Annotated in this window: 231 protein-coding genes, 3 pseudogenes and 2 riboswitches (1 of these 236 cut by a window edge); of the genes and pseudogenes, 171 read left to right on the top strand and 63 right to left on the bottom strand. The window is 37.1% G+C overall.

The features are described from left to right. Nucleotides 1-626: 626 nt before the first annotated feature. Both BM012_RS12275 and BM012_RS12280 read left to right on the top strand, forming a co-directional pair. Nucleotides 627-1,038: pseudogene (locus BM012_RS12275) on the top strand (ATP-binding protein); the annotation flags it as partial. Nucleotides 1,039-1,106: 68 nt separating this feature from the next. Then, a complete protein-coding gene (locus tag BM012_RS12280; protein WP_061805241.1) occupies nucleotides 1,107-2,678 on the top strand; it encodes a glycosyl hydrolase family 28-related protein in 1,572 nt (523 codons plus the stop codon). Nucleotides 2,679-2,698: 20 nt separating this feature from the next. Here BM012_RS12280 and BM012_RS12285 read toward each other — a convergent pair whose 3' ends face one another. Continuing rightward, the gene (locus BM012_RS12285) at nucleotides 2,699-3,793 is read right to left on the bottom strand and encodes an acyltransferase family protein (protein WP_061805242.1); all 1,095 of its coding nucleotides are present in this window, start codon (nucleotides 3,791-3,793) and stop codon (nucleotides 2,699-2,701) included. Between the two features lie 757 nt (nucleotides 3,794-4,550). Then, nucleotides 4,551-5,675 carry a flagellin N-terminal helical domain-containing protein gene (locus BM012_RS12290; protein ID WP_061805243.1) on the bottom strand — a complete coding sequence of 375 codons (1,125 nt, stop codon included), beginning with the start codon at nucleotides 5,673-5,675 and terminating at the stop codon, nucleotides 4,551-4,553. 417 nt (nucleotides 5,676-6,092) lie between these two features. Between BM012_RS12290 and BM012_RS12295 the strand changes: the two genes are divergently transcribed. The 5 genes and pseudogenes from BM012_RS12295 to BM012_RS12315 all read left to right on the top strand — a co-directional run bounded on the left by BM012_RS12295 (nucleotide 6,093) and on the right by BM012_RS12315 (nucleotide 9,267). Then, nucleotides 6,093-6,545, top strand: a complete 453-nt coding sequence (locus BM012_RS12295) for an SMI1/KNR4 family protein (protein ID WP_061805244.1) — start codon at nucleotides 6,093-6,095, stop codon at nucleotides 6,543-6,545. 88 nt (nucleotides 6,546-6,633) lie between these two features. Beyond that, a pseudogene (gene imm47 / locus BM012_RS12300) lies at nucleotides 6,634-7,440 on the top strand (Imm47 family immunity protein). Between the two features lie 48 nt (nucleotides 7,441-7,488). Next, nucleotides 7,489-8,460, top strand: a complete 972-nt coding sequence (gene rfbB / locus BM012_RS12305; protein ID WP_061805247.1) for a dTDP-glucose 4,6-dehydratase — start codon at nucleotides 7,489-7,491, stop codon at nucleotides 8,458-8,460. 169 nt (nucleotides 8,461-8,629) lie between these two features. Further along, nucleotides 8,630-8,923: a hypothetical protein gene (locus BM012_RS12310; protein ID WP_061805248.1), complete on the top strand. Its 294-nt coding sequence runs from the start codon at nucleotides 8,630-8,632 to the stop codon at nucleotides 8,921-8,923. 98 nt (nucleotides 8,924-9,021) lie between these two features. Then, nucleotides 9,022-9,267: a hypothetical protein gene (locus tag BM012_RS12315; RefSeq protein ID WP_061805249.1), complete on the top strand. Its 246-nt coding sequence runs from the start codon at nucleotides 9,022-9,024 to the stop codon at nucleotides 9,265-9,267. 63 nt (nucleotides 9,268-9,330) lie between these two features. On the opposite strand, the gene BM012_RS12320 is transcribed toward BM012_RS12315, so the two are convergent. Further along, nucleotides 9,331-9,552 carry a helix-turn-helix domain-containing protein gene (locus BM012_RS12320; protein WP_061805250.1) on the bottom strand — a complete coding sequence of 74 codons (222 nt, stop codon included), beginning with the start codon at nucleotides 9,550-9,552 and terminating at the stop codon, nucleotides 9,331-9,333. 10 nt (nucleotides 9,553-9,562) lie between these two features. After that, nucleotides 9,563-10,039 carry a DUF2975 domain-containing protein gene (locus tag BM012_RS12325; protein WP_061805251.1) on the bottom strand — a complete coding sequence of 159 codons (477 nt, stop codon included), beginning with the start codon at nucleotides 10,037-10,039 and terminating at the stop codon, nucleotides 9,563-9,565. Between the two features lie 557 nt (nucleotides 10,040-10,596). Between BM012_RS12325 and BM012_RS12330 the strand changes: the two genes are divergently transcribed. From BM012_RS12330 to BM012_RS12405, 16 genes are all read left to right on the top strand, one after another. Further along, the gene (locus BM012_RS12330; protein ID WP_040056573.1) at nucleotides 10,597-11,001 is read left to right on the top strand and encodes a hypothetical protein; all 405 of its coding nucleotides are present in this window, start codon (nucleotides 10,597-10,599) and stop codon (nucleotides 10,999-11,001) included. Further along, entirely contained in the window at nucleotides 10,998-12,212 is a 1,215-nt protein-coding gene (locus BM012_RS12335; RefSeq protein ID WP_061805252.1) for a pre-toxin TG domain-containing protein, read from the top strand. Before BM012_RS12330 ends, BM012_RS12335 begins: the two co-directional genes overlap by 4 nt. A gap of 19 nt (nucleotides 12,213-12,231) precedes the next feature. Next, nucleotides 12,232-13,416, top strand: coding sequence for a suppressor of fused domain protein (locus BM012_RS12345; RefSeq protein ID WP_082802619.1), 1,185 nt, complete (start codon nucleotides 12,232-12,234; stop codon nucleotides 13,414-13,416). A 243-nt stretch (nucleotides 13,417-13,659) separates the two neighbouring features. After that, on the top strand, nucleotides 13,660-13,797 hold the full coding sequence (locus BM012_RS26410) for an SMI1/KNR4 family protein (RefSeq protein ID WP_161939322.1): 138 nt from the start codon (nucleotides 13,660-13,662) through the stop codon (nucleotides 13,795-13,797). Next, on the top strand, nucleotides 13,781-14,098 hold the full coding sequence (locus tag BM012_RS12350; RefSeq protein ID WP_061805253.1) for a hypothetical protein: 318 nt from the start codon (nucleotides 13,781-13,783) through the stop codon (nucleotides 14,096-14,098). The genes BM012_RS26410 and BM012_RS12350 overlap by 17 nt, the downstream gene beginning before the upstream one ends. Before the next feature lie 234 nt (nucleotides 14,099-14,332). Next, nucleotides 14,333-14,866: a SecY-interacting protein Syd gene (locus BM012_RS12355; RefSeq protein ID WP_061805254.1), complete on the top strand. Its 534-nt coding sequence runs from the start codon at nucleotides 14,333-14,335 to the stop codon at nucleotides 14,864-14,866. Nucleotides 14,867-14,931: 65 nt separating this feature from the next. After that, on the top strand, nucleotides 14,932-15,420 hold the full coding sequence (locus tag BM012_RS12360) for a YxiF family protein (RefSeq protein ID WP_321170005.1): 489 nt from the start codon (nucleotides 14,932-14,934) through the stop codon (nucleotides 15,418-15,420). A 100-nt stretch (nucleotides 15,421-15,520) separates the two neighbouring features. Next, entirely contained in the window at nucleotides 15,521-16,036 is a 516-nt protein-coding gene (locus BM012_RS12365) for a SecY-interacting protein Syd (RefSeq protein ID WP_061805498.1), read from the top strand. A gap of 56 nt (nucleotides 16,037-16,092) precedes the next feature. Further along, on the top strand, nucleotides 16,093-16,470 hold the full coding sequence (locus BM012_RS12370) for a hypothetical protein (RefSeq protein WP_061805255.1): 378 nt from the start codon (nucleotides 16,093-16,095) through the stop codon (nucleotides 16,468-16,470). 103 nt (nucleotides 16,471-16,573) lie between these two features. Beyond that, nucleotides 16,574-17,041, top strand: a complete 468-nt coding sequence (locus tag BM012_RS12375; protein WP_061805256.1) for a DUF6985 domain-containing protein — start codon at nucleotides 16,574-16,576, stop codon at nucleotides 17,039-17,041. 72 nt (nucleotides 17,042-17,113) lie between these two features. Continuing rightward, complete coding sequence (locus BM012_RS12380) at nucleotides 17,114-17,395, top strand: hypothetical protein (protein ID WP_061805257.1); 282 nt, start codon at nucleotides 17,114-17,116, stop codon at nucleotides 17,393-17,395. Nucleotides 17,396-17,569: 174 nt separating this feature from the next. After that, the gene (locus tag BM012_RS12385; RefSeq protein ID WP_061805258.1) at nucleotides 17,570-18,025 is read left to right on the top strand and encodes an SMI1/KNR4 family protein; all 456 of its coding nucleotides are present in this window, start codon (nucleotides 17,570-17,572) and stop codon (nucleotides 18,023-18,025) included. Between the two features lie 135 nt (nucleotides 18,026-18,160). Further along, nucleotides 18,161-19,498, top strand: a complete 1,338-nt coding sequence (locus BM012_RS12390; RefSeq protein WP_061805259.1) for a WD40/YVTN/BNR-like repeat-containing protein — start codon at nucleotides 18,161-18,163, stop codon at nucleotides 19,496-19,498. A gap of 677 nt (nucleotides 19,499-20,175) precedes the next feature. Further along, nucleotides 20,176-21,438, top strand: a complete 1,263-nt coding sequence (locus tag BM012_RS12395) for a SulP family inorganic anion transporter (protein ID WP_061805260.1) — start codon at nucleotides 20,176-20,178, stop codon at nucleotides 21,436-21,438. Nucleotides 21,439-21,584: 146 nt separating this feature from the next. Beyond that, nucleotides 21,585-22,499 carry an endonuclease I family protein gene (locus BM012_RS12400; protein ID WP_061805261.1) on the top strand — a complete coding sequence of 305 codons (915 nt, stop codon included), beginning with the start codon at nucleotides 21,585-21,587 and terminating at the stop codon, nucleotides 22,497-22,499. A 109-nt stretch (nucleotides 22,500-22,608) separates the two neighbouring features. Next, complete coding sequence (locus BM012_RS12405) at nucleotides 22,609-23,475, top strand: AraC family transcriptional regulator (protein ID WP_061805262.1); 867 nt, start codon at nucleotides 22,609-22,611, stop codon at nucleotides 23,473-23,475. A gap of 32 nt (nucleotides 23,476-23,507) precedes the next feature. Here the strand turns inward: BM012_RS12405 and BM012_RS12410 are convergent, their stop codons facing one another. Then, nucleotides 23,508-25,730 carry an alpha-galactosidase gene (locus BM012_RS12410; protein WP_061805263.1) on the bottom strand — a complete coding sequence of 741 codons (2,223 nt, stop codon included), beginning with the start codon at nucleotides 25,728-25,730 and terminating at the stop codon, nucleotides 23,508-23,510. Nucleotides 25,731-25,761: 31 nt separating this feature from the next. Then, a complete protein-coding gene (melB, locus tag BM012_RS12415; protein WP_061805264.1) occupies nucleotides 25,762-27,159 on the bottom strand; it encodes a melibiose:sodium transporter MelB in 1,398 nt (465 codons plus the stop codon). 319 nt (nucleotides 27,160-27,478) lie between these two features. Between melB and BM012_RS12420 the strand changes: the two genes are divergently transcribed. From BM012_RS12420 to BM012_RS12470, 12 genes are all read left to right on the top strand, one after another. Further along, nucleotides 27,479-28,465 (top strand): LacI family DNA-binding transcriptional regulator, encoded by a 987-nt coding sequence (locus tag BM012_RS12420; RefSeq protein WP_061805265.1) that lies wholly within the window; start codon nucleotides 27,479-27,481, stop codon nucleotides 28,463-28,465. 182 nt (nucleotides 28,466-28,647) lie between these two features. Beyond that, nucleotides 28,648-29,829: a galactokinase gene (locus tag BM012_RS12425; RefSeq protein ID WP_061805266.1), complete on the top strand. Its 1,182-nt coding sequence runs from the start codon at nucleotides 28,648-28,650 to the stop codon at nucleotides 29,827-29,829. Between the two features lie 12 nt (nucleotides 29,830-29,841). Further along, nucleotides 29,842-31,371: a UDP-glucose--hexose-1-phosphate uridylyltransferase gene (gene galT / locus BM012_RS12430; RefSeq protein WP_061805267.1), complete on the top strand. Its 1,530-nt coding sequence runs from the start codon at nucleotides 29,842-29,844 to the stop codon at nucleotides 31,369-31,371. 652 nt (nucleotides 31,372-32,023) lie between these two features. Continuing rightward, complete coding sequence (locus BM012_RS12435) at nucleotides 32,024-33,961, top strand: asparagine synthase-related protein (RefSeq protein ID WP_061805268.1); 1,938 nt, start codon at nucleotides 32,024-32,026, stop codon at nucleotides 33,959-33,961. A gap of 14 nt (nucleotides 33,962-33,975) precedes the next feature. Beyond that, entirely contained in the window at nucleotides 33,976-34,113 is a 138-nt protein-coding gene (locus tag BM012_RS26085; RefSeq protein WP_019392002.1) for a paeninodin family lasso peptide, read from the top strand. 87 nt (nucleotides 34,114-34,200) lie between these two features. Then, the gene (locus BM012_RS12440) at nucleotides 34,201-35,130 is read left to right on the top strand and encodes an aldolase (protein ID WP_061805269.1); all 930 of its coding nucleotides are present in this window, start codon (nucleotides 34,201-34,203) and stop codon (nucleotides 35,128-35,130) included. After that, nucleotides 35,127-35,408, top strand: coding sequence for a lasso peptide biosynthesis PqqD family chaperone (locus tag BM012_RS12445; RefSeq protein WP_061805270.1), 282 nt, complete (start codon nucleotides 35,127-35,129; stop codon nucleotides 35,406-35,408). The genes BM012_RS12440 and BM012_RS12445 overlap by 4 nt, the downstream gene beginning before the upstream one ends. 13 nt (nucleotides 35,409-35,421) lie before the next feature. After that, complete coding sequence (locus BM012_RS12450) at nucleotides 35,422-35,877, top strand: lasso peptide biosynthesis B2 protein (RefSeq protein WP_061805271.1); 456 nt, start codon at nucleotides 35,422-35,424, stop codon at nucleotides 35,875-35,877. 104 nt (nucleotides 35,878-35,981) lie between these two features. Continuing rightward, nucleotides 35,982-37,778, top strand: a complete 1,797-nt coding sequence (locus BM012_RS12455) for an ABC transporter ATP-binding protein (protein WP_061805272.1) — start codon at nucleotides 35,982-35,984, stop codon at nucleotides 37,776-37,778. 16 nt (nucleotides 37,779-37,794) lie between these two features. Continuing rightward, on the top strand, nucleotides 37,795-39,045 hold the full coding sequence (locus BM012_RS12460) for a nucleotidyltransferase domain-containing protein (protein ID WP_061805273.1): 1,251 nt from the start codon (nucleotides 37,795-37,797) through the stop codon (nucleotides 39,043-39,045). Nucleotides 39,046-39,345: 300 nt separating this feature from the next. Then, a complete protein-coding gene (locus BM012_RS12465; RefSeq protein ID WP_061805274.1) occupies nucleotides 39,346-40,542 on the top strand; it encodes an HD-GYP domain-containing protein in 1,197 nt (398 codons plus the stop codon). Between the two features lie 191 nt (nucleotides 40,543-40,733). Beyond that, the gene (locus BM012_RS12470) at nucleotides 40,734-41,012 is read left to right on the top strand and encodes an AbrB/MazE/SpoVT family DNA-binding domain-containing protein (RefSeq protein ID WP_061805275.1); all 279 of its coding nucleotides are present in this window, start codon (nucleotides 40,734-40,736) and stop codon (nucleotides 41,010-41,012) included. 72 nt (nucleotides 41,013-41,084) lie between these two features. Here the strand turns inward: BM012_RS12470 and BM012_RS12475 are convergent, their stop codons facing one another. The 4 genes from BM012_RS12475 to BM012_RS12490 all read right to left on the bottom strand — a co-directional run bounded on the left by BM012_RS12475 (nucleotide 41,085) and on the right by BM012_RS12490 (nucleotide 43,224). Beyond that, nucleotides 41,085-41,450, bottom strand: a complete 366-nt coding sequence (locus BM012_RS12475) for a hypothetical protein (RefSeq protein WP_061805276.1) — start codon at nucleotides 41,448-41,450, stop codon at nucleotides 41,085-41,087. Nucleotides 41,451-41,601: 151 nt separating this feature from the next. Further along, entirely contained in the window at nucleotides 41,602-42,138 is a 537-nt protein-coding gene (locus BM012_RS12480; protein WP_061805499.1) for a chromate efflux transporter ChrA, read from the bottom strand. Continuing rightward, entirely contained in the window at nucleotides 42,138-42,728 is a 591-nt protein-coding gene (locus tag BM012_RS12485; protein ID WP_061805277.1) for a chromate efflux transporter ChrB, read from the bottom strand. The genes BM012_RS12480 and BM012_RS12485 overlap by 1 nt, the downstream gene beginning before the upstream one ends. Before the next feature lie 19 nt (nucleotides 42,729-42,747). Continuing rightward, a complete protein-coding gene (locus tag BM012_RS12490) occupies nucleotides 42,748-43,224 on the bottom strand; it encodes a chromate efflux transcriptional regulator ChrS (protein WP_061805278.1) in 477 nt (158 codons plus the stop codon). Nucleotides 43,225-43,442: 218 nt separating this feature from the next. On the opposite strand from BM012_RS12490, the gene BM012_RS12495 reads away from it, so the two are divergent. Both BM012_RS12495 and ggt read left to right on the top strand, forming a co-directional pair. Then, nucleotides 43,443-44,690, top strand: coding sequence for an MFS transporter (locus BM012_RS12495; RefSeq protein WP_061805279.1), 1,248 nt, complete (start codon nucleotides 43,443-43,445; stop codon nucleotides 44,688-44,690). Then, nucleotides 44,687-46,267 carry a gamma-glutamyltransferase gene (gene ggt / locus BM012_RS12500; RefSeq protein WP_061805280.1) on the top strand — a complete coding sequence of 527 codons (1,581 nt, stop codon included), beginning with the start codon at nucleotides 44,687-44,689 and terminating at the stop codon, nucleotides 46,265-46,267. The genes BM012_RS12495 and ggt overlap by 4 nt, the downstream gene beginning before the upstream one ends. Before the next feature lie 41 nt (nucleotides 46,268-46,308). Here ggt and BM012_RS12505 read toward each other — a convergent pair whose 3' ends face one another. Next, entirely contained in the window at nucleotides 46,309-46,677 is a 369-nt protein-coding gene (locus BM012_RS12505) for a MerR family transcriptional regulator (RefSeq protein ID WP_061805500.1), read from the bottom strand. Nucleotides 46,678-46,767: 90 nt separating this feature from the next. Here BM012_RS12505 and BM012_RS12510 point away from each other — a divergent pair, with 90 nt between their 5' ends. Beyond that, nucleotides 46,768-47,154 carry a carboxymuconolactone decarboxylase family protein gene (locus BM012_RS12510; protein WP_061805281.1) on the top strand — a complete coding sequence of 129 codons (387 nt, stop codon included), beginning with the start codon at nucleotides 46,768-46,770 and terminating at the stop codon, nucleotides 47,152-47,154. Nucleotides 47,155-47,209: 55 nt separating this feature from the next. Here the strand turns inward: BM012_RS12510 and BM012_RS12515 are convergent, their stop codons facing one another. Continuing rightward, entirely contained in the window at nucleotides 47,210-48,151 is a 942-nt protein-coding gene (locus tag BM012_RS12515) for a DMT family transporter (protein ID WP_061805282.1), read from the bottom strand. A gap of 137 nt (nucleotides 48,152-48,288) precedes the next feature. Between BM012_RS12515 and BM012_RS12520 the strand changes: the two genes are divergently transcribed. After that, the gene (locus BM012_RS12520; protein WP_061805283.1) at nucleotides 48,289-49,131 is read left to right on the top strand and encodes a TrmB family transcriptional regulator; all 843 of its coding nucleotides are present in this window, start codon (nucleotides 48,289-48,291) and stop codon (nucleotides 49,129-49,131) included. A gap of 131 nt (nucleotides 49,132-49,262) precedes the next feature. On the opposite strand, the gene BM012_RS12525 is transcribed toward BM012_RS12520, so the two are convergent. Beyond that, entirely contained in the window at nucleotides 49,263-49,457 is a 195-nt protein-coding gene (locus BM012_RS12525; protein WP_061805284.1) for a hypothetical protein, read from the bottom strand. A 245-nt stretch (nucleotides 49,458-49,702) separates the two neighbouring features. On the opposite strand from BM012_RS12525, the gene BM012_RS12530 reads away from it, so the two are divergent. The 7 genes from BM012_RS12530 to BM012_RS12560 all read left to right on the top strand — a co-directional run bounded on the left by BM012_RS12530 (nucleotide 49,703) and on the right by BM012_RS12560 (nucleotide 54,609). Then, nucleotides 49,703-50,005 (top strand): hypothetical protein, encoded by a 303-nt coding sequence (locus BM012_RS12530; RefSeq protein WP_061805285.1) that lies wholly within the window; start codon nucleotides 49,703-49,705, stop codon nucleotides 50,003-50,005. 199 nt (nucleotides 50,006-50,204) lie between these two features. Continuing rightward, entirely contained in the window at nucleotides 50,205-50,702 is a 498-nt protein-coding gene (locus BM012_RS12535; protein ID WP_061805286.1) for a cupin domain-containing protein, read from the top strand. Between the two features lie 195 nt (nucleotides 50,703-50,897). Further along, nucleotides 50,898-51,176, top strand: coding sequence for a hypothetical protein (locus BM012_RS12540; RefSeq protein ID WP_061805287.1), 279 nt, complete (start codon nucleotides 50,898-50,900; stop codon nucleotides 51,174-51,176). 27 nt (nucleotides 51,177-51,203) lie between these two features. Next, nucleotides 51,204-51,605 (top strand): hypothetical protein, encoded by a 402-nt coding sequence (locus BM012_RS12545; RefSeq protein WP_061805288.1) that lies wholly within the window; start codon nucleotides 51,204-51,206, stop codon nucleotides 51,603-51,605. A gap of 209 nt (nucleotides 51,606-51,814) precedes the next feature. After that, entirely contained in the window at nucleotides 51,815-52,381 is a 567-nt protein-coding gene (locus BM012_RS12550) for a TetR/AcrR family transcriptional regulator (RefSeq protein WP_061805289.1), read from the top strand. 43 nt (nucleotides 52,382-52,424) lie between these two features. Then, nucleotides 52,425-53,876, top strand: coding sequence for a DHA2 family efflux MFS transporter permease subunit (locus BM012_RS12555; protein WP_061805290.1), 1,452 nt, complete (start codon nucleotides 52,425-52,427; stop codon nucleotides 53,874-53,876). A 229-nt stretch (nucleotides 53,877-54,105) separates the two neighbouring features. Further along, complete coding sequence (locus BM012_RS12560; protein ID WP_061805291.1) at nucleotides 54,106-54,609, top strand: DinB family protein; 504 nt, start codon at nucleotides 54,106-54,108, stop codon at nucleotides 54,607-54,609. 107 nt (nucleotides 54,610-54,716) lie between these two features. On the opposite strand, the gene BM012_RS12565 is transcribed toward BM012_RS12560, so the two are convergent. Together BM012_RS12565 and BM012_RS12570 are read right to left on the bottom strand one after the other, a co-directional pair. Beyond that, complete coding sequence (locus tag BM012_RS12565; RefSeq protein ID WP_061805292.1) at nucleotides 54,717-55,922, bottom strand: Gfo/Idh/MocA family protein; 1,206 nt, start codon at nucleotides 55,920-55,922, stop codon at nucleotides 54,717-54,719. A 158-nt stretch (nucleotides 55,923-56,080) separates the two neighbouring features. After that, nucleotides 56,081-57,052, bottom strand: a complete 972-nt coding sequence (locus BM012_RS12570) for an LCP family protein (protein WP_061805501.1) — start codon at nucleotides 57,050-57,052, stop codon at nucleotides 56,081-56,083. 153 nt (nucleotides 57,053-57,205) lie between these two features. Between BM012_RS12570 and BM012_RS12575 the strand changes: the two genes are divergently transcribed. Beyond that, nucleotides 57,206-57,418 (top strand): hypothetical protein, encoded by a 213-nt coding sequence (locus tag BM012_RS12575; protein ID WP_061805293.1) that lies wholly within the window; start codon nucleotides 57,206-57,208, stop codon nucleotides 57,416-57,418. A 58-nt stretch (nucleotides 57,419-57,476) separates the two neighbouring features. Here BM012_RS12575 and lexA read toward each other — a convergent pair whose 3' ends face one another. Beyond that, a complete protein-coding gene (gene lexA, locus BM012_RS12580; RefSeq protein ID WP_019392028.1) occupies nucleotides 57,477-58,100 on the bottom strand; it encodes a transcriptional repressor LexA in 624 nt (207 codons plus the stop codon). Between the two features lie 161 nt (nucleotides 58,101-58,261). Here lexA and yneA point away from each other — a divergent pair, with 161 nt between their 5' ends. From yneA to BM012_RS12620, 8 genes are all read left to right on the top strand, one after another. Then, nucleotides 58,262-58,579, top strand: coding sequence for a cell division suppressor protein YneA (gene yneA / locus BM012_RS12585; protein ID WP_061805294.1), 318 nt, complete (start codon nucleotides 58,262-58,264; stop codon nucleotides 58,577-58,579). A 66-nt stretch (nucleotides 58,580-58,645) separates the two neighbouring features. Then, the gene (locus BM012_RS12590; protein WP_061805295.1) at nucleotides 58,646-59,317 is read left to right on the top strand and encodes a YneB family resolvase-like protein; all 672 of its coding nucleotides are present in this window, start codon (nucleotides 58,646-58,648) and stop codon (nucleotides 59,315-59,317) included. A 77-nt stretch (nucleotides 59,318-59,394) separates the two neighbouring features. After that, on the top strand, nucleotides 59,395-59,628 hold the full coding sequence (locus BM012_RS12595) for a DUF896 domain-containing protein (protein WP_061805296.1): 234 nt from the start codon (nucleotides 59,395-59,397) through the stop codon (nucleotides 59,626-59,628). A 185-nt stretch (nucleotides 59,629-59,813) separates the two neighbouring features. Further along, nucleotides 59,814-61,820 (top strand): transketolase, encoded by a 2,007-nt coding sequence (gene tkt / locus BM012_RS12600; RefSeq protein ID WP_061805297.1) that lies wholly within the window; start codon nucleotides 59,814-59,816, stop codon nucleotides 61,818-61,820. A gap of 148 nt (nucleotides 61,821-61,968) precedes the next feature. Next, nucleotides 61,969-62,415, top strand: coding sequence for a sporulation inhibitor of replication protein SirA (gene sirA, locus BM012_RS12605; RefSeq protein WP_061805298.1), 447 nt, complete (start codon nucleotides 61,969-61,971; stop codon nucleotides 62,413-62,415). Between the two features lie 81 nt (nucleotides 62,416-62,496). After that, nucleotides 62,497-62,718 (top strand): YneF family protein, encoded by a 222-nt coding sequence (locus tag BM012_RS12610; protein WP_026009529.1) that lies wholly within the window; start codon nucleotides 62,497-62,499, stop codon nucleotides 62,716-62,718. 209 nt (nucleotides 62,719-62,927) lie between these two features. Continuing rightward, nucleotides 62,928-63,116 (top strand): DUF4083 family protein, encoded by a 189-nt coding sequence (locus BM012_RS12615; RefSeq protein WP_061805299.1) that lies wholly within the window; start codon nucleotides 62,928-62,930, stop codon nucleotides 63,114-63,116. 175 nt (nucleotides 63,117-63,291) lie between these two features. Then, complete coding sequence (locus BM012_RS12620; RefSeq protein WP_061805300.1) at nucleotides 63,292-64,425, top strand: site-2 protease family protein; 1,134 nt, start codon at nucleotides 63,292-63,294, stop codon at nucleotides 64,423-64,425. 296 nt (nucleotides 64,426-64,721) lie between these two features. Here BM012_RS12620 and BM012_RS12625 read toward each other — a convergent pair whose 3' ends face one another. Beyond that, nucleotides 64,722-64,922, bottom strand: a complete 201-nt coding sequence (locus BM012_RS12625; protein WP_206765231.1) for an aspartyl-phosphate phosphatase Spo0E family protein — start codon at nucleotides 64,920-64,922, stop codon at nucleotides 64,722-64,724. A 141-nt stretch (nucleotides 64,923-65,063) separates the two neighbouring features. Between BM012_RS12625 and BM012_RS12630 the strand changes: the two genes are divergently transcribed. The 4 genes from BM012_RS12630 to BM012_RS12645 all read left to right on the top strand — a co-directional run bounded on the left by BM012_RS12630 (nucleotide 65,064) and on the right by BM012_RS12645 (nucleotide 67,622). Further along, entirely contained in the window at nucleotides 65,064-65,774 is a 711-nt protein-coding gene (locus BM012_RS12630; RefSeq protein ID WP_061805301.1) for a cytochrome c biogenesis CcdA family protein, read from the top strand. 83 nt (nucleotides 65,775-65,857) lie between these two features. Then, nucleotides 65,858-66,226: a response regulator gene (locus tag BM012_RS12635; protein ID WP_061805302.1), complete on the top strand. Its 369-nt coding sequence runs from the start codon at nucleotides 65,858-65,860 to the stop codon at nucleotides 66,224-66,226. Nucleotides 66,227-66,441: 215 nt separating this feature from the next. Beyond that, the gene (locus BM012_RS12640) at nucleotides 66,442-67,014 is read left to right on the top strand and encodes a DUF2179 domain-containing protein (protein ID WP_019392040.1); all 573 of its coding nucleotides are present in this window, start codon (nucleotides 66,442-66,444) and stop codon (nucleotides 67,012-67,014) included. A 119-nt stretch (nucleotides 67,015-67,133) separates the two neighbouring features. Further along, the gene (locus BM012_RS12645) at nucleotides 67,134-67,622 is read left to right on the top strand and encodes a CcdC family protein (RefSeq protein ID WP_061805303.1); all 489 of its coding nucleotides are present in this window, start codon (nucleotides 67,134-67,136) and stop codon (nucleotides 67,620-67,622) included. A 34-nt stretch (nucleotides 67,623-67,656) separates the two neighbouring features. Here the strand turns inward: BM012_RS12645 and BM012_RS12650 are convergent, their stop codons facing one another. Then, a complete protein-coding gene (locus BM012_RS12650) occupies nucleotides 67,657-68,085 on the bottom strand; it encodes a DUF2621 family protein (RefSeq protein WP_061805304.1) in 429 nt (142 codons plus the stop codon). A 120-nt stretch (nucleotides 68,086-68,205) separates the two neighbouring features. Between BM012_RS12650 and BM012_RS26415 the strand changes: the two genes are divergently transcribed. Continuing rightward, nucleotides 68,206-68,364 carry a hypothetical protein gene (locus tag BM012_RS26415; protein WP_167360142.1) on the top strand — a complete coding sequence of 53 codons (159 nt, stop codon included), beginning with the start codon at nucleotides 68,206-68,208 and terminating at the stop codon, nucleotides 68,362-68,364. A 29-nt stretch (nucleotides 68,365-68,393) separates the two neighbouring features. On the opposite strand, the gene BM012_RS12655 is transcribed toward BM012_RS26415, so the two are convergent. Together BM012_RS12655 and BM012_RS12660 are read right to left on the bottom strand one after the other, a co-directional pair. Next, complete coding sequence (locus tag BM012_RS12655) at nucleotides 68,394-68,789, bottom strand: Hsp20/alpha crystallin family protein (protein WP_061805305.1); 396 nt, start codon at nucleotides 68,787-68,789, stop codon at nucleotides 68,394-68,396. A gap of 102 nt (nucleotides 68,790-68,891) precedes the next feature. Then, entirely contained in the window at nucleotides 68,892-69,035 is a 144-nt protein-coding gene (locus tag BM012_RS12660) for a small acid-soluble spore protein P (RefSeq protein ID WP_061805306.1), read from the bottom strand. Between the two features lie 381 nt (nucleotides 69,036-69,416). Here BM012_RS12660 and acnA point away from each other — a divergent pair, with 381 nt between their 5' ends. From acnA to BM012_RS12690, 6 genes are all read left to right on the top strand, one after another. Continuing rightward, the gene (gene acnA / locus BM012_RS12665) at nucleotides 69,417-72,137 is read left to right on the top strand and encodes an aconitate hydratase AcnA (RefSeq protein ID WP_061805307.1); all 2,721 of its coding nucleotides are present in this window, start codon (nucleotides 69,417-69,419) and stop codon (nucleotides 72,135-72,137) included. Nucleotides 72,138-72,284: 147 nt separating this feature from the next. Beyond that, nucleotides 72,285-72,845 carry a TlpA family protein disulfide reductase gene (locus tag BM012_RS12670; protein WP_064505021.1) on the top strand — a complete coding sequence of 187 codons (561 nt, stop codon included), beginning with the start codon at nucleotides 72,285-72,287 and terminating at the stop codon, nucleotides 72,843-72,845. Between the two features lie 82 nt (nucleotides 72,846-72,927). Beyond that, nucleotides 72,928-73,059: an FbpB family small basic protein gene (locus BM012_RS12675; protein WP_074842831.1), complete on the top strand. Its 132-nt coding sequence runs from the start codon at nucleotides 72,928-72,930 to the stop codon at nucleotides 73,057-73,059. Between the two features lie 56 nt (nucleotides 73,060-73,115). Next, nucleotides 73,116-73,259 carry an acid-soluble spore protein N gene (locus BM012_RS12680; protein WP_061805309.1) on the top strand — a complete coding sequence of 48 codons (144 nt, stop codon included), beginning with the start codon at nucleotides 73,116-73,118 and terminating at the stop codon, nucleotides 73,257-73,259. An 85-nt stretch (nucleotides 73,260-73,344) separates the two neighbouring features. Beyond that, nucleotides 73,345-73,578 (top strand): small acid-soluble spore protein Tlp, encoded by a 234-nt coding sequence (tlp, locus tag BM012_RS12685; protein ID WP_061805310.1) that lies wholly within the window; start codon nucleotides 73,345-73,347, stop codon nucleotides 73,576-73,578. Nucleotides 73,579-73,674: 96 nt separating this feature from the next. After that, on the top strand, nucleotides 73,675-74,094 hold the full coding sequence (locus BM012_RS12690; RefSeq protein ID WP_019392052.1) for an acyl-CoA thioesterase: 420 nt from the start codon (nucleotides 73,675-73,677) through the stop codon (nucleotides 74,092-74,094). A 24-nt stretch (nucleotides 74,095-74,118) separates the two neighbouring features. On the opposite strand, the gene BM012_RS12695 is transcribed toward BM012_RS12690, so the two are convergent. The 7 genes from BM012_RS12695 to BM012_RS12725 all read right to left on the bottom strand — a co-directional run bounded on the left by BM012_RS12695 (nucleotide 74,119) and on the right by BM012_RS12725 (nucleotide 79,199). After that, on the bottom strand, nucleotides 74,119-74,409 hold the full coding sequence (locus tag BM012_RS12695; protein WP_061805311.1) for a HesB/YadR/YfhF family protein: 291 nt from the start codon (nucleotides 74,407-74,409) through the stop codon (nucleotides 74,119-74,121). A gap of 146 nt (nucleotides 74,410-74,555) precedes the next feature. Continuing rightward, on the bottom strand, nucleotides 74,556-75,335 hold the full coding sequence (locus BM012_RS12700; RefSeq protein ID WP_061805312.1) for a cryptochrome/photolyase family protein: 780 nt from the start codon (nucleotides 75,333-75,335) through the stop codon (nucleotides 74,556-74,558). A gap of 17 nt (nucleotides 75,336-75,352) precedes the next feature. Continuing rightward, nucleotides 75,353-75,700: a MaoC/PaaZ C-terminal domain-containing protein gene (locus BM012_RS12705; RefSeq protein WP_061805313.1), complete on the bottom strand. Its 348-nt coding sequence runs from the start codon at nucleotides 75,698-75,700 to the stop codon at nucleotides 75,353-75,355. After that, the gene (locus tag BM012_RS12710; protein ID WP_061805314.1) at nucleotides 75,697-76,083 is read right to left on the bottom strand and encodes an FAS1-like dehydratase domain-containing protein; all 387 of its coding nucleotides are present in this window, start codon (nucleotides 76,081-76,083) and stop codon (nucleotides 75,697-75,699) included. Before BM012_RS12710 ends, BM012_RS12705 begins: the two co-directional genes overlap by 4 nt. Further along, nucleotides 76,080-77,171, bottom strand: coding sequence for an acetyl-CoA C-acyltransferase (locus tag BM012_RS12715; protein WP_061805315.1), 1,092 nt, complete (start codon nucleotides 77,169-77,171; stop codon nucleotides 76,080-76,082). Before BM012_RS12715 ends, BM012_RS12710 begins: the two co-directional genes overlap by 4 nt. Continuing rightward, the gene (locus BM012_RS12720) at nucleotides 77,168-78,607 is read right to left on the bottom strand and encodes an AMP-binding protein (protein ID WP_061805316.1); all 1,440 of its coding nucleotides are present in this window, start codon (nucleotides 78,605-78,607) and stop codon (nucleotides 77,168-77,170) included. Before BM012_RS12720 ends, BM012_RS12715 begins: the two co-directional genes overlap by 4 nt. Nucleotides 78,608-78,635: 28 nt before the next feature. Next, a complete protein-coding gene (locus tag BM012_RS12725; RefSeq protein WP_061805317.1) occupies nucleotides 78,636-79,199 on the bottom strand; it encodes a biotin transporter BioY in 564 nt (187 codons plus the stop codon). Between the two features lie 174 nt (nucleotides 79,200-79,373). Between BM012_RS12725 and BM012_RS12730 the strand changes: the two genes are divergently transcribed. After that, the gene (locus tag BM012_RS12730) at nucleotides 79,374-80,075 is read left to right on the top strand and encodes a copper homeostasis protein CutC (protein WP_061805318.1); all 702 of its coding nucleotides are present in this window, start codon (nucleotides 79,374-79,376) and stop codon (nucleotides 80,073-80,075) included. Nucleotides 80,076-80,114: 39 nt separating this feature from the next. After that, nucleotides 80,115-80,432 (top strand): thioredoxin family protein, encoded by a 318-nt coding sequence (locus BM012_RS12735; protein ID WP_061805319.1) that lies wholly within the window; start codon nucleotides 80,115-80,117, stop codon nucleotides 80,430-80,432. A gap of 29 nt (nucleotides 80,433-80,461) precedes the next feature. Here BM012_RS12735 and BM012_RS12740 read toward each other — a convergent pair whose 3' ends face one another. The 5 genes from BM012_RS12740 to BM012_RS12760 are packed head-to-tail and all read right to left on the bottom strand — an operon-like array spanning nucleotide 80,462 to nucleotide 85,123. Beyond that, a complete protein-coding gene (locus BM012_RS12740; protein ID WP_061805320.1) occupies nucleotides 80,462-81,268 on the bottom strand; it encodes an alpha/beta hydrolase in 807 nt (268 codons plus the stop codon). A gap of 19 nt (nucleotides 81,269-81,287) precedes the next feature. Beyond that, entirely contained in the window at nucleotides 81,288-82,115 is an 828-nt protein-coding gene (locus BM012_RS12745) for an ABC transporter ATP-binding protein (protein WP_061805321.1), read from the bottom strand. Between the two features lie 10 nt (nucleotides 82,116-82,125). Next, nucleotides 82,126-83,148, bottom strand: coding sequence for a FecCD family ABC transporter permease (locus BM012_RS12750; protein WP_061805322.1), 1,023 nt, complete (start codon nucleotides 83,146-83,148; stop codon nucleotides 82,126-82,128). Further along, nucleotides 83,141-84,148 (bottom strand): FecCD family ABC transporter permease, encoded by a 1,008-nt coding sequence (locus BM012_RS12755; protein ID WP_061805323.1) that lies wholly within the window; start codon nucleotides 84,146-84,148, stop codon nucleotides 83,141-83,143. Before BM012_RS12755 ends, BM012_RS12750 begins: the two co-directional genes overlap by 8 nt. An 18-nt stretch (nucleotides 84,149-84,166) precedes the next feature. Beyond that, on the bottom strand, nucleotides 84,167-85,123 hold the full coding sequence (locus BM012_RS12760) for an ABC transporter substrate-binding protein (RefSeq protein WP_061805324.1): 957 nt from the start codon (nucleotides 85,121-85,123) through the stop codon (nucleotides 84,167-84,169). 446 nt (nucleotides 85,124-85,569) lie between these two features. Here BM012_RS12760 and BM012_RS12765 point away from each other — a divergent pair, with 446 nt between their 5' ends. From BM012_RS12765 to rarD, 17 genes are all read left to right on the top strand, one after another. Next, a complete protein-coding gene (locus BM012_RS12765) occupies nucleotides 85,570-86,349 on the top strand; it encodes a 2,3-dihydro-2,3-dihydroxybenzoate dehydrogenase (RefSeq protein ID WP_061805325.1) in 780 nt (259 codons plus the stop codon). Nucleotides 86,350-86,370: 21 nt separating this feature from the next. Further along, nucleotides 86,371-87,546, top strand: a complete 1,176-nt coding sequence (gene dhbC / locus BM012_RS12770) for an isochorismate synthase DhbC (RefSeq protein ID WP_061805326.1) — start codon at nucleotides 86,371-86,373, stop codon at nucleotides 87,544-87,546. Next, nucleotides 87,543-89,162, top strand: coding sequence for a (2,3-dihydroxybenzoyl)adenylate synthase (locus tag BM012_RS12775; RefSeq protein WP_061805327.1), 1,620 nt, complete (start codon nucleotides 87,543-87,545; stop codon nucleotides 89,160-89,162). The genes dhbC and BM012_RS12775 overlap by 4 nt, the downstream gene beginning before the upstream one ends. Before the next feature lie 16 nt (nucleotides 89,163-89,178). Continuing rightward, entirely contained in the window at nucleotides 89,179-90,060 is an 882-nt protein-coding gene (locus BM012_RS12780; RefSeq protein ID WP_061805328.1) for an isochorismatase, read from the top strand. Between the two features lie 16 nt (nucleotides 90,061-90,076). Continuing rightward, nucleotides 90,077-97,204 carry an amino acid adenylation domain-containing protein gene (locus tag BM012_RS12785; protein ID WP_061805329.1) on the top strand — a complete coding sequence of 2,376 codons (7,128 nt, stop codon included), beginning with the start codon at nucleotides 90,077-90,079 and terminating at the stop codon, nucleotides 97,202-97,204. Then, nucleotides 97,188-97,409, top strand: coding sequence for an MbtH family protein (locus tag BM012_RS12790; protein WP_061805330.1), 222 nt, complete (start codon nucleotides 97,188-97,190; stop codon nucleotides 97,407-97,409). Before BM012_RS12785 ends, BM012_RS12790 begins: the two co-directional genes overlap by 17 nt. Further along, the gene (locus BM012_RS12795; protein ID WP_061805331.1) at nucleotides 97,406-98,821 is read left to right on the top strand and encodes an MDR family MFS transporter; all 1,416 of its coding nucleotides are present in this window, start codon (nucleotides 97,406-97,408) and stop codon (nucleotides 98,819-98,821) included. The genes BM012_RS12790 and BM012_RS12795 overlap by 4 nt, the downstream gene beginning before the upstream one ends. Before the next feature lie 47 nt (nucleotides 98,822-98,868). Further along, on the top strand, nucleotides 98,869-99,552 hold the full coding sequence (locus BM012_RS12800) for a 4'-phosphopantetheinyl transferase family protein (protein ID WP_061805332.1): 684 nt from the start codon (nucleotides 98,869-98,871) through the stop codon (nucleotides 99,550-99,552). Between the two features lie 341 nt (nucleotides 99,553-99,893). After that, the gene (locus BM012_RS12805) at nucleotides 99,894-100,841 is read left to right on the top strand and encodes an ABC transporter substrate-binding protein (protein WP_061805333.1); all 948 of its coding nucleotides are present in this window, start codon (nucleotides 99,894-99,896) and stop codon (nucleotides 100,839-100,841) included. 108 nt (nucleotides 100,842-100,949) lie between these two features. After that, nucleotides 100,950-101,930, top strand: coding sequence for an adenosylcobinamide-phosphate synthase CbiB (gene cbiB / locus BM012_RS12810; RefSeq protein WP_061805504.1), 981 nt, complete (start codon nucleotides 100,950-100,952; stop codon nucleotides 101,928-101,930). Continuing rightward, nucleotides 101,908-102,993, top strand: coding sequence for a threonine-phosphate decarboxylase CobD (cobD, locus tag BM012_RS12815; protein ID WP_064505022.1), 1,086 nt, complete (start codon nucleotides 101,908-101,910; stop codon nucleotides 102,991-102,993). Before cbiB ends, cobD begins: the two co-directional genes overlap by 23 nt. Then, complete coding sequence (locus tag BM012_RS12820) at nucleotides 102,978-103,529, top strand: bifunctional adenosylcobinamide kinase/adenosylcobinamide-phosphate guanylyltransferase (RefSeq protein WP_061805335.1); 552 nt, start codon at nucleotides 102,978-102,980, stop codon at nucleotides 103,527-103,529. Before cobD ends, BM012_RS12820 begins: the two co-directional genes overlap by 16 nt. Next, the gene (locus BM012_RS12825) at nucleotides 103,526-104,299 is read left to right on the top strand and encodes an adenosylcobinamide-GDP ribazoletransferase (RefSeq protein ID WP_061805336.1); all 774 of its coding nucleotides are present in this window, start codon (nucleotides 103,526-103,528) and stop codon (nucleotides 104,297-104,299) included. The genes BM012_RS12820 and BM012_RS12825 overlap by 4 nt, the downstream gene beginning before the upstream one ends. After that, complete coding sequence (locus BM012_RS12830) at nucleotides 104,257-104,874, top strand: histidine phosphatase family protein (protein WP_061805337.1); 618 nt, start codon at nucleotides 104,257-104,259, stop codon at nucleotides 104,872-104,874. Before BM012_RS12825 ends, BM012_RS12830 begins: the two co-directional genes overlap by 43 nt. Next, entirely contained in the window at nucleotides 104,826-105,248 is a 423-nt protein-coding gene (locus tag BM012_RS12835) for a bifunctional adenosylcobinamide kinase/adenosylcobinamide-phosphate guanylyltransferase (protein ID WP_061805338.1), read from the top strand. Before BM012_RS12830 ends, BM012_RS12835 begins: the two co-directional genes overlap by 49 nt. Before the next feature lie 3 nt (nucleotides 105,249-105,251). Beyond that, nucleotides 105,252-105,824: a cob(I)yrinic acid a,c-diamide adenosyltransferase gene (locus tag BM012_RS12840; RefSeq protein ID WP_061805339.1), complete on the top strand. Its 573-nt coding sequence runs from the start codon at nucleotides 105,252-105,254 to the stop codon at nucleotides 105,822-105,824. 55 nt (nucleotides 105,825-105,879) lie between these two features. Continuing rightward, on the top strand, nucleotides 105,880-106,812 hold the full coding sequence (rarD, locus tag BM012_RS12845) for an EamA family transporter RarD (protein ID WP_061805340.1): 933 nt from the start codon (nucleotides 105,880-105,882) through the stop codon (nucleotides 106,810-106,812). A gap of 37 nt (nucleotides 106,813-106,849) precedes the next feature. Here the strand turns inward: rarD and BM012_RS12850 are convergent, their stop codons facing one another. Continuing rightward, on the bottom strand, nucleotides 106,850-107,185 hold the full coding sequence (locus BM012_RS12850; RefSeq protein ID WP_061805341.1) for a MerR family transcriptional regulator: 336 nt from the start codon (nucleotides 107,183-107,185) through the stop codon (nucleotides 106,850-106,852). 195 nt (nucleotides 107,186-107,380) lie between these two features. Here BM012_RS12850 and BM012_RS26420 point away from each other — a divergent pair, with 195 nt between their 5' ends. Next, on the top strand, nucleotides 107,381-107,527 hold the full coding sequence (locus tag BM012_RS26420) for a hypothetical protein (RefSeq protein ID WP_019392086.1): 147 nt from the start codon (nucleotides 107,381-107,383) through the stop codon (nucleotides 107,525-107,527). A 33-nt stretch (nucleotides 107,528-107,560) separates the two neighbouring features. Here the strand turns inward: BM012_RS26420 and BM012_RS12855 are convergent, their stop codons facing one another. After that, nucleotides 107,561-108,472, bottom strand: coding sequence for a CobW family GTP-binding protein (locus tag BM012_RS12855; RefSeq protein WP_061805342.1), 912 nt, complete (start codon nucleotides 108,470-108,472; stop codon nucleotides 107,561-107,563). Nucleotides 108,473-108,605: 133 nt separating this feature from the next. On the opposite strand from BM012_RS12855, the gene panE reads away from it, so the two are divergent. Beyond that, nucleotides 108,606-109,532, top strand: a complete 927-nt coding sequence (panE, locus tag BM012_RS12860; RefSeq protein ID WP_061805343.1) for a 2-dehydropantoate 2-reductase — start codon at nucleotides 108,606-108,608, stop codon at nucleotides 109,530-109,532. An 8-nt stretch (nucleotides 109,533-109,540) separates the two neighbouring features. On the opposite strand, the gene BM012_RS12865 is transcribed toward panE, so the two are convergent. Beyond that, nucleotides 109,541-109,897 (bottom strand): hypothetical protein, encoded by a 357-nt coding sequence (locus tag BM012_RS12865; RefSeq protein ID WP_061805344.1) that lies wholly within the window; start codon nucleotides 109,895-109,897, stop codon nucleotides 109,541-109,543. 300 nt (nucleotides 109,898-110,197) lie between these two features. Here BM012_RS12865 and BM012_RS12870 point away from each other — a divergent pair, with 300 nt between their 5' ends. From BM012_RS12870 to metE, 5 genes are all read left to right on the top strand, one after another. Then, nucleotides 110,198-110,545 carry a YojF family protein gene (locus tag BM012_RS12870; protein ID WP_019392090.1) on the top strand — a complete coding sequence of 116 codons (348 nt, stop codon included), beginning with the start codon at nucleotides 110,198-110,200 and terminating at the stop codon, nucleotides 110,543-110,545. Between the two features lie 13 nt (nucleotides 110,546-110,558). Then, nucleotides 110,559-111,230, top strand: coding sequence for a bacillithiol biosynthesis deacetylase BshB2 (gene bshB2, locus BM012_RS12875; RefSeq protein WP_019392091.1), 672 nt, complete (start codon nucleotides 110,559-110,561; stop codon nucleotides 111,228-111,230). A gap of 73 nt (nucleotides 111,231-111,303) precedes the next feature. Continuing rightward, complete coding sequence (locus BM012_RS12880; RefSeq protein WP_139210339.1) at nucleotides 111,304-111,546, top strand: hypothetical protein; 243 nt, start codon at nucleotides 111,304-111,306, stop codon at nucleotides 111,544-111,546. 220 nt (nucleotides 111,547-111,766) lie between these two features. Continuing rightward, nucleotides 111,767-113,209 carry a D-alanyl-D-alanine carboxypeptidase/D-alanyl-D-alanine endopeptidase gene (gene dacB, locus BM012_RS12885; RefSeq protein WP_061805346.1) on the top strand — a complete coding sequence of 481 codons (1,443 nt, stop codon included), beginning with the start codon at nucleotides 111,767-111,769 and terminating at the stop codon, nucleotides 113,207-113,209. A gap of 102 nt (nucleotides 113,210-113,311) precedes the next feature. Beyond that, nucleotides 113,312-113,491, top strand: a riboswitch (cobalamin riboswitch). A gap of 148 nt (nucleotides 113,492-113,639) precedes the next feature. Next, nucleotides 113,640-115,901: a 5-methyltetrahydropteroyltriglutamate--homocysteine S-methyltransferase gene (gene metE, locus BM012_RS12890; protein WP_061805505.1), complete on the top strand. Its 2,262-nt coding sequence runs from the start codon at nucleotides 113,640-113,642 to the stop codon at nucleotides 115,899-115,901. Between the two features lie 90 nt (nucleotides 115,902-115,991). On the opposite strand, the gene BM012_RS12895 is transcribed toward metE, so the two are convergent. The 4 genes from BM012_RS12895 to BM012_RS12915 all read right to left on the bottom strand — a co-directional run bounded on the left by BM012_RS12895 (nucleotide 115,992) and on the right by BM012_RS12915 (nucleotide 118,547). Further along, nucleotides 115,992-116,747 (bottom strand): GDSL-type esterase/lipase family protein, encoded by a 756-nt coding sequence (locus BM012_RS12895; RefSeq protein ID WP_061805347.1) that lies wholly within the window; start codon nucleotides 116,745-116,747, stop codon nucleotides 115,992-115,994. A 5-nt stretch (nucleotides 116,748-116,752) separates the two neighbouring features. After that, on the bottom strand, nucleotides 116,753-117,163 hold the full coding sequence (locus tag BM012_RS12900) for a thiol-disulfide oxidoreductase DCC family protein (RefSeq protein WP_061805348.1): 411 nt from the start codon (nucleotides 117,161-117,163) through the stop codon (nucleotides 116,753-116,755). Nucleotides 117,164-117,501: 338 nt separating this feature from the next. Continuing rightward, nucleotides 117,502-117,750, bottom strand: coding sequence for a hypothetical protein (locus tag BM012_RS12910; protein ID WP_061805350.1), 249 nt, complete (start codon nucleotides 117,748-117,750; stop codon nucleotides 117,502-117,504). A 71-nt stretch (nucleotides 117,751-117,821) separates the two neighbouring features. Further along, complete coding sequence (locus tag BM012_RS12915; protein ID WP_061805351.1) at nucleotides 117,822-118,547, bottom strand: class I SAM-dependent methyltransferase; 726 nt, start codon at nucleotides 118,545-118,547, stop codon at nucleotides 117,822-117,824. A gap of 140 nt (nucleotides 118,548-118,687) precedes the next feature. Here BM012_RS12915 and BM012_RS12920 point away from each other — a divergent pair, with 140 nt between their 5' ends. Further along, nucleotides 118,688-119,656: a bile acid:sodium symporter family protein gene (locus tag BM012_RS12920; RefSeq protein WP_061805352.1), complete on the top strand. Its 969-nt coding sequence runs from the start codon at nucleotides 118,688-118,690 to the stop codon at nucleotides 119,654-119,656. Nucleotides 119,657-119,820: 164 nt separating this feature from the next. Then, nucleotides 119,821-120,204, top strand: a complete 384-nt coding sequence (locus BM012_RS12925; RefSeq protein ID WP_019392100.1) for a replication termination protein — start codon at nucleotides 119,821-119,823, stop codon at nucleotides 120,202-120,204. Nucleotides 120,205-120,236: 32 nt separating this feature from the next. Here the strand turns inward: BM012_RS12925 and BM012_RS12930 are convergent, their stop codons facing one another. Then, on the bottom strand, nucleotides 120,237-121,610 hold the full coding sequence (locus tag BM012_RS12930) for an MATE family efflux transporter (RefSeq protein ID WP_061805353.1): 1,374 nt from the start codon (nucleotides 121,608-121,610) through the stop codon (nucleotides 120,237-120,239). Between the two features lie 178 nt (nucleotides 121,611-121,788). Here BM012_RS12930 and BM012_RS12935 point away from each other — a divergent pair, with 178 nt between their 5' ends. The 20 genes from BM012_RS12935 (at nucleotide 121,789) to BM012_RS13035 (ending at nucleotide 148,899) form a co-directional block, all read left to right on the top strand. Continuing rightward, nucleotides 121,789-122,547 carry an SDR family NAD(P)-dependent oxidoreductase gene (locus tag BM012_RS12935; RefSeq protein ID WP_061805354.1) on the top strand — a complete coding sequence of 253 codons (759 nt, stop codon included), beginning with the start codon at nucleotides 121,789-121,791 and terminating at the stop codon, nucleotides 122,545-122,547. 198 nt (nucleotides 122,548-122,745) lie between these two features. Further along, entirely contained in the window at nucleotides 122,746-124,041 is a 1,296-nt protein-coding gene (locus tag BM012_RS12940) for a glycosyl hydrolase family 18 protein (RefSeq protein ID WP_061805355.1), read from the top strand. 136 nt (nucleotides 124,042-124,177) lie between these two features. Continuing rightward, nucleotides 124,178-125,407, top strand: a complete 1,230-nt coding sequence (locus BM012_RS12945; protein WP_061805356.1) for an MFS transporter — start codon at nucleotides 124,178-124,180, stop codon at nucleotides 125,405-125,407. Between the two features lie 644 nt (nucleotides 125,408-126,051). Further along, nucleotides 126,052-128,205 (top strand): lipoteichoic acid synthase, encoded by a 2,154-nt coding sequence (locus BM012_RS12955; RefSeq protein ID WP_235606181.1) that lies wholly within the window; start codon nucleotides 126,052-126,054, stop codon nucleotides 128,203-128,205. Between the two features lie 181 nt (nucleotides 128,206-128,386). Beyond that, the gene (locus BM012_RS12960; protein ID WP_061805358.1) at nucleotides 128,387-129,016 is read left to right on the top strand and encodes a 5-bromo-4-chloroindolyl phosphate hydrolysis family protein; all 630 of its coding nucleotides are present in this window, start codon (nucleotides 128,387-128,389) and stop codon (nucleotides 129,014-129,016) included. Nucleotides 129,017-129,029: 13 nt separating this feature from the next. After that, on the top strand, nucleotides 129,030-130,181 hold the full coding sequence (locus BM012_RS12965) for a toxic anion resistance protein (protein ID WP_046217707.1): 1,152 nt from the start codon (nucleotides 129,030-129,032) through the stop codon (nucleotides 130,179-130,181). Nucleotides 130,182-130,233: 52 nt separating this feature from the next. Continuing rightward, nucleotides 130,234-131,322, top strand: a complete 1,089-nt coding sequence (locus BM012_RS12970; protein ID WP_064505029.1) for an AI-2E family transporter — start codon at nucleotides 130,234-130,236, stop codon at nucleotides 131,320-131,322. A gap of 82 nt (nucleotides 131,323-131,404) precedes the next feature. Then, nucleotides 131,405-131,704 (top strand): DUF3243 domain-containing protein, encoded by a 300-nt coding sequence (locus tag BM012_RS12975; RefSeq protein ID WP_061805360.1) that lies wholly within the window; start codon nucleotides 131,405-131,407, stop codon nucleotides 131,702-131,704. Between the two features lie 141 nt (nucleotides 131,705-131,845). Beyond that, a complete protein-coding gene (locus BM012_RS12980; protein ID WP_061805361.1) occupies nucleotides 131,846-133,180 on the top strand; it encodes a sodium-dependent transporter in 1,335 nt (444 codons plus the stop codon). A gap of 272 nt (nucleotides 133,181-133,452) precedes the next feature. Continuing rightward, on the top strand, nucleotides 133,453-134,217 hold the full coding sequence (locus BM012_RS12985; protein WP_061805362.1) for a vWA domain-containing protein: 765 nt from the start codon (nucleotides 133,453-133,455) through the stop codon (nucleotides 134,215-134,217). Between the two features lie 9 nt (nucleotides 134,218-134,226). Next, nucleotides 134,227-134,994, top strand: a complete 768-nt coding sequence (locus tag BM012_RS12990; RefSeq protein ID WP_061805363.1) for a hypothetical protein — start codon at nucleotides 134,227-134,229, stop codon at nucleotides 134,992-134,994. An 11-nt stretch (nucleotides 134,995-135,005) separates the two neighbouring features. Continuing rightward, the gene (locus tag BM012_RS12995) at nucleotides 135,006-135,350 is read left to right on the top strand and encodes a hypothetical protein (RefSeq protein WP_061805364.1); all 345 of its coding nucleotides are present in this window, start codon (nucleotides 135,006-135,008) and stop codon (nucleotides 135,348-135,350) included. 10 nt (nucleotides 135,351-135,360) lie between these two features. Further along, nucleotides 135,361-139,380, top strand: coding sequence for a type VII secretion protein EssC (gene essC, locus BM012_RS13000; RefSeq protein ID WP_061805365.1), 4,020 nt, complete (start codon nucleotides 135,361-135,363; stop codon nucleotides 139,378-139,380). A gap of 202 nt (nucleotides 139,381-139,582) precedes the next feature. Further along, complete coding sequence (locus tag BM012_RS13005; RefSeq protein WP_061805366.1) at nucleotides 139,583-139,855, top strand: WXG100 family type VII secretion target; 273 nt, start codon at nucleotides 139,583-139,585, stop codon at nucleotides 139,853-139,855. Between the two features lie 124 nt (nucleotides 139,856-139,979). After that, the gene (locus BM012_RS13010; RefSeq protein ID WP_061805367.1) at nucleotides 139,980-142,613 is read left to right on the top strand and encodes a tetratricopeptide repeat protein; all 2,634 of its coding nucleotides are present in this window, start codon (nucleotides 139,980-139,982) and stop codon (nucleotides 142,611-142,613) included. Between the two features lie 15 nt (nucleotides 142,614-142,628). Beyond that, nucleotides 142,629-145,445 (top strand): hypothetical protein, encoded by a 2,817-nt coding sequence (locus BM012_RS26425; protein ID WP_074842824.1) that lies wholly within the window; start codon nucleotides 142,629-142,631, stop codon nucleotides 145,443-145,445. Nucleotides 145,446-145,624: 179 nt separating this feature from the next. Beyond that, complete coding sequence (locus BM012_RS13020; RefSeq protein ID WP_061805370.1) at nucleotides 145,625-146,599, top strand: ADP-ribosylglycohydrolase family protein; 975 nt, start codon at nucleotides 145,625-145,627, stop codon at nucleotides 146,597-146,599. Between the two features lie 243 nt (nucleotides 146,600-146,842). Continuing rightward, nucleotides 146,843-147,214, top strand: a complete 372-nt coding sequence (locus BM012_RS13025; RefSeq protein ID WP_061805371.1) for an Imm6 family immunity protein — start codon at nucleotides 146,843-146,845, stop codon at nucleotides 147,212-147,214. Nucleotides 147,215-147,846: 632 nt separating this feature from the next. After that, complete coding sequence (locus BM012_RS13030; RefSeq protein WP_064505030.1) at nucleotides 147,847-148,554, top strand: hypothetical protein; 708 nt, start codon at nucleotides 147,847-147,849, stop codon at nucleotides 148,552-148,554. A 9-nt stretch (nucleotides 148,555-148,563) separates the two neighbouring features. After that, complete coding sequence (locus BM012_RS13035) at nucleotides 148,564-148,899, top strand: hypothetical protein (protein WP_061805373.1); 336 nt, start codon at nucleotides 148,564-148,566, stop codon at nucleotides 148,897-148,899. Between the two features lie 39 nt (nucleotides 148,900-148,938). Here the strand turns inward: BM012_RS13035 and guaC are convergent, their stop codons facing one another. The 4 genes from guaC to BM012_RS13055 form a co-directional block, all read right to left on the bottom strand. Beyond that, the gene (gene guaC / locus BM012_RS13040) at nucleotides 148,939-149,925 is read right to left on the bottom strand and encodes a GMP reductase (protein WP_019392130.1); all 987 of its coding nucleotides are present in this window, start codon (nucleotides 149,923-149,925) and stop codon (nucleotides 148,939-148,941) included. Nucleotides 149,926-150,310: 385 nt separating this feature from the next. Next, complete coding sequence (locus BM012_RS13045; protein ID WP_061805374.1) at nucleotides 150,311-150,694, bottom strand: sortase; 384 nt, start codon at nucleotides 150,692-150,694, stop codon at nucleotides 150,311-150,313. A gap of 234 nt (nucleotides 150,695-150,928) precedes the next feature. After that, nucleotides 150,929-151,555 (bottom strand): RraA family protein, encoded by a 627-nt coding sequence (locus tag BM012_RS13050; protein ID WP_061805375.1) that lies wholly within the window; start codon nucleotides 151,553-151,555, stop codon nucleotides 150,929-150,931. A 45-nt stretch (nucleotides 151,556-151,600) separates the two neighbouring features. Next, nucleotides 151,601-151,849, bottom strand: coding sequence for an HPr family phosphocarrier protein (locus BM012_RS13055; protein ID WP_061805376.1), 249 nt, complete (start codon nucleotides 151,847-151,849; stop codon nucleotides 151,601-151,603). 446 nt (nucleotides 151,850-152,295) lie between these two features. Here BM012_RS13055 and BM012_RS13060 point away from each other — a divergent pair, with 446 nt between their 5' ends. Beyond that, the gene (locus tag BM012_RS13060; RefSeq protein ID WP_061805377.1) at nucleotides 152,296-152,475 is read left to right on the top strand and encodes a hypothetical protein; all 180 of its coding nucleotides are present in this window, start codon (nucleotides 152,296-152,298) and stop codon (nucleotides 152,473-152,475) included. 23 nt (nucleotides 152,476-152,498) lie between these two features. Here the strand turns inward: BM012_RS13060 and BM012_RS13065 are convergent, their stop codons facing one another. Genes BM012_RS13065 through BM012_RS27240 form a run of 3 tightly spaced genes read right to left on the bottom strand, consistent with a single transcriptional unit; the run spans nucleotide 152,499 to nucleotide 154,297 of the window. After that, nucleotides 152,499-153,242, bottom strand: a complete 744-nt coding sequence (locus BM012_RS13065) for a uracil-DNA glycosylase family protein (RefSeq protein WP_061805378.1) — start codon at nucleotides 153,240-153,242, stop codon at nucleotides 152,499-152,501. Between the two features lie 58 nt (nucleotides 153,243-153,300). Continuing rightward, nucleotides 153,301-154,077 carry a VOC family protein gene (locus BM012_RS13070; RefSeq protein WP_061805379.1) on the bottom strand — a complete coding sequence of 259 codons (777 nt, stop codon included), beginning with the start codon at nucleotides 154,075-154,077 and terminating at the stop codon, nucleotides 153,301-153,303. Then, nucleotides 154,022-154,297 carry a MerR family transcriptional regulator gene (locus BM012_RS27240; RefSeq protein WP_074842826.1) on the bottom strand — a complete coding sequence of 92 codons (276 nt, stop codon included), beginning with the start codon at nucleotides 154,295-154,297 and terminating at the stop codon, nucleotides 154,022-154,024. The genes BM012_RS13070 and BM012_RS27240 overlap by 56 nt, the downstream gene beginning before the upstream one ends. Before the next feature lie 129 nt (nucleotides 154,298-154,426). Here BM012_RS27240 and BM012_RS13080 point away from each other — a divergent pair, with 129 nt between their 5' ends. From BM012_RS13080 to BM012_RS13095, 4 genes are all read left to right on the top strand, one after another. Continuing rightward, nucleotides 154,427-155,176 (top strand): AAA family ATPase, encoded by a 750-nt coding sequence (locus BM012_RS13080; RefSeq protein ID WP_061805380.1) that lies wholly within the window; start codon nucleotides 154,427-154,429, stop codon nucleotides 155,174-155,176. A gap of 14 nt (nucleotides 155,177-155,190) precedes the next feature. Further along, nucleotides 155,191-155,652: an Imm6 family immunity protein gene (locus BM012_RS13085; protein WP_061805381.1), complete on the top strand. Its 462-nt coding sequence runs from the start codon at nucleotides 155,191-155,193 to the stop codon at nucleotides 155,650-155,652. 122 nt (nucleotides 155,653-155,774) lie between these two features. Continuing rightward, nucleotides 155,775-155,975 (top strand): DUF3311 domain-containing protein, encoded by a 201-nt coding sequence (locus BM012_RS13090; RefSeq protein WP_061805382.1) that lies wholly within the window; start codon nucleotides 155,775-155,777, stop codon nucleotides 155,973-155,975. After that, nucleotides 155,972-157,435, top strand: a complete 1,464-nt coding sequence (locus BM012_RS13095) for a sodium:solute symporter family protein (RefSeq protein ID WP_061805383.1) — start codon at nucleotides 155,972-155,974, stop codon at nucleotides 157,433-157,435. The genes BM012_RS13090 and BM012_RS13095 overlap by 4 nt, the downstream gene beginning before the upstream one ends. A 298-nt stretch (nucleotides 157,436-157,733) precedes the next feature. On the opposite strand, the gene BM012_RS13100 is transcribed toward BM012_RS13095, so the two are convergent. Further along, on the bottom strand, nucleotides 157,734-159,062 hold the full coding sequence (locus BM012_RS13100) for a 6-phospho-beta-glucosidase (RefSeq protein WP_061805384.1): 1,329 nt from the start codon (nucleotides 159,060-159,062) through the stop codon (nucleotides 157,734-157,736). Between the two features lie 169 nt (nucleotides 159,063-159,231). Between BM012_RS13100 and BM012_RS13105 the strand changes: the two genes are divergently transcribed. Together BM012_RS13105 and BM012_RS13110 are read left to right on the top strand one after the other, a co-directional pair. Then, nucleotides 159,232-159,963 carry a MurR/RpiR family transcriptional regulator gene (locus BM012_RS13105; RefSeq protein WP_019392141.1) on the top strand — a complete coding sequence of 244 codons (732 nt, stop codon included), beginning with the start codon at nucleotides 159,232-159,234 and terminating at the stop codon, nucleotides 159,961-159,963. 107 nt (nucleotides 159,964-160,070) lie between these two features. Next, entirely contained in the window at nucleotides 160,071-161,126 is a 1,056-nt protein-coding gene (locus BM012_RS13110) for a lactonase family protein (protein ID WP_061805385.1), read from the top strand. A 46-nt stretch (nucleotides 161,127-161,172) separates the two neighbouring features. On the opposite strand, the gene BM012_RS13115 is transcribed toward BM012_RS13110, so the two are convergent. Continuing rightward, a complete protein-coding gene (locus BM012_RS13115; protein ID WP_061805386.1) occupies nucleotides 161,173-162,714 on the bottom strand; it encodes an SMI1/KNR4 family protein in 1,542 nt (513 codons plus the stop codon). A 202-nt stretch (nucleotides 162,715-162,916) separates the two neighbouring features. Here BM012_RS13115 and trhO point away from each other — a divergent pair, with 202 nt between their 5' ends. Then, nucleotides 162,917-163,885, top strand: coding sequence for an oxygen-dependent tRNA uridine(34) hydroxylase TrhO (gene trhO, locus BM012_RS13120; RefSeq protein WP_061805387.1), 969 nt, complete (start codon nucleotides 162,917-162,919; stop codon nucleotides 163,883-163,885). Between the two features lie 27 nt (nucleotides 163,886-163,912). Here trhO and BM012_RS13125 read toward each other — a convergent pair whose 3' ends face one another. Further along, nucleotides 163,913-164,185: a hypothetical protein gene (locus BM012_RS13125; RefSeq protein WP_061805388.1), complete on the bottom strand. Its 273-nt coding sequence runs from the start codon at nucleotides 164,183-164,185 to the stop codon at nucleotides 163,913-163,915. Nucleotides 164,186-164,871: 686 nt separating this feature from the next. Here BM012_RS13125 and BM012_RS13130 point away from each other — a divergent pair. The 4 genes from BM012_RS13130 (at nucleotide 164,872) to BM012_RS13145 (ending at nucleotide 170,534) form a co-directional block, all read left to right on the top strand. After that, a complete protein-coding gene (locus tag BM012_RS13130; RefSeq protein ID WP_061805389.1) occupies nucleotides 164,872-165,516 on the top strand; it encodes an SDR family oxidoreductase in 645 nt (214 codons plus the stop codon). Nucleotides 165,517-165,982: 466 nt separating this feature from the next. Then, nucleotides 165,983-167,038, top strand: a complete 1,056-nt coding sequence (locus BM012_RS13135; RefSeq protein ID WP_061805390.1) for a DUF5105 domain-containing protein — start codon at nucleotides 165,983-165,985, stop codon at nucleotides 167,036-167,038. A gap of 14 nt (nucleotides 167,039-167,052) precedes the next feature. Further along, complete coding sequence (locus BM012_RS25890; RefSeq protein ID WP_139210340.1) at nucleotides 167,053-168,186, top strand: TcaA second domain-containing protein; 1,134 nt, start codon at nucleotides 167,053-167,055, stop codon at nucleotides 168,184-168,186. A 134-nt stretch (nucleotides 168,187-168,320) separates the two neighbouring features. Next, on the top strand, nucleotides 168,321-170,534 hold the full coding sequence (locus tag BM012_RS13145; RefSeq protein ID WP_061805392.1) for a choice-of-anchor I family protein: 2,214 nt from the start codon (nucleotides 168,321-168,323) through the stop codon (nucleotides 170,532-170,534). Between the two features lie 34 nt (nucleotides 170,535-170,568). On the opposite strand, the gene BM012_RS13150 is transcribed toward BM012_RS13145, so the two are convergent. After that, nucleotides 170,569-171,975 (bottom strand): DUF4910 domain-containing protein, encoded by a 1,407-nt coding sequence (locus tag BM012_RS13150; RefSeq protein WP_061805393.1) that lies wholly within the window; start codon nucleotides 171,973-171,975, stop codon nucleotides 170,569-170,571. Nucleotides 171,976-172,379: 404 nt separating this feature from the next. On the opposite strand from BM012_RS13150, the gene BM012_RS13155 reads away from it, so the two are divergent. From BM012_RS13155 to BM012_RS13170, 4 genes are all read left to right on the top strand, one after another. Continuing rightward, nucleotides 172,380-172,877, top strand: a complete 498-nt coding sequence (locus tag BM012_RS13155) for a hypothetical protein (protein WP_061805394.1) — start codon at nucleotides 172,380-172,382, stop codon at nucleotides 172,875-172,877. A 424-nt stretch (nucleotides 172,878-173,301) separates the two neighbouring features. Further along, entirely contained in the window at nucleotides 173,302-174,111 is an 810-nt protein-coding gene (locus BM012_RS13160) for a PP2C family serine/threonine-protein phosphatase (protein ID WP_061805395.1), read from the top strand. Between the two features lie 20 nt (nucleotides 174,112-174,131). Next, nucleotides 174,132-174,959, top strand: a complete 828-nt coding sequence (locus BM012_RS13165) for an SDR family oxidoreductase (RefSeq protein ID WP_061805396.1) — start codon at nucleotides 174,132-174,134, stop codon at nucleotides 174,957-174,959. A gap of 170 nt (nucleotides 174,960-175,129) precedes the next feature. Further along, nucleotides 175,130-175,945, top strand: a complete 816-nt coding sequence (locus tag BM012_RS13170; RefSeq protein ID WP_061805397.1) for an ABC transporter ATP-binding protein — start codon at nucleotides 175,130-175,132, stop codon at nucleotides 175,943-175,945. Between the two features lie 50 nt (nucleotides 175,946-175,995). On the opposite strand, the gene BM012_RS26430 is transcribed toward BM012_RS13170, so the two are convergent. After that, on the bottom strand, nucleotides 175,996-176,148 hold the full coding sequence (locus BM012_RS26430) for a hypothetical protein (protein ID WP_019392156.1): 153 nt from the start codon (nucleotides 176,146-176,148) through the stop codon (nucleotides 175,996-175,998). A 519-nt stretch (nucleotides 176,149-176,667) separates the two neighbouring features. Between BM012_RS26430 and BM012_RS13175 the strand changes: the two genes are divergently transcribed. Then, entirely contained in the window at nucleotides 176,668-178,068 is a 1,401-nt protein-coding gene (locus BM012_RS13175) for an anion permease (protein WP_061805398.1), read from the top strand. 37 nt (nucleotides 178,069-178,105) lie between these two features. On the opposite strand, the gene BM012_RS13180 is transcribed toward BM012_RS13175, so the two are convergent. The 3 genes from BM012_RS13180 to BM012_RS13190 all read right to left on the bottom strand — a co-directional run bounded on the left by BM012_RS13180 (nucleotide 178,106) and on the right by BM012_RS13190 (nucleotide 179,924). Beyond that, nucleotides 178,106-178,585, bottom strand: a complete 480-nt coding sequence (locus BM012_RS13180) for a VOC family protein (RefSeq protein ID WP_061805399.1) — start codon at nucleotides 178,583-178,585, stop codon at nucleotides 178,106-178,108. A gap of 63 nt (nucleotides 178,586-178,648) precedes the next feature. Further along, entirely contained in the window at nucleotides 178,649-178,981 is a 333-nt protein-coding gene (locus BM012_RS13185) for a hypothetical protein (protein WP_061805400.1), read from the bottom strand. 307 nt (nucleotides 178,982-179,288) lie between these two features. Next, entirely contained in the window at nucleotides 179,289-179,924 is a 636-nt protein-coding gene (locus BM012_RS13190) for a YitT family protein (RefSeq protein ID WP_019392161.1), read from the bottom strand. Nucleotides 179,925-180,162: 238 nt separating this feature from the next. Here BM012_RS13190 and BM012_RS13195 point away from each other — a divergent pair, with 238 nt between their 5' ends. Further along, nucleotides 180,163-180,468, top strand: a complete 306-nt coding sequence (locus tag BM012_RS13195; RefSeq protein ID WP_061805401.1) for a hypothetical protein — start codon at nucleotides 180,163-180,165, stop codon at nucleotides 180,466-180,468. Between the two features lie 242 nt (nucleotides 180,469-180,710). Next, nucleotides 180,711-181,034 (top strand): hypothetical protein, encoded by a 324-nt coding sequence (locus tag BM012_RS27190; protein ID WP_064505023.1) that lies wholly within the window; start codon nucleotides 180,711-180,713, stop codon nucleotides 181,032-181,034. A gap of 77 nt (nucleotides 181,035-181,111) precedes the next feature. Here BM012_RS27190 and BM012_RS13205 read toward each other — a convergent pair whose 3' ends face one another. Then, nucleotides 181,112-181,381, bottom strand: a complete 270-nt coding sequence (locus tag BM012_RS13205) for a hypothetical protein (RefSeq protein WP_061805402.1) — start codon at nucleotides 181,379-181,381, stop codon at nucleotides 181,112-181,114. A 54-nt stretch (nucleotides 181,382-181,435) separates the two neighbouring features. After that, a complete protein-coding gene (locus BM012_RS13210) occupies nucleotides 181,436-182,545 on the bottom strand; it encodes an AI-2E family transporter (RefSeq protein ID WP_061805403.1) in 1,110 nt (369 codons plus the stop codon). A 486-nt stretch (nucleotides 182,546-183,031) separates the two neighbouring features. Here BM012_RS13210 and BM012_RS13215 point away from each other — a divergent pair, with 486 nt between their 5' ends. Together BM012_RS13215 and BM012_RS13220 are read left to right on the top strand one after the other, a co-directional pair. Then, nucleotides 183,032-184,474, top strand: a complete 1,443-nt coding sequence (locus BM012_RS13215; RefSeq protein ID WP_061805404.1) for a SulP family inorganic anion transporter — start codon at nucleotides 183,032-183,034, stop codon at nucleotides 184,472-184,474. A gap of 145 nt (nucleotides 184,475-184,619) precedes the next feature. After that, nucleotides 184,620-184,880: a YuzF family protein gene (locus BM012_RS13220; RefSeq protein WP_019392167.1), complete on the top strand. Its 261-nt coding sequence runs from the start codon at nucleotides 184,620-184,622 to the stop codon at nucleotides 184,878-184,880. Nucleotides 184,881-184,929: 49 nt separating this feature from the next. Here BM012_RS13220 and BM012_RS13225 read toward each other — a convergent pair whose 3' ends face one another. After that, the gene (locus tag BM012_RS13225; protein WP_061805405.1) at nucleotides 184,930-185,883 is read right to left on the bottom strand and encodes an oligopeptide/dipeptide ABC transporter ATP-binding protein; all 954 of its coding nucleotides are present in this window, start codon (nucleotides 185,881-185,883) and stop codon (nucleotides 184,930-184,932) included. 332 nt (nucleotides 185,884-186,215) lie between these two features. Between BM012_RS13225 and BM012_RS13230 the strand changes: the two genes are divergently transcribed. The 18 genes from BM012_RS13230 to BM012_RS13315 all read left to right on the top strand — a co-directional run bounded on the left by BM012_RS13230 (nucleotide 186,216) and on the right by BM012_RS13315 (nucleotide 204,355). Beyond that, on the top strand, nucleotides 186,216-187,508 hold the full coding sequence (locus BM012_RS13230; protein ID WP_061805406.1) for a homocysteine synthase: 1,293 nt from the start codon (nucleotides 186,216-186,218) through the stop codon (nucleotides 187,506-187,508). Between the two features lie 230 nt (nucleotides 187,509-187,738). Continuing rightward, nucleotides 187,739-187,885 carry a Fur-regulated basic protein FbpA gene (locus tag BM012_RS13235; RefSeq protein ID WP_074842827.1) on the top strand — a complete coding sequence of 49 codons (147 nt, stop codon included), beginning with the start codon at nucleotides 187,739-187,741 and terminating at the stop codon, nucleotides 187,883-187,885. Nucleotides 187,886-187,946: 61 nt separating this feature from the next. Continuing rightward, nucleotides 187,947-188,708 (top strand): alpha/beta hydrolase, encoded by a 762-nt coding sequence (locus BM012_RS13240; RefSeq protein ID WP_061805407.1) that lies wholly within the window; start codon nucleotides 187,947-187,949, stop codon nucleotides 188,706-188,708. A 116-nt stretch (nucleotides 188,709-188,824) separates the two neighbouring features. Further along, nucleotides 188,825-189,661 (top strand): MetQ/NlpA family ABC transporter substrate-binding protein, encoded by an 837-nt coding sequence (locus BM012_RS13245; RefSeq protein WP_061805408.1) that lies wholly within the window; start codon nucleotides 188,825-188,827, stop codon nucleotides 189,659-189,661. Nucleotides 189,662-189,740: 79 nt separating this feature from the next. Next, nucleotides 189,741-190,757, top strand: a complete 1,017-nt coding sequence (locus BM012_RS13250; RefSeq protein ID WP_061805506.1) for a methionine ABC transporter ATP-binding protein — start codon at nucleotides 189,741-189,743, stop codon at nucleotides 190,755-190,757. A gap of 3 nt (nucleotides 190,758-190,760) precedes the next feature. Further along, nucleotides 190,761-191,411: a methionine ABC transporter permease gene (locus BM012_RS13255; protein ID WP_061805409.1), complete on the top strand. Its 651-nt coding sequence runs from the start codon at nucleotides 190,761-190,763 to the stop codon at nucleotides 191,409-191,411. Nucleotides 191,412-191,422: 11 nt separating this feature from the next. Then, nucleotides 191,423-192,250 (top strand): MetQ/NlpA family ABC transporter substrate-binding protein, encoded by an 828-nt coding sequence (locus BM012_RS13260; RefSeq protein WP_061805410.1) that lies wholly within the window; start codon nucleotides 191,423-191,425, stop codon nucleotides 192,248-192,250. A 56-nt stretch (nucleotides 192,251-192,306) separates the two neighbouring features. After that, nucleotides 192,307-193,653 carry an LLM class flavin-dependent oxidoreductase gene (locus BM012_RS13265; protein ID WP_061805411.1) on the top strand — a complete coding sequence of 449 codons (1,347 nt, stop codon included), beginning with the start codon at nucleotides 192,307-192,309 and terminating at the stop codon, nucleotides 193,651-193,653. A gap of 128 nt (nucleotides 193,654-193,781) precedes the next feature. Next, entirely contained in the window at nucleotides 193,782-194,702 is a 921-nt protein-coding gene (locus BM012_RS13270) for a PLP-dependent cysteine synthase family protein (RefSeq protein WP_061805412.1), read from the top strand. A 1-nt stretch (nucleotide 194,703) separates the two neighbouring features. Further along, entirely contained in the window at nucleotides 194,704-195,843 is a 1,140-nt protein-coding gene (locus BM012_RS13275) for a bifunctional cystathionine gamma-lyase/homocysteine desulfhydrase (RefSeq protein ID WP_061805413.1), read from the top strand. A gap of 165 nt (nucleotides 195,844-196,008) precedes the next feature. Then, a complete protein-coding gene (locus BM012_RS13280; RefSeq protein WP_061805414.1) occupies nucleotides 196,009-196,854 on the top strand; it encodes a YitT family protein in 846 nt (281 codons plus the stop codon). Between the two features lie 156 nt (nucleotides 196,855-197,010). After that, entirely contained in the window at nucleotides 197,011-197,907 is an 897-nt protein-coding gene (locus tag BM012_RS13285) for a manganese catalase family protein (RefSeq protein WP_061805415.1), read from the top strand. A 220-nt stretch (nucleotides 197,908-198,127) separates the two neighbouring features. After that, the gene (locus BM012_RS13290) at nucleotides 198,128-198,316 is read left to right on the top strand and encodes a hypothetical protein (RefSeq protein ID WP_061805416.1); all 189 of its coding nucleotides are present in this window, start codon (nucleotides 198,128-198,130) and stop codon (nucleotides 198,314-198,316) included. A 2-nt stretch (nucleotides 198,317-198,318) separates the two neighbouring features. Further along, nucleotides 198,319-199,671, top strand: a complete 1,353-nt coding sequence (locus tag BM012_RS13295) for a sigma-54 interaction domain-containing protein (protein WP_061805417.1) — start codon at nucleotides 198,319-198,321, stop codon at nucleotides 199,669-199,671. Between the two features lie 268 nt (nucleotides 199,672-199,939). After that, a complete protein-coding gene (locus BM012_RS13300; protein ID WP_082802625.1) occupies nucleotides 199,940-201,391 on the top strand; it encodes an alpha/beta hydrolase domain-containing protein in 1,452 nt (483 codons plus the stop codon). 25 nt (nucleotides 201,392-201,416) lie between these two features. After that, the gene (locus tag BM012_RS13305; protein ID WP_061805418.1) at nucleotides 201,417-202,718 is read left to right on the top strand and encodes a CitMHS family transporter; all 1,302 of its coding nucleotides are present in this window, start codon (nucleotides 201,417-201,419) and stop codon (nucleotides 202,716-202,718) included. Nucleotides 202,719-202,728: 10 nt separating this feature from the next. Continuing rightward, complete coding sequence (locus tag BM012_RS13310) at nucleotides 202,729-204,063, top strand: acyclic terpene utilization AtuA family protein (RefSeq protein ID WP_061805419.1); 1,335 nt, start codon at nucleotides 202,729-202,731, stop codon at nucleotides 204,061-204,063. Next, on the top strand, nucleotides 204,047-204,355 hold the full coding sequence (locus BM012_RS13315; protein ID WP_061805420.1) for an AtuA-related protein: 309 nt from the start codon (nucleotides 204,047-204,049) through the stop codon (nucleotides 204,353-204,355). Before BM012_RS13310 ends, BM012_RS13315 begins: the two co-directional genes overlap by 17 nt. Nucleotides 204,356-204,384: 29 nt before the next feature. Here BM012_RS13315 and BM012_RS13320 read toward each other — a convergent pair whose 3' ends face one another. Beyond that, complete coding sequence (locus BM012_RS13320) at nucleotides 204,385-204,987, bottom strand: DUF4241 domain-containing protein (RefSeq protein ID WP_061805421.1); 603 nt, start codon at nucleotides 204,985-204,987, stop codon at nucleotides 204,385-204,387. A 271-nt stretch (nucleotides 204,988-205,258) separates the two neighbouring features. Here BM012_RS13320 and licT point away from each other — a divergent pair, with 271 nt between their 5' ends. From licT to BM012_RS13345, 5 genes are all read left to right on the top strand, one after another. Continuing rightward, nucleotides 205,259-206,107, top strand: a complete 849-nt coding sequence (gene licT / locus BM012_RS13325) for a BglG family transcription antiterminator LicT (RefSeq protein WP_061805422.1) — start codon at nucleotides 205,259-205,261, stop codon at nucleotides 206,105-206,107. A gap of 117 nt (nucleotides 206,108-206,224) precedes the next feature. After that, a complete protein-coding gene (locus tag BM012_RS13330; protein ID WP_061805423.1) occupies nucleotides 206,225-208,096 on the top strand; it encodes a beta-glucoside-specific PTS transporter subunit IIABC in 1,872 nt (623 codons plus the stop codon). Between the two features lie 22 nt (nucleotides 208,097-208,118). Beyond that, nucleotides 208,119-209,576, top strand: a complete 1,458-nt coding sequence (locus BM012_RS13335) for a glycoside hydrolase family 1 protein (RefSeq protein WP_061805424.1) — start codon at nucleotides 208,119-208,121, stop codon at nucleotides 209,574-209,576. Nucleotides 209,577-209,863: 287 nt separating this feature from the next. Further along, nucleotides 209,864-210,424 carry a TetR/AcrR family transcriptional regulator gene (locus BM012_RS13340; RefSeq protein WP_082802626.1) on the top strand — a complete coding sequence of 187 codons (561 nt, stop codon included), beginning with the start codon at nucleotides 209,864-209,866 and terminating at the stop codon, nucleotides 210,422-210,424. A 143-nt stretch (nucleotides 210,425-210,567) separates the two neighbouring features. Next, nucleotides 210,568-213,726 (top strand): bifunctional cytochrome P450/NADPH--P450 reductase, encoded by a 3,159-nt coding sequence (locus tag BM012_RS13345; protein WP_061805425.1) that lies wholly within the window; start codon nucleotides 210,568-210,570, stop codon nucleotides 213,724-213,726. A gap of 33 nt (nucleotides 213,727-213,759) precedes the next feature. On the opposite strand, the gene BM012_RS13350 is transcribed toward BM012_RS13345, so the two are convergent. Together BM012_RS13350 and BM012_RS13355 are read right to left on the bottom strand one after the other, a co-directional pair. Further along, nucleotides 213,760-213,942, bottom strand: coding sequence for a YolD-like family protein (locus BM012_RS13350; RefSeq protein WP_019392192.1), 183 nt, complete (start codon nucleotides 213,940-213,942; stop codon nucleotides 213,760-213,762). A 135-nt stretch (nucleotides 213,943-214,077) separates the two neighbouring features. Further along, nucleotides 214,078-215,115, bottom strand: coding sequence for a helix-turn-helix transcriptional regulator (locus tag BM012_RS13355; RefSeq protein WP_061805426.1), 1,038 nt, complete (start codon nucleotides 215,113-215,115; stop codon nucleotides 214,078-214,080). A 138-nt stretch (nucleotides 215,116-215,253) separates the two neighbouring features. Between BM012_RS13355 and BM012_RS13360 the strand changes: the two genes are divergently transcribed. The 12 genes and pseudogenes from BM012_RS13360 to BM012_RS13415 all read left to right on the top strand — a co-directional run bounded on the left by BM012_RS13360 (nucleotide 215,254) and on the right by BM012_RS13415 (nucleotide 227,095). Beyond that, complete coding sequence (locus BM012_RS13360; RefSeq protein ID WP_061805427.1) at nucleotides 215,254-215,943, top strand: class I SAM-dependent methyltransferase; 690 nt, start codon at nucleotides 215,254-215,256, stop codon at nucleotides 215,941-215,943. Nucleotides 215,944-216,169: 226 nt separating this feature from the next. Beyond that, complete coding sequence (locus BM012_RS13365) at nucleotides 216,170-217,498, top strand: GntT/GntP/DsdX family permease (protein ID WP_061805428.1); 1,329 nt, start codon at nucleotides 216,170-216,172, stop codon at nucleotides 217,496-217,498. 121 nt (nucleotides 217,499-217,619) lie between these two features. After that, a complete protein-coding gene (locus tag BM012_RS13370) occupies nucleotides 217,620-217,997 on the top strand; it encodes a GntR family transcriptional regulator (RefSeq protein ID WP_061805429.1) in 378 nt (125 codons plus the stop codon). Beyond that, nucleotides 217,997-218,863 (top strand): annotated as a pseudogene (locus tag BM012_RS13375) (ABC transporter ATP-binding protein). The gene BM012_RS13370 and the pseudogene BM012_RS13375 overlap by 1 nt, the downstream one beginning before the upstream one ends. Next, the gene (locus tag BM012_RS13380; protein ID WP_061805430.1) at nucleotides 218,856-219,470 is read left to right on the top strand and encodes an ABC-2 transporter permease; all 615 of its coding nucleotides are present in this window, start codon (nucleotides 218,856-218,858) and stop codon (nucleotides 219,468-219,470) included. The pseudogene BM012_RS13375 and the gene BM012_RS13380 overlap by 8 nt, the downstream one beginning before the upstream one ends. A gap of 247 nt (nucleotides 219,471-219,717) precedes the next feature. Next, nucleotides 219,718-222,051, top strand: a complete 2,334-nt coding sequence (locus BM012_RS13385; protein WP_082802628.1) for a heavy metal translocating P-type ATPase — start codon at nucleotides 219,718-219,720, stop codon at nucleotides 222,049-222,051. A 119-nt stretch (nucleotides 222,052-222,170) separates the two neighbouring features. Continuing rightward, entirely contained in the window at nucleotides 222,171-222,869 is a 699-nt protein-coding gene (locus BM012_RS13390; RefSeq protein WP_061805431.1) for a thioredoxin domain-containing protein, read from the top strand. After that, on the top strand, nucleotides 222,866-223,288 hold the full coding sequence (locus BM012_RS13395) for a disulfide oxidoreductase (RefSeq protein WP_061805432.1): 423 nt from the start codon (nucleotides 222,866-222,868) through the stop codon (nucleotides 223,286-223,288). The genes BM012_RS13390 and BM012_RS13395 overlap by 4 nt, the downstream gene beginning before the upstream one ends. 1 nt (nucleotide 223,289) lies before the next feature. Then, a complete protein-coding gene (locus tag BM012_RS13400; RefSeq protein ID WP_061805433.1) occupies nucleotides 223,290-224,231 on the top strand; it encodes an arsenic resistance protein in 942 nt (313 codons plus the stop codon). A gap of 80 nt (nucleotides 224,232-224,311) precedes the next feature. Then, nucleotides 224,312-224,878, top strand: coding sequence for a TetR/AcrR family transcriptional regulator (locus BM012_RS13405; protein WP_061805434.1), 567 nt, complete (start codon nucleotides 224,312-224,314; stop codon nucleotides 224,876-224,878). 77 nt (nucleotides 224,879-224,955) lie between these two features. Beyond that, nucleotides 224,956-225,900, top strand: a complete 945-nt coding sequence (locus tag BM012_RS13410) for an SDR family NAD(P)-dependent oxidoreductase (RefSeq protein WP_061805435.1) — start codon at nucleotides 224,956-224,958, stop codon at nucleotides 225,898-225,900. A 178-nt stretch (nucleotides 225,901-226,078) separates the two neighbouring features. Continuing rightward, a complete protein-coding gene (locus BM012_RS13415) occupies nucleotides 226,079-227,095 on the top strand; it encodes an extracellular catalytic domain type 1 short-chain-length polyhydroxyalkanoate depolymerase (RefSeq protein WP_082802629.1) in 1,017 nt (338 codons plus the stop codon). A gap of 28 nt (nucleotides 227,096-227,123) precedes the next feature. Here BM012_RS13415 and BM012_RS13420 read toward each other — a convergent pair whose 3' ends face one another. Together BM012_RS13420 and putP are read right to left on the bottom strand one after the other, a co-directional pair. Then, entirely contained in the window at nucleotides 227,124-228,149 is a 1,026-nt protein-coding gene (locus tag BM012_RS13420; RefSeq protein ID WP_061805436.1) for an AI-2E family transporter, read from the bottom strand. 262 nt (nucleotides 228,150-228,411) lie between these two features. Continuing rightward, nucleotides 228,412-229,845 (bottom strand): sodium/proline symporter PutP, encoded by a 1,434-nt coding sequence (gene putP / locus BM012_RS13425; protein ID WP_235606184.1) that lies wholly within the window; start codon nucleotides 229,843-229,845, stop codon nucleotides 228,412-228,414. Between the two features lie 466 nt (nucleotides 229,846-230,311). Next, nucleotides 230,312-230,497, top strand: a riboswitch (cobalamin riboswitch). Nucleotides 230,498-230,634: 137 nt separating this feature from the next. Between putP and BM012_RS13430 the strand changes: the two genes are divergently transcribed. Then, nucleotides 230,635-230,686: the start of an ABC transporter substrate-binding protein gene (locus tag BM012_RS13430; protein WP_061805438.1), read on the top strand. The gene runs 1,481 nt beyond the window's last position; only the first 52 of its 1,533 coding nucleotides appear in the window; it begins with the start codon at nucleotides 230,635-230,637; the stop codon falls past the right edge of the window.

Genomic DNA, 230,686 nt, shown 5'->3' on the forward strand with positions numbered 1-230,686 from the left:
TTACCTGTAGGTTTACGTTTCAATTCGGACACATCCTCTCAAAAATAATTGTAAGGACTTAATAAAATTGTGTCCATGAAACTATACTAACTCCAGTATAGACGCAAAAATTAACGAGGTTTATTTACAATGCTTTAAAACAATATAGCTTAATAATTATTACAAATTACACAAGGTTTCTTACTTAGTTTATAGTGAGAAACCTTTTTGTTTTTAAAAATGTAAAATTGTAATTATATTTCCAATTATAAAATAATAGAAATTTCATATAGCATATATTAACTGATAAACCATCTTTCTTTTAGTCATAAACTAAATGCATGGGAATAGGTATCTCCATTAAGGAATATATTTATTTTAGAACTCATTAATAAATATTCTCGTTATTAATAACAAAATCGATGTTTATTCTAACTGTTAATTAGCTCTATTGTGAGAAGAGCTAATTAAAGTAAACAAATTTTATTGATATATTAAGAATGGGTAGCTGTTAACCCTCTATCAGTCCAAAAGGCCTTATTTCCTAAAGGTCATAGAGGAAATTTACAGAGAATGTTTGTATAGCTAATATAATCTTAAAAGTATTATGGAGTAAAATTAAAGCAGTTAATAAAAGTTCCCCATTCTTAGCAATTGGTTTAGGAATTGAGTCTATTCACAGAGGTTTCAACGTCTATTTCATAACTATGGGTGAGCTTATTCATCTTTTAAAAACGGAAGAATTTCTAAATAAATCAAAAGTGCAGCTAAAGCGATTAAGAGGCGCGGATCTGGTCATTATTGATGATTCGATGTATATGGCAATGGATCAACGAGAAGCAAATTTGTTTTTTCATTTAATTAATCATTTGTATGAACGAAGTTCCATCATTCTCACATCCAATAAAAGCCCTGAACAGTGGGGGGGAATTAATGGGAGACCAAGGAATTACCACTGCAATTTTAGATCGTTTACTTCATCGTGTAGAAGTAATTCATATGGATGGAGATAGTTATCGAATGAAACATCGAAAAAGTGTATTTTCAGCAGAAGTGTAAAAAACAAATAAGCAAAAAGTGTAAAATTCGACTTGCCGTCTACATAAATATTATTTGAGGTGATGCTATTGGATTCCAAGGATAAAAGAAAACAGAATATACAAAGTGAGAATAATATAATTAGAGAGAGACTAGATGCAAGTTTCAATCAGTTGAATAGTCATTATATTAATGTGAAATACCCCCCATCTTCATTGCCTAGTGCAAAAGGAGATGGTATTGTAGATGATACTGTAGCTTTGCAAAAGATTATTGACTATGCTTGTGAGAAGAGAATAGGAAAAGTATACCTTCCAGCAGGAACATATATAATTACGAAACCATTGTATATCTGGGGACATTTTAATAAAGAAAATACTCCTATCTGGTTGTATGGTGATTCTACTACAGGTACGGTGATTAAAAAAAGTACAAAGGGAACTACTAATGATGGAAGTAACTTAGCAAATGTAGACTCTATTCTCATTTTAACAAATAGAGATAAAAGTATTAATAGGGATACAACAGGACAAATGATTAGTAACATCTGGTTGTATGGGGTGATTTCTGATCAAACAAGAGTAGATTATGCAATTTATGCAAAAACAAATGTAGCCTATTCTCAATTAAACAACATACTTATTCATACTGATAATGGTATTCGATTTGAAAACAACTATTGGCAGAATCAAGTAAAGAATATTGTTATGTATATCAAAAAGAAAGGTTTTAGTATGAATGCAACTGGTACGAGTAATTATCTTGAGAAAATAGCAGTTTACGGAGCTACGCAGATAGCATATGAATTAAAGGGGAGTTATTCTTCTGCTGCAAGCTTGGTAGCTCAATGGACGACAGGAACAGTTTATGATATTTCTTGGGGAGATTGGCAAATAAGTGGGGTTGGGGAAGAAGATACAACAGGTAGTCCTATTTTAAGGACACGAGAATCTACTGTTACTTTATCAGGTGTTACTTTCTTTGGTAATGGATCATCAAACTCTGTTGTTTTATCAGCAGGTAATAACTCTGTAATTACAATACAAGGAGGAACTATTGGTAGACAGAATAAGAGTTTGGGTAAATTATATGAAACAAAAGTAAACTCAACGATTGTCTTGAATAATGTAAATATAAAAGATACGTATGCCCTAAATCCTATGAATGGTAATAATAGATCTTCTGTGACTATAAAAAATGATCATTCTACACCCATTAACTTGTTTTTAGGAGAAAGGCGACCTTTCATTGGGGTGAATAGAAGGCAACGTAAAAATATTGATTATTTTAACATTGCCCCAAGATTACAAGGAAAAGCAATATTTCTTTCTTGTAAAGACCATCCATATTATGATACGGATGGGACAGATCTCAGGTGGTATGCAGGAGGGAGCCAAGGAGATATTTTCTTAGTTGATGACCCCAAGAAGAAAGGGATACTCGGTTGGGTTGTAACTTCTGATACTTCTGCTACTAATGGACCGTTAAAGGAATGTGAATTTAATATTATCCCAACTACTGGTGTAGGTACTACCGTCGAGAGACCAACTGCTCCTGTTATAGGTACACAATATTTTGATACTACGTTAGGTAAACCTATTTGGTGTAAAAAGGGGGGCGGTACGCCGGTATGGGTAGACTCAGAGGGAAAAACAGTATAATGAGTTAATAGTCAAACTCTTTAAAGAGTTCGACTATTAACTGCACCTTTTCTTTTTCTGACTAATTGATTTGCCTGTATTGGTGTCTTACCAAGGTTTCCAACTAGATACTTTCCAAATGGGATTAAATTAATGATAAATGAGACCGATATTGAAAATAAGAGACTAATTACAAATAAAATGATAATATGAGTAATTACATTATTAGTAATTGAACCAACTGTATCAGTAATTAACTTATGAAGAAGATAAATACTAAAAGAATACTTACTAATTTTAAAGATGAATTTAGGTGTATATTTAATCTTTGAAGAGTAATACAAGACTAAAAAGATTACACTCGTTGTGTAAAATATAATATCAATCCTCTTAGATGAAGTTATACTCGGTAATCCAAAATATTTTAGTATTATCATGCCTATAAAGGATACTAGAAAGAATAAAAATAGATAATTCTTCCTGTTATTTAACAATAAAAGAAATTCTTTGTAATTTTTCCCGCAATAAAAACCTAAAATAAAGTAGAATACCCAACCCGGAAAAGGTAACCAGTGACCTGTAGTCCAAATGTACTCCATTATCTCGTTATTCGGTGGAGACGTAAAGTTAAAAAACGCAAGGTAGAGGGAGTTAATTAAGAAAGCAATAATTAAAGGAATCTTTGGATTTAAATTTTGTAATTTTTTATATAAGATATGATGTAATATATAAAACTGAAAAATAATTAAAATAAAATATGCTACAAAGTCCCCTATAAAAATATTTTTTAATGTCTCAAGTGTGAAACTGCCCCAAGTAATATTCTCAGTAAATACTATGGCATAAACCATTGCCATAAAAACATAAGGTATTCCTAAATACCTTAATCTTTTTATAAAGAACCCTTTTGGCATGCCATCTTTATAATTCTTTGCAAATAGAAATTCAGAAATGAAAATGAATGTAGGGGTTCCAAACATAAGACCCATCTGCATAATATGTAATATATAACCGATTTTATCAAATGATTCTGGATAGTAAATAGTAGTACCAGATGTGATAGCATGAAGACTGACTACAGCCAAACAAGCAATTGCTCTTAACCAATGAATTTCATTAACATGTGTTTTATTCAATTTTTAGATTCACTCCCAAATTTAGTTTACCAAAATTAGTATAATATAAGATAAGTTTTTAAGAAACTCTTTTTTTGATTATAACTAAGAGAGTATATATCAGGTGTATTAGAAGGAGATTTATTCTATTATATTTCAATTTTTAATATGGCAAGATAAAGAGGGCTTCCCATTATTACTGGGTTATATACATGAAAAAATTGGAAGTTATACTTAACTGGCTTTTAACGTTATGTTAAAAGGCTCATGAGATAATGATAGACAACCTCCTTCACTGTTTTTTCAAATAATGGTAAGGAGGAGTTTTTCTTCTGGGGGATTACTAAATTGAACTATAGCTATAGAGGTATAGAAAAAGCTATTATTTAGTAGAACTCTAAAATCTTATAAAATATTAACATAATTTTTTTCATTAATTATACATATCCTTAAATATATTTATAAAAAAAGCAATAGGTATTTCTTTAAAAAGGTAAATATAATATTTGGAATTATAGAATTTTATATTAATAAATTTACAATACTCAATAATTATTTAAGAATAATGATTATTTTAAGAAATTAACACAAATATAATAAAGAAATGGTAATGAAAATTAGAATTAAGAAGTATTCTTTTAATTCAATAATATTTCAAAATGAACAAGTTCTATATCAACAGTGGGATGCCCTAATATCTGTCATACTAATAGCATTAAAATAGTTAGGGACTTTATAAGAAAAGACACCCAAGTTATGATGGATGCCTTTTGATCTTTTATCGAAGCATTTGAAGTACATTTTGTGGCTGTTGGTTCGCTTGTGTAAGCATTGCTTGAGATGCTTGAGCAAGGATAGAGTTCTTTGTTTGCTCCATCATTTCTTTCGCCATGTCAACGTCACGGATGCGAGATTCTGCTGATGTTAGGTTTTCAGAAGTTGTGTTTAGGTTATTAATTGAGTGCTCTAGGCGATTTTGATATGCACCCATTTTAGAACGCTCAGCGGAGACTGTTGTGATAGCTGTTTTAATATTATCCATTGCAGTTCGAGCATTAGTTTCATTTGATACGTCTAGGTTGCTTACTCCTAGAGAAGAGGCAGTCATATTACCAATTGAGATACCTAATCTTTCATCTTCACTAGTATTAGCCCCGATTTGAATACTTACTGGTAGATCACTTGTAGTTTTAATCTCACCTGCTGTGCCACCGCCTGCTGTACTTGCTACCACAGTAGCTGCAGTTTGTGTACCATCTAATGTGATTTTTACACCTAAGCTATCAAAGTTCAGAGTTCCAGCTGTATTATCTGCTAATTTTAGATTCTGTGCATTTCCAGCCGTATCAGTTAATGTGTATTCTCCAGCTGCTCCTGATGTTAGAGTGAAAGTTGAACTTGCTTTAGCACCACTAATATCAATAGCTGAAACTCCATCTGAGCCTACTTTAATACCAGTACCAGCACTGTCAAGTTGTACACCGAAATTTCCATCAAGAAGGTTTTTTCCATTGAAATTAGCAGATTTAGCAATACGATCAATCTCATCAGTTAGCTGACTTAATTCATCGCCAATTGCTTGTCTATCATCATCTTCGAGTGTACCATTGGCCGCTTGTGTAGCTAACTCATTCATACGTTGAAGAATGTCATGAGTTTCATTTAACCCACCTTCAGCTGTTTGAATAAGCGAAATTCCATCTTGTGCATTTTTAGATGCTTGGTCTAAACCACGGATTTGAGCACGCATTTTTTCAGAAATAGAAAGACCTGCTGCGTCATCCCCTGCACGGTTGATGCGAAGACCTGAAGAAAGTTTCTCCATGTTTTTAGACATTGCGTTGTTGTTTACACCTAATTTGTTGTACGTGTTTAGTGCTGCGATATTGTGATTAATTCTCATTACTACTACCTCCATGTAATAGATCTATTATTTTGGCGGACACGTCCTTGTGCCCATGTGAGTGGCCCCTATAGATTGAGGAGAAGGGATGTTAAGTAAAGGTTGTTTACTATAAATCCTTTAAGGATCTTCTAGAAGAATTACATTATGTATTATCCTTAATTCTTTTTTTATATCGGACTAAAAGGAATAGATGTTAAGCTTTTTTTGGACAAAATCTATATTTTTATTAGGAAAGATAGCATTTTTCTAATTGGTAGTACGGAGAATTAATAAGGAACTTTATAGTGCGGTAAGGTATTTTACATATTAAAGCAATACTACTCTGGGGAAATATAGTTTAGGAGATTAAAATAATAGGTGTCCAGATCACGCTCTTGGCTAACAATTAAGGGAAACATATTAAGGAGGATCAACATGAAAAACATTTGGGATACAGAATACGACACAAAAGCACCTGCCACAGACGCAGAAGTGTTAGAAGCTGAAAAAAAGCTCGGCATAAAACTTCCGGAGGCCTATATTAAGCTATGTAAAATTCACAATGGAGGTGCCATCATTTATGATTCTTTTCCAACATCAGTACCAACAGGGTGGGCGGACGATCATGTAAGCGTAACATCGATTGCTGGGATCGATGAAGAAGGAATTTTATCAAGCTCCTATTATATCGAAGAGTGGGAGCTGCCGGAAAACATCGTGTTGTTAGAAGGTGACGGACACTGGTGGATTGCGATGGATTACAGAGAGAGAAACGAAAATCCACCAATCATCTACATTGACTTGGAAGCAGATGTGGATCCTTTTATATTAGAATTAGCTCCGGATTTTAAAAGCTTTGTAGAGGGCTTGTATACACATGAAGATTGATGGGGAAAAGTTCAGCAGGGGGTTGCTGAGCTTTTTTTATTAGTATAATAGAAGTAGTAGAGGAAACTAGAAAAGAGGGAGAGAAACCTTGGTAACGGTTAATGAATTAATTAAAAGCATATGGTACGGACCAGCTCCTTCTGTTGAAGAAGCTCAAAATATTAAAGCGTCTTTAAAAGGGAAGATATTAGAAGAAGAACGGTTAATTTCTTTAATCCAGTTGTTTAAGAGCGGAGACTTTTCTTTAAAGCACGTCTTTATCCATCTTATGAACAGTACTGAAATTGAAGAGGTTTTAAATCTATGTATCCATGTGTTCTGTTCCGTTTGTACGCATGAAGATTTGTGAAAAGTAGAACACTTGAACTTTCTCTCTCGAGTGTCAGAGGATAATGCTTATGTTTTTGCGTCATGTGCAAGAGAGACGTTATCTCCTGAAGTTGTTCCATATCTTTTAGCTCTACTGGAAGAGAGGGATGATATAGTTGTGGAAGAAGTGATTCGAGATAGTCTAGATCATATGATGGACTACACAGAGAATCTTGATTGGAACGCTACTGTCGATGAAATTGGCTCTTATTATAGGGAGTGGATGAACACTCTTTCACCGACTTTCTACTATTATAATAGAAAACCTGTCTTTCTAGGAGAGCTAACAAAGACTCTTGTCCAAAGAGCATTTGCTGTAAGAGAACAGAATACCCCACTAAAGATGGAGAGTATCCCTATTTTGTTATCAGTATGGAGCGGAAAGGGATGTCCTGTTCAATATAAAACAGTACTGGATGAAGAGATATTTCAACAGCTTACAGATTATATAGATACTCTATCAGAAAGAAGCTGGGAAAGAGGCCGGAAATATTTCTACGGGAATAGTGTGGAGGGAGCCCTTTAGCTTATGAGAAAATTTGTATAAAGAATTTAAAAAAGGAGTTAGGTTCTCATGAACATTTTAGTCACAGGCGGAGCAGGATTTATTGGCAGCAATTTTATTCATTATATGATAGAAACTTATCCAGCGTATTTTATTGTTAATTATGATGCTCTTACATATGCGGGAAATTTAGATAACTTAAAAGAGATTCATCATCATGAGCATTATACGTTTATAAGGGGAGATATCAATAATCGGGAACTTCTTGACCGAGCTGTCAAAGAGCATGAAATTGATGCTATTGTAAATTTCGCGGCAGAATCACACGTTGATCGTAGCATCACAGAACCAGATGTTTTTATTAAAAGCAATGTCTTAGGAATCCAAACGCTGTTAGATATCGCAAGAGAGAATGGGATTAAAAAGTACGTTCGAATTTCTACAGATGAAGTGTATGGCTCATTAGGAGAGACAGGGTACTTCACAGAAGAAACACCGCTTGCTCCAAACAGTCCATATGCAGCTAGTAAAGCAGGGGCGGATATGCTTGTAAGTGCTTATTATAAAACATATGGACTTAATGTGAATATTACACGATGCTCCAATAATTATGGACGGTATCAATTTCCGGAAAAGCTTATTCCATTGATGATTACAAACGCAATGAAAGGAGAGAGGCTTCCGGTCTATGGAGATGGAGAGAATGTGCGAGATTGGCTGCACGTTCGAGACCATTGTACGGCAATTGATCTTGTTATCCATAAAGGAACGGCTGGGGAAGTCTATAATATTGGTGGCCATAATGAAAAAACGAATAACGAAATTGTTCATTTAATCGTTGAAAAATTAGGCGTTGCAAAAGAACTTATTCTGTTTGTAGAAGACAGACTTGGTCATGATCGTCGCTATGCGATTGACGCAACAAAATTGGAAAGAGAATTAGGATGGAAACCTACATACACCTTTGAGAAAGGAATGGACGAAACAATTCGGTGGTATGTAGAGCATGAAGAGTGGTGGCGAAAGATTAAAAATAACTAGCAGGGTGGTTTACGACTGCATGGTAAAGATTTCATAGAACAATTAGCCCTGAAACTATGTTGTCCTCAAATTCGTAAATATATGGGAGAGGTATTTTGTTATTAAAATCTATAAAAGAAAAAAGATTAGTCGATATAGAAATAAAGTACTTTACAGAAATGAGGGCATCATGAGAAAGTCAATCCTGCTTGTTCCCGTTATGGTCGGTTTTGTAGCATCCTTATTTTCATTTTCTTTATCTTTTGCGGTAAAGCTCCCAGCTCACATCAATAAAACGAATTTTATGATTCACTGGTTAGAACGTTCGCTTCTTTATGGATTTTTTGTATTTTTAATCTTGTTAATCGCACTTGCTCTCGTTCGTTTTCGTCATGAGCGTACATCTCACGCTACGGAACTTAAAGAAAAAGATAGACGGTATGGAAAAAACGGAGCTCCACGAGAAATCCATCATTTAGATTAATGGGAATGCGCTAGTATTCTTATGTTAGGGCTAGCTCATATGCCAAGCCTTCCACATAAACTAATATCAAAGGTTATGGTGGAAGGGAGGCACGTATAATGGATAACTCATCTGACAAACAGAAAGGCATTCCTGACTCACTAGTGGATTCGTTAGTTAATGATGTATTAAGGAAAAACAACCTTGATCCAAGAAAAGTGAAGGGACACTTATCCGGCGATCAAAAAAGAATGCTTCAAGAGCTTTTTGGAGATTTGCAAGAACAAGTCGAAGCGTATGTAAATAAACCGAAGTTAAAGAAAAAAAGGATTCAAAAGCCAAAAGAAGATGAGAAAGAAGAATAAAAAAAGAACACCTTTTGATAGGTGTTCTTTTGGTTTTTATGGACAAGTTTTTCCTCATGTTTCTTATCCTCCAGTGTCTTCGTCAGCTCTGTATTCCAAAAGGTCTCCAGGCTGACAATCTAAAGCCTTACAAATTGCCTCTAAAGTGGATAATCGAACCGCTTTTGCCTTTCCATTTTTCAAGATAGAAAGGTTAGCCATTGTTATGCCAACCCTTTCTGAAAGTTCTGTTACACTCATTTTTCTTTTCGCTAACATTACATCAATATTGATTATAATCGCCATTATGTTCACCTCAGACCGTTAAGTCATTTTCAGATTTTATATCGATGGCTTCTTGTAAAAGCTTTTGAAGAACAGCCGCAAAGAATGCGATAACCATAGAAGCAAAGATAGGGACCATCCCGACTATAACGAGACCTGGTGCATCATCTAGCTCTGCTACGAAAAAAATGAATGGCAGCATTATCACATATAAGATACTAATTGTAATTGCACAGTATTTTATTCTCTGTAGGGCTCTTACCGAAATTTGGGAGAACGCTTTGTTCTTGTCAATGTAGTTTAGAAGTCGGAACGCCTGATACAACGCAACGAAAAATGGGATCGCTGATACATACATAATGATTACAATGGGATAGAGTATATGGGCATACTCTGGATTTGCTGGATGATTAGCTAAGTAATATAAGCCAAATATACATAAGGCAAGAGCTGGAGTTCCAATCAGAAAAACAGCTATTTTTAAAAAGATGGTTGAACCTCGTTTCATAAAAAACACCTCACTGATTTATTGTCCATTTGAATTTAACATATTATTTATCGAAATACAATAAATAATTAATGATTAGGGTTATATTTTTGTTGCTATGTAAATTCGTTTTTGATTTTAGACGAAGGTAAAAAGTCTTTCTCATTATAAAAAAATGCTCTATAAAACTATTTCATTTATAACTCTTTCAATTAATCCATTAGTTCAAGATTAAAGGTAACGATCATAGATTTTATGAAAAATTAGTTTGTCTGCGATTCTAAAATAATGTCCTTTAAGCCATCGTATCAGTAATGTTAATAGGATTAGAGAGTGGGACTTTGTTCGTTAATAGCTATAAGAGATAGGCTTATCTCTCACACAAGATACAGCAGAAGTTTTAAGAGGAAAGTAGAAAGTAGTTCTTTTGAATCTCGGAACGTTCGTTCTTATTGGGTACAAAGGTCTTGTTGGCTTAAAAAAAGCAATCCTTCTTCCTATCCAAATTTTCCATATATTCCTTTAAAATAGTAGTTGGAAAAGAAAAGGATTTGAGGAAAAAGGAAGGAGAGGATCGATTGGGCTACGATGTATGGGGCGGCGTAAAAAATGTAGCGAGTGATGCTTGGGATAAGACTAAAGACACAGCTAATGATGTCAAAGATAAATTGGAAGACGCAAAGGAAGAAGCGGAACGTCAACTTCTTCGGGCTAAATATTTGGCTCAAGCGGAAGCGTTGGATAGCTATGCGAATAATGTAAGAAAAGCGCTTGAAGACTTTAACCAAGCTCCTCAAGAGAATGCAAAGGCATATAATGCGCATGCGGTTGATTGGCAAGGAAAGAAAAAAGAAGCATATGATGATTATCAAAATCAGCTTCGCACAGTGGCTGGTGAAGCCCGTGTTGATGGCCAAAATCTTATCATTGAAATCGAGAAGAAAGCCGCTCAGCTCAGAGAAAAGGCAGGTAATCTTGCATGACAAAAAATGGTGGATATACAATTGAAGTTGATCCAGACAAGCTTGATGAACTAGCAAGCGGAATTGGTACAGCAGAAATGAAATGTAGCTTTGCCCTAAGTAAATTAAAGTGGGGCATGGGAAGCATAGCCGCTGATATTGCCGGTGTTGGCGGCGGTAATATCAATCACCTTCAAGAGAAGTTTGAAGGCTCTATTAAAAAATATAAAGACCTACTAGATGATTCCCAAGCATTTGTGAAGAAAACAGCCGCAGACGTAAGACAGCTTGATCAATCATGGCAAGCAAAGCTAGGACGGACAGTTGGAGAATTCTCAGGCTGGTACGATCTTCAGCGCACGTTCGGCGAGTATGACCCACAAACAGGGGAGAAAATTACAGGAGGTCAGCGTGCTGAAGCGGGAGTTATGACGATCCTCAACTTCTCGCCAGGAAAAGCCATTGGCGTTTTTGCTAAAGGCGGAAAAATGGCCAAAACGGCAAAGATTGGACAGGAAGCTTCAGCCCTTGGTAAAATAAAAAGTGGTAGAAAAGCCGTTAACCCTGCTGTTTTTAAAGACTTCTTTTCTGGTGCATGGAATAGTATGAAGGGTCGGTTTCGGTCGGCTAAGGAGTACATAGTTAAGGGGAAAGAAGTGGTTAAAAAAGTAGGAGATTGGCAGATACCTTCTCTTCAAAAACAGTTGATAGAGCCAAATGGATTACGCCTTCAGAACAATCCTACGGTGAAAGAAGCTGGACAATACCTTTATAAAACTGTTAAGGATGGCGGTCAACAGGTTGCAAAGGTTGTAACAGAAGGTTCAAGGGCTGTTAAAGAAGGTGGAGCTAAAGTTGTTCGGAATGTGAATAACTTTAATTTTGGAGCTTACTTAAGAAAAGCAAAGGGAGATCCACCTGCTGGAATGGTAAGGCCTCATGCGCACCATGTTGCGGTAAAAGGTTTATTCATGAATAGAAAGAAAATCGTAAGAAGTTATGCCGAATATGGAAGAAAGTTACTAAGAGATGTAGATATCGATCCAATTTTTGGACTAGAAAACCTTCATTGGGCACCTAATAAAGGTCATTCTAATGCGTATATTAAGGAAGTTACTAAACATCTTCATAGATTAAAAGTAGATAATGCACCGCGAGAAGCATATGTAAGAAAGCTTGAATGGATAGCTGAACAATTAGACACAGAAGAAGGTTTTCCGCCTAAACGTTAAAGAGGAGGAATATAAAATTATGAGATGGGCACCAATAAAACGTAAGTTGTTTTCTTCTATAGAATATGGAGATTATAACCAAGTTGTATCATTAATCGAAGAGCATCCCAAAGCTCTTCATGCAACAGAGCATACTGGAGAAACTTTAATGCACATGGCTGCTAAATATAATCATATTCATCTACTAGAGTATTTCAAGGAACAGGGATATGAAGTCGACTGTAACTTTACTGGCCGTGATGAAAACCGACCTATTACTCCATTGCAGTATGCAGCGGCAGGAGCATCTTTTGAAGCAGCCCAGTGGTTACTTGAACATGGGGCTGATGTTAATGGAAGAAGGAGTGTGCATCCAATCACTCCCCCTTTGGTTCGAGCAGTACAGAAAGGTCATTTAGGTTTAGTCCAGCTACTAGTGGAACATGGAGCACGCCTTAATGACTCATACGAACTTGGTGAAGGTAAAGATAAAACAGTCATAAATGCTGTCAAAATGGCACAAATGAAGGGCTATACTGAAATTTTAGATTATCTTTATAAACAGGGAGCTACAGAACCTGTTGATCCATATGAAGAGGAGAGAGAACTTCCAGAAGAAGTCTTCTTACTTCGCCATATTGAACAACAGATTGGGAAAGTTCAAGATACGGTTAGTGAAATCATCCCAGCAAGTGAAGCCTCTATCCAAGTTCACATTATTCCACCAACAGCAGAGCGCCAAGATGTAACTTTGGTAACAACAGGGATGAGTGCTCAACCTATGGCAGAGTATCAGATTGGAGACGAACTACAGTTTGCTGAGTTAATGCTTGCTTTACCACCTACGTGGCCGACAAGCAAAGACGAAATGACACAAGATCAATTTCGTTGGCCATTAGACTGGATTCGTCAAATTGCTCACCTTCCGTTCTTGTATGAGGGTTGGATTGATGAAGGAATTATTATTCCAAATGGGGAGCCGCCAGTTCCATTTTCAGATGAAGTCAAGTTTTCAAGTTTGCTTGTATTGAGACCAGAAAATCGTGCGTTATCTCATTGTAAACCTGGATATAAAGAGATTAATTTCTATTATCTTATTCCACTTTATGAGGAAGAACGACAGCTTGCAATGAACAAGGGAGAGGCTTATCTTATTGAAAAACTGAGAAGACAAATCCCATCTCTCCATATCATGGATCCTAATCGAGTTAATGTAGGGAAATAATGATAAGAGGAAATTAATTACAATAAAGAAGGTTGATTTTATATGGAGAAAAACATATAAAATCGACCTTTATTTAGTTGTTTTAGAGATTAGGTATTTACTTGCTCAAATTAATTGAGAAAAGGCGAAAATCCAAGTCCTCCTGTGGCATCATCAAGTGCCTAGAAAAATGCAGCTAGTTGTAACCAATATATATCAATCTAATCATTTAGATGGAGATAAATTATGGGGAGCTGGAATCAGATGAGAAAATTAAATTGGGAATTTGCGGATGAACCTGTTAGTGAAGAGTTTGTTAGGAACATTGGAAAAGAGTTAGGATATGAGTTTCCAGAAGATTATATTAAGTGTGTAGCTAAATATAATGGAATATACTTTTGAACTTAGTGTAGATGGTTTTTATATCCCAAGGCTAAATAATGAATTTAAACTTATTGAGCTAGTATTTGAAGATATGGCTTCTTTCGGTGAAGCTATTTTCAAAGACTTCATGGAAAATGTAATAACAGAAAAAAGTGAACGTGAAGAAATTTCAGGGAATATATGTAGCTTAGAAATTTCAAAAAAGTATACAATAATAAGCACTGAATTTGTAGATAGTTGCGTAAACAATGAGTTAAGAGTTGTTACTGATGAGATGTTCAAATTAATAAATCAGTGGGTTGAAAAGAACGACCTTTGAATCCTTAAGCTTTTGTCGAACTTAAAAGAGACCTATTCAATTATATTTTCAATAGATAATAGTTTTAAAGAAAAAGCACTTGATTGTTTATTAAAGACAGCAAGTGCTTTTTTAATTACTAATAAGTAAATCCCTTTAAATGGTTACGATGTTTTAAAATAAATTTATAATTAGTAATAAGGGAATAATTACATAAATTTTTGTAACAAAGCAAATAGAAAAAGGAGAATTACAGTGAAAGATGAACTGAAAAAGTACTTCACTCAACTCATTAATGTCTGGCATGATTTTAATCATTCACTTCCAAAAGTGCCTTGGGATGATAGGGTTATTCCCTTTATATATGAAGGGGATATGGATCAAGATGAGTATATATGCTGGAAACCAGTCGAAAAGGATATAGGCCATGACTTTGCCGATATAGAGAAAGTGTTAGATGGTAGTTTGCATGATTCTATAAAACGTTACTTTAATTCATACTGGTTTGCCGAATTAGCGGGATTTTACAAAAACTATAATATTATATTAGAACCTGTTTTGCCCGGCATTAAGCTAGAAGATTTGGTTTCGCAACTAATAAGTTATAAAGAAGCTCACGAAGATAAACTGCAGCATATTCCATTGGGCTTGGACGGCGAAAATGGTTTCTTAATAGTGATTGATAATAGTAACGGAAACGTTAAGATAGAAGATTGTGAGACAGGAAAGTATGAAGTCATAGCAGATAGTCTTGATCAGCTTATCCGTGGCATGCAACTAAAGGGGTAGGCACTATTAGAATGAGAGGGACAAGACAATAGAAAACAAATCTAAATAGGAGAATTATAGGAAGGGTGATTAATTTGAGTAATGAAAAAACAACAAAAATGGAGTTGCTAAAAAGAAAAAGCAGACGGAAGAATTTACTCCAAGAGTTGAGCTACATAACGTTTACAGAGGAACCTTTTTTGGACGTTGAACATAATGATAGGTTTTGTAAGAAAGTATTTTCTTTGCTTAATATAAAGAAAAATAAAATCAAATTACAAGGAAATGACTATAAAGAAAATATTCAAAAATCAATCGACTTGTTAAATGAGACGATTCATACTATTAGAGTGATTCCAAAAAGAGGCAGGCTTTTATTCTTTAGAGAAGATGAAATAGAAGCAGTGCTGATTAGTATGAACGAAGTATTTAGTAACTTACATATGATTCTTGAGTCAACAAAGTTCTCGACGGGGTATGGAGATTTTATATTACTCGCAGAAGACTTCAGTTTTGGTTTATGCATAGAACGAACAGAATACTTTTATGAATTTAGCACTTGGGGGCTATCATGAAAACAACAGATATGAGAATTTTGATTGGCTATAAGTTGTTAGACTTGTTACTTTTAAGAGGTTCTAGTAAAGGATGATAACTTTGTCAACAAAAGAAGCGATGAAGACATATTTTGAAATGAGAAGAGAAGCAACTGATAAAGGTTTGGACTTTTTATGGAAAACACCTGTTACGAATAAAGATTTAATTATTTATGAAGGTGAAATAGACGATGAAGGATATATTTCATGGATTCCTGTAGAAATGACTGTTACACAAGACTTTAAGAAATTAGAAGATGAATTAAATATAAAGCTTCATCCATCAATTGTTGAGTATTTTAATTCCTATTGGTTTGCAGACTTAGATGGTTTTTTCAAAGATTACTATATTTGCTTAGAAGCAGTGCTGCCAGATGCTGAAATGGTTTCCTTTAGAGAGTCTGTGAAAGGATATAAGAAAAATCATGAAGATTGTCTAGAGAAAGTCCCGATTGGAATTGAGGGGAATGGACTGCTCGTTGTAATTGAAAATAGTAGTGGAATTGTTCAACTAGAAGACTATGAGCGAGGGACATTCTCCAATATTGCTTGCAATATTGGAGAATTAATAAGGAACTTAAAGTTGAAAAAGTAGTGTCTTTTATATAGGAAGATTAGAATACAGGGTTTCTCTAAAAAGGAGGGCGCAAAATGAGCGTTTCGATTTATTACACTGCACAACGCAAACAAAAACTCACAGAGGATGAGCAAGAAGCTATCCATAAATTAATTTCGGATTATTCAGTTGATCAAGAAATTGAAAAATATGTTCAAACAGGTGAAGGATATAATTGGACAAGCTTTGATGTTTATAATCCAGAAATTTCAACAGAAGAAGACGTTATTTTTGAAGGTTCAACCCAGCTCCCTCATAACAGTGAAGAGGCTATGTGGGAAGGTGTTCAACATTGGTCTGCATTACTTTCACAAATTCGTTGTGTGATTTGGGATGCAGAATGGCATGTACATATCGATGACCATGTACTCTTGTGGGATGATGAGTATTTAGAATATGACTTGTCGAAATAAAGGTAGTGTTAACTTTGTAATATAGTATTAGAAAACTTTAAAATTATTTGGAGTAAAAATGGTATTAATCTAGCTTTTATAATCCTTAAAAAGGAGATTTGCAATGATCATAAATGATAAGGTTTTTGGTACCCTTTATCATGAATGTGGGTGGACAAACTATACGACTATTAACTTTTTTGGAAATGAACCTAAAATAGATTTAATAGTTGAAGGCGATGAAGATGGCTTATTCGATCAAGAGCAATATGATGCATACACCGCCTTTATGCAAAAATGGGAGGATCTACAGAAAAGTCTATTACAGCCTATACTAGCCTATTACAAACAAAAGCGTCATGAACTTGGTTATGATATAGAACCAAATGAAGATTACCCATTAATTGAAACAACGGATGAAATTCTAGAAATGATCAACTTAGATGGAATAATTGTTCCATATGGTGATATTTTCGAAGGGCGAGATATTGGACTTTCTTTTCATTGTACATGGGATGATGAAAATGGATTAGGTGTCAGGCTATTAGATGAAAAGGTAGTGGAAGTAGGGTATCAAGATGTTGTGATTTAAAAAAGATAGAGGAGCGAAGCGAAGAAAGGCAGTTAATGATGTATAACAGTCTAAAGTGTGAGGGAGATATTCATGAATACTCATTTAACACGCGATAGCGCTTTAAGGGTTGCCGATAATTATAAAAATAAATATAACTTATCAGGAAATATTTTAGAGGAAATAGAACATACGATTACATTTCATGATGAATTTGATAGTGTAAACGGCCCAGTATGGTTAATTATTGTGAAAATAAAACCGCATGAACTATGTGTAGAGAATGAATATACAATAGTTGTTTCGGACAAAGAAGAGGTTGTTAAATACATCATTGATCCAAATGGTCATTGTTTTTGCCCTCATTTAGAATGATAAGGAGAATTATTCAAATGTCACTACATAATCAAATAGAAGTATTAAAAAACGCGGTTATTTTAGAAAATGAAGATTAGGATATAGAGTTAGTTAATGAGATTTTAAATGAACTGGCTCTTCGCGGCATAAATGAAATGATTGTAGATTTATCATATTAAGGTGGGAAACCAGATGGGTGACTTTTCAATATTAAAAAATAGTGATCATAAATTTTACAAGCTAACAGAAAATGATATTAAAGAAGCAGAAGAACGTTTAGGTTTTGCCTTTCCAGAAGAGCTAAGAGCTTTTTATCAGGAAATTGGATACGGCTTTTTAGATGTAAATAATAAAAATTCATTTAATAGGATGCTAGATCCTCATTCTGTAGCAGATATTCGATTTCGAGAAGGAATATATGAGTATGACCCAGATTTAGATGATATATATGAGGAAGAAGACGAGCTTGTTTTTTATGAAGTGAATGAAGGTGTATATTTAACAATGGATCTTAAGAATAAAAAACAATCTTCTATATATTATTTAGGAATAAAAATAGCGAATTCCTTTGCGGAGTTTCTTAAGAAAATCAATGAGGATACAGATTATTTTGAAGATATTACAGAATTGGAATTTGAAAAAAATTAGCTTGGTAAAAAGCGTATTGAAACTAGCTTTCAATACGCTTTTTTTATTATTTAATAGTCAATGATTTTTTAATAGATTACTAAAGTGGAAATAAGTGTTAGAATTAGATGGAAAATGTAGTAAAGGGGCTCTAACATGATAAAAAGCAAAAAGTGGCTCATAGCTATTACAACATGTATACTTCTTTTAGCAATAGGACTCTTTCTTTTCTTAAAGTTGTCTGAACCAGAATTCAATAAAAATCTTCCGATGTCAATTTCGATTGATCATGCAACTAAAGAATTAGGTGCAGAAGATGCTGCCTACATGTTCCTGTCAGATCTTCTTGATCCTTATAAAGAAAGTGAAGCTCCTTCATGGAAAAAGCTTGACGATGTACGTTTTGATGAATTTCAACTGCTTGCAGGTGATAATGAGGAAGCAGCAGTAGCAGTCACATTTTGGGTTAAACCAAAAAATAAAACGTGGAGTATTTTTCATAATTGGGGCAACGTGGAGAAGGATGGAACGATTCGGGATATTCACCGGACGATGAGACTTAAGAAAAGGGGGGACAACACATACGAGCTTACAAAAATCGAAGAAACATCAGGCGCTGTAGCAGGACTCCCTGCAGTAGAAAAACAGTATCAAAAGGAAGCAGGCATAAAGGTAGAAAACAGTGATATGAACTATACGCTTGAACAGGACAAATTACAAGTTACCTATAATGGCGGAAAGAGTTGGGTCAAGGTTCCGCTTGAGATTGATCAACTCTTTCAAGGGGACTACAGTGGTTCAAAGGATACATTAATTGAAGGAAGTTTTGTTATTTCACCAGAGAAAACAGCCTTTGTGTTTGTAGAAGACGGTATGGAAGCTGACAGGGTAAGTATTCTCTACTCTAATAATAAAGGAAAGACGTGGAAGACGAGCCGCATTTCAGAAGAGTTTGCGTCTGTACGATTGAGAACAATTGGCTTTACATCTGAAAAAGATGGCTATCTTATCCTTACATATGACAGAACAATGGGATTTGAAGCACATACGGTGTTTAAGACAAATGATGGTGGAGCAACTTGGAGAAAAGCTGGTTTTGTTCCTGATGTTAGCAACCATGTAACAGATGGAACATTTATTAATGATAAGCTAGGATTCCTTTCTTTTGGTATAAAAAATGAATTGAATAAAGAGGGAAGTCCCTATCTATTTCGAACAGAGGACGGAGGAAAAACATGGAGTGAAGTTGAAGTGCCAATGCCTCCCGAGTATCAGGGTATCTTCGTTGTTGCTGAGCCACCAACTTTTGAGGGATCACAAGGAACGTTGCTTGTAAATCAAGGGCCAAATGGAGATTACCAAGGAGGGAAAGTTCTAGCGAGGTTTATTTCTATTGACAAAGGGAAAACATGGAGTTTTGCTAATCTAGTGGATCCTGATCAAGTCCTTGATAGTGAAAAGTCAAGTTTATCGTCAGAAGAGGGGGAGTATTAGGCAGGCATTTATCTTTTGTTTGTCAGAGAAGTTTGTGACACGTTCAATACGTAAATCTAGTCTAAAAGTTGAACTGTAGGATAATAAAATATAATAGCTATACCTAATATAGATATGTTAAAACCAGTAGCTCTCACATCAGAGCTACTGGTTTTTTATATTCTTTTAGAATAAAAATAAACTATTCCATTAAAAGGATTTATTTAAGTTTGTTATTTACCATTACTATATTTTAAATTATATTAACGAAAATAAACACAATCTCTATTCTTTTTCCCTCATTTTCAAAATTAGAAAATAAGAAATAGGTTAAAAAATCCTCATCAAATTCTCATCTTCGTGTCATTTTATTATAATTTAGCTCATTTAGGATAGAGTTAACTTCAAAAAAAGCAAATCCTCGTTGTTTCTTTAATTTTTTAAAAATTTTGTAAAGTTTATGTTGATAATGTTAAAAGAATTTAAAATTACTGTTAATGAAGCAAAAAAGATCAAAACATCGCCATTTATATACACCATTTGCTTAGAGAACGAAATTTAGTATGGGGAGCATCTAAGGAATAAATCATAAAAAGAGAAGATTAGATGCCCGCAGAGTCCCATCTTGACATAGAAAACTAGATTTTGATGAAAAAGGATAATAATCAATCTTTAAAAAATGGAGGTTATGTGCGTTCATGAATTTAAAAGCATTCAGAGGATATTCCTTACACAATTTACGAAAAGACGTGCTATCAGGAATTGTTGTTGGTATTATTGCGATCCCCTTAGGATTAGGATTTGCGATTGCATCTGGTACAGATCCAGCTACAGGCCTTTATACAACCATTGTAGCAGGCATACTGATTGCTCTTTTAGGGGGATGTAGATTCCAAATTGGAGGACCCACTGGTGCTTTTGTTCCAGTTTTATTAGGAATTGTGTTGCAATTTGGGTTTGAAAATTTACTTATTGCAGGGTTTATGTCAGGGATCTTGCTCATCATCTTTGGGCTATGTAAAGTTGGTAGCTTAATTCAGTATTTCCCGAAAGCCACCATTATTGGGTTTCAATCAGGAATTGCGGTCATTATCTTTGCAGGCCAAATTCCAAACTTTCTAGGGTTACACGACATCGAGAAATCTGAGTATTTTCATTTAAATATGAAAGAAATAGTAGGAAACCTTCAGTTTTTAAGTTCTTACAGCATTTTAACAGCGCTCATTTGCTTAGGAATTGTGTTAGTAATACCGCGCTTGTTCCCTAAGGTTGGGAAGCTTTCGTATCTGTTAGCGATTATTATTTCAAGCGTTGTTTCATCTCTTTTCTTTTCAGGAAAAGTTGAAACAATCGGTTCCATTTACGGAAAAATTCCGAGTCAGATTCCGATGCCACAGCTCCCTGAGATTACAGTTGAAAAAGTGATGATGCTTCTTCCATCTTCTTTTATTATCGCCGTTCTTGTTGGACTGCAGTCGTTATTAACGGCTCGCGTAGCAGACGAGATGACAGGAGTGAAGCATAATAGTCGAAAAGAGTTAATTGGTCAAGGCGTAGTAAACATGGTTGCGCCGATATTTCAAGGTATTCCAGCAGCAGGTGAGATTGCTCGAACCGTAACAAATATTAAAAATGGAGCGTCTTCTCCAATTGCAGGCGCAACACATGCACTGTTTGTGTTACTCGTTGTGGTATTACTTGCTCCATATGCTTCATTTGTTTCTCTTGCTAGTTTGGCACCTGTCTTAATGGTTGTGGCATGGAGTATTAGTAAAAAAGAACAGTTCACAGAAATTGTCAAAGAAAAATCAAGTCATTCCCTTGTGCTTGTTGTAACGTTCCTTCTCACCGTGTTTACAAACTTAACAATTGGAATTGGAGCAGGGTTAGGATTATCACTCTTGTTTTATCTCATAAGCAAAGTAAAACAGTATCAAAAACAAGTAAACAATGCGCTATAGGAAAAAAGCCTGAATTCACATGTTGAATTCAGGTTTTTTTTAGTATGGGTAATTCTTCACTTTATAGTGTTGAAGAAAGGAGAAAAGAGTTGTTTCCAAGAATGAGTTAGTAAAGAAGATTTCAATATAAAAGGAGAGATGCTGTGATGAATAGAAAAATCGAAGATATGGATAAAAATGTAGAGATGAACGCTTTTATCGCCGAATTAAAAGAAAATCAAAGAAAAATAGAAAATGAGAACGAGTATTACGATGAAGCGAAAGACAGGGAGGACATTCAGAGCTATTACAGTGGAATCGATTTTGAGAAAACAAGTAGTAAAGAACTCTTTACAAAGTTAAACGACCTTGTAACGCGTACGCATCATACTAAGCTTCCGTATAGCACAGAGACAAGAAATTATCTTTATTCATGGGCAGATCTTCAGGAAAACGGCAAGCTTAAAAGTATCTATTCCGGAAAACAGCAAAATCCAGAAGAAGTGATAAAAGAAGATTATAAGGCTTTCTTAAGAAGAGAAAAGGCATATAAAACGCTGGTAACAAACGATAAAAAAGACGAAAAGACCCTTGAGGTGACGAAAAGGTCGATTGAAAAAGAGAACAAATACAATTGTGAGCATGTTGTGCCACAATCATGGTTTGATAAAGGAAATCCAATGAGAGGAGATTTGCATCATCTTTTTGCATGTGAGCCTAAGTGTAACTCCTCAAGATCGAACCACCCTTTTTACGATTTTGCTGACTATTCTCCAGAGGCTAGCATGAAAACCATTAGAGAAACGTGCGGAAAGTATGAAGAAAACAAATTTGAGCCTGAGAGCGGCAAAGGAGAAGCTGCCCGAGCTACTCTTTATTTCTTATTAAGATATCCAGGAGAGATTCGTAACTATAAAGGAGAAGATATTACGATGCTCGTGAAATGGCATAGCAATGATGAAGTCTCTCTTTATGAAAAACACCGCAACCGAGCAATTTGGGAGAAACAAGGAAACCGCAATCCTTTAATTGATTTTCCGCAATATGTGAGTAAGATCGATTTTGCATTGGGCTTGCTGTAAGGAGGGTGATGGCACTTTTTATACTTTTTAAAAAAGGTAGGAGATTGTGAGAATGCTATGCTATCTTTTTTATACAAGACAGTATAATGAGTAGTAAGAGGTGCTATAAATGGAGACATCGTACGTTTTAAAAATACCTGATAAGAAATTTCAAGATTTTCATCTTCTCTTTTGCGGCTATGGAGTATGTGAGCCCCTTCATCATTTTGGACCTGCTGTACGTCCGAACTATATTATTCATTTTGTTCTATCAGGAAAAGGCTATTACTATGTTGGGGAAGAGAAGTATACGATTGGAAAAGGACAAGGTTTTTTAATACTGCCTGATGTGTTAACAAGATATGAAGCAGATGGGGAAGATCCTTGGACATATATATGGATTGGATTTGATGGAACAAACAGTATGGAACATCTGCGCAATATTGGACTCGGCGCTGACAAGCTGTTTTTTCAATCCTCCCATCTTATAGAGTTAGAAGAAGTTGTGATGGATATGCTTCAGTACAAGAAGTTGGATGTGAGAGACGAATATCGGATTCAAAGTTTGCTTTATCTATTTTTCTCTCTTATTGCTAATAGTTCATCAGACTTTTATAAGGAAGAAACATCAAAAGAAAACGACTATATTACAAAGTCGATTGAATTTATTCAAACGCACTATAATGAGAAAATCAAAGTAACAGACATTGCCCACTATGTTTCCTTAAATAGAAGCTACTTAACAACGTTATTTCGTAAAAGAACCGGAGTGTCCATTCAACAATATTTAGCACAGTTTCGTCTAACAAGAGCCGTTGAGCTTCTAGCGCTTACTGATTTATCCATCGAGCAGATTGCGGAGTCATGTGGCTATAGTGATCCTTTAGTTTTTTCAAAAGCGTTTAAAAGAGAGAAAGGCGTTTCACCTACAAAGTACAGAGAACGTGAGCGTCTAGAAGGAATGAACACAAGGGAGAAAAGAGAAGGACTACGCTAAAAAGTGCGTAGTCCTTTGCTTGTACTATTTTATTATTCAGCTCTTAATACGTAGAGGACCGAACTAAAATCGCTTGGCAGTTTATTTCCTTGGAGATCTTGACCAGCGGAAGCATCCGAGGTGATAAGTCCGATATTCATCAATTCGGAGCCGCTAAAGTTCTCATTTAGCTTTTCAATATGATAGCTCTTATGAGGATCTAGTCCTTTTAAAGGAAGTCTGCGGAATGTGCCGTTTACTTCATTTAATACTTTATAATAGCCGACAATTGCTTCTTTCTTATCCTCTGACACAACCATCCAAGCCGTGAAATTGCCTTCAAAAGGGCTAAGCAAGCGGTAAAACGTTCCTTGTGAGAGAAGTTGGCGATATTGTTTGAAAAAGGCAACTTGTTTTTTCATTTCCTCTCGCTCTTCTTCTGACAGCTTTGTAACATCTAATTCATATCCAAACGAGCCAAAGTAGGCCACATTCGCTCTTGTTTCAAGAGGTGTTGTGCGAAATGCTTGCTCATTTGGCACAGCTGAAACATGAGCGCCCATGCTTGATAAAGGATAGACAAGCGATGTTCCATATTGAATTTTCAACCGTTCAATGGCATCTGTATCATCACTTGTCCATGTTTGCGGGGCATAGTAAAGCATACCTGGATCAAATCGTCCGCCACCGCTTGCACATGATTCAAATAAAACGTGTGGAAATGCTAATGTTAATCGCTCATATAAATCATACACGCCTAAAATATAGCGGTGGCAAATCTCCCCTTGTCTTTTAGAGTCATACGCTTTTGAATATACTTCAGTCATTGAGCGGTTCATATCCCATTTCACATATGAAACATTTCCGTCTTTAAGAATGTGTGCCATCATCTCATAAATATGATCAACAACTTCTTTTTGAGAAAAATCAAGCACAAACTGATTGCGTCCGTGAGAAGCTCTGCGCTCTGGGGTTTCAATCATCCACTCTGGATGTTCCCGATACAAGTTGCTGTTTTTATTGACCATTTCAGGCTCAAACCACAGCCCAAATTTCATGCCAATCTCTTCAATCTTTTGGGCTAATCCAGAAATACCGCTTGGCAGCTTTTCGCGATTTTCAACCCAGTCCCCGAGTCCTCGTTTGTCATCATTTCGTTCCCCAAACCAGCCGTCATCAAGGACAAAAAGCTCGATTCCATCTTCTTTTGCAGCCTCCGCAAACTCTAAGATTTTCTCCTCATTAAAATCAAAATAAGTGGCTTCCCAATTGTTAATAAGAACAGGTCTAGTTTTATCACGCCACTCTCCGCGCACAAGGCGCGTTCTGTACAAACGGTGATAAGTTTGACTCATGCCGTTTATTCCCTTATCACTGTAGACGATTACGGCTTCTGGTGTTTGAAACTCTTCGTCTTTTTCTAAGTGCCATGTAAAACCATGTGGATGAATGCCCATCATAACTCTTGTTTGGCCGTGTGTATCAACTTCTGCTTGTGCTAAAAAGTTGCCGCTATAAACTAAGCTAAATCCCATCACTTCTCCTTGAAACTCGTCTGCATGTGGACGTTTGAGCGCTATAAATGGGTTATGTTGAAGGCTTGAATTGCCTCTGGTGCTCCCAACAGACTGTATTCCTTGCTCGAGTTTTCGGTTTTTAATATGGCGCTCGCGTCCCCAAGCACCTGAAAGCTGAATCCATTCATAGTCATCATCTGGCAAATCGAGGTTGGCGCTCATCGCTGTTGTAAGATCAACGCTTTCTGTCCCCATATTTTTAAAACGAGCGCTTCTAGCAATCGCATTTTCTCCTTTAAAAATGGTATAGAGTAAAACTAATTCAACGGAAATCACGGAATCTAGTAGTGTGATTTGAAGCGTTGTTGCTTCATCATCATGTTCAGTATACGTCGCAGGCAAATTTGCTAGTTTTGGTTTTCCGCGATAAATCTCGTGTGTTTTATATTCAAAGTTAGTAATGCGGCTCCCGTTTTTTTGGTGAATTTCAAGAGCAGGATGCCTGAAATCAGACGTTCCGTAAGAGGGATACTCTTGTTTAAGATGATCAAGAGAAAAATATAGGTTTCCTTCAAACGGATAAGCGGTCATTGGGCGATGCTGCATTTCGACTAAATAGTCAAAAGAAGCTCTGTGCGGTACTCTTTTACCAAAATAAAGCTGCCCAAGCTGGTTGTTTTGAAGTATTTTCATAATATAGCTCATTTCGTTATTGTAGAGATGAAATTCTTTTGTTTCTTCATTATAAATAATTGTCATGATAATCATCCTTTCCTATCAAACGTGATTTTTAATGAATATTTTGAATGTTTTCTTCGTTTTTCTCGTACTCCGTGTTTTTCTCTTTCAAGTTGCTCACAATATGGCTTAAGTAAGAGCCTTTTAGCTTATAAGCTTTAAGATAAATAAAAAGACTAAGAGCAGCAAAAATGAGCGGAATGGCAACCATTAAAATGCGAAGTCCCATCACAGTTCCAGGAGTTTGCGCAGCATCCGGTACATAGCCAACAAGAGAAAGACCAACACCAGTAAGAAGTCCTGAGACCGCTTGAGCGGCTTTCATCAGGAATGTTTGGGTAGAGACAATAATACTTTCTGAGCGAATCCCAAATTTGAGTTCCCCATAATCAATTACATCTGCAATTGACACTGTTGTAATCCCAAGGGAAAGACCTGAACCAAATTTTAAAAGAAAGCTGCCAATAATAATGAATGATGGACTTTGCGGTGCGATGTACCCGCCAGCTAAAATAATAACTAGGCCTATTCCAACAAGACTGCATGCGAGTGTAAACACTTTAGTACGATTTAATGCTTTCACAAGCCTTGGGAAGAGAAGAAGAGAGAGCATTTCCGCTGTAATCATAAAGTTGAAAATTGAAAATAAGTGTTCAGCTCCTGTAACATATTTAAAATAGTAAATGGTGACACCGTTTACTATTTGCATGGCGAGATTAAAAGAAAGTAAGATTCCAATAAAAACGACAAGCTGATCATTTTTGGCAAGAAGCTTTCCAATTTGTTTGAATTTAATTCGAGGTGCATTTCTATTTGTTGGTTTTTCAGGAACATTAAAAACCGTAACGGCAATTGTTCCAATAAAAATGATAGCGATTACAATTGCGGAAACCGTAAATCCTGTTTGACGATCTCCGCTGCCACCGAAGAAGCGATCAAAGAAATCAATCATATAAAGGCCAAATGTTCCAATTAACATGCCAGCAAGACTCGCAAAAAATCTTGGAATGACGGATACTTCTTCTCGTTCTTGCTGATCATTTGTTAAGCTTGGCAACCAAGACCAATACGGAATGTCCATAATGGTATATGTCATACCGTAGAGGAGATAGGCAATTGAAATATACACATAAAGCTCTGTTGTAGAGAGGCCGAAGTTTGTAAATAAGAGAACAAAAATAACGGAGTTGACAAGTGTTCCAATAACCATCCATGGCCGGAATTTTCCGAAGCGTGAGTGCGTATTGTCAACAATCATCCCCATGACAGGATCGTTTGTTGCATACCATATCCGAGCGATGAAAAATAGTGTTCCAACAAATGCAGGCGAAAGCCCTAATACGTCTGTAATGTAAAACATCAGATAAATTCCGACTAAGTTTACAACAGCATCTTTTCCAATTGCTCCTACCCCAAATGAATACTTTGCTTTGGCAGATAGTTTTTCCATTCCCCATACCCCTTTGTAATCCCTTACATAACATTTCATATGTTCGAGAGAATTGTAGTGCGTGCATTTAGTATAGTTGCGGAAGAGGAAGAAAAGTAGGGTAATATGTTTTAACTATCAGTCAAAATGTTAGATGTATAGAGGGGATAATAGAGAAAGGGGAAAAAAGAAAATATTTTTTTCATCGTTTTTTAACAGCAATATAGAAAACTTTTCTTTTCTAAAAGTAAAAAAAATTAGTTAAAAGAGCAATGTGGTATGATAAATGAAGATGAAGAAGTGTATAGTTTATTTTAAATGGATATAAAAGGAGCAAAAAATGGCGACGATCAAGGACATAGCGAAACGAGTAGGTGTTTCCATTGCCACCGTTTCACGCGTATTGAACTATGATAAATCTCTCTCTGTAAGTGAAGAAACGAAAGAAAAGGTATTTCAAGCAGCAAAAGAACTTCAGTATAAAAAGAAAGGCGGACGCAAGCTCCCTCAAGCATACAAATTCGCGGTTGTAAGCTGGTATACAGAAGAAGAGGAGCTTGATGACCTTTATTATCACGCGATAAGCTTAGGTGTAGAAAAAGCGTGTGAGGTTCACAATATTGAGCTTATGAAAGTGACAATGGAGAACCTGAAAGAATCAGAAGAGATCGACGGTATCATTGCGATTGGGAAGTTTAGTTTATATCAAGCCGAAAAGCTCAAGGAGAGGTCACCACATCTTGTTTTTGTTGACTGCTCACCAGATGAAGATATGTTTGATTCAGTAGTAAGCAATTTTGAAAGAGCAACTGAGAAGGCTTTGCAGTATTTTCTTGATCGCGGACATACACGTATCGGCTATATTGGTGGAATGGAAACGTACCGAGATCAAACGGCTCTTATTCAAGACCCAAGAAGCCTTAGCTTCCAGCGTTTTTTAACAGAAAAAGGCCATTATGATTCATCGCTTGTTTATATTGGAAACTTCTCTGTAAATGATGGTTATACTCTCATGAAAAAAGCGATTAGGGACCATAAAGAAAATCTCCCAACAGCCTTTTTCCTTGGAAATGACTCAATGGCATTGGGAGCGTTGAAGGCACTGCATGAAGAGGGAATTCCAGTTCCAGGAACAGTTAGTGTCATTGGAGTGAATGACTTTAGCGTATCAAAACATGTTTATCCCCCATTAAGTACTGTTAAAGTATTTACAGAGCTTATGGGCAAAACAGCCGTGGATTCGTTAATGGAAAGACTTGAAGGAAGAGAAGTTCCGAAAAAAGTTGTGCTCTCAACCGTATTAAACATTCGTGAAAGCACAAAGTAAAAAAGCTTGGAATAGAAATATTCCAAGCTTTTTTTGGGTTTTTAGTAAAAATTTTAGTAAAAATATTGCTCTTTTTTACTTTTTAACTTAAAATGAAAGAGAATTCTGACATAATGAAATGTTTATAAGTCAATAGTGAAAATGCTAGATGATGAATAGAAGAGCTATTGGGGGGAGAAGAAGTGAAAGCAGAAGAGCTATTAAATAAATTTGATGAGCTTTTTCAAGGAAGAAATGGGCGTTTATTTTTTTCACCAGGAAGAATTAATTTAATTGGTGAACATACAGACTACAATGGTGGGCATGTTTTTCCGTGTGCCATTACGTTTGGTACTTATGGAGTTGCTAGAAAGAGAGAGGATCGTGAAGTGAGATTGTATTCGCTTAACTTTCCTGAACAAGGAACCATTACTTTTTCACTTGATGAGCTTCATTATGAAGAGAGCGATGGGTGGGGGAACTATCCTAAAGGAATAATTCACTATATCAACCAAGGGGGATGGACGCTTCCGTCTGGCTTAGACATTATGATTTACGGAAATATTCCAAATGGAGCAGGTTTGTCTTCTTCAGCTTCACTTGAGATGCTTATTGGCGTTATTGTAAGCGAAATGTTTCAGCTTCACATAGACCGTCTAGAACTTGTTTCACTTGGGAAGAAAGTAGAAAATGAGTTTATTGGTGTCCAAAGCGGAATTATGGATCAGTTTGCGGTTGGAATGGGAAAGAAGGACTGCGGAATTTTGCTTGATTGCAGTACATTAACATACAAATACATGCCTTTAAATCTAGAAAATCATCAAATTATTATTATGAATACAAACAAACGAAGAGAGCTTGCGGATTCTAAATATAATGAACGTCGGGGTGAATGTGAAAGCGCTCTCTCTAGGCTGCAGAAGAGCCTTTCAATCGGATCGCTTGGCGACTTAACGGAAAGGGAGTTTGAACAACATCGTCATCTTATAAATGATGAGGTGTTAGAGAAAAGAGCCAAACATGCTGTATATGAAAATCAAAGGATTTTGCGCGCTTTTCAAGCGTTAGAACAGGATGGATTAGCTTCGTTTGGTGCTTATATGAATGAATCACACCGCTCTTTGCGTGATGACTATGAAGTAACAGGAATTGAGCTTGATACATTAGTAGAAGCTGCGTGGAAAAGGGACGGAACAGTTGGAGCAAGAATGACTGGAGCAGGGTTTGGCGGCTGTGCCATTGCGATTGTCGCAGAAGATAAGACAGAGGAATTTATTAGAGTAGTAGGCGAAGAATATGCCGGAAAAATAGGATATAAGGCAACTTTTTATGTGGCGAATATTGGAGAAGGAACAAAGGAAATTACACAAGAAGTGCTGCGTTAAGTTATGTAATTTATGAAGACAGGAGTGAAGAAAGTGAACATTTTTAGCGTAATACAAAGCCTAGTTGAAAAAGCTTTTGCAGTAAACTTAATAGAGTCCGAAGACCGTATCTATGCGAGAAATAGGCTGCTGTCACTTTTGGGTTTTGACGTATTCCCTGAGCATGTACACGAGACAGAGGAAGGAGAGATTCCAGACTTAGTCGAAAAACTTGTAGGATATGCTGTTGAAAATCATATGATTTCAGACCTGTTAGATGAAAAAGAAATGTTAAGTAGTGACATTATGAACGTGTTTTTGCCAAGACCTTCAGATGTTAATCGTACTTTTTATGAACACTACGAGAAGGATCCAGAACAAGCTACAAACTACTTTTATTCATTTAGTCAAAACAGCAACTATATTCAAACAAAACGAATTGCGAAAAACATCGCCTATAAAGTGAACACAGATTACGGAGAGTTAGATATTACCATTAACTTGTCTAAGCCAGAAAAAGATCCAAAACAAATTGCTGCCGAAAAACAAAAAAAACAAACGGACTATCCGTATCCAAAATGCTTGCTTTGTATTGAAAATGAAGGATATGAAGGAAGAATTGGTCATCCAGCACGTTCGAATCACCGAATGATTCGAATGAACTTAAGGAATGAAGAGTGGTTACTTCAATATTCACCATATATGTACTACAACGAACACTGCATTGTTCTATCAAGCGAGCATCGTGATATGAAAATAAGCAAGAGCACATTTACAAGATTGCTAGAATTTGTGGAAAAGTTTCCTCACTATTTTATTGGATCAAATGCAGATCTTCCGATTGTAGGAGGTTCTATTCTAACGCATGATCATTATCAAGGTGGAAACTACGAATTCTCGATGGCAAAAGCGAAAGAAAATCACGTGTTTACACTAAAAGCGTTTCCGAACGTTCACGGAGCAATTGTTCACTGGCCGATGTCTGTCATTCGTCTTCGAAGCAAAAAGAGAGAAGAGCTTGTCCGAGCTTCTTCTCTTGTTCTCGAAACATGGAAAAACTATAGTGATCCTACAGTTAGCATAGAAGCCTATACAGGAGACATTCCTCATAATACGGTTACACCGATTGCGAGAATGCGGGATGGTCAGTTTGAAATCGACCTCGTTTTACGGAACAATCGAACAACAGAAGATTACCCACTTGGTATCTTTCATCCTCATGAAGATGTTCATCATATCAAAAAAGAGAACATTGGCTTAATTGAAGTAATGGGTCTTGCAGTGTTACCCTCTCGCCTTGAAAAAGAGCTTAAAGAAGTTGCTCGGTTTTTACTAGGTGAACAAAACGAGATCGCTGCTTATCACCTTCACTGGGCGGAGGAAATTAAAGAAGAATATAAAGATCAACTCCCAAAAGAGAACATAACAGAAGTCCTCCAAAAAGAGGTTGGCATGAAGTTTCTGCGTGTGCTTGAAGATGCAGGGGTGTTTAAACAAGATAGAGAAGGAAGAGAAGCATTCGGAAATTTTATTGGACTTTTAACTGAGGAAAAGACTTCGTGATGAGCGAAGTCTTTTTTGTAATTTACCGTTTATATCAAGAATTTATAGGGGAGAAAAAGAATAAGCGTTTTTTCTACAAAAAATGCAATTGTTAAAAATTTTTTAAAGAGAATTACCTCAAAAAAATTATATTAAAATATAAACCTTATGGAAAATGTAGTGATATCACTTTCATATTAAATTTAATATATATATAAATAACGGTGGAGAAGTAGAAAAATACGCAAGAATAAGGAAATGTCGCAATTTGTAGAAATTTAAAACTGTTGGTAGTTCTAAAGGATTATTAAACGACAAAAATCGGTTTTTTGTTACTTCTTTTTTGTCGAACAAGTAATGATATATATATGTTTTTAAATAATATTAACATTATGTTATTAAATGTAACTTAATGTCTAAATAAATGGTAATTAAACATTGATTATGAAAGAAAAAAGATATCTGAAAAAAGTTAATTAAAGGTAATTGGTGTAATATAATGGATTAAGTTGAATAATTTTTACATTTTTTAACTCAAAAACGAAAAATTGTGCTAATATATCCATATACATAGGTGATTTCTGTTTTTTATTAAGACTTTATACCCTTATTGTGAAAAGGTAGACAAGAATTAGAGCTAGTAGAAGTTTTTAGCACTGCGAGAGGAGAAAACATGAGCGCGATAGCAGGCATATATGAATGGAATCAAAGTGAAATTCGTGTAGAACAATGTCAGGCAATGATGGAAGAGTTAAAAAGATATCGTGCTGATGACATTGGAACATGGAAAAAAGATAGTCTTTTCTTTGGTTGTCATGCTCAATGGATTACAGAGGAATCTATTGGAGAGAAACTACCATTTTATGATAGTGAACGAAAGCTCGCTATTACAGCAGATGCTATCATCGACAATCGAGACGAATTATTTAATAGATTAGGAATAGATATAAAATATAGAGTTTCTATGAAAGATAGCGAACTTCTTCTACATGCTTATTCTAAGTGGGGAGAAGAGATGCCAAAGTTTCTCGTTGGTGATTTTACGTTTATGATTTGGGATGAGAAAAAAGGAAAACTGTTTGGGGCTCGCGATTTTTCGGGGTGTCGCACACTTTATTTTTTCAATAATGAGAAAACTTTCGCCTTTTGTACCGCTATTAACCCGCTTTTTACGCTTCCTTTTGTTTCAAAAAGGTTAAATGAAGCGTGGCTAGCCGAGTTTTTGGCTATACCGGTTACGTTTGAGTCAACAGATTCTTCTTCAAGCGTCTATGAAAATATTAGACAGCTTCCTCCTTCACATAGCATAACAGTAGAAAAAGGAAGAGTGAAGCTTACCCCATATTACACGCTTGACATGGTGAAGAAATTAAAGCTCTCATCAAATGAGGAATATGAAGAAGCTTTTCTTGAGGTTTTTAAGGGAGCAGTAAAATCCCGATTGCGAACACATCTTAACGTTGGAGCTCACCTGAGTGGAGGATTGGATTCAGGTTCTGTTGCAAGTATCGCAGCACGAGAGCTACGAGTACAAAACAAATCATTGCATACATATAGCTATGTCCCTATCGATGATTTTGAAGACTGGTCACCGAAAAGCCGAATAGCTGATGAAAGACCTTCCATAAAGTCAACAGTGAACTATGTTGGCAACATTAGAGACAACTACTTGAGCTTTCCAGAGAAAAGCTCTTTTTCTGAAATTGATGATTGGCTTGATGTGTTAGAAACACCGTATAAATTTTATGAAAATAGCTTTTGGACAAAAGGGATTTTTGAACAAGCATCACAGCAAGGAATAGGTGTGATATTGAATGGACAGCGTGGAAACTGGACGGTTTCGTGGGGACATGCTCTTGATTATCAAGCAATGCTATTACGAAAACTTCAATTAAGAAAATTCAGCCAAGAATTTTGGATGTATAGTAAAAATCTTGGGGCAAAAAGGTCAAGAGTACTTCGTGTTGTTGGGCGTAAAGTGTTTCCAAAGCTAAGAGGAGCTTTATCTAAAAACAAAGAAGTACCTTTTCGAGGAATGATTAATGAAAAATTAGCGAGTCGGTTTAACGTTTATAATAAATTAGCTTCACATGATATTCAAAAAAATGGGTTAATTCAAAAAACTCCATATGAAATACGAAAAATTCAATTTCAGCGTCCATACTATTGGGCTCTCAACGGAGCATATACAACAAAGCTATCACTTCGATACGGCATATGGGATAGAGATCCAACAAATGATCTACGCGTTGTACGTTTTTGCTTATCAGTTCCAGAAAGTCAATTTGTTCAAAATGGACAAGATCGGTCACTCATTAGAAGAGCAATGAAAGGCTATCTTCCAGATGATGTTCGACTAAACCAACGAACGCGAGGGATTCAAGGTGCAGATGGAATTCAAAGGATGCTTCCACAGTGGAATGTGTTTATAGGAGAATTAGAAAGAGCTTTAAAGGACGACTATCTATCAGAGTATTTAAATATAGACCTTTTAAAGGAATCGTTAGAAAACATACGCCATGAACCTTCAGCTGATCAAGTATTTCGAAATGATTTTCGAATTTTAATGAGAAGCTTGATTCTCTATCGATTCCTTCAAAAAAACTTTTGAAAGGGGGTGACATCGTGGAGAAAAAACAATGGGAAAAGCCTGAAGTAGAAGTGTTGGATGTAAACAAAACAATGGCAGGACCTGGGCTAAGCTATCCTGATGCAGTGCAACCAGATCCAGATCCAGAGGATGCAATGCATCATGATAGTTAATTGGATATGAAATTATACGTTCATTACCCTTATACACTGTAAGGTGTATAAGGGTTTTCAAAATTTGTGATGAGCGGAGTGAAGATAATGAGTATAACGCAAACAGTTTATGCTTATAACGCTTTTGGACTAAACATATGGAGTGAAGTTCATCTTCCTGAATTACCTTCTGGAGAGTTTGGGGAAGATTCAATAGATATATGGATTAAAAAAGGTTCTTTACCAGAAACATGGGTGCAACGAGAAGATCGGAGCCGAGTTGTTGTTGATGGGGATTCTGTTATCTTTGAGTCATACAAAAACGCTTTCTTTTGTATTACGAAAGGAAGAGAAATTACGGTTGTGCCTTTTGAAGGGGTTGATGAACGTAAAGTAAGGCTTTATCTTCTTGGTTCGTGTATGGGCATCTTACTTATGCAGCGTAAAGTCATGCCTCTTCATGGAAGTGCAATAGAGATTAATGGGAAAGCTTATGCATTTGTTGGACATTCCGGAGCAGGGAAGTCAACTCTAGCAGCAGCTTTTATCCAAAAAGGCTATAAGTTACTAAGCGATGATGTCATTCCTGTACGCCTATCAAAAGAGCGAGTGCCAATCGCTTATCCTTCTTATCCACACCAGAAACTTTGGGAAGAAAGTTTAGTTGGATTTGGAATAAATTCAAGTGGCTATCAATCATTGTTTGAAAGGGAGACAAAGTATGCAGTCCCTGTAAAAGAAAGTTTTTACGATAAGCCCATCCCAATCGGTGGCATTTTTGAACTTGCAAAAGGAAACACAAGTAAAATCAGGTTTAAAAAAATTGGAACGTTGGAGAAGTTCCGCGTTTTACTTCAGCATACGTATCGTGATTTCTTAATTGACAGACTTAAGTTAGCCGAATGGCATTTCAAACATTCGATGGAAGTAGGGAAAAGAACACCGATTTTTGAACTTAGGCGACCATCAGAAGGATTTACAGCACCAAGGCTTGTAGATGAAATTTTAAAAGTGATCCAAGAGGAGGAAAAAGAGTGAGCCCATTATCTCTAAAACATCATGTTGTTCAAGGTGATGGAAATATCGCAAGTGATATGGATCAAGAAAAAGTCATGCTAAATATTGAAAACGGCAAGTACTATAACTTAGGTAACATTGGTGGAGCAATCTGGGATGAAATAAGTGAAGCAATCTTAGTTGAAGAGCTTGTTGAAAAACTTCTAAATAAATATGACGTGCAAAGAGATCAGTGCGAAAATCATGTTTTATCTTTTCTTTCACATTTACAGAACGAAAACCTGATTAAAGTAATGTAAAGGAGTGAAGAGAGTGAAACTAATCCATAAATTAAAAACATTCTCAAAGCTAGAATGGGAGCAGCAGCTTTTACTTTTAGAAGCTTTCTTTTATTTAGGCTATGGACGGTTTTTAAAGAGCCGGCCATTTGCTAAAGTAGCTCCAACGCTAGGTGAGTACATGGAAGAAACGGGAATGATTGAAAATCCTTCAAATGAGCCTATGCTACGCGATATTTCCTATGCTGTTCATAAAATGAGCAAGTATACTTTTTGGGAAAGTGAATGCTTAGTGAAAGCAATTGCTGCAATGAAAATGCTCCAGCGTCGAAAGATTGAAAGTACGCTATATTTAGGCACGGGAAAAGATAAAGACGGACGCTTAATCGCTCATGCGTGGCTGCGCAGCGGTCCGAAATATGTAACAGGAGCAGAAACAATGGAAAACTTCACGATTGTTGGAAAGTTTTCAAGAATCATTAGTGAATAGTGAAAATCCTTTCTACATTTATAAGTATCGGAACATGTTAAACAATGTTTAGCATTTTTTTATAAAAAATAAAAAAACCTCTAGAAAATGGTGAGGTGAACAAAGTGAATGCCTTTCTTTACTATATTAAAAGAATGCATCATTTCGCAGGAAAAGGTTTGTATGTGAACGTTGTAGGGCGTGCGATTGTTAGCTTGCTTGAAGGAGCAGGAATATTGCTCCTTATTCCACTTATTAGTTTTGGAGGTTTTGTGCAAGTTGAGAATGTCTCAGGGAAGATTATGGAGCTTTTTCATTTTCTGACTCGTATTCCCGAATCGTTTTATTTGCCCCTTGTGTTAGGCTTATATCTTTTTATTGTTGTGGGACAAACCTTTTTACAGCGTTATTTATCAATTCGTGACGCTCGCATTCGTGAAAATTTCAGCAGACATTTACGATTAGATATATACAGTTCTCTGTTAAATTCAAGATGGAGTTTTTTCTTGCAAAAACGGAAATCAGACTTAGTTAATTTATTAACGACAGAGCTTGCGCGCGTACTTGGAGCCATTAATTATTTTCTTCAGCTTTTATCTCATATTATTTTTACCGTTATTCAAATTTGTATTGCGCTCTGGCTCTCTGCCTGGTTGACGTTGTTTATTTTAGCGTGCGGTCTTGTTATTGGATACTGCTCAAAAAGCTTAATTAAACGATCAAACAAGCTTGGCAAGCAAACATCAAAGCTTGGTGAAACCTATATGGCGGGAATCACAGATCAAATCAATGGAATTAAAGATATTAAAAGCAACACATTAGAACATAATCATGTGAACTGGCTTCAGTCTCTAACAGAAAAAATGAGCGAAGAACAAATCAATTATGTGAAATTAAGATCAGATTCACAGCTTATTTATAAACTATCATCAGCTTGTCTTATTGCCCTTTTTATCTTTATTTCTCTAAAAACTTTTAGTGCTCAGCAGGATCAGGTTCTGCTTCTTATTTTAATTTTCTCACGCCTCTGGCCAAAGTTTACAAGCATTCAGTCAAACATAGAGCAAATTGCAGCAAGTATTCCTTCTTGTCGCTTAGTTAGAGAGCTTTTACAGGAATGCCAAAAAGAGAAAGAAAAAGTAGCGGTTAGCATTGAAACAGAAAACAAAACAGCCATCAAGGGCTCATTTCAATGTCAGAACGTTTCATTTCGCTATAACAAAACGAAAGAAGAATGTGTCTTAGATAACATCAACTTACATATCCTCCAAAACCAAATTACGGCTATTGTGGGACCTTCAGGGGCAGGGAAGAGTACGTTAATTGATTTGTTAATGGGTCTGAACATTCCAGAAAAAGGCGAAGTATTAATTGATGGATCTCCTCTTACAGAAGAGAATCTTTTAGCACTTCGCAACTCGATTAGCTATGTTTCACAAGATCCGTTTTTATTTAATACGTCGATCCGAGAAAACTTGCTGATGGTGAAAAATACGGCAAGTGATGAAGAGATATGGGAAGCACTTCAATTTTCGCAAGGATATGAGTTTGTGAAGGAATTGCCCCACGGGCTTGATACAGTCATTGGAGACAGAGGAGTAAGGCTTTCAGGTGGAGAACGACAGCGTTTGGTTCTAGCAAGAGCACTACTAAAGAAACCATCTATTTTAATTCTTGATGAAGCAACAAGTGCGCTTGATGTGCGAAACGAAGCGAAAGTAAGCAGGGCAGTGGAAGAATTAAAAGGGAGGATGACTGTCATTATTATTGCCCATCGTTTATCAACGATTCGCAATGCAGATGCTGTTATTGTCTTAGAAAAAGGAAAAATTGTTCAGCAAGGAAGTTACACACAGCTGTCAAAGGAGAAAGGACATTTGTTTAACGAACTTCTTCAGAGCCAGGCACAAGCTGTTCAGTAAAGGGATGGTGAAAGAGATGGAAAGAAACGGTGAGCTTGATTTATCATTGCTGCCAAGAGAACTAAAAGTGATGTTACATATTTTAAATCATCGAGAAGGAAGTTTAGTCCTAGAACAAAATATAGACTGGGACTATTTCTTGCAGCTTGTGATGCATCATCGCATTTATCCATTAGTATATGCAAAATTAAAAGAGCTAAGGGATCCTGCTGTACCTTCATTTGTAATGGAAATGTTAAAGAGAGAATATCAAAAAAATACGTTTTCAATGCTTCATTTGAGCGCAGAAATGGAGCGGGTGAGCAAACTGTTCAGCCAGCGGAATATTAAGCTTCTGTTTTTAAAAGGTCCCCCAATTGCCCAGGATATCTACGGAGATATTTCGCTACGAACGTCAAAAGACTTAGATGTATTAATTCAGTTCGAAGACGTTAAAAAAGCAGAAGATGTTCTAATTGAACTTGGCTATGAAAGAGAAGACCGCTTTTTTTCTCTGGCGAATGAATGGAAATGGCTTCATCACCATATTATTTACTTTCATCCCCAAAAAAAGATTCAAGTTGAAATTCACTGGCGTTCACAACCGTTTCCAATGCAACAACCAACATTTAATGAGCTCTGGGAGCGGAGAAGAAAGAGTAAGCTAACGAGTTCGCCCGTTTATCTCTTAGGGGAGGAAGACCTATTTATTTTTCTTATTGCACATGGAACAAGACATGGCTGGTTCAGATTGCGCTGGCTCGCTGATGTTGACTATATGATGCGAAGAAAGCAACCATTTAAGAATGTAAAACAACTTCGCTCACGAAAACAATTTAACCTTGTTGGGCAAGCACTCCTTGTTTCTACTGCTTTTTTTGAAACCCCTATCCCAGAGGAAGCAAAAAGTATTATAGAAGAAAGGCGAGCAAGAGAACTGGCAAAGCTTGCTGCTCCATGTATGATAGAGATAAGTCAACATTATATTCAGATGGAAATAGAAAGAAAAGAGACCCATAAGGGAAGCATAATTTCCTTATTCCTTTCTAAACTTTTAAATCTAAAAAATATAATTTTTCAACATTCTTATCTTTATGAAATAAGAACGGTTTCTCAAAGACTACTTCAAGTAGTGAGATTTATATATCCTAAACCTCATGAAGAAGATCAATTAAGACTACCCAAAGCACTCAAAATTCTCTATTTCCCTCTTCGCCCTTATTTATGGATGAAAAGAAAGTCAGCAAGCTTAGGAAGAGGAAAGTCGAAAAGGTTTGAAAATGTATAATAGTAGCTTTTATATATAAATAGCAGAGGAATGTCTTATACGCTGTCGGTGTACAAGATGTTCCTTTTTATCTTTATATAAGTCATTAGGCTAGCAAGGGAGAGTATAAAGAAAGGGGAAAAAAGTCTATCGCATTATTACAGAGTAAAGGCATTAACACCAATTTTTTAGTTTTTCTTTAACAAAACAGTGAAAATAATCACTATATGTAAGGAAACCCATTATTCTACAAAAGTTCCCACATAAGAGGAAAAAGATGCTACAATAAAAAGGCATTTTGAATAATGAGGAGATCTCGAAATGGCACAACACAACGAACTGTATGAGGACTACTTTAATGATTATCGTTTGAAAGTAACAACATACCTTTATCGGGTCATCGTTGTTTTTTTAGGATTAAGCTGCGCTTGGAATGCGTTCTTCTATCTTTTCCAAGTAGACTTCTCGGGGGCCAGTTTACCATCCTTTTTAATTTGTTTAGCTCTTTTAATTATGATGGGCAGTTTAAAAAGATATATTGATTTTAAAGCGAGCATCTATCAGCATATGATTCTCATTTATTCTGTTGGACTCCTTATTGTGGTATATTTGCAGTCAGGCTACTCTGAAGCCTGGAGCTTTTTCTTACTTCTGCCGATTCTTGCTGGCCTATATGGAGAAAAGAAGACCCTTTTTTATTATTCATTGATTGGATTAGGACTTCTAACATTCTTCAGTATAAAGCTGCCTAAAAAGAACTATACGGCAGACAGCATTGATATTTCAAATCGGATTTTATTATATATTATTTTATCAACGTTAAGCTTTCTCGTACTGCAAACGCTTCATCTTATCTATAGAAGACAAGTAGACCTTGTGAAAGAATCAACAGAGACAACAATTGAAGAAATTATGAATACGTTTGTTGTGGCAGTAGAGGCAAAGGACGTTTATACGTATGGTCATAGTGAGCGCGTCAGTCAGTATGCTGTTGCTCTTGCAAGCTCCTTGCCAGATTATCATGAACAAGACTTGAAAAGACTCAGATTAAGCGGACTCCTTCACGACGTTGGGAAAATTAACGTTCCAGAACATATTTTAATGAAAAAAGATAGACTGCTTGAAAAAGAATATGAAACAATTAAAACCCATTCAACTGTCGGAGCTCAAATAATTGAGCGAATGAGCCGCCTACAGCTTTTAAAAGCAGGCGTTCTTTATCATCATGAACGATGGGATGGAACAGGATATCCTTCAGGTTTGAAAGGAAGAGACATTCCGCTAGATGCTCGGGTTCTGGCTATTGCGGATGCTTTTGATGCGATGACAACGAACCGCTCTTACCGTAAAGGAATCAAATTTGAAGAGGCTTTTTATCGTTTAGAGTTAGCAAAAGGAACACAGTTTGATCCTTGGCTTATCGAATCCCTGAAAGACGTAAAGACTCGATTTAGAGAAATCTATGATGGGTTAGAGTCTGGCCGGAAATATAGAGAGAAAAGAATAGAAGGTTTATAGGAAGCGGGAATGCGCTTCTTTTTTTATTGATTTAAGGAAGAGATTGCTAGAATAGGTTTGCCTTGGAGTGTAAAGAGGTAAAGGAAAGAGTATACCAGTATGATAACCGCTTTTTTAAAAGTCCTCCTGGTGCTAACGAATAATGATATAACTTGCTGTTGCGGTAAAATAAAAAATGAGGTGAGCGTTTCATGAAAAGTACAGGGATTGTGAGAAAAGTAGATGAACTAGGCAGAGTTGTGTTGCCGAAAGAACTGAGAAGAACCTTTTCTATTCATGAAAAAGATCCGATTGAGATTTTTATTGATGAAGAAAAGATCATTTTGCAAAAATACAAATCTAACTTGGAATGTATGATTACAGGAGAAGTGTCTTCAGATAACAAAGTGTATCCAGGGAATATTGTGCTAAGTGATAAAGGTGCAGAAATATTAAAGAAAGAGTTAGAGGATAAGCTCCAGGAAAGTTAAAATAGTTTGTGTTGTATCGATAAAGAGGAACTGTGGAAGATTCCATAGTTCCTCTTTTTGTGTGAAATAGGATTATGAATGGTATTTTTTCATCATAAAAAATTCTACGAGTGGTAGCGTAACCATACCAAGTGCAAGAACTCCTGCTAATAACGTATTTATTTCCCCTGTTAGGATATCCTCGACTAAGACGGCAAGGAATAGGAAGAGAAGCAGGAGAAAGTAACTTATTTTAGAGCTTTTTTCAGCTATTTGTCTTTTCTCTTCCTCATTCCTCTCTATTTTTGTTGTGATGGTGGGAAGATACAGCATAAGTAACATAGAGAAGAAAAGGAATTCGTTAAATCCAATCTTTTCCCCTGTTATAATTTTAAAAATCGTATAAGAAGTCCCAAGCAGAAAAGCTGTGATGAAAATGATGAAGTTTGTTTTGTTCATTTTCCCCTCCTACATAATATTCCATATATAGTATAAAGAAGAAAAACAAGGTGTGTCAAAGTAGTTTTAAAGAATGAAAGCAAAAGAAGCACACTCTCAAAGTGAGTGTGCTTCTTTAATTGAATGGTAGATAACAAGTTTTACGAATAGATTAGAGATGCGGAATAACAAATCCTCCATAAGCAAACGCAGCAATAATCATAAATGCAGGGTGAATTTTAAACTTTCCAAGTGCTAAAAGAGAAATCAGTGCGATGATTAGCGATTGCCAAATACCAATTGAACCAACTGCATCTTTGATCATATCCCATGTTAGTAAAAGCATCATAATGGCAATTACAGGCTGAACAAGAAGGGTCATGCCTTTAACAACTTGAGACTGACGATGGCGCTGCATAAGTTTGAGAAGAAGAATAAGAGCAATTGCAGACGGAAAAACGGTCGCAAATAAGGCAATGAGAAATCCCCACCATCCAAAAACATCGTAGCCAACATATGCCGCAATTTTTGTTGCAATAGGTCCAGGGAGGGAGTTGCCAAGGGCAAGCATATTTGAAAATTCGGCATTTGTGAGCCACTGATAGCGATCAACAACTTCTTCATACATAAGCGGAATGGAAGCAGGACCTCCGCCATATCCAAGTACATTAGCAATAAAAAAACCTAAAAACAAGCTAAGTAAAAGCATCATACGGATAGCCCCTTACTTTTTGAATTTTTGTTTTCCCATTTATTTTTTAGTTTAAAATGCATGGTTCCATAAGCGAGAAAGATGACGATGACAAATGCGGGATGAAGCGCAATTGTTTGGAGAAGAAGGAAGGTGACTATAAAAAGGATACAGCCAAGTATTTTTCCTAATCCTTTGACTGCTTTTGCGGCAAATTCGTATGCCATAAGGCCGAGCATTACAGCAATAACAGGCATAACAGCGGAAACCATGCCCGCTACAGCGGCTGAGTAGCTTAACACATTCACAACAGTAAGTAAGATGACCATTGAAAGACACGTAGGGAGAATATGAGCGAGCACCCCAACAATTGCTCCGAGGGTTCCTTTTTCCCTGTAACCTAAATAAGCGGCCATCTTTGTTGCAATAGGTCCTGGTAACGCATTTGCAATGGCTAAAATTTCTCCAAATTCATCATCTTCAATCCATTTGTAGCGTGAAACCGCTTCATGGCGGATAAGCGGAATAACAGATGGACCTCCCCCAAAGCCCAATATTCCTGTGCGTACCATTGCAACGATTAATTCTTTATAAGCATTCACTTTCATTCCCCCTTGTTTGCCATTGTTATAGCTTCATTCCCATTCTGCTTTTATAGCGTTTAATAAGTGTTTGGCAGTCAACGCTCACAACGCCTTGCATTGGATAAAGCTTTTCTGTTAAAAAGCGCTCCATTTCTCCGTTGTCTGCAAAAATGCCGTGCATATGAAGTTTGCTTGGTCCTGTCATATGATACAAACTTGTGACAGCGTGCTCCTCTGAAAGTTGTTCAGCAACTGTTTCTAAATATTGTGGTTCAACTTCCACATTGAAAAAAGCGGAAACATGGATACCAATCTTAGCTGGGTTAATGATTGCAGTAAACTTTTCAATAACGCCTTTTTCCATCAAGTTATTAATGCGCGCCTGTACAGCAACGCGCGATAACCCAACTTCTTTGCCGAGATCTGTATAAGAGACTCGGCTATTTTCATGAAGAATAGAGAGGATGGTTTTATCAACATCATCCAAAATTAAATTAGGTACATGATAATCATAATGCAAGGAATTTCCGACCTCACTTTCGTTATGTAATCGTATAGAGATAAAAACATTCTATTTATAAACATATTACCATTTTATTTTTCTGAATCAACAGAAAAATTAAAATATAATTACTAAACGTAAAAAAACAATGGAAGAGAGTCTAACAAGAATAAACCATTTGAGAAAAGAGCTGGATATAATTAATTCATAATTTTCAGAAAATAGAGGTGAGCGAAATGAAGAAAAATAATCCAGCTCTTGTTATCTTTTTATTCTTCTTAGGATGGGTGTTCATGTATGCAGATCGAAATATTCTTTCCCCTGTTATGGGTGATATCGGAGAGGAGTGGAATTTAAGTCAAACGGAGCTCGGCCTTATGTCTACCGTCTTTTTTGCTTCATATGCGTTTATGCAAATTCCAACAGGGTTTTTAGCAGATAAGTTTGGACGAGTGAGAGTCCTTGTTACAGGTTATATCATTTTTGGGGTTGCTACATATCTAAGTGGAGCAGTCACAACATTTGCTTTATTTCTTCTTATGCGTGCTCTTACAGGATTAGGAGAAGGAACATACTATGGGTCACAGTATGGCATCTCTTCTAACATTACCCCAAAAAAATACCGAGGTCTTGTGTCAGCCCTTATTAACAGCGGGATGGCATTAGGGATTTCACTTGGTCTTATTGCAGCAAGCTATTTTACTTACACGTTAGATAAAGGCTGGCAGTTTTCATTTTACTTGTTTGCCATACCAACTGTCATTATAGCTATTTTAATTGGTGTCTTTGTTCGTGATGGCAATAAAGAAGAGAAAGTTTCAACTGCCGTTCCAACTGAAAACGTAAGCCTCAAGCAACTTTTCACCAAAAACCATATATGCGTCTATATTATTATCTTTTGCTCTCTTTACGGTTTTTTTGGAATGTTAACATGGCTGCCATATTATTTGCAGACAGCTCGTGGTGTTGATGGATCACAAACAGGTATTATTGCTTCACTTGTTCCATGGGCATCAATTCCAGGTGCCATTTTCTTTGGTTACATTTCAGATCGTGTAAAAAGCAAAAAGCCTCTTATTATCTCTCTAGCTGTCGCAGGAGCTTTCCTGCAGATTGTTATTCCTTATACAGAAAGTTATTCACTTCTCCTTACCGGGTTAGTCCTATATGGCTTGCTTGGAAAACTGGCTCTTGACCCTGTACTAATCTCATACATCGCAGACATTACCCCAGCTTCTATGTATTCAAAGGTCTATGGATTCTTTAATTTTAGCGGCATGCTTTCTTCCATTTTTGCGCCTTATATTACAGGCTATTTTGCAGATCGAACAGGAAGTCTTGAGCTTGGTTTTTACTTATCTGGAGCACTATTACTCGTTGGTGCTGTCGCTTTTCTGTTCACAGACAAAGGTCCAAAAGAAAGTCCAGTTTCACAACTAGCTGTGAAAAAGAACTATAAATCAGGGGAGGAAAACTTAATATGAATGAAGCAATTGTTGGAACAAAATCAATGGTCGTTAGTCCACATTATTTAGCCTCTGGAGCAGGAGATAAGATTCTCCAGCGAGGCGGAAATGCCTTTGATGCGGCTGTTGCGGTGAGTGCTTGTTTAGCAGTTGTGTATCCTCATATGACTGGGCTTGGTGGAGATTCATTTTGGCTCATGCAGCAGAAAGAAGAGGAAAAAGTGCGCGCTTATAATGGAAGCGGCCGATCAGGTCGTGAAGTGACAAGAGATAAATATCGGGGAGAAAAAGCGATTCCAACAAGAGGGATTAAAAGTGCAATTACCGTCCCAGGTATGGTTGACAGCTGGGATGCCGTTTTGAAAAAATACGGGACGATGACACTAGCAGAAGTTCTTGAACCAGCTATAAGCTATGCTTTATTTGGCTTCCCTTTTTCAAAAGATCAGCATGAAAACACAATGAACAATTTAAAGTTATTCAGCGAACAGCCTGACACTGCTACTGTTTTCCTTCCAAATGGGCGTGTGCCACATGTAAATGAAAAGTTTGTTCAAACGAATCTTGCTCATACGTTAAAAGAGCTTGCTGAAAAAGGGCGGGACTTCTTTTATAAAGGAGAGCTTGGAAAACGAATCGTGAGGAGTCTTCAAGAAAAGGGAAGTTTATTAGAGGTTGAAGATTTCGCTGAGCACCAAGGCGCATGGGTTGAACCTCTTTCAACAACGTATCGCGGCTATACGATATACCAAGTACCACCAAATTCACAAGGGTTTGTTGGATTAATGACGTTAAACGTGCTAGAAAACTATGATTTACGGTCTATCTCACACGGCTCCTATGAATATTACCACCTGTTAGTCGAAGCATTAAAACGAACGTTCCAAGATCGGAACGAATTTCTGACAGATCCTCACTTCTCAGCCATTCCTCTTCAGAATTTGTTAAGTAAATCGTATGGAAAAGAAATAGCGAATGAGATTACTTTTGAAAAAACAAATGATGTGACAACACAGCCAATTGGAAATGATACAGCTTATGCCGCAGTTGTTGATGAACACGGAAATGCGGTGTCCTTTATTCAAAGCCTCTATTTTGAATTTGGCTCAGGTGTAATCGCAGGAGATACCGGTATCCTTATGCAAAATCGAGGATCATTTTTTTCTCTTGATGAGAATCATGTGAATACACTAGAACCAAAGAAAAGAACGTTCCACACACTAATGCCTGCAATGGCTTGTAAAGACGGAAAACCTTCTATTTTATACGGCACACAGGGTGGAGAAGGGCAGCCGCAAACCCAAACAGCCCTTATTACAAGAATGATTGATTACGGAATGAACCCCCAAGAAGCGATTAGCTCTCCACGCTTTTTATGGGGAAGAACGTGGGGAGAGGAAACACAAGAGTTAAAAATCGAAGGACGAATTAGTGAGGAAGTGGAAAAGTCGCTAGCTCGTGCTGGTCATCTTGTAAAAAGAGTGAGTGATTTAGATGGAGTAATGGGGCATGCACATGCCATTGTTATAGATGATCAAGGGTTTTTACACGGTGGAGTAGATCCACGGAGTGATGGAGGAGCGTTTGGGAGATAAAAGGACAAAAAAGAGGTTGGATCATGATCCAACCTCTTTTATTATTGTTTCTCTAGTTCCTTATAATAAGCTATTTTTTTCTGAATTTCTTGAAGGTTTCCCTCTAGTTCTTTTATTTCCTCTTGCACATTACTGTGATGCTCTTCTAGTAATTTACGACGAGATGAAGCCGTTGAATTTCCTTGACTTCTAAGGTCTGAAAATTGTTTCATCTGAATCATTGGCATTCCGGTCTTACGTAAGCGAAGTAAAAAGGCAATCCAAGAAAGGTCCCCTTCACAATACTGACGATAGCCGTTTTCATCCCGTTTGATATGTGAAAGCAAACCAATTTTCTCATAGTAGCGTAACGTATGAACAGAAACCCCTGTTATGTTAGCAACTTCTTTAATCGTTAATACATTTTCCATAATATTCATTATAACATAGAAAAAGCCTTGCTTTAGAGCGCGCTCTAACCGATAGGATAAAAATATCTTATTAAAGGAGGAAGTCGTTTAATGAATGAACGTTATGAACGTGGATGGGAAAGATTAATGAAAGTAGATGGAGAAGGAGGAAAAGGAGTGATAGAGTCTTTAAAGGAAATTGCTCCTGATCTTGGTCAATATGTTATTGAATTTGCATTTGGAGATATTTATTCACGGGGAGAGCTTGATTTAAAACAGAGACAGCTTGTTACTCTTTCTTCACTTACAACTCAAGGAGGATGTGAACGACAGCTTCGTGTTCATATTAATGCATCTTTAAATGTAGGATTAAATCCCCGTGAGATCGTTGAAGCAATTATGCACTGTGTACCATATACAGGCTTTCCAAGAGTATTGAACGCCATTTTTGTTGCAAAAGAAACCTTTGTAGAAAGAGAAATAAAAGTAAAGTTATAAACAAAAAAGACCGCTTAGCAGAGAATGACTACTAAGCGGTCTATATTGAAAGGGATTAACTTTTAGCTTTCCCACTTTTACTTTCTTTCATACTTAACACAACTCCGAAAATAACGATAATGCCTCCAATAATTTGAGCTGTTCGAATCACTTCATGGAGCACAATGACAGAAAAGATAACTCCAAAGATCGGAACAAGATTCATAAGCGTTACAGCAGAACTTGAAGATAATTTTCGTAAACTATAATTATATAGAAGAAAAGCGACAACAGAACAAAATATTCCAAGATAAAGAAGCACTAAAAATGACTCCATCGTCGGCATTTTCCAACTTGATTTTTCAATAAAAGCAACAGGAATAAAGGTAATCGCTCCTGCTAATGTTTGATAAAAGGAAATCGTAATCATCGAATATTTTTTAACAACTTTACGTGTTGTAAAATTATAAAAAGCAAATACGAAACCAGCTAAAACTAAAATCACGTTTCCAAGTAGTGCATGCCCGCTTTCTGCTACATGCGGATTATAAGAAATTTGGTAAACCCCAATAAGCGCAATTAGAATGCCTATTCCTTTAGCCCATGAGATTTTAACTTTATAAAATATAAATTCAATAAGAGCGGTGATAGCTGGATAAGCGGCAATAATAATAGCAGCATTCGAGGCTGTTGTAAGTTCAACACCGATATTTTCCATTGAAAAGTAAAGCGTTGTTCCTAATACACCGCTTAGTGACATTACGCCAATGTCTTTAAGTGATGGAATTGTTTTGTCTTTTTTTATGAGCATGATGATTCCTAAAATGATGGCTGCTACCATAAAACGTGCTGCACCAAGCGTAAGTGGAGAAAATGATGCATAAGCTATTTTTGTACCTACAAACGATGTACTCCAAAAAAGAACAGCAATAAGTGTAGCCATTATGTATAACGTAAGGCCTTTTTTCACTTTTTTTGCTTTCACTTTTGGTTCATACTGATTCAAAACCGTATCCATTCTACCCCTCCATTGAATCTTAAAGTAGTTGCTACAAATGTAGCGACTATATATAACTTATAATTATCTCCATTATCTGTCAAGGGAAATAATGATATAATAGCTCTAATAGTGCTCGGGTAATGAAGGAGGAAAACATGAAAGTAGACATTATTAAAATTTTGCAAGATCTGAATTTTACAGAGTATGAAGCAAAGGCATATATAACATTGTTAGAAAAATCACCATTGTCAGGTTACGCGATTTCTCTTAACTCAGGTGTGCCCCGCTCTAAAATTTATGAAGTACTTGGTGGCCTTGTTGACAGAGGAGAAGTCATGATAAGTCATGAAAACCCGGCTCTTTACACTCCGCTTCCTCCACATGAGCTCATTAATTTGAAAAAACGAAAAGCCGAAACATCGTTTGAAGTAGCGGAAGAGGCGCTTGAACATTATTCTTATGTTTCATTAAATCGAGAAAACATTTGGAACATTACAGGGCATGAAGCCATTATTAATCGTGCCAAAGAAGCGATTAAAGAAGCAAAAGGACGGATTCTCCTAGAAATTTGGATGGAAGATGCAGAAGAAATACGCAAAGAACTCGAAAAAGCAGCCGGGCGTGGTGTGCAAATCTTAATTGTTTCTTACGGCACACTTGGTTTTGATTTCGCGGAAGTATATGAACATGATGCAAGTGATGAAATTACCGAAGAATATGGGGGACGCTGGATTGTTTTAAGCGTTGATGATCAAGAAGTTGTGGCAGGCATTCTCTCACTTGGTGACGACAGTCGTGCTGCATGGACAATGCATCCAGGTCTTGTGATGCCGATTACAGAAGTGATTGTACATGACTTGTATATATATGAAATGATGAAAGAACATCGCGATACATTGGAAAAAAGCTTTGGCCCGAATTTGATTGAGCTTAGAAATCGCTTTAAGTTTGGCTCGTCTGGGTATAGCGTTGCAGCGAGATTAGGGTTGATTGAATAGAGAAGGAGCTTCCGTTATTTAACGGAAGCTATTTCATTTATATATAAGTAATGAAGGCAAACGAGAGACAGGAGCAGAAGTTAATCCCTGGGATGAAGTAATGAATAGGAGGGAAGTGATTCTGTTGTCTATTATTCCTCTCCCATCACTTCACCAAGTACAATCACAAGCAGGATTAACAAAATGCGAATGAGTTTGTCTTTGCATACTATTTTTAATAAAAGTGCTAAAATAATTCCAATAAGTGGTTTATCTTCAATGAAAATGATAACCGTGATGTCCAAAAGAGAAATAACAAGATCAATAATATCAAAGTCTCCGTTCATTTTACACCTCGCTTTTATAGGGTATGTGTTGGAGAGAAGGATGTGAAAAACAATGCAAAGGGGATAGGAGGACAGAGCGTGAGGGAAACTTTATGATTGCAGTAAGTGGACGCTTATAGAGGAAAAGGAAATTTTATGCAAGAAATGGATATAGCATATGTCCAATAAGCGATAGACAATTTTGAATCATAATGGATATTTACTTATTTGAATAGGTTTAATTAAACAAGGGAGGAATACATACGATGAAATACCTTACTTTAAATGGAGAATCTTATTATATCGAAGTCACACATTTCGAAGACAAAAGTGAACAAGATGAAGAAGGTTACTATGAATATTATTATGAGGGAAAAGATGTTAGCTTTGATTCAAAAACAATGTCCATTAACTGCCGGATATATGATGATGAAAAAGAGATTGGTTACCTCTCTAAAAGACCAAATTATGCTTTGGGAGAAGACGTTAAAATTTTAAAAGCATACTTACATAAGGAATATAATGTGAAACGATTTAAATCAAGTAATGAGGAGTTGGCATCTATCTAAGGGCATCCTTGCTTTCCTCCCCTATACATTTAGGTGTTCAGTCATCATACCTAACGAAAAAGAATATTTTGTACATATAGGAAATAAATATAAAATTAATAGTTCTTTTTTATCGAAAATAGATATTTCTCTGTATAATATATCTTAGAGACACGTTCATCGTCTTAACCAATAAAATGATAGAAATGGGGAGATAACGATGACAACATCAAAACAAGTAATCACAAAACTTTTACATGGAACAGCAAATGATCAAAATACATATCATTTTATGCAAGAGAAGTCGACAATCCTTGTATCTGGTGAACAAACAAATGGCGCATACTGTGTAGTGAAAGTACAAGAACCTCCCAAAATGGGACCGCCGCCACATATCCATGCGAATGAAGATGAACAATTCCATATTATTAAAGGAAGCTTCACTTTCTTTGTTGGAGATGACGTCATTGAAGCAAGAGCAGGAGACTATGTGCACGCTCCAAGAGGGATTAGACATCATTTTGTTGCAGGGGACGAAGTGTCTGAAATGTTTGTAACCGCATCACCTGCTGGCTTTGATTGTTTTATTAAAGAACTAGGAAAGCCTGTTAGTGAAGATGCAGGATTACCAAAAGCTGAGCCACCAACTCCAGAGCAAATGAAACAGTTAGTGGAGGTGGCGGAGAAATTTGGAATGAATTTTACAGACCTAAAGTAAGAATATAAAAGGGAAAAGACTTAGAATTTATTTCTAAGTTTTTTTATTTTTAATAGAGAACAATGAAATTCTTCACTTAATATAATTAAAAATGATCTTTGTAAGTAATTTGAAAATATAATATGGTAAAATATGAAACAGATGGAATAAAAAAACGTCATTTCTTAGGAAGACTTTTTAGAGGAGTAATCATTAATGAAAAAAATGTTAAAACCCATTTCAATTTTACTTTTTATCATTCATTTTTTTATTTTATACTTGTGGCTTTTTGAATGGGAAAAGCTCTATACGGCTCCTTGGTTATGGGGATGGGGAATTTCAACTCTAGTAGGAGGAGTGATTTATTTTACTTACTACAAGAAGTCGACAGATCATATGGTATACAAAAAGCTGCTTCTTTCTTCAACTTTTACAATGGTTGCGATTGCGGTGTTAAGCTTTTTAGTTGATAGTACAGTAGACTCGATGCCATAGATAAAAAAGATACATAGGAGCAATACAGTGAAGAAATATATTTTACTTTTTATGTTTTGTCTACTAGTTGGACAAATGCTAGGCTACAAAGATATTCGTCATAAAGAATTGGAACGTTCTCTACATACGGCATTGCAGGGGGATGTTCATAATGTCAACATCGCGTCTTTAACAGATTTTCAGTGGGATAAAGCGTATGTTTTTCCACCATATACACCAGTTGAGGTGATGAGGGACGAGCTTGGGGTTCAAAGTTATAAGGATTGGAGCGGTTTAGGTTTTCGAGATGATATTAATTTGCTTGTATTTTTACATGGAGATCAAATTGTTCATTATGCTGAAATAGATAGAGCATTTGGTGAATTTGGTCAAAATAATTCACTTTCCTTTACGCCCTCACACGCCACCCTGACTGTTCAAAGGTTTTAGAACATCTTAAGAAACATCTAGCATAATTAAAAAAGGCTAGATGTTTTATTTTGCAAAATATAGTGGTATCTTTTACAAAAAAATTCTTATATTAAAAGGTAGGGAAAATCATTTACGAATTTTTTCACAAAGTTGTTGACAGTCCAATCTAAAACCAATATTATTATATAGACCAATTGTTATAATTGGAGAAGGAAGGGTAGGATTGGATGAAGAAAGGGAACACGAGAGACGTCATCTTACATACGGCGTCTGAACTGTTTCAGCGTCAAGGCTATCATGGCACTGGACTAAACCAAATTATCGAGAAAAGCGGAGCACCAAAAGGATCACTTTATTATCACTTTCCAAATGGGAAAGAAGAAATTGCTATCGAAGCGATTAAATTAATGGGGCACCATATATTAGAGAGCGCCCGAGAAGACTTAAGCGAGAAGGACACAGCCATAGAAGCTTTTCAACATCATGTAGCAAAAATTGCGGATGTTTTTGACGGAAAAGCTTGTGTAGATGGACTGCAAATTGGTTTGATTGCTTCTGAAATGGCATCATCTCACGAGTCCATTCGTCTTGTCTGCCAGTCTGCTTATGAGAACTGGCAAACACTTTATACAGAATGTTTACAGCGATTTGATTTTGAAACAGAGCGAGCAAAAGAGCTTGCTGTTGTCATCAATTCGCTGCTTGAAGGTGCGTCGATTTTGGCACAAACAAATGAGAGCGGTTGGCCGCTTCGAGCTGTCGCAAAACAGCTGCCAGCTTTGCTTGTTCATTAACATATAAAAGAATGACGTAAGAGAGAGGGGAAGACAAATTAATATGAGTAATCAACAAAATGCAGCAGCAGATTCTAATATCAAAGCGCTGCCGATTATTACATCGTTTCTTATTGCTGGATTTATCGGCTTGTTTAGTGAAACAGCCTTGAATATGGCCCTAAGAGATTTAATTACAGGGTTTGGAATTCATGAAACAACAGCACAGTGGCTTACAACAGGCTACTTATTAACATTAGGGGTACTTGTCCCAATTTCAGGCTTAATCTTGCAGTGGTTTACAACAAGACAACTTTTTATGACATCTCTAGTGTTTTCTATCATTGGCACATTTATTGCAGCGATTGCTCCAACGTTCAGCGTATTAATGATTGCCCGCGTTGTGCAAGCCGTTGGAACAGCTTTGCTTTTACCACTTATGTTTAACACGATTCTAGTGATTATTCCACCACATAAACGTGGAAGATCAATGGGGATTATCGGGCTTGTTATTATGTTCGCACCAGCTGTTGGGCCAACTGTTTCAGGCTTAATTTTAAAAACTTTAACATGGCACTGGATTTTCTGGATTTCACTGCCACTACTCATTGTAGCATTAGTGTTTGGTGCCTTCTTTATGCAAAACGTTACAAAACCAACAAAGCCAAAAATCGATATTTTCTCAATCGTCCTTTCAACAATTGGGTTTGGTGGAATCGTATATGGTTTCAGCAGCGCTGGTGAAGGTGGCGGCTGGGGAAGCTCAAACGTTATTTTTGCCATTGCAATTGGAGTCGTTGCGTTAGTTGCATTCTCTATTCGTCAAGTGAAGATGGATAAACCAATGTTAAACTTGAACGCTTTTAAATATCCAATGTTCGTTCTCGGGCTTCTCTTAATTTTAGTTTGTATGATGGTTATGCTTTCAGCCATGATGATTTTACCATTGTACTTACAAACATCATTAGCATTAACAACATTTGCAGCTGGTCTTATGCTTCTTCCAGGAGGGATTATTAACGGAATTCTCTCACCTGTTATGGGTGGATTGTTCGACCGTTTTGGTCCTAAATGGCTCGTTATTCCTGGTCTTGTCATTGTAGCAGGAACAATGTATGGTTTCTCAACAGTAACACTTGAAACATCAACAGGATTTATTGTTGGCTTACACATCGCGCTTATGGTTGGTATTTCAATGATTATGATGCCTGCTCAAACAAATGGACTTAACCAGCTTCCACCTGAGTTATATCCAGATGGAACCGCAATTATGAACACATTACAACAAGTAGCAGGAGCGATTGGTACAGCGATAGGAATTTCAATCCTTTCTTCAGGAAGAAGAAGTTTTCTTGAAACAGTATCTGTATCTGATCAAAAGGATCCGATCAACCAACTTCTAGCCTTTACAAACGGTGTTCAACATGCTTTTATCTTTGCGATTATCGTTGCTGTTATTGGTTTAGTTATCTCGTTCTTTATTAAGAGAGTAAACGTTGAACAGCGCGCACATTAATAAAAAGCCGATGCTTATGCATCGGTTTTTTTGATTTTCATTGTTATTAGTTAGGTTCTGTTAAAGGTAAGTGCTAATATTTGATCCCTCTCGAAAATATTGCTATAATCAAAACGAACAAACGTTTGCGTTAGTTATAAAGATAAGCAAAGTGTTTAAGAGCTTATTGAAGAATGTGTTTTCTAAAATGAAAAATATCAATAAAAAATGGATTATGGAGGTATTACATATGTATGTAACGATTGCAGACTTTATTAGAGAATGGAACAAAGAAGCCTTATTAACTCAAAATGTTTTAGATGGTTTGACAGATGATGCATTAAAACAACAGGTTTATCCAGAAGGTCGTACATTAGGAAGAATTGCGTGGCATTTAACAACAACTATTCCAGAATACTTAGCTCATTTCGGGTTGAAGATAGATGGAGTAGAAAATGCGGAAAATGTCCCAACTTCAGCTAAGGAAATGGCTGAAACATTTAGAAATGTAAGTTCTTATGCCTCCAAAGTCATTGAAGAACAATGGACAGATGAATCCCTAGAACAAATACAAGAAGCGTTCGGAAGACAGGAATCAAACGCTATGATTTTAATGGGATTAATTAAGCATATTGTTCATCATCGCGGACAAGTTACGGTTTTGATGCGTCAAGCAGGGCTAAAGCCTTTTGGGGTTTATGGACCACCAAAAGAAGATTGGATTCATTTAGGTGTGGAAAATCCACCGCTTTAATATTATGATGAACGGTTCTTTAGTAGGAGAATGGAGGAAACCCTTAGAGAGGGGGTTTCCTTTCATTTTGACTTATTATCAACATTAAAATGTAACAGAGCCATTACTTAAGGAAGATGTCTATCTAGAAATTCGCGCATATTTACGACTTTTCCACTTTGGATAGATTCATCAGCAGCGCTTGCGACTGCAATAGACCAAAATCCTTCAGCAGGAGTGGCCGCTTTTGTTTTTTTTCCAGCAATCGCATCAACAAATGCTTTGTGTTCATAGTACGTTCCGCCGTTATGACCGCTATTTTGAATGGCTTCAGGATAGCATGGAGTAGTAATCTTAGCAGGAGCGCTTTCTCCACAAAGCACTTCTAAATGTGTAGATGGTTTATGATAGGGAAGAAAATCTTCATTTTCATATCCATATAGTCTTCCCCGGTCTCCGCACAGCGTTAAATCTTCACGGAAAAGGGGAGAGAACATGCACAAATTAAAAGAAGCATGTATTCCATTTTCATAAATAATGATGACGTTTGCATGATCTAATATATCAGCTTTCTTTCCTTCATATTGAAAATCTTTAAAATTGATAGCGTTTCCACCTATTGCGTAAACTGAAAAGGGTTTAGCATTTGCAAACAGATTTAATAAATCAAAGTAATGGCAACATTTTTCAATAAGAGTGCCGCCTGAAAGTTCTGAAAATTTATTCCACTGCTCTACTTTATCTAAGAAAGGAAGGCGATGTTCTGTCATCATCATCGTTTTTATATTTCCAATTGAGTTGCGCTCTTTTACTTCATAAAGGGCTTCTTGGTAAAGTGCTTTGTAGCGATATTGCAAACCAATTTGAAAAACGTTCTGATAAGACTCAGCCCATTGTCGAATGATCCATGCATCTTTCAACATAGTTGCCATTGGTTTTTCGAGTAAAATATGTTTTCTAGATTTCATCGCTTCTTTCACAATTTCTTTATGTGTATAATTGGGGGTGCAGATAATGAGTCCATCAACATCAGGATCTTCGCACGCTGCTTTCAAATCATCATAAACATGTACAACATGACCCGGAAAGCTTTCCTCAATCATATGAAGCGCTTCTTTGACACTTTTTTGATTAGGATCATATATGCCGTGAACTGTAGCACGTCCTTCTAACATTGTTGCTTTAATATGCTCATGCCCAATCATTCCGGCACCAATAATGTTAAATTTATAAAGAGGTGTTTCTTTTTTATAAATGTGTTTGTCTTTTTCACGCAAATAGTCGCTGTTTAGAAAACCCGAAAAAAAGGTGCTATGACGTTCAAATTCCCCCATGTTCATGCCTCCTGTTTTTTTAGAAACTCTCATTAAAGTATAAAAAGCATTGTTAGAAAATACAACAGAGATTATTTATGTTCCTACTAATATATGTTCTAAAAGATAAGTTAATATAAAAAAAGACTCACATTTTTGCCATGTGAGTCTTCCTTCATTTAATCGAGAAACTCTTGCAGAGCTTTCTTATTTTCTTCTTTATCAATACTTAACACAGATCCAACATCTTCACGGGCATTTTCAAATGTACCGTCAAGAGGGAGGCGAAGTGTTTTAACTTCCTTTGTACTTCCTGTAGCAAAGTCTTTTCCAAGGAGTAGAAGTGTTTTTTGATCGATGTTTGTATCAACATACGGATCTGTAAGGCCGAGCAATTTTGGAAGTTTGAAGACACTGCCAATGCTTGCGGCTTCTTTTTTCAGTTTTGTTAGCACTTCTTGCTGACGTTGAACGCGTCCAAAGTCGCTTAAACTATCGTGGCGGAAGCGAACATAGCCCAGAAGTTTGTCACCATGTAATGTTTGTTTTCCTTCATGAAGGGTCATACCAATACCAGAAGACATTTCTTCCTCAACTGTTACGGTAATACCGTCTGGAGCAATTGCGTCCACGACTTTTGGAAAGCCTTGAAAGTCTACGACAGCGTAGTAGTTAATATCAACGCCAAAGTTTTCTTCAATTGTTTTACGTAAAAGCTCAGGTCCTCCAAAAGCAAAGGCAGAATTTAATTTTTGTTTCCCATGTCCCGGAACATCAACATACATGTCTCTCATAAGAGAAACAATTTTAGGTTGTTTTGTGTTTTGATCATAGTGTGCAATAAGGATGGAATCTGTACGAGCGTGATCTTCACCTCGTGAATCACTTCCAAGCAAAAGGACATTCATTTTTCCATCGTTAGGAAGTGAGCCATTAAAGTCATCATAAAGCTCTCCGTCTTTTGCGAAACTTCCATCTTGAGCTTCAGAGAGTCCGATTTTATATTGAATAAAGCTGTAAATTCCCCCAGCGACGACTATAAGAAGGATAAGCGCTAGAATGATGCGGCCCCATCTCGGTCGACGTCTTCTTTTTCTATTTCTTGTTCTTTCTGTTCTTTCCAATGTGCTTTTCACCACTTTCTCTATCATGATGTACGTAGCATTTGTACTCTCAAGCAAACATTGTATCAAACTTTTCTTCGTTTGGCATCTCAGAAGAGAAAGAGCGTAATCAGATTTCTTGCGCGCATTCTTTCTGCTAGTGTATAGTAGGATATACTTTATAGGAAAGGAGAGGGGAAAATGAATCGTTACTTATTTCAATACGAAGTGCTTTCGCTAAAGAAAGAAGGAGAGTTTAGCGTTGTGGCGCAAAGTGAAGAAGAAGCAGCATCTCAAATTCTAGAGCGCGTGGCAGATATTGAGTTTACAGATGAAGAAGATGTGAAGATTGGCAAACTTATCAAAGTTATTGAAGCAAAAGATCATTATTACGAGTGTGAAGGTTGTACATGATCAGTACATAGCGTAAAAAATCCCTCTTTAAATAAGTAAGAGGGATTTTTTACGCTTTCTAATGAATCGAACGATATACGCCAATAACTTTTCCTAAAATTGAAACGTTGTTCAAAATAATAGGAGCCATTGTGGCGTTTTCAGGTTGTAAACGAATATAGTTTTCTTCTTTAAAGAAACGTTTTACTGTTGCTTCATTTTCTTCTGTCATGGCAACAACAATATCGCCGTTGCTTGCTGTTTGTTGTTGTCTCACAATTACCATATCGCCATTTAGAATTCCAGCTTCAATCATACTATCTCCAACAATTTCAAGCATAAATACGTGCTCATCAGGAGCCGCATATTTATCAGGTAACGGAAAATATTCTTCAATGTTCTCTATAGCTGTAATAGGCTGTCCTGCTGTTACTTTACCAATAACCGGAACATTAATAACATTATTTTTTTGAACATCGTTTGTTTGATCTAAGTCCAGAATCTCGATTGCACGCGGTTTTGTTGGGTCACGTCGAATTAATCCTTTGCTTTCAAGGCGAGCTAAGTGCCCGTGAACCGTTGAGCTTGATGCAAGTCCGACTGCTTCACCAATTTCGCGTACTGACGGGGGATATCCTTTAAGTTTTACACATTCTTTTATATGACTCAAAATCTGTTGCTGTCTCTTCGATAACTTTGTCATTGGGATTCACCTCAAATCTAGCTCAATCTTACTAGGATTATAACATGGTTTTTTCATAGATACAAACATAAGTTCGAAAAAAATCCGTTGACAATAAAAGAATGAAAGAGATAAAATAAGAACGTGTATTCCGAACATACATTCTTAAAGGTGGGAGAAAGATGAAAAAGAGGACTAATTCACTTACATACTATGTCACATTTTTTGCAGGACTTGCACTTTTTTCATTTATCGTATTGAACGTGTCAAAAGAGCCAGAGATTGATCAATATGCCATTGTTACCGTTAAAGCAGGTGACACGCTTTGGGGATTAGCGAACGAGTATCAAGCGAATCATCAGCTTTCAACCGTTGATTTTATAGATTGGGTCGAAAAGCAGAATAATATAGAGAAGAAAGACCTTAAAGAAGGCGAAGAAATTTATATTCCAGTTTTAAAAGATAAACTAAACAATACGCTTGTTGCTAAAACACAGTAATAGATTCTTGCTGTTTTCTTTTTTTTTATGAAATAATAGATTAAAAACACTGTGTAGGGGCGAAATATGAGAGCGATTATTTATTGTCGGGTAAGCACGGAAAAAGAAAGTCAAACAACATCATTAATAAGGCAAAGAGAAGAGTTAGAAGAGCTTGCTAAAAAGCACGGTTTTGAAATTATAAAAGTTATTGAAGAGCGTCATAGTGGATATGACGTTGAGCGTGATGGAATCATTGAAGCACTCACTCTTTTTCAAGAAGGAAAAGGAGATGTGCTTCTTGTACAGGATGATACAAGACTTGGACGTGGAAACAGTAAAGTAGCGCTTATGCATGAACTGAAAAAAGCGGGTGCTAAAGTTTATACATTGAATGAACAAGGTGAGCTTTATTTATCTGAAAGTGACACAATGGTTTTAAATATTTTAGCTGCTGTTGAAGAATATCAGCGCCAAATTGTTCGCTTTAAAATTAAGCGGGGAATGAAGAGAGCTGTAGAAAACGGATATAAACCTGAACTAAACTTAAAAAATAGAATAAGCGGTGGACGAGACAAAAAAGAAGTTCCTATTGAAGACATTATAAGACTTCGTGCTAAAAAGCTGACGTTTTATGATATTGCTCTAACGCTAAGAGGATTAGGGTATGATGTTAGCAAAGCAACAGTTCACCGTCGCTATCAGGAACATATGAAAAAGCAAGAAGAGAATGAAAGAACAGACATTGAAAAAGAATAAGGTAACTTACTTGCTAATTTACCCTCTCTTTTGTACGATATGTACATAAACGAGAACTTTTTCATAAGGAGAATACAATGTTATCAAAAGATAAAATTGCTCGAATCAATGAGCTTGCAAACAAAGCAAAAACAGAAGGTTTAACAGAAAAAGAAGCTTCTGAACAAAAAAATTTACGACAAGAATATTTACAAACATTTCGTAAATCAATGACCAATTCTTTACATTCGGTCAAAATTGTCGATCCAGAAGGCAATGATGTTACACCGAAAAAGCTAAAAGATAGTCAAAAACGTAACAAATTAAATTAATGGGTTATCATGAAAAGGTTAGAGGGCAAATAATGCTATACTCTGGCCTTTTTGTGTATTTTATGAGTGAAAACACCGTGAATAAGAAATGCTATAATTGCTATTGAATTGTTGTACAAATCAAGGCAATATTAGTATGATAGAGTTATTATCAGATTTTTGTTAGCAGAAAGGAAGGAAAGAAAATGTCACAACGTATTGAAGATTTATCAGTCACTACTATTCGCACACTTTCTATTGATGCAATTGAGAAAGCAAACTCAGGCCACCCTGGAATGCCGATGGGAGCAGCTCCAATGGCATATGCTTTATGGACGAAATTTATGAATCACAATCCGAAAAACCCTGAATGGTTTAACCGCGATCGTTTCGTGTTATCAGCAGGTCACGGATCAATGCTTCTGTATAGCCTTCTACACCTTTCAGGCTATGATCTATCAATGGACGAAATCAAAAACTTCCGTCAATGGGGAAGCAAAACACCTGGACATCCAGAATACCGTCATACAGCTGGTGTTGAAGCAACAACAGGTCCACTAGGACAAGGTATTGCAATGGCTGTAGGTATGGCAATGGGTGAAAGACATTTAGCAGCAACTTACAACAAAGAGAACTTTGACATCGTAAACCACTATACATATTCGATTTGTGGAGACGGAGACCTTATGGAAGGGGTTGCAAGCGAAGCTGCTTCACTTGCTGCACACTTACAACTTGGTCGTCTTATCGTTCTTTATGATTCTAATGACATCTCATTAGATGGTGAACTTGATCGTTCATTCTCTGAAAACGTAGAAGATCGTTTCAAAGCATATGGATGGCAAGTTATCCGTGTTGAAGACGGAAACAACATTGAAGAAATTAATGCGGCGATTGAAGAAGCACAAAAAGATACAAAACGTCCAACATTAATTGAAGTGAAAACAGTAATTGGTTATGGTTCTCCAAACAAGTCTGGTACATCAGGTGTTCACGGTGCACCACTTGGCGAAGATGAAATGAAGTTAACAAAAGATGCTTATCGCTGGACATTTGAACAAGATTTCCACGTGCCTGATGAAGTGTACGAGCATTTTGAAAGCACAATTGTTCAAAAAGGACAAGAAAGTGAAGAAAAATGGAACAAGCTTTTTGCAGAATACAAAGAGCAGCATGGCGAGCTTGCTGAGCAGTTTGAAAAAGCTTTAAAAGGCGAAGTAGATGTAGACTGGAACAGCATTTTACCAAGCTTTGAGGCTGGTAAAGAAGTTGCAACACGTGCATCTTCAGGAGACGTGCTAAACGCGATTGCTGAAAATGTTCCATCTTTCTTCGGCGGTTCTGCTGATTTAGCTGGTTCAAACAAAACAACAATTAAAAAATCTGGTGACTTTACAGCAGAAGACTACAGCGGACGTAATATTTGGTTCGGTGTTCGTGAATTTGCGATGGGAGCAGCTTTAAATGGTTTAGCTTTACATGGCGGTTTAAAACCATTTGGCGGTACGTTCTTCGTATTCTCTGACTACCTTCGTCCAGCAATTCGTCTTGCGGCTTTAATGGGAACACCTGTAACATACGTGTTTACACATGATAGCATTGCTGTTGGTGAAGATGGTCCAACACATGAGCCTGTTGAACAACTTGCATCATTCCGTGCAATGCCTCATCTTTCTGTATTGCGTCCAGCAGATGCAATGGAAGTTGGAGCAGCATGGCGCTTAGCAATTGAATCTACTGATCAACCAACAATGCTTGTGCTTACTCGTCAAGGTTTGCCAACGCTTGATATTACACACGAAGAAGCATACGAAGGCGTTTCAAAAGGTGCTTATGTCGTTTCTCCTGCACAAAAAGAAACAGCAGATGCGCTTTTACTTGCGTCAGGTTCTGAAGTAGGGTTAGCTATGAAAGCACAAGAAGAGCTTAAAAAAGACAATATCGATGTTGCGGTTGTTAGCATTCCATCATTTGATCGTTTTGAAGCTCAATCAGCTGACTATAAAGAAAGCGTACTTCCAAGCGCTGTAACAAAACGTCTTGGCATTGAAATGGGTTCTTCATTCGGCTGGCATAAATATGTAGGCGGAGAAGGCGAAGTTCTGGCAATTGACGGTTTCGGTGCTTCTGGCCCAGGAGAAAAAGTATTAGAAGAATACGGCTTCTCTACTGAAAATGTTGTAGCTCGCGTGAAAAATTTATTAAATGCATAAAATCTACAGTAATGAAAAAAAGACTGTCGTTATGACAGTCTTTTTTTCAATTCGACAAAACAAGTGCTTCTCCTCGTCAGCGATAGACAAGCCTTTTTTCTTTTTCCCTTTATAATAATAGGAAAAGACGCAAAGGGGAGAATGAGCGTTGAGAACTTATGAACTCTATTCAATCAAAGAGCCATTTTGGACTCACTACGGAGCGAGACCAGAAATGATTGCCGGTCTTTTAAAGGAATATAAATATAAAGAGCATGTTTATTATAAAGAAATTGAAAAACAAGTACGCTATATTACAAACCTTGTGCCGGTTTTAGAAGTGCGCGAATATTTGCGAGACGGGTTTGCAGGGCTTCCACGCTTTCGGGTATTTATGAGAGGATCACTTCTTGTATGTCAACAAAACGGAAGTGAAGCTGCTCTTTGCATGAACGATCATCTTATGATTTTACATGCAAACGGACCGTATAAAATAGAGCACCTTGTGTTAAAACTGTTAGCAACGTATGATTCTCGCTATTTTATTACAAATTCTGAAAATGGGCACTACAATTGGTTGAAAAGTCCTGTTGAGGACCAAAGAAAATTTGGGTAAAATAGAGAAATTGTAGATGAAGTGTTGTATAATAAAGCGTGTTTTAGTACACTGTAATGTAGACAACATGAAGGAGGAAATATAACTATGTGGGTACCCATTCTAGTTGGTGTTCTAGCATTACTTGTTGGAATAGCGCTAGGATTTTTCATTGCTCGTAAGTATATGATGAGCTACTTAAAGAAAAATCCACCAATTAATGAGCAAATGCTCAAAATGATGATGATGCAAATGGGCATGAAGCCTTCGCAAAAGAAAATTAACCAAATGATGAAAGCTATGAACAGTCAAATTGACAAGTAATCTGTCTTCATCTTAAAAAGGACAAGCATTTGGTTTGTTTCTCGATTGTGAAAGCTACCATAATAGCGGAATCCGTCTGAAAATCACTTTTTCTATTGTACAGTATCACAATAGAGAGGGTGGTTTTTTTATGTTAAAACAGTTGGAGATATATGGTATTATAAGAGTGGTTGTATATTTTTAACTTGGGTATGTAAAGGGGGAAGTAGATGGGAAGCTTTGCTATCGGAGATGCTATTTATCAACTATTGATGTTAATTCTTCTTCTTGCCATTGTAGGCTTTATCTTCATGTTCACCTTAAAGACGATAAAGCAACAAAAAAAGAAACAGCAACATTTAGCACGACTGGAACAGAAAATAGACCAATTGACTGAGAAAATTGACCGAAAAAGGTAAGTCTAGAAAGAGACATCCATTCTCTTCTATATTCTTCTTTTTTTGAAAACCTTTGAATGGAACAAGGAGAAAGAAGGAGAGAGAACGAAACATAACATAAAAGATACCTGTCTCACTTCGTTTAAAGAGTAGGGCATATGAAAGATTGAAACTAAAACTGGAGGAATGGAAAAGAGTGAACACGTTTAAATTTCCGCTACCTTACTTTGTTTTACTTATCATTTTCACTTTCATTACTTATGTTACGTTTGATTGGGGGATTTTTGTAGTTATTGGAGTGCTCCCACTGCTTGCTATCTTACTTGCTGTTCTTTGCCATGAACTTGGTCATTTCTTATTTTGTAAAGCAAATGGTTATACATTTGAACGTTTTGTCATCGGTCCTCTTGTTGTGTCTAAACAGGGAGAAAAATTCCATGTGACAGAGAACAAGAGCTGGGTTAACTGGGGGCAAGTTGTGATGACGCCAGGCATGTCTGAATATGAAAAAATAAGAAAGAGATATATAGGTTATTTTTTGTCAGGAAGTATGCTTAATGTTCTCGTTTTTATCGGAGCCTTTGTAGCTTTCTTCATAAATGGCTCTTTCTTCTCTATCCTTCTTGGTCTTTCTAATCTTGTTGTAGCTGTTATATCGCTTACACCAGCAACATATCATAAAGAATATTCTGATGGGTATAGTCTTACTATTTTATTTAAAAATGACAATACGAGTCGTCTCTACACGAATATGATAAAAGCTCGTCACTATTTAGAAAGCGGAGAAAAGTTAACAGAGCTTCACAATGAGGCATTCTCTGAAATGAAAAAAGAGTTGTTAGAACAAATGAAAACGCTTGATAAGGATAACAGTGTTCAGGGCGATTTAGTTTGTCTCACAATGCTTTATATAAGTTCTTGCTATCTTTTACAAGAGCGATACCGAGAAGGGGCAGGACTCTTAAAGAAAGCTTTTTCTTCCCCTTTTGAAAGTATATACAAACGTCAGCTTCTCGCTAACTATCTTTTTATGCAAAACATGATTTATGAGTATGAGGAAGTTTATGAGGAAGAGGTATCACTAGACGATAGAAGTGAGCGAATTTCTTCCTTAAAAATCAAAGCATGTTTTCATCAAAGAAGCGGTCAGCGAAAGCTTGCTGTTCAAACGCTTAATAAAGCCTTACAGCAAGTTGCATTTGTGAAAAGTCCAGCAATGACAGCAGAAATAGAAACAAAGCTTTTACAGAGTATGAAAGGGAAAGTAACGGACTTTTCCACTTCTCATAAGGAAGAATATGCTTCCGTAAGTGAAGTGCATAAAATGTAGAGAGGAGACGCCTATGGTGATGGCCGACCATAGGTACGTGCTGAAAGAAGTGAGGGCAAGCCTAGAAAGCTCTTAATCCTGTAAGAAGGAATACACCAACGGCAAAGATTGAAAGCGCAATGCTCTAAAACAAGCGCTTTGCGCCCTGCTCTACACTTATCTTCTTTGAGTAATTCATATTTTGTCTCCTTTTTGATAATCAAGATGTCAAAAAAAGAGAGGGGCACTAGAAAATATCTTTTGAAAAATAAAGCACGTTCTCGGACTTTAGATTCGTCAAGCCGTGAACGTGCTTACTATTGAAACATTTTTTTGCTGTAGTTCATTGTGTGAAGGTGTTGCTCATATAATTTGTTATATTGATTAAGTAAGTGATCGAGTTCCTGACTTCCTTGAAGAGCAGGATCTGAATTTAATCCTGTGTGTTGAACAATTTTTGCTAGCTCTGATCGTTTTTTTTCGATTTTCAGTAACATTTCCTGTTTTGACACGCTCATTGTCCTTTCTCCTTAAGGTTGTTTTTATTATACTAGATTATGGAATTCAAGAAAAGGAATTCACGGCATTAAAATAAAAATTGTTAGATATGGTATTTTTATACTACGTGTAAAAATAGAGCAAAAGGAGGAGGAACATATATGGTTTCTGATATTAATCTTTTCCTTGCCTTTGGTGCAGGTGTTTTGTCGTTTATTTCTCCTTGCTGTCTACCATTATATCCAGCCTTTCTTTCTTATATAACGGGGGTTTCAGTTGAGAAATTAAAAGAAGGAGAGCGAGCTGGACGGAAAATGGCGATGGTTCATACACTTTTCTTTATTTTAGGCTTTTCCGTCATTTTTATTGCCCTTGGGTTTGCCACATCTCTTGTTGGAACGTGGTTTCATAATTACCAAGACTTTATTAGACAAATAGGTGCGATTTTCATTGTGTTTTTTGGGCTGCTTGTGCTTGGTATTTTAAAACCTACTTTCTTAATGAAAGATCGAAAACTTAGTTTTACAAAGAGGCCAAGCGGACTTTTAGGTTCTTCTTTAATTGGTGTTGCGTTTGCAGCAGGATGGACACCATGTACAGGGCCTATTCTTGTATCTGTTATGGCGCTTGCTGCAACAAACCCAAGTTCAGGGCTCCTTTATATGACAGCATATGCTCTTGGTTTTTCAATTCCTTTTTTTCTTATGTCTTTCTTCATTGGAGGAGCGAAATGGATTAAAAAATATAGCCGCCATTTTACAAAAGTGGGGGGAGGCTTGATGGTAGCAATGGGGGTTGTTCTTTATTTTGACTGGATGACAAAAATAATTGTGTACTCTACAAGTCTCTTTGGAGGATTCCAAGGGTTTTAATAGTGGAAAGCATTGAAAAAGGTCTTATTGGTTAGTAGAGTAAAACATAGAAGGTATAAGGATTTTTTTAGGAGGCTACAAGTGTGGCAAGTGTTCTCATCGTGGATGATTCCCAATTTATTCGGCAAACTCTTGCACAGATTTTACAAACAAGCGAATATGAAGTCATAGGAGAAGCAGCGACAGGGACAGAAGCCGTTGCCAAGTATCGACTTCTTCGCCCTGACCTTGTGATTATGGATGTGACAATGCCTGAAATGGATGGAATTCAAGCATTAAAATGTATACATAGTGAATTTCAGGATGCACAAATTGTGATGTGCTCAACGGTTAGTCAGCAGAGAATGATGGTCAAAGCAATTGAATCTGGCGCTAAAGATTTCATCGTCAAACCCTTTCATAAAACAACAGTACTTGATACAGTTCACCGATTGTTTCGAAAACCTATTTAACAGATGTTAAATAGGTTTTTTTTTACGCGTTTCTTCATTTTTTAGAATGTGACGGAATCCCTTGAAAGGCAAGGGATTGACAGGTCTTGAGTCTCTATAAAAAAATAATAAAAAAAATTATGAAAAAGTCTATTTCCAACGAAGAACTTGAGTGGTAAAATAATATCGATTCAATGGATAATTGAAGATCTTAAAGGTACGAAGAGGTGGGTCTTTTGAAAGAGATTATCTTGATTTTGCTGCTGCAGCTTGTGTATGTTCCTGTTTTAACATTAAGGACGCTTCTGCTTGTTAAAGGGATGAGTACGTATGCTTCAGTCTTTGGTTTTTTGGAAGCTCTTATTTATGTTTTTGGGTTATCCCTTGTTTTTAGTGGTGATCAAAGTACAGCTGCAATGGTTGTATATGCAGTAGGCTTTGGTGTTGGAATCTTAATTGGAAGCTATGTTGAAAATCGTCTAGCAATTGGCTTTACCACATTTATTGTGAATTTGGACAATAAAAATGAAGAGCTTATTGCGCGTCTTCGCCAAGAAGGATTTGGTGTAACGGTCTTTGAAGGTGAAGGAAGAGACAGCGTACGCTACCAGCTTGAAATTCTAACAAAGCGAAATCGAGAAGTCGAACTTTTTCGTCTTATTGAGGAGTATGACGCGCGTGCTTTTATTATTTCTTACGAGCCGCGTAAATTTAAAGGTGGCTTCCTTTTAAAAAGCCTAAAGAAACAAAAGGTGAAAAAGAATGCTGTAACGCCAGAAGGAAGTTCTCCAACTTCGCCACATCCTTAATATAAGGACACAAGCAAAAGAAAGATCTTCTTTCAAATAAAAAAGGTGTCCCACTTCTTTTTTAACGTTATATTGGTTATACTAGTAGTATAACTTTATCGAAAAAAGGAAGGATTATAATGGTCAATACAGTTACGATCTTTTCAGCGATAATTGCAACATTAATGGCTCTTACTGTTATTATGGTACGTATTAAAGCCTCAAAGAAACCAACAAATGCTAAAAAAATTATCCTGCCGCCATTTTTTATGAGCACAGGAGCACTTATGTTTATTGACCCGTTTTTTCGAGTTTCTCTATCTGAGTTTTTAGAAGCTATTCTTTTAGGTATGCTCTTTTCTATTTTACTTATCAAAACATCAAAATTCGAAATACGAGATGAAGCTATTTATTTGAAACGATCTAAAGCTTTTGCGCTTATCCTTATTACACTTTTAATTGTAAGAATCGGTCTTAAATCATATCTAAGCATGTCCATTGATATTGGACAGCTTAGCGGCATGTTCTGGATTTTGGCCTTTGGTATGATTGTACCTTGGCGTATTGCGATGTATCGTTCGTACCGTAAGTTAGAGCAAGAAATGTTCAATAAAACAAAAATGGTATAAAAGAAAAGCGGCCGATTGGCCGCTTTTTATATTCTTACGTGAAAAATTGCTGATATTGGGCAAGGTCGATTTCTTTTTCTTTTAACTTTTTGAGAAGAAATTTATGATCGCGCTTTGGTGTTGCGATGATGTAGCCTTCAATGATAATCTCATCTGTCAGTTCCTTTACTCGGCGTTTGAAAGCAAGATGTCCTATACTTCCGGCAATCTTATTGCGGGCTACATCACGAAATAGCTCTGGAACAGGTTCAACAAGCTCTTCAAGCAGCTGTTTTTGTTCTTTGCTCCATAGTTGTCGCGTTTGTTTAATATAGTAGTCTTCCCAGTCTAGATCGCTCATACCGTCTTCTTTTGGGAGGCGTTTTAAAAACTTGCGAAACATAAAAAAACCGCCGATTGCAAATAGGCCAAAAAGTATGATCACCCAAAAAAGAATAAACCATAAAAACCACCCTGACAGCATATGATCACCCTTTATTTATAAGTTATCTCTATTTTACTTCATGAAAACAGAATTTTCCATGATTGATTCTATCGAAAAAAACGATTATGCTACATATGAAATGAAAGATGAGGTGATACAATGTTTTCATTCTTAACAGCACTTGGGTTTTTGAGCCTCATTTTATACGCGACAACGTTTATGTATGGAGTGTTTAAAAAAGAGAAAAAAAAGAAGTCACCGCTTCTCATTAGCTTTCTTGTGATGATTATCGGTTTAATTGGACTTCAGCTAATGTAAAAAGGGGACGTTAAGCAACACGTCCCTTTTTAGAGGCTAGTAATAGGGATATGAGAAGAGAGAGTAAAAGCAGTGCGAGTTTTAGCTATAAAGATTTCTAAAATAGACTTATGAAAAACAGCGCGAATTTCTCGCTCCTGTAAGCTGAAGGGAAAATCAATAATTTGTTCTATCTTTTGCTCATTTGAAAGAGAATGAAAGGCTGAAAGCTTAAGCCCATCTTCCTCTAGCAGAAGGGAAATATCCTCTCGTTCATAACCAATAAGCTCAGCTTCAATAATATAGTTTTGCTCTGTTTCAAAAAGATCAATACGGGCATAATTTTGTTCAGCATAATGCAAAAAAGGGTGTGAAAACACATAATCTACCCATGCATTAAAATCGTCGCTAAGCTCACTTTCATTGTGAGCGTTTTCCTTTTTCATTATTCTTCCTCCACTATTCTATTCTTCCTCGTACAGTGTATTCTGCAAGGGAATAAATGGTGTGTAAAAAGAGAACAGGATACCAAAAGGTATCCTGTTTTTTTACATGTCATGATGACTTTTTTGTTTTTGACGCGAGTGCTGTCTGTTTTTTACTTTATGTGAGCCGCTCAATGGAGCAGGCTGACCGGGGTTATCGCCTTTCGGTGCATTTTTTCGCATATCTTTACCGTTGTTTTTGTTCATTGTGGGCCTTCCTTTCTCTTGTAAAGGATGAGCAGAACTGCTCTCTTATAGGATGAGAAAATGAAGAAGTTTTATGTATGGGAAAAGGGGGCAATAGACGTGGGAAGTTTGGTGAATAATAATAAAAAAAGAACGTTTTCTTTTCTTTTTTTCGGGAAAGGAAGAAAAGACCGAACTTCCAGAAAATAGTCATAAAAAACAGACCATTATAAATTATTAGATAAAATTGTAGAAAAGTAAACTTAATCATAAGGAAAACTTATAACAACTAATAACATTCTTTTTATTTACTTATGTATGAGGTTATATTAAGATTAGTTTGAGAGAAGTTTTACAAGGTGGAAAAGTCTGTTGATACATATTACTTAAGGGGGTAATCGAATGAGCAAAGATTTATTCAATGCACGTTCATCATTTACTGTAGATGGAAAAACATATCATTACTATCGTTTGCAAGCGCTTGAAGAAGCAGGAGCAGGAAAAGTTTCAAACCTTCCGTACTCTGTGAAGGTTCTTCTAGAATCAGTCCTTCGCCAAGCAGACGGACGCGTAATTACAAAAGAACACGTAGAGAATTTAGCAAAATGGGGCACGTCAGATATTAAAGACATAGACGTTCCATTCAAACCTTCTCGCGTTATTCTACAAGACTTTACAGGTGTTCCAGCCGTTGTTGACCTTGCATCTTTACGTAAAGCAATGGCAGATATGGGTGGAGATCCTGATAAAATTAACCCTGAAATCCCAGTTGACCTTGTTGTTGACCATTCTGTTCAAGTTGATAAAGCAGGAAGCGAAGATGCACTTCGTTTTAATATGAACCTTGAGTTTGAACGTAATGCAGAGCGCTATAACTTCCTTAACTGGGCACAGAAAGCATTTAACAACTATCGTGCAGTTCCACCAGCAACAGGGATTGTTCACCAAGTAAATTTAGAATATTTAGCAAACGTTGTGCAAGCTGTTGAAAATGAGGATGGGGAAGTTGAAACATTCCCAGACACGCTTGTTGGAACAGATTCACATACAACAATGATTAACGGTATCGGTGTTCTAGGATGGGGCGTTGGTGGTATCGAAGCTGAAGCAGGTATGCTTGGTCAACCATCTTACTTCCCAGTTCCAGAAGTTATCGGTGTGAAATTAACAGGGGCGCTTCCAAACGGAACAACAGCAACAGACTTAGCGTTAAAAGTAACGCAAGTACTTCGTCAAAAAGGCGTTGTTGGAAAGTTTGTTGAATTCTTTGGCCCTGGTATTAAAGGTCTACCGCTTGCAGATCGCGCAACAATTGCCAATATGGCACCTGAGTATGGCGCAACATGTGGATTCTTCCCTGTTGATGAAGAGTCACTAAACTACATGCGTCTAACAGGTCGTAAAGAGGAACAAATCAAACTTGTTGAAGAATACTGTAAGAAAAATGGCCTCTTCTATACAGAAGGTACGCCAGATCCAACGTTCACATCTATTGTTGAGATCGACTTAAGTGAAATTGAAGCTAACTTGTCTGGACCAAAACGTCCACAAGACTTAATTCCACTTTCTCAAATGAAAGATGAATTTAATAAAGCACTTGTTGCACCAGCTGGAAACCAAGGATTCGGCTTAGAAGCAACAGAGAAAAATAAAGAAGTAACAGTGAAATTTAATGATGGCCGTGAAACAACGATGAAAACAGGCGCAATTGCGATTGCTGCAATTACGAGCTGTACAAATACATCAAATCCATACGTACTTGTTGCAGCAGGTCTTGTTGCTAAGAAAGCTGTTGAAAAAGGACTTATCGTTCCAGAGTATGTGAAAACATCACTAGCACCAGGATCAAAAGTTGTAACAGGTTACCTTGAAGAAGCAGGTCTTCTTCCATACCTTGAAAAAATCGGTTTCAACGTTGTAGGCTATGGCTGTACAACATGTATCGGAAACTCTGGTCCACTTGAGCAAGAAATTGAAGAAGCGGTAGCTAAGAGCGATCTTCTTGTAACATCTGTTCTGTCAGGTAACCGTAACTTTGAAGGACGTATTCACCCGCTTGTGAAAGGAAACTATTTAGCATCTCCACCGCTTGTTGTAGCATATGCACTAGCTGGAACAGTTGATGTTGATCTTCAAACAGATTCATTCGGAAAAGATAAAGATGGAAATGAAATCTACTTCAAAGATATCTGGCCATCTATGACAGAAGTTGATGAAGTTGTGAAGAACAACGTAACACCAGAATTATTCCGTAAGCAATATGAGCGCGTGTTCGATGATAATGAACGTTGGAACGACATTAAAACAAGTGAAGAACCTCTTTACACTTGGAATAATGATTCAACATACATTCAAAACCCACCGTTCTTTGAAGGATTAACACAAGACATTGAAGAAGTAAAACCACTTGTTGGCCTTCGTGCAGTTGGTAAATTTGGAGATTCTGTAACAACAGACCACATTTCACCAGCAGGTTCAATTGCAAAAGAATCACCAGCAGGTCGCTATCTTCTGAACAACGATGTTGAAATTCGTGATTTCAACTCATATGGCTCTCGTCGTGGTAACCACGAAGTTATGATGCGCGGTACATTCGCTAACATCCGTATTCGTAACCAGCTTGCTCCAGGCACTGAAGGCGGTTATACAACATACTGGCCAACAGGCGAAACAATGTCTATCTATGATGCGTGCATGCGCTATAAAGAAGACAACACACCACTTATCGTAATGGGTGGAAAAGACTATGGAATGGGAAGCTCTCGTGACTGGGCTGCTAAAGGAACAAATCTTCTTGGCATTAAAACAGTTATTGCAGAAAGCTTCGAGCGTATTCACCGTAGCAACCTTGTTCTTATGGGCGTGCTTCCTCTTCAATTTAAAGAAGGCGACAGCGCTGATAAGCTAGGTTTAACAGGAAAAGAAACGTTCAACATTGCAATTGATGAAAATGTAAAACCACGTGACTTCGTCAAAGTAACAGCAACAGACGAAAATGGTAAAGTTACAGAGTTTGAAGCACTTGTTCGCTTTGACAGTGAAGTGGAAATTGATTACTATCGTCACGGCGGTATCTTACAAATGGTACTTCGCGACAAGCTTCAATCTAAATCAATGGCATAATGTTTTGAAAGAAGGGTTCTTCATAGAATCCTTCTTTTTTTATGGGCGAAAAAAGGAACAAGAGAAAGAAAAAGCGAAGTTTTATAAAAAGTATGGATTAAAAAACACATGCATATATAGATATTATCGAGAAAGAAGGTGAGAAACTTGTGGAGAAAAGGATTAGCTATTGCATTATTGCTTGTTATGATTGGTTATACAGGGTGGCAAATGATACAGCCAAAAGAAAATAAAGCAAGCAGTTCATATGAGAATGGAAATGTTGAAAACACCCAAACATCAATGGGGATTGAAGAAGGGAAAATGGCTCCATCTTTTACACTCTCTTCCCTAAGCGGAGAGGAGATTGCCCTAGAGCACTTGAAAGGAAAAAAAGTGATTCTTAACTTCTGGGCAACATGGTGTCCACCTTGCAAAAAAGAGATGCCTGAAATGCAAAAAATAAGTAAGACTCATGGAGAGGAAGTTGAAATCCTAGCGATCAACTCAACAGACAACGAAAAAAGTGTAAAAAGTGTGGAAGATTTTATTGAAGAAGGCGGATATACTTTTACTGTTTTACTTGATCCAGAAGGGAAAGTAAACGGAAACCTGTATAGAACGGTGGCATTCCCAACCTCTTATTTCATTAATGAAGATGGTAAAATTGTTAAACGTATCAACGGACAGCTCACTGAAAAAGAGATGCTTGAATTTATTCAAAGCTAAAAAATCTGAAAATTTGTATGAGTCGCGTTTTTCTGGGGATAATGAAATACAAAGAATCTTAGGAAATGGAAGGAAGATAAAAATGCGAAAAGTCAGAAAACGCTCATTTGCACAGCTTTTACATGAAAACAAGCAGGAGCTATTAAATGATAAGGAAGCATTGGATAAATTGGAAGAGCGACTTGAAGCACGTATGAGTCGGGAAGAAGGATAAATACGTACATAGTTTTCCCTCGTCTTGGTTATAGTAAAAGGCGAGGGGGGAGAACTATGAGCAATCCAAAACGCGATAGTGTACACTTTGTTCCAAACCATATTGGCACACAGTCTCGTGCTGCAGGTGGAAACAAAGGGAAAAAGATGCAAGATAAATCAGGCAAACACGCCCAAGTGATGCAAACAAAAGGCGAATAACCAACATAAATGGGAAATCTCCCATGCTCATCATAAAACAGTTTCTTCAACTACCATTGTTATTCATCAAAGGAGGAAATGAAAAATGGCATGGCAACAACCAAATCCAGATGATCGTAGTGATAACGTAGAAAGACTTCAAGAAGCAATTAACAACACATTTGAAAATATGTGCAAAGCAGAGGATGCTCTTGAACATGCTTCTGCAAAGGACCGTGCTGATATTGAAGCGAAGAATCATCGTCGAGAAGAAAGCCTTACAGCGATGCGTAATGAAGTAAAAGAAGAAGCCGCTGACCGCGAAAACGGCTATCAGTAAAAAAGAAAGGCTGCGTAATGCAGTCTTTCTTTTTTTATCCGAAAAGAAACATATGATAAAATAAAAGAGAAAACTTAGAAGATAGAAGGGAAAATTATGATTTTATCCAAAAAAGATATTGAAGTACGCTATGCTGAAACAGATCAAATGGGCATTGTATATCATGCAAACTATGTAATATGGATGGAAATTGGGCGCACCGCATTGATTGAAGAGCTTGGATTTCGCTATGCAGATATGGAGAAGGATGGGATTCTTTCCCCGGTGCTAGAAATTAATGCTCAATATAAAAAGCCCGTTAAATATGGAGAAGTAGCTTCTGTACATACATGGATTGAAGAATATGACGGAGTGCGAGTAACATACGGCTATGAAATTTATAATGGTGACGGTGATTTATCCGTTATTGGTTATAGTAAACATGCGTGTGTAAAAAAAGAAAACTTTCGTCCAGTTTCAATGCGGAAGTATTTTCCAACGTGGCATGAAGCTTATTTAAAAGCAAAAAAAGCGTAGAAGAATATTCTTCTACGCTTTTTCTTATTTGTTGTAGTGAAATAGAGGTTCTTCTCCTTGTTCATCAAGTGTAACTGATACATCATGCTCATCAAAGAACCAGAGATCTTCATCTTCAATAAAGAAAGTAATTCCATTTTGTTCGTCAGAAGCGCCAATTTTAAGCGGGTCGTCTGATTTCACGCCAAGGGAAAATCCTTTTTGAACAGTGCTGCAGCCACCATAGCGTACGAAAAAGCGAACTTTACTTCCATCATCAATATGTAAAGCTTCCTTGTACCAGTTTGCTGCCTCTTCTGAAACAGTTAATCTCATGCTAATCAACTCCCTTTCTTAGCTCTTCTCCCTTTCTTCATTATAAGAGAAATAAAAGAGAATGAAAAGGAATTGAGAATTTTTTAATAAAATGTTGTTCTAAAAGATATATATAAGAAATTTTCCTAGAGTCTTTATAGATTATGCTATGAAGATTTTACTGCATCATAACGGTGGAGTGCACGTTCACGAGCTTCTTTATGGTCAACAACTGGATGAGGGTAGTCTTTTCCAAGTTCAATACAAGCTTCTTTTAAAACTTCAGCAGATGCTTCCCAAGGCTTATGAAGGTAGCGCTTTGGAATGTGCTTCAGCTCTGGTATCCCTTTCTTTACGTAATTGCCCTCTTTGTCAAAACGCTCACCTTGAACAGTTGGGGTGAAAATGCGAAAGTATGGTGCAGCATCAGCGCCGCTTCCACCAGCCCATTGCCACCCAAATGTATTATTCGCAAGATCTGCATCTACAAGCGTATCCCAAAACCACTTTTCACCTTTTTTCCAATGAATAAGAAGGTGCTTAACTAAAAAAGAACCAACAATCATACGGACTCGATTGTGCATATAACCTGTTGCCCAAAGTTCCCTCATTCCTGCATCAACGAGCGGGTACCCTGTTTTTCCTTCCTTCCACACCTTATAATGGCTTTCTGACTTTTCCCATGCAAATTTTTTAAAACGTTCATTTAACGGTTCTTTTATGGAATGTGGGAAGTAATATAAAATATGATACGAAAATTCTCGCCAAATAAGCTGTTTAATAAAACTTTCTGCTTGCTCGGGAAACTTGTTATTTTGAGTTTTATCCCTTTTCTGAAGAAGATAGTGATATAGAGAACGAACAGAAAGTTGTCCAAAGGCTAAGTAGGGGGAAAGCTCTGAAACATAGCGATTCTCAGGGGAATCTCGTCCATCGTCATAATTCAATATGCGCTTTTTTAATCTTATAAAGAAGAAAATGAAATTTTTCCTTTGACAATGTTTTCGCCTTCACATACCCCTTTTACGTGTAACGTTTCTCCTTTTTCTTCTACAGTTAGAGAAATGGACTGTCCTATATATAAAGGAGAAAGAAAGGTCATGTTATACTGCTTGACGTATGAGCGTTTCGGGATGGAAGAAGACAGAGAAGCCATTACTTTCCCCATAGAAAGCATGCCATGCCCAATTCGGTCTTTGAACCCATACTTTTTTGCTTCTTCTCTGTTCATATGAATTGGATTATAGTCAGAAGATACCTTTGCATAGTTGTTGATATCTTCTTCGCTTACAAAAATGGTATAAGTTTTCATTCTCTTTCTCCTTTGATTAAAGTTGAGGAACACGTTGCAACTTGATTTCCTTTTTCATTAAAAATGGTAAGCTTTTGTTCGTAAAAAATATAGCCGTGTCGTCTTTTCACTTCTTCAAAGGTATACTCGCATATGTAGCTTGTATCAATGTATAGTGGTTGTTTATAGTCAAAAGCTTGTGTTCGATGAACAACTCCATGGAATAATCCTTCTTGCGGTTTAAGGAATAGAAAAGGCATAGAAGGAGGGAGCGGGATAGAGGCAAAACCATGTTGTTTGGCTTCCTCCTCAGAAAAATATATACCCTCTTTTTCGTCAACTGAGTTAGCATACTCTTGAACATCTTGCTTCGTTATCAGAATTGAAAATTTATCATCGATCATTTTATCACCTCAAATAATATAGAGAGTCCAAGCCCTCCAGCAATTCCAGCTGAAGCTATAGCATAGCGCGCGTCTCTTTTTTGCCCTTCATAAAAAAGGCGAGTAGCAAGCATGGCACCTGATGCTCCGTACGGATGACCAAGGGCAATCGCTCCGCCTCTTACGTTAAGACGTTCTAGCGGAATGTGAAGTTCGCGAGCGCATGCCACAACTTTAGAAGAAAAAGCTTCGTTAATTTCAAATAAATCAATATCATGAACAGTTAAATTTTGTTCGTCAAGCAGTTTACGTATTGCTTTAATGGGGGCTTCTCCAGGGAAGTGAGGATGCACGCCAATTGAAGCGGTACCGAGTATTTTAAGCCCTCTGTACATGTTAAGTTCTTTTGCTCGTTCACCTTCCATCACAACGGTAACACAGCTGCCGTCACTAATGCCTGCACAGTTTGCTGCTGTAACTGTTCCATCATGTAAAAAAGAAGGAGCTGCGCGTGAAAAAAGACGCTCACTAGGTGGTTTACGAGTTAATGCTTCATCACAATCAATCCCAAAGAGAGGGAAGATTTCCTCTTTTAAACTCCCGTTTTGAAGAGCTTCATACGTCCGCGTATAGCTGATGCGAGCATACTCATCTTGCTTAGCACGTGTAATGCCGTATTTTTGAGCCACATATTCTGCAGCAAGGCCCATATCAGGATCACCAATTTCATCAGGAGAGAATCTTGCTCTTTTTTTGTAGGAAGAGGTGCTTGTACTTTCTGAACCTCCCGCTAAGTAGCATGTTCCACTGCCGCTTTTAATCAAAGCAGCTGAGAGGCGAATAGCCTCAAGACCACCTCCGCATTGGCGATCAAGCGTTAAGCCAGGAATATTTGGAGAAAGCCCCCCTTGTAAAAGAGAAAGGCGAGCAAGGTTTCCGCCTGGGCCAATGGTGTGAGCTAAAATAACTTCATCAATTGTTCCAGGAACACAGCGCGATAGCTCATAAAGGAGAGGAGCTGTTAATTCTTCTACAGTCTTTGTCTTAAAGACTCCATTTTGACGCCCAATTGGCGTTCGTTTTGCTTGAACAATTAAAGCTTCCTTCACTGTATTTCCTCCGTTTCTAGATGATTTTTTAACGCTTGCCGAGCAATCTTTCCATTTGATGTATATGGGAGTTCCTTCACAAACCGCCATAACCTTGGTACTTTGTACGAGGAAAGGTGCTCTCGTACAAAGGAAGAAAGTTCTCTTTTTGAAGCATTTCCTACAATAAAAGCGAGTGGTTTTTGTCCCCAATAAGTGTCAGTTATCCCAATGACTGCTGCTTCTTGTACATTTTCATGTTTCTTTAATATTTCTTCAATTTCTTCAGGGAAAATATTTAAACCGCCATAAAGAATCATATTATGCTTTCGCCCGATAATGTAGAGGAAGCCTTGTTCATCAAGATAGCCCATATCATCAACGGTTATCCACTCATCAGGAGAGTCTATTCCGTCTCCATTTAAATAGCCAAGAAAACGCAGCTCGCTTTTTACGTAAACAGTGCCAATTTCACAAGGAGGGAGCATTTCTCCGTTATCACCGACAATCTTAATAGAAACATGCTGACAAGGTGTGCCAACAGAGGAAGCACGATTTCGATTTTCATTATTCAACACAGAAACAAAGCTAAGTTCAGATGCTCCGTAAAATTCGTAATGCTTCATAAAAGGAAAAAGGGCAAGAGCTTTTTGACGCGTGGACGGTTCCCATTTTGCGCCTGAAGAGAGCATTTTAAAGGAGGAATTCACTTTTTCTCCTTTAGAAAGCAGTGCTTCAATCATTGTTGGAACACTGTATACGGTTGTTATATTTTTGGATTTTAGGAGAGAGAGAACAGCAGAAGGAGAAAATCTCTCCAAAAGATGGACGGTTCCTCCGAGAAAGAGCGTGCTAATAGCTCCATACAAAAATAAAGAATGAACAAGAGGCCCTGGTACAAGCACACATTCTTCACTATGCATATGAAAATCCGTTTTGTTGCAGTCAAAGCTTTTTACCCATGACTTCTGTGAACGTAGAAAAGCTTTTGGTTTTCCTGTTGAACCTGATGTGAACCCCATATAGAAAGGGGAATGTGGGTCAACAGAGAGAAAAGGGGAAGATGACGTTTTCTCTACTTCTATTTTCCAATCCTCTACTAAGATAAATTTCTTTGTAAAAGAGAGTTTCCTAGAAAGAGAGGAGGAAGTTAGTAAAACGTGTGGAGAAGAAAGAGAAAGGCGTTCTTCTAGTTCCATTGGTGATGAACGGGGGTCAAGCGGGATAGCTGTCCATCCCGCTCTTGATGCCCCAGCGAATATTTGTAAAGATTCTAGACTGTTTTGGAGCAAAAAGGCTACTTTTAAAGGTTTCTTTGAATAGTTTTGAAACCAGCCTGCTGTTTTTTGAATTAAGTCGTTCCACTCTTTATAAGAAAGTGTTTCTTTCGCTGTAATAAGAGCAGGACGAAGCGAATTTTCGTTTGCATGTTTTTCATATGTACTTGTAATATTCATGATTATTCCACCTTTAACAACGAGCACTCTACGATGCCTTAGAAGTTGTTATTTTTAACTTTGGTCGTAACACTCGCGCTAGTTTTAAAATAAAAAAGGAAGCAGCGGCTGCCTTAATAAGGTCACCAGGTAAATAAACAACGCTAAGCTTTAGTGCATGAAGAAAAGATATATTCATAAAAGCGGCCTGTACGGGAACCCCAACTGCATAAGTAGTCAAAATACCTCCTACTATTGTAGCACTAAAAATGTTTAAAAAATTCTGTTTCTTTATTATTTTATGTACAATAAAACCAATAACAAAGGCAGCAAGCGGGTAGCTTAATATAAATCCTCCGCTTGGACCAACAAAAACACTAAATCCGCCTCGTCCACCTGTTAAAAGCGGCATGCCTGCTGCAATTAGAAGAAGAAAAAGTCCTTGACTTAAAGCGCCAAGCCGCGCCCCAAGTAGTCCTCCAGAAAGCATAACAACAAAGTTTTGTAGCACAATAGGAACAGGTGTAAAAGTTAGCATAATAGGTGGGAAAAGACCAAATACGCCCATAATTGCTGCCATCATACTAACAAAAGCAAGTTCTTTTGTTTTCATTATTCGAAAACCCCCTCAATGTATTTGTTAAGAGTTTATAAGAAAAATGGTTTTTATGTCAACTTATTTTTAAATTTGGTTTACGTAAAAAAGAAAAAGACCTAGCAAAAAGGACTCTTTTCGTTGAGAGAAAGATAGGGTAGTGTAAAAGAAATTCAGGAGGAGGTGGCTGTTGTGTTATTAGAAATTGCGGTAACAACAGTGGAAGATGCGCTCATTGCTCAAGAGCATGGTGCAGATCGAATGGTTGTCATGTCGTCTGTTGGAAATGAAGGTGTAACGCCAAGCTTTGGCCTTGTTGAAGAAATTAAGAAATTTTCATTTGTTCCACTAAGCGTTCTTATTCAACCACATTGTCAAACATATGCGTATAACAAGTATGATGTAAAAACCATGTGTCGTGATATTGAAATGATGAAGGAATTAAAAGTAGAAGGAGTATCTTTTGGATGCTTAACAAAAGAAGGAGAAATTGACAAACAGATGCTAGAGCTTCTCCTGTATAGAGCAAGAGGGATGCATGTTTCTTTTCACAATGCCTTTGATTTTATAAAAGATCAAGGAGAAGCTTTGGAGTTTCTTGCACAATATAAAGAAGTAAAAAGCGTATGGACATCAGGGCGTGAGCGAACAGCTTTAAATGGTCTTCCACATATTAAACGGCTTTTAAAGAAAAACAATCGTCCACATTTAACGGCTTGTCGAGGGTTAAAACCTGAAAATTTAAAGGCTTTTTTAGATGTTACAGATGTGGAGGAAGTCCACTTGTTTTCAGGCGTTCGAGAATCTTGTCATGTGAGAAAACCAATCAGTGCAAAAAGTGTTGCAAAAGCAAAAGAAATTGTTGAATGGATAAACAAAAAACGTGAAAAATGAGTAAAGGGATTCTATAATGAGTAGTGGGAGGTGTAGAGTATGAAGAAATTAACATCAAAAGAAGAGTTTCAGCAAGCTATTGCAGGTGATGAAACAAGCGTTGGGATTTTTACAACGACGTGGTGCCCAGACTGCAAGCGCCTTGATATGTTTATCGACGATATCATTAATAAACACGACGATAAAAAGTGGTTTACCGTTGATCGTGATGAGCTTGAAGAAGTGGCAGATGAAAACCAAGTAATGGGTATTCCATCACTTCTTGTATACCGAAACGGAGAAAAAGTGGCGCATCTACATAGCGCTAATGCTAAAACTCCAGAATCTGTCGAAGAATTTTTGGAATCTGTAAAATAAGAAAAAGAGAGGCATAATCCTCTCTTTTTTTATGTGCGAAGTGATATAAACCGCAAAGATTGACTTAATACTGCTAGAACAACAGACATATGGTTTTCCCCTTTTGCTTCGACAAACGACAAGGAAAAAGAGCTGCTGTTTATCGCTGAAAATCGTTTTGCAAGGTCTTGGGCGTCTGTGATCATATGGCCTTTTTCTTCTGAACCAATGCTCACAAATAGCTTTTTATGTAAAGTTTCACTGTGGAGATTTTTTCTAAACTCTTCTTCTTTTGCTAAGATAGCGCGCTCGTTCCACCAAAGGGAAGGGCTGCTCGCAATATAAGCGCTAAAAAGAGAAGGCTTTGTGTAAAGCGAATAAAGAGCAAAGAGTCCACCAAGTGAATGACCAAAAAGTGCTTCGTTTTCAGTATCAATTGGATAGTGTTCTAGAATCTGTGGCTTCAGTGTTTCCTCTAGAAAAGCTAGAAAAGTATCTGCTCCTCCTGTTTCAGACCATGGTTCGCCGTTTGGTTTCTTCGGTAACTTAAGAGAAGAAGAGGGCGGAGTGAAGTCATAGCATCTTCTCTCAGAAACAAAGTCTTCACGTCTAGCGTCCCCAATTCCAACTACAATCATAGGTAAAACATTCGTTTTCGAAGAACGTCTTGCTTGAAGTCTCACAGCATCTCGAAATGTTCTAAAAAAAGCATTGCCATCAAGAACATACAAAACGGGAAATCCTTGCTGCGGAGGAGCCGTATCAGGGACATAAACAGAAATTTGATAGGAAACTCCTTCTTTAGAATGAAGGTCGAAAGAGTCTTCATTGTGATTGACAGATTGAATAGAAATCATCTTTTTTCTCCTCTCATCATTAGTTTGTGATATATACTTTTTCAAATGACTCCTCTTGTTTTTTTCCGATACTATCGTATCCAAAGCAAACAGGTGCACCATTATACGGATCAATCATAATGCGTGCTTCAATTTCAAAGACTTCGCGTAGTACATCTTCGGTAATAATATCTCGCGGTGAGCCTTTTTGAATGATTTCTCCGCTTTTCATAGCCACAATATGATGAGAAAAACGAGCTGCATGGTTGATATCATGAAGAACCATCACAATTGTGCGCATCTTATCCCTATTTAGATTTTCTACAATTTCTAACACCTCAAGCTGATGGGCCATATCGAGATATGTTGTTGGCTCATCAAGAAGAAGCACTTCTGTTTCTTGCGCAAGAGCCATTGCAAGCCATACTTTTTGGCGCTGACCTCCTGATAGTTGCCCAATTTCACGATGTTTAAAAGAAGAGGTTCTTGTCACTTCCAGAGCCCAGTTGATCATTTCTTTATCATAAGAAGAAAGCTTGTTTTTATTTGTTCGATGTGGATAACGTCCATATGATACAAGTTCTTCTACTTTCAACTCACTTGGTGCAGTTGGTGTTTGAGGAAGAAGCGATAAATTTTTAGCAATTTGTTTTGTTGCCATCTTGTTTAGATTCTGTCCCTGTAAATACACATTTCCATGTTGCTGTTTTAGAATACGGCCCATTGTCTTGAGCAACGTTGATTTTCCACAGCCGTTTGGACCAATAATAGTAGTGATTTCTCCTTTTGGGATTGTTACATTAAGATCTGTAAACACTGAGAACTTTTCATAGCTTGCAGCTAGATTTTCCGTTCGTAAAATACTCATTTTATTCCTCCTATGCTTTTGCTTTTGAAAGTAAATAGAGAAAATAAGGAACACCAATAATCGATAACACGATACCAACCGGAAGCTCAAGCGGTTGAAAAATGGTTTTTCCAATATAGTCAGAAAGTAAAACAAGCAGCATTCCGATTCCGCCACAAACAGGAATAACGCGTCTATGGTGAACGCCAACAAGCCTTCTTGCAATATGTGGAGACAAAAGGCCAACAAAAGCAATGCTTCCTGAGACAGCTACACATGCACTAACGATCCCAATACTTCCTAATAGTAAAAGTACCTTCTCTTTTTCAACTGAAACACCAAGGCTTTTAATACTTGATTCTTCAAGCTGGAAGAGGTCGAGCAAATGAGCTTTTCGATATAAAAGAGGGATAAGAATGAGTAGCCAAGGCACGACAGAGAGAACATATTGCCAGTTAGCATCGTAAATACTTCCGGAAAGCCAGACTGTTGCCATTTCAAAATCAGAGGAATTCATTTTAAGAGAAAGATAGAGAGAAAGAGCTCCAAACCCTGAGCTAATCGCAATCCCTGTTAAAATCAGCCTTCCTGTATCAATTCGTCCATTTTGCCATGAAAATATAAAAATTAAGAAAGCGGCTAAAAGGCCTCCACAAAGTCCAAAAATCGGCATAATCATGAGGGAAAAGAAGCCGGCATTAGCTATTTGGCCTTGAAAGAAAAACATAAATAGAACAATTGCTGTTCCAGCTCCTCCATTAATTCCAAGTACCCCTGAGTCTGCTAGTCCGTTGCGCGTTATTCCTTGAATAACGGCTCCTGCAATTCCTAATCCTAAACCAACTAATCCAGCAATTAAAATGCGTGGAAGTCTAAAATCAAATATAACAAGATCATATTTAGGATCCTCATTGATGCGTAAAAGCGTCTCTACTACGTTTCGCACCGTCATTTCGAACGCTCCGCTTGTTAAGCTAAAATACCCTGTTGTTAAGATTAATAGCAACAGAATGATAATTGTAAGCGTATAGCGCTGCCATGAATCTTTAGGCATTTTTTTCGCCCCCTTTCTTTTTCACAAGATATAGAAAGAAAGGAATGCCAATAAGGGATGTAACAACTCCAATAGGTGTTTCAAAAGGATAGTTTACAAAACGACTTATAACATCACAAAGAGCAAGAAAAACGGCCCCAATAGCTCCCGCACAAGGAATGAGCCACTTATAATCAATCCCAATTAAAAAACGGGTCATGTGAGGGATAATAAGACCAACAAAACCAATCTTTCCAACAAGTGCAACAGTTGTACCTGTTAAAATCACAACCGCTAAAATGGCTAGTGTTTTAATCAATCCTGTACGTTCTCCTAAATTAGTAGACACTTCATCACCTAGTGAAAGAATTGTAACAGATTTAGAGATAAAAAGAGCAAGGAAGATTCCGATAATCCCAGCTGGTACAGAAAGAGTTAAAACGTCCATATCGACATTATGAAGCTTCGCATTGTACCAAAAACTTATGTTTTGGGACACTTGAAAATAAGAGGCGATAGCAGAAGAGATGCCGCTTAAAAATGTTCCGATGACCGTTCCAATAATCGCGAGACGAATTGGAGACAAGCCATTTGGAACAAGAGACCCAAAACCAAGGACAAGTGCTGCACCAAGAGCAGATCCTGCGATTGAGTAAAGAATCATTGTTGTTGAACTTAAGTTTGGAGAGACAACCATCAAAATCGTAATTACAAAAGCAGATCCATCTGAAACCCCCATAATAGAAGGAGAGGCAAGGTAATTCCTTGTAATTCCTTGCATAAGTGCTCCTGATATGGCTAGAAAAGCCCCGACAAGCAGGGCTGCTAGCACTCTCGGCAAACGAGAGGTGAGAATAACATTGTGATCAACATTCGATGGGTCATAATGCATGAAAGCATTCCAAACGCTAAGGATACTAATGTCTTTTGCTCCATATAAAATGGATAATAGAATTGTAGCAATTATAAGAAATGGAGTGCTACATAAAATTAGAATAGGAATAGCGCTTGTTTTTTGCATATGTGAACGCACCTTACATTATTTTGTTAAGTCTTTCTTTGCTGCTTTTAAGAACTCTTGTTTACTATAAGCTGTTCCACCTTGTAAAAGAGGATCAACAGAATTTACAAATACTTTGTCATCTTGCACTGCTTTTATGCTTTTCCAAATTGGGTTTTTCTGAAGATCTTCTAATGCTTTTGGTGTTTTAGCATTCTCGCTATCTGCAAACTGAACAAAAAGGTAATCTGGATTAATATCTGCAAGTTTTTCAAGTGAAACAAGCTCTTGTGCTTTCACAGGCTTAATTTCTTCTGGTACTTTGATGCCGAAATCATTGTATAGAGAAGAGTTAAAATATACATCTTGTGGGTAAACATACAAGTTACCACCACGTACGCGTACAAGAAGTACTTTTTTATCTTTTACAGATCCACTAATATCTTCTTTTAACTGAGCTGCTTCTTTTTCATAGTCGCTAATAACCTTTTTCGCTTTGTCTGTTTTCCCTGCTAGCCCTCCTAAAAGAAGCAAGTTATCTTTCCAATTTGCTGAAACGTGAGAGTATGGAATTGTTGTAGCTACTTTATTTAGCTTTTCAGTCACGTTTTCAGGAGACTTTGATGTCCATAAAATAACGTCAGGATCAACATTGAGAAGCGTTTCTTCATCAGGCTGCATTTTTTCCCCAATGCCTGTAGCCCCATCTAAGTCTTTTGCTAAATATTCAGGTGTTTTCCCACCTACTGTAATCGTAGCTGCTGGCTTAATGCCAAGCACCGCAGAATCTTCCATAGATTCTAAGCTTGCTGCTGCAATTTTATCCACGTTAGCAGGGAGAGTGTACTCTTTTCCTAAATATTTGATTGTTTGTTCCTTTGTACTTGTTTCTTCTGCTTTTGAATCAGACTGCTGAGCTGTTTTTTCTGTGTTGCATGCAGCAAGTCCTAGTGTAAGTAAAGTAGACATTCCAATTAGAGCAATTTTCTTTTTCATGTTCTGAACCCCTTTTATATTTTTTTTATGTACAGCTAAAATAGCGTGTTCTCCTCTCTTAATCGTGATATTGATAATCATTATCATTATCAAATATAGCGAGAATTCGTCCAAAATTCAAGGAAGAATTTGAAAAAAATAAAAATAAAAAGCTTCTTTAGGTAACATGTTTAGGTCTTTATACTTAGAAAATAAAGGAAAAAGAAGTGTGGAAGAAGAGAAAAGTCTTTATATATAAGAGGGAATTTAAAAAATAAAATAGCTCTCGGCTTTTAAAGAAAAATAGTCGAAAAGTTGTTTTTTTTCTTTAAGAAGTTTGAGAGGGTTGACGGGAATAGTTGAGAAGTATTATCATTTGAACTGTTCAAACGATAGTGAAAATCATTATCAATTGATCGAGTGCTACTAAGACCATTTTTCAGCATAGAAGAGAAGGAAGTGAAGATATGGGTGAAGGAAAGCCTAGTGTTGCTCTTATAACAGGAGCAGCTCAAGGGATTGGGAAAGAAGTAGCAAGGAGATTTGCTCAGGAAGGATTCTTTGTAGCTTTATTAGATCGAAATGTTCGAAATCTTCGCGCTGTTGAAGAAAGTTTAAAAAGTGAACATTATCAGGCAAAAGCTTTTTCAGTAGATATTACAAAAAGCAAAGATGTTGAAGAAACAATTGATGATATTGAAAGGAATATAGGGCCTATTGAATGTTTAGCAAACGTTGCAGGCGTTCTTCGGATGGGAAAAGCAGTTGAACTTAGCGATGAGGATTGGGCCGAAACTTTTGCAGTCAATACAACAGGAGTATTTGTTATGTCTCGAACAGTGAGTCGCTATATGATCAATAGACGTCGTGGTTCTATCGTAACGGTTAGTTCAAATGCAGGTCATATGCCAAGAATAGATATGGCTGCTTATGCTTCATCAAAGGCAGCTGCAACAATGTTCACAAAATGCCTAGGATTAGAGCTTGCTCAGTTCGGAATTCGTTGTAACATTGTAGCTCCAGGATCAACGAACACGGAAATGCTGAAGTTGCTATGGCAAGACGAAAAAGGAGAAGAAAACGTTATTAAAGGTTCGCTTGAAACGTATAAAACGGGTATCCCTCTTCATAAAATAGCAACTCCGTCAGATATTGCAGAAGCCGTTTTATTCCTATCGTCTGACAAAGCCGGTCATATTACGATGAATAATTTGTGCGTCGATGGGGGCGCAACCCTAGGTGTGTAACCTTAAAAGGAGGAACAAAAGATGAAGCAAAGTGTAATGGAGGAAGCTACAAAACCATTGCTTGAACAGTATGAGAAAGGAGACTTTTTCTTTTCTTCACCAACAAAAACGTTACTCGGAAAGGGAAAAGTAAAAGAAGTCCCTTTTACAGAAAGAAACCAAATACCAAGCACAGTAAAAGAATTATTACATAATGCAAAACAACAAGGATATGAGAAGCCAATTGCTGTTGGAGCCATTCCATTTTTGCCGTCTCAACCGTCTAAGCTTATCATTCCTGAACATGTTCATATTGAGAAAACAGAAAAAGTGAACGAAAACGATTTTTCTAACGAGGACATTCAATATGAAGTACGCTCTTTTCCAAGCGGAGAAGAATATGAAGAGGGAGTAAAAGCGGGATTACAAAGTATCCGAGAGGGAGAAATCAACAAGATTGTTCTAGCTCGCTCCCTGTTAGTATCCGCTTCAAAAGCAATTAACGTACCAGAGCTTTTATATAAGCTTGCTTCAAAAAATCAGCATGGTTATACATTTGCCGCTAACGTTAGTGATGAGGTAGATAATAAAACGCTTGTAGGAGCAAGTCCTGAGCTCTTAATTGCCAAACATGGCAACCAAATTATTTCAAATCCTCTAGCAGGCTCAAGACCGCGAAGCAAAGATCCGATTGAAGATAAACGAAGAAGTGAAGAGCTTCTTTCTTCTGAAAAAGACTTATATGAACATGCGTTTGTTGTTCAAGAAATTGCTCGGGCACTTAAGCCATATTGTAAAAATCTACATGTACCAGAAAAACCAGAGCTGCTTCATACCGAAACAATGTGGCACTTATCAACAGAGATAACAGGAGAAGTAGTAGATGACAGCATTTCTTCGCTTGATCTTGCTCATGTGCTTCATCCAACACCTGCTGTATGCGGGACACCGACTGAGCAAGCTCGTCAGAAGATTCAGGATATTGAGCCATTTGACCGGAGCTTTTTCACTGGAACTGTAGGGTGGTGCGATGAGAATGGAGATGGAGAGTGGATTGTAACGATTCGTTGTGCTGAAGTACTAGAAGAATCTCTTCGTCTTTTCGCTGGTGCTGGAATTGTTGAAGGTTCCATTCCAAGCGAGGAGCGAGCTGAAACAGCAGCGAAGTTTAAAACAATGCTGCGAGCAATGGGGATTAATGAGGGGGAAAAAGAATGACGTCAGGATTTCCAACGTGGCCGGAAGAGCTTTTTCATTTTTATGAGAAAGAATGTTGGACAAACGAAACGTTTGGCAGCATGTTGAAAGACCGCGCTAAAACATATGGAGAAAAAATAGCTGTAAAAAGCAGCACAAAAGAGTTGAGCTATAGAGAATTAGATCAAAAAGCAGATGAGCTTGCCGCTGGATTTCAAAAGCTTGGATTGAAAAAGGGCGATAAAGTCGTCCTGCAGCTTCCAAATGAAGCAGAGTTCTTTGAAGTATGCTTTGCTTTATTCCGGTTAGGTGTTCTTCCTGTTTTTGCTTTGCCATCACACCGCTATAGTGAGATTCACTATTTTTGTGAGTTTGCAGAAGCTACTGCTTACATTATTTACGATAAGCACGGTGGATATGATTACCGTAAGCTTGCACGTGAAGTTCAAAAAGAGGCTTCTTCTTTAAAACACATCATTGTAGTAGGAGAAGCAGAAGAGTTCCTCTCACTTAGCGATGTGTATGAAAAAGAGGCTTCTTTTACAGGGGATGTTGGGCCAAATGACTTTGCTTTTCTCCAGCTATCAGGAGGAAGCACAGGACGCTCAAAACTGATTCCGAGAATGCATAATGACTATATTTATAGTTTGGTAAAAAGCAATGAAATTTGCGGAATGAATGAAGATAGCGTATATCTTACCGTTCTTCCTGTTGCGCATAACTATCCCTTAAGCTCACCAGGTGTACTTGGAACGCTATATGGGGGAGGGAAAGTTGTTCTTGCGAGAGATCCTAGCCCTGATGAAGCCTTTTCACTTATCGAAAAGGAAAACGTCACAATTACAGGTGTTGTTCCTCCTGTTGTGCTTATTTGGCTAGAAGCAAGAAAAACGAGAAATGAAGATTTATCAAGTTTACAAGTGATACAGGTTGGCGGTGCGAAGCTAAGCGCTGAGGCGGCAAAACGTATTTCTCCTGCATTTGGATGCACGCTTCAACAAGTGTATGGAATGGCAGAAGGTCTTGTAAACTATACGCGTCTTCATGATTCAGACGAACGGGTAATCTTCACCCAAGGAAAACCGATGTCAGAGTACGATGAAATTCGCATTGTAGACGAAAACGACCAAATCGTTGGAATCTCTGAAGTTGGTGAACTATTAACACGTGGTCCTTATACAATTCAAGGTTACTATAAAGGCGGTTCTCATAACGAGCGAGCATTTACAAAAGACGGATTTTACCGTACAGGTGACCTTGTCAAAGTAGATGAAGAGGGTTACATCACAGTAGAAGGACGCCATAAAGATCAAATTAATCGCGGCGGAGAGAAAATTGCGGCTGAAGAAGTAGAAAACCATCTGCTTGCACATGAGGATGTTTATGATGCGGCGATTGTTTCTATGCCAGATCCGTTTTTAGGAGAGCGTTCATGCGCTTACATTATCCCGCATCGTGAGGGAGTGAAAGCAGCGAGTCTTAAAAAGTTTCTAAAAGAGATCGGACTTGCGGCATTTAAAATTCCAGACCGAATTGAATTTGTCCAAAAGTTCCCGCAAACACCGCTTGGAAAAGTGGATAAAAAGAGTTTACGACAAATGATTGAAGAAAAGCTTAACCAACAAACTTTAGTATAAAAAAGGAGTGATTTTGATGGGTCTTCCATCTATTACATCATACACTATGCCAACTGAAAAAGATTTTCCAAAAAACAGAGTAAACTGGACGCCTGACGCAAGCCGTGCCGTCCTGCTTGTACATGATATGCAGGAATATTTCCTAAATTCTTTTGATAGAGAACAGTCGCCAGTTCCCGAGCTTGTAGAGCACATTGCTTTATTGAAAAAAACGTGCGATAACCTCGGTATACCTGTTGTTTATACAGCTCAGCCTGGAAACCAAGATCCTCGTGATCGTGCGCTGTTACAAGACTTTTGGGGAGAAGGATTGAAAGATGATCCAGAACAAACGTCGATTTTAAAAGAGCTTTCACCTTCAGAAAAGGATGTTGTGCTAACAAAGTGGAGATATAGTGCTTTTAAACGCACGGACTTGTTAGAAAGAATGAAAAAAGAAGGACGCGATCAGCTTATCATTTGCGGTGTTTATGCACATATTGGCTGCTTGATAACGGCAGGAGAAGCATTTATGGAAGATATCCAAACCTTTTTTGTTGGCGATGCACTCGGAGATTTTTCTTTAGAAAACCACAATATGGCACTGAAGTATGCTTCAGAACGATGCGCTTTTACATTATCAACAAACAATTTAATTCATCAGTTAGAAAGCAAAAATGGAATAGACGTAAAAGGAAAGGTAGCTTCTCTTCTTGAAATTTCCCAATCAGAAATCGATGACAATGACGATTTAACAGATCTAGGATTGGATTCTATTCGGATTATGAGTCTTGTCGAAGAATGGAGAAATCATAACGAAGAGATTACCTTCATGACGCTTGCAGAGCAACCAACGATAGCCGCATGGACGAAACTGCTTTCACAAGGCAAAGAAAAAACGTATGCAAAAGTAGAATGATTAGGGAGTTGATGAGATGAAGAAGAGTGAAAAAACGCGCTGGGCTCTGTCCGGCGCGCAATCTGGTATTTGGTTTGCGCAACAGTTAGACCCGAAGAATTCGATATACAACACAGGTGAATACATAGATCTTAATGTTGAGGTAGATGTTGCAAAGCTTCGAGAAGCAATTGAAATAGCTGTTTCAGAAGCCGATGCCCTGCACGTTTCTTATTCAGAGGATGAAAACGGACCTTTTCAACTCCTTGATGACTCAAAGCCTGTGAACGTCCATTACATAGATTTAAGTCATGAAGAAAATGCAGAAGAGAAAGCAAAGAAGTGGATGCGTGAAGACTTAGCTAAGCCTATTTCACTAGAGAAAGATCCTCTTTTTTTACAAGCTGTTTTTAAAATAGAGTCCAAGCGCTTCTTCTGGTATCAGCGCATTCACCATATTGCTATGGATGCATTTGGTTTTTCACTTATCACAAAAAGAGTAGCAAGCCTTTATACATCTCTTCTTAAGGGAGAGAAAGAGGCAGGAACTTTTTCTCCTTTCACCAACGTCTTAGAAGAAGACATAGCGTATCACCAATCAAAGAAGTTTTACGATGATGAGAGCTTTTGGATGAACTATTTTGAAGATAACCCTGATGTTGTGAGTTTAGGGGAAGAGGTTTCTAATCCTTCTTCAGATATTGTGCAACATACCGTATATTTGCCAAGCAACATTGTTAGAGAAGTAAAATCATCTTCTGTCTCAAGCAGAAACTGGCATGAAACGATTACAGCAGCTCTCGCGGTTTACATCCATCGTTTAACATCGACAAGAGACGTTGTACTATGTTTACCAATGATGAACAGATTAGGGTCTGCTGCTCTGAACGTTCCAACGATGGCTTTGAATCTTCTTCCTCTTCGTCTGCAGATTACTTCGAGCATGAATTTTTTAGACGTTGTCGAAGCTGTTTCAAGCGAGATGCGAAAAATACGTCCACACCGTCGCTACAGACATGAGGAGCTGCGAAGAAAGCTAGGTAAAGTCGGCGGGAATGAACGTATCTTTGGTCCACAAATTAATATTATGCCTTTTCAATATGCGCTGAATTTTGGAGGATATAAAGCTACTACACATAAGCTTGCAACAGGTCCAGTTGATGATATTACTTTTAACGTATACGACCAAGAAGATGAAAATGGTCTGCGTATTGATGTAGAAGGAAATGCTTCTATCTATACAAAAGAAGATATTGCCCTTCATAGCGAACGTTTCTTACAGCTCCTTCAAACGTTTATGAAAAGCCAAACATCTCTTACCGTTGGAAAAGTACCTCTTTTGCTTGAAAAAGAGCAAGCGCAGTTAGCGGAATATAACGATACCACTGCAGAGCTTCCACCTCAAACGCTAGTAGAACTCTTTGAACAAAGTGTAGAACAATATGAGGGAAGAACGGCTTTTTCAGACAGCTCTATTTCTCTTACATATAAAGAAGTAAATGAAAAAGTAAATCGACTTTCTCGTTTGCTAAGAGAGCACGGAGTAAAGAGCGAAGATTTTATTGGGATTATGATGGATCGATCGGTAGATATGGCTATTTCAATGCTTGCTGTATTAAAAGCAGGTGCCGCCTATGTTCCAATTGATCCAGAGTATCCAGCAGAAAGAATCTCTTACGTGCTTCAGGATGCAAATCCTTCGCTTGTTTTAACAGATGAGAAGTCTGCCCCTTCTTTAGATGATCAAACAGTAGATCGTTTTGTACTAGACGAAGAACATGTTCAGTATAAACTCGCCTCTTATGGGGACACTCGGGAAGAAACCGTTTTTGTTTCAGAGGAGTCTCCTGCTTATATGATTTATACCTCTGGTTCAACAGGAAATCCAAAAGGGGTTGTCATTTCAAGAAAGAGTTTAGTCAACTTCTTGCATGCTATGCAGCATGATGTCTCGATGAAAAAAGAGGATAAGTTGCTTGCTGTAACAACCATTTCGTTTGATATTTCAGCTCTTGAACTTTATCTTCCATTTTTAAGCGGCGCACAGTGTGTGATCGCGAAAAAGGAAGAAGTACAAGATCAAGCACAGCTTGCATCACTCCTACAAAAAGAAGCGGTAACGGTTATGCAAGCCACACCAACGTTATGGCGAGCCCTTCTTTCCTATAGTAGAGAAGCCGTACGAGGACTTCGCGTACTTGTCGGAGGAGAGGCATTATCAGGGGATCTCTTAGGACATTTCCGAGAACTAGATTGCGAAGTTACGAACTTTTATGGTCCAACTGAAACTACGATTTGGTCGTCTTCTGTCACATTCTCTAAAGATGGTAACGAGACACCAAACATTGGGAAACCGATCTTGAACACAACAATGTATGTGTTAGATAGCGCTTTACAGCCTGTCCCGTACGGTACGCTTGGTGAACTTTATATTGGGGGAGAAGGACTTGCTCATGGCTATTTTAATAGACCTTCTTTAACAAGCGAACGTTTTATTGCAAATCCTTTTGAACCTGGAACAAGAATGTATCGCACTGGTGATATTGTGCGATTTAGTAAAAATGGTTCACTTGAATATGTAAGCAGAGCGGATCATCAAATCAAAATGCGCGGCTTCCGAATTGAGCTGGGAGAAATTGAAAACGTGATTTCAGCTTATGAAACTGTATCTCATAGTACCGTTATTGTACGGAAAACAGATGCTGGCTCAGATCAGCTTGTTGCTTATATTGTTCCTCTAGAGGGAGAAGAAGTTGATACGCGAGCGTTGCGTCAGTACGTTAGTGAACAATTACCAGAATATATGGTCCCAGCTATCTTTATGACGATGAATAAGCTTCCGCAAACTCCAAATGGAAAAATTGATCGTAAGGCTCTACCAGAGCCAGACATTTCGATTCTAGAAGGAAGAGCGCCACGTACTCCTCAGGAGGAGATGCTAAGAGATTTATTTATCGATGTACTAGGGGTGACAAGCGTTGGCATTGACGATGATTTCTTCCATCTTGGAGGTCACTCTCTATTAGCCTCTGTTTTATTAATGCGTATTCGTAAGACGTTTGGTGTGGAAATTAGTTTACGCGCGCTTTTTGATCATCGTACAGTAGCCGAGCTTGCCGTTCTACTAGAAGAGGGAAAAGCAGCTCGACCACCTATTCAGAAAGTGAATTACAGTGGAGAAGTGCCACTCTCCTTTGCACAGCAGCGTTTATGGTTTCTTCATTATTTAGAAGGATGGAGTCCAACGTATAACATTCCAGTCGTTTCTAAAATGAAAGGAGAACTTGACGTTACGTCGCTAAAATCAGCAATTGGAGATGTAGTTGAACGACATGCTCCACTTCGCACTCTTTATAAAGAAAGAGAAGGAGTTCCTTATCAAGAAATAAGGGAGGAACGCTTGTTACCTTTGACAGTAAAGGAAGTAGAAGAATGTGAACTTGATGAGGAGCTTCAAGAGGCTATTCGCTATTCGTTCCGTCTCTCAGAAGAACCGCCGTTTCACGCTTATCTTTTTAGCCTAAATAAACAAGAACACGTACTGTTGCTGTTATTCCACCACATTTCTTGTGATGGATGGTCGCTTGCGCCAGTTATGAAAGATTTAGCGTTTGCATACAACGCTCGTTGTCAGCAAGAAACGCCTAGTTTTACGCCGCTACCTGTTCAATATAAGGACTATACGTTATGGCAGAAGAATTTTCTAGAAGGAGACCGAATTGAAGAACAACTTTCATTTTGGAAAAAAGAGTTGGCACAGTTGCCAGAGGAGCTCGAGCTTCCAACCGATTACCCACGACCAGTTCAGTCAAGCTATCAAGGTGGAACGGTTCCATTTTCAGTTGAAAGCAAGCTTCATCAAAAACTTAGTGCAATCGCAAAAGAAAATGGCACAAGCTTGTTTATGGTACTGCAAGCAGGACTTTCCGCTCTCTTCACGCGACTTGGAGGAGGAGAAGATATTGCTATTGGGTCACCTGTTGCAGGAAGAAATGACGATGCTTTAACAGAGCTTGTTGGTTTGTTCATTAATACACTTGTCCTTAGAACAGACACATCAGGAAACCCTACGTTCCGTGAATTGCTTGGACGCGTTCGCAAGGTGAACTTAGATGCATATGAGCATAGTGATATACCATTTGAGCGACTAGTAGAAGAATTAAATCCAACGCGTTCAAGATCAAAACACCCTTTGTTTCAAGTTATGCTGGCTCTACAAAATACGGCAGAACCTTCTCTCGCGCTTAAGGGAACAGAAGCAGAAGTGGAAATGCCTAATGTGGGAGCTTCAAAGTTTGATTTAACAATTGAGCTGCGCGAGCAGTATGACAAAAACGGAAGTGAGCAAGGAATTCACGGCTTTTTAGAGTATAGCAAAGATCTGTTTACAGAAGAGAGTGCCATAAAAATGGTCGAAAGATGGTGCAAACTTTTAGAAGAAGCCGTAGATCATCAAGATGAGCACATTTCCTTCTTAGATATCTTAACAGAGGAAGAAAAAACAAAACTAGTAAAACAACCAAGCATCGCTACACAAGACAGTCCGACTACAATTGCTCAATTATTTGAAGAGAAAGCACGTCTCTATCGTGACAATATTGCGCTTGTGTTCGACGAAAATTATTTAACTTATGGAGAACTGAATGAACGAGCAAATAGACTTTCACGCTCTCTTATTGAAAAAGGAGTCGGTCCTGAAGACTTTATTGCTTTAAGTTTACCAAGATCTGTAGAGATGATTGTCAGTATTTTAGCCGTATTAAAAACAGGTGCTGCTTATGTTCCGCTTGATCCAACATATCCAAGTGACAGATTAGAGTTTATCTTGCAAGATACAAAGCCTTCAGGTCTTCTCACATTGTCTAACAGCACGATTACGATTCCCGCTGAGGATGGATTCACGCTTTATTTAGACAGAGAAGATGTTAGCTCTTATTCTTCTTATAATGTGAAAGATAAAGAACGACTTTCTTCATTGGAAAGGAATCATCCTGCTTACGTTATTTATACATCAGGTTCGACTGGAAAACCAAAGGGAGTTGTGATTCCACATCACAATGTGATCAGACTATTAGACTCAACAGAAGAATGGTTCCATTTTGACGAGCATGACACTTGGACGATGTTCCACTCCTATGCTTTCGATTTTTCCGTATGGGAGATATGGGGAGCGCTTCTTAGAGGAGGAAGGCTTGTTATTGTACCACATACTGTAAGTCGATCTCCAAAAGAGTTTCTTCAGTTGCTTGTACGTGAGGGTGTCACGGTTCTGAATCAAACGCCTTCTGCTTTCTATCAATTTATGAGGGAAGAAAGAGAGAATGAGAACCTAAGAGAAGAATTGAAGCTTCGATTTATTATATTTGGCGGTGAAGCTCTCGATCTCTCGCGTCTAGAAGAGTGGTATAGCCGTCATGAGGAAAATAGGCCAACGCTTATTAATATGTATGGAATTACCGAAACGACCGTGCATGTAAGTTTCCTAGAATTAGGTCTTGAAAGCATTTCTTATCATGGAAATAGCTTAATTGGTGAAAATATAAAAGATTTAGGGATCTATGTTTTAGATGATTACCTGCGTCCTGTTGCTCCAGGCGTTATTGGTGAAATGTACGTAAGTGGAGAGGGACTTGCAAGGGGTTATTTAAATCGTCCAGGGTTAACTGCAGAGCGATTTGTAGCTAATCCATATGGCAAAGAAGGTTCTCGCATGTACCGAACAGGAGATAAAGCCAGGTACCGTCACGATGGAACGCTGGACTATATAGGGAGAGCGGATCATCAAGTGAAAATTCGCGGTTTCCGAATTGAGCTTGGCGAGATTCAATCTGTATTGCTTCAGTCCGAGTTTGTTGAAAGTGCCGCTGTTGTTGTTGGAGGAGAAGAAATTTCAATGCAAAAGCTAATTGCTTACTATATCCCTGCTTCTAATGGAGAAGGAAAAGAAGAAGAAATTCGCACTCACGTAAGAAATCACCTTCCTGATTATATGATTCCAACGGCTTTCATTGAGATGGAAGAGTTTCCGCTTACGGTGAATGGAAAACTTGATGTCAAAAAGCTTCCGCTTCCGGACTTTAACTACAAAGGAGAAGGAGATTATCCACGTACGCCGAAAGAAGAGTTGCTCTGCGATATCTTTACGCGCGTCCTTCAGTTAGAACGTGTTGGCATTCATGATAATTTCTTCAACCTAGGAGGGCATTCACTTCTAGCTGTTGAGCTTATTTCAAAAATTAGAGATGCCCTTGGTGTGGAATTAAATATTGGACATTTATTTGAAGCCCCAACCGTTTCAGGGCTTGCAAGACAGATTGATGAAGGTGGAGAAGAGAACTCTCTCAACGTTCTTTTACCTCTTCGAAAAAGTGGCCAGCGCAATCCTGTTTTCTGCGTACACCCTGCTGGAGGATTAAGCTGGTGCTATGCGGGACTTATGACAGCTTTATCTGCTGATTATCCAATCTATGGACTGCAGGCACGAGGAATTTCAGAAGATAATGCATTCCCACGTACGCTTGATGAAATGGCAGAAGACTACGTAAACGAAATCCGCACCGTTCAACCTCATGGGCCATATCATCTTATTGGTTGGTCACTCGGCGGGAACGTTGTGCATGCCATGGCTACAAGACTTCAACGTGAAGGAGAAGAAGTACGTCTGCTTGCTTTGCTTGATGCATATCCAAGTCATTTCTTACCATTAAAAGGCGGGCCTGATGAAGAAGAAGCTCTTATCGCTCTTTTAGCGCTCGGGGGATATGATCCAGACCATTTTGGAGAAAACGAACCGCTCACAATGGAAAGCGCCATTAACATACTGAAAAAAGATGGAAGTGCATTAGCAAGCCTTAGTGACGAAACAATTGTACGCTTGAAGGAAACGTACCGAAACTCGGTTCGTATTTTAGGAGAGTATAAGCCACAGTCCTTTAAAGGAAATCTTATGTTCTTTAGATCAACGATTATTCCAGAATGGTTTGATCCTATTTCACCAGATGCATGGAAGACGTATTTAGATGGAGAAATTGAGCAGTATGACATCGATTGTCGTCATAAAGATATGTGTCAGCCGAAGCCTCTCGCTGAAATAGGCGAGCTTTTAGCACAAGCGCTTGAAAGAATTGAAAATGAAGGAGAGAAAACGCATGTCAAATCCATTTGAACGTGATGATGAACTGTACGTTGTATTACTAAATAAAGAAGGACAGTATTCTTTATGGCCTGCTTTTCTAGATATTCCGCTTGGTTGGGAAATTTCTTACCGAGAAGACACGAGAGAAAAGTGCTTAGCTTATATTAATGAAGAGTGGACAGATATGCGTCCACTCTCGTTAAAAGAATCTTTAGCAAGCGGAGTTTTAAAATGAGAAAAGAGCTTCATCCAAAAACAGTCATAAGCATTATTTATGTAACAGCAATGTTTATGGCTGCCATGGATGGCACGATTGTGAATGTAGCGTTATCAACGATAAGCAGAGAGTTCGGTATTTCCCCGTCTGCGACAAGTTCTTTGAATATAAGCTATATTACGAGTCTTGCGGTTATTTTGCCTCTTTCAGGATGGCTTGGAGACCGGTTCGGGACAAAGCGGATTTTTATTCTTGCGCTGAGTTTGTTTACAGGGGCGTCCATTCTTTGTGGACTTTCAAATAGTTTAGGTGCTCTAAATGTTTCTCGTATTCTCCAAGGGATTGGAGGAGGGCTTTTAACACCTGTTGGAATGGCCATGCTTTTTCGAACTTTTTCAAAGGAAGAACGAGCGAGAGCATCTCGCTCGCTTTTGCTTCCAATTGCCGTTGCGCCTGCCATTGGTCCTGTTGTTGGTGGGTTACTCGTTGACATGGCCTCATGGAGATGGATTTTTTATATTAATGTACCTTTTGGCCTTTTTACGATTATCTTTGCACTTCTTTTCTTGAAGGAGCATAAGGAACAAAAAGCAGGTAAATTCGATGCTCTTGGCTTCTTACTAAGCGCACCTGGTTTATGTTTTTTACTTTATGCCCTTATTGAAGCTCCGAGTGAAGGTCTTTCCCCTGTGGTTCTAATAACAGGAATTGCTGGCCTTGTTTTATTAACATTCTTTGTTCTTTTGGAATTGAAAATCGAGCAGCCTATGCTTTTTCTCCGCCTTCTTGCTGAAGACAATTTTAAGAAAATGTGTATGATTTCTTTTTTAGCTTCTGGCGGACTGCTTGGAATGCTGTACGTTTTTCCTCTCATGTATCAAAGTGCGCTTGGAGCTTCTGCGCTTGAAAGTGGGCTTGTCCTTTTTCCAGAAGCATTGGGACTTATGCTTGCATCAAGACTTGTTCCTTTTTCAAACAAAAAGTGGGGAGCCAAAAACGTCATTTCCACAGGTCTTTTAGTTGCTGCTCTTCTTTTTGTTTTATTAAGTTTTGCAGGATCAATCGCTAATCCATGGGTGTTTCGTATCATCTTATTTGGTATAGGAGTTTCACTTGGACATGCTGTTGTAACTGTGCAGTTTACTTCTTTTGCGAATGTTTCTTCTTCTTCAATGGGGCGGGCTACAACACTTTTTCAAGTGCAAAATCGATTAGGCTCTTCCCTTGGGTTAGCGGTACTTGCAGGAATTATTGCCCTATTCCAATTTGGATCGTCGTCAAGAGAAAGTTTACTTCCTTATCAAGCCTCATTAGGAGGAGCGGCTCTTATTTTATTTATCGCTTTTTTAGTTTCCTTAACAGTAGGAGCACGAGAAAAGACTACAGTAAAGCATAAAAAAGGAGCAGAACTTGCTCAAATTAAAAAGTAAAAAAAGAGGAGAATCTTCTCCTCTTTTTCACATGAAAGGAAATCAATATGGTTGAAGTGTACTTATGCAAATTACCCCATCTTTTACAACAAAAAGAGCTAAACTTCTTGTTGCAAGGAGTATCGCAAGGGAAAAAAGAAAAGGTCTCCAAACTTTATCATCTTAGTGACAAATATCGTACAACTCTTGGTGAACTTCTTGTTCGGTTTCTTTATGAGAGAAAACATCCATCTCAGCCAATGTGTACGTTTACTCAAAATGCTTATGGAAAACCATATATTAAAGAAAATCCGTCTTCATTTTTTAATATTTCACATTCGGGGGAATGGGTTGCTTGTGCTTTTCATGATCGTGAAGTAGGGGTTGATATTGAAGAAGTAAAAGATAAACAAGAGGACGTTGCAAAAATAGCTTTTACAAGCGAAGAATATGAAAGAATCATGAAGGAGGACAAGGAGTATTTTTACGAGCTTTGGGCAAGTAAAGAAAGCTATGTAAAAGCCGTTGGAAAAGGGTTTACGATTAGTCCTGATACTATTTCTGTCAAAAGGAACGATGAAGGAGCAACCTTTGTCTGTGAAAAAGAAAGACATGAGATTCAAGATTTTTTCTGCAAAATATACGATCTTGAAGCGTATAAGCTAGCAGTTTGTGCTGAGAGAACAAGTAAAGAAGAGTTTCTTCCTCCTGTTGTCGTCTCCTTCGCTGAAATTCTTTCTTTTTTAACATAAAAAGACTCAGGCCGTATTAAAAGCCTGAGCAATAGACCATTCACCCCTTACGTATCATACGAGAGTCACATATGATATGTTCACTATAGCAAGGTTTATAAGCCGTGTGAAAAAGCTTGTCAGAAAGCCTTCCCCTGTTTTTATTTCCTCAACTATTTTCTTTTCAAAATATGTAGGATATACTAGCTTTAGCCAACTTTCTGAAATAGAGAATGTGTTTTTACAGAACGAGCTTTTCTCTTTTGTGACTGAAAAAGAGGAGAGGTCGTATTCTTCATAAGCAGAAGTTCATTCATATGGAAGAAAGGCGGAATCTTTAGGAAGTAGAAGGAGGAAAAGAAGTGAAAAAGCTTTATATGCTTTTATTTGCCGTTGTACTCGTGCTTAGTGCATGTAATTCAGGCGGCAATGACAATAGCAGTACGAAAAACGATAGCGCTTCTGTACAGCAGGACAAAGTTTATCCAGTCTCAATAGAGGATGCACGCGGTGAAAAGGTGAAGCTAGAAAAGCAGCCGAAAAAAGTCATTTCTCTTATTCCAAGTAATACAGAAATTTTATACAACATTGGAGCGGGAAAACAAGTTGTCGGTGTGACGGATAATGATACATATCCGAAAGAAGTAAAAGAGAAGGAATCTGTTGGCGGCATGGAGCCAAACGTAGAGAAAATTATTTCTCTAAACCCGGATCTTGTTTTAGCCCATGCTTCTACAATGGCAAGCAGTTCAGATCTTTATAAACAGCTTGAAGATGCAGGAATTAAAGTATTTGTTGTTAAAGATGCTCAAACATTTGATGCTACATACCAATCAATTGAAACAATTGGCGCTTTAACAGGTCATGTTGAGAAGGCGGAAGAAACGATTGCTGACATGAAAGAGAGTGTCAAAGAAATTACGGATAAGGCAAAAGAAGTGAAAGACAAGAAAAAAGTCTGGGTTGAAATTTCTTCTGACCTTTACACAGCAGGAGAAGGGACATTCATGAACGAAATGTTAACCCTTATCGGAGCTGAAAATGCAGCGAAAGATCAAGAAGGATGGGTACAGCTTTCAAAAGAAGATGTTGTTGCCTTAAATCCAGATGTTATTTTAACAACCTATGGATCAATAGATAAAAACGCAGTAGCAAATATTAAAAAGCGTCCTGGTTTTGAGGCTGTTAAAGCTGTAGAAACAAACAGCATTACAGATCTCAATTCTGATGAAGTGACGCGTCCTGGTCCACGCCTTGTTAATGGACTAGAAGATATGGCTAAAGCCGTATATCCAGAAGTCTACAAGTAAGAAGAGTAGGTTGGTCTCCTTAGGGGACTGGCCTTCTTTATGATTTTAACCGACAGAACATTTAGAAAAGTTTCGCGTTTTCATATTGAAGAGAAAAGGAGAAAGAGAGTGGATATTTCATTAATTATTTTTGCACATCTTGCTGCTATTGTTCTCGCTCTTTTCATTGATTTTATTGTAGGAGATCCTGAGCATTGGCCACACCCTGTTCGTTTTTTTGGAGCCCAAATTTCATGGTGTGATCGCCTTTTTAATAGAGGGAAACACCGAAAATTGAAAGGGATCACCCCACCGCTTTTTTTGTTTTTTTGGACCGTTATAGCGAGTGGAATTTTCATTTATTTTTGCTATCATTTATCATACATATTTGGCATTGTAATAGAAGGCCTTCTTATTTCAACAACAATTGCCAGAACATCGCTTGAAAAAGCAGCCCTTGAAGTCCATGAGCCGCTTCATGCAGAAAATATAGACGGAGCTCGTGCTAGTGTTGGAATGATTGTAGGAAGAGATACAGACACGTTGTCAAAAGGGGAAGTAACGCGTGCTACGGTTGAAACGGTAGCTGAAAACGTAAGTGACGGCATAACGGCTCCTCTTTTCTTTGCTCTATTTGGTGGAGCTCCTCTTGCTTTATTTTATAGAGCAGTGAACACGTGTGACTCAATGGTAGGGTACAAAAATAAGCAGTACATGGAATTTGGTTACTGCAGTGCCCGGTTAGATGATTTACTAAACTTAATTCCAAGCCGCACAACAGCATTCGCTCTTGTGTTAGGCTATATTCATAAAAGTAAGTATACGTTAAAAGAAGTTCTATCGATTGTTAAACGTGATGCCCGCAAGCATCCGAGTCCAAACAGTGGTTTTTTAGAAAGTGCTGTTGCAGGACTTTTAGGCGTTAGGCTTGGTGGAGTGAATACATATAAAGGAGTTGTCTCACATCGAGCACATATGGGAAACCCTGATCAAGAACTGAAGGCGTCTATGATTAAAGAGACAATTCAAATTATGAACCGAGGCGTTCTTTATTATTCTGTTTTTATTTTAATTGGAGGTGGCCTTTTTGTTGCCCTCACATGGAGCTAACCCAAAAAACTTTTTAAAAGCGCTCAATGTTCCAGATCGAGAGCTTTATTATGATTTTAGTGTGAACGTTAACCCACTTGGGATTCCTTCTTCTCTTTACGAAGGAATAGAAGAAAGAAATCAATCGATGTTTTCGTATCCAGAGCAGCATGCAGAAACACTAGCAAGTTACATTGCTTTAGGGGAAAAAACAGCTAGTGAACACATTTTGTGTACAAATGGAGCAGCAGAAGCTTTTTTCTTAATTTGTTCTCTTTTTGCAAATAAAAAGGCAAGCATTCTTCAGCCAACATTTGTAGAATATGAGCGGGCATGTCTTGCATATGGCTGCACAATACGGCATCTTTCATTAGAGGAAGAAAGAGATTGGCAGTGGAATATTGAAGCTGTTTTAAAAGAAATAGAGAAGGTTGATATTTTATTTGTTTGTCACCCTAACAATCCGACTGGAATGATGTATCCTGAAAAAGAATGGGAACTCGTTTTAGAAAAAGCGAAAGAAAGTCGTACAACAGTTGTGATTGATGAAGCCTTTGCTGACTTTACAGGCGAAAGTCCTTCTTTTGTTTCTTATGTGCAAAAAGGGTATCCTGTTATTATTGTGCGCTCTCTTACAAAAATGTATCATATTCCAGGCGTGCGTTTAGGTTATATTATAAGTAATAAAGAAACAGTCAAAGTACTGCAAGAAAAGCAGCCGCCATGGAGCGTGAACGGAATGGCTCAGCACATTGGGGGGAAGCTTATTAATGAGCATGAGTTTGTAGCTGAAACAGTTCAATTTGTGAAAAACGAGCGAGAGTTTGTATTTCATAGATTAAGAGAGCTTGGCTTTTCTTTTACTCCATCGTACACTAATTACTATTTATGTAAAATACCAGAAGAACTTGAGGAGAGAGCCTTTTTATCATATCTAGCTCAAGAAGGAATTGTTGCGAGACATACGGAAAATTTCCGCTTGTTAGAAGGACGCTACATTCGATTAGCAGTGAGAACACGGGAGGAAAATGAGCACCTTTTACACGTGCTCGGGAAGGTTAAGAAACAATGCTCATTTTTCTAACAGGAGGCGTCCGGAGCGGGAAATCTACATATGCAGAAGCTCTTGTTGAGCGTTTACTTAATAAAGAAGCCGTATATATTGCAACAAGTAAAAAAACAGATGCTGAAATGGAAGAAAGAATAAAAGCTCACAAGCTTGCGAGAAAGGAAGGAAGAGTGCCTTGGCGTACGTTAGAACAGCAACAAGGCATGTCTACTCTTTTTCCATCTTTAAAAGAAACGGACGTTGTGCTCCTAGATTGTGCAACAAACTGGCTTGCTAATGAACTGTTTACACCACCTTCTTACAATTGGCCGTCAAACTGGGAATGGATTGTAGCTAATATGGTAGATGAAGTCAAAGCATTGCATAAGAAAGTGCGTCATCTCATTGTTGTCTCAAATGAGATCTTTCAAGGAGGATACGAAGAAGGAGTAACGGCAAACTATATGAAAGCACTAGGTCGTTTTCATGTGGAGATTGTCAAAAGAGCGGATGTTGCAGGAGAGATTGTGGGAGGAATTCCTAGGCTGAAAAAAGGACAGATACATCTATGAAAAAACTCATTGAAATGATTAAAATTGGACTAAGCTTTTTTACAATCGTTCCAGCAGGAAAAAGAGTAGAATGGACAGAGAGAAAAGTAGCCGGAACACTGCTTTTTCTTCCTGTTTTAGGTGGCGTTTTAGCCTTATTATTGAGCGGAGTTATAAAAGGAGAAGAGCTGTTTTCTCCGCTTGTCTTTTCGCTTCTCCTTCTTTTTATTCCGATCATCATTACAGGAGGGCTTCATCTTGATGGTTGGATGGATGTTAGTGATGCATACTTTTCTCATCAAAACCGAGAAAAAAAGCTTGCCATTTTAAGTGACCCAAACATAGGGGCCTTTGCGGTAATTTCACTTCTTGTTTTGCTTTCTTTTCGGTTTATGGCTATTTATGAGCTTGTTCGTGTTGAAGAAGTTTCGTTGCTGCTTTTTGTGATGATTCTAAGCGGCGCTCGGCTTTCTTCTGCTTTTTTACTTATGTATACAAAGTCTGCAAAAGAAAGTGGACTCGCTTTTTATTTTCAAAGTGGAATCACGCCTCCTATAAAAAGAGGATTTTGGATTGAAGTGCTGCTTTTTTTCGGATTTTGTGCTTTTGTTTCTCCGCTGCTTTGTTTCGTTTTGGGTGGAGCTCTTTTGCTCTATACATTTTGTGCTCGTATCTTTTTCCAGCGCCAGTTTGGAGGGATTACAGGAGACAGTATCGGAGCAACGATTGAAGGAGGGGAAACTTTTTTATGGATCATCATGTGGTTATTTCAGCTGTTCGTCATGGCATAACAGCATATAATAAAAGAAAAGCATATATGGGATGGAGCAATCCACCGCTTTTAGAGGAAGCATTAGCGAAGATTACCCCATATGAAAAAGAGGATGTACTTGTTGTAGGAAGCGATTTGAAACGTTGTGAAGAAACAGCAGAAGCTCTCTTTCCAAAAGCTCCTTATCATTCTTTTAAAGAGTGGCGCGAGCTTCATTTTGGACAGTGGGAAGGGAAAACGTATAATGAACTAAAAGATAATTTACAGTACCGAAAATGGGTGGATCATCCCTTTACACGTGAAATACCAGGCGGTGAAACCTATACAGACTTCAAAGAGCGCATCAATCAAGCCCTTCTTTACAGTTTGAACGAATTAAAGAAAAGTGGAAAAACAAAGTTGGTCATTGTAACACATGGAGGCGTTATTCGCTCTTTACACGAGCGTTTTCTAAAGGAAAACAACGTGTTTTGGAACCTGAATATTGGTTATACAGAAGCTATTACGTGGAAGATGACGTATGAAAGAGTAAGGAGGGATGAGTCGTGCATTTCGTATTCGGAGGGGCTTTTAACGGGAAGCGTCAGTGGGTAGATGAATATTATGCGATGGAACAGACAGAGACTCTTTCATTTCAGCATCTCAGCCGCTCTTTGGCTTTTCATAAGAAAGTGTACATAATAGAAGGATTTACTTTATGGGTTAGAGAAAGGATAAAAACCCTCTCTATTAATGAAACAAGAGGTCTTGCTAGGCAAATCATAGAGAAGATAAAAAAAGAGGAAAAAGACAAAGGAGCTCACTTTGTTTTAATTGGCACAGAAGTTGGCAAGGGAATTGTGCCAATGGAGCCGTTAGACCGTAATTTCCGCGATGTTTGCGGATATATTTATCAGGATATGATAAAGGCAGCTTCAACAGTTGATTACATTTGGTATGGAATACAGGAACGATTGAAAGGAGAATAAGAAATGGACATTTATACGAAAACAGGTGACAAAGGAAAAACAAGTTTAATAGGAGGACGCGTTGATAAAGACGATATGCGGGTTGAAGCATATGGAACAATTGATGAGTTAAACAGTTTTGTGGGGCAAGCAGCCTCTCTTATTAAAGAGAAAGAGCTAGAGGACATGAAAGAAGAGCTTCTGACGATTCAGCATGAGCTTTTTGATTGTGGCAGCGACCTTGCATATGCGAAGAAAGGACATCCGTTTAAAGTGAGTGACGAGATGAGCAAGAAGCTTGAAAAAAGCATTGATCGCTATATGGAGGAATCTCCAGCAATTGAACGATTTATTCTCCCAGGGGGCACGCAGCTTGCTGCAACGCTTCACGTTTGTCGTACAGTTACAAGAAGAGCGGAGCGTTTTGTTGTTACAGTAAGTAAAGAACACGAAATTAATAAAAGCGCCTTATCTTATCTTAACCGTTTATCAGATTACTTTTTCGCAGCGGCACGGGCTGCAAATGCACGTGCAAACGTAAGTGATGTTGAATATGTAAGAAGTGCTAAAGTATTTAAGCCAAATAATACGAAGTAAACGTTCATCTCATGCTATAATAGTAAAATTATAGTAATGAGAAAGGATGAGGATAATGGAAGAACAACGAACAAAACTTGATAGCCACGGCGTTGCTTATACCGCCGCCGCTTATATGATGTGGGGAATTCTTCCGCTATATTGGAAGCTGCTTGAAAGTGTGCCTTCAGGAGAAATTTTAGCATATCGCATTTTATGGTCTTTTATTTTTATGATTCTCCTTCTAGCATTTTCGCGTAGCTTTCAAAAGGTGAAAGAACAGTGGAAGTTAATGACAAAAGGGCAGATTGTCGCCTTAGCAGGAGCTTCAATTTTAATTAGCATAAACTGGTTTGTTTACATATGGGCTGTAAATGCTAACTTAGTTGTTGAAGCAAGTTTAGGATATTATGTGAATCCTCTCATTAGCGTCTTACTTGGCGTTATCTTTTTAAAAGAAAAACTCAATTTTTGGCAATTGATTGCGGTGTTATTAGCAGCTGTTGGGGTTGGAATCCTTACTTTTCAATATGGAACTTTTCCATGGATTGCCCTCTCCCTTGCTTTGAGCTTTGGATTTTACGGACTTGTAAAGAAAAAGTTAACGTTAGATCCAAAGGTTGGTTTAACCCTTGAGACCCTTTTTGTGACGCCCGTTGCTCTTTTTTATGTGCTGTTTTTGTTCGCAAACGGAAATGGTATTTTAATGGACGTATCATTATTAACGTTCATTCTTTTAGCAGGAGGTGGAATTGTAACGGCTGTTCCTCTTCTTTATTTTGCAAAAGGAGCTCAGCGTATTCCGCTGTCAATGGTCGGTTTTCTACAGTATATTGCGCCAACTATTATGCTTTTTGTAGGAACGGTTATGTTTCATGAACCTTTCTCTTCTTCACAGCTTTTAACTTTTATGTTGATTTGGATTGGCTCAATTATTTTTTCTTTGTCTAAAACGAAGTTCATGCTTTCTCATCAACCGCGCTTTAAAAAGGAAAGTTCGCTTCATTAATGAGGAACCCCACCTGAAAAAAACAGGTGGGGTTTTTTTAGTAGTTTCTTGAGTGAAAGTGGGCATTAAGCTGCCCTTGGAGCATTCTGTTGCGGATTTCATTTGTTTTATTTCTATTCTTTTCCTCACGGCGAGCAAGCTCATGCCTGATTTCTTTTGTTTGAACTCCTTCCTCAATCTTATCAGCAATATCCATTAGTCGTTCTACATCAGAAAAAGAATACTTCCGAATGCCAGTCGACGTTCTCTCAGGAAAAAGAAGCTGTCTTTTCTCATAATAGCGAATTTGTCGTTCGGACAAACCTGTTAGTTCTTTCACAATTCCAATGGACATCACTTTTTTATCACGGTATGAAGCCTCTTCTGTTTTCATATACCTTCACCTCTACTTAAGATAGATGATAATTTTGAAAAATTGAAAAAATTAAGTGGAAAATTCTCTATGTGAGAAATTATAACATTTTAAAAAAAGAAATGTAACTACTTATGTTAAGAAAATTAACATAGTAATAGTTATTTTTTTTCAAACAAGATAAAGTAAAAAAAAAGAAGTGGAAGGAAGACGCGTGTGGAACATTCAAAAAAAGAAGAAATTGTTGGGTTAGCAAAGCGAATTATTGAGCTTGATATAGAGCGAGATGAAATGTGGGAGGAACTTACAAGACTAACAGGGGCTCACGCTCATGAAATTCTACGCTACCTTCAAAATAGCTAAACATAAAAAAACACGACAAAGGTGTCGTGTTTTTTATATTGCGCTGTTCAGACCCTTTTCAAGCATTTGAGGCTGCAAGTTCTCACCAATAAAAACAAGAGACGGTTTTGCTTGTAGCTCAACAGGCATTAAAAGAGGTGTGCTATATGCATATTGAAGGGAATATAATTGATCATTTCCTTGCAGTCGCACGTATCCTTTAACACGATAAACAGACTGCGGCAAACCTTTTAAAAAATCTTCAAGCTTTGCGCCATTAAACGCGCTGTCTTCATGATAAGAGAAAGTTTCAATGTGCAAATGATTGTGCATATGTGTCGGTTCATGTGAAGCCGTACGTGAGCGTGTTTGCGTAAGAATATAAGAAAGTGGAACGCGTGCTTGTGTTGTTAAAATATTTTTAGCTCCCTCATTTAACATTTGCACTTTCATAAGCGTATTTGCTTTTTCATCCTCTGTCAGCAAATCTTCTTTATTTAAGAGAAGAAGGTCACCATGTCGAATTTGTTCCAAAAAGAGCTTTTGCGCACGGTTTGAAAGAGAATCAAGCTCAAGTAAAAGTTTGCTGTTTACAACCGTAATAATAGACCGAACTGTAATACGCTCTGAAAGAGAAGGTGTTATACATCCGTCGAGCACCTCAATAGGATGAGCAATGCCTGTTGTTTCAATGTAAATGGCGTCAAGGGTATAAGAAGAAACCATTTCTTCAAGCTGCCCTTCAAGCTGCCCTTGAATTGTACAACATACACACCCATTTAAAAGTTCTGCAAGTGGAACTTCATTTGGTAAAACTTCCGAATCCACAGCTGTTTCTCCAGCTTCGTTCATTATGACGCCAACATTTCTTCCATGTTCTTTTTCTTCTTGAAGAAGTTGGCGAAGAAGCGTTGTTTTACCGCTTCCTAGAAATCCGGATAAAATAAAAACGTCTACTTTTCTCATGCTAAAGTCTCCTTTATTGTTTCCGTAGGCTTATTTTATCATATGAAAATTAAAGATGGGGAAATAGTAACTTTATGAAAAAGCAGGAATTTGTAGTTTTTTGTCGTATAAAGAAGAGGAGGAGGGATGATAAATGAAAATCTTAGTAGTAGGAGCTGGCGGTGTCGGTGGCTATTTCGGAGCAAGACTTGCTGAAAGTGGTGAAGATGTTACTTTTTTAGTTCGTGAAAAAAGAGCAAAGCGTTTGCGTGAAGATGGACTGGTTGTGAAAAGCATTCATGGCGATATCCATATTCAACCTGCTCTTGTTACGAAAGAAACTCCACGTATATTTGATGTTGTGCTTTTGTCTACAAAAGCTTATCACCTGCAAGAAGTTATGGAAGATTTAACAGGGTTTGTGGGAGAAGAAACGGTAATTGTTCCTCTTTTGAACGGTTTTGCGCACGTAGAGCAGCTTGAAATGAAGTTCGGAGCCGAGCGAGTAAGCGGGGGTCTATGCTTTATTGAAACAACGCTAAATGAACACGGACATATTATCCAGACGAGTGGAGTACATAAAATTACATTTGGAGAACGAACAGGTATAGACAGTGAACGGATGGATAAACTTGAACAAGCGTTTGCGAAAACAAAAGCAATGTATAAAAATAGTGATCATGTGCTAAGAGATATGTGGAATAAATATTTGTTTATTACAACTCTTTCAAGCGTCACAACGCTAACTCGAGCGCCAATTGGGGCTGTTTTAGCATCAAAGGGTGGCGAACAGTTTGTAGAGGCGTTGATGATAGAAATTAAAATGGTGATGGATGCCATTGAGGCTCCTTTGAGTGAAAACATTGTGCAAAGGCATATGGAGACAATGCATAAGCAAGACTACGGGATGAAATCTTCCATGCAGCGCGATATGGAAAAAGGGCTTCACGTAGAAGGAGATCATCTTCAAGGGTATTTATTGCAAAAAGCAAAAGAACAAGGAATGCGCTGCCCATATTTAGAAGCGGTATATCAAAACTTAAAAGTATATGAAGTGCAAAAAAATAAACGAAGCCTGTAAGGGTTCGTTTATTTCAGCTCTTCAATTAAGTATGGAACCATAAGAATGCCTATAATACAGCATGTTGTAACCATACGATGCATCTCGATGATGCCTACGATGAATAGCATTGTGGAGAGATATGTGTGCATAAGCTTTAACGTCCACCGTTTTTCCTCGAATAAGACGTCACTTAGAATGTATACTAAAAAGATTATAAAACCAATAATACCTATTGTAGTTTGTGAAAGATGAGGTCCTAGTTGAGTAAAGGCCACTAAACTGAATAGTAAAAGAAAAGCGACACCTTTCATTAAACGAATACGAAAATCGTTACGCATATTTGCACCTTCATAGATGAAATTAACAAGTTGTGACACGTTCATTCATCCCCCTTTTCTTTTAATCTATCCGTTATATTAATAACGTAACATAAAAAGATGAATTGTATGTAAAGCAGATATTAGAAATTATTAACTTCTTGTTAAGAATAGATGTTTTTTATAACATAGTAAAGTCTAAAAAAGCAACAGTTTATCCAATGTATTAGACGAAAGAAGAGTGAAAAAGTTTCTTTAAAGACAAAAAATTAAAAAACGAAGCTTAACTATTCGCAGTTTATGCGATTTTGCGTTAAAATAAAACTGGCTTTATGGAATTAAGCTTTTGCTAAAGGAGGTTTTAGAATGGAAGTCATTAAGGCAGAAGATGTTAAAAAACATCTTTCTACGTTTTTTCATAAAGAAGTTTACGTGCATTTAGAAACAACGAATGGAGCGTATGCTTCACATTTTAACGATAAAGCAATGAACGTTGGAGCATTTATTAGAAATGCGCGCGTAAACATTCAAACAGGTAAAATCATTGGGCAAGGTCCGTACAGAGTTGGTCTTCAAGTGAATGACGGCTGGGTGTATGCAGAAGGCCTTACGCACTATGAAGTAGATGAAGAAGGGCGTCTTTTACTTGCAGGGCACGATGATCAAGGTCGATTAGCCGTTGCTCTTCAGCTAAGTGAAAAGCCGTTTACATAAGGAGCTGAAAGAAATGGAACGCTTATTAGTCATTTTTCCACATCCAGACGATGAAGCTTTTGGAGCAGCAGGAACGATTGCACTCACAAAGCAAAGTGGTGGATATGTAGCATATGCATGCACAACTCTTGGAGAGATGGGGCGCAACATGGGGAACCCTCCGTTTGCAAACCGTGAAACACTTCCAAAGATTCGAAAAGAAGAGTTAACAGAAGTTGGCGAAATCTTAGAGCTAGATGAGCTGCGTATGGTGGGCCTTCGTGATAAAACACTTGAGTTTTTAGATGATGAAGTGTATGCAGACGTTATTGGCAACATTATTGACGAGATTAAGCCAACGACGATTATTACGCACTATCCTGGATATGCTGTTCATCCAGATCACAATGCAACAGGAGCGGCAACAGTAAGAGCGGTCAAGCGTCTTCGTCCAGAAGATCGTCCTCGCCTTCTTTGTCACGCCTTTTCTAAAGACCGCCTAGAAGCGATTGGTCATCCTGATGTTGTTCATGATGTAAGCAGTGTGAAAGATATCAAAATTGCAGCAATTAAAGCACACCGTTCTCAAACACAAGGAATGCTTGGAGCAATGGACTTTAACAATATCGAACAAAGTCCTGAAATTTTAAAAATGCTTGCTCGTGAAGAGTTTTGGACATATTCTTTTGATGATGAAGGAAAGTAAAGAAGGAAGCAGATGTGATGAACACATCTGCTTTTTTTGTGTTGTAATTGGTTATATTAGGGAATGGGGAGTTGTGGAAAAGAGGAATGAAAAGCCTTATATTGTTAGCTCTGTTTTGCTGTTTTTAGCAACAAATTTTTTTGTGAAGCAAACTTTTCAGACCGTAAGTCCCAGGTTCTTGGTCTCGTTTGAAGGGGAAAGAAAGTATTTTAGAATAGTAGAAGATATTTTATTTCTTCTCTTTTTGAGCATTGCAATGGTAAAAGATGCATCTATGCTTGTGCTTTTATCCCTATTTAGAGGAATTGATGAGTGACTGCATGCCCGACAAAACAAATATTATAATCATTACATCCTCTTAAGCCTACTTGGTATTGTTCTGATTATCATGACTATATTTCATCTTAAAAAAAGAAGCTTTTAAACAAAAAGCTTCTTTTTTTTATAAACTTGTTCTTCTCTCTGTATATAAAACATCAATAATAATAAGGGGAATGTGAAAATCTATGCAAAAGAGTACATAAAGGAGGAAGGATATGAAAAAATGGTGTGGAATTTTGGTTATGTTGGTATTAATCCTGACACAGGCTGTTAACGTTTCAGCAAAGGGGGTGAGCACATTAGAAGCAAAAATTGAACAGGTGTTACAACATAAAGATTTAAAGGGTGCGATAAGTTCAATTAGTATAAAAGAGGCCAAAAGCGGAGAAGTACTGTATGAGAAGAACAGTTCAATCCGAATGAAAATTGCGTCCAATATGAAACTCTTTACAGGAGCAGCAGCGCTTGAAGCATTAGGTGCGGAGTATAAATTTCACACAGAGCTTTGGCATGATGGAAAGGTGAAAAATGGTGTGTTAAAAGGGAATCTTTATTTAAAAGGAAAAGGAGATCCAACTCTTGGGTTAAATGAGTTACAGCAGTTTTCAGGTCTATTAGACGAAAAAGGAATCAAAAAAATTACGGGAAATGTTATTGGAGATGAGACGTGGTATGACGATGTTCGGCTTTCAGAAGATATGATTTGGAAAGATGAATCGTATGCATACGGAGCTCAAATATCAGCGCTGACGTTCTCCCCTAATGATCACTATGAAGCGGGAACAGTTATAGTGGAGACAACACCGACCAAAAATGGTAAGAAAGCTCACATCTCTATATCACCTAAAACGGACTACGTAAAAGTGATGAATGAAACTAAAACAGGAAAAGGAGAAACAGATTTAGAAATTGTCAGAAAACGGGATGGGAATATTATTGTAGTAAAAGGTATGATCAATGAGGGAGAGGAACCTGATCAAACAGCCATTGCCGTCGAGGATCCAGCTTTGTATACGACTTCTTTATTTAAAGACGTCTTAGGGAAGAACGGAATAAAAGTGACAGGAAAAGTGAAAAAAGGAGAAACACCTCAAAAAGCTCAGTTGATGGAAGTAAAGGAATCTCCTCCACTTGGGGAAATTTTTATTCCATATATGAAGCTGAGTAATAATACAATAGCAGAAATTTTTGTAAAAGAAATGGGGAAAGTACAGTACGGTGAAGGAAGCTTTGAAGCCGGTTTATCTTCTTTAGAACAAACGCTTTCTGAGATGAATGTCAATGTAGACAATATGATGATTCGAGATGGTTCAGGCATATCACATGTGAGCGGAGTGCCAACAGACGAGATTTCTTCTCTTCTTTTTCATGCTAGGCAAAAACCTTGGTACGACAATTTTTATGAGTCTTTGCCTTTAGCAGGAGATCCTGATGAATTGATAGGGGGAACGCTCGATGAACGGATGAGAGGGACTGCTGCAGAAGGAAATGTAAGAGCCAAAACAGGTTCGGTTACAGGTGCTAGTTCTCTTTCAGGATATGTGACAACAGCAGGTGGAGAAGAACTTATTTTCTCAATCGTTTTTAATGCTTTTCTAGAAGAGGATGTAAAAGATATTGAAGATGAAATTGCGGTTATTTTAGCTTCTCTAAAATAATAAAAAATTAAATTAAAAATGAATAATCTGAAAAATAGTCTTGCACAAAGGGGGAAATCGCGTTATTCTTATTAACAATTCCTCAGTCGAGGAGACTAATTTTATAATGTCCATGCAAGAGGTGCTGTACATACGCTGCAGCTTAAAAGGGAAGAGCGGTGAGAAGCCGCCACGGTCGCGCCACTGTGAAGGGGAGTTTCTATCATAGCCACTGCGAAAGCGGGAAGGGATAGAAGAACGATGAACCTAAGTCAGGAGACCTGCCACTTGTTTGCGCTTTATACCTACGCGTTCATAGGGAGGAGTGAAGGTTTATGTTGAATAGATGGATCCGTTTCAACAGTTCTTAAAGTCGCCTTCTAACTCTCTTTTTTGAAAAAAGGGAGTTTTTTTGATGGCTAAAAAAGATAACAGAGACGGAGGAAAAAACATGACAGTATACACTTCAAATATTGGGTATCCAAGAATCGGAGAAAAAAGAGAATGGAAAAAAGCGCTAGAACGTTTTTGGGAAGGCACGCTTGAAGAAAAAGAGTTTAAAGAAGAATTAGATCACTTATTTTTAGAAGGAATTCGCGTGCAAAAGGAAGCGGGAATCACGCATATTCCTGTTGGTGAGTTTAGTTTGTATGATCATATTTTAGATTTATTATGGACGTTTAATCTTGTGCCAGATCGATTTAAAAAGACAAACAAAACACCACTTGAAACGTATTACAGCATGGCTCGTGGAACAGACGGGGCGGAAGCAATGACAATGACAAAATGGTTTAATACGAACTATCATTATCTTGTGCCAGAGTTTGAGAATGTTACGCCTTCTTTAAAAGAAAATCGATTTTTAGATTATTGGAAAAAAGCAAAACAGAAGCTTGGTGTAAATGGAAAAGTAACTCTTGTAGGACCAGCAACGCTCGTTCTTCTTGGGAAAGGATATAAAGAAACAGAAAAAGCATCTTGGATTCAGCGTCTTATTCCGCTTTATCAACAGCTTTTGCAACAATTCGATGAAGAAGGCGTAGAGTGGGTCAGCTTAGAAGAACCCATTTTTACATCTCCATTAGATCAGGAAGTATGGAAAGCTATTGAAAACGGCTATACCGAAATAGCTAAGAGTTGCAAAAATACGAAATTGCTTCTTCAAACATACTATGAAGCTGTTTTTGATTATAAAAAGGTTCTATCACTCCCTGTAGATGGTTTTGGACTTGATTTTATTCATGATAGAGGGGAAACAAAAGAACAGCTGAAAAAATGGGGCTTTCCAAAAGGAAAAGTGTTAGCAGCAGGAATTATTGACGGACGAAATGTATGGAAGTCTAATTTAACAGAAACGAGTGCTGAAGTTAAAGAGCTTCTAAATTTAATCCATGGTGACCTTTGGGTGCAGCCTTCATCAAGCTTATTGCACGTTCCTGTTACAGCCAAGAATGAAAGTCTTCCGAGCTTCTTAGAAGGAGCGCTAAGTTTCGCTAAGGAAAAGTTAGGAGAACTAAAAGCATTAGAAAGCGGGATTGAGAACAATACATCGTTTAAAGACTATGATAAAAGCTTTGAAGATTTCGTTGCAGCACCATTACGTCATAATCATAAAGTTCAAGGAGAAATGAAGGAGCTTGCCCAACTTAAGGTAACGCGTCCACCGTATGAGATAAGAGCGAAGAAACAGCAGGAAAAGTTAAAGCTACCGCTTTTACCAACAACAACGATTGGAAGTATGCCTCAAACAAAAGAAGTGCGAAGCACACGTTTAAAATGGCGAAAGAAACAAATTACAGACGCACAATATGAGCAGTTTATCCAAGAAATTACATCCCGTTGGATCGCTATTCAAGAGGACGTTGAATTAGACGTTCTCGTGCACGGAGAGTTTGAGCGTACAGACATGGTCGAATATTTTGGTGAAAAGCTGAACGGTATGGAAGTAACAAAGTTTGGCTGGGTGCAGTCTTACGGGTCACGTTGCGTGAAACCACCTATTATTTACGGAGATGTATCGCTTAAAGAGCCAATGACTGTGAAAGAAAGCGTATATGCTCAAAGTTTAACGAATAAGCCTGTAAAAGGGATGCTAACAGGTCCTGTTACTATTTTAAACTGGTCTTTCCCTCGCCATGACGAGTCGAAAGAAGTGATGATGAATCAAATTGGTCTTGCTATCCGTCAGGAAGTATTAGCATTAGAAGACGCAGGAATAGCTATCATTCAGATTGATGAACCTGCACTTCGAGAAGGCCTTCCATTGCGAGAAGAAAAGAAGGAAGGGTATCTAAAAGCTGCCGCATATGCATTTAGACTTTCTTCTTACGGTGTGAAAGATGAAACGCAAATTCATACTCATATGTGTTATTCCAATTTTAATGAAATTATGAATACAATTGATGATCTTGATGCAGACGTGATTTCCATTGAAACATCACGCAGTCATGGCCGTCTGCTTCAAGCATTCGAAGATTTTCATTATGAAAAAGAAATTGGGCTTGGTGTATATGATATTCATAGTCCGCAAATTCCAAATGAAGAGGATATTATCTCAAACATTAGAGCTTCTCTACGTGTATTAGATGAAAAACAATTTTGGGTTAACCCAGATTGTGGCCTAAAAACGCGTAAAGAAGAAGAAGCGGTAAAATCACTCCGGGTCCTTGTTGAAGCAACAAAAAAATATCGTGCAAGTCTAGTAGAAGCTTAATAAAAGAGCACCGTTCATTTGAACGGTGCTCTTTTATTAGAGGGGATTCTCCAGTAATCCTCTACTTTAAGCTATGCTAAGTGGGGGAGTTCAATGGAGAAATCTTTCTGAAAAATGGATCGTATCAAAAATCCGCTGTGCCAACAGATCATATCCTTGCTGAGAAGGATGAATATCAATCTTATTTGGTAAATAGGTTTGTCTGTTTTGTGAGAACAAATTCTCTGTCGAAACGTAATAAACATGTTCCTGTGAAGAGGCTGCTTTTTGCAGGGCTACATTAAGGTCTAAAACCCGCTGTTTCAAGTTTTGTTCTTGAAAGGGATTGTCGATGTTTGAAAAAGGAAAATAATATCCAACAACATAAACATCACTCGTTGGGTTAAGATCTCTAATTCGTTCTAAAATAGTTTCCATGTTTTGCTGTGTTTGCTGTAATAGGCTCTCCCATTCGCTATTGCTAAGCGATACCATATGTTGGCGGTGTGGAGCAATGTAATGAAGAAGATCATTTGCTCCTGCTTGTACAGTAATAAGAGACGCATTTTCAACAGAATGAAACAGATTTTCGTGTTTGCTATATGCATTAGCCTCTAAATCTTGAAGAAGATTTTCCGTTGTATAACCAGGCACAGCAAACTCTTTTGAAAATGCAACAGAACGGCCTTCCTGTTCAAGAAGAGGGACGAGTTTGTCGCTATACCCTTTGCCAACTGTTTTATATGGATTCATTCCTTTTGCTAAAGAGTCGCCAAGAGCTACGTAGTTTACGTCTTGTGCGGAGCCGTAAGCATGTGAAAATGGGACAATAAGAAATAAAGACAGTAAAAACATTACTTTTTTCAACTACATCACTCGCTTTTGTCATCTAAAAATCGTTTGCGAATATGTTCTGGTGGAATTTCGCATGAAGTTTTCTTTCGAAACCATCGATAGCGGTTCCGCGCTATAATAGAATAAACCTTATCTCGAATAGGGATGGGAATTAGCATGAGTCCATATAACAGATTATAAGGAAACGAAAGCTTGCGGGCAATTTTAAGTGCTGCAGTAGATTTACTATAGACTTTCCCATTTGTTATGTAAATAAAGCTATCAAAGTCATCCTTTGGAAGATTAAATTCCTCTAGCAGCTTCTGTCCATATGATGATTGAAGAGAAGCAAATGATAGAAACTCACTATGATCTCTTTTTATTAAAAACATAACGCTGCTATTGCAAAATGAACATACTCCATCAAACAATACGACATTATTTTTCATCCTTTTTGTCTCCTTTTTATTCTTTCCTTTATTTGCATGTTTTAAAGATGAAAGAAAGGGAAAAACAGCATATCGTGTTATTAAATTTTAACATAAATAATTGACCTTATTATAAGATCGATATGTTAGCTAGAAGAGCGGGGCGGACCTCTCTCATATAAAGTGTCTCCAACAGGTATGAAAGAGGGGTTTTTAGCTAATATACTTCAAGATAATGAACAGCAAGGAGAAAAACGCGAACAGCAAACAGAAAATATACCCCTCCGAATAGAAGAGTGGAAGCTTAACGGAATGATAAAAAAGCAGGTTGCTTTAAACAAAGCAGCCTGCTTTTTTCATTAAATAAAGAAAAGAGATGCAAGGGCAATACCAGTAATAGCCCCAAGAGCAACTCCATACGCTGCTCCATATCCGTATCCATACCCATATCCACCAAAGTAACCAAAGCCACGACCGCCCTGCATTGGCTGAATAAATACTTGGCGCTGTGTTACATTCAAAATTCTTCCTACGTGTGTGCGTCCATGACGGTCATTAATGCGAACCATACGACCTCTGTAGCGACAACATAAGTCATAATATTGCATAGCTTTTCCTCCTTTTCTCTTAGCACTATTAACATATGAGAGAGAGAAAGGAGATGTATAAGCACTTATCTCTATTTTTCTTTTTTAGCTTGAATAATTCGATAGTCTAGCACGCTTTCAAAATCTTTAATTCGCTTCTCATGACCATCGAGAAAATCATATAGTTCTTTTTCAATATGTGGAGAGAGAATAAACTCTGTTCCATGCTCTATGTCTTCATTATTCGTAGCGAGAGAGGGAAGAGGAGAAAGAGTAATAGATGTGAATCCTGCTTCTTTAAGAGATTTTTGCCAATCTTCTATTGAAAGAAGCGATTTTAAGTTGTAAAAAGATGAAAGATCTTTTTCTTGGCTTTTGGTCATTTGAGGTTTTTTTAACATTTCAATAGCTAGTAATGTTCCATCAGGCTGTAAGACTCGGTAAGCTTCTTTTAATCCTTCTTCAAGATTCATAAAGTTTAAGACAGACTCATAAAGAACAAAATGAAACAGGTTTTCGTCGTAAGATAGATTTTCAGCATTTTCTTCACGTACTTCAATTGGAATAAGGAAATCATCAAACCTTTTGGCTGCTTTTTCAACCATTATTTTGTTAACGTCACAAGCATCAACAAAACAGTTATATTCGAGAGAAAGAAATGCAGCAGTCTGCCCCGTACCACAGCCAACATCTAGTACACTTGTCTTTTCATCAATTTCGTACTGATCAAAAATATGCTTTGTAAGAAGTAATCCTCCAGGATGAGCTCCGCCAACGCCAAAATTAGCCAGAAAATCAAGATAAGTATACTTTTTCATCTTATCACCTCTCTAGAGATTAGTCTGCTCTAGCCTATGTTAAAAAGGGAGAATAGGGAACAAAATATAAAAATAAGGTTGAATTTTCCGAAAGTTTTAAATATAATAAACTTTATATCTTGTTAGGGGAGTTGACATCATTGAGAGCACTTGAAAAAATTAGTTCATTTGCTAATAGCACGTTTGCCCTCTGGGTTGTGCTATTTTCGCTATTATCTTTTTTATATCCTTCATCATTTGTTTGGATTAGCGATTACATTTCGATTTTATTAGGTATCATTATGTTTGGGATGGGATTAACGCTATCTTTAAACGACTTTAAAGCGGTATTTAAGCAACCAAAAAGCGTTCTTATCGGCGTTGTAGGGCAATATACGATAATGCCAGGACTTGCTTATGGACTTGCTGTTTTATTTCAGCTTCCACCTGAAGTTGCAATTGGAGTAATTTTAGTTGGATGTTGTCCAGGAGGAACAGCTTCTAATGTTATGACTTACTTAGCTAAAGGAAACACAGCATTAAGCGTTGCTGTTACGAGTGTTGCTACCCTTATTGCCCCATTTTTGACTCCTGTTTTAATTATGCTTTTTGCAAGTCAATGGCTTGAGGTTTCCGCGTCTTCTCTTTTAGTCTCCATTTTAAAAATCGTGTTGCTTCCTATTATATTAGGTATTATCGTGAAGCTTTTATTTAAAAACGGAGTTGAAAAAAGCATAAAAGCTCTACCACTCATTTCGGTTATAGGAATTGTGGCTGTTGCAGCAGGTGTTGTTGCTGTTAATGCAGAATCAATTGCAGATGCAGCTTTAAAAATGATTTTTATTGTTATGCTTCATAACTTATTTGGTTTGTTTTTCGGTTGGCTTCTTGCTCGTCTTTTCCGTTTAGATGAAGGAAGTCAGAAAGCTCTTTCTATTGAAGTTGGGATGCAAAACTCAGGGCTTGGAGCAGCGCTTGCTCTAGCACATTTTAGCCCGATTGCAGCTGTACCGAGCGCCATTTTTAGCGTATGGCACAATATTTCAGGACCGCTTCTTGCCACATATTGGGGGAAAAAGCACGATCGAAAAGAAAAGCGTCAAAAGGAAGAACAAAAGCATGTTGTATAAAAGCAGCTCTTAAAGAGCTGCTTTTATTTTTCCTTTATTTACTGTTTTAGAAGATATATGATAAAATAAAACACATAAAAGGGAAGCGAACACTTGTCCGTTCTGGGAATCTCATACTATAATAAGAATATGGAAGGTCGTTACATACAAAAAGGAGGAATTTTATGAGTGAAAAGCGCAATCCAAGCGGTTTCTTAGTAAAACAGCGTGCATTTCTTAAGCTTTATATGATTACAATGACAGAACAAGAACGATTATATGGTTTACGTTTGCTTGATGTATTACGAGAAGAATTTCGTCCTTTCGGATATCGTCCGAATCACTCTGAAATTTATAAAGCCTTGCACGACCTTATTGAAGATGGCGTTTTGGAACAAGTGAAAAAGAAAAAAGAAGGCATGAAGCTTCAAGAAGTGGTATACTATCGGTTTGCTGGGGAGAATGGACATGAAAAAGCAAAAAAATATAAGCGTCAGCTTAAAGTAGAGTTAGATAGATGTCAATCGATGATTCAAAAAGCGGTACGCGATAATTTTGGTATAAAATAACCCTAGGAATGTTCCTAGGGTTGTTTCTTATATTACGAAGCCGATTTTTCTAATCCTGTTTTCTTTTGCGCATTTTTTTGTACATAAAGCAGTCTAAAAGCAAGACCAATAGCTCCTACGGCTAATCCTGTAATAAGACCTACCCAATACCCAAATGCGTGAAGGTTTGTGAAATTAGCGAGAGAATATCCCACAGGAAGACCGATAACCCAGTAGGAAACAAGCGCCATTATAAAGGTTATATTAACATCTTTATGTCCGCGAAGAATCCCTTGAATAGGTGCTTGAATAGCATCAGAAATCTGAAAGAAAATCGCATATATTAAAAAGACCTTAGTAAGCGCTAGTACGTTAGGATCTGTTGTATAAAGAGATGCGATTGGTTCACGCATAATATAAAGGAAGATACCGTTTAAAATAGCTAGGGATAAAGCAATTATAATTCCTAAATGACCATACTTTTTAGCATCATGAGGCCGCTTTGAACCTATCTCAAATCCGACCACAATTGTTAGCGCCATCGATACACTTAAAGGAATCATATATAATAAGGAAGCAAAATTCATGGCTGCCTGATGTGAAGCAATTGTAATCGTATCATAGACGCTAAGGAAAAGAGTTACTGCTGCAAAAATACTTGTTTCAAAAAAGATAGAAAACCCAATAGGAAGACCAATTTTTAAAATGGTTTTCCATTCTGCAAAAGAAACGCGATAAGCGCTCTTAAAAAGCCGAAATTGCCTGAAAGGTTCTATTTGGGAGACGGTAAAAATGGCAATAAAGCAAATCACCCAGTAGGTAATAGCTGTAGCATACCCAGCTCCAACTCCTCCTAATTTTGGTGCTCCCCATTTCCCGAAAATGAACAAATAATTTAATACAAGATTAACAGGAAGCGCAATAAGAGTAATTGTCATACTTACGCGTGTTTTTCCTAATGCATCGATAAAGGAGCGAATTGTTGTATAAATGAAAAGAGGAAAAATGCCCAATGATAAAGCAATTAAGTAATCTTTTGCAATGTGATGAACTTCATTTGTAATGTCCATCATATGAAGAATGGGATTTAAGAGAAATCCTCCAGCTACGATGACTAAAATTGACATCGCAATGGCTACATAAATCCCTTGAATAACTGAAAAAGAGACGCGTTTTTTTTGCTCTGCTCCAATCAGTTGAGCTACAATAGGAGTGACTGCTAAGAGAATACCTGCAAGACCTGTATAGATAGGCATCCAAATACTTGATCCTATTGCAACACCTGCTAAGTCTTTAGGACTTGCTTTGCCAGACATTGTTGTATCAAAGAATGTCATAAGGTACATACCAATTTGGGTAATGAAGATTGGAATTAAAATGGATAAAAGCTGTTTGAGTTTTTCACTTGTTGTAAATGTTTGATACAAAAAGAATCCTCCCATCTTTTAGTGAATCGTATTCATCCCATGAATTCTAGGAGGTTATCGTATTTTTGTCAACCATTTTTTACATAAGCAGATGAGCAACAAACTTATAAATTTTTTTATTTTCATAAAAGTAGGACGAAAGGTATAAGAACACTCAAAAGAACAGGATGTGAGCTATATGGATTTACAATTAAAAAATAAAAATGTACTCGTAACAGGAGGCTCAAAAGGAATTGGAAAGGCAATCGCAAAAGCATTTATTGAAGAAGGAGCAAATGTAGGAATTGCAGCTCGTTCAAAAGAACAACTTGAAAAAGCGAGAGAAGAGCTTGGAGATGTAAGGATATATGAAGTAGATCTCTCTCAACAAAAAGAAAGAGAGAAGCTTTTTCATCACTTCTTAGAAGATTTCAAAAGAGTGGATGTTTTAGTTAATAATGCTGGAGGAAGCAATGGAGGCAGTGCGTTTGAAACAGAGCTTGATATGTTCTACGAAGCGATGGAATTAAATTACTTTGCTCCTGTTCATTTAAGCAAGTTAGCAGGAACTCATATGAAAGAAAACGGAGCGGGCAGCCTTATACAGATTACCTCTATTTTTGGACGAGAAAGCGGTGGAAAAGTAACATATAACAATGCAAAGGCAGCGCTCATTAGCTTTACAAAGGCTTTTGCAAATGAATGTATTCCCCATAATGTACGCGTTAATAGTATTGCTCCTGGAAGTATTCTTCATCCAACAGGAAACTGGCAAAAACGCCTTGATGAACATCCAGAGAAAATTAAAAAGTTTATCGAAGAGGAAATTCCTGCAGGTCGATTTGGAACAGTGGAAGAAGTAGCTAACGCTGTTTTGTTTTTGGCATCGCCAAAGTCATCATGGCTTGTTGGAACAAGTATTAATGTAGATGGCGGTCAATCTCGTATGAATTTCTAAATATAGGAAGTAAAAAACAAGATAATACCTTATTATCTTGTTTTTTACTTTTTTGTAGGCCAATAGTATGTTACTAATAATACATTTATGTTAAAAATATTACAAAAATCTTCTTAACTTCGCTGCTTATTCGTGATATGATAATAAAATCAAAAATTACAAACATGTTACAAGTAAAAATAGAAGCGGGGCTTAATTATGAAGAAAGTGTGTGTTGTTCTGTTCTGTGCGTCTCTTTTATCATTAGGTCTTTCCCCATATATGTTAAAAGCATTCGCACAAGACTTAACAAGTATTCCAGTTGGGAACGAAGGAGAAGATTCTTTTCGAATCATGGGATACTATTCAGCTAACGATAACGTAGATCTTGAAAAAGCAATCCAATGGGAGAGCGTTACTCATGTTATATACGGTAGTTTATATATGGAGAAAGATGGGAGAATCCCTTCACCTCAAGATACAGAGAAATTAAAAGAGCTTGTCTTAAAAGCACATGAACATGGAGTAAAGGTGCTTATAGATTTGAAAGAAGCGGATGCTAGCGCATACGCGGCTCTTCCGGCAGAAGAAACTATACAAAAGACATTTAGTGAAGAAGTAAAAAATATTATTCAAACATATGGAGTAGACGGCATCAATGTTGACTGGGCTTCTCAAGATGAAAAAGAAAAGCAGTTGTTTTATATTGAACTTATTCATGAGCTTGATCAAATTTCGAGTGAAAGTCAAACATTGCTTACCCTTTCTGTTCGTCATTCTAATAATGAGAACGAAGCAAGTGAATTAAGTGAAGAAGTAAAAAGTATCTTAGCTGCAGTGGATTGGGTGAACATTATGTCTACTAATGACACCGAAACAATGTCTTACGAAGAGTCAAAGCGAACAATTGCCTACTGGACAGAGCAAGTAGGAGATGGAAATAAAATAACACTTAGCATTCCGGTTTCCGAAAACCTGGAGCCTGTTGAAACTAAGTCATTAGCACAGGAACAGAGTAAACCAAAAGATGGAGAAGAAATGCCTAAAACAGAAATAAAAGAAGAAATCCAGGAAACCCAGGAAACGAAAGAAACGAAGGAAACAAGGGAAACTCAGAAAACTGTGCAAGAAAAAACAAATCTAGCGCTTAACAAAACAGGTGGCGTAATTGTATTAGAGAATGAAGAAAATGCCGAGCAGAACGAAACAACCCTTAAGCAAATTCATAGTACAGTTACAGAAACAGGGGAACCAGAAGAAACACAAACAGAAAACAAAGTTAAAAATAAAATGCCAAAAAGCATAAAATGGCAGCCAACGAAAACTTATGAACAAGGTGAAATTGTTAAACATAATGGTGTGCTTTATATGGCTCAGTGGCCAGTGCAAGAATTTGAACCAGAGAAAAGTAATGTAGCATATTCGCCTTGGGTTGTAGTGGGAACAAATATGGGAAGTGTTTATGCATTATTGCATTTACAAAAAGAATGTTCAAACTTTTATTGCTTTAAGTAATCTTAAAATTGGAGAAGACTCTCATACATATATGAGGGTCTTTTTTGATTACCAAACTTTCTCTATTGTGAAAACAAAGCAAGCGGGAATAGTAAGAGTATCATCAGCTTTTATAGAGCAAGAAAGGTGAAGAATAGTGAAAGAATCAGCAACATGTAATAAATCACAAAAAGAAAATGTTCCTGGGGTCCTATGTTTAATTTCAATTGCTACAATTCCCCTTGTAATGACATTGGGAAATTCAATGCTTATCCCGATCCTACCAACTCTAGAGAAAGAGCTTTCTATTAGTTCTTTCCAGTCAAGCCTTATTATTACGCTCTATTCCGTAGCTGCTATTATTTTAATTCCCGTTGCAGGCTATCTTTCAGATCGCTTTGGACGAAAGAAAATTATTATTCCAAGCCTTATTATCTCTTTATTAGGTGGGCTTGTTTCTGGGTATGCAGCATGGCAAATTAATGAACCTTATATGATGATTTTAATAGGTCGGATACTGCAAGGAATTGGGGCCGCAGGGGCTTCTCCTATTGTGCTTCCTCTTGTTGGAGATTTGTACAAAGACGAAAAAGAAGTTAGTGCAAATCTCGGTATTGTGGAAACCGCTAATACATTGGGTAAGGTTGTTAGCCCTATATTAGGGTCCTTACTAGCCGTAGTTGTATGGTTTATGCCTTTCTTTGCTATTCCTGTTCTTTGTCTAATTTCCGTTGTTTTTCTTTTTTTCTGTGTGAAAGTACCAAAACAGCAAGATGAACCATTACCACTTAATGAATTTTTAAAAAAAGTGAAAAGAATTTTTAAAGAAGAAGGTCACTGGTTATACAGCATTTTTATTGCTGGTATTATTTTAATGTTTATTTTGTTCGGTTTTCTTTTTTATTTAGCAAACAGACTTGAGAAAGAATTTGGAATGGTTGGTGTTGATAAAGGGCTTGTGTTGGCTATCCCGCTTGCAGCCCTCTGTTTAGCGTCTTTTATAACTGGAAAAGTGATCAAGCAAAACAAGCTTCTTATGAAATGGATTACAGTAATTGGACTGCTACTCACAGCTGCTTCATTATTTATTGCATCCTTTTTCTCTTCTTTTGTTGTGCTTGTTGGTCTCTTGGTGTTAACAGGAATTGGAATAGGAGGTTCGTTACCGAGTCTTGACGCTCTTATTACAGAAGGGATTGGCAAGGAAGAAAGAGGGACAATTACGTCCATTTATAGCTCTATGCGTTTTGTTGGAGTTGCACTTGGTCCTCCTGTTTTCGCTATTTTAACAACTCATATGGATAAAGGTCTTTTTTATATAAATGTTGTGCTTAGTCTTATTGGAGGAATCCTTGTATGGTGGCGAATTCAACCAGATAAAGAATGAGGAAGCATCCTTACACAGGTGCTTCCTCATTTTTTATCTCAGCAGAAATTTTATAAAAACTGAAACAAAATAAAAACAAAATCGTCTATATATAGGGAAAAGGCAAATAGAGAAAAAAGACAGAACAAAAAAGTGTTGTTATTTTCTCATTAGCAGATATTGTTTGTTGTATTCTTCGATAACATCTCGTATAGTGTAAAACGTTCTAAGAAACTTCACAGGTGTTTTAAGGAAACGGCAGGAGTTTTATCGAAGAAAAACAAATAATATATATACTACTTAGAGATAGGACAACATATATTAATTCCTAGCTCCACTCACTTTGTTCGATTTATGAAGGAAAATAAAAAACTAGGCATACTTTTAATCGGAAGAGGGTAAAGGGAGTTAGAATAAAGTGCGGCTTTAAGATATGAATAGGTAAAATGGGCTATTTGTAAAATAAAAAGAATAACGTATAATAGGAAAACCTACAAAAAAAGCTCTTTTTCCAAAAATATCATTTGACTTCTATCAGCTAAGCGGTAGAATAGTGGCATACTGTCCAAAAAGCTCTCTTTTATTCTGTTAGGGAGTTTGTCTTTTTTTGTTGCGTTCATTTTCTTATAAAAAAAAGGGAACGTTAATTGTAGAGAGGTGAAAGTATGAAATCGTTTTTCAGGAAAGGTCAACAATTTTTGAACACGCATTTAGGACTTTTCCTATTTATTGCGGTTCTATTTTGGTTAAAAACTTATGCAGCTTATCAACTTGAATTTGATCTTGGAATAGACAATTCAATGCAGAAGTTTTTATTATTCATTAACCCAATCAGCTCTTCCTTATTCTTTTTAGGAATTGCGCTATTTTTCAAGGGGAAAGCGCAGTATAGAGTATTGATTGCGATTAACTTTGTATTAACATTTATTCTATTTGCGAATATTGTGTTTTACCGCTTTTTCAATGACTTTATTACGATACCAGTTTTAAGACAAACCGAAAACTTTGGTAAACTAGGCGGAAGTGCACAAGCATTAATGGAACCAACAGATATTTTGTATTTTGTAGATACAATCATCTTAATCGCACTTGTTCTATTTAAAGTTGTTAAACCACATACGGAGAAATTTAGCCGTCGGGGAATTGTAGCTGTTTTTACAGCAGCAATTATGATTTTTGCAGGAAACTTAGCTCTTGCTGAATCAGATCGTCCACAGCTTCTAACACGTGCGTTTGATCGTAACTACCTTGTGAAATATCTTGGTGCTTATAACTATACAATTTATGATGCAATTCAAAGTACAAAATCATCTGCTCAACGTGCTTTAGCAGACAGTAGTGATATTACAGAAGTAGAGAACTTTACAAAAGCATCTTATGCAGAACCAAACTCAGAATATTTTGGTCAATTAAAAGGGAAGAATGTGATTTACATTTCACTTGAGTCCCTTCAGTCATTTATGATTGACTATAAGTTAAATGGGCAGGAAGTAACTCCATTCTTAAATAGCTTAGCCAAAGATAGTAACACTTTATACTTTAAGAATCTGTTCCACCAAACAGGTCAAGGTAAAACATCTGATGCTGAATTTATGATGGAAAACAGTATTTATCCATTACCACAAGGTTCTGTGTTCTCAACAAAAGCTGAAAACACGTACCAAGCTTTACCGCAACTATTGAAAGAAAATGGATATAAAGATACAGCGGTCTTCCACGGAAACAACAAATCGTTCTGGAACCGTGAAGAGAACTATAAAGCATTTGGCTATGATCATTTCTTTGATGAAAGCTACTACAATATGGTAGATGGTCATGTCTTAAACTACGGTTTAGAAGATAAACCATACTTTAAAGAATCAATGCCATATTTAGAATCATTAAAACAACCGTTCTATACGAAGTTTATTACGTTAACAAATCATTTCCCTTATCCATTAAGTGATGATAAAAAGACGATTGCACCAGGAGATACAGGTGATTCATCTGTTGATAACTACTTCCAAACAGCACGATACATGGACGAAGCTTTAGAACAGTTCTTTAATGACTTAAAAGAATCTGGTCTTTACGAAAACTCTGTGATTGTAATGTATGGGGACCATTACGGTATTTCTGAAAACCATAAAAAAGCAATGAGCAAAGTTATGGGTAAAGATATCAATGACTTTGAAGAAGCACAGCTTCAGCGTGTACCACTGTTTATCCATGCACCAGGTCTTGAAGGCAAAGGCGGAGTGAAGGATACGTACGGCGGACAAGTCGATGTACGACCAACTGTAGAGCACTTACTTGGAGTCGATACGAAAAACCAAATTCAATTTGGTACAGATCTTCTATCAAAAGATCATCAGCAAATCGTACCGTTCCGTAACGGAGACTTTGTAACACCAGAATATACGCAGCTTGATGATAAAGTGTACGACAACACAACAGGAGAAAAACTCCCAAGTACAGAAGAAACGAAAAAAGACCAAGAGCTTGTACAGAAGAAGCTAGAGCTTTCAGATAAGCTTGTATATGGTGATTTACTCCGTTTCTATGACTTAAAAGGGTTTGAACAACCGAAGCGTTCATCATTTGATTATTCAAAAGATGATAAATTAGCAAAGAAACCTGGATTCCTTGAAGAAGAGAAGAAAGCTCTTGAACAAGAAAAACAGGAAAAAGAAGCAGAATATAAAGCTAAAGGTTACGGTCTTGAGGCGAGTGAAGAACAAGCAAAAGACGGAGCAGATTTTGAACCAGCAGCGCAAGGATCTGAACTTCAAGGGTCCGAAACGCCACAAACTAAAACTCAAGAATCTGAAGCTAAATAAAAAGTGTGAGGGATGTATCCCTCACACTTTTTTTGTAAGTTCAAAAGCAGAAAAACGAAACTTTAGATAAAGAAAAAACGTATAACATAGTGAAGAAACACCGAAAGCAAACTCGTTCGAATATTTAGATGAAGTGTGCTATTATGAAAGAAAATGTTCGCTATAGGGAGGAAATTGTAAAGTGATCAAGCGAATCATTCAAACGTTGCTGTATTCAGGTTTAGCTGGGTTTGTAACAATTGTTGGAGCGGCGTTCTTTTTAGATATTCCGCTGTTCTTTTCTATATTAATTGGGATAGGAACGTGGAGCGCGACGGTTCTCCTCTGTTTATGTTACTTTCTTTTGCGCCAAAATTTCCGCTACGACCCATATAAAGAGCAAAAAGCCTATGTTGACCATCATGTAAAAGAAGCGAGAAAATCACTTCGTACGCTAAGTCAGTCTCGTTTTAAAGTAAAGTCCATGCATGTATGGATTAAAATTAATAAACTTCAAAAAGTTGGTCGCTCCATTATTGATATGGTTGATAAAGAACCTGCTCGATTTTATGAAGCACAAGACTTTTTTAAAAAATATTTGCCTTCTACGGTCAAAATTGTTGATCGATATACATTTTTACTTGCGAAGCCAACTAAAAATGCAGAAGTGAAAATTGCGCTAAGTGAAACAGAAGACACGTTAGATGAATTAATTGTGAAATATGATGAAGTTCTAACATCTAGCATTAGTCAGGATCTAACAGCGCTCGAAATTGAGCAGAGTCTTCTTCATAACAGCTATGGAGAAAATAAACCACCAGCAGGGAAATGAAAAGGGTGATAAAATGAATGAATTCAAAGATAATTCTTTAAGCAGTTTTGATGATTTATTAAGTGACCCATTTAAAACAAATGAATCTTCAACTGAGCTCTCTAAAGAAGAAAAAGGAGAAGTAAAAGCAATTGAAAGGCTTTCTCCTCAATATAAAGAAAAAGCAATTAAAATTTCAGAGCAAATTAACCAAAATGATCACCAGGCAATTTTGCAATATGGAGTTGCTGCACAGTCTGAGCTTTCTAAGTTCTCTCAAGGCGTTCTTCAGCATGTTCAGGCAAAAGATACAGGACCTGTAGGAGAAGTGCTTACAGATCTTATGGGGAAAATTAAACAGCTTAATCTTGATGAGCTATCAGGTAAGAAACAAGGAAGAGTTGGACGTTTTTTCTCTACTATTTCTCGTTCAGCAAAAGGGATTTTTCCAAAATACAGCAGTTTGCAAGTGGAAATTGAGAAAATTGCTGACCAGCTTGAGCACACAAAGCAAGAGCTGTACCGAGATCTTCTTATGCTTGAAAAGCTCTATGATAAAAACAAAGAGTACTTTGATGCATTAAATATCTATATTGCAGCAGCTGAACATAAACTAGAACTTCTTGAAACAGAAACACTTCCAAAGCTTGAACAAGAAGCATTAAAAACGGACAATTATTTAACAGTGCAAGAAGTGAACGATGTAAAGCAGTTTATGACTCGTCTTGATAAACGCACATATGATCTAAAGTTGAGCAGACAAATAGCCATTCAAAGTGCTCCTCAAATTCGGATGATTCAGGAAGTAAATCAAACACTTGTAGAAAAAATACAAAGCTCTATTCTAACGGCAATTCCTCTATGGAAAAATCAAGTTGTGATTGCTCTTACACTTTTGAGACAAGAAAAAGCAATGGAAGCGCAGCGTGAGGTAACAAACACAACGAATGATTTATTATTAAAGAATTCAGAGCTATTGAAGAAAAATACGGTTGATATTGCAAGAGAGAACGAGCGTGGCCTTGTTGACATTGAAACGCTTCAAAAAACGCAGGAAAATTTAGTGGAAACATTAGAAGAAGTGCTTCAAATTCAAGCAGATGGCCGGACAAAACGGAAGGAAGCTGAACGAGAATTACAGCACATGGAAGATAACTTAAAAAAACGTCTTCTTGACTTAACGTAAAGAGCGTATGTTTAAAAAAAGTAAGGTAGAGAGAGAAGGAGAAAAAGGTTTTATGAGAAAGTCTAAGGCACTGCAGTCAGGTGTTTTAATTCTACTATTTTTAACGATACTTTTCATGCTTTCAAAAGTATCCTTTATTATCACACCAATAATAAGCATGATTACAAATATTTTGGCCCCTCTTATTATTGCGGGCGTTCTGTATTATTTGCTGCGCCCGATTGTTTTTTTACTAACGCTTCTAAAAATTCCGAGAATCCTAGCTATTCTGCTTGTTTTCTCAGCTTTTATTACAGGAGTAACAAGCGTTGGAACATACTTATATCCGATTGTATCTCATCAGCTTGCTCAGTTTGTGAACTTTTTGCCAAACGTTGCTCGGGATATAACGGATAATATTCAAGACCTTCAAACCCTTCCATGGTCTGATGAACTTAGAGCTCGCCTTGCTAATAACGATCTTGAAAAGCGTGCAACTGAGATGCTCGGTGAAGTAGCAACAACACTTGGAAATAGCACAATTCAAATTATTGACTTTTTACGTAATACCATTATCGTCATTATTACAGTGCCATTTGTTCTCTTTTATATGTTGAAAGACGGACACAAGCTTCCAAAGACTTTCTCACGCTTTATTCCATCAGCTAAGTATCGTGAAGTAACGTATGATGTATTAAAGCAAGCAAGCAGTACATTAAGCGCATATGTGCAAGGACAAGTTATTGTAAGCTTGTTTGTAGGGGTTTGTGTTTATATCTTATATCTTTTGCTTGGGCTTGATTATGCGCTAATTTTAGCTTTAATTGCGCTGTTTACGAATTTAATTCCGTTTGTAGGCCCTTTTATTGGCACAGTGCCAGGCGTAATTGTCGGTTTTATTCAAGAGCCTCGCCTTGCTCTTTACGTGATTATCGGGATTGTCATTATTCAGCAAATTGAGAGTAACTTAATTTCTCCACAAGTTATGGGGAAAAAGCTCGATGTGCATCCTGTAACCGTTATTTTACTTTTGCTTGCATCTGGGAGCTTCTTCGGATTTGTAGGTCTGCTTCTCGCTCTTCCAACCTATTGTGTGCTAAAAGTTGTTGTTATGAAAGTGTATGAACTGCTGTTTCCATATTATAATGTGCACGAAGAATAAAAACACTTTTACATGTTTGAAAGCTCGAAATAGGGGAACCAACCTAATATAAGTTAGTACAAACTATTAGGAGGTTTTACAAATGGAAAGAGCGGAAAAAGCAGTACGTGAAAAAAGCCAAGAAGAGAAAGAGCAAATTCTTCAAAACTTTGAGGAATTCAAGAACTACTTAGGTGATAAAGTAGAAAAGGGTCAAAAGCTTGGGTTAAGCGAAGAAGCTATTGCCAAGTCAGCGAAAAAAGTAGCGGACTATCTAGCGAAGAACGAAGAGCCGAAAAACCGCGAAGAGTACTTACTACAACAACTATGGAAAGTTGGCGAAGAAGAGGATCGTCAACACTTAGCTCGTATGCTTGTTCGTTTAACAAACGAAACAAATTAAAAAAGTCGGTGCCTAAGCACCGGCTTTTTTTAGGTTTTCTAAAATATTTTAAAGAACAAAATATACGTTTTTAGTTGTGGAGAAGCCTCTATTTTTAGTAACATAGAAACAGTGGTTTGTTTTATGAGAAAGGGGCTTTTTATGGAAGACAGTAATAAATGGTCGTCGCGGCTAGGTTTTATTCTAGCATCCGCTGGAGCGGCGATTGGATTAGGTGCCATTTGGAAGTTTCCGTATGTAGCGGGAACGAGCGGAGGAGGCGCATTTTTTCTTTTATTTATCATTTTCACACTTTTTGTTGGACTACCTCTTTTACTTGCTGAATTTGTAATTGGACGTAGTACTGGAAAAGAAGCAGTTAGTGCTTATAAAGCGCTCGCTCCAAAAGGATGGCCGTGGATTGGAAAACTTGGAGTAGCAAGTAGCGTTTTACTTTTAGCTTTTTATAGCGTTGTAGGCGGTTGGATTCTTCTTTACACGATTTTAAGCATTTCTGGAGATTTGCTTGGAAAAGAGTATGGTCCACTTTTTGATACAATTATTGCTAACCCTTTTGTTGTAGTTGGAGCTCAGGCGGTCTTTCTACTCATTAATATTATTGTTGTATCTGTTGGTGTTCAAAAAGGAATTGAGCGTGCGAATAAGTATATGATGCCTGCTTTATTTATTTTCTTTATCGTGCTTGTTGTTCGTTCTCTAACTCTGCCGGATGCAATGGAAGGAGTTCGCTTTTTTCTAAAACCAGATTTTAGTGCGATTACAGGTCAGTCTGTTTTATTCGCACTTGGACAATCTTTCTTTGCGCTTTGTGTTGGACTTTCTTGTATGGTTACATACAGTTCATATTTAGATAAAAGTGTCAGCCTTACTCGTTCAGCAGGGAGCGTTGCTCTTTTAAATATTTTCGTGTCGCTTCTTGCAGGGCTTGCTATTTTTCCAGCTGTATTTTCATTTGGAATCGAGCCAACGGAAGGACCAGGTTTATTATTTGTTGCTCTTCCATCTGTGTTTGAACAGATGCCGTTTGGCGTTGTTTTCTTAACAATCTTTTTAATCCTATTTTTATTTGCAACGTTAACCTCTTCTTTTTCGATGCTTGAAATTATCACTTCTGCATTAGGGAAAGGAGAGGTAGAGAAACGCAAGAAATTTTCGTGGATAGGGGGAATTATCGTCTTTGTTGTAGGCGTATTCCCAGCGCTTTCTTATGGGGTCCTCAGCCATGTTACTCTATTTAATAAAAATATCTTTGATTTGTTTGACTTTTTAGTAAGCAACATGATGCTGCCGCTTGGAAGTTTAGCTATCTCGATTTTCGTTGGATATCGCATGAAACGAGAAACTCTCTTAGAAGAATTTCAATCAGGAAGTTCAATTGGAAAACGAGTGTTCATTTTGTGGTTGTTCTTACTCAAATATCTTCTGCCTCTCATTATTATTGTGGTTTTTTTAGGCGGATTACCTATTTGGAAATAATAAAACTTCTAATTGATTACCTCTTTTTTGCTAAAACTCACCCAATGAGTAAAAAGTTGGGTGAGTTTTTTAGTTCTTTTTACCTCTTTTTCGAATTATATGATGTAGTTTGATAGTCAATGTGAGACCTTTTCCATATTTCCATCCTTCAGTAAGAAAGATAAAATATGTATATTGAAAGAGAATTTGCTATAAATTTTACCATTTGGTAAGAAGGTACTCTCACAAACCTTGCCTTATGAAAAAAAGAGAGAGAAAGGAAGGCAACTGGCATGAGTTATGAAAAACAAGCAACGCAGGGAACGCCTGCTTATATTATTTATTTGTTAGATATTAGTGCCTCGATGAACGGGATGATGAAATCTGGTCAAGGTGAAAAAAAGCGAATTGACGTTGTTGCAACTGCTCTACAATCTGCTATTCGGCAAATGGTATTTCGTTCTACAAAAGGAAGTCGATTGAGCCCGCGCTATCGTGTATCTATCTTAGCGTATAGCGATTATGTTTTTGACGTTTTGGGCGGCCCGAAAGGAATTGATGAGCTCGCTGGTAAACCACCGCTTAAAAATATCAAAACACAGCGCTTTACAAACACAGCGAAAGGCTTTCAGGCTGTTGAAGATCTTCTAAAGGAAGAACTTCCACATCTTCAAGAATGTCCTGCTCCACTTGTATGTCATATGACAGATGGAGAATATACAGGAGAAGATCCAGAAGCGATTGTTAAAAGAATACAAGGATTAACTGTAAAAGATGGTAATGTGCTTGTTGAAAATATTTTTATTTCGGATGACATTTTAAAAGAACCTGTTTTAGACCCCAAAAATTGGGGCGGTATTCAAGAACAAACAGCGTTTCTTGATCAATATGGAATGAAGCTAAAAAAGCTATCTTCTCCTATTCCTGAAAGTTATCGAACTATGATGAATGAAACAGGATATAGCATTAAAGAAGGAGCAGTCATGATGCTTCCTGGGGCAAATGAAGATCTTGTGTCCCTTGGCTTTCAAATGTCGGCTGCAACTCCTGTTAGATAGGAGGAAACAATGAACGGTTTTAAAAGTAATCAGCGAAAAGAAGAAGAGCTATCTTTTTTAAATACCGACTTCTTTCAACTTTGTTATGGTTTCTATAGGGCTCGTGAAACAATGGAGAACGGAGAAAAGAGTCAAGATTATCTTGTTTTTCAAGAAGAAAATGGCACACTTGCTTTTGCTCTTTGTGATGGTGTTAGCTTGTCTTTTTATGGAGATGCTGCAGCAAAGTTTTTAGGAGATAAGCTTGTTGCTTGGCTTATGAAGCAAGGTGAAATCCTGTTTGAAGAAGGAAAGGCCCTTTTTCATGCTTATTTAGAGACGTTAACAGAAGAAGCTACAAAACATATAGAAGCTGTTCCTGTAAATTCACATCTTCCCGAATTAGTGAAGAGCGTACTTGAAGAAAAACGAAATAACGGAAGCGAGGCAATGTTTGTTTGTGGGCGAATTGATGCGCTCTCTAATGGGCTATATCGCTTATTTTTAAGTAGTGGAGGCGATATTAGGGTACGCTTTTTTTTAGATAATGGAGAGGAAGTTTATCAAAGTAAATTAGAAACAGGGGTAAGGTGGTCAACGAAAAGAGGGCTTATAGGTGAAAAAGCCAATATAGTGATCGAAAAATCATGTGCGTTTCATAAACTTCTTCTTTATTCGGATGGTTTGGCTCTCTTAGATGAAAAAGAGATAGGAAGTGACGAGATAAAAGAAGCTATCTCTCAAAGCTTAGCCACACCTGAAAGTGATGATGTCTCTCTTTTAGAAATTACGTTATAGGAAGTGATGATATGGAAGAAATTATTATAACGTTCATTCATGGAAAAGAAGAGCTTGATTTGCTGCTTCCAAATGATATTGAAGCAAAAGAAGCAGCAAGCCTTCTAGCAAAGCATTTCCAACATGCGTATAAAGGAATGGAGCCACCGGAGATTGAATATTCTTTCGACCAAAAACAGTGGTATAAAGCAGATCCAGAAGAAACGCTAGAACACGCAATGATTTGGGACGGCGTATTCTTACGACTCTGTAAACAAGGAAGGTCTTCATTACCAACCATTTATGAAGGAAAAGATGAACAAATGGAAGAGCTTGTAGAACGCTCTGATGATTATGTGTGGAAAATGATTCAATAAGGAGGACCTTATGAGAAAATCACCGTACTTTAAACGTTCACCTCGTTTAAAGCTTGCTTTACCAACAGGGAAAATGGTTGTGCATAGTCCAAAACAAGAACCGCAGGAGCCGAAATTTTCATTTGAATCAATGGTTATTCCTATATTTCTAACAGCTGCAACGGTTGGGATTATGTTTTGGCTGTCCAAAACGGTTATGAACAACAGTATGTATCCAATTTTTATGCTCGCGATGAGCGTACCTATGATTGGTTCTTACACAGCTACAATTGTGATGCATTTTCGCAAAAAGAAAGCACATAGAACTGAAGTCGAAACATTACATAGAGAATATCTAGAGCAAATTGAAAAACATCAAAAAGAAATTGAAGACATCCGTGCTGATCAAGAAGCATTTTTACGTCAGCATAATCCGCATCCTGATCATTGTTTGGAGCGGATTCACCAGCGTAAAAGTACGCTTTGGGAGAGAACGCCGCAAACAGATGACTTTTTAGAACTTCGCGTAGGCATCGGAAAACGACCGTTTCAAATGGAAATAGAAGTACCAAATCAGCAAGGATATGATGTAAACCCGCTTATTGCGGAAGCTCAAAAATTACAGGAGCATTATCGTGAAGTTGTGGGGGTACCTGTCACAATTCCATTAAAAGAAAAGCGTGTTGTTGGTCTTGTTGGAGACAGAGCGGAGATTTTAAACTTAGCACGTGTTCTTTCCTTACAGCTTGTTACACATCATTCACCTGAAGAAGTGAAAGTTGTCTCAAACTATAGCGAAGAAGAGGAAGAAGAATGGTCGTGGATGCGCTGGCTGCCACATACGTGGAGTCCAGGGCGGAAGCTACGCTATATGGCAAAAGGTCAAGAAGAGACAACAGAGCTGTTTGAGACGCTTTACAGTATGTTGAATATTCGTAGACTTGAAAAGGGAGCCGACAATAAAAAAGAAGCACATGTGCCTGAGTTTGTGTTCTTTTTAAGCGACTTAACGCTTTTAGAGGATGATCCACTGCTTCCTCTTCTTTTAAATCAAGAAGAAGAAATAGGAGCTTGTACGTTTTTAATGTCTCCTGAAAAAGAGACGCTACCAATGGAATGTGAACTTATTATTGAAGTGAAAAATGGCGTTGCTAAGCTTTACGAAACGTTTGCTGGTGAAGATGAAATTCAATATTTCACAGGCTCTGAAAAAGTGGCTATTGATCAGTTTTCTTTAAAAGAAGCAAAAGAAATGGCTAGAGCAAGCGCACCGCTTCGTGTAAAAGAGTCGGCGTCAATTAATGTACCGAACGTGCTCACTTTCTTATCGATGTATGAAAAACAACGTGTTGAAGAATTAAATGTGCTTGATCGTTGGAATGAAAACCGTTATCCACTTACGCTTCCGGTTATTATCGGAGTTAGGGAAGGAAATAAGCCTGTTTTCTTGAACATTCACGACAAAATTGAAAAAGGTGGGCATGGCCCCCACGGTTTAATGGCTGGGACAACAGGATCGGGAAAAAGTGAAGTGATTCAGTCCATCATTTTATCTCTTGCCTTAACATACCATCCGCACGAGCTTTCTTTTATGCTTATTGACTATAAAGGTGGAGGAATGTCCAATACGTTTGACGGTCTTCCACATGTTGTAGCAGCGATTACAAACTTAGAAGATCCAAATCTGATTCAACGGGCTAAAACTTCCCTTCGAGCAGAGCTTGAACGCCGACAAAAGCTGTTTAATAAAGCAGGTAATCTTCAGCATATTGATGAGTATTTCAAATCAGAGTGGCGTTTTAAAGAGCCGCTTCCACATTTATTCATTGTTATTGATGAATTTGCTCAACTGAAAAAAGAGCAGCCTGAATTTATGGATGAGCTTGTTAGTATTGCCGCAATTGGACGTACGCTAGGTGTTCATCTTCTACTTGCAACCCAAAAACCAACTGGGGTTGTCAACGATAAAATTTGGAGTAACTCGCGCTTTAAAGTGTGTTTACGTGTACAAGATGAAACAGACAGCCGAGAGATGATTAAAATTCCGAATGCAGCGGATATCAATGTGCCAGGACGAGGCTATTTTCAAGTTGGAAACAATGAAGTGCTTGAATATTTCCAATCTGCATGGAGCGGGGCTCCTTATCATCCAGAGAAGGAAGAACAAGAACGACAAATCGAGATTGCTAAAATTGGGCTAAATGGAGCGCGCTCCTACTATGAAGCTCCAAAATCTGAAAAGGAAACAGAGCAAAAGCAAATCAATGCGCTTATTCACTATATAAGCAATGAAGCAAAACTCGCAAGTATCGAACCACTACAAGGACCGTGGCAGCCGCCACTTCCACAGTCCTTACCGATTACTGACCTTATTGAATCTGAAAAGTGGAGTGTTGAGCGCTGGGAAGAAAAGAAAGAAGGTTTGATGATTACATCAGGACTAATTGATGATGTTCGCAATCAAACACAGTTTCCAATTTCGATTGACTTGGAAGCAGGACATTTTCTCATCTATGGGATGCCTGGTTCAGGAAAAACATATTTCCTTCAGTCTGCGCTTTTATCCTTGTTTTTCAACTATGCGCCAAGTGAGTTGAACGCATACGTTATTGACTTTAGTCGTCAGTTTCATGACTTTAATTACTTTCCACATGTTGGAGACGTCATTGGAGAAGAACAAGAAGAAAAAATGATGCGCTTGTTTAAATTTCTTCAAAAAGAACTGCGTTTACGCATTTCTCTTTTCTCTGAGCATGGAGTAAGTTCACCTGTGAACTACCGACGTTTAACAGGGGAAGAACTGCCTGCTATCGTTGTAGCGATTGATGGCTACGCGACATTTAGAAAGACATTTGAAGAAGAAAATGAGCAGTTTGAATACTTACTTCGAGACGGAGCGAAATATGGCATTTATTTCATCACAAGTATTAACCAAGCGAATGATATGTACGAGCGATATCGCAATAACTTCCAATCAGCGGTAGCTTTTGAGCTTGCAGATCGTTCAGATTTCCATTTTGCAGTTGGAAGACCTGACTTTGCTGCAACAGACTTGCCGCCTGGACGAGGATTTATTAAAGGAAGTACTCCACCATATATGTTCCAAGCAGCAACTCCGTATGAAGGAGAAGACGAGCTTGAGAAAATGAAATTTCTGCAAAGCTGGGGAAAAAGAATGAAGGAAGAAAATAAAGGCAGCGAAGCATTCTCAATTCCGCTCGTCCCAAAACTTGTTACACTAAAGGACCTTTATAACCGAAGAGATCGAATCAAACCGAAAACATTGCCATTTGGTCTTGAAAAAGAAGATTTAAATGTTCTATCGCTTGATATTGAAGAGGAGAATCACATTATTGTCTCAGGACGCGTCGAGTCAGGAAAAACAGCTCTCCTCCAAACATTGATTTTAGGAATGGGTAGACAGTTTAGAAGTGATGAGATTGATATATATCTTATCGAACTCGAGCCAAAGCGCAACGGAATGCTCACACTTGCTTCACTCCCACATGTAAAAGGCTATGCAACAGATCTTACGCAAGCAAACGAGCTTTTCGATGAAATTGAAAGAGAACTTTCAACTCGAGAAGGTGCTTCACTTGATTTCGGAAGTTTCCAAGATGAAGAAGGCCCAACATACAAACCGCTCATTATTGTTGTTGATGATGGAGAGAACTTTATGAGCCAAGTTTCCATGGACTTTAATATAAAACCAAAGCTCGAAAATATTACCAAAACCGCTCGGCAAAAAAATGTACATTTTATCTTTGCTGGAAGTGTAGGAGGATTCACAGCATACGGACACGACACATGGTTTGTAAACCTTAAAAAGAAATTTACGGGCATTTTACTTGGGTCAACAATGTCAAATGACCTTTATTTCTTTAATATGAGGTTAACGCATAGTGAAACAGACCGAGAGCTTCCAACAGGAGAAGGTTTTATTATAAGAGGACAGCATGAGAAGATAAAAGCAGCGCTTCCATTCCTCGACAAAGAAGAACAAAAAAGTTTACTTGCGAAATTATCGAAAACTGAGGAATTTGTTGAATAATGTCGAATTGAGTGTGTATAGAACTAGAACTATAGAATTATAAAAAATACTAGTTTAAAGAGAAATTAGTAGTATATTCCTTAGTTGGATGGTTATAAAGACTTAAATTCCTCTAAAACTATTTAGTTTCCTATCAAGTTATAATATATTATTCCATGTAATATATTTACTCTATTTGAATATAAAGGAGCTGCAAAATATTATGTCAATGAAAATTCTTGTTTCACCAGAGGAACTAGATGGAATTTCAAGACAGTTTAAAAACGGTGCAGATCAAAGTCGTCAACAATGTTCAACATTAAGAAACGCACTACAGTCTCTTGATGGACGCTGGGATGGAGCAACGAAACAACGTTTCTTCACACAGTTTGAACAGTCTCAAAAACATATGGAAGCATATACACAGTTACTTGATTCTATTGGTCAAGAGTTAGCTGATATCGCAACACGTTTCCGTCAAGTTGACGGTCAATAAGACCATGATTGGAGGAAGGCTAGCTACAGCAAAGGTAGCTAGCCTTTCTTACGATAAATCAAAGAGCCGTTATTCAAATAAAGAGTAAATCGTTTTAACTATAAAAAGAATTGAGGGTATGCTTATGAGCTTTCATCCGGAAGTTGGCGATGAGATTAAGCTTTTCTCGACATCTTACTCATTTACAAAACATCCTGCGGTTGTTGGAATAGATATGCCTTACGGACAAGAAGGCAGACAAGGGACCGTCTATCAGCTGAAAACAACAAAAGCAGGGAGAAAAGACTTTGTAGCTCTTAAAGTATTTCGCGACCGCTTCAGAGGCCCCAATCAAGTGGGGGTTGCTCAAGATATTAAGCCATATGCTGAATTGCCTGGCCTTCGCGTTTGTGCGCGAAAAGTCGTTGAAATAAAAGAACACGAGCACTTGCTTTCCACTTATGAAGATTTGCAATATTCCTTAATGATGCCATGGATTGATGGTCCAACGTGGGCAGACATCATTGTTGATGAAAAAAAGATAACAAGTGATGAAAGCTTATACATAGCATGTATGTTTACATTCATTTTACGAGAGTTAGAGCAGCGCGAACTTGCACACTGTGATTTGTCCTCAAGCAATATTATTCTTCCATTCTTTTCAACTGAACGAAGAGATGGAGTAGGGAACATTGAATTTGTTGACGTTGAAGAAATGTACGCGCCGCATCTACCAAAACCAAAGTCTTTGCCAGGCGGATCTTTCGGATATGCACCTTACTATATTAAGGAAGGAAAATGGTGTAAGGAAGCGGATCGTTTCTCAGGAGCTATACTACTAGCTGAGATGGTAGCTTGGCATAGTGATGAAGTGAGAAAAAATAAGGCAGACGATGCAAGCTACTTTAAACCAGATGAAATTGGTCAAAACAATGATCGATTTAAGCTTCTATTAAAAACAATAAGCGGAACGCTTGGACCAGAAGGCAAGAACTTGTTCAAGAAAGTTTGGAAGAGTAAGAAGTTAGAAGATTGTCCAACGTTTAAGGAATGGTATGCCCTTTTCCCTGAAAACGTTAGAAATCGAGTTGAAGAAGATGTCACACGCATTCAAAGTGAAAAAGGGGATAACGAATTATCTGTTCAGGATCACCTTGATATTGCGGCGAAATTTGAAGGATTAGGTCAGAAAGACGCGGCAGAGCTTGAGTATCGTTATGTTGTTCATCATTTTCAAGAACATAAATCAATTGTTAAAGAGATTGAGATGTTTCTTGATCATCCTTATGAAGAAAACAGCAGGCCTTTCATTGTCCAGGATTACTTAGAAGCTGCTGCTCATTTTGAGAAGCTTTATGACTATGACCAAGCGCTTCTTTTTTACAAACGAGCAAGCATGCTGCCAAGCATTGAACCTTCATTTAAAACAGAGCTTCAGTTCATTATGAGCGAGCTTGCTGAAAAGAGGGACGAGGAGTCAGGACAAAAATCAACGTCTGAAACATTTCAGGAACTACTGAAAGAAGATGAAGAAAAACGTCCTGTTACACCAATTCAAACAAGACCCTTTACACAAGAAGCAAAAAAGCCTGCCAAGCAAAAGGTCGGCACGTTTGTTAAAAAGCGCTGGATTATGATTTCTGTTGTAACGCTTGTTATCGTCACAATTGGCGTTACGGTCTGGGCTTTCCGTTATTCAGCAAATGAGAAGTGGGAAACAACACTTGCTCATGGAACAGAAGCATATGAAAAAGGCGATTACCTTCAAGCAGAAGAGTATTTTAAGAGCGCAATGGAGCAAAAGAAAAAGCCCGAAGTATATTTAAAGCTTGGTCAACTTTACTTAGCAACAGGTGAAAATGATAAAGCATCAACGCTTTTTGATGAAGCATTTCAGCAAAAAGATCTATCGAAAAGCAGCCAAAAAGCAAACTACCTAGCAGGACAGTCTTACTACAGAGAAAAAACGTATGCAAAAGCAATCTCTTATTTTGAACAAGGATATGAAGCAAAGAAAAGCTCGTACTACAACCGCCTTGTTCATGATTTAGTTGAAAGCTATATTGCGATTGGCAAGTTGAATAAAGCGAACTATATTGTTGAAGATATTCCGCAAGATGACGCTGAAAGTCAAGCTCTTTATCAATATTTAAAAGGCGAGCTTTTCTCTGTTGTTGAGCGCTATGATGAAGCTCTTACGTACTATAAGAAAGCAGTGGAGCTCGAAGGAACGCGAGATCGCCATGTTGAAGCCCTTTCAGATACGTATGCACTTATTAATGCGATGCCAAGTACAACAAATGAACAAAAGCGAGCGAATTATAAAGAAGGCATAAGCATTCTAGCTGTTGTGTTAAAAGAAGAGCCGAAGAATGAACAGCTTTTGGCACGTCTCGGACGCATGCACTATGATTTCGGACAATTGCTTACAGAGCTGAACGATAACGGAGCCACAGGGCAATATCGAAAAGCGCTTGATGATTATAAAACAGCATTAGGTCTTGGTGTGAAAAGTGAGAACCTCCTTATTAACACCGCTCTTGCTAGCAACAAAGTGGGAGATAAAAATGGAGCTGAAGCGTACTTTAAAACAGCGCGTGAGGACTACCCAAACAGCAGCAATACGCTGTTTGTATACGCTAAATTCAAGCTTGGTGAAAAGCAATACAAAGAAGCTGAAACTTACTTCAACCAAGTAATTGAAATGAATGATAACGAAGAATATGTTCAGTCTTCAAAAGATGCTGTTCAAAAGATGAAAGAAAGCAATTTACTTTAATTGGGAGGGAACAACGTGGAAGAACAACAAAATGAGAAAATGTCATCAAAAGCAAGATGGATTATTGGGGGCATTGTCACCATTTGTCTTGCAGTTCTGATCGTAGTGGCAATTCAGCTTAATAAAAAGCAGGAGCCAGAAGTAGCGACAGAAGCAACGCAGGATAAAAAAGAAAAAACAGCAGATGAGCAAATTGGAAGTGACCTCGAAAAAGCCTTAAGTGAGTTAAAGAAGGATAAAAGCAGTGAGGATAAGAAAACAGATAGCAAAGATAAAGCAACGGCAACAAAATCAAGTGACCCATTTGCTTATCTTTTCAACCCATCAAAATCAGATGATCCTTTAACATTCCTAAGCATTGATCCAACAGACCTTCCAGATGTTCCAGAGCCTGTTGTGAGTAAGACAGAGGATGTAGCAGGGGTGCAGGATGACAAAACGCCGAATGGTCCGGTTGTTACGCTTCCAACGGATAAGATTACGGACTTACCAACTGTTCCATCATTGCCAACTAGTGATGACCCAACGCTTCCAAGTGATGCTGTTGATGAGGGAGATGGGGATGATAAGGTTCCGACAGATGTACCTGGGACTGTGATTCCACCTACAGGTAATCAAGACAATATTGACAATCAGGATAAAGGTGATACTGGTACTCCGGACGATTCTAATAATGGAGGAACAAATAAGCCGACACCAGATCCAGATGATGAAGGAACAAATAAGCCGACACCAGATCCAGACGATGAAGGAACAAATAAGCCAACGCCAGATCCAGACGATGAAGGAACAAATAAGCCAACGCCAGATCCAGACGATGAAGGAACAAATAAACCAACACCGGATCCAGACGATGAAGGAACAAATAAACCAACACCAGATCCAGATGATGAAGGAACAAATAAGCCAACGCCAGATCCAGACGATGAAGGAACAAATAAGCCAACGCCAGATCCAGACGATGAAGGAACAAATAAACCAACACCGAATCCAGGTGAACAGCTTGAAAATCTTACACTTGCTCTTCCAGAAGACACATATGAACGTTTAGTATCTTATAGAGAACAACAGCAAATATATAATGCCCTTTATTATGGGAATAAAGAGGGTTTAAAGGATCAAGAAGTTGTTACCCTATTGGATGAGATGCTTAGAAATTACAACAATGCAAGCGATACGGATATTACGGCTCGTCAGCTTATTCAATCTTTAACTCAGTCCCAGCTTAATGATGAACAAGCTAGAATATACAATGCACAGCTTACAAAGCTTAAGGAAGAAATTGAAAAAGTTACGCGTGAAGAATATGTTGATGTTTATGTTATTAAAGAAGGAAGCTCTAAAGATCAGCTTTATTATGCTGGTACATTTGAAGACCTTTTAAACGGAAATAAGGTTGAACTGGAGAAAGCGAAAAACAGCGAGATGGCTTTAGCAGATCAAAAAGCAAGTGAAGCTGCTGAGAATTTAAGAAATAACAAGCTAGATGAGCTGCAACGTAAAGCTAATCAAAAAGCCCTTATTGAAGCAATTAATAGCTATCAACTTATTGCAAATTATTCAACTGAGGCTGATAACGAAGCAGAAGCTAAACGAAACGAAGCACTCCGCATCCTTAGCGAATCTGTGAAAGCTTCAGATGAGCCCGAAATAGAGAATAATGATACAACTAAAGTAGAAAACGATGAAGATAAGACTGAAGCAAAAGTTGATAATCAGCAAGAACTTAAAAACTCTCTTAATCAGTTAATGGAAGAGAAAAAATATATCCAAGTTCTGCAACAAGCTTCAGCATATGTAGAACAGTATCCAGAATTGGATGATACTATTAAGGAAGCAAGTGAGAAGCTTCTTGAACAATCTATTAAAGATATGAAGAGCAATAATGCTTACACAGATGAAGATACGAAGAAATATCTTTCCCAAAGCTATGCTGCTTTAACTGGTTTATCAAAGGTGCCAAATGAGGTAAGTGAGAAAGCTAAAGAAGAGTTTTATGGTTATCGTTTAGTTATGCAAGCAGAAAAACTAATCGAAAGTGATTCAACTCAAGCAGCCATTTTTGCTTATGAAGGATATAAACGCCAAGAAACAGATGGCGCAAAAGCGATTTTACAAAAGGCAAATACAACTTTAGGTGAAAAAGCGTTAAATATGGAGAGTAAAGATGATGCTGAGCGTGCATATGAAATTTTAACGGTAACAGCAAAGGGGGTAAATGATACCCTGATGCAAACAGCTGTTGATCGTAAAACAGCATATGGCTACGTTGAAGCAGGAGAAAAACGTTATGATGCTGGTGAAATCGAAGAAGCTATTGCATACGGAAGTGAAGCAAACCGACTTTATCCAGAAAAGAATTTAGGAGGAGCGCTTGTTGAAAAAGTAGCAAACCGCCTACTAGAAGAAGCTGAGCAAAAAGAACTTACAGAACAAGTTGAAAGCTATAACTTAATTGTAAATGTCAAAGGACTTGACGAAAGTATAAAAACACAAGCAGAAAATCGTAAGACAGTTATTGATGCACTTGACAGAGTGAAAAATATAGAAAAGAAAGAACAACAGCTTTACTACTTGTATACAGCATTAGAAAAGATAGAAGAAACAAAAGATAGTGCTTGGTCTAAGGAAATGAAAGTAGAAGTGCAAACCCAATATGACGCTTGTATAAAAGATATGTTAACGCAAGCTCAAACATGGAGCACAGGAAATGAAGAAGAGAAAGTAAAAGCTGCAACTTACTATAAAGCCATTGTTGAGATTGGTAAATATGCAGGAGAAGAAACGGTAACGAATGCTAAAACAGAGTTAACAGAGCTTGGATATGAGTAATAGATAGAGGCCGGAGAAATCCGGCCTTTATTGTATAAATAATGTTTATAGGTTAAGGGTAGTTAAAGATTTTTTAGGATACACATGTGTAAGGGAGGGTTTTTTACAGTCAAATAACTTAGTAAAGCAAAGGATTGATAAAAGTGAGATTATCAGATCGATGGGAGGCAGATGATAGAATGTTTCTAGAAATAGCTATTAAAAAGCGAATTTTACCGACTCTTTACGGAGGTATTATTGGCGATATGTTAGGAGTACCTGTAGAGTTTAAAAAAAGAGGTACTTTTCATATTAACCATGTCACGGGATATGGAACGTATAATCAGCCACCTGGTACATGGTCGGACGATACGTCAATGACTTTATGTTTAGTCGAAACCTTAATGGAAAATGGTAGTCCGCTAGATTTGATGAAGAAGTTTGTACAATATGAAGAGAATGGCTACCTTACCCCTTATGGAAAAATGTTTGATATAGGGATTGCCACTGTAAAAGCAATTAGACGTTTTAAGGAAGGGACACCATTAGCACAATGTGGTGGAACATCTGAATATGATAATGGAAATGGAGCAATTATGAGGATAGCTCCATTAGCCTTCATGTTAAATAATGATTTTGACTTTGATAAACACGTTAAAATCATTAAACAATATACGGAAATAACACACGCGCATCCACGAGCTATTGTCGGTTCTTTTATTTATGTAGAATTGTTGGTTAGAATGTCTCTGAATGATTCCCTTGAAAAAGCGATTCAAAATATACAGCTTCTTTTTAATCATATTTTTCATGAAGAGCATCCTTATCAAAAAGAATTTCAACACTATAAAAGAATATTTAAAGATAATTTCTTTAACACTCCAGAAGAAGAAATTTTGTCAGGTGGTTATGTAGTACATACTCTAGAAGCAGCTATATGGTGTTTAGGGACGACTTCTTCTTTTAAAGAAGCGGTTTTAAAAGCCGTTAATCTAGGGGATGACACAGATACAGTAGGAGCGATAACAGGGGCTTTAGCAGGAATGCACTACAAGATGGAAGGCATCCCTAAAGATTGGTTAGAGAAGATAGTGGGAAAAGACAAAGTTGATGAGTTAATCAAAGACTTTTGTGACGCTAGAGTAGAGCAAGATATGAAGGAAGGAAAGTATTGATGGTGAGATTAACATAGAAAATACATTTTTTATAAACTGGTAAAACAGGAAGATAAACCTCTTTAAAACAAGCCGAGGAGAATACTATGACTGAAGCAGCAATATGGTGACTGCTCAAGAAATATTAGTGCCAATAGGGAAATTTAATTAGCGGAGATGGAGCGAAGCCTTGGGGAACTTTCTAATAAATAGAAAGGAGTCTATTTTGGTTTATGGCAGGAAATAGATTGGGAGAGATTCAAAATGGACCAATTTAATAATTTAAGTGTTGATGCTAAAGTAGTGTATCTACTGTCACTATCTGAATCAATTATACCCAACATCTCACAATCTGCTGGATATAAAATAGCGGTTGAGTCATTAGAGGAAGCTTGGAAATGGGTAAAGTTTAAAAATATAGAGGCCCACAACCTTTACTTATATTTAGAAAACATGGATGAACAGGATATTATGACATATACGCAACTTGAGGATGATTGTGATAAAGAAAAAGTATGGATATGCATAGGAAATGCGTTAGCTTATATAATACGTGAGGCGTATCACTATGAAAAAAAAGCTATCTTCCTCAAAAAATTGAGAGTGTTGATGATGAGACAATTGAAAGTTTTATAGCAAATTTTAAAAAGGTATACAGAGATAACTGTTTAGCAGAGGAATTACTACACTACCTACATACAAATTATCCAAGGGAGTCTGATAAAGAAGTAGATATAAAATTAATAAAGGCTTTTATTCATAATCTTAATGAACATGGAAATATTTGAAGGCTTATTCTAGTAGAAGAAAGGTGATTACAATCAATAAATATATGACACTTGGTATTCTTAAAGACAATATCCATGACATTACGAAAGACTTACAAAACATTTTAAACGTACACTTTGAAGAACACGAAAGTAGTTATTGGGGAGAATATACTGTTGCAATATTATCTGCAAGAGAAAGTATAAAGCTCACTTATAATTACGTAGATGATGATTAGCAAGAAGAAGAATTTAAACAGTATCCATTATTACTTAAATTAAATCGAGTGAAAGAACCTGAAAAGATGATTAACTTGCTGTGTAGCAAACTTTCTTATATTACTCCCTTATATTTAGAGGAAATAGAAGCAAGGGTTGGGCGTAGGAAGTACTATAATGATGATAGGCAGGATGAGTTGTATTGAGTTAGTAAAGCATCCTGTTCATAAATTATTATATAGAAAACAATTCTTCAAATATCTAACTAAAGGAGCAACTCATATGAAAAAACTAGGCTGTTTTCATGCTCACCATTCTAATATTCAATATATCGAAGAAGCGTTAAAGGGAACAGGAATTGAACTTGTGCATTTTGTTGATCCAGGTCTAACTTATCGGGCAAAAGATAGAGATTTTACAGTAGAAGATGTTCAAAATAAAATTCATCATACCATCCGTTGGATAGAAACTTCAGGAGTTGATGCCATTTTAATCACATGTACGTTTTTTACAGCTCATCTTTGTCAAAATGACCTCTCGTCTTCCATTCCTGTGATAAAAATTGATACACCATTATTCCATGAACTATGTAAAAAAGAAGAACAGCAAATATTATTATTTACAAATCCTGATACAGTAGAAGGAACGATGAAAGAGCTCGAGAAGTTTGCTGATGAGCATCACAAGAAGATTAATGTAACTCCAGTGCTTCTAGAAGGAACGTTTAAACTGATTATGCGTGGAGAAGAAGTGGAATATAGAAAACAAGTCAAAGAGAAGTTATCATTATATGTACAAAGTAAAGAAAATCATTCTCTAGCTGTCGCACAGCTTTCTGTGGCATCCATTACGCAATGCGTAGACAGAACCATTTTAAATCCTTTAACACCTCTTCGTCGATATATAGAGAAGACCCTAAATGAAGACAGACACAAAGTTCAAGGGAATTTCTCCATATGTTACGATAAAAGTAGCTTTCTAAAAAGGTAGTGAAGCACTTTGACAAAACTCGTTTTATTTGCAAATGCTATCATCTTTTCTTTATGGCTTATTCTTCAAATTGCTTTAGACGTAAGTGTTACTCGTAATCCATTAAACTATTTCATCTTAATTCTTATGTTTTTCTTACTGATTAAACACCTTAAAAAGAAGGAAGAGCCGGAAAAGGGTGATGTTGTAAAAATTGCGTTACCAGCTGTCATTGTCATATTTATACTGTGGATTTTAATTCAAGTAGCTTTACAAGGAAACATTGCTCAAAATCCACTGAACTATACGATTGTAGGGACTATTTTTTTCCTTACTATAAAGTATATAAAAAGCAGAGTGAAATAACAAAAGCCCAAGACACAAAGTCTTGGGCTTTTCTATTTATTAATACGTTTTATCACCATTAAAGATCGAATTTTTCACAATTACATAATCAACGTTACGGATGGCTTCCAACTTATTGCCACCAGCATAAGAAATAGAAGACTGAAGATCTTGTTCCATTTCTGTTAACGTATCTTGAAGAGCACCTTTATGCTCTACGTACATTTTCTTTCCTTCAACGTTTTTCTTTTCGCCTTTTTGGAATTCAGAAGCTGAACCAAAGTATTCTTTGTAGAGCTTGCCATCTTCTCGTACAACAGACTCTCCAGGAGACTCTTCATGTCCGGCAAATAGAGAACCAATCATAACCATAGCAGCACCAAAGCGAACAGATTTTGCGATATCACCGTGCGTGCGGATTCCACCATCAGCAATAATCGGTTTGCTTGCGGCTTTTGCACACCAGCGAAGAGCAGCTAGCTGCCATCCACCTGTTCCAAAGCCTGTTTTAATTTTTGTAATACATACTTTTCCTGGACCAATCCCAACTTTAGTTGCGTCTGCGCCAGCGCGCTCTAATTCGCGTACTGCTTCAGGCGTTCCAACATTTCCGGCAATAACGAATGTAGTTGGTAAAAGGTTTTTAATATGTCCAATCATTTTAATCACGGCATTTGAATGTCCGTGGGCAATATCAATTGTAATATATTCTGGTGCAAGACCTTCATCTGCGAGCTGTTGAACAAATGTGTACTCTTCTTCTTTAACACCAACACTAATGGATGCGAATAGTCCACGTTCTTTCATGTCTTTTACAAATGAAAGTCGCTTTTCTGGTTGGAAACGGTGCATTACATAAAAGTAACCGTTTTCTGCTAAGTAAACAGAGATTTTCTCATCAATAATTGTTTGCATGTTTGCAGGAACTACAGGAAGTTTGAACGTACGACCGCCAAACTCGACCGTTGTATCACACTCAGAACGGCTATTTACTACAGATTTAGCTGGAATTAACTGAATATCTTCATAGTCAAACACGTTTTCCATTAGTTACACCTCTAAATACGAATATTTATATTTAAATTCACTTTCAACGTTCGTTAAAAATATACTTCATTTTGAGTTAGTTGTCAAACTTTTATAATATTTTTATTTCTTAAGATAAAATAATAGTTTTTATAAAGATTTGAACATAAAAAGTAGGAAAGTAAGCGCTATATTCCTCTTTTCTTTTCCTAATTTAATTCTTTCTATGATTAAGAGAGGAAAGACGTATTGTTCGGATTTTTGAAGATCGTCTAGAATGAAGTTTGGAGGTGATGTAGATTGAAGCACTTTCTGTTTTTTCTTTTTTAGCATCTTCGTTAAGAATAAACTTATTCAGCTAACTTTAAAATGTAAAAATCATTTTGAAATAGGGAAAGAAATAGTCTTATGAAAAGAAGGGGGAAGACGAACCTCCTATTTCGAACATGATGCATATATTATAAGGGTGTTGCGTAAATAATGTAGCATTGAAGTGCATGACCAATATAAGAAAAAGGATAGGATGTTGTGAGAAGAAGTTCATTTTTATTTTTGTTATCTTGTATGTAAAATCTCGATATAAAAGACTCATTTTTAGCATGTCACCAGTTTTAGGTTCACCTGTACGGCGGGAAACAGGGTCACGATGTCCATATAGAACAATTTGTCCTCTTTCATTTGGATAAACATTTTGTTTATAATGACCAACGCTTTTTTTTAAGTCATTGCTGTTTGTTCCTTCTACAATAGCAAGCTCAGCTTCGATTTTAGGAAGAGAGAGTACACCCACAGTTTTACCGAATTTAGGTTTTCTTACAGTAATAAGATTGTCCTAGTCGCTTTATAAGTTTACAAAGCCGAGTATAGGAGCTTGTTCTTATAAGAGGACGGATTAATCTTCTAATGTCTTGATCGAAAGGTAAACAAAATATTTTTCAATAAGCTACAGCTCTTTGATCATCTTGTATATAAAAGAAATAAAAAACCTAGCTTATGAATTTGTAAGCTAGGTTTTTTTGCGCTGTTATTTTGCTGTTTTATTAATCATACTATCTAAGTATTCTTTAATAGCTTCAGGGTTTCCAGAAATTTTTTGTTCTCTTTCTTCATCTTTCCGCAGCTTTTGAAGCGCTTTTTTTAACACTGTTTCCGCCTGACTTTGGGGAACAACTACAACGCCGTCCGCATCACCAACAAGGATGTCACCTTGACTGATGGAAACGCCTCCGCAGGAAATCGGAACGTTCAATTCACCCACACCAGCTTTTCCGCTTGCCGCAACAGCTGTACTTTTACAGAAAACGGGGAAATTCAGTTCTTTAATTCCAGCAACATCTCGAACAGCACCGTCTACAACAAGTGCACTAACCCCAAGCGTTTGCATCATTCCGACAACAAAATCTCCTGCAATTCCACGGTAGCTGTTTCCTTTTGTATCTATAATAATAACGTCGCCTTCCCTTGCTTGACGTATGGCCTTTAAGACGGCAAGGTTATCTCCAACAGGCATCTTAACGGTTAGGGCTCGTCCGGCAAATTTGTACTCTTCTTTTAATGGTTTGATAGCTGAGTCCAAGTTATTTAAACCATCCATTGCATCTGATATACATGTTGTTGGTACTTCCTTAAACTGATTTATAATGTAGTCCATTCCTTTTCCCCCTGTACAGTTTAGTAGAAATCGAAAAATGTAGATTTAGACAAGCTCAATAGGAAGATTGTTTTTCCAAAAAACGTGTGACATCGCTCGTTTTGCTCCTTCTTCATCTTCCCCATGTATTTCAACTTGAAATGATTGAGAGTTAAGTACTGTATACGTTAGACCGAGAATACTTTTGGCATCAATCGTTTTATCATCTGTTTTAATGACAATGCTTGATTGAAATTTATTTGCTGTTTCGTTAATTTCCACGACTACTTTTGCCAATGATTTATTTAATGTCATCTTTCACACGCCTCTCCAAATGTGTTAACTACTTTGTTAGACGGTCTAGCTTCTCTAAGGGTGTTATAAATGTCTACAATGTTCATTATATAATCTTTTCTATAGATTATGAAAATAGAAAAAAAGAATGAATGACCATTAAGAAAACTTATCACAAAACAGGTAAGGCAAGAGAGCATAGCATGATAAAAAGAGACAGAGGAGAAATTTGTTTACTAAAATATAAGTAATAAATAATAAAAAGAAAGTATAAAAGAGAATAAAGGGAGGGAGAAACACCTTTTAACCTATCCTCCTATCTCTTAGTAAGAAAACCACAGAGTGAAAAATCCTAATGAATATGTTATATTATGAAGCATCATTTTTTCTAGCTTTTTGAGCATACTAATGAAAAAGATTTTGGATGCTTATAAAAGGGAGAAATAAGTTTTAAAAGGAGAGGTAAGATGCGTAGAAGCTATACCGTATTCTTTTTATGTTTATTTATCGCTTGCATTACAGCTGGATTAGGATTTGAACATCATTTTGACTATGCGATGCTCATTGGAACTGCTCTTGGGATTTTCTTTTTAATTTGTGCAGCTTTTGTGATGGGGAAAAAACGAAGGAAGTCAAAATTAGAATAAAAAAGAAAGGGCATAAAACCATTTTATGCCCTTTCTTGTGTCCACTGCAAAATGTCTTTTATTAACGCTTCTTTTCGTTGTTCAAACTGCTTGCGACGATGTCCATTTGCACCTGATGGATGAGGGAAACCTGTTAAGAATGCTTGTGCAATTTTTCCTTCTTGGGCTAAGTTTGTTAGAATGCGATCAACAGCTTTTCCAAGGGGGATAACAAGGGCTTTAGAAGGTAACTGCGCAAGCTCCTCTGGGAATATCGTATACGCGTAAAACGACAAAAGTTTATTTCTATCAATCATAGGCTGAGAACCTGTATAGTTTTTCCCTTTATAAAAAGCAGGATATTTGATAACTGATGTTGTATGAAGAATGTTTCGTTCTGTTGAAAAAAGAGAAGCAGCATCCTTTATCCCAAGCGCTCTCGGAAGACCGCATTCTTCTAACATGTGAATTAAATTTCTTCTCATACTTCCCGCAAAGCTTCCCGCATTTTTCGATTTTTTTAATCCTTCTTCTAACGAATGTCCATTAGCTAGTTCACTTCTCAACGTTTCATATGCCATTTTCATTTGCTGGAATCCTGGTGTGATGCCCACAATAACGATTTTTGCTTCGCGATTAATATATTCATTGTGCGGAGAATAGTAGATCTCAACGTTGTTTTCTTTTCCGACGAGAAAAGATGAATGAAGCAGATGCTCACGTGAGAGTGATTGATTTAAAGGTAAGTTATAAATTTCTTCTAAGTAATCGCTAATATTTTTTATCATGTTGTCGCACCTTTTAACCCTTTTTCTTTCTGTTTTACCCTGAATGAGCATCACTCATTCAAAACGGAAGGTTAAGCTGTGCTGGGACATCTTTATGAAGGTCAGGAGTAAACTGTACTTGAAAAGCATACTCTTCTTTTGAAAAGCAAAGAAGATGACTATCCCATTTGGCATTTTCTACTTTCTTTCCTAGTTCTTTTATAAAGGATAAGTCAGGCGTCCCAAACGTCACAACCACACGTGGAGGTAAAGCTTTTAGGGCAATCGGAATCCATGGCCTTGTTTTAGAAACAACAACAGCATGAGCGGTTCCGCTTATTACAAAGTTAAATACATCTTGATCTCGCTCTGTTTTCATACTCAGTTTATTTTTTAGCCACTCTCTGAAAACAGGAACAGAAGCAACAGGGAAACCGACTTCTCGGATGTACATAATACGGAGATCTCCTAACGGTTTTAGGACTGTTTCGTCAACCCTTTCATGAGCAATAATTTCTAAAAGATGACCGTCCCCGTCTCGGAAATAAAGGTTTCTTCGTCCGTTCTCATCATCAATATATTCACCATTTTCTTGCTGAAGGAGAAGCAAATGGGATTGACTTAAAAAAGATGCGGATTCATAGAAGAGCGAATATGGCACTTGAAACGCGACATGAGCAGGTGATACAGGAGTGTATGCTTCTTTAAAACTTAGCGTTGCATAAGAGCTGATCTGAAAACGAATAAATGTTGAAGATTCATAAATGATAGGGAAGTGAAGACGCTCTTTATAAATTTGTTTAACACCTTGAATGGATAGTGTATGGAGCTGGACATCGGAATAGTGAGTAATCATTGATAGGTCTCCTTTTAAGTAATAATAGCTTTGTGCTAAAACGATAAAATAAATTTAAAACTAGAATGTACTGTAGTTTTTCAAGTTCTTTATAGCTATAGTAACGATCTCCTGTTACGTTATGTATAAATGAAGGTTCTAGAAGTTTAATCTTGCTGTAATAGCGGATTGTTTTTACAGAAGTGCCGCGGAGTGAAGCCGCTTTTCCAATGGAATACATCCTTAACACGACCCTTTCTATTAGTATACAATATATGCCTAATTTTGGGGTAAAGTGTATTTGATTATAGTTGTCTTTCTTTCTACATTGCTATTAAAATGAAAGAAAAAATAGGGGGGAAGAGTAGTTATGTTTTTGAAGAAAGTAAGCCTACTGCGTCATAAAGTGCCTAGTTTTGAGCAGTTCCCTTTTTCAATTCCGGTCATTGGAGCGCTTGAAGAGCTCGATTTTAACACGTGCGTAACTTTCTTTGTGGGAGAAAATGGATCTGGGAAGTCCACATTATTAGAGGCTATTGCGTCAAATTGTGGATTTCATCTCTCTGGAGGCGCTAAAAATAATCAGTACAGCACGTATGAACAAGAACCTATATTAGATAAATATATTCGCCTATCATGGATGCCAAAAGTCTCGAATGGTTTCTTTTTAAGAGCAGAATCATTTTATAATTTTGCCACCTATCTTGATATTCTACAGAAAGAAAATCCTGATCAAGATGTTTTTAGAGCGTACGGAGGAAAATCTTTACATGAGCAGTCACATGGAGAAGCTTTTCTTTCACTTTTTTCACATCGTTTTGATGAGAAAGCTCTCTATCTTTTAGATGAACCAGAAGCAGCACTTTCCCCAGCAAGACAACTTGCATTACTGAAAATAATTCATGATCTTTCTAAAAAAGGGAATGCACAATTTATTATTGCTACACATTCTCCTATTTTATTAGGCTATCCAGAGGGAGTTATCTTGAATTTTGATTCTTCTGCTCTTGAGGAAATATCTTATGAAATGACAGATCATTACCAAATTACACATTATTTTTTACAAAACCGCGAAAGAATGCTTTATCATTTACTGACAGAAGAAGACGAAACAAAATAGAAAGAAGGTTTAATATGCTAGAGCGTTTTTTAACGTTAAGTCCAAGGAGGCAAGTTGCTTGTTTAGTTCTATTAAGTGAGAAGGTTGTAGATCGATTAAGGGGGAGAGAAGGGTATGCAGAAGCAAAAAGAGCGCTTAGACGCTGTGCGGAGTGGTCGAAAGTTCAAAGAGAAAAAGGAGATGATCTGTACTCAATGCTTGAGGATGGAAGCGATGAGTCAGGTTTATTTATTTATATCGGGTATATAGATATGGAAGAGGAAATTGAACAGGTTTGGGACTGTGTTGTGAGTACAGTAGCGTATGCTGCTTATTGGGCCTATGCATATGAGGGACAGCAGTATGTTCCCCAAACGCTTGAAAGCATTGATGAAGAGTTTATCGAACATTTTTTGGCGAGCTTTTATGCTCTTGATCCGAGTCATCAGAAGATAGTGGCTGAAACTATTGCTGAGGTAGAAAGATTTCTTGCATAAAAAAATTTACAATGCCAAGCAATTCTTCTTTTTAGTTTTTAAAATTCGTTTTATAATAGAAAAGTTACTCCCATACAACAGAGATCGTATAGGGGATGAGTTGTGATAAGGAGGTTTTCTGGATGAGAAAGATCTATTTACTTTCGCTTGTACCCTTTATTGCTATATTAGGGTTTCTTCCCTTTGTAAACAGAATAGAGCCTTTTGTATTAGGGTTACCTTTTAATATGTTTTGGATGGCCTTATGGACAGTGTTAACATCAGTCATTCTAGGCATTATGTACAAATTAGACCCGCGAAACCGGGAAGGGGAAGAAAAATGAATTTGGCACTTTTTATTATTTTAGCATTTTTACTTTTAGCTCTTTATTTAGGTATCCGTTCTTCAAAGGGAAAAGAAATGAACTTAGAAGAGTGGACAGTAGCAGGCCGCGGCTTTAGTGGAATATTTGTTTTTCTACTGATGGCGGGTGAAATTTATACAACGTTTTCCTTTTTAGGAGGAAGCGGCTGGGCGTATGGAAAAGGAACGCCTGCTTTGTACGTTATGATCTATATTACGCTTTCTTATGTTCTCTCATATTGGCTTCTTCCAAGCATTTGGAAATATGCTAAAGAACATAATTTAGTTTCTCAATCAGATTTCTTTGTAAGTAAATATAAAAGCCCTTATTTAGGTGTGCTAGTAGCAATCGTTGGTGTGATTGCGATGATTCCTATTATTGTTGTTCAGCTTAAAGGGCTTGGAATTATCGTTTCACAAGCTTCATATGGAGCTATTTCTCTCTCAACAGCCGTTTGGGTAGGAGCGATTTGTCTGACGGTGTATGTGATGATTTCGGGAATTCATGGTTCTGCGTGGACAGCGGTTATTAAGGATTTTATGATGGTTGGTATTATTGGATTTTTAGGAGTGTATCTACCCCTTCATTATTATGGAAGCTATCATGATATGTTTCAAGCCATTTACAGTGCAAAGCCTGAGCTTTTAAAGCTACCAGATGAAGGCTATAGCGTGTCTTGGTTTATTTCAACCGTTATTTTACTTGTGCTTGGTTTTTACATGTGGCCACAAGTATTTAGTTCAACATATACAGCAAAGAGTGGAAAAGTCTTTCGTAGAAATGCGATTATTAGTCCGCTTTATACACTGATGCTTCTTTTTGTCTTTTTTGTAGGATATGCAGCTGTTTTAAAAGTTCCGGGCTTGCAGGGGGGAGACGTTGATTTAGCTTTATTAAGCTTATCGATTCAGACGTTTGATCCATGGTTCATTGGAATCATCGGAGGTGCAGGGCTACTAACAGCGCTTGTGCCTGGCTCAATGATTTTGCTCAGCGCTTCAACGCTATTATCAAAAAATGTTTATAAAGTATTCGTTCCGTCTGCCCCTGACGAGAGAGTTGTTAAATTAGCTAAAACGCTTGTTCCTTTTATTGCTCTTATTTCGGTTTATTTTACGCTAAATGAAGGAACAACTCTCGCCACAATCTCACTTATGGGCTATAACATTATGACACAGCTTTTTCCAAGTTTGATTTTTAGTTTGAGAAAACGCAACTTTGTAACAAAGCAAGGAGCAGCAACAGGTATTATTGTTGGACTTGTTACTGTAACTTACATCACGCTAAGTGGAACAACGATTGCGACATTGTTCCCCAACATACCTCAGGGAGTAAAAGATTTAAATATTGGATTTATTGCATTATTTATTAACATAATTGTAACGATTCTTGTAAGTTTAATGACGAAAAAGATAAATGAAAAGCAAAACAACATATAATATATCCTTAATTCCTTCATTGTAAAATGGAGGGATTTTTTATAAACAAAACTTACTTAATCTTGTAAGTACGAACTTATTAAAGAAAAGGATGTACATTACTTTCTAGGCATTTCAAGAGAAGATAAAGCTCTGTTAAAAGAGGATCCAACAATGCTTTATATTAAGCTGAACGGAAAAATCTTTTTTCAAAAAGAAGCTCTTAAGCAGTGAGTCAAAACGTTAGAGAATCTATCTTTTAACAATCCAGTACTCATAAAAGAAAACGGTCTGAAATTAATTTCAGACCGTCTTTTATTTAAGCTTCAACACGTGTGAAAAATTTTGGCAAATAATCTTTATGCGCTTCTAGCATTTCATCTAAAATGACTTTAGCCATTTTATCAGATGGTACAAGCGGGTTAATTGTTAAGGCAAGAAGAGCCTTATCATAGCTTCCTGTTACAGCAGCTTCTGCTGCAACGCGTTCAAATGATTTAATTTGGCTAACAAGTCCTTGAGCAGCAACAGGAATTTCACCGTTCACAACAGGACGAGGCCCTTCTTTTGTAATAACGCAGCTTACTTCAACAGCAGATTCTGCTGGGATAAACGGAATTGCTCCGTTATTGATTGTGTTAACAGGTTGAATATCTCGCTTATCGTTATAAATAGAAGAAATTAAGCGAACAGCTGCATCGCTATAGTAAGCACCACCACGTTCTTCTAACTGAGGTGGTTTTACTGCTAGATTTTCATCTTTGTACAGTTCAAACAGTTCAGTTTCTAGCTTTTTCACAACTTCCGCACGCGTTGTGCCTTCTTCAAAGTTTTTAAGCTCTTTTTGCAGCGTTTGTTCTTTTTTGTAGTAGTACAGGTGGTATGGGCATGTGAGCGCATTTAAAGCTTTTAGGAACCCAGGCTCCCATTCTTGTCCTTCAATGTTTTTCACAAAGCTACTGTTTTCAGGATCTGATAGCTTTTCAATTACTTTTTCTTTTACGCTAACTCCGTCTAAATAAACGTCTAGTCCATATACCATATGATTTAAACCAGCAAAATCAATAGAGATGCGAGAATGATCAACGTCTAGTAATTTAGCAATCCCCATTTCCATTCCGATTGGTACATTGCACAAGCCAACAATTTTTTTATGGTTGCTATAGCGAAGAACAGCTTCAGTTACCATACCAGCTGGGTTTGTAAAGTTAATGAGCCAAGCGTTTGGACATAATTCTTCAATATCATTCACGATGTCTAAAATAACAGGAATTGTGCGTAGGCCTTTGAAAAGTCCACCTGGCCCGTTCGTTTCTTGTCCTAATACGCCATGTTTTAATGGAATGCGCTCATCTTTTGCACGAGCATCAAGAAGACCAACGCGAAGCTGTGTTGTAACAAAGTCAGCATCTTTTAATGCTTCTCTACGGTCTAGAGTTAAATGAACTTCAATATCTAATCCAGCTTTTGCAATCATGCGTTTTGCGAGATTGCCAACAATCTCTAGTTTTTCTTTTCCTTCTTCTATATCAACAAGCCAAAGCTCTCTTAGCGGCAATTCATGATAATGTTTAATAAAACCTTCTACTAATTCAGGTGTATAGCTTGAGCCTCCACCAATAGTTACAATTTTAATTCCTTTTGACATTATGAAAACCTCCAATAACTAAAGTTGATTTCATAATTAATTGTAATCGCTTTACTAAAAGAGAGTAAATAGAGGGAGGGTGTTTAGATTTTTATGCCATGAAAAGGCATTTGTTACATTTCCGAAACACCATGTTTCATGCTATTCTTAAAAGGAAAGGGGGGAGAAAATGTTTTCAAGTGAAATGATTTCTTCATTTAATGAACTTGAAACTGCTTTATATAACTACATTTGTAAAAACGGGGAAAAGGTCGTATATATGCGAATTCGCGATCTTGCTAATGAGACGCATGTTTCAACATCCACTATTTTACGATTTTGTCGGAAAATAAACTGTGAAGGTTTTTCGGAGTTTAAAGTGAAATTGAAGCTTCATTTAAATCAATCTCAGGAAGTTAAAGTAAAAAGCAGTCAATATGCCCTCTCTGAATTTGTAGAAAGAATTGAGAGTTTTCAAGAAGGAATAAAGAGAGCCGTCGATCTTATTACAAGTTGTGATAACGTTATTTTTATTGGAACAGGGAGCTCGGGTATTCTAGCTGAATATGGCGCTCGGTATTTTTCGAGTATTGGAAAGTTATCTATGTATGTAAAAGATCCTTATATGCCTATTCAGGCAAATTTTTTACATAATAGTACAACAATAGCTCTGTCTGTATCAGGAGAAACTAGCTTTACTGTGTCCCACATTCATCAGTTGAAAGAGAGCGGAAGTCATATTGTGAGTATTACGAATAACAAACATTGCACAATGAGCAAGATGGCTGATGTGAATATTTCTTATTATGTAAACGAAGAATGGATAAATGGGGCAAATATTACAACACAAATGCCTGTTGTCTATCTTTTAGAGGAGATGGCGCGTGAGGTACACCGTGTTTCAACAAGAGCAGAAAATTAGAAGCTTTTTCTTTCAATTGTGTACGGTTGAGCAAATTGAACGTTGTCTCAATGGAAAAGGTCATTTACAATAAAAGAAATCAATTATTTTGGGGAGGTAGTATTTACATGGAAAGCAAGAAGTTTACTGGTTATGTTGGTACATATACAAAAAGGGGAAGTAAAGGAATCTATTCCTTCACACTTGATGTGGAAAATGGAACGCTTTCTTCTGTGAAGGAAGCGGCACATGTGGATAATCCTACATATTTAACATTGAGTAAAGATGAGAAATATTTATACTCTGTAGCAAAAGTAGGTGAAGAAGGTGGACTTGCTTCATATGCTATTGGCGAAGGAGAACTGAAAGAACTTAATACAGTAACAGCAGAAGGAGCACCTCCTTGTCATGTAACAACAAATGCTGAAAATACAGAAATTTATACAGCAAACTATCATAAAGGCACAATTGAACTATATGAAGTTAATGAACAAGATGGAACTGTAAATCCTGCACTTGATATTGTTGCGCATGAGGGATCTGGTCCACATGAAAGACAAGAAAAGCCTCATACACACTATGCAGGACGAACACCTGATGAAAAATATGTACTTGCTATTGATCTAGGAAGTGATCAAATTGTAACATACGTAAGAGAAGGTAAAGAACTTAAACAAGTAGCTACACTTTCTACGAGAGCAGGAAGCGGTCCGCGTCACATTGCATTCCATCCGAATGGAAAGTATGCATATGTTATGACAGAAATTAGCTCAGAAGTTATTGTACTTCGCTATGATGAACAAAGTGGTGCATTTACAGAGCTTCAATACATTTCAACTATTCCAGAAGACTTTACGGAGAACAATCAAGGAAGCGCTATCTATTTATCACACGACGGACGATTTGTTTATGCGGGAAATCGTGGTCACAATAGCATTGCTGTATTCAAAGTTCACGGTGATTCAGGATTGCTTACATTTGTGGAACATACGTCAACAGAAGGAGAATGGCCACGTGATTTTGTATTAGATCCAACAGGAGAATTTGTGGTCGCTTCAAACCAAGAATCAGACAATCTTGTTCTGTTTAGAAGAGATGAAGAAACAGGAAGACTTTCCCTTCTGCAAAAAGATGTAACTGTTCCAGAGCCGGTATGTGTGAAATTTGCGACACTTCCACAATAAGAATAAAAAGTAAAAATCGGTTTTGGGATTCCTCCCAAAACCGATTTTATTTGTGTTGGTCATTTAAATAATGATGCCAAATGTCTTCTTCTTCCGCTGATGCTTCACCAATGAGCGTAGAGAAATCAACTTTTTGGCTGAAAAGGTCTTTCAAAAGATTGAACTGCTGAAAAGATCCCGAAAATTTTGTAAGAGAAGAAGAACGAGCAATTTTTTCTAGGTTCACTATTTCTGAACCTCTCACCTCTAAGTCTTTAAGTTGTGGAAGAGTTGCTAATGCTTCGGCATCTTTTACAATACAATCAGAAAAAGTAAGCTGTTTCAGTTTAGTCATCTTCTTCATAAAGTCAAGATGCAGGAAAGATCCTTCTGAAATCTCAAGCGTTTGAAGGTTTGTTAGTTGTTCAAGAACTTCTATTTCTTCTTGTTTTACATTTTGTAAGCTTGAAATAGACAGGTGTTTTAATGTCTTTATTTTTGAGAGCGCATGAAGTTGCTCACCGTTTTCAATAGAAACGAAAAGAGACTGAATGGATAGATGTGAAAGACCGCTGTAATTAAGATGTCCCATCTCTTTTATGTGAAGCGTTTTTAAGGCTGGAAATGAAGCAAGCTGTGATAAATCTCTTAAGGCTGTTGCGCTTACGTTTAATTCTTTTAAATGAGGAAGATGACTGATTGATCTTACATCTTCAACAGGAGTATGTGCTAAAAATAACTTTTTTAACCCGTTCATCCCTACAAGAGGACTTAAATCTTTCACATTATTCCCACTTAAAATAAGCTCTTTCATTTCTGTACAAAGAGAAAGAGGTGAAAGGTCATTTACCTTTGGCCCTCTTAGAAAATAAAGTTGTTTGCTTTTTATAAACTGTTGTGGAGACAAAGACGTTTCATCAACAATTTCTCTCCATGATGAGTTAAGCGAATTATACCACTTTTCTAGCTCATTTGGTGATGTAGAAGCAAACTGAGGACGAAGTACAGGGAGACTCATATCAGACAGCTCATCAAAAAAATGATCGCCACCGCTTTCTCCATATGACCAGGATACCGTGTCTTCTTCATCATATATCGTATAATTTCCGCTTTGAATGGTTTTTAACATAAAGCGAAGAAAGTCATTAAGGCTTTGGGCAATAACATATTTTGTTTCTTCATCTCGTCCAAAATTAATAATTTGGCCCTTCATTCCTTGCACATCAGGTGAGAGGTCAACTCCCATATTATTGCCACCGAAATCTTTGCTAATAGGGATCCATTTAGAATTTGTATATAGTTCTTCTATCCAGCCAGTTGGCACAGAGTAAGAATCAATTTCTTCATTTAAATCAGTCCCTATACTTTTCCATACCCTCCATTCTTCTAGAAGCTCATCTAATGAAAGAAAAGGCAGACCAAAGAAAAGACCTGGCCCATTTTCTCTTTCTCCATCACTATAAAGGTATAGTTGTCGAAGTTCGTTTGGAAACGTAACTCCAATTTCTTTTTCTACTTCTTTTATCTTTTCCTCTGAGGCAGGAGGATTAAGAAAGGAAGAAAATAAAGGGGTCATTTCTTGTTCGAGATCCTTCATAAGAGCATTCATACCGGTTTCTCCTTTATCTTTTTCTTTTCATCATACAATAAATAATCATTTCCATAAATAGTGAAAAGGTGGTGGATAGTGGTAGAAGAATAGCTGATAACTACATTTTTAAAATAAGTCGTTTCCAATATGAAGGGTTTTGTTGTATAATGGATAGCGTTGGCTTGCAACCAAATCTACAATTGAACAGGATGTTTTAACTATGGAAAACAAACAATATAGAGTATTGCTTTATTATCAGTACGTAAAAATCGAAAATCCAGAAGAGTTTACGGCTGAGCATTTAGCGTTTTGTAAAGAACTTGGGCTACTAGGTCGTATTCTAGTTGCTGATGAAGGTATTAATGGAACTGTTTCTGGAACAGTCGAACAGACTGAACAATATATGAAAAAAATGCATGCGGACCCACGTTTCGCAGACATGGTCTTCAAAATTGATGAAGAAGATGAGCATGCATTCCAAAAAATGCACGTTCGTTATCGTCCGGAGCTTGTAAATCTTCAGCTTGACGAAGATATTAACCCACATGAATTAACAGGAAAATATCTTGAGCCAAAAGAATTTTATGAGCAAATGCAAGATGATAATACGCTTGTTATTGATGCGCGTAATGACTATGAATATGATGTTGGTCACTTCAGAGGAGCGATTCGTCCGGATATTCGCACGTTCCGCGAGCTTCCTGAGTGGATCAAAGAAAATAAAGAAATGCTTGACGGTAAAAAAATCTTAACGTATTGCACAGGCGGAATTCGCTGTGAGAAATTCTCAGGCTGGCTTGTACGTGAAGGATTTGAAGATGTTTCTCAACTTCATGGTGGAATCGTAACGTACGGTAAAGACCCTGAAGTGAAAGGGCAACTTTGGGATGGACAATGCTACGTATTTGATAAGCGTCTAACAGTTCCTGTTAACAGAGTAGAACACGTTGTTGTTGGGAAAGACTACTTTTCAGGCGAGTCTTGTGAGCGCTATGTAAATTGTGCAAACCCAGAATGCAACAAGCAAATTATCTGTTCAGAAGAAAATGAACATAAATATATGCGCGGCTGCACGCACGAATGTCGTGTGACACCAAGAAACTTATATGTAAAAGAGCACGATCTTTCAGAAGAAGAAATTCAAGAAAGATTAGCTGTTATTGAACGTGAAGAAGCAGCAGCGAAATAAAAAATCCTCCTTTTTAGGAGGATTTTTTTATACACATTTAAGTAAGCTATAGCGCTGTGTTAAGACGTCTAAACGATGTTTAACAAGCATATGAAGTTCAGCTTTGTACACAGTACTTAGGGCTTTTTTGACGTTCATTTTTATAATAAAGGCATTAATTTGGTCTTTTACATAGTTCTTTACTTGATTTTCGTAGAATAAATGTTTTGAACGAAGTTTTTGTTCTACGTCGCGTACTAAGGAGAAAGAAAATTGAACAAGTTCATAGTCAGGTTGAAGCATGAAATCTTGGATTCTCATAAGATAGCCTCCTTATTTACATTGTTGTAATAAAGTTTACAAAAGATCAATAGAGAAGTCACTCAAAAGTTGTCGAAAATAAAATAATAAAAAATCACTCTTTATATGTATGATAAAAAAGGAAAGAGGTGTACAAAAGAGGTAAATAAATTCTATACCTGTATTTTGAGGTGGGGAAACAACAAAGCGTACTTTCTATCATATATAGAAAATACGCTTTGTTTACTGACCGTAAAATACAGTATACGCTCCAAAAAGGGCAACTAAAATGATTACGGCACTAAAAAAGAAGCTCACGTTAAGTTTCTTTTTCACTATTTCCATTTTGAAGAAGGAGTTTCTAGACGCTCTTCTTGTCCGTTCTTTCCATAAATCTTTTTACGCACACTGCACTCTGTCACTTTATAATAAGGTTTAGAATTATCTTATATTATCCAATTTTATTAAAATGAGGTATTCCATCCAAGTTAAAAAAGTAGGAATTTAAAAATGTAAGCGTAGGAATAAAGTAACGTTTCATGAAAATGAAAGTGTAGAAAAGGTTTTTTTTACCGTATTTAGGGAATAAGAAAAAGAGAAAAAATTCGTTATTAGAGGGAAGTTAACAATCTAAAGCAGATTGTTTGCTCACCTATCATCCTTTTGAAATAATAAGAAGAAATAAAAGATAAAGGAGTTTGATACATATGAAAGTATTACTTATCGGCGCTAACGGAGGAGTTGGACAACATATCGTACCACTTCTTCAAAACAGTAAAGAGCATAGCATACGTGCAATGGTACGCAAAGAAGAACAAGCTGAAAAATTAAGAGATAATGGCGTTGAAGCTGTTGTGGCAAGTCTAGAAGGCACAGTAGATGAGATTGTAGAAGCAGGAAAAGATTGCGATGCATTTATCTTCTCAGCAGGTTCAGGTGGAAGTACAGGAGAGGATAAAACTCTTCTAGTAGATTTAGACGGCGCGGGAAAATCTATAGAAGCAGCTGAAAAGCTTGGAATCGAACGTTTTGTGATGGTAAGTGCTCTTCAAGCCCATCATCGTGAAAATTGGAACGGAAACTTACTCCCATACTATGTTGCGAAGCATTATGCAGATAAAGTATTAGAAAGCAGTTCACTGAACTATACAATTGTTCGTCCAGGAGGCCTTCTAAATGATGCTGGAACAGGTAAAGTTAAAGTTTCGGAAAATCTAGAAAGAGGATCTATTCCACGTGAAGATGTAGCAAAAACAGTTGTAACGGCTCTTACAGAAGAAGCAACGTTTAAGCGCGGATTTGATTTAATTTCTGGAGAGCAAGACATTTCAGAAGCACTACGTTCTTTATAAGTAAAAAGGCTAAGAAAGAGAGAAGGAGGTGTCCTTCTCTCTTTTTTTTTTTGAAAAATAAGCAAAAAAAGAATAGATCGAACGGACTATGTAAAAATCTATTTACATCCTTTTATAGAAAAAGAATAATGTTAAGGGAAATAATAACTATAAACCCCATTATAGCAATAAATGTTCGTAATTTTCTATATTAGTAAAAAGGAGAGGTATATCCTTCTTTTGGGTATTTTACACTATAAAAAATGGTTTTTATATAGGTTATAAAAGGAAGTAATATATGAAAAATAAGTAAATTTGCTTACATGATTTACCTTGACCAGCCCCCAATTGTTACTTATTATGGAAAAAGAAGTTTTTAAGAGCTCTTATTCAGCGCTGATACATAAAAGAGTGAAAAGAATTAAAAAATACATATGGCAATTTCAGGTGAGGAATTGTGCTTTAAGTAACAGGAGGAGAACGTGGGATGTGGAAAAAATTAAGTGTTGTAGGAATGAGTTTGGCACTAGCTTTAAGTTTAGCTGCATGTGGATCTGATTCAAGTTCGAAAGAAGAAGGATCTTCGTCTAAGAGTGATGTTATTGAAGCAACAATTAAAGATGCGGCATATGTAATTTCAAGTGAGGACGATGGTCAATCCGTAGACTCTGAAACAGGTCTTCTTGAGGTCGATGTGAAAGTTAAAAACAAGACAAATTCCTCAATCATGCTTGATTCATATGATGGAGTTAAGCTTTATGATGGGGACGAGCAAATAGAACCTGAAAGCGTATATGATACAGAAGTAGGCTTAGATGATGATAATAGCGGCACTATTGGCGGCAAAAAAGTTAAGAATGTAAAGTACTACTTTAACGTTGAGAAAGATAAAAGCTATGAAGTTGGTTTAAAACCAACAACAAAAGACGCTGGAAATGAAGCTGAAGAAGTGATGCTTAAGCTAGATACAAAGAAATATGATGATAGTTTTGAGTCGCTTCAAGATCCTGCAAAAGCTGTTGAAGCATATGTGAAAACTCTTTACTTTGGTGAAGAAGATAAAAACTATGACAAACTAGTTTCAGCAGATAAAGAGAAAATAGAAGAACAAGCAAAAGAAGTATTTGTTGATAGAATGAGCACAGCAACTAGTGGGACAAGTGTAGATGACTCAGAAATGAATAAGATGTATGACACTTATAAAGCAACGCTTGCAGAAAAGGCAAAACTAGAACCAAAAGTTGTAGCAAGAGGAAAGGATAAAGCAGAAGTAAAATTAAAGTATTCAAGCGTTTCTCTTTCCGACGTTTATGATGCTCTAGGGGATTATGCTAAGGAGTACATGGAACAAAATGCAACATATGATCGAGAAGCCGCTTATGGATATGCAGTTACAAAATTTGATAAAATTATGGAAGATACAGATGCAAAGAACAGTTCATACGACATGACTATTGACTTAAAACTAAAAGACGGAAAATGGGAAATTGACTCATCTGCCGTAAAAGATTTTAACACAGCATTTGGTGAAGGACTGCTTTAATAAGGAGAGTAAAAATGAAGAAGTGGATACTAACTAGTGTCGCTATAGTCCTTTTACTCATAGTAGGGGCAAGCATTGTGATTCAACAAAACACACAAAGTCCTGAAGAAGCAGTCAAAGAGTTTGAGAAAGCTGTTTCAACAAAAGATACGGATTTATTGAGCGAGCTTATTGTTCCAGATAATGAAAAAGCACAGGTGAATAAAACTTCCCTACAAGCATTCGCAAACTATTTACAATCTAATAGCAGCAGTCTAGAAGCGATTGAAGATAGCCTGGACGATCAGCTTAAGGAAAAAAACTTTACTGAAACGAACTCACAGGTGAGTCTTGTGGAAAACGGCAAAGAGCTGTTGTTTTTTCCAAAGTATAAATTTGAAGTGAAAACAATGGAGCTCGCCATTACGGGAGAACAAGAAGGCGAGAAAGTAACCCTTTACTCTAATGGATTTAAAAAGGGACTTCCGAAAGAGAAAGATTCTCTATACGGTCCATTTCTTCCTGGAGAATATACGTTTAAACTATCGGTGAAAACAGATCTTGCTACATTTATCGGAGATCGTAAAAAAGAGCTGTGGGGAACAGGGAAAACAAGCCTTCTAATTGACTCTGAAAAGATGGCTCAGTCTGATGAAAAAGTGAAAAAAGATTTGGTTTCGGCAGTAGAGCTGTTTAACAAAGATTTTTCACGCTACGAGACATCTGAGTTTCAGCTTTCTGCTTTTTCAAACGCAACGCAAGAATTGAAGAGTGGCGAGTCCAATTATGGAGAAGGATTTGAAGAGATTAAAGATGCTTTAGATGAAATTCAGTCTCAATATGAGGGAGGCGTTGTTGATCTCGATTCCCTTGCTGTTTCGTATTTCGACGGAAAATGGAAAGCAAATGCATCTGCAGCTGTTTCCTATATGAATAAAGTCAAGGTTAGCGGCGGAAAAGAATTTGAAGATTTGTCCTACGGAGCGCTTCGTGACTATCAGTTAGTTTACAGTTCAGAGAAAAAACAGTGGCTGATTGATGGCATGGATGAATATGGTTACGATGATGATGAAGTAGAGAACTGGGAATATACCCAGGAGACAAATCCTCATAATCCTGTCTTCAAATGGACACGTGATGGGAAAAAAGATGAAGGTAGCTATTACTAATATAATAGTAGAAAAAAAGCTCTTATTTTTAAATAAGGGCTTTTTTCTGCATTTTCTTACAATTTTTTACGATTTTTTCATAGCTCCTTAACAATTCGCGTGTAGAATAAGCTGAAAGAAAAGGAGGAGAGAAAATGAAAGGATTTAAAGCTTCCCTAGCTCTTTTTACAGCAGCAAGTGCCTTTATAAGCAGTGCTTCTTTAGTACAAGGTGAAGAAAGGGAATTAACAGTAGACCGAAAAGACGATGCTCTTCAAATTAAAAAAATCGCAAGTTATGATAGTGGATCTGGTGAAGGTGGAACCGAAATATTAGCTTATGATATACATACAAAAAAAGCATTTGTAACAAACAGTGCGAAAAAATCTATTGATATCGTTGATTTTTCAACATTAAACAAGAATGAAGACCTCACTTTAAAGCCTTCTGCAAGCATTTCTTTAAAACAATTAGGGATTGAGAATGCAGATGGAATTACAAGTGTTGCAACACACCCGAAAGCGAACTTTATAGCTGCTGCCGTTCCGAGCAGTCCAAAGCAGGAAAATGGTTATGTTGTATTGCTTGATAAAGAAGGAAAGCTTTTAACCAAGATTGAGGTAGGGGCTTTACCTGACAACGTTGTTTTTACTCCGGATGGAGAGACTCTTCTCACTGCAAATGAAGGCGAGCCAAGCAGTGACTACAAGCAAAATCCAGAAGGTTCTGTTTCCATTATTAATGTAAAAGAAATCAATAATCTTAAAAAGGAAGAAATCGGGAAAGCCGACATTAAGGCGATAAACGTCTCTTTTCAAGATGTACCAATTCGGGGAGAAGTGAGAAAAAATTCAAAAGGCACTTTGATGAAACAGCTTGAACCCGAGTATATTACAGTTGATGAGGAAAGTGAGTATGCATATGTATCTCTTCAAGAAAATAACGCGATTGCAAAGTTGAACTTGAAAACGCAGAAGTTTGACGAGATTGTAGGATTAGGAGTGAAAGATCATTCTCTCAAAGAAAATGCCCTTGATGGAATGAATAATGGGAAAATTAATATTGAACCCCTGCCTGTTTTAGGAATGTACCAACCAGATGCGCTTGATTATTTCCAAAAAGGCAACAAAGGGTATATCGTAACTCCGAATGAAGGAGATGCCCGCGACTATGAGGCTTATGGAGAAGAGAAAACCATCAAGGAACTTCTTAAGAGCGGCGAGAAAATCGAACTGAATGCCAAACACTATAAAGGTTTTACTCAAGAAGAAATAAATCAAATAGTCCAAAATGGGCTTTTCAATGAGAAAAAGCTTGGAGATTTAAAAGTAAGCATTGAAGAAGGGAAAAATAAAGACGGCGTCTATGAGTCTCTGTATTCTTTTGGAGGGCGTTCTTTTTCCATTTGGGATGCTGAAACATTAGAAAAAGTATATGATAGCGGCTCACAGTTTGAAGATATTACGGCTAGGGTTTATCCTGAAACTTTTAATTCCTCAAATGATAAGGTAAAACTAGATAATAGAAGTGATGATAAAGGGCCAGAGCCAGAAGCTGCAGAAGTAGGGGAAATTGGTGGCCAAACGTATGCTTTCATTGGCCTTGAACGGATGGGAGGCGTGATGGTTTATAATATCTCAAATCCTACAGAAGCACACTATACAACGTACTTTTCAAGTCGCGATATGTCAGAAGATGTGAAAGAAGATTCCGCGCCTGAAGGGATAACGTTTATCGATCAAAAGGACAGTCCAACAAAGACGCCGCTTTTAATCGTTTCTAATGAAGTATCAGGAACTGTTGCTCTGTATGAAATAGAAGGGAAAGCTAAAGAATTTAAAGATGTTCCAAAAACTCATTGGGCATATACATATATTCAAGAACTTGTAGAAAAAGGTATTGTAGATGGAAAAGAAGATGGTACATTCTCTCCTCAAGAAGACGTAACACGGGCTCAGTTTGCTAAAATAGTAAAAAGAGCGTTAAATGTCCCATCTGTTTCTCATTCTGCTCCTTTTAAAGATGTTCCCGAGTGGGTAAATGACGATGTTAATGCACTGTATGAAGCAGGAATTATCCAAGGCAAAACAAAAGAAGTTTTTGCCCCTGAACAATCTATTACCCGTCAGCAAATGGCTCTCGTGATTATGAGAGCATATGAATGGAAAAAAGGAAAGCTTTCTCATGTTAAACAAGCGCCGTTTAAAGACAGAGAAACGATTTCAGAAGAGGCGCAGGAGAAAATTGATGCTCTTTATACATTAGGAGTTATGAGCGGGAAGAACAGCGGTAATTTCTCACCATATGAATCGTCTTCACGGGCTCAAGCTGTAAAAGTACTCTCAAAACTCTTATCTTCTCTAGAATAAAAGAGCAAGCCTTTATAGTAGGCTTGCTTTTTTGTTATTTTACATCTTGGACTTCTTTTGAAACGTTTTTCATTGGTTTTGGTTTCTTTACGTTTGGTGTAACGCGATCGATTTTAGCAATATCATAAACACCTGCTCCAACGATCTCTGCTACATCTTGAAGTTTTTCTTTACTAATTTTGTCAATCGTATCATCTGGGGTATGATACCAGGGTTCTGTTGGCTCATGAATAAATAATGCAGATGGTATACCAACTTCAGCGAAAGGAACATGATCGCTTCGGTCTCCTTGGCCATATGGAGTTCGTTCTCCATTCAATCGTTCACTAGCATCGCCTGCAATATCTGTTACTGTGTTAGGCTGCCCACTTACGGTATTCATCACAAGATCGCCTGCATCTTTGCTTCCAACCATATCAAGCTGGAACATTGCGCGCGTTCTAAAAATATCGTTTTGTCCAAGCGAATCTACGTATTTTGTAGAGCCGATAAGACCGTTTTCTTCTGCTCCAAATGTTACAAAACGAAGTTCAGTATCTGTTTTAGCTTTTGCCATTACTCTAGCTAACTCTAGTGTTACAGCAACACCTGATGCATCATCATTTGCTCCTGGTGCTCCTTCAACAGAGTCATGGTGGGCCCCAACAAAGACAATTTCACCTGTATCTTTTTTCTGCTTTGAAGCTTTTTTCGTTGCAATTACATTATGGGAAGTTCGTGTTTCTAATTTGGAACCTTCAACCGCGACTTCAGCATTTAAAGTTTCTCCGTCTTGAAGCTTTTTAGCAAGTTTTTCACCAACATCTTTTGGTAAAGAAAGAGCAGGAACATAAGCATCATTAGCTCCACCGAGCGTTCCATTTAACTCACCGTCTTCATTGTTATAAATGATTACCGCTTCCGCTCCTTTTTTGGCTGCATTTAGTACTTTCTCAGCGAAAGAGATGTTTCCACGTTCAATTAAGGCAATTTTTCCAGTCAAATCAAGGTCTTTTACATCGTCTTCAGTACCTAATCCAACGTACTGAAGCTCACCTGTTGCTTGTCCATTCCCCGTATATGTTAAAGCTTGAGGAGTGTACTTGGTATTGTCGTCCTTAATGTCTAATGAGAGAGTTGTTGGTGGAACATATGCTTCAAAAGTAAACGGCTGAATTTGAACATTATATCCATACGAAGAGAATTTCTGCTGTATGTATTGAACAGCATTGTATTCAGCAGGAGTGCCTGCTACTCTTGGTTGTGAAGACAAACGGGAAATATGGCTGTATATGTTATTAACATTAACACTTTGAACGATTTTTTGATCTTCTTTTGTAAGTACGGATGTTTCAACTTGTGAAGCTGCAAACGAAGAGGATGGGATTCCAAAAGTACTTGTTGCTAGTCCTGCTACAAGTGCGACAGAAAGTAGTGGCTTTCGAAAAGGATATCGTTTCATAAAAAAACCTCCTATTTTTTACTATTTTCATTATTAATGTTATAATATTTTAAAAATTTAGTTAAGTTAGAAAAGTACTAGTTGTAAATAATTTGTAGTGAATATAGTAAAATAGAAACGTAGGGATAATTTATCACATTAGTAAATACTAGGATTAGTATTCAAAGGTTAAGACAAGAAAGGAAATACAGGAAAAAGATTGAATTATAGCCATTAAAAATATGTGGTTTATTTTCAATAAATAAAGGAAAATGAGTATAGTAAAAGAATGATAGGGATTAAATGGAATGGAAATTAAAGAATATAGGTCTATTTCTACAATACTTTTATCCTATTTGTTATTAAACCTAGAATATTTTAGCCGATGTAAAAAAGAGAGGTAGAGTTTATGGAGGTGTACAGCGGTGGGAAACAGAATTACGTTAGATTATAATGCTCAAAGCTTACGATTTTTATTAGAAATGATTTGTGAAAAGAAAAACCAGTTTACTCACCAAGATCTCGTTTATTGGTGTGATAAATTTGTCATTAAATATTATAAATATGAAGAGCACTCATACATAGAAGATTTACGAGATCAGAAAATAAAAGAAGAAGCAACAGCTTTTCAAGTTGCACAAAATATAGGATGGCAATGGTACGTACATATTGCTCAACACTATACACCGCTTGAAGTTGTTCAAGCAGACTTAAATACTGTTCAACTGCCTCTTGAACTTTTTCAAAGTTGGTATGAACAGATGAATCTTTCACGAAATTGGGAAGAAGTTTTTGAAGCGCGTTACGAAGAGAAGCAAAAGGAAGAAACGACCCTTTCAAGAATTAAAACATATGGAAGACGTAGAAAGAGAGATATTTACAAAGAAATAGAAGAAGGAAAAGTAGAAGGCCAGTTTTATTAGGTCTTCTGCTTTTTTTCTGTAATGATTTTGTTAGTTTTCAACATTTCGTGGGGAAAACCGTTAGTTCTTATATAAAAGAGAGAATTATATCTTATTTCATCAAATATTGTCAAACGATTTATAGTTTGGGTACGTTTGTAAAGAGAAGATAGCGGGGAATACATTTATATCATAAAGTGACGTGCTAGAAGAAACGTTCATAAAGGGAGGGAGACAAATGAAATACAAAGTAAAACATTGGTTAAGACTAACAACGGACGAACGCTACCTTTTACTTTTGGCAACTTCTATGATACAAAAAGAAAAACGTTAATAAAATAGAGGATAAGTCCGCTGCTAGTCTTCATAATGAAGGGAGCAGCTTTTTTGTGAGGAAAACTTGATATAATGAAAGAATAAGAGCGCGAAAAAAGGAGAGATGAGGATGAAACTTGATACTGTATTTTTATGTTCTCCAAGCAAGACAGTAAGTGAAGATGCTTATGTTATAAATGAAAAACAAAACATTTATGGGGTCTTTGACGGAGCAACACCTGTCACTCCTTTTCAAAATAGCAAAGGACAAAATGGAGCATATCTAGCTTCTCATTGTTTTCAAGCCTATTTTACTGAAGAAGTGAGACAAGAGGAAAGTTTGTTAGAATCCGTTGTTAAAGCAAATAAAAAGTTGTTAGAGATGATGAAAAGTCATCATATTTCAGTTCATAAAAAAGAAGAACTTTGGTCAACATGCGTAGCCTTAATCAAATTGGAAAAGGAGAAAATTCAGTTTGCACAGCTTGGTGATTCGATGATTGTAATGGAAAATAAAGAAGGCAAAGTTACTGTTCTCACGAAAGATACGGTAAAAGGGATAGGATCCCGTGCAAAACAAAAAAGAGAAATGGAGCGTTTAAGAGGAAAAGAGAAACACGATGAAGATTTTTACAAAAAAAACCTTCTATATTCTTTACGCTATAACCGAACACTAGCGAACACCCCCAATGGCTATTCTGTTGCAAATGGAAAAGAAGAAGTAAGAAAGTATATTCAGTATGGAGCGATTCAAAAAAATGAGGTTAGCTGCTTATTACTCGTAAGCGACGGATTTTTTCATCCATCAGAAAGTTTAGAAACTACATATCAACATATTCGTTCAGGAGGATTAGAACGGTATGCACACAAGTTGGCGAAGTTAGAGTGTGAAAATAATCTGCACTCAGATGATAAGACAGGTATCTTGCTTCAGTTTTAAGAGAGGTAGGGGGAGGAACAATGGCTCGACATGCAATTGTAACAGGGTCTTCAAGCGGATTTGGATATGCGATTTGTTTAAGGCTTGCACAAGAAGGGTTCTATGTATATGCAACAATGAGGAATATTGCAAAAGGAAAAGACTTGATCGAGGAAGCTGAACAGCTCCACCTTAAGCAATATATTACCGTAAAAGAACTTGATGTAACGAGTGAAGCGTCACTTGCAGCTTTTCGCGAAGAACTAGCACAAATAGATGGAGTAGATGTGCTTGTTAATAATGCAGGATATGCAGGAGGCGGATTTGTTGAAGACTGCGAGTTAGCCGACTTTAAACAACAGTTTGATACAAATGTATTTGGAGCCATCGCTCTTACAAATCTTGTTTTACCAATTATGCGACAAAATCGAAAAGGCACTATTATTAATATTAGTAGCATAAGTGGAAAAATAGGATTTCCGGGCCTTTCTCCTTATTCCTCTTCGAAGTTTGCGCTTGAAGGATTTAGTGAAAGTTTGCGCCTTGAAATGAAACCATTTGGTGTTTATGTGGTGCTAATAGAGCCAGGATCGTACAATACAAACATATGGACAAAAGGAAAAAGGGTAGCAAAAAGAGAAAAGTCCGCATACTTGACGCAAATGGAAAAAATTGAAAAACACATTGAAGGCGGAAAAGATCGTTTAGGAGATCGGGGCGAAATAGCTGATCTAGTAGCGAAAATTGCTCATCATCGCTCTCCATCGCTTCGCTATGCTATTGGCAAAGGAGTAAAGATGAGCCTTTTTGTGAAAACAATACTTCCTTGGAAGTGGTGGGAAAAGATTATATTAAAGCAGTTAAAATGAGTCTTTTTATAAAGAAGCACTCATTTTTTTTGAAAAAGTATTGTCCGAAGTGATGATAATGATTATAATTATCAATGAGAATAAAAATCAATCACAAATTTAAACGTATATATAAAAATAATAACGTGTTAATAGAAAACTTTAGAATGGAAGAAGAGGTGGAACGGGATATGTCTATTATGGAAACGAAAGAGCTGTCTATTTCTTACGGAGATCGTAAAATTGTAAGCGACTTAACAGTGGAAATCCCTAAAGGAAAAATCACCACAATTATTGGACCGAACGGATGCGGGAAATCTACGATTTTAAAAACAATGTCACGTATTTTAAAACCAACGTCAGGGGATATTTACTTAGATGGTAAAGCTATTCAAAAGCAATCGACAAAGGAGATTGCGAAAAAGATGGCAATTCTACCTCAAATTCCAGAATCTCCAGGTGGATTAACAGTAGCTGAACTTGTTTCATATGGACGTTTTCCACACCAAAAAGGATTCGGAAAACTGAAGGAAAGCGATAAAAATATTATTTATTGGGCTCTTGAAGTAACAGGGATGTTAGAGTTTAAAGACCGCCCCCTTGAAGCTTTATCAGGCGGTCAACGTCAGCGTGTTTGGATTGCTATGGTTCTTGCGCAAGAAACGGATTTACTATTGCTTGATGAGCCAACTACTTATTTAGACTTAGCACATCAATTAGAGATTTTACAGCTTCTTCAAACACTTAATCAACAGGAAAACAGAACAATTGCGATGGTTATTCATGATCTTAACCATGCAGCTCGATTTGCTGATTATATGATTGCTGTCAACAGTGGAGAAGTTGTATGTAAAGGAACACCTGAGGAAGTAATGACACCTGAAGTATTAGGGAAGGTTTTTGGGATTGATGCCGAGATTGTGCGTGATCCAAGAACAAACAAGCCTGTATGCTTAACATATGACCTGATGCCAGCAATTGGTGCTACAACACCTGCTGCAGTATAAAAAAAGGCGGATTCTATCCGCCTTTTTTTCATGTTGAGAAGATATAAAAGTTAGCGATGTTCTTCTTGAAGTTCCAATAAGATATTGAGCTGCTCTTCCAATCGGTTTGTTTTTGGATTATGAGGTCCGTAGAACTGCTGATAAAATTCTAACTGTTGTCGCGTTGAATTAATTAAAATCTCTAGCTCATCTATTCGCTCCATAATTATGATACCCCCTCAAATTAATAATATCAATAAAAGGATGATATTAGGATTTGTTACAAAAAATGATAAAAAGGGAATATTTTTATTTTCTTAAAAGCTCTAATAATTAGTCTTAAAGTCACCTTGAAAAAGAGAGTTAAGGACTTTTTTCATGATAAATTGTTAAAAATATCTTCTTGATTTTGTTTCTGAATAAAAATCATTTATACTAGGTAGTAATCATCTTTTGGAGATGGTGTTCAAAAGCCACGTTTCTTGAATAAGAGCGTGGCTTTCGCTTGTTTTATAATGAAACTAATGAATTTCTTATATAACTAAAATAACTGTGTTCTGCCTTTTTTCGCTTTTACAATTGGAGTAGACTTGTACTGGACATATTTTCTTTTTCTCTTACTTGATGTTTAAAAGAACAAAGCGTGGGATAGTAAAAGAAAAGAGAATAAAATATTATAGAAAGAAGATGTTTAACATGATGGCCTTACATAGTCGTTCACCTCGAAATGAAGGTGACCTGACGTGAAAGTTGTTCCTTTTCTTATTACAATAGCAGTGGGGATCCTTATATGGTTTATTCCAGAACCTAGTGGGGTAGATCCGAAAGCTTGGCATTTACTAGCTATTTTTGTTGCGACAATTATCGGTTTTATTCTTAAACCATTGCCGATGGGATCGCTTGCTATTTTGAGTTTAGCTGTCGTTGCAGTGACAGGAGTTTTAACAATTGACCAAACGTTAAGCGGATTTGCCAATACAACAATTTGGCTAATTGTGATTGCCTTTTTCATTTCACGCGGCTTTATTAAAACAGGTCTTGGCACACGTATTGCTTACTTGTTTGTGAAACGATTTGGGAAAAAGACGCTTGGCCTGTCGTACTCACTCCTTGTTAGTGATTTATTGCTTGCTCCTGCTATTCCAAGTAATACAGCGCGCGCAGGAGGAATTATTTATCCAATCATTGCAGCTTTGTCGGAGACATTTGGCTCAAGACCAAATGATGGAACAGAGCGTAAAATGGGAGCTTTTCTTTTAAAAGTTGGATTTCAAGGCAACTTAATTACCTCAACAATGTTCCTAACAGCCTTTGCACCTAACCCACTTTCAGCCAAACTTGCGCATGATGTAGCAGGTGTTAACATTACGTGGACAGGTTGGGCCGTTGCGGCATTTGTTCCTGGAATTATTAGTTTGATTGTAATTCCACTGTTAATTTATAAAATTTATCCACCGGAAGTAAAAGAAACCCCAGAAGCTGCTTCTATTGCAGAAGGAAAGCTTGCCGAAATGGGGCCGATGAAGAAGGAAGAAAAGTTTATGATCGGTGTTTTCTTTCTTGTTCTGATCTTATGGATTTTTGGAGAGTCTTTCAATATTGCGTCAACAACAACAGCTCTTATCGGTTTATCTGTTTTATTACTCACAGGCGTATTATCTTGGGACGACATTAAAAATGAGAAAGCAGCATGGGACACACTTGTTTGGTTTGCGGCTCTTGTAACGCTTGCAACCTATTTAAATGAGCTTGGCCTTATTCCGTGGTTCAGTGATGCGATGAGTAATGTTGTTAGCGGTTATTCCTGGATCTTAGCGCTTGTTATACTTGCTATTATTTATTATTACTCACACTACTTTTTCGCAAGTGGGACAGCCCATGTTAGTGCGATGTACGCAGCCTTTTTATCAGTTGTTCTCGCTGCAGGGGCTCCAGCAATGCTTGCAGCCTTATTACTTGCATTCATTGCCGGTTTATTTGGAGCAACAACTCACTATGGTGTAGGACCTGCACCTGTATTATTTGGGGCAGGCTATATTCCGCAAAATAAATGGTGGTCAATTGGTTTTATCATTTCAATTGTTCATCTTATCATTTGGGTTATTATTGGTGGTCTATGGTGGAAAATCCTTGGACTATGGTAAGAAAAAGAAGAATAAGCCGCTTGCTACAGCGAGGGGCTTATTCTTCTTTATTTGCATAGATTTGTTCCGTGCTTCTCGAGTATATTTCAATCATATTTCCAAACGGGTCTTTACAATATACCATATAATAAGGTTTGTTCTCTTGAAGTTGCCATGTATTACTTACGCGCTCTCCGCCTGTTTTTACAATCTTGTCCGCTAGTTCATCAACGTTTTTATGAATCACACAAATATGAAAAAAACCAGGCGTCCATGGAGGAGGGGGCGTTCCTTCTGTTTTTGGATGCTTGAATTCAAAAAGTTCAATACCGACTCCATTTATAGCGCTAAGATGAGCATTTCGTTTATGCGTAACTTCAGCACCAAATAAATCTTGTCCTAACGCACCTTTTTCACCAGGTTTTGCTTTCATTGTGTAAGGGCCTGCAATAAGCTCAAAGTCTAATACGTCTTCATACCATGAAATGGCTTTATCTAAATCTGATACAGCTAAACCAATATGTGTAATAGCAACCATAACATTACCTCCTGTTTCTTATCTTGTTGCCTTTTTTTAAGGAGGATAAACACGAGGATTAGATTAAATTAACAGACGCTTGTCCTTCTCAATTTTTCCTTTTAAAAGCTTAAGCTCTTCGCCTTCAGTAAGTAAATCAATAAGAACTCCGTTGAAAATATCATGATTTTGTTTTTTGTAATTAGATTGAAGATAACGTACTCTGTACCATTTTTGATCATGTTCAAAGTACATATAGCGACCATGAGTATAATCTACCCAAAACTTCACTTTCTTTCCATTTAGTAATTTAGGAACATACCCCCATGTTCGTCCTTGATGAGAAAGCGACATAAGCGGTCTAGAGGTATTGATTGCTTCATAATAAAGTTTATGTTTTATATCAAATAGCATCATCTTCTATTTCCTCCTCTAGCTTTTTTAAAATTATAGTAGAGAAAGCGTTCATTTATGTTTGTTTAGGACAACTTTTTCGGTTTAGGAAACAATTTTGAATAGAATTTTTGAAAAACAGCTATACTGATGTTACATCACTAACAGGAGGACAAAAACATGAAGGAACGTTGCAACGTATGTAAATTAGAAAAGAAACCACATAAACAAACAAAAGAAAATCGATATTGTGAAGATTGTTGGGACATTATTAATAAAAAATATGCGGTGGAATCATAAAAACCCTTCGTTATTGAAGGGCTTTTATCGGTTATAAAGAGTTTTCAGATAAGGGAGAGAAGTCTTCCTCTTGTTCTGACACATGGTTCTTTTCAATTGGTGAGCGTTTATGATAACGTCCAAGTACTGCACTCATCATGAAAATAGCAATAAAAGAATAGAGAACATGAACAATTCCGAATACAAATATTGCCCCACAAAGAATCATGAGATCTGTTGTAAACATCGTTTTTCCTGGATTAATACCGTACTTTTTATCAAGATATACACACAGCATGTTAATACCGCCAAGCGATGAGCCGTTTCGGAAGAGGAAAATGAGCCCAATCCCAATAAGAATTCCTGCAAGAGGCGAGGACAGAAGAGGGTGAGGAAGGGAAATAGGAAGCCATTCAGAGAAGAAGTCAGAAAGAAAAGAAAGAAGAGTTACGCTGACAAAGCTTCTAATGGTAAACAGCACACCAATTTGAGTAATAGCCATAAAATAGAACGGCAAGTTAATAATAAAAAATAAGATGCCGAATGAAAGTCCTGTTAAAGGGTGTAAAACCATACCAAGTCCAGCAGTTCCCCCCATTACAAGATGTGAAGAAGTTAACAAGTTAATTCCAAGAGAAACGGCTATGCAGCCAATTATAATGGAGACCCAACGTTTTATGCTTTCCATACTTATACTCCTTTACTTTCTTGATTTACTTCATTAGTATAAGATAGTCAAGAATGGAAGAAAACAACTTTGTTAGATGATGTGACAAAGAAATAGTATTTTTAAAAAGAAAGATATAATTTTCTGAAGATTTTGTTATGTTTCTTGACATATAGTTTAAATATCTTAGAAAAAGGGCATAAAAAGAGATATCTCTATAAGAGAAGACATATTTTATAAAGGAAAGGAGGAGAGAAAAATGAAAAGTTCAACAATAATGAAATGGATTACAGGTGTATGTGAGGCATTGCTTGGTATCCCTTTTTTAGGAGGACTCTTTGTTCTCGCAAACGGTTGGGCTCCACTGCTGTTCATGGGAATTGTTCATTTAATTACCCTTCTTTTATCAGTAAGAGATAATGAAAACAAGTATGGAAGTATTTTTGGAATTATCGCTTCTGTTGTAGCATTAATCCCTGTTGTTGGAATGGTTATGCATATTATAAGTGCTTTAGTTTTATTTGTAGCAGCAATTCGCTCTCGTCGTAAAACTCAAGTTATGTAGAGATCTACATATGAAAGTGAGGAAAGGCAAGCAGAAATGCTTGCCTTTTTTATAGTGGGGAAAAGCGGAAAAACGAGTAAAAAAGGAACAATTTTTGCTTTTTCGACATTTAATGAATAAACTAGCGGTATTTGTCAATGTTAATAAGTGAACAAATTGTGAAAATTATGTGTCTAAAATATGAACTTTTTATTGAAACCTGTTCAATAATATGGTAATTTTAAAAAAAGGAGCTGATTTTCGTGAGATTAAAAAGAGGAAAAGGCCAAACAAACGAAATGACGGAAATGTGTAAACTGATCGCTTCTGGAGAACTTTTTGTTGGGGTGATTGTCTTTGGTTTAAGTTTTATTGCAAGCGATTACAACAAAGATCATATTCTCACAATGCTCGGATTAGGAATTATGGGAGCTGCAATGGCGATGTTTGGATTTGGTTTGTTTCTCGGATTAATGGATGGAATGAAAAACGAAAAAAAATTAGCGGCTGAGTACAAGCTGTCTCCGCTCAAACCAAGCCGCCATACATTAAAAGAGAAAAATCCTGACTGGAAACCATTGCCTTAAGCAATGGTCTTTTTTTTTTAGGAAGAAATTATTTCGGTGGAAATGGCAAGAGAAAAAATTCACAAGATAGCGTGCCTTTAAACAAGAAACTTTCGGTGTGGTTTCACGTATCGTTTAAGCTCAAACGTCAGCTGTTTTCTTATCGTTGTTTCCTCTGCAGCTTTAGCAATGTCCCTAGCGTCCGGGAAAATACCAAACTCGTTAAACCGAACGCGGATATTTCCTTGAAATAAGAGTTTGTCTTCTTCTGTTTTAACTATAGAAGAAACAGCTACTTCCTTTGTTCCTAAAGAGTCAACAATACGGGGATAAACGTCTGTAAGTTTAAATTTAAAAATATACTCCATTGTGATTTCCTCCTTTTTTATAGAAGAAAAGCTCCCTTCTTTTGAAGAGAGCTTTTAAGTTGCCTTTGGCGGCGGTGTCTCCTTGTTCTTTGAACGCAGTTTAATAAAACGAACAAGATTTAAAACAATTGTCTTACAAACCGCATAAACAGGTACAGCTAAAATCATACCGAGGATACCTGCTAAGTTTCCAGCAACAAGTAGCAAAATGATAATTGTAAGAGGGTGTGTGTCAAGCTTCTTCCCAATTACAAGAGGAGAAATGACGTTTCCATCAATTTGCTGAACAATAACTACTACGATGATGACAAAAATCGCTTTGGTTGGAGAATCCAAAAGAGCGACAATAAGAGCGGGAGCAATCCCGATGAACGGTCCTACATATGGGATGATATTTGTAAGTGCTGCAATAATCCCAAGAATAATAGCGTAAGGAAGACCAATAATTAAGTAACCAATAAAGGTTGCAAGCCCAACGAACAAACAAACAATCATTTGTCCTTGAATATATGTTGCAAGTGTTTGGTTTGTATCTTTTAAGATTTTTAATCCTTCACCACGATAGCTTGTCGGAACAAAATTCATCAATGCTTTTGGAAATTTATCGCCATCGCTAAGCATGTAGTACAGAATAAAAGGAACGGTAACAACAGTAAGTGTTACGTTTGTTAATACACTAAAAATAGTTGAAAAACTGTTTGATAAATGTTCAGGAAGTGATGATCCTACATTCAAGACCGTGTTTTGAATTTTTTCAATGGATACATAATCTTGTTCAACTACCCATTTAAATGCTTTTGAATTGGATAACTCATTGATGAATCCTTGCGCTTGGTTTATGTATTTCGGCATATTGTTGACTAGATCATTCACCTGACTTGAAAGAGAAGGGCCAATAAGTGAACTAACTAATGTAATCACACCGATAAATAAAACATAAAGAGCTAAAATGGCAAGCGCTTTTGGAAATTTAAGTTTTTGTAAAAAATGCACGATAGGGCGAAACAAAAAATACAAAAATCCTGAAACAAGAACAGGAAAAAATAAAGTAGATACAAAAATGACGATTGGATTAAAGATAAATGAAATTTTTGTACAAACAAAAATTAAAACAGCAATCATCAGTAATTCAAACGTCCAAAAATGAAGCTTTGATTTAAACAAAATCTTTCCTCCAATCACAAAGAATAAAAGGGACACCTCTTACTACTCGAAAATTTACCATTTTCCATAAATAGCGTCAATATTGAACATGTTTATCGTACAGTAAGAAATTTTACTACTCTCTATTATACCTTTTTTTAGAAGGAAACACAGAAAAACGAAAGAAGAAAAAGATGTTAGAAAAATAAAAATATTGAATATTTTATCATGATGAGTATATAATAAAACAAACCACTAACAATACTCATTTATGTGCAAATTACATGCATGTAGTTGAGTATTTTATTTTGTAAACAACGCAAACAGAAAAGAGGTCAAGCATCTCTTTTCTGTTTTTTTGTGGTTCATATTATTAAAAAAGAGAAGAAAATTCTATTTTCATCTCTTCTCATATATGGTATGATTACAATGTTTTTGTCGGCCCCGACTTTTCAGAAGAGGAAAGTCACTACAACTACAACTGAATATTGATAAAGGAGTGTTAGCATGAACACACTACGTAAACAATGGTTTGGGAATATTCGAGGAGATGTGTTAGCTGGCATTGTTGTAGCTCTTGCTTTGATACCAGAAGCTATTTCCTTCTCAATTATTGCAGGCGTTGATCCTATGGTAGGACTGTATGCATCTTTTACAATGGCAGTCACTATTTCTATTTTTGGCGGAAGACCCGGGATGATTTCCGCTGCCACAGGCGCAATGGCTCTCGTAATGGGAAGTTTAGTTTCTGACCACGGTTTTCAGTATTTATTAGCGGCTACAATTTTAACAGGAGTGCTTCAAATTTTATTTGGCGTTTTGAAACTAGCTCGCTTTATGAAGTTTGTACCGCGCTCAGTTATGATTGGATTTGTAAATGCATTAGCTATACTTATCTTTATGGCTCAACTTCCTCACTTTAAAGGGGAATCTTGGCCAATGTATGCTTTACTTATTGGTTCTTTAGCTATTATTTATCTTTTTCCGCGCGTTACTAAAGCAATTCCGTCTCCGCTTGTCGCAATTATTGTGATTACACTTGTAGCCGTATGGACACATGCAGATGTTCGTACTGTAGGAGACATGGGGACACTTACAAGCTCTCTTCCTGCCTTTTTCATACCAGACATTCCGTTGAATTTTGAAACGTTGAAAATCATTTTTCCTTATTCATTAGCACTTGCACTTGTAGGATTATTAGAATCGCTCTTAACGTCTCAAATTGTTGATGACATGACAGATACGGAGAGCAATAAAAATCAAGAGTGCAAAGGACAAGGTGTTGCAAATATTGTAACAGGATTTTTCGGAGGAATGGCAGGATGTGCGATGATTGGACAGTCTGTTATTAACGTGAAATCTGGTGGGCGCGGACGTTTATCTACGTTTGTTGCCGGGATGTTCCTTATGTTTCTTATTCTCGTATTGAGTAACGTTGTTGTTGAGATTCCGATGGCTGCGCTTGTCGGTGTGATGGTGATGGTATCTATAGGTACATTTGATTGGAGTTCACTAAAAGGAGTGACAAAAGTGCCGCTTACAGATTCAATTGTGATGGTTGTAACAGTCATTTCGGTTGTTGCTACACATAACTTATCAATTGGCGTAATCATAGGTGTAATATTAAGTGCCATCTTTTTCGCTGGGAAAATTTCTAAAGTCCATGTCAAAGAGAATTTTGGTGACAATGGAGAGAAAATCTATCATGTAGAAGGACAGCTTTTCTTCGTTTCGGTTACAGATTTTCAAAAATCGTTCGATTATAAAGAAGAGGTTCAAAATGTAACAATTGATCTAACAAATGCTCATATTTGGGATGACTCAGGAGCAGTGGCCCTTGACAAAGTTGTTCTAAAATTTCATGAGCAAGAAACAGACGTGAAGCTCGTTGGTTTAAATGAAGGAAGCGCAAACCTTCTGAAACGATTAGCTCCACAGCATAAACTATAAAAACTGTAGTTGTAGTTGATAGTTGGGTTGCGGAAAGTGACAAAACTCATAAAAAAGGATCCTTATATAAGGATCCTTTTTTTATCATATTATAAATTTGTCCTCTCATACACTGCAAAGAATGCAAAAATGAGGAGGGACTTTGATGTCATATGAAGATTATCAACATGAGTATTTGTCTGAAGAAGAAAGGTTAAAGATGACACCACAGCTTATAACGCTTGTCGATCCATATGTATATGAAGCACTTCAGTCTCTTGATGAAAAAGATGTTGTTATTGAAACAGCTCGTGGAACTGTCAGAGGAAAAGTGAAGAAAGTAAAGCCTGATCATGTTGTTGTAGAGGAAAAAGGAAAAGACTTTTATGTGCGCATTTGCCAAATCATTTGGATTATGCCTGACTGAAAAGGTCTGCCCTGACTTGTACAGTCAGGGTAGATTTATAATAGCGCTTTCATGCGTATAAATGGCAACTTACAAATTGCCCTGAACGAATTTCTCTTAGTAAAGGTTGTCTAGATTTGCAAGCTTCTTGAGCAAAAGGGCATCTTCTATAAAAAGGGCAACCGTTGGAAGGACATGATGAACTAGGAGGCGCTCCTTTTAAAACAATTCTTTCACGCTTATAAATCGAAGGAACTGTTGACATTAGAGCTTGCGTGTATGGATGGATCGGTTCTTCATATATTTGAGATACGGTTCCTTTTTCTACTATTCTTCCTTTATACATAACTGCCACTTGATCGCTAATGTAATAACTAGCATTTAAATTATCTGAAATAAAAAGATACGTAATTGCTCTTTTCTTTTTTATATGAGAGAGGATATTTAAAACCTGTGACTGTACAGATAAATCGAGTCCAGACAGGGGGTCATCTAAGATTACAAGCTTTGGTTGTAGTACCAATGCACAAGCAATGTTAACAAGCTGCCTCTCCCCGGGAGTTAATCCTTGGATAGGATGATAAGCTATATGAGCTAAGCCCATGCTATTAAGTAGGTGGGAAATAAGGCAATGTCCGTTCGTATTGCTACACATTTCGTGAGTTTCTAAAACTTTCTCTAACATTTTGAAAATGGTAGAGCGTTTGTTCCATTTAAAGCTTGCTTCTTTGTCTACATATTGAATATCCTTTTGCAATTTTTTATCTTTCTTTCGGACGAGTTTTGTAATATCTCTTCCTTCAAATAAGACTTTTCCAGTTGTAGGAACAAGTAGTTTGCCTATAATTCGTCCAAGTGTTGATTTGCCGCAGCCACTTTCACCAATCAAACTGAAGGTTTCTCCTTTCGAAATAGAGAAAGAGATGCCGTCCACTACTCGCAGGACAGAAGTATTATATAGTTTGTTTTTAATATAGTGTTTCTCCATATTATAAATCTCAATAAGTGAGGGGGATGTTTGCATAGGAAATCCTCCTTTTTGAATTTTTGATAAAAAAAGAGATACTGTAGAGAGGTAGGCGTCCTCTTCAGTATCTCCTCCGGTTGACCGGTTGAACTTTAAAGCTATATAAACTGATCGAATTAGTTGGTTTAAAAAGAAGGTACCTCACAATATCTTGATTGTCAAATGTTTATGCTTCTTTATGAAGAAAAAGTATAGTTTATTTTTGTATAGTTTAGTAAAAAAGGTTGACAGATAAATTTTCTTTTCTGTATATTATTATTCAAAGTTATTAAAGTTTATTATTCCGATTGTTTTTGTATGTATTGAATAGATTTTCAGGAGGGATAGGGATGACAAACTTTCAAAATCAACACTTAGACACAAAAGCTATTCATGCAGGGCAAGTTATTGATTCTACTACTTTTGCACGTGCGGTACCTATTTACCAGACATCGTCATTTTCGTTTCAAGATAGTGAGCATGCAGCTAGTTTGTTTGATTTAAGTGAAGAAGGATATGTTTATACGAGAATCATTAATCCAACTACAGATGTTTTTGAAAAAAGGGTGGCAGCTCTTGAGGGAGGCATAGGAGCATTAGGGGTTTCGTCAGGTCAGTCTGCAACCGCTTTTTCCATCTTAAACATTGCTTCTTCCGGGGATGAAATTGTTGCTTCGAGCAGCTTGTACGGTGGAACATATAATTTATTCTCAACGACGCTTTCCAAATTTGGGATTACCGTGAAGTTTGTTAACCCTGAGAATCCGGAGAATTTTAAGAAGGAGCTAACAGAGAAAACGAAGGCTATTTTTGCTGAGTCCGTAGGAAATCCAAAAGGAGATGTACTAGATATAGAGGCAGTAGCTACCATTGCTCACCACCATAAAATTCCTCTGATTGTTGATAATACTGTTCCAAGTCCTTATCTTCTTAGACCGATTGAGTTTGGGGCAGATATTGTAGTTCATTCTGCAACAAAGTTTATAGGAGGTCATGGAACAACGATTGGAGGCATTATTGTTGATAGTGGAAAATTTGACTGGGAAAAGAGTGGGAAGTTTCCAGATTTAACAAATCCTGATCCAAGTTATCATGGTTTAGTATACACGGAGGCTGCCGGTGAAGCGGCTTATATTACAAAAGCTCGTGTTCAGCTTTTAAGAGACTTAGGTTCAGCTCTTTCTCCTTTTAATTCTTTTTTGCTTTTACAAGGTTTAGAGACGTTGCATCTTCGACTGCAAAGACATAGTGAGAACGCTCTTCAAGTTGCTCGTTTTCTTGAAGGTCATGAATTAGTGGACTGGGTCAGCTATCCAGGACTTAGCAGTCATCCGACGAACAAATTAGCTAAAAAGTACCTTCCAAAAGGGCAAGGAGCAATCTTGACGTTCGGCATTAAAGGAGGTCGAAAAGCGGCGACAAAACTTATTGATTCTGTTCAGCTTTTTTCTCATTTAGCCAATATTGGTGATTCAAAGTCACTGATTATTCATCCTGCAAGTACAACACATCAGCAGCTTACAGAAGAAGAACAACAATTATCTGGCGTCACTCCAGAACTTATCCGTCTTTCAGTTGGAACAGAATTTATCGATGATATTTTAAAAGATTTAGATGATGCACTTAGATCAAGTCAATCCTAGCTATTTATTTTGTTTTATAACTGAGTTGACTTATAAGAATAGTAAGTATATACTGAAGAAAATTTAGGAGCCGATCGAGCAAACGAAGGTCCGACCAAAAAAGGGTTGGATTTTTTTTATTTTTAAAAAGAGGTGAGAAAAGCTGAAAAGGGACAGATGCTATTCTTCTTTGCATTAACCTTGTTCATCATTTCTTTTGATGATCACAAAGCAATGTTAGGAGGGAAAGAATGTTTAATCATAAAGAACACCTAGTACAACAATTACTTGAGCTTGGTATTTATAAAAAGGGTGAGTATCATCTTTATGAACTAAGCGTTTCAGAGCTTGAAGTAGAATATCGTAATCAGTTAAATAACGAAAAGCCAATTGGATAACCAAAGGCCTACTATTCACATAGTAGGCCTTTTTTGTTCAAAAAATAAAAGAGGTGAAAAGTTGATATACCCTGTTATAGATGGTGCAGAGTCTTTTTTTATAAAAGGTAACTCAGTTGGTCTTCTCCTTTCCCATGGATTTCTGGGAACACCTCAAAGTGTGAAGGACTTAGGAGAACAATTCGCTGAACTAGGTTATACGGTATATGCTCCTCGTTTAAAAGGTCATGGAACGCACTATAAAGATGTGGAGAAAGCAACTCATGAGGAATGGCTTTCTGATTTAGAAAAAGGATATAAACGTTTGAAAAGACATTGTTCAGTCATCTACGTAGTAGGTCAGTCAATGGGAGGAACGCTTGCTATTTTGTTGGCAAACAAACAGCAAGGAATAGATGGGCTTATCCTTATCAATGCAGCATTATTTGTGCCAAGTTATGAATCACTAAGAAATCAAATAACTCCTCGCTATATAGAGGAAAGTAAACCTGATATTAAAAAACAAGGTGTAGTTGAAATAACATACAGTAAGGTTCCACTTCGGTCCATTCATCAACTTCAACGTTTAATGAACAAAATTACAGTTGAGGAGCTAAGGAACGTAAAGATTCCTCTTTTAAGCTTTAAGTCCTTAGAAGATCACGTTGTTCCTCCAGAAAATACTGACTATATCATGCAGCATGTAAGTTCGTTAAAGAAGAGGTCAATTTCTTTGAGTGATTCCTTTCATGTTGCATCAATGGATAATGATAAAAACAAAATCATTAGAAAAACGCATGCTTATATACAAGAAAACCTACAAGGAACAGAAATATCAGTCTAAAGCAAATCACCAAGAGCTCTCACATGATGAGCATTTGAGAGAGCTAGATTCTACTTTTTGAAATGAAGGAGAACCATTATAAAACGATATAGGATTGAGAAGAGGGAGAAAAAATCATGAAGAAAAAGTACCTTTTTATCTTTTTAAGTTTGTTCCTGTTTATCCTTTCAGCTTGTTCATCATCTTCTGGTGAATCTTTACAGAAAGAAGAAAACCAACAAAATCAATCCGTCACTCTAAGGATTGGAGCTTCTTCAACTCCGCACGCAGAAATTCTTGAATTTATAAAGCCAACTCTTAAGAAGGAAGGAATCAATCTAGATATTCAAACGATTACAGATGGAATTCAAACAAATGAAAGCACAGCAAATGGAGAGCTTGATGCTAACTTTTTTCAACATACGCCTTTTTTAAAACAAACGAATAAAGATAGTGGCTTAAACCTCGTTAAAGTGAAAGGAATCCATATTGAACCTTTTGGTGTATATTCTAAAAAAGTGAACTCAATTAAAAATTTGAAAAAAGGAGCGAGTATTGCTCTTCCGAACGATCCTGTTAATTTCTCACGCGCGTTAGAGCTCTTTGATGCGAACCAAATAATCGAACTTGATAAGGGAGATGCTCAGAATAAACAATTTACGTTAGAAGATATTAAAAAAAATCCACGAGAGTTAGAGTTTATCAAAGTCGATGGGCCCCTGCTTCCTCGTTCATTAGACGATGTTGATGCAGCAGCTATTAATACAAATTATGCTTTAGAAGCCAAGCTCAATCCGAAAGAAGATGCCCTAATAATAGAAGATGATCATTCTCCATATGTAAATATTTTAGTTTCTCGTCAGAATAATAAAGACGCTGATTCTATTCAAAAACTAGCTAAAGCGTTAACAACGGAAGAAGTTCAAACGTTTATTAACGAGCATTATAAAGGAGCCGTAGTGCCCGTTTTTTAAGAAAAAAGAATAGCCGGGCAGCTTAAATGAAACTTAAAGCGATACATGACAAAATTTATCATTAATGGGGGAGAGCATGTTGATTCAATTTAGAAACGTCTCAAAAACTTTTCATACCAAGTCTAGGAAAATTCAAGCTTTACACAATATCAATTTAACGATTGAAAAAGGAGATATATTTGGGGTTATTGGTCATAGCGGGGCTGGTAAAAGCACGCTTATCCGGACGGTAAACTTATTAGAACAACCAACAAAAGGTGAAATTATTGTGAACGGAAAAAACTTAGTTCATTTATCAGAAAGAGAAATGCGGGATGCAAAGAAAAATATTGGCATGATTTTTCAACATTTTAACTTGCTAGAATCCAAAACCATTTTTGATAATGTGGCTTTACCTCTTCGCCTAATAAAGGCTTCAAAAGCCTTTATTGCAGAACGAGTGAAAGAGCTTTTAACATTTGTAGGGTTAGAAGATAAAGTCCATCACTATCCAAACCAATTATCAGGAGGACAGAAGCAGCGTGTCGGGATTGCAAGAGCGCTTGCAACAAATCCGTCAATTCTCTTGTGTGATGAAGCAACATCTGCTTTAGATCCTGAAACAACGCTTTCTGTCCTACAGTTACTAAAACAAATTAATAGGCAATACGGCATTACAATTCTCATGATTACTCATCAAATGGATGTTGTCAAACAAATTTGTAATAGAGTAGGAGTAATGCATAACGGAGAGCTTATTGAAGAAGGACGAATTATTGAGGTATTTTCAAATCCCCAAAACCCTATTACGGAGAATTTTGTAAAAACCGTTATAAAAGATGATGTGCCAGAAAGGGTGTTTGATTACTTGAAGTCAAAAAACGATAGTCGCGTTTACAGAATTCGCTTTGTTGGAGAATCTACAGGACAGCCGATTATATCAGAAATTGCCAAAGCATTTACTGTTCATATTAACATTTTATTTGGAAATATTACAGAGTTGCAAAACGTTCCTTTTGGGCATTTAATTGTAGAATTTCAAGGAGATGTGAATGAAATACAGCGTGCTTATGAACACATTTCAGCCCAAAATATCGTCATTAAGGAGGTTGGGTAGGAAATGGAAGTAAGTACAGAATTGATTTTACAATCACTATGGGAAACCTTATATATGGTCAGTATATCTCTTGTCTGCGGCTCGCTCATCGGTATTCCGCTAGGAGTTTTATTAGTCGTAACAAGAAAAGGTCACATTTTGGAAAATCAATTTATTTTTTCTATCTTAAATCCTATCGTGAATATTCTTCGGTCTATTCCCTTTATTATTTTACTAATAGCTATCATTCCTTTTACTAGATTACTAGTGGGGACTTCCATTGGCACAACGGCAGCCATTGTGCCGCTTGTTCTTCATATTGGCCCCTACATGTCAAGGCTTGTAGAAAATTCACTATTAGAAGTTGATAAAGGAATTATTGAATCTGCCAAATCAATGGGAGCGACGCCTTTACAGATTATTTATCATTTTCTTTTTCCAGAAGCGTTTGGCTCTATTGTTCTAAGTATTACAACCGTGACCATCGGCTTGGTTGGTGCAACGGCAATGGCGGGCGCAGTTGGCGGAGGAGGGTTAGGCGATTTAGCAATTACATACGGCTATCAGCGTTTTAGCACCATTACAATTGTAGTAACCGTTGTGATTTTAGTCGTTCTCGTGCAACTTATTCAAATGTTAGGTCACTTTTTTGAACGAAAATTAAGAAGAGCGTAGGAGGAAGAAGGATGAAAAAAGGTCTCGGATGGATCATGGTATTTCTGCTGTGCATAGGAATCTTGAGCGGCTGTCAAGAAAAGACGACTAGCACTTCAGAACAAACGATTAAAGTAGGCATACGGACTTCAGAGTTGAAAACGTGGGAGTTTATTAAATCGAAAGCAAAAGAAGAAGGATTAAACATTGATATCGTGACTTTTACTGCAGGTGTGGATCCTAACCAGGCTCTCTCAGAAGGGGACATTGACGTTAATGCGTTTCAGCATGTTGCGTACTTAGATACGTTTAATGAAAAGAATCATACTGATATTGTCCCAATTGGCACAACCATTATCGCACCGCTAGGTCTTTACTCTAATAAATATAAAGATTTAAAACAGCTTCCAAATGGAGCAAAGATTGCTGTACCTAATGATCAATCGAATTGGGGAAGAGCTTTAGTGCTTCTGCAGGAAGCAAATTTACTAAAAGTTGTAGATGATTTTGATGGAAATGGGGGGGAAGACAAAATTAAGAAAAATCCTAAAAACCTAGAAATTATTCCGGTTGACTCAGCAACTACCCCGCGCGTAATGGAAGACGTTGACGCTTCTATCATTAATAATGGGGTAGCTGTTGAAGCAGGACTAGGATTAAAGGATGCTCTTGTTCATGAAAGCAAAACGGCTAAACCGTATATTAACGTTATTGCGGCAAGGAAAGAAGATCAAAATAATGAAACATACAAAAAGCTTGTTCACCTTTATCAAAGTGACGAGGTTGCTGATTATATAGAAAAGACGTTTAATGGAAACTATTTGCCTACTTTTATTCCCTTAAAAGAGCTTAAAAGTTAAGAAAAGAGAAGGGGTGGAGGAAAGCTCAAGATTTTAACGAAGGAGGAAGATCGTTTATGAGCAAAAAACAGATGAAGTTGGCAGCTTATCTTGTTGGAACAGGAATGCATGTTGCCTCGTGGAAGCATCCAAAAGCAAATCCGAAAGCAAGCATAGATGTTGAACATTATAAACAATTAGCCCGCGTTGCTGAAAACGGGAAATTTGATATTGCTTTTATTGCAGACAGCTTGGCGATTAATGAACAATCTCACCCTAATATTTTAAATCGATTTGATCCAATTGTTTTAATTACAGCCCTAGCAGAAGCTACGTCTAAAATTGGAATTGTTGCAACTGCCTCAACTACGTATAGCGAACCATATATTTTGGCTCGCCAGTTTGCTTCTGTTGATCATATAAGCAGAGGTCGCGCTGGGTGGAACCTTGTGACGACAGGTGATGCTACAGGAGCTACGGCTCAAAATTTTGGTCGAGAAACTCATGAAGAACACGACGTTCGTTATGAGCGGGCAGAAGAATTTATTGACGTTGTGCAAGGACTTTGGGATTCATGGGAAGACGATGCATTTGTATTGGATAAAGAAAAGGGGACGTTTTTTAATGAAGAAAAAATGCATCAACTAAACTATAAAGGAACATTCTTTTCTGTTCGTGGACCGCTCAATATTGCAAGATCTGTACAAGGTCAACCTGTAATCGTTCAAGCCGGCTCTTCTCCTTCAGGTCAACGTCTTGCCGCTCGCACAGCGGAAGTAGTTTTTATCCATAAAGATAGCAAAGAAGAAGCAAAAAAGTATTATCGAAGCTTAAAAAGTCAGATGAAAACATTTAACCGTCATCCTGAGAGTTTGTCCATTCTTCAAGGTATATCACCAATTATTGGCCGGACAGAAGCGGAAGCTAACGAAAAGTATACTGAACTACAGCATCTTCTTTCACCTTACGAAGGGCTGCAATTTTTATCAGGATATATGGGGAATATTGATTTTACAAAATACCCTTTAAATATGCTAGCATCAGAGATTAGTTTCCCGAAAGTAAACGGGATTCAAAGTCAGTTTGATGAAATGAAACGTATTATGAAAGAAGAAAAATTAACCGTTGGAGATTTATACTATCGTTTTGTTGGAGCGGGAAGGAAGGATGCATTTGTAGGCACGCCTCAACAAATTGCTGATGAAATGGAGAGATGGGTAGAAGAAGGAGCTGCTGACGGATTTATGCTTCAATGCCCCTTACTTCCCGAAGGATTAGAAGATTTTGTTCAATATGTTGTGCCTCTTCTTCAAGAGAAAGGGATATACCGTCATGAATATGAAGGAACAACGCTAAGAGAACATTTAGGCCTTAGAAAACCCAAGAATCGATACGATTGTTCAATATATAAAGGGAGCTCATGAAAAATGAGAACGATTTTGAAATAAAATCATACTATACCTATAGAAATTAATTGATTAAAAATATTTGTTCTTTGTGAATTTTTAAACTGCATGTTTTATCGTTACTTTGCTTAAAAGGAGCAGATAGTATGACCATTTTCCAAAGTGTCCACGACCTCATTGGCCGAACACCTCTTTTAGAAATCACGCATTTTTCTCTTCCTTCAGGTGTTCAGTTATTTGCAAAACTTGAATATTTCAATCCAGGAGGAAGTGTGAAAGACCGTCTTGGTCAGCATCTTCTTCAAGAGGCGTTTGAGAGAGGCCTAGTACAAAGCGGTGGAACCATTATTGAACCAACTGCAGGTAATACAGGAATTGGGTTGGCTCTCGCTGCCATTCATAAAGAAGTGAACGTGATTTTTTGCGTACCGGAGAAGTTTAGTGTAGAAAAACAGGAACTAATGAAAGCGCTAGGAGCTACTGTAGTGAATACCCCAACAAGACTTGGAATGAAAGGAGCCATTCATAAAGCGCAGGAGTTATTAAAGGAAATTCCAAATTCATATGCTCCGCAGCAGTTTGCAAATGATCAAAATCCTGAAACCTATTACAAAACATTAGGACCAGAAATATGGAACGAGTTTGGCGGGGACATTGATGTATTTGTTGCTGGAGCAGGCACAGGTGGAACTTTTATGGGAACGGCTAAGTACTTAAAAGAACAAAAGAAAGAAGTTAAAACAGTTATTGTAGAACCTACAGGCTCTATTCTAAACGGAGGAGAGCCTGGTCCTCATAAAACAGAAGGAATTGGGATGGAATTTCTTCCTTCATATATGAATCCTTCTTATTTTGATGCTGTTCATACAGTAGAAGATCATCATGCTTTTACAATGGTTAAAGAGTTAGCTCGTAAAGAAGGATTGTTTGTTGGAAGTTCATCTGGCGCCGCTTTTTATGCGGCATTACAAGAAAGTAAAAAGGCAAGTCAGGGATCAAACATTGTAGTGATTTTCCCTGATTCAAGCGAACGCTATTTAAGTCAGCACATATATGGAGGAGAGTAGAATGAGGAAGAAAACAAAGCTTATTCACGGTGGGATCTCGACTGACAAAGAAACAGGAGCAGTTTCTATTCCTATATACCATTCAAGTACGTATAAACAAGAAGAACCAGGTGAGCCGAAGGAATATGAGTATGCTCGAACAGGAAATCCAACGCGTTTTGCTGTAGAAGAACTGATTAAAGATTTAGAAGAAGGAGAAAGAGGCTTTGCATTTAGTTCAGGAATGGCTGCCATAACATCTGTTGTTCTCCTGTTTCAAAAAGGAGATCATTTTCTTTTAAGTGATGATGTATACGGAGGCTCTTTTCGGGTCATTACGAAAGTGTTAAGTCGCTTTGGCATTGAGGCGACATTCGTAGATACAAGTAAGGTTGAAAACATAGAGCCAGCGATTAAAAAAAATACGAAGGCCATCTTTATTGAAACACCAACAAACCCGTTACTAAAGATTACAAATATAAAAGAAGCGGCTGCAATTGCCAAGCGCTATAACCTTCTTACGATTGTAGATAACACGTTTAGTACGCCTTATTGGCAAAATCCGCTTACGCTTGGAGCTGACATTGTCCTTCATAGTGCAACAAAATATCTTGGTGGACATAGTGATGTTGTAGCAGGGTTAGCCGTGGTGAATAATAAGAAACTAGGAGATGATCTACATTTCGTTCAAAACTCAACAGGAGCCATACTTAGTCCACATGATTCATGGCTTCTTATGAGAGGCATAAAAACACTTGGCATTCGGATGGAAGAACATGAGCAAAACGCAAGGGAGATTGTAGACTTTTTAGTTCAACATAAAGAAGTGAAGAACGTGTACTATCCTGGTCTTTCTTCTCATCCAAATCATTCAATAGCTGTAACCCAAGCGCGAGGATTTGGTGGAATGATTTCGTTTGAAGTAGAGTCAGAGGAAAAAGCACGAGCGATCGTGAAGAAAACCAAATATTTCACACTTGCTGAAAGTCTTGGTGCTGTTGAGAGCTTAATTTCGATTCCAGCCCTTATGACTCATGCTTCAATTCCAAAAGAAAGACGTGAACAATTAGGCATTACAGATGGATTAATCCGTATTTCAGTAGGTCTTGAAGATAAAGATGACTTAATAGAAGACTTGAAAGAAGCCTTATCTTTTCAATAATGTAAAAAAAGACAAAGATATCTTTGTCTTTTTTTTGTGGGAGCAGAGAGCTTTTTCGTTATTTCCGTTCATAACGTTGACATGCTTTATAAAGGCCTATATAATACAGAACGGACTTTATAAGATACGGTAAAACGTTAGACAGCAAGAGAAAGGAGGAACCATATGAAAACTGTTTATAAAGATCTTTTACTCATTATAGTTGGATCTCTTCTTGTTGCAGCTTCTATTGATTTTTTTGTTGTCCCGAATAAGCTTGGAGATGGAAGTTCTGTTGGAATTGCTCTTGTACTTTATTATCTTTTTCATATCCCAACAAGCGTTAGTACCTTTGTTGTTAACATTGTGTTTATTGCTATTTCAGCTAAGTTTTTGACGAAAAGAACAATTGCTTACACGGTGTTAGGAGCCTTTATGACGTCTGTGTTCCTGAGCCTCGTTGCTTTTATTCCATTTAAAGTAGAAGATATGATTTTAGGTATTGTATTCGGAGCACTTTTAATGGGGGCTGGGCTTGCCCTTATTTTTATTGCAGATGGTTCTACGGGAGGAACAACACTTCTTGCCTATTTGCTGAACTATACAAAAGGCTACAATATTTCTAAAAGTATGTTTTATATGGATAGCTTAATTATCTTGGCATCTGTTTTCGCAATTGGTGTACACAATACGCTTTATACGTTCATTTTTGTTTATTTGTGCGCTAAGATTGTGAACATTTTTATCGAAGGATTTCATAATAAAAAAGCTGTGACGATTATGTCTGCAAAACACGAAGAAATTGCAAATTACGTAACGAAAAATTGTGGACATGCTGCTACTATTTTTTATGGATACGGTTTTTATGAAAATAAAAACAAGCATATTATCTATACGGTTATTAAAAAGAACGAACTGTTAAAAGTAAAGCGAAATGTAACCAAAATAGATCCTCAATCTTTCATTGTGATTCATGATGTAAAAGAAGTTGTAGGAGGCAAATTTGGATTTATAAGCTCTTCTGCGAAATGAACAAAAAGCTTTTAAGGTGAATGATTATCTTCATCTTAAAGGCTTTTTTGTTTTGATGGGAAGCAGGAAATAAGAAAAAACAATAGGTGAATGAGACAATCCCTTCTTAGCATACAACGTAATAGACAGCATTGTTGTCATAAGGAGGGTACAACTATGATCAAACGAATAGATAAGCTGCTTATCGATTTACCCAAATCCGTACATCCAGATGCTAATGCTGCTGCTGCTGTGCAGGAGCTTTTAGGCGGAAAATTTGGCGAGATGTCAACGCTTAATACCTATATGTTTCAATCTTTTAACTTTCGTCATAAAAAGAAGTTCCGTCCTTTTTATGAACTTATTGCAAGTATCACAGCGGAAGAATTTGGGCATGTTGAGCTTGTCTCAAATGCAATTAATTTGATGATTGAAGGAACAACATTCCCGGAAGATCCAGATCTTGCTCCAATGAGGGAGGCAAAGGATAAACGAAACACGCAGCATTTTATTAGAACAGCTCAAACGGCATTTCCTGCTAATTCAATGGGTCTGCCATGGACAGGTGATTATATTGAAACAAGTGGGAATTTAATCTTTGATCTTCTGCACAACTTTTTTCTTGAATGTGGAGCACGCACGCATAAAATGCGTGTATACGAAATGACAGATCATCCTGTTGCGCGGGAAATGATTGGATATCTGCTTGTACGAGGTACAACACATGCGGTTGCTTATGCAAAAGCGCTTCAAGTTGCAACAGGTGTTGATGTAACAAAATTGCTTCCAATTCCAGAACTCGAAAATAAGCGTTTTGATAGCGCTCGAAAATTTGAAGAGCAAAATGTTCATACGAAACTATACACATTTAGCGATGCAGATTATAAGCAAATAGCAAAAATATGGAGAGGACCTCATCCATCAGATGGAAAGCCTGTACAAGTTGTAGAGGGAACGCCAAGAGGAGGAACAATTCCAGATTTAGAACCCATTACAGAAGAGTTTGCACCAGGTGTTTCAGAAGAAGACTTTATGAAAATATTAGCTCGTTTAAAAAGCTCTGCTGGCATATAGCATGTTGTCCCCATTTAAAATGGGGACTTTTTTGTAGAAAAAGTACTGTTTCTTTTTGAGAAAGCAGCTTATTGTTATACTTTGAAAGCATACTGAACGAAATAACTAATACAAAAAAGTAGGAAGGGTTCGATATAGCAGGAATAGAGAGAAGAAAAATAAAGAGATCCTTCATCATCTCAAGTACCTACATGAAACAGCATAAAAAGGAGAATCTAGGATGAAGCGTAAAATTAAAATAAGCGGTACTGGTGCTTATCTTCCGGAGATGGTTGTAGACGCAGAGGAAATGGATGAGCTTATTGGAGATATCATCATCTTCATTGTTCTGTTATTTTTAACGCAAAAAGAAAACCCTTTCACAAAAAGTGTTTCTAGCCTATTCTTAATACATGAGAAGGGGGATTGAAAATGGGGAAAGAGATCTCTATGCAACATGGTGCAGAATGGTGGAAAGCCGTTGCTCACTGTATTCATGATGGAATTCTTGTTATTGATAAGCATGAAATTGTAAGAATGATTAACCCAGAATACACGAAAATTACAGGTGTCACACAACATATTATTGGAAAACCGCTCAGTGCATATAGACGTGGTGCTAAGCTTCCACAAACGTTAAAGGATGGGAAAATAAGAGCAGGAGTGTATAGAAAAACAGAAGACCGAGAATATATGGTGGATATGGCTCCTATTATATTGGATGGAGAAGTTGTAGGAGCTGTTTCAGTTTGTAAAAGCTTAACAGAAGTAGATAAGCTTTCTCAGGAATTAAAAAGGCAAAGAGAAAAGGTTGAAACATTAAAAAGTCGGATGAATAGAGCTTATGAAGCAAAGTATACGTTTGAAGATATTATGGGTAAGAGTGATAAGGTGAAAAAAGCCATTTCTATTGCTGAAAAGGCTTCAGCATCCTCTTTTCCTGTGCTTATAACAGGGGAGAGTGGAACAGGAAAAGAGCTATTTGCCCAAAGTATTCATAATAAAAGTGAGCGAAGTGGACGAGCATTTGTTCCTGTAAATTGTGCAGCCATTCCATCTTCATTGCTAGAAAGCGAGCTTTTTGGATACGGAGAAGGAGCATTCACAAATGCGAAAAAAAACGGCAAGCCAGGGCTTTTCGAAGTAGCGCATGAAGGCACACTATTTCTAGATGAAATAGGTGATATGCCCTCAAGCCTGCAGGCTAAGCTTCTTCGCGTTTTACAAGAGAAAAAGCTTCGAAGAGTAGGAGAAACAAAAGAGCGAGAAATAGATGTGAGAATTATTGCTGCGACACACCGTAATATCGAACAGCTTGTGCACAAAAACCATTTTAGAGAAGATTTATTTTATCGATTAAACGTTATTCGCATTGAAGTTCCTCCTTTACGAGAGCGAAAAGAAGATATTTCTATACTTATTGAATCTCAAGCTTCTGAATTTACTTCGTACATTTTTGAGGAGGAAGCTGTTCGTGTCTTAAGAAGCTATGAGTGGCCAGGAAATATTAGAGAGTTAAAAAATACTGTAGACTATGCTACTTGTATGGCGGATAACGAATACATTACAGTAGAAAACTTACCCTCATTTATTGTAAAGAAAGGAGAAAAAAATAAAGAAGAAAGTGAAACATTGCAAGAAATGATAAGAAGAAGAGAAAAAGAATATATTCAAAAAGCATTAAGTACATGTGGACACGATATTAAAGGAAAGAAAAAAGCAGCGGAGGTATTAGGCATCTCTCTTGCTACTTTGTACAACAAGTTAAAGAAGCTTAACATGTGAGATTTCTAAAAGGTTAGAAAGCATTCTAACCTTTTAGAAATCTTTTCTTTTTCTCTTTTTATAAAGGAAATTCATTTTAGAGCGAGGAGAAAAGTTCTAGAAATTTAGAAAAGCTAAGGAAAGCGCTTTCTAATTAAATTTACCGTTAGAAAATTTCTTTTCTTTAAAAACAGCTGTTTTTAAAGAAAGCAACATTAAAAATGATCAGGTTGGCATGCATCTTGCACTATATAAAGCAAGAAAGGATGGAGAGGAAAGGAGAAAAAAAATGAAAAGAACTCACTTTAAAAAGTTTTTTATAGCTAGTACAGCTGCTTGTTGTTTTTTCTGTATGTCTGAAAATACAAAAGCACAAAGATTTATCGATGGAGCTCATAGTGTCACAGTAGAACAATTTAACGGAAAAAATGGGAACTGGCTTACAACTAAGAATCCTGATCAGCTTCAAAAAGCAGGAGGATTATCAGGTGCCACATTGTGGGGAGTGAAAGAAGATGAGACAGGATTTTACCGCTACTACAGTCCAAAAGAGGTGAAAGGAAAAGAAATTCGGGGAGCGTTTGGAGATGCTCGTTTTGTTATTCGAGTTCCTAGGGACTGGAATGGAAAGCTTGTTGTTTCAGCTCCAGGAGGAAATGCGAGTGAAATGTCTAATGATCTTCTCTTCAGTGATTATGTGTTAGAAAAAGGATATGCCTATGCCTCAACAGATAAAGGAACATTTGGTGGAGACAATGCGCTTGTTTCAAAAGACGACTCTCTAGCAGAATGGCATATGAGATTTCGGCAATTAACGAAAGCCGCTCAGTCGTATTTATCAGAGCATTATAAAAGTAAACTTATTGCTCCTCAAGCTGAAGGGGCAGGGAAGCTTGTTTCATTAAAGCATCCTATCCCAACATATGCTGTTGGTTACTCTAATGGTGGATATGTTGTACGCTATGCGCTTGAGCATGATAATGAAAAAAATCCTCTCTTTGATGGTGGAGTTGATATGGCAGGAGTGTTATGGAGAGCAAATGAACCAAACTTGATCACCTCTTATACACAAATTGTTCAACATGCAGGAGATGCTCTTTACGGGGAAGGCAAGAAGAAAGAAAAAGCCATTGAAGGGATGTATGAAGCAGGTCTTCCTAGCGGAACAGAAAACTACTGGTTTTATTCAGATCAGCATAAATGGTTCAATACGTTAAATAGATATCGAGATGAGCTAGATCCAACAGCTAAGAAAACAATACCGTGGCAGCAGTATACAAACTATGATCAATTTGGGCTGCGCAACAGGTCCAATGATTATATTTTTAACAGCTATCATTTTGATAAAAGACCAGACTATGTGAAAAAAACGGTGAAAGAAATTGAGAATACAGGAGAAATCAAAGCACCGCTTATTACTGTCTTTGGAACATGGGACGCTGTTTTATTCCCTGATATTCATGCTTATCCGTATGAAAATCTTGTTAAAAACAGTGGAAACGATGATTATCGTCTTTATATGATTGAAAAAGGTGCGCATTCTGATGCTCTTGTACGTAGTGAATATGATATCCAAAAAGATAGACAGCCGCTTGCTCCTTATGTTCATCAGAGCTTTGACCTTGTTGTTGAATGGGTAGAGAACGGTCAAAAGCCACCAAGAAGCAAAAAAATCGCTACACCTCAAAATAGACTCAAAGTAGAAAGCATTCAAACGGGAAAGGAAATAGAACCTTATTAGCCGAAAAAAGATAGGGGGGGAAAGCATGATCGCATTGTTAGGTTTATTAACAATCGGAACTTTTCTTTTTCTCATTATGACAAAACGGGTTTCTGTTTTAGTTTCTTTAGTACTTGTGCCAATTTTGTTTGGCTTAATTGGAGGATTTGGCCGTGACTTAGGAAATATGATGCTAGAGGGGCTTATCCAAGTGGCCCCAACGGGAATTATGATTGTTTTCGCTATTTTATACTTCGGCTTAATGCTTGATGCAGGACTGTTTGATCCAATGATTGCAAAAATAGTGGCTGTCGTAAAAGGTGATCCCTTAAAGATTGTAATAGGAACAGCTTTGCTGACACTAGTTGTCCATCTAGACGGAGACGGAGCAGCAACATTCATGATTACGATTTCAGCGCTTTTACCTATCTATAAAAAATTGAACATGAATCCTCTTATTCTATCAGGAGTTGTAGGCTTAGCTGCAGGAGTTATGAACATGACGCCATGGGGAGGACCAACGGCAAGGGCAATGGCAACACTTGATGCCGAGGCTTCAGATATCTTTACTCCTATTATTCCAGCAATGCTTGGAGGAATGGTTTGGGTCCTATTTGTTGCTTATATATTAGGGAAAAAGGAACAGAGAAGACTTGGGGTTTTAAAAATCGATGAAGATTATAAAATGCTGTCAGAACAAGCAGCAGCTGTTGATGAAAGTGCAAAACGCCCTAATTTGTTTTGGTTCAATGTTTTATTAACTTTAGCTTTGCTAGTTTCTCTTATTGTTGAACTGCTTCCAATGCCTGTTTTATTTCTTGTGGCCTTTGTTGTTGCCTTGTTTATTAACTATCCGCATCCAAAAGAACAGCAAGAAAGGCTTACAAATCATGCAAGCAATATTCTTGTTGTTTGTACAATGATTTTCGCTGCAGGTATTTTCACAGGAGTTTTGACAGGAACCAAAATGATTGAAGAGATGTCTTTATCACTTGTCTCTATTATTCCAGATTCACTTGGGGGGTATCTTCCTGTTCTTGTTGCTGTAACCAGTATGCCACTCAGTTTAATTTTCACTCCTGATGCGTATTATTTCGGGGTTTTACCCATTTTGAGTGAAACTGCTGCAAGCTTTGGAGTGAACTCGCATGAAATTGGAAGAGCAGCTATTTTAGGACAAATGACAACAGGATTTCCGCTTAGTCCTCTAACGGCATCTACTTTCATTCTTATTGGACTAACAGGAGTAAGCCTAGTTGATCATCAGAAATTTATTTTTAAATGGGCTTTTGGTACAACGCTTGTTATGACTGTTCTCGCTCTTTTCACAGGAGCTATTTCTATTTGAGGTGATAAATATGTTAAGAATCGGATCTGGAGCGGGGTTCTCAGGAGATCGGTTAGAACCTGCGCTTTTATTAGCACAAAGTGGGAAGTTAGACTATCTTATTTTAGAATGTTTAGCAGAACGCACGATTGCTCTTGCTCAAAAGCGGAAGCAAAAAAATGAAAGAGAAGGGTATGATCTTCTTTTAGAAAAAAGAATAGAGCTTCTTTTACCTTCGCTTCACAAACATAACGTTCGTCTTATTACAAATATGGGTGCTGCAAATCCCATTGAAGCTGCAAAAAAAGTAGTTGAGATTGCCAAAAAACTTAATATTCCTGTGAAAGTAGCAGCTGTAACTGGTGACGATGTTTTTCACAGCATTGATTTGACAACACCTTCTTTAGAAACAAATGAGCCGTTGTACTCGTATCAAAAAATTGTATCTGCTAATGCATACATTGGTATAGAGGGAATTATCTCTGCTTTAGAGACGGATGCGGACATCATTGTCACAGGTAGAGCTGCTGATCCTTCCCTTTTTTTAGCTCCTATTGTGCATCACTATGGTTGGTCATTGACAGATTACAATAAGCTTGGGCATGGAACAGTTATTGGTCACTTGCTTGAGTGTGGAGGGCAAGTTGCAGGAGGATATTTTGCGGATCCTGTTAAAAAGCCAGTACGGAACCTTGATACGTTAGGGTTTCCGTATGCAGAAATTGAAAAAGACGGAAGGGCAGTTATTAGAAAGTTAGAGGGAACAGGAGGGGAAATAAATTTAGCAACGGTGAAGGAACAGCTTCTTTATGAAGTACTAAATCCATATGAATATGTAACTCCTGATGTATGTGCTGATTTTACTTCTGTCCATTTAGAACAAGTGGAAAAAGATGCTGTTCTTGTTCACGGAGGGAGTGGAAGCGAGAAGCCCAAAAATTTAAAAGTGAGTGTTGGCTATCATGCCGGTTTCATTGGGGAAGGGGAAATTTCATATGGCGGAGAGCATGCACTTAAACGAGCGGAACTTGCAGGAGAAGTGATAGGAAGACGTCTAAATGATTGTTTTTCAGATCTTCAAATCGATTATATCGGCTGTTCTTCGCTGCACTACTCCTCATTTAATCATAGAAATCAACCATATGAAGTGAGGATGCGAGTTGCAGGAAGGACAGATACGCTAGAGAAGGCAAGGTTAATAGGAGAAGAAGTTGAAGCTCTCTATACGAACGGACCTGCTGGTGGTGGAGGAGCTAGAAAATATGCTTATGATGTTATTGGGATTGTGTCATCTTTTATACCTCGAGATAAAGTAAAGCTAAGTATAACAGTAGAGGAGCATATTACACATGAAAAAACTATATGATATCGCTCATAGTCGAGCAGGCGATAAAGGGAACACGCTTATGCTTTCCCTTATCCCTTACAACGAACAAGATTATCATTTGCTTTGTGAAAAGATAACAGCAGAAAAAGTGAGAAAACATTTAGAAGGAATTGTAGAAGGTGAGGTTATCAGATATGAACTCCCTAATATTTCGGCTTTACAATTTGTATGCTATAACGCTATGCGCGGCGGGGTAACAACATCATTAAGCATTGATACACATGGAAAGAGCCTTAGCTATGCTCTATTGGAAATGAAAGTTGACGTGTAAGAAAGTCCTGCCTTGTAGGCAGGATTCTCTTACAAAATATTAAAATCTGTCACAAGAGAAACAACATGTCCTTTTTCATCAATCCCCCAATAGGAGGCATAAAATCCATCTCCATATCCAGAAGAGAAGATTAGCGCATTAAGGTTATGTTCTTCATCAAGGATTAAATTTCCCCACATATCATTATTTTCTTCAAGCTTCTCTTCTAGAACGTCATCATAGAAGCTAATAAAGTCATCTCCAAGCTCGTTAATTTTCTTTCTTTCGAGCTCCTCCATCTTTAGTACAGCACTTCCATCAGCAAAACAGCTTAAACCTGTATCAACAGGATGACCAAAAATCATATTTTTCTCAAGATTTTTAATATGTTGACCAGGTTTTGTTGCCATTTCAAAGCGAACTGGCTTTTGATTTGAAAACGTAATAAGAGATCCGGCGACAGAGTTTTCTTTATCTAATAGTAAAGAAACAGGATATGAGCCAGGTTGAATATTTTTTTGGAAAGGTGTACTTTCCTCAAAAAAATTAGGATCACATGCAACTACATTTCCAGATATAATGGTAATGTTCTCGATAGATTGATAGTGTAAGTTTTCTTCTTCATGAAGAAGAAAAGAAAGCAGCTTTTGCACCTATTTTCATCCTTTCTAAGCCAATAGTCTTTCTTAGTATAACAGCAAACAAGAAAAGAAATTTCAACTCTATACGTTTTTAGTGAAAATAGTACTAAAAAAGTGTTTGCAAGCGCAATCATTATGTTGTATACTAAGTTCATAGACAAGGATTGTTACTGTTCGGCAGGCAAAACCTGAATTCATTAGAGTGTTATAGTCTTCTATAATGCTGTCATGAGTTCGGGTTTTTTTGTTAGCGAACAAAATCTCAGTGACAAGGTGAATCATTATGCGCATAAAGAAAATTTTCAACAATAACGTTATTCTTTCAGAAAGTGAACATAATCAAGAAATAGTTGTAATGGGAAGAGGACTCGCTTTTCAAAAGAAAGCAGGAGACGAAGTTGAGGAAGAGAAGATTGAAAAAACATTCGTTATTCACTCAGAATCTACTGCTAACAAATTATCTGAACTTCTCAAAGATATTCCGTTTCTGCACTTAGAAGTATCAAATGACATTATTGAATTAGCTCAAAAAAAGCTATCATGTCAGCTTAATGAGACGGTATACCTTTCCTTAACAGATCATATTCATTTCGCACTAACCCGCTTTAAAGAAGGACTTATCATTAAGAATCCGCTTTTATGGGAAGTTAAGAAATTTTATAAAGATGAACATGCTGTTGCCCTTCTTGCTTTAAATTTGATTGAAGAGCGTACAGGCATCCGTTTACCAGAAGATGAAAGCGCATCAATTGCTCTTCACCTTTTCAATGCTCGTCAAGATTCATCGGGCATGGAAGAGACAATCGAAATGACAAATATTGTGAATAGTGTTGTGAATATTGTGAACTATCACTACGGTATTTCCTTTGATGAAGAGTCAATTAATTACAATCGTTTTATTACACACTTACGCTATTTTGCTTATCGAATGCTACGCGGGGAGCTTGAGCATGATGAAGAAGAAAATTCTCTCTATGAGCAAGTGAAAAATCAGTATCCTGCAGCAGATGAATGTACAAAAAAAGTACAGAAATATTTACAAAAAGAGTACGATGTTAAAATGACGAAAGATGAGTTATCATACTTTATTATTCACATTCATAGAGTTTCTAATCGAGAAAAAAATAAATAACTATACTCATTTAGGATTGTTACTGGTTAGCAGGCGAAACCTGAAGAGAACAGAGAAAAGACTATGCTCTTTTCGTGTTCCCTTCAGGTTTTTTACGTTAAAAAGGAGGAAAGAGTTATGGATAACAAGCAGCTTGGTAATGAAATTGTAGAACTAGTTGGTGGAGAAGGAAACATCATATCCCTTGTCCATTGTGCAACACGCCTTCGCTTTAAGCTTCGAAAGCATAGCGAAGCAAATAAAGATGCTTTAACGAATCACCCAGAAGTGATTACAGTTGTTGAAAAGGGCGGGCAATTTCAAGTTGTTGTTGGAAACCGCGTTGGAAAAGTATACAGCGAGATTATGAAAAACCATGCGATTAAAGGTGGGGATGAAGGAGCAGAAGGCGGCGGAGAAAAGGTTAGCGTTATCTCTCGCGTCTTTGAATATATTTCAGGCACGTTCTCGCCGCTTATTCCCGCTTTAGCAGGAGCGGGGATGATCAAAGCCCTCCTTGCCGTGTTAACTCTTTTAAACGTGTTGGATGCTAAAAGTACAACATATGCCGTTTTAAATGCTGCATCTGGAGGAGTGTTTTACTTTCTCCCAGTCTTTGTCGGTATTACAGCAGCACGGAAATTAAATGCAAATCCATTTGTAGGGGGAGCCATTGCAGCAGGACTTTTGGAACCCAATTTTACGGCTCTTATTGAACAGAGCGGAAATATAAACTTTTTAAATATTCCACTTCTTGCAATTGATTACTCTTCAACAGTTTTCCCGATGCTGATTGCGATTGCGATTTATGCGTTGCTTGAGAAAGTATTAAAAAAATACACGCCAGATACAATTCAACTATTCTTTGTACCAATGATCAGCTTGCTTATTATGGTTCCTTTGACAGCGCTTGCATTCGGTCCTTTTGCTGAATATGTAAGTGCCGGCATTGGATCAGGCATTGTCTTTATGCTAGATAAATCAGCAATTCTTACAGGGATTTTAATTGCTGCTGCTTGGCCAATCCTCGTTATTTTAGGGGTTCACTGGGGAATTACGCCAATTTCGATTGCAAACTTTTCACGTGGCGGAGATATGATTAACCCAATTACAGCAGCTGCAACATTTGCTCAAATGGGAATTGCACTTGGTATTTACCTTCGCGCTCGCAAAAACAAAAACTTGCAGTCCCTTTCATTTGCTGCCCTTTTATCAGGACTATTTGCAGGGGTAACAGAGCCAATTCTTTATGGAATTATCCTACGTTATAAAAAGCTTATTCCAATCTTACTTGTATCAGGCGGACTTGGAGGAGCCTTTATTGCAGTGTTCGATGTAAGAGTGTTTACGTTTGTATTTAACAGTATGTTCACAATTCCTGCTTATTCTCCAATGGTAGGATATGTGATTGGAATTAGTATTTCATTTGCAGCAGCAACGATTTTAACCTTTATTATTGGTGCTGAAGGCAAAAAGAAAGAAGTGGAAAAAGAAGAAGGAAAAGCAGAGGTAGCAGCAACTGCAGAACCTGCTGTGACTAACATGAAAAACAGCCAAAAGACTGAACTTTCTTCTCCATTAGTTGGAGAAATGATCCCATTAGAAAATGTAGAAGACCCTGTTTTTTCAAGCGGTGCAATGGGGAAAGGTGTAGCTGTTGAACCAACAGAAGGGGTTGTATATGCGCCTTTTGATGGAGAAGTATCTATTTTATTTCCAACGAAGCATGCAATTGGGTTAAAAAGTGAGGATGGGATTGAACTCCTAATTCACGTTGGGCTTGATACCGTACAGCTTGATGGTAAGCATTTCTCAGCATACGTTTCTCAAGGAGAGAAAGTGAAAAAGGGGACTAAACTTGTCACATTTGATATTGAAGGTATTCAAAAAGAAGGATACCGAACAACAACGCCTGTTATTGTAACAAATACAGATCAATATTTAGACGTTGTGCCATCAACATTTAAGCATGTGAATAGTAAAGAGCCTGTGTTTACCGTTATAAAATAATAAACCGAGAGGAAGATGAAATATGGCTACATTTAAACCAACATTTCCAAAAAACTTTTACTGGGGTGGAGCAACTGCTGCTAACCAAATCGAAGGAGCATTTGATAAAGATGGAAAGGGATTGTCAGCAGCAGACTTTGTAGAATATATTCCAAAAGAAGAGCGCACAAAAGATAATGCAATGGAAATCACCTCAGAACAAATTCGTAAAACACTTAGCGGTGAGAGTACAGGACGTTTTCCAAAACGTGAAGGAGTAGACTTCTATCATCGCTATAAAGAAGATATCGCGCTTCTTGCTGAAATGGGTTTTACAGCTTTTCGACTTTCTATTCATTGGTCAAGAATTTTTCCAAACGGCTATGATGAAGTGCCAAACGAAGCTGGTCTAGCTTTTTATGATCGTGTGTTTGATGAACTCGAAAAGCATAACATTGAGCCAATTGTAACGTTATCTCATTATGAGACACCATACGGCCTAACGGAGAAATATAACGGATGGGCAGGACGTGAAGTGATTGATCATTTTGTACGCTACGCGGAGACGGTCTTTACTCGTTACAAAGACAAAGTAAAGTTTTGGATTTCGTTTAATGAAATTAACGTAATTACATTAAGTCCATTTACAGGAGGAGGGATTGTGTCAGACCGTGAGGAAAATCCGGTACAAACGAAATATCAAGCCCTTCACCATCAGTTTGTAGCAAGTGCTCTTGCGACGAAAAGATTGCATGAAATCAATCCAGAAGGAAAAATGGGTTGCATGCTAGCAAGAATGAGTCACTATGCAAATACACCAAACCCTGAAGATGTCTTAAAAGCTCAAAAAGACAACCAAGATAACTTGTTCTTTACAGATGTTCATGCAAGAGGTGAATATCCGAAATATATGGAGCGTTTCTTCGTTGAAAATGATATTAAAATTATCAAAGAAACAGGAGACGATGAAATTATTAAACAGTATCCTGTTGACTATATTACAATTAGTTACTATATGTCCATGCTGTCATCCGCTGCTCCTGAGGGAGAGCGTACAGACGGAAATTTGATGAATTCTCTTAAAAACCCTTATTTAGAAGCATCTGATTGGGGCTGGCAAATTGACCCTGTTGGTTTGCGAATCGTGTTGAATGATATGTATGACCGCTATAGACTTCCAATCTTTATTGTTGAAAATGGCTTAGGTGCATATGACAAAGTAGAAGAAGACGGATCAATTCATGATACGTACCGTATTGATTACTTACGCAAGCATATTGAGCAAATGAAAGAAGCGATAGGAGATGGAGTTGAACTGCTTGGTTACACATCTTGGGGACCAATTGATTTAGTTTCGATGTCAACGAGTGAAATGTCTAAACGATATGGCTACGTTTACGTCGATAAAGATGATGATGGAAATGGTACGTTAGAAAGAAAGAGAAAAGATTCATTTTATTGGTATAAAAAAGTCATCGCAAGCAATGGAGAAGAACTATAAGAAACGAAAAAACCGGTATGAACTTACATGCCGGTTTTTTAATCTATAAATAAAGATCGTTTATTTTGTCTGTAATGGAGAAGAAGGGATTTTGGATGCTAAATCTATAGAGTGAAAAAAGAGAGTATTTTTGTGTGAAACGGGAACAGTGATAAGAGATGAATTTCTTTCTACACAATTTTTAGGAAATGTGAAAAGTTTGACTGCTGAACGAGAAAGAAGTTAAAATAAAAATAGAATGAATATTCATTCTTACTTAAGAGATGCTTGTTGAGAGGATGGACATCATGCAAAATAAGCGCGATAAGATTATGGATGCTGCACTCGAGCTTTTTGCAGAGCGAGGTTTTAACGCTACAACAGTTCCAACAATCGCTTTAAATGCTGAAGTAGGAGCAGGGACCATTTATCGTTATTTTGAGCATAAAGAAGCTCTTGTTAACGCTGTTTTTCAGCGGTGTGTAGAAAGCCTTTCACACCATTTACAAGAGAACTATCCGAGTGATTCCGGTATTAGAGAACAGTTTCGACACCTGTTTTTTAAAGTAGTTGGTTTTGCTCGAGATCATGTTTATGCTTTTTCATTTTTAGAAAGCCAAAGCAACGCGCACTATTTAGATTCAAAAAGCATTGACGTTTTCCAAGAAATGATGGATTTTTTCTATCAGTTTTTAGAGGAAGGAAAGAAAGTAAATGTTATTCGCTCTGTACCAACAGAAGCGCTGTTTGCGATTGTGTATGGCGCATATGTTGAGATAGCAAAACTTTTACGTAAAAAGATTCTTCCAGAGAGCGATCAGCTTATGAATAGCTTAGAAGCGTGTTGCTGGGATGCGGTGAGAGTGTAGAAATTCTACCGCTTTCTTATTAAGGATAAAAGAATGAACATTCATTCCGTTGGATTAATTTATGAAAATAGAATGATAGATACCTATATTTTTCGTCAGTCTATCTTATGAAACTATTGCACAAAAAAGAGGAGGCTTTTCTCATGGAAAAAGAACGTACTATTCCACAACCTAAAACTTATGGACCGTTAGGCAGCTTACCGCTTATGGATAAAGATAAGCCAATGCAAACATTTATGAAAATTGGTCAGGAACTAGGTCCTATTTTTCAATTTCAATTTCCACATGCTTTAGGAACATTTGTCTCGGGACATGATTTAGTTGCTGAAGTATGCGATGAAGAGAAGTTTCAAAAACAGCTAGGAGTTTCTCTTACAAGCGCTAGAGAGTTTGCAGGTGATGGACTTTTTACAAGTTATACAGAAGAGCCGAATTGGAAAAAAGCTCATAATATTTTATTACCAAGCTTTAGTCAACGCGCAATGAAAGGTTATCATCATATGATGCTTGATATTGCAACACAGCTTGTTGAAAAATGGGAACGTCTAAATAAAGAAGAAGAAATTGATGTGCCAGAAGATATGACTCGTCTAACATTAGATACAATTGGTCTTTGCGGATTTGGTTATCGTTTCAATAGCTTCTACCGAGAAGGAGCTCATCCATTTGTAGATAGTATGGTGAGAGCATTGGATGAATCAATGAATAAAATGAATCGTTTACCTCTTCAAGATAAGCTGATGGTGCGTAAAAAACGTCAATTTCAAGAAGATAAAATGTTCATGTTTGAACTCGCTGATGAGATTATTAAAGAGCGTAAAAAACAAGGAGAGGTAGATGGAGACGATCTTCTTGCCCATATGCTCAATGGAAAAGATCCTGAAACAGGAGAGAAACTAGATGATGAAAATATTCGCTATCAAATGATTACGTTTTTAATTGCGGGTCATGAAACAACGAGCGGTCTTTTATCATTTGCGATTTACTATCTCTTGAAAAATCCGCGCGTGCTCAAGAAAGCATACAAGGAAGTTGATGAAGTATTAACAGGAATTCCTACTTATGAAGATGTAAGAAAGCTAAAATACGTTCGAATGATTTTAAATGAAGCCCTAAGACTTTGGCCAACTGCTCCAGCCTTTTCTCTTTATGCTAAAGAGGATATTATGCTAGGGGGAAAATATCCAATAGAAAAGAACCAAAGCGTAAGCGTTCTTTTAGGAAATCTTCACCGAGACAAAAGAGTGTGGGGAGAAAATGTGGAAGAATTCCGACCAGAACGATTCCAAGATGAAAAGAAAATTCCACATCATGCATACAAACCATTTGGAAACGGTCAGCGTGCATGTATTGGTCAACAGTTTGCCCTGCATGAAGCAACGCTTGTGCTAGGAATGATCCTACAAAGATTTAATATTGTGGATCACAGAAACTACGAACTAAAAGTAAAAGAAACTTTAACATTAAAACCTGACAATTTTACAATTCAAGTAATTCCTCGCGAGCGAGAATATGAAGCTCTAAACGAGCATAAAAGCGAAAACAAAGCAGCTAAAAAAGTAGAGCAAGACGTTATTATTGAAGAGCATAATACACCGCTTCTTGTTCTTCATGGATCAAATTTAGGCACTGCTGAAGGAATTGCAAATGAACTTGCTGAGCTTGGCGAGAGATACGGTTTCTCAACAACTATTGCCTCTTTGAACAGCTATAGTGGCAAGCTACCAACATCAGGCGTTGTCTTAATTGTTTCAGCTTCCTATAATGGAAAAGCTCCAGATAATGCAACGGAGTTTGTGAACTGGTTAGAAACGTCAAAAAATGATTTATCAGGTGTTCACTATGCTGTGTTTGGATGTGGGGACAGAAACTGGGCAAGTACGTATCAACGCATACCAAGAGTCATTGATGAAAAAATGTCTGAGCTTGGTGCAGAACGGATTGTAGGCAGAGGAGAAGGAGATGCAAGCGGCGACTTTGAGCTTCATCTTGATGAGTGGAAAAATCAATTGACGAAAAAAGTGAAAGAAACATTTAACGTCGAAGAAACGAAAGAAGTAGCAGAGAAAAAAGGACTAAACGTGACATTTGTGAAAGAAAACGTTCAGCATCCACTTGTCAAAACGTATGAAGCACAAGAAGCAGAAGTTTTGTTAAATAAGGAGCTTCAGCGAGAAGAAAGTGGCAGAAGTACACGTCATATTGAAATCTCTTTACCAAATGGTGTTTCTTATAAGGAAGGAGATCACCTCGGTATTCTTCCGCAAAATAGTGCTAAGCTTGTTAATCGAGTATTGAAGCGCTACGGATTAGACGGCAGTGAGAGCATTATGTTAGAAGGGGATGCATATGGACTTCAACACTTACCGTTGAACAAACCTGTACGAGTGCGAGATGTTTTAACTTTTAATGTTGAATTGCAAGAACCTGTTTCAAGAAAAGCACTACAGGAGTTAGCGGAAGCAACCGTTTGTCCGCCGCATAAATATGAACTTGAAGCCCTTCTAGGAGAGCACTATAGTGAAAACGTGACGAATAAACGATTAACAATGCTGTCTCTTCTTGAAAAATATGAGGCTTGCGAATTGTCATTTGAGCGCTTTTTAACACTTTGCCCACCGTTAAAACCGCGTTATTATTCTATTTCAAGCTCACCGCTTAAGAGCAGTCAAAAAGCAAGTATTACAGTAAGTGTAGTAGAAGGAAAAGCATGGAGTGGAGATGGAATGTATCATGGTGTTGCTTCATCTTACCTTGCTCAATGTCAAGCAGGTGAAAACGTGATGATGTTTATCAATACACCTCAGTCTCGTTTTGAGCTTCCAGCTGACGAGAGTACACCACTTATTATGGTTGGACCAGGAACAGGTGTTGCACCGTTCAGAGGCTTTTTACAAGCCCGATCTGTGTTAAAAGAAGAAGGAAAAAAACTCGGAGAAGCTCATCTTTACTTTGGTTGCCGAAATGAAGCACATGATTTTATTTACAAAGATGAACTTGAAAAAGCAGAGAGTGACGGTATTGTAACATTGCACACGGCATTTTCAAGAATGGAAAGCTGTGACAAAACATACGTTCAACACTTATTAGAACAGGATGCAGCAGAAGTGATTTCTATTCTTGTTGAAAAAGAAGGAGCTCTTTACATTTGCGGAGATGGCAAAAGTATGGCTCCTGCCGTAGAAAGTACGTTAAAAAAGGCATATCAAGACATAGAACATAAAAGTGAAGAAGAAGCAGAGCGTTTTCTCCTCGATTTAGAAGAACAAGGACGTTTTGCAAAAGATGTTTGGGCAGGATAAATAGCAAAAGGAGCTAACTAAAGTTAGCTCCTTTTATTGTATATCTTGAATGCCTGATAAACGAATCGAAAAAATATTTTGCTTTTCATCTTTCAGAAATAGCGTTTGATCTAAGAGGTTAAGATTATGAACGCGCCCTTGACAAGTTTGCAGAAGCCCATCTTCATAATAGTTAATTGTAAGCAACCGGTTTTTTCGTAGCGCTTTTAAAATCATGACATTCTCCTTTGTTATTTATATTAAAATTTTTAGTGTTTTATATAATTTCCTTACTTTTATTATATACAAAAAAGGTAAGCGTTTTCAATAAAGTTATGAACAATTTGTGAATCATTGTGCAAAAGAAAAAAATTAGGGGATGGTATAGCGGGTAAACAGCTTAAAAACAAGCTCTCTTCGTGTGGATACACCTGTTTTAAGAAAGATAGATTTTAAATGATCCTGCACTGTATAAGGAGAAAGGAAGAGATCATTTGCTATTTCTTTGGTTGAAGAACCTTTAATTAAATAATCTAGGATATTACTTTCACGTTTTGATAAATGATAATACTTTTTATTAATGGTTAGAATATCTGTTGGAGAGGCTTGAGCAATATTTATGGCTATGTTGAAATCCTCTTTATCTTTTATTAAGAGAAAAGATGAAAGCGTTAAAAATCCGTACTTTTGAAGAGCAAGTAGCGTATGTGCTGACCCTTCCTCACTTCCTAGTGTCCGATAGCAGAGGGCTTGAATTGACTTTGGCAATTTGTCCCCCTCTAACGATTCAGAAGCTCTTAGAGCATCTAACATCTTTATCCCTGTTTTTGTATAAGATATCAGTTTAAGATCAGGAGAAAATAACAGCATTTTAGGTTGTAAAGGAACAGGTTCTAAAAATAAATGATAAAAAGTTTGAAGTCCACGACCAATCGAGGAAGAAAGGTTTTCAATAAGCTTTTTTTCTTCACTTTGAAAGTGTTCTTCTTTTTTGAATAACGTTAAGTACCCAAAACATTGATTTTTATATACCAAAACAGCACGGAGTTCGTCCTTGAATCCGGCGGGTTTTAAGATAGATGTGTATCTGTAACTTTTCTTAAGTTGTTCTTCTTTTTGTTCACTTAGCACAGCTGCTCGTCTTTCTTCATGAAAAAGTCTTGCATAGTGATTTACATCTTGTTGTAAATCTTCATTTTTAAAAATCTGATGATGAATACTTTCAATGTTATGCTCTGTAACAGCTCCTATAGAAAGTAATGCGTGGGGGTCTACTGCAGACAGGCAGTATGCTTGAAAAGAGAGTTCTTGCCGTAAAAGTGTAATAACACGTTGCCGGTATGTCCAAGATGTTGTACATGTTTTTTCTAAGCGATGTAAAGCTGTGTCAATTTCACGCCACTTTTTCATATCATTGCTCCTGATATTTTTATTTCCCCATGTTTCTGGGATCGTCTTTTTTTTATTCCTCTTTATAATTGAGAATAGTTATTAATTAATTTTATCGAAAAGAGTAGAGATTAGAAAGATTTTATAGGAGGAGAAAAGATGAAGGAAGTGAGCAATATGAATTGGCATAGTGATGAAGTGTATAATTACGAAGTGAAAATACCTTTAAAAATTCCAGGGTACGATGTACTTTATAAAATGATGAATCATCTTATGTCAGTATATGTCTCTTCAGAAAACAAGCATATTCATATGCTTATCGTTGGGGCTGGAGGAGGACAAGAACTGATAACTCTCGGGAATATAAATAAGGGATGGGCATTTACAGGAGTAGATCCTTCCATAAAAATGCTTCGTATCGCACAAAAGCGCACTAAGAAAGCAGGGATAAACGCCACTTTTATACATGGAGAGGTAGAAAGTATAACAGGGAAATTTACAGGTGCAACTTGCATGCTTGTGCTTCACTTTTTGAAGGAAGCAGAACAGGAGAAGTTGCTAAAAGAAATAAGTGAGCGATTAAAAAGTGGCGCTCCTCTTTTTGTAGCTTCTATTGTTGGTGAAAAGAGAAGAGAGTTTCGATGGCAAATGAAAGCTTGGAAAGAATACATGCTTTCAAACGGAATTCCTCTTGAAGAGTGGATTAACTTTGAAAAATCAATAGATCATACCATTCATCTTATTTCAAGTGCGAAAATGGAGCATCTTTTAAACAAATCAGGATTTACAAAAGTAACAAAGTTTTATAAAGGTTTTTTAGTAGAAGGATGGGTAGGGATAAAGGGATAAAAAGCATCTTAATGGTGCTTTTTTCCTGTTTTTCATAAAAAAAATCTATAAAAACTAAAAAGATTAAATTTTTTTTAGTCAAATACATTGATATAAGAAATATTTTTCCTTATAATTGATTTATAGATTGAAAGTGCTTTCAGCAAACAGTATTTTTTGAAAGCGCTCGCTATATACTAAAAATTTGAAATTCAGATGTGATATACAACAGGAAGGGGAATGAACCTTGGATTTCTATCTACTAATTATGACGCTAATATCTATTGCAATTGTGGTTGTTGGAGTTTCGGTGTTCAAATGGCATGCGTTCATTAGTTTGCTTGTAGCTAGTTTATTTCTGGCTATAACATCAGGACTCTCGTTGGATAAAATTGTAACCTCTTATGAAAGCGGTGTCGGCAGCGTACTTGGGCACCTAGTTGGAATTTTAGCACTTGGAACAATTTTAGGAAAAATGATGGCTGAATCAGGAGCCGGTATGAGAGTTGCTGACTTCTTCATTCGATCTTTCGGACGTAAGAAGCTTCCATGGGCAATGCTTATTTCAGGATTTGTTATTGGTATTCCGGTCTTTTTTGAAGTAGGAATTATTATCTTAATTCCACTTGTTATTTCGATTTATAAAACAACAAAGCAAAATATTCTATTGATTGCACTTCCAGTTATCGCAGGTCTTTCTATTGTGCACGGAATTGTACCTCCGCATCCTGGGGCAATGACAGCCATTGGGATTTATAACGCAAATCTTGGCAAAGTTTTAATTTATTCTCTTATTATTGCCATTCCAGCTGCAATTATTGCAGGGCCTGTTTTTGCAAAATGGGTTCATAAACGAGTAATTCCAGAAAAGGAGCCTGAGCTTATTCGTATTAATACATCATCAAGCAGTTTACCAAGCACAGGCGTTTCATTTTTCGTTATTTTACTTCCGATTCTTTTAATGGTTCTGTCTGTTTTAGCACCTACAATTGAAGTGTTACCAAAATTTGTTGTTCAGGCATTAGAGTTTATTGGTAATCCCCTTGTAGCTCTTTTACTTGCCTGTTTTGCTGCTTTCTATCTTTTAGGATTCCGCCAAGGCATGGATAAAAATATGGTGAAAAAGCTTACTGAAGATGCCGTACTGCCTGTTTGTTCTATCATTTTAATCGTTGGTGCTGGTGGAGGATTTAAACAAATTTTAATTGATAGCGGTGTCGGAGAGTCAATTGCTCAGATGGCTGAGCATCTATCCCTTTCACCAATTGTTCTTGCCTTTTTAGTAGCTGGTCTAATTCGTATTGCAACAGGTTCTGCAACTGTTGCCCTTACAACAGCAGCTGGTATTGTATCCCCTGTTGTGGCAAACATGACAGGCGTGAACTTAGAGCTTCTTGTTATTGCAACAGGCGCAGGTTCACTTATGTTCTCACACGTCAATGATGCTGGTTTCTGGCTTGTTAAAGAGTATCTAGGTTTAACTGTGAAAGAAACGTTTAAAACATGGACTGTGCTTGAAACACTTCTTTCCTTCATTGCTTTTGCTGGCGTGTTAATTTTCGATATCTTTGTATAAGAAATAAAAAAAGCGTTCTTCTCTTTGAGAAGAACGCTTTTTTTATTTTTTCCATTTATGGTTGATTTTAATTTATCATCTGTGTATATAGTATATATACAATGTTAACAAGGGAGCTCTCATGAGAATACTTATTTCAAATCATTCAAAAGAACCGATTTATGAACAAATTACAAAGCAAATTCGCGAGGCTATTATGACTCACGAGATTGCACAAGGAGAAAACTTGCCATCTATTCGTCAGCTTGCCAAAGATTTACGAGTGAGTGTTATTACAACAAAACGTGCTTACGAAGAATTAGAGAAAGAGGGGTTAATCTACTCTATCGTTGGAAAAGGGTCTTTTGTAGCAGAGCAAAATCCAGAGCTATTGCGAGAGAAAAAACTGCGTGCGATTGAAGAACATTTACTAGAAGCCATTGAAAACAGTAGAGGAACAGATATTACGCTAGCACAGTTAAAAGAAATACTTGAACTTCTTTATGAGGAGGAGAAATAGTGAAAAACGTCATTGAACTAAAAAATATCAACAAAACATACAAAGAATTTAAAATCGAAAATTTATCTCTTAATGTGAAGAGGGGATTTGTGACTGGATTTATTGGCGCAAATGGGGCGGGAAAATCAACGACGATTAAGCTAATTATGAACCTTATCAAGAGTGATTCTGGCTCTATCTCTGTATTTGGAAAAGATTATAAGAGTCATGAACGAGAAATTAAACAGAAGATTGGCTTTGTATTTGATGAAAACGTGTTTTATGAAAGGTGGAATTTAAAATAAATCAAACGGTTTATCTCAAAAGCTTATAAAAACTGGCATGATAAAACGTTTTATGAATATGTGGAACTGTTTGAACTTCCTTTAAACGTAAAAATTAAAAATTTTTCCAAAGGAATGAAGATGAAAGCATCTTTAGCACTCGCGCTTTCGCATAAAGCGGAACTTATTATTATGGACGAACCAACGTCTGGACTAGATCCTGTTGTTCGGAGAGAAATTCTCGATATTTTATATGATTTAATGCAAGACGAGCACAAAACGATTTTCTTTTCTTCACATATTACAACAGATTTAGATCGTATTGCCGATTACATAACGTTTATTCATAAAGGAAAGCTTATTTTTAGCGAGGACGTGCATTCTCTCGCTGAAAACTACGCTATTATCAAAGGGGAAACGAATCTTCTAGATCAAGACGTAGAAAAAGAGCTTGTTGGGGTGAGAAAAACGCATACTGGATTTGAAGGCTTAACATCTAACAGTCAAAAAGCGAGACTTCTTTTTGGGGACTCGGTATTATTTGAGCGTCCATCATTAGATGACATTATGTACTTTACAGGAAAGGGGTCTATTCATGGGTAATTTAATGTTGAAAGATTTATTTCTTAACCGTTATAGCATTTTATTATCTTTCGTTGTATTTGCATTGACACTTGCAAACGGATTTAATACAGTATACTGTTTTTTCTTTACGCTCTTATTTTTGATTGGAACATTTACTCAATATGATGGATTCAACAAAGTTGATCTGTTACTGAACGCTCTTCCTTACAGCCGAAAACAAATTGTTTCATCTCAATATATCGGTGTTCTTGTTTGTATTACTTCGATGCTCATTGTACTATCCGGTGCGCTATACGTCATCAATCTTCTTTTTGATCAATCCTTCTCTTTATTAAGTATAAAAAGCATCGGATTATTGTATGCTGTTGCATTATTAGACGCAGCCTTTTTCGTTCCGATCTCTTACATTATTCCACCCAAATATGCTCTTATTTCCTTTGGGATTTTTGGATTGCTCACAGGTATAATAATTGTACCTGCGATGCGTTTCTATGAAAACTACGTATTAAAGCTTATCGCAGATTACGGTTATAATCTCTACTACATTAGTGGAGGTATAGCGATTCTTCTTTTTCTCCTATCATGGTCCTTCACTATTCAAATTTATAAAAGAAAAGACGTTTAAAGCCTGCTTACAACAGGCTTTTTTTATATGACAAAAACACAAATTTAACCTCTGTACGAACCTCTTTAATATACGTTGGATATGAATAAACAAACGCTAATATTCCGAAAATAGAGATTGACACAAAATGGCCCTATTGAATATAATGAAGTTAATACATGAACATATGCTCATATAAGGCAGTTAAGTCTTTTGATCTTTATTCATAGGAAAATGTATTTTTATGGAGAAAGTAAGGTGAGGGCTAGTGGAAGATCGGAGAGAAAGAGTGAAGAGAGAACTTTTGTTAGAAGGTCTTGATTGTGCGAACTGTGCAATGAAAATCGAAAATGGAGTAAAGGCACTAGAAGGTATTGATCATTGTACAGTGAACTTTGCGACTAAAACGTTGACATTTGATGTAGAAATGAACGAAGAAGAGAAAGCGTTAGAAAGTGTTAAAAAGAAAGTACATTCCCTTGATTCACATATTAAAATTAAAGAAAAAGGTGTAGAGACGCACACCCTCTACTTGCATGGTCTTGATTGTGCACACTGCGCAGGGAAAATTGAGTCAGAAATGGGCAAGATTCCTGCTGTTCAGAAAGCAAGCGTTGATTTTGTTTCAAAAATGCTTCACATCACGCTCGTTTCTGAAGCTTCCTGGAATAGGGAAAAAGAAGAAGTTATTCAAAGAATTAATAAAATTGAATCTGGGATTACAGTTGAAGAGGAAGAAGATGCTTCAAAGGAAAAGGATAAGCATGGGCATTCTATATTATGGCGTTTAGGTGCAGGAGTTTTGCTAACAGGAATAGCGATGTTTGCTTCTTTACCGTTTCCTTTTGAATTTGCTCTATTTCTTATTGCCTATGCTATTGCTGGCGGGGACGTTGTGTATAGGGCAGTAAGAAACATTATTAGAGGGCGCATGTTTGATGAACATTTCTTAATGACAATTGCAACGATTGGGGCATTTCTGATTGGCGAGTATGCAGAGGGTGTTGCTGTTATGCTTTTTTATCAAACTGGTGAGTGGTTCCAGAGTTTAGCTGTTAATCGTTCTCGTAAATCAATCAGCGAAATGATGAACATTCGTCCTGATTATGCAAATCTTAAAGAAAGTGAAGGGATCAAGAAAGTCTCACCAGAAGATGTGAAACAAGGCGATATTATTGTTGTGAAACCTGGTGAAAAAATTCCTTTAGATGGAATGATCCTAAATGGAATTTCATCAGTGGATACTTCTGCTCTTACAGGCGAATCGCTTCCACGTGAAGTTGAGAAAGGGAGTGAAGTGCTGAGCGGATTCGTAAATAAACAAGGTTTATTAGAAATAAGGGTTACGAAAGAATACGGAGAATCAACGGTTTCAAAAATATTAGATCTTGTTCAAAATGCGAGCAGTCGAAAAGCGCCAACTGAAAATTTTATTACTAAATTTGCCCGCTATTATACCCCTATTGTTGTCATTATCGCTTTTCTTCTCGCTTTCTTGCCTCCACTCCTTTTCACAGGAGCAACGTTAGCTGACTGGACATATCGAGCACTTGTCTTTCTTGTTATCTCATGTCCATGTGCGCTTGTTGTTTCTATTCCACTAACGTTTTTTGGAGGAATTGGAGCAGCATCTAGACGAGGTATTCTTGTAAAAGGTGGAAACTATTTAGAGGCACTAAATGATGTGAGATATGTTGTGTTTGACAAAACAGGAACACTTACAGAAGGTGTATTTGAAGTTGTTCATGTACATGCTGAAAAAAACTTTACGAAAGAACAAGTTATATATTATGCGGCATATGCTGAGCAACATTCTAATCACCCAATTGCCGAATCAGTAAAAAAAGCATACAACGGTAAAGTGAATGAAGGGCTAATTACAAGCTATAGTGAAAAAGTCGGACATGGGATTGAAGCAGTTATAGATGAAGAGCGAGTTTTAGCTGGAAATGAAAAACTTATGAATTTGTATTCTATTTCCTATAGCAGAGCAAGTGAATATGGAACAATTATTTATGTTGCAGTAAATAATCACTATGCAGGCTATCTTGTTATTTCCGATAAAATAAAACAAGATGCTAAAGAAGCCCTAAAGGCTTTAAAAAGGCTTGGTATTAAAAAAACAATGATGCTTACAGGAGATCAAAAAAGCGTTGGAGAAAACGTTGGAAAGCAATTAGGGATTGATGAAGTATATGCTGAGCTTTTACCACAGAACAAAGTTGAAAAAGTAGAAGAGCTTGACAAGCTTAAAGAAAAAGCAGAAAAACTGATTTTTGTGGGTGATGGGCTTAATGATACGCCTGTTCTTGCTAGAGCTGATGTTGGAGTTGCAATGGGAGGGCTTGGATCTGATGCAGCGATTGAAGCAGCAGATATTGTTATTATGACAGATGAGCCTTCTAAAATTGCTGAAGCAATCTCTCTTGCTAAACGAACAAGAAAAATTGTATGGCAAAACATTACCTTTGCTCTTGGCGTTAAGGCGATTTTTCTTCTTCTTGGAGCGTTTGGTATTGCTACAATGTGGGAAGCTGTATTCTCAGATGTAGGTGTTACGCTTTTAGCTGTCTTAAATGCAATGCGAATTTTAAAAAGATAGAGAGAAAAGCCGAATTTTCGGCTTTTTTTCTTGAAAAGAAAAAGGAGAAAGAAAAGGGTTTCTGCTATACTAATGAAGAATACTAGTTTAGAAGAAACTGATAGGAACGAGGTGATGAATTGAAAAGTAACCAAAGCTTTCGTTTGAAAGTAGCTGCTCTTATTACAGGGGTGTTAGCAATTGGTATCGCTTTTTTTCTTTTATCAGCAAACAGCAATTCAACTAAAACAAGTACAACTTCTTCAGAGGATGAAATAGCTCATTCCTTTTCCTTGAACAACCAACCGTTGCTTGGTGACGAAGATGCACCTGTTACAGTTGTTGAATTTGGAGATTTTAAATGTCCAGCATGTAAAGCATGGGGAGAAGAGATTTTTCCAAAGCTTCAAAAAGAATATCTTGAAAAAGATAGCGTGAATTTTTCATATGTAAACGTGCTTTTCCACGGAGAAGAGTCTGAATTAAGCGCTCTAGGAGCTGAATCGATACTAAAGCGAGATCCTCATTCTTATTGGAGTTTTCATAAAGCTTTATTCAACGCCCAACCAACGCAAAATCATAATGAAAAATGGGTAACTGTTTCAAAGCTTACAGAGATTGCAGAAAATACAACAAATGTGGACCTTGCGCAGTTTAAACAAGATATCGAGGCAAAAAGTATGCTTTCGGATGTTGAAAGAGATATGTCTCTTGTGGAGGATTATCATGTTGTTTCAACTCCAACTGTAATGATTAATAACAAAGTTGTAGAAGATCCTTTCAACTATAGCGAAATTCAAAAAGCAATTGAGGAAGAACTAGAGGAGAGTACATCATGACTGAAAAAAACAATCGTTCCATCATCTTTCTATACGTTGCTTGGCTTGCTTCTATTATTGCAACGTTAGGAAGTTTATATTTTAGTGAAGTACGCGGATATGTGCCGTGTGAGATGTGCTGGTATCAGCGCATTGCTATGTATCCTTTAACAGTAACAATGGGGATTGCTGTTTTTAAAAGAGATCTGGCTGTCAAAAAATATGTTTTACCAGTCTCTATTATTGGCGGATTGATTTCTGTTTTTCATTATTTAGAACAAAAGGTACCAGGATTTGCGGCCATTAAACCATGTTCAATGGGGGTTCCTTGTAGCGGAGAGTATATTAACTGGTTAGGCTTTATTACAATTCCGTTCTTAGCCTTCGTTGCTTTTCTTATTATCACAATTTGCTTACTGTTTGTAAAAAAGGAAGACTAAAATGAGCACATTGGAAAAGATGCAGCCACTTGTGATTTTAAGCGCTATGATGATAGGATTCTTCCTTTCTAAAATAGCGCTTTTTACTACATATGCACCTCTCTTTCTTTTGCTTTTTCTATTTTTTATGATGCATGGCCTTTTTTTAGATGTTTCATTTAAAGAAACAAAAACAGCTTTATCACACAAAGGCTTTCTAATATCAGCTCTTATTCTTAATTTTATCGTAGGGCCTCTTGTGGCTTATGGAATTGGACGTATTTTTTTAGATGAGGAACCATTTATATTTCTCGGTTTTCTTATGCTTGTTGTTACACCGTGTACAGATTGGTATTTGCTTTTCACAAAGTTAGCAAAGGGCAATGTACCACTTGCAGCTTCGCTACTACCTGTAAATCTCCTTTTGCAAATTGCTTTCCTTCCCTTTTATCTTTATCTGTTTTCAGGTGTGAGAGGAACGTTTTCCATATCTATGCTTTTGGAAAGTATTTTTTATATGTTTTTGCTTCCTTCCCTTTTAGCAATCATCATAAAAAGGAGAAAGGGGAGGGTAGTACAAAAGTGGAGAGCATTTTTTACAAGCAACGGAATTTTATTTTTAAGTTTGGCTGTAATGATGATGTTTGCCTCAGAAGGAAGCTATCTTTCTCGTCATTTTTCGGTTTTATACGTGTTATTGCTTCCCCTTCTTGTTTTCTTTACAATCGCTTTTCTAGCTGTTTTTCTTATTAGTAAAGTATTAAGATTTAAAACATGTGATAGGGTAAGCCTTCATTTTATTACACTTGCAAGGAATTCACCACTTGCTCTTGCTATGGCTGCAACAGCCTTTGAAAATCAACCAGAAGTTTCTCTTGCACTAGTCCTAGGACCACTTATTGAGCTCCCGCTGCTAGCTTTTGTTGCTTATTTATTGTTGCACGGAAAGGAATATCACAGGTGATATTTCTTTCTTTGTAATTGACAAATGCAGGAATTCTTTCTATAATTTTATTGAACGCTGGTCAATAAAGGGGAGAAATGATGTCACCTCGAAAAGCTGTAAAACATGAGCTAACAAGAGAAATGATATTAAACGTAGCGCGAAAGCTATTTGCTACAGAGGGATATAGTCATGTATCAATGAGGAAGATTGCTAAAGAGCTAGACTATAGTCATGGAGCGCTTTATTATCACTTTCAAAACAAGGCAGCGCTTTTTTTAGCGCTTGTTAAAGAAGATTTTTCACTTTTAGATGAAAAGTTTCATGAAGTGATGAAAAGAAATGTAGACGATGATGAGAAACTTCAGTCTGTGCTTTTAACTTTCATTGAATTTGGACTCACATATCCAAATCACTATGAGGTTATGTTTCTTACAAAAGATAAAGAAGTAAAGTTTTATCAGCATAGTGGCCCAGAAGAAAGCTACAAAAGGTTTGCAGAGGCCCTTAGTACACTTTCTAAAACGAAGCTATCGCTAAGGGAAACATGGTCTATCTTCTTATCTCTTCATGGATTTGTAGCACACCACTCATACTGTGAACAGTCGTTTGAAGAAGTGAAGGATATGGCAAAAGCACACGTTATGTTTTTATTAAAAAAGATTTAAAAATAGATGAGGAGTTTCCTCATTTATTTTCTACTTTTAATTAACCAGTGGTCAAAAAATAAAAGGAAGTGATGGATATGAAGAAAGCTCTTGTTATAGGAGCAACAGGTGGAATGGGGAGTGCTCTTGTATATGAACTGATTGAAAGAGGAATCAAAGTTATTGCTTTTGCTCGAAATGAAAGAAAACTTCAACATTTTTTTGGAAAAGAAGAACTTGTTACAATTCAAACAGGTGATGTTTTTCATCATTTATCTTCCTCTGTTGCCGAAGCTGAAGTTATTTTCCATGCTGGAGCACTTCCATACGCCCAATGGCAAGAAAAACAGGAACCATTTATGGGATGTATCATAAAAGCAGCAAAAGAAAACAAAGCGAAGCTTGTGGTTGTTGACAATATCTATGCTTATGGAAGAAGTAAAGGAAAGAAAGTGAGAGAAAATGATGAGAAAATCCCTCATACAAAAAAGGGGAAGATTCGGCTTCGCTTAGAACGCTTGTTAGAAGAATCAAAAGTTCCTTATATTCTTGCTCATTTTCCCGATTTTTACGGCCCGCGAGCAGAGAATACCCAGATTGACTATTTGCTTCAAAGTATCATTAAAAATAAAAAAGCCATGTTTGTTGGAAATCAAAACATAAAAAGAGAATATATTTATACTCCAGACGGAGCAAAAGCTCTTGTAGAACTTGCTCTTTGTGGAGAAGCTTACGGAGAAACGTGGAATATTCCTGGCTATAGCGGAATTTCAGGATCCGAATTTCTTTCTTATATTAGAGAATACACAAATTATCAGAAACGAGTAGGAACAGCAACAAAAACAATGGTACGGCTTATTGGAATTTTTGATCGCAATATGAAGGAATTTATAGAAATGTTTTATTTAAATGAAGATCCTCTGTTTCTAGACGGAACGAAATATGAGCATAGAATTGGAAAAATTCCAAGAACTCCTTATAAGGAAGGAATAAAACAAACAATTGATTATATGAAGACAGAAAAGACGGGAAACGCTTCTTGAGCGTTTCTTTTTTTTACAAAATTTGAGGAAAGAAAAGCTATTCTTCTTTTTCCTACACTAATTATGTGTAAGTCACATATATATAAAGGTATACCCATTAAAACTATGATGATTGTTTAAGAACTTTTTCGTAACTTTCATATTTTTGCAATCGTTTTCATAAAAGGAGGAAAAAAGAGTGTTAAAAGCTTTGCAAGCATTTTTCTCTCTCGCACTTTGTCCACTGTTTGGTAGTCCTTCTGCATCAAGTGATTGTAGTTTTGAAACAAGAGAAATGTTTAAGGAAGGAGAGTACGGAGGAAAAAGCTACAAGCTTTACGTTCCAAGTACGTATGACAAAGAAAAAGCATCTCCTTTACTTGTTATGCTTCATGGCTGTACCCAGTGTGCAACGGACTTTGCGATTGGTACTGAGATGAATATGCTAGCGGAAGAACACAATTTTCTTGTCCTCTATCCAGAACAAGATGCTAAAAGTAATCCAAACAAGTGCTGGAATTGGTTTGAACCTCTTCATCAAGCGCGTGGTAGAGGAGAGCCTGCAGCAATTGCTGGAATGATTGAAGAAATAAAAGAAGCGTACACAATTGATAATCATAAAGTGTTTATTGCAGGAATGTCAGCTGGAGGAGCAATGAGTATTATTATGGCTGCAGCCTATCCGGAAGTTTTTTCAGGACTTGGAGTTGGAGCAGGATTAGAATATAAAGGAGCTACAAGCGTTTTTGATGCTTTAAATGTTATGAACAATGGAGGACCAAATCCGTTTGAACAAGGTTACTTAGCATATAAAGAAATGGGAGAAAGGGCAAGAGTTATTCCAACTATTGTTTTTCATGGAACCTCTGATACAACAGTTGCGCCAATTAACGGAGAGCAAGTTGTTTCACAATGGATCGTTACAAATGATCTAGTGGAAAGACATAATGCAGGATGGATTTGTCATGGAGTAAATGAAACAATAAAAGGAAAAGTGAGAAATGGAAAAGAATATACGCATGACTTGTATCGAAACAAACGAGGGGAATCTATCGTTGAGAAATATACGGTATTGAACATGGGGCATGCATGGTCAGGAGGAAATGACAATGGAAGCTTTACAGACTCTGAAGGACCTCATGCAAGTAAGATCATGTGGGATTTTTTTATTAGAGAAAATCGAAAAAATGGATATTCAAATCAAAAAAGCTCTTGAAGAAATCTTCTCAAGAGCTTTTTTCATGTTAAGCTTTTTTTTCTTTATTGTTTGTGACCCCTAATACATCAAGCAAAAATACAAATACAGGTATTCCGACAATTAATCCCCATACTCCGAAAAAGTGTTCTGAAAAAATGAGTACAATAAAGGTGAAAAAAACCGGAAGCTCTGTTTTTGCCGACATAAGTTTTGGATTTAGAAGATAGGCCTCAATAGCATGAATAATCATAATCATAATCAACAAGTATAGAATCATTGTAAATCCACCAATTGTATATCCAATGATGGAAAGTGGGATAAGCGAGAGGATAACCCCAGCAACAGGAATAAGACCGAGGAAGAAAATTAAAATCGCTAGCCCAAACAGCTGTGGGAAATCAAAAAACCAAAGGCCAATTGTTGTAAGAACACAGTTTACAAGAGCAATAATAAACTGAGCTTCAATGACTTTTCCAAATGTCCTAACGAATTTGCGGCCGAAGAAAGCAATCTCTGTATAAAAAGCAGACAGCTTGCTTTGCTGAAACTTTTTGCTGAACATGATAAGTCTTTGTTTTTCTAAGAGGAAGAACATGCTTAAAATTAAAGACAAAAAGATTTGGACACTTAGGATACTAAGGTCTGTTAAGTATTTGTATAAAAAATTAAATCCTTGTTCAATATAAGTATTTAAATTTACGCTATCAAACGTATTTGAGATAAAGGAGAAGAAAGGAATATCTTCTGGATTCAGATAAAACGACTTAATTTGTTTTACAAGCTCTTCAACTTGCGTTTTAATAACTGGATAAAATCTAAAGCCACCTACAATAAGTCCAGTGACAAGTAAAACATACAGAATAAGCACGATGAGCTTTTGGCTGATGGGTACCCATTTATGTACCCATTTTGTGACAAACGTTTGCACTCTATCCATTAAAAAAGTGAAAATAAATGTTAACAAAATAAAATTGATCATGCTTTTTAAAGCGAAAAGAGCAAGCGCTAAAATGAGGAAAATCAAGAAGCGTCTAAAACCGCGGTTTTCCCAGAGTTTTGCTAATCCAGTCATTGTTTACATCTCCCATAAAAAATATAGTGTACTCTTGTTTAACCCGCTATTATGGGAAACTACAGAAAATATTAAAAGGAATATTTAAAAGCTGCTGTGCATTTCCGAACGTGTATCGTGTTAAACCTACCTCTTAATATTATATGCTTTTCACGTTTGATTTTAAAGCTGTATTAGCGATTTTGAGTATTTAATTGAAGATAAAAAGAAAAAACTCTCTTTGAAAACAAAGAGAGTTTTTAAATATAAGTGAAGAATACAATTATTTGTGACTGTCTTTTAAGACTTCTTCCATTTTACTAAACGTGTTTTGAACACTTTGAGAAGGAGTTGTCGTAAATAAGCTTACAACTACAACGGCAAGTAAGCTTGCAAAGAAGCCTGGAATCATTTCATACATAAAATCAGCCATCCCTGTTTGCACCCAAGCAAGCACAACAACAGTACCTACAATAATGCCGGCAAGAGCACCCCACTTTGTCATACGTCTCCAGAATAGACTCAAAAGAATGGCGGGGCCAAATGCTGAACCGAAACCAGCCCATGCATAGCCAACAAGATCTAAGATCGTGCTATTTGGTGTATACGAGAGCAGAATGGCAATCACGGCAACCACTAAAACAGCGAGTCGCCCAACTGTAACAAGCTCTTTATCAGAGGCATTTCTACGGAAGAATGTTTTATAGAAGTCCTCTGTTGCTGCACTTGATGTTACAAGGAGTTGAGATGAAATAGTACTCATAATAGCGGCTAAAATAGCGGCTAATAAAAACCCTGTAATATAAGAGTTGAATAGAACGTCAGACAACATGATAAAGATCGTTTCAGGATCATTCAATGTTATGTTATTCTCTGTAACATAGGCTAATCCAAATAGTCCTGTTAAACAAGCTCCAATAATGGAAATAATCATCCAGCCCATTCCAATACGTCGAGCTGGTTTTAATTCTTTTATAGAACTAATAGCCATAAAACGAACAATAATGTGAGGTTGGCCGAAATAGCCTAATCCCCAAGCAAGAAGTGAGAAGAGACCAATAACTGTTGTTCCTTTGAAAAGGTCTAAATGTGTTGCATCAATGCTTTTGATGGCATCAAATACATTCGTTGGTCCACCTAAGTCAAATAGCACAACAACGGGTACTAGAATAAGAGCAAGAAACATAATAATACCTTGCACAAAATCTGTTAAACTTACAGCTAGAAAGCCACCGAAAAGGGTATAAGCAACAACAACAATAGCGATAAGAAACATGCCATATTTGTATTCTAACCCAAAAGCAGATTCAAATAATCGTCCACCTGATACTAATCCAGATGAGGTATAAAGTGTAAAGAAAACTAAAATAACAAGTGCTGATACTAACCGCAACACACGACTTTTATCTTCAAATCGATTTTCAAAATAATCGGGAATCGTAATGGAGTCATCAGCAACATATGTGTATGTTCGAAGCCGTGGAGCTACAAGTAAATAATTTAAGTATGCTCCAATTGATAGTCCAACAGCAAGCCATATTCCAGATAATCCTGTTGTATACAATGCACCAGGAAGCCCCATAAGCATCCATCCGCTCATGTCAGATGCTCCTGCTGAAAGGGCAGTAACTGCAGGACCAAGTCCGCGTCCTCCTAACATGTACCCCGATATATCATCTGTTGATTTTTTATATGCATACCAACCTATTGCGAGCATCCCTAAAAAGTAAATGCCCAATGTAATATAAGAACCAATGTCCACCAAATCTCTCCCTTGTTTGTTTTTACGCTTTAAGCGCTGGTGAAGTGAATTATTTCTCTTATTCTATGAGAAAATAATTTAACTATTCGGACTATTATTGTAAAGTAAAAAAGACTAGGAGTAAAGTCTGTTTTGAGTAAATATGACTATTATCACCGAAAAAGGTAAAAATATCAAAGGGCCAATAAAATGATATGTTTAAGGAAATATAGCTTGTTTTAAAGAATTTGAAGAGAAGGAATATAGTTCTTTTTACCTGTTCGGAATCTCTTGTTAAATTCGTATTCTTATAATAAAGAGAGAAGCGATTTATTCTCTTTCTCCTCATATTGCAATTGGATACATTTGCTTTATAATATAGAAGAACTGCATTTGTAATAATTAGAATATCAGGTTTTAAAAAGTGCAAAAACTAAAAATTTTATAAAGTTTGGAAATAGGTGTAAAGCATAGTTTGCTTGCTTAAAAGGGAAGTCGATGAAATTTCGACACGGACCCGCCACTGTGAATGGAGTATAGGAGCTTTAAATAGCCACTGAACAAAAGTTCGGGAAGGTAAAAGGCTCTTTTCCTAAGTCAGGAGACCTGCCTGTTTTAACATCGCTGTTCGACCTACGGGAGTTTAGGGAGGTGGTTAGAATGCCTGTTTTCTTAAACTTTATGAATATAAAAGCATGTCTAACCTTTGAAAGGGAAGACATGCTTATTTTTTTAGCCTAGATAAATAAAAGGAGAGAGAAGAAAATGAAAAAAGCGCGCAGTTATCCAGTTATTTTAGCTCTATTATGTTTTGTTT

The organism is Priestia endophytica DSM 13796 (genome assembly GCF_900115845.1).
In the GTDB taxonomy this organism is placed as follows: Bacteria; Bacillota; Bacilli; order Bacillales; family Bacillaceae_H; genus Bacillus_I; species Bacillus_I endophytica.

Coding starts and splice junctions, on each gene's coding strand:
- BM012_RS12290 (WP_061805243.1), bottom strand. CDS start 5,675: ATGAGAATTAATCACAATATCGCAGCACTAAACACGTACAACAAATTA.
- BM012_RS12295 (WP_061805244.1), top strand. CDS start 6,093: ATGAAAAACATTTGGGATACAGAATACGACACAAAAGCACCTGCCACA.
- rfbB (WP_061805247.1), top strand. CDS start 7,489: ATGAACATTTTAGTCACAGGCGGAGCAGGATTTATTGGCAGCAATTTT.
- BM012_RS12310 (WP_061805248.1), top strand. CDS start 8,630: ATGAGAAAGTCAATCCTGCTTGTTCCCGTTATGGTCGGTTTTGTAGCA.
- BM012_RS12315 (WP_061805249.1), top strand. CDS start 9,022: ATGGATAACTCATCTGACAAACAGAAAGGCATTCCTGACTCACTAGTG.
- BM012_RS12320 (WP_061805250.1), bottom strand. CDS start 9,552: ATGGCGATTATAATCAATATTGATGTAATGTTAGCGAAAAGAAAAATG.
- BM012_RS12325 (WP_061805251.1), bottom strand. CDS start 10,039: ATGAAACGAGGTTCAACCATCTTTTTAAAAATAGCTGTTTTTCTGATT.
- BM012_RS12335 (WP_061805252.1), top strand. CDS start 10,998: ATGACAAAAAATGGTGGATATACAATTGAAGTTGATCCAGACAAGCTT.
- BM012_RS12345 (WP_082802619.1), top strand. CDS start 12,232: ATGAGATGGGCACCAATAAAACGTAAGTTGTTTTCTTCTATAGAATAT.
- BM012_RS26410 (WP_161939322.1), top strand. CDS start 13,660: ATGAGAAAATTAAATTGGGAATTTGCGGATGAACCTGTTAGTGAAGAG.
- BM012_RS12350 (WP_061805253.1), top strand. CDS start 13,781: ATGGAATATACTTTTGAACTTAGTGTAGATGGTTTTTATATCCCAAGG.
- BM012_RS12365 (WP_061805498.1), top strand. CDS start 15,521: ATGAAGACATATTTTGAAATGAGAAGAGAAGCAACTGATAAAGGTTTG.
- BM012_RS12370 (WP_061805255.1), top strand. CDS start 16,093: ATGAGCGTTTCGATTTATTACACTGCACAACGCAAACAAAAACTCACA.
- BM012_RS12375 (WP_061805256.1), top strand. CDS start 16,574: ATGATCATAAATGATAAGGTTTTTGGTACCCTTTATCATGAATGTGGG.
- BM012_RS12380 (WP_061805257.1), top strand. CDS start 17,114: ATGAATACTCATTTAACACGCGATAGCGCTTTAAGGGTTGCCGATAAT.
- BM012_RS12385 (WP_061805258.1), top strand. CDS start 17,570: ATGGGTGACTTTTCAATATTAAAAAATAGTGATCATAAATTTTACAAG.
- BM012_RS12390 (WP_061805259.1), top strand. CDS start 18,161: ATGATAAAAAGCAAAAAGTGGCTCATAGCTATTACAACATGTATACTT.
- BM012_RS12395 (WP_061805260.1), top strand. CDS start 20,176: ATGAATTTAAAAGCATTCAGAGGATATTCCTTACACAATTTACGAAAA.
- BM012_RS12400 (WP_061805261.1), top strand. CDS start 21,585: ATGAATAGAAAAATCGAAGATATGGATAAAAATGTAGAGATGAACGCT.
- BM012_RS12405 (WP_061805262.1), top strand. CDS start 22,609: ATGGAGACATCGTACGTTTTAAAAATACCTGATAAGAAATTTCAAGAT.
- BM012_RS12410 (WP_061805263.1), bottom strand. CDS start 25,730: ATGACAATTATTTATAATGAAGAAACAAAAGAATTTCATCTCTACAAT.
- melB (WP_061805264.1), bottom strand. CDS start 27,159: ATGGAAAAACTATCTGCCAAAGCAAAGTATTCATTTGGGGTAGGAGCA.
- BM012_RS12420 (WP_061805265.1), top strand. CDS start 27,479: ATGGCGACGATCAAGGACATAGCGAAACGAGTAGGTGTTTCCATTGCC.
- galT (WP_061805267.1), top strand. CDS start 29,842: ATGAAGACAGGAGTGAAGAAAGTGAACATTTTTAGCGTAATACAAAGC.
- BM012_RS12435 (WP_061805268.1), top strand. CDS start 32,024: ATGAGCGCGATAGCAGGCATATATGAATGGAATCAAAGTGAAATTCGT.
- BM012_RS12440 (WP_061805269.1), top strand. CDS start 34,201: ATGAGTATAACGCAAACAGTTTATGCTTATAACGCTTTTGGACTAAAC.
- BM012_RS12460 (WP_061805273.1), top strand. CDS start 37,795: ATGGAAAGAAACGGTGAGCTTGATTTATCATTGCTGCCAAGAGAACTA.
- BM012_RS12465 (WP_061805274.1), top strand. CDS start 39,346: ATGGCACAACACAACGAACTGTATGAGGACTACTTTAATGATTATCGT.
- BM012_RS12470 (WP_061805275.1), top strand. CDS start 40,734: ATGAAAAGTACAGGGATTGTGAGAAAAGTAGATGAACTAGGCAGAGTT.
- BM012_RS12475 (WP_061805276.1), bottom strand. CDS start 41,450: ATGAACAAAACAAACTTCATCATTTTCATCACAGCTTTTCTGCTTGGG.
- BM012_RS12480 (WP_061805499.1), bottom strand. CDS start 42,138: ATGCTTTTACTTAGCTTGTTTTTAGGTTTTTTTATTGCTAATGTACTT.
- BM012_RS12485 (WP_061805277.1), bottom strand. CDS start 42,728: ATGAAAGTGAATGCTTATAAAGAATTAATCGTTGCAATGGTACGCACA.
- BM012_RS12495 (WP_061805279.1), top strand. CDS start 43,443: ATGAAGAAAAATAATCCAGCTCTTGTTATCTTTTTATTCTTCTTAGGA.
- ggt (WP_061805280.1), top strand. CDS start 44,687: ATGAATGAAGCAATTGTTGGAACAAAATCAATGGTCGTTAGTCCACAT.
- BM012_RS12505 (WP_061805500.1), bottom strand. CDS start 46,677: ATGGAAAATGTATTAACGATTAAAGAAGTTGCTAACATAACAGGGGTT.
- BM012_RS12510 (WP_061805281.1), top strand. CDS start 46,768: ATGAATGAACGTTATGAACGTGGATGGGAAAGATTAATGAAAGTAGAT.
- BM012_RS12515 (WP_061805282.1), bottom strand. CDS start 48,151: ATGGATACGGTTTTGAATCAGTATGAACCAAAAGTGAAAGCAAAAAAA.
- BM012_RS12520 (WP_061805283.1), top strand. CDS start 48,289: ATGAAAGTAGACATTATTAAAATTTTGCAAGATCTGAATTTTACAGAG.
- BM012_RS12525 (WP_061805284.1), bottom strand. CDS start 49,457: ATGAACGGAGACTTTGATATTATTGATCTTGTTATTTCTCTTTTGGAC.
- BM012_RS12530 (WP_061805285.1), top strand. CDS start 49,703: ATGAAATACCTTACTTTAAATGGAGAATCTTATTATATCGAAGTCACA.
- BM012_RS12535 (WP_061805286.1), top strand. CDS start 50,205: ATGACAACATCAAAACAAGTAATCACAAAACTTTTACATGGAACAGCA.
- BM012_RS12540 (WP_061805287.1), top strand. CDS start 50,898: ATGAAAAAAATGTTAAAACCCATTTCAATTTTACTTTTTATCATTCAT.
- BM012_RS12550 (WP_061805289.1), top strand. CDS start 51,815: ATGAAGAAAGGGAACACGAGAGACGTCATCTTACATACGGCGTCTGAA.
- BM012_RS12555 (WP_061805290.1), top strand. CDS start 52,425: ATGAGTAATCAACAAAATGCAGCAGCAGATTCTAATATCAAAGCGCTG.
- BM012_RS12560 (WP_061805291.1), top strand. CDS start 54,106: ATGTATGTAACGATTGCAGACTTTATTAGAGAATGGAACAAAGAAGCC.
- BM012_RS12565 (WP_061805292.1), bottom strand. CDS start 55,922: ATGGGGGAATTTGAACGTCATAGCACCTTTTTTTCGGGTTTTCTAAAC.
- BM012_RS12570 (WP_061805501.1), bottom strand. CDS start 57,052: ATGATAGAGAAAGTGGTGAAAAGCACATTGGAAAGAACAGAAAGAACA.
- BM012_RS12575 (WP_061805293.1), top strand. CDS start 57,206: ATGAATCGTTACTTATTTCAATACGAAGTGCTTTCGCTAAAGAAAGAA.
- lexA (WP_019392028.1), bottom strand. CDS start 58,100: ATGACAAAGTTATCGAAGAGACAGCAACAGATTTTGAGTCATATAAAA.
- yneA (WP_061805294.1), top strand. CDS start 58,262: ATGAAAAAGAGGACTAATTCACTTACATACTATGTCACATTTTTTGCA.
- BM012_RS12590 (WP_061805295.1), top strand. CDS start 58,646: ATGAGAGCGATTATTTATTGTCGGGTAAGCACGGAAAAAGAAAGTCAA.
- BM012_RS12595 (WP_061805296.1), top strand. CDS start 59,395: ATGTTATCAAAAGATAAAATTGCTCGAATCAATGAGCTTGCAAACAAA.
- tkt (WP_061805297.1), top strand. CDS start 59,814: ATGTCACAACGTATTGAAGATTTATCAGTCACTACTATTCGCACACTT.
- BM012_RS12615 (WP_061805299.1), top strand. CDS start 62,928: ATGGGAAGCTTTGCTATCGGAGATGCTATTTATCAACTATTGATGTTA.
- BM012_RS12625 (WP_206765231.1), bottom strand. CDS start 64,922: ATGAGCGTGTCAAAACAGGAAATGTTACTGAAAATCGAAAAAAAACGA.
- BM012_RS12630 (WP_061805301.1), top strand. CDS start 65,064: ATGGTTTCTGATATTAATCTTTTCCTTGCCTTTGGTGCAGGTGTTTTG.
- BM012_RS12645 (WP_061805303.1), top strand. CDS start 67,134: ATGGTCAATACAGTTACGATCTTTTCAGCGATAATTGCAACATTAATG.
- BM012_RS12650 (WP_061805304.1), bottom strand. CDS start 68,085: ATGCTGTCAGGGTGGTTTTTATGGTTTATTCTTTTTTGGGTGATCATA.
- BM012_RS26415 (WP_167360142.1), top strand. CDS start 68,206: ATGTTTTCATTCTTAACAGCACTTGGGTTTTTGAGCCTCATTTTATAC.
- BM012_RS12655 (WP_061805305.1), bottom strand. CDS start 68,789: ATGAAAAAGGAAAACGCTCACAATGAAAGTGAGCTTAGCGACGATTTT.
- BM012_RS12660 (WP_061805306.1), bottom strand. CDS start 69,035: ATGAACAAAAACAACGGTAAAGATATGCGAAAAAATGCACCGAAAGGC.
- acnA (WP_061805307.1), top strand. CDS start 69,417: ATGAGCAAAGATTTATTCAATGCACGTTCATCATTTACTGTAGATGGA.
- BM012_RS12675 (WP_074842831.1), top strand. CDS start 72,928: ATGCGAAAAGTCAGAAAACGCTCATTTGCACAGCTTTTACATGAAAAC.
- BM012_RS12680 (WP_061805309.1), top strand. CDS start 73,116: ATGAGCAATCCAAAACGCGATAGTGTACACTTTGTTCCAAACCATATT.
- tlp (WP_061805310.1), top strand. CDS start 73,345: ATGGCATGGCAACAACCAAATCCAGATGATCGTAGTGATAACGTAGAA.
- BM012_RS12690 (WP_019392052.1), top strand. CDS start 73,675: ATGATTTTATCCAAAAAAGATATTGAAGTACGCTATGCTGAAACAGAT.
- BM012_RS12695 (WP_061805311.1), bottom strand. CDS start 74,409: ATGAGATTAACTGTTTCAGAAGAGGCAGCAAACTGGTACAAGGAAGCT.
- BM012_RS12705 (WP_061805313.1), bottom strand. CDS start 75,700: ATGAAAACTTATACCATTTTTGTAAGCGAAGAAGATATCAACAACTAT.
- BM012_RS12710 (WP_061805314.1), bottom strand. CDS start 76,083: ATGATCGATGATAAATTTTCAATTCTGATAACGAAGCAAGATGTTCAA.
- BM012_RS12720 (WP_061805316.1), bottom strand. CDS start 78,607: ATGAATATTACAAGTACATATGAAAAACATGCAAACGAAAATTCGCTT.
- BM012_RS12725 (WP_061805317.1), bottom strand. CDS start 79,199: ATGAAAACAAAAGAACTTGCTTTTGTTAGTATGATGGCAGCAATTATG.
- BM012_RS12735 (WP_061805319.1), top strand. CDS start 80,115: ATGAAGAAATTAACATCAAAAGAAGAGTTTCAGCAAGCTATTGCAGGT.
- BM012_RS12740 (WP_061805320.1), bottom strand. CDS start 81,268: ATGATTTCTATTCAATCTGTCAATCACAATGAAGACTCTTTCGACCTT.
- BM012_RS12745 (WP_061805321.1), bottom strand. CDS start 82,115: ATGAGTATTTTACGAACGGAAAATCTAGCTGCAAGCTATGAAAAGTTC.
- BM012_RS12750 (WP_061805322.1), bottom strand. CDS start 83,148: ATGCCTAAAGATTCATGGCAGCGCTATACGCTTACAATTATCATTCTG.
- BM012_RS12755 (WP_061805323.1), bottom strand. CDS start 84,148: ATGCAAAAAACAAGCGCTATTCCTATTCTAATTTTATGTAGCACTCCA.
- BM012_RS12760 (WP_061805324.1), bottom strand. CDS start 85,123: ATGAAAAAGAAAATTGCTCTAATTGGAATGTCTACTTTACTTACACTA.
- BM012_RS12765 (WP_061805325.1), top strand. CDS start 85,570: ATGGGTGAAGGAAAGCCTAGTGTTGCTCTTATAACAGGAGCAGCTCAA.
- dhbC (WP_061805326.1), top strand. CDS start 86,371: ATGAAGCAAAGTGTAATGGAGGAAGCTACAAAACCATTGCTTGAACAG.
- BM012_RS12775 (WP_061805327.1), top strand. CDS start 87,543: ATGACGTCAGGATTTCCAACGTGGCCGGAAGAGCTTTTTCATTTTTAT.
- BM012_RS12780 (WP_061805328.1), top strand. CDS start 89,179: ATGGGTCTTCCATCTATTACATCATACACTATGCCAACTGAAAAAGAT.
- BM012_RS12785 (WP_061805329.1), top strand. CDS start 90,077: ATGAAGAAGAGTGAAAAAACGCGCTGGGCTCTGTCCGGCGCGCAATCT.
- BM012_RS12790 (WP_061805330.1), top strand. CDS start 97,188: ATGTCAAATCCATTTGAACGTGATGATGAACTGTACGTTGTATTACTA.
- BM012_RS12795 (WP_061805331.1), top strand. CDS start 97,406: ATGAGAAAAGAGCTTCATCCAAAAACAGTCATAAGCATTATTTATGTA.
- BM012_RS12800 (WP_061805332.1), top strand. CDS start 98,869: ATGGTTGAAGTGTACTTATGCAAATTACCCCATCTTTTACAACAAAAA.
- BM012_RS12820 (WP_061805335.1), top strand. CDS start 102,978: ATGCTCATTTTTCTAACAGGAGGCGTCCGGAGCGGGAAATCTACATAT.
- BM012_RS12825 (WP_061805336.1), top strand. CDS start 103,526: ATGAAAAAACTCATTGAAATGATTAAAATTGGACTAAGCTTTTTTACA.
- BM012_RS12830 (WP_061805337.1), top strand. CDS start 104,257: ATGGATCATCATGTGGTTATTTCAGCTGTTCGTCATGGCATAACAGCA.
- BM012_RS12840 (WP_061805339.1), top strand. CDS start 105,252: ATGGACATTTATACGAAAACAGGTGACAAAGGAAAAACAAGTTTAATA.
- rarD (WP_061805340.1), top strand. CDS start 105,880: ATGGAAGAACAACGAACAAAACTTGATAGCCACGGCGTTGCTTATACC.
- BM012_RS12850 (WP_061805341.1), bottom strand. CDS start 107,185: ATGAAAACAGAAGAGGCTTCATACCGTGATAAAAAAGTGATGTCCATT.
- BM012_RS12855 (WP_061805342.1), bottom strand. CDS start 108,472: ATGAGAAAAGTAGACGTTTTTATTTTATCCGGATTTCTAGGAAGCGGT.
- panE (WP_061805343.1), top strand. CDS start 108,606: ATGAAAATCTTAGTAGTAGGAGCTGGCGGTGTCGGTGGCTATTTCGGA.
- BM012_RS12865 (WP_061805344.1), bottom strand. CDS start 109,897: ATGAACGTGTCACAACTTGTTAATTTCATCTATGAAGGTGCAAATATG.
- BM012_RS12870 (WP_019392090.1), top strand. CDS start 110,198: ATGGAAGTCATTAAGGCAGAAGATGTTAAAAAACATCTTTCTACGTTT.
- bshB2 (WP_019392091.1), top strand. CDS start 110,559: ATGGAACGCTTATTAGTCATTTTTCCACATCCAGACGATGAAGCTTTT.
- dacB (WP_061805346.1), top strand. CDS start 111,767: ATGAAAAAATGGTGTGGAATTTTGGTTATGTTGGTATTAATCCTGACA.
- metE (WP_061805505.1), top strand. CDS start 113,640: ATGACAGTATACACTTCAAATATTGGGTATCCAAGAATCGGAGAAAAA.
- BM012_RS12900 (WP_061805348.1), bottom strand. CDS start 117,163: ATGAAAAATAATGTCGTATTGTTTGATGGAGTATGTTCATTTTGCAAT.
- BM012_RS12910 (WP_061805350.1), bottom strand. CDS start 117,750: ATGCAATATTATGACTTATGTTGTCGCTACAGAGGTCGTATGGTTCGC.
- BM012_RS12915 (WP_061805351.1), bottom strand. CDS start 118,547: ATGAAAAAGTATACTTATCTTGATTTTCTGGCTAATTTTGGCGTTGGC.
- BM012_RS12925 (WP_019392100.1), top strand. CDS start 119,821: ATGAGTGAAAAGCGCAATCCAAGCGGTTTCTTAGTAAAACAGCGTGCA.
- BM012_RS12935 (WP_061805354.1), top strand. CDS start 121,789: ATGGATTTACAATTAAAAAATAAAAATGTACTCGTAACAGGAGGCTCA.
- BM012_RS12940 (WP_061805355.1), top strand. CDS start 122,746: ATGAAGAAAGTGTGTGTTGTTCTGTTCTGTGCGTCTCTTTTATCATTA.
- BM012_RS12955 (WP_235606181.1), top strand. CDS start 126,052: ATGAAATCGTTTTTCAGGAAAGGTCAACAATTTTTGAACACGCATTTA.
- BM012_RS12965 (WP_046217707.1), top strand. CDS start 129,030: ATGAATGAATTCAAAGATAATTCTTTAAGCAGTTTTGATGATTTATTA.
- BM012_RS12970 (WP_064505029.1), top strand. CDS start 130,234: ATGAGAAAGTCTAAGGCACTGCAGTCAGGTGTTTTAATTCTACTATTT.
- BM012_RS12975 (WP_061805360.1), top strand. CDS start 131,405: ATGGAAAGAGCGGAAAAAGCAGTACGTGAAAAAAGCCAAGAAGAGAAA.
- BM012_RS12980 (WP_061805361.1), top strand. CDS start 131,846: ATGGAAGACAGTAATAAATGGTCGTCGCGGCTAGGTTTTATTCTAGCA.
- BM012_RS12985 (WP_061805362.1), top strand. CDS start 133,453: ATGAGTTATGAAAAACAAGCAACGCAGGGAACGCCTGCTTATATTATT.
- BM012_RS12990 (WP_061805363.1), top strand. CDS start 134,227: ATGAACGGTTTTAAAAGTAATCAGCGAAAAGAAGAAGAGCTATCTTTT.
- BM012_RS12995 (WP_061805364.1), top strand. CDS start 135,006: ATGGAAGAAATTATTATAACGTTCATTCATGGAAAAGAAGAGCTTGAT.
- essC (WP_061805365.1), top strand. CDS start 135,361: ATGAGAAAATCACCGTACTTTAAACGTTCACCTCGTTTAAAGCTTGCT.
- BM012_RS13005 (WP_061805366.1), top strand. CDS start 139,583: ATGTCAATGAAAATTCTTGTTTCACCAGAGGAACTAGATGGAATTTCA.
- BM012_RS13010 (WP_061805367.1), top strand. CDS start 139,980: ATGAGCTTTCATCCGGAAGTTGGCGATGAGATTAAGCTTTTCTCGACA.
- BM012_RS13020 (WP_061805370.1), top strand. CDS start 145,625: ATGTTTCTAGAAATAGCTATTAAAAAGCGAATTTTACCGACTCTTTAC.
- BM012_RS13025 (WP_061805371.1), top strand. CDS start 146,843: ATGGACCAATTTAATAATTTAAGTGTTGATGCTAAAGTAGTGTATCTA.
- BM012_RS13030 (WP_064505030.1), top strand. CDS start 147,847: ATGAAAAAACTAGGCTGTTTTCATGCTCACCATTCTAATATTCAATAT.
- guaC (WP_019392130.1), bottom strand. CDS start 149,925: ATGGAAAACGTGTTTGACTATGAAGATATTCAGTTAATTCCAGCTAAA.
- BM012_RS13050 (WP_061805375.1), bottom strand. CDS start 151,555: ATGGACTACATTATAAATCAGTTTAAGGAAGTACCAACAACATGTATA.
- BM012_RS13055 (WP_061805376.1), bottom strand. CDS start 151,849: ATGACATTAAATAAATCATTGGCAAAAGTAGTCGTGGAAATTAACGAA.
- BM012_RS13060 (WP_061805377.1), top strand. CDS start 152,296: ATGCGTAGAAGCTATACCGTATTCTTTTTATGTTTATTTATCGCTTGC.
- BM012_RS13065 (WP_061805378.1), bottom strand. CDS start 153,242: ATGATAAAAAATATTAGCGATTACTTAGAAGAAATTTATAACTTACCT.
- BM012_RS13070 (WP_061805379.1), bottom strand. CDS start 154,077: ATGATTACTCACTATTCCGATGTCCAGCTCCATACACTATCCATTCAA.
- BM012_RS27240 (WP_074842826.1), bottom strand. CDS start 154,297: ATGTATTCCATTGGAAAAGCGGCTTCACTCCGCGGCACTTCTGTAAAA.
- BM012_RS13080 (WP_061805380.1), top strand. CDS start 154,427: ATGTTTTTGAAGAAAGTAAGCCTACTGCGTCATAAAGTGCCTAGTTTT.
- BM012_RS13085 (WP_061805381.1), top strand. CDS start 155,191: ATGCTAGAGCGTTTTTTAACGTTAAGTCCAAGGAGGCAAGTTGCTTGT.
- BM012_RS13090 (WP_061805382.1), top strand. CDS start 155,775: ATGAGAAAGATCTATTTACTTTCGCTTGTACCCTTTATTGCTATATTA.
- BM012_RS13095 (WP_061805383.1), top strand. CDS start 155,972: ATGAATTTGGCACTTTTTATTATTTTAGCATTTTTACTTTTAGCTCTT.
- BM012_RS13100 (WP_061805384.1), bottom strand. CDS start 159,062: ATGTCAAAAGGAATTAAAATTGTAACTATTGGTGGAGGCTCAAGCTAT.
- BM012_RS13105 (WP_019392141.1), top strand. CDS start 159,232: ATGTTTTCAAGTGAAATGATTTCTTCATTTAATGAACTTGAAACTGCT.
- BM012_RS13110 (WP_061805385.1), top strand. CDS start 160,071: ATGGAAAGCAAGAAGTTTACTGGTTATGTTGGTACATATACAAAAAGG.
- BM012_RS13115 (WP_061805386.1), bottom strand. CDS start 162,714: ATGAATGCTCTTATGAAGGATCTCGAACAAGAAATGACCCCTTTATTT.
- trhO (WP_061805387.1), top strand. CDS start 162,917: ATGGAAAACAAACAATATAGAGTATTGCTTTATTATCAGTACGTAAAA.
- BM012_RS13125 (WP_061805388.1), bottom strand. CDS start 164,185: ATGAGAATCCAAGATTTCATGCTTCAACCTGACTATGAACTTGTTCAA.
- BM012_RS13130 (WP_061805389.1), top strand. CDS start 164,872: ATGAAAGTATTACTTATCGGCGCTAACGGAGGAGTTGGACAACATATC.
- BM012_RS13135 (WP_061805390.1), top strand. CDS start 165,983: ATGTGGAAAAAATTAAGTGTTGTAGGAATGAGTTTGGCACTAGCTTTA.
- BM012_RS25890 (WP_139210340.1), top strand. CDS start 167,053: ATGAAGAAGTGGATACTAACTAGTGTCGCTATAGTCCTTTTACTCATA.
- BM012_RS13145 (WP_061805392.1), top strand. CDS start 168,321: ATGAAAGGATTTAAAGCTTCCCTAGCTCTTTTTACAGCAGCAAGTGCC.
- BM012_RS13150 (WP_061805393.1), bottom strand. CDS start 171,975: ATGAAACGATATCCTTTTCGAAAGCCACTACTTTCTGTCGCACTTGTA.
- BM012_RS13160 (WP_061805395.1), top strand. CDS start 173,302: ATGAAACTTGATACTGTATTTTTATGTTCTCCAAGCAAGACAGTAAGT.
- BM012_RS13165 (WP_061805396.1), top strand. CDS start 174,132: ATGGCTCGACATGCAATTGTAACAGGGTCTTCAAGCGGATTTGGATAT.
- BM012_RS13170 (WP_061805397.1), top strand. CDS start 175,130: ATGTCTATTATGGAAACGAAAGAGCTGTCTATTTCTTACGGAGATCGT.
- BM012_RS26430 (WP_019392156.1), bottom strand. CDS start 176,148: ATGGAGCGAATAGATGAGCTAGAGATTTTAATTAATTCAACGCGACAA.
- BM012_RS13180 (WP_061805399.1), bottom strand. CDS start 178,585: ATGGTTGCTATTACACATATTGGTTTAGCTGTATCAGATTTAGATAAA.
- BM012_RS13185 (WP_061805400.1), bottom strand. CDS start 178,981: ATGATGCTATTTGATATAAAACATAAACTTTATTATGAAGCAATCAAT.
- BM012_RS13190 (WP_019392161.1), bottom strand. CDS start 179,924: ATGGAAAGCATAAAACGTTGGGTCTCCATTATAATTGGCTGCATAGCC.
- BM012_RS13195 (WP_061805401.1), top strand. CDS start 180,163: ATGAAAAGTTCAACAATAATGAAATGGATTACAGGTGTATGTGAGGCA.
- BM012_RS13205 (WP_061805402.1), bottom strand. CDS start 181,381: ATGGAGTATATTTTTAAATTTAAACTTACAGACGTTTATCCCCGTATT.
- BM012_RS13215 (WP_061805404.1), top strand. CDS start 183,032: ATGAACACACTACGTAAACAATGGTTTGGGAATATTCGAGGAGATGTG.
- BM012_RS13220 (WP_019392167.1), top strand. CDS start 184,620: ATGTCATATGAAGATTATCAACATGAGTATTTGTCTGAAGAAGAAAGG.
- BM012_RS13225 (WP_061805405.1), bottom strand. CDS start 185,883: ATGCAAACATCCCCCTCACTTATTGAGATTTATAATATGGAGAAACAC.
- BM012_RS13230 (WP_061805406.1), top strand. CDS start 186,216: ATGACAAACTTTCAAAATCAACACTTAGACACAAAAGCTATTCATGCA.
- BM012_RS13235 (WP_074842827.1), top strand. CDS start 187,739: ATGTTTAATCATAAAGAACACCTAGTACAACAATTACTTGAGCTTGGT.
- BM012_RS13245 (WP_061805408.1), top strand. CDS start 188,825: ATGAAGAAAAAGTACCTTTTTATCTTTTTAAGTTTGTTCCTGTTTATC.
- BM012_RS13255 (WP_061805409.1), top strand. CDS start 190,761: ATGGAAGTAAGTACAGAATTGATTTTACAATCACTATGGGAAACCTTA.
- BM012_RS13260 (WP_061805410.1), top strand. CDS start 191,423: ATGAAAAAAGGTCTCGGATGGATCATGGTATTTCTGCTGTGCATAGGA.
- BM012_RS13265 (WP_061805411.1), top strand. CDS start 192,307: ATGAGCAAAAAACAGATGAAGTTGGCAGCTTATCTTGTTGGAACAGGA.
- BM012_RS13270 (WP_061805412.1), top strand. CDS start 193,782: ATGACCATTTTCCAAAGTGTCCACGACCTCATTGGCCGAACACCTCTT.
- BM012_RS13275 (WP_061805413.1), top strand. CDS start 194,704: ATGAGGAAGAAAACAAAGCTTATTCACGGTGGGATCTCGACTGACAAA.
- BM012_RS13280 (WP_061805414.1), top strand. CDS start 196,009: ATGAAAACTGTTTATAAAGATCTTTTACTCATTATAGTTGGATCTCTT.
- BM012_RS13285 (WP_061805415.1), top strand. CDS start 197,011: ATGATCAAACGAATAGATAAGCTGCTTATCGATTTACCCAAATCCGTA.
- BM012_RS13290 (WP_061805416.1), top strand. CDS start 198,128: ATGAAGCGTAAAATTAAAATAAGCGGTACTGGTGCTTATCTTCCGGAG.
- BM012_RS13295 (WP_061805417.1), top strand. CDS start 198,319: ATGGGGAAAGAGATCTCTATGCAACATGGTGCAGAATGGTGGAAAGCC.
- BM012_RS13300 (WP_082802625.1), top strand. CDS start 199,940: ATGAAAAGAACTCACTTTAAAAAGTTTTTTATAGCTAGTACAGCTGCT.
- BM012_RS13305 (WP_061805418.1), top strand. CDS start 201,417: ATGATCGCATTGTTAGGTTTATTAACAATCGGAACTTTTCTTTTTCTC.
- BM012_RS13310 (WP_061805419.1), top strand. CDS start 202,729: ATGTTAAGAATCGGATCTGGAGCGGGGTTCTCAGGAGATCGGTTAGAA.
- BM012_RS13315 (WP_061805420.1), top strand. CDS start 204,047: ATGAAAAAACTATATGATATCGCTCATAGTCGAGCAGGCGATAAAGGG.
- licT (WP_061805422.1), top strand. CDS start 205,259: ATGCGCATAAAGAAAATTTTCAACAATAACGTTATTCTTTCAGAAAGT.
- BM012_RS13330 (WP_061805423.1), top strand. CDS start 206,225: ATGGATAACAAGCAGCTTGGTAATGAAATTGTAGAACTAGTTGGTGGA.
- BM012_RS13335 (WP_061805424.1), top strand. CDS start 208,119: ATGGCTACATTTAAACCAACATTTCCAAAAAACTTTTACTGGGGTGGA.
- BM012_RS13340 (WP_082802626.1), top strand. CDS start 209,864: ATGCAAAATAAGCGCGATAAGATTATGGATGCTGCACTCGAGCTTTTT.
- BM012_RS13345 (WP_061805425.1), top strand. CDS start 210,568: ATGGAAAAAGAACGTACTATTCCACAACCTAAAACTTATGGACCGTTA.
- BM012_RS13350 (WP_019392192.1), bottom strand. CDS start 213,942: ATGATTTTAAAAGCGCTACGAAAAAACCGGTTGCTTACAATTAACTAT.
- BM012_RS13355 (WP_061805426.1), bottom strand. CDS start 215,115: ATGAAAAAGTGGCGTGAAATTGACACAGCTTTACATCGCTTAGAAAAA.
- BM012_RS13360 (WP_061805427.1), top strand. CDS start 215,254: ATGAAGGAAGTGAGCAATATGAATTGGCATAGTGATGAAGTGTATAAT.
- BM012_RS13370 (WP_061805429.1), top strand. CDS start 217,620: ATGAGAATACTTATTTCAAATCATTCAAAAGAACCGATTTATGAACAA.
- BM012_RS13380 (WP_061805430.1), top strand. CDS start 218,856: ATGGGTAATTTAATGTTGAAAGATTTATTTCTTAACCGTTATAGCATT.
- BM012_RS13395 (WP_061805432.1), top strand. CDS start 222,866: ATGACTGAAAAAAACAATCGTTCCATCATCTTTCTATACGTTGCTTGG.
- BM012_RS13400 (WP_061805433.1), top strand. CDS start 223,290: ATGAGCACATTGGAAAAGATGCAGCCACTTGTGATTTTAAGCGCTATG.
- BM012_RS13405 (WP_061805434.1), top strand. CDS start 224,312: ATGTCACCTCGAAAAGCTGTAAAACATGAGCTAACAAGAGAAATGATA.
- BM012_RS13410 (WP_061805435.1), top strand. CDS start 224,956: ATGAAGAAAGCTCTTGTTATAGGAGCAACAGGTGGAATGGGGAGTGCT.
- BM012_RS13420 (WP_061805436.1), bottom strand. CDS start 228,149: ATGACTGGATTAGCAAAACTCTGGGAAAACCGCGGTTTTAGACGCTTC.
- putP (WP_235606184.1), bottom strand. CDS start 229,845: ATGCTCGCAATAGGTTGGTATGCATATAAAAAATCAACAGATGATATA.